This window comes from Aporhodopirellula aestuarii (assembly GCF_023701485.1).
Lineage (GTDB): Bacteria > Planctomycetota > Planctomycetia > Pirellulales > Pirellulaceae > Rhodopirellula > Rhodopirellula aestuarii.
Map to the genome: position 1 here is coordinate 1 of NZ_JAMQBK010000039.1, position 230686 is coordinate 230686.

The following is a 230686-nucleotide window of genomic DNA, read 5'->3' on the forward strand; positions in this document are numbered from 1 at the left end:
CGGACCAAGGAGCCTAAGCGACGCAGTTCCGGCACGACTGAGCAAGTGAACGCCGGAACTCGCAAAGCCTCGGTCCGGCCTACAGTTCGCGGCAGTTTCGCCAGATGATTCCTGCATACCTGCTTAGATCGAAAGGCCGCCTGCGGTCGATTATTCCCCGTTCGCCGGTTTTGCTCAAAATACAGGCCTATAAGCCAGTTTCTGTGCCGAATCGGAGAATCCCTGTGTGATACAATAGGGCCGCTTTGACGCTCTTGGGTTGGCGTTAAAGGATCTGACGGCACCGCACGAGGGCGAGGCGAATGGGTGAGTGGGAAGTGAAGCGGCACAGAATTGGCATGTCAAGATCGGCTTTCACGCTGGTCGAATTGCTGGTGGTAATCGCGGTGATTGGGGTACTGATCGGGCTGTTGTTGCCGGCCGTGCAGGCGGCGAGGGAAGCTGCTCGGCGAATGCAGTGCTCAAACAATCTGAAACAGATCGCACTGGCCTGCCACAATTATCACTCCGTCTATCGCCAATTGCCGCGGCAGCAGGATCCCAATCACGAGCACACGTGGGCCGTAGGCATTTTGCCGTTCATCGAGCAAGGTGCGATTTACGAGCGATATGATTTTAACGTGGATTGGGATCATTTGAACAATCGCGAGATCATCAAGACCAACATCAACACCTACCTGTGCCCGACGACGCCTGATAACCAAATGTATGCCCACGATGGCGGGTTTCCCTCTGCGACGACGGATTACGTGCCGCCAGGGGCGATCGCATCGGATTTGAATCAATCCGGCTACATCACGAGACGCCATAAGCCGAACGGGATGTTGCGTGGCACTCATATCACCCGTTTTCGCGATGTTTTGGATGGGCTTTCCAATACGCTGTTGCTGACCGAATGCGCCGGCCGGCCGCAGTTTTTTGTCATCAACCGGCTCGGTCCCGCCACAAACGTCAATGGTTGCGGCAATGCTGACGTCAGCGGATCGCTATCGAAATGGGGCGGTTGGGCGAATCCGGGCCACTCGATTCCGATCCACGGATTCCAAGGCGACGGGTTGAACTGTACGGGGCCGTACGTCATCAACAAAACCAACAACAACGAAGCCTATTCGTTTCACACCGGTGGCCTGCAGATCAATTTGGCTGACGGGAGCGTGCGATTCATCTCCGAGCAGATTGACGCCAACTTGTTCGTGTCGCTGATCACGTATCAAGAAAACGAGGTCGTCGGCGAATTCTGACGTAGGCGTCGTTGGTTTTACTGGGCCCCAGTTCGGGGTTGGGAGTCGATGTGGGCGGGCAATCGCCAGCCCGGATGTAGTCGTTGTCGACGTGTTCGCCGGAAGTGGCGGTCCAGGCGGTGGAGGAATCTCAAGGGGGCAAAACAACCGGGGCTGGGGAAAAAGGCGTTGAGAACCTAAAGTGGGGCGTTCTTGCCTAAAAGTTTTTTTCTCCACAACCCGGTTCCCTCAAGGTTTGGTTTTCGATGACCGCGAAACCCACCCAGTCCTCAGCCCCCGCCACCGCGTCTCCGTCGCCGTCGAAGCCATCGAACGCATTCGCGGCCGTCTCGGCGAGCCCCTCTTTTCCTGCCCTGGAAGAAGACGTGCTCGCGTTTTGGGACGAGCACCAGATTTACGAGAAATCGTTGGCCCGTCGCGCCGACGCACCGACCTTCGTGTTTTTTGAAGGTCCGCCGACGGCGAACGGGATGCCGCACCCGGGGCACTGCCTGACTCGCGCGATCAAGGACGTATTCCCCCGCTACAAAACCATGCGGGGCTATCGGTGTGAACGCAAAGCCGGGTGGGACACCCACGGGCTGCCCGTTGAGGTCGAGGTCGGCAAAGAACTCGGCATTCACAGCAAAGAGGAAATCGAAGCTTACGGCGTCGAGCCGTTTATTCAGAAATGTCAGCAGAGTGTTTGGCGTTACATGCGGGAGTGGGAAACGCTCACGCGGCGGCTCGGGTTTTGGGTCGACCTCAAACAAGCCTACGTCACCTACCATCAATCTTACGTTGAGAGTGTTTGGTGGAGCCTCAAGAACCTGTTCGATCGCGGGTTGCTCTACCAAGGCCACAAAATCGTTTGGTGGTGGGCTCAGGGGGGAACCGCGTTGTCGGCCGGCGAAGTCGGACAGGGATACCGCGAAGTCGCCGACCCGAGTGTTTATGTTCTGTTCCCTTTGATCAATGCCGATGCGTCCGCACCCAAACGGTCGCTCGTCGTGTGGACGACGACGCCGTGGACGTTGCCGAGCAACATGTACGCGGCGGTGAAGGAAGACCTCGACTACGCGGTTGTCGAAGACAGCGAAACCGGTGAGCAACTCGTCCTCGCCGCAGCGTTAGTTGAAACCCTCGCTGGGAAGATCAAACGCGACCTGAAACTTGTTGAATCAGTCTCCGGTGCATCCTTGGTTGGCCAACGTTATGAGCCACCTTTTGCCGACTACAAGGACAGCCTTTCCGACCCGCAAGGCAGCTTGAAATCGGGTGAGAAAGAATACTTGTACTGGAGAGTCGTCGCGGCCGATTTCGTTACGACGGACTCCGGTAGTGGACTCGTCCACCTCGCGCCCGCATTTGGTGAAGTTGACTACGAGGTGCTCGCCGTTGAGCGAGAACGTTTCGTTGAGCTGGAACGCCCTGACTTGTTGTGCGCCGTCGGGCCAGATGGGAAATTCACCGACGAGTTTGCTTCGCTGAAGGGCGAGTGGGTTAAGTCGACCGATAAAACGCTGACGCGGCGCCTGCGTGACGACGGAAAACTGTTGCATCAAGAGCAGTACTTGCACGACTACCCATTTTGCTGGCGTGCCGATGACGATCCGTTGATCCAATACCCTCGCGAGAGTTGGTTCATCCGGACGACCAAATTCCGTGATCTGATGTTGAAGAACAACTCGCAAATCGGATGGCAGCCTGAGCACATCCGCGATGGACGGTTCGGCAATTTCCTCGACAGCAACGTGGATTGGGCGCTCTCGCGGGAACGTTACTGGGGCACGCCGTTGCCGATTTGGGTTTGCCAATCAACCGGACAAATGGAAGCGATCAGCAACTACGACGAACTGCTCGCAAAGCCCGACGTCCAAGGCACCGAAGTGTGGGAGGCCGCGAAGGCGGCTAACCCCGAACTCGCCGATGACCTGCGCGTTCACAAGCCGTACATCGATGCGGTGACTTACGCGTCACCGTTCGCCGACGGGGCGCGGATGAAACGTGTCACCGAAGTGATCGACTGCTGGTACGACAGTGGTGCCATGCCGTTTGCGCAGTGGGGATGGCCGCATCAGAATGACGATCGCTTTGCCGAGCAATTCCCAGCGGACTTCATCAGCGAAGCGATCGATCAAACCCGTGGATGGTTCTATAGCCAACTCGCGATCAGCACGATGTTGTTCGGCGAAGGCGCGAGGGTCGATGTGTCGGACGCTCCTGCCACGAGCGCCGACGATAAAGCGAACAGCACAATCGCCCGCTCTGCCGATCAATCCTACCCACACCCGTATCGCAATTGCATCGTGCTCGGGTTGATGCTCTCGCAGTGGTACGAAGCCACGCCGAGTGATGGTGGCGCGAAAATCATCGCGCTGACCGAAGAGGAAACCGCTGAACACGCTGGGGTGACGTTCACTAAGAAGACCGGCAAGATGTCCAAGCAGTTGCGGAATTACCGCAGCCCGTCGGAGATCTTTGATCGTTACGGAGCCGACGCGATGCGTTGGTACTTCTTCGCCAATCAAGCTCCTTGGAACTCGATCATCTATGCCGATGGCGCGATCCGTGATTCGATTCCGGAATTCTTGTTGCGGTTGTGGAACACGTTTAGTTTCTTCACGATCTACGCAGAGATTGACGGTTTCGATCCGACAACCGCGACGGGAGTGGACGATCAACTCACACCTGAAAGTCTCGCGTCGGCACCCACGTACCGACCCGTCGCCGAACGCAGCGAGATCGATCGCTGGGTGATTTCAGAACTCAACGTTGCGATCGATACCATCGTTCAACGGATGGACAATCTCGATAACTACAACGCCTGCCAAGCGATCACGTCGGTGCTCGATGGTTTGAGCAATTGGTATGTGCGCCGAAGTCGTGATCGTTTCTGGGCCAAAGACACACAGTCGCAGGACAAGCACGACGCCTACTGGACGTTGTATGAATGCCTCTTGCAGCTCACCAAAGTGATCGCCCCGTTTGTACCGTTCCTGTCCGAAAAGTTATGGCAAGAACTCACCAAGCCGTTCGGTGACCGCGTGCTCTGCAGCGTGCACTTGTGCGATTACCCATCCGTCGATGAAACTCGAATCGATGCCGATTTGTCGCGATCGATGAAAGTGCTTCGTGAAATCGCATCGCTCGGTCGTTCGGCTCGCGCCGACGCCAAATTGAAGGTGCGACTGCCGCTCTCCGCGGTCGAAGTCATCCTGACGGACGATTCTCAAATCGCGTGGTTGCAATCGCATGATTCGCTTGTCCGCGAAGAACTCAACGTGAAGACGGTCGCCTACACCACCGATGGTGGCGATTACGTTCAGTACAGCGTTATGCCGAATTTCAAACGGCTCGGTCCAAAAGTCGGCAAGCAAATCCCCGCGGTCAAGAAACTGCTCGGTGAAGCCGACGGCAATGATCTGCTCAGCCAATTGCAGGCGACCGGAAAGGTTACGTTGACATTGCCCGATGGCAGTACCCTCGAACTCGATAACGATGACATCGAAGTGCGTCTGAAGGCTCGCGAAGGATGGGCGGCCGCGCAGGGGCCAACTTGCGTTGTCGTGCTCAATACCGAAGTCACCGACGAGTTGCGTCGCGAAGGCATCGCAAAAGATTTGATCCGGGCGATTCAAAGCCAACGCAAAGTGATCAGCTGCGATTATACCGATCGCATCGAAGTCGGCATCGTGACACAGGACGCGGAAATGTTGCGTGCGATCGAGTTGCACACGGAGATGATCTGTCAAGAAACCTTGGCCGAGCAATTGGTGCTCGATGCGTTGCCAAAACTTTCGCCCGTCGAGATCGAAAACGGTGAGCTGTTCGTCGCGAAGGTGAACGCCTGATGTCGAGTTCAGAGTTATTGCCGATCGCGGTTTTTCTCAGTGGCAGTGGTCGCACGTTGGCCAATCTGCTTCGTCATCGTGATGAGCATGGATTGCCGATCGACATCCGGCTCGTGATCAGCAGCCGGAGTGACGTTCGAGGTGTGCAGATCGCGAAAGAAGCTGGAATCGAAACGATGGTCATTCGCGAACGCGACTATCCCGATGCCAATGGCTACAGTGCCGCGATGTTTGCCCCGATGGCCGAACGCGGCATCGAGTACGTGGTCATGGCGGGATTTCTAAAACACGTTTTGATTCCGGACGCGTTTGAGAACCGCGTTTTAAATATTCATCCGTCACTTCTGCCCGCCTTTGGTGGACAAGGCATGTACGGGCATCATGTTCACGAAGCCGTGCTGGCTCGTGGCGTTCGGATTACCGGATGCACGGTCCACTTTGTCGACAACCAATATGACAACGGACCCATTCTCCACCAACGTTCTTGTCCGGTGTTGCCGGACGACACTCCCGATACGCTCGCTGCGCGTGTGTTCGAGCAAGAATGTTTGGCATTGCCCGAAGCAATCGCGATGTTGCCGCGGAAAGCGTAGAACGCTTTAGACTTCGAGTAGCGTTTCCAGGTAGACGGTGATCGAATCGGAGAGTGCTTCGGGGTTGTAGCCGCCCTCGAGCACGCTGACCAATCGACCGCTGGCATGTTTGGCTGCGACGTTTAATAACGTCTTTGCGATATCGCCAAAGTCTTCGGTGTGCAGGCCCAGAGAACCTACCGGATCGTCAACGTGTGCGTCGAATCCAGCGCTCGCGATCACGAGTTCTGGTTTGATCCGATCAGCGAACTCGGTGACTTCGCGAGCAAACATTTCTCGCTGCTGAGCACGTGGGGTGCCCATCGGGACGGGCACGTTCTTCGTTGTTCCCCGTCCCGCACCGGCCCCCGTTTCTTTCGCCGATCCGGTGTGGGGCCAAAAGTTGTCTCGGTGCATCGAAAAGTATCCGACTGATGCATCGTCCCAAAAAATGTCTTGTGTCCCGTTGCCATGGTGGACATCGAAATCAACGATCAGGACACGTCTGATTCCGAGCGAATGGATCGCATGTCGGGCTGCCACGGCGACGTGGTTGAACAAGCAGAATCCCATCGCTTGATCTGCGGTGGCGTGGTGTCCTGGGGGGCGGAGCAAGCAGAATGCGGTGTGGTCTTCGTCGGCGACCACTCGGGTTACCGCATCGCAGACTGCGCCGGTTGCCGAGCAAGCGACTTCATAAGATCGATTGGAAAGTCGGGTGTCCGCATCCAACCATCCACCCCCGGAGGACGCAACACGCTCGACATGGTCGATGTGTTCGGGGGCGTGTGCGAGACTCAGTTGTTCTCGCGTGGCGGGTTCCCAGGACGGACGTCGGCAGGCGACGTCGAGTCCCAGGAAACTCAGATGACGTACGATCGGCAGCAACCTTTTCGGGCTCTCAGGATGGTCGCCCGTCTGATGCTCCATGAAAACCGGATCGTAGTACAACAGCGTCATCAGCAGTCGATCACCTAACCCAACGGTTCGGCATCGATGATGACACTTTCATGGCGATGTTCCAATCGGCCGAGAGTTTTCTCGACCAAATGCAGCAGCTTGTCCGCCGCGCCTTCAAACGCGTCTTTGACGGTCGTGTCATGATGACGCACCGACAACGGTTTCAGTCCGCGTAGTCGAGCCTCCATCACACACCGTTTGTCGTTGTCGTCATTGTGCCCAATGTGTTTGTCACGGGCATGCTCTTCGGCCAAAAACACTTCGACTCGAGTAATCCGGTCCTCGTAACGTCCTAAAGCGTGCTCGACTGATTCCTGCACATGTGCATGAAGGATCTCGTCGCCTTGGATGTGGTTGTCGGTGTGAGTTTGAATCTGCATTTGGTCAGCCTTTGAAGGGTGATGATGGAGTGGGCAACGCGCCGCACACTTCTCAATTATAGTGCAAACCTCGCACCGTAGTGCGTGGCACTGGTAGAATTAACTGCCGTCGTTCCAGTCCCTACAATCCCAACCCTGGGTGAGCGGAAACGTTCCTAAAGTGTGCCGCGACCGCTCACCCGCCAGGAATTTCCGTGGCTCGGACCTTGATTCCTTCCTCCCCCTCCCTCCCCCGCCAATTGCGATAGAAAAATGCTGTTGCTTCGATATTTACATGTCTCCTTATCCAATTCCCACGCTCGTTTGTGCGGATTGGCTGCCATTTGGACGGTGACGTTTGTTCTCTTGTCCCCGGGTGTTACCTCCAACGTGTTTGGCGAAGAAATCTTCGTTGAAACGGAAAGTTTTGCTGACCATGGTGGCTGGAAACTGGACACTCAGTTCATCGAACAAATGGGGTCACCCTACTTACTCGCGCATGGGCTCGGGCAACCCGTGGACGATGCGCGAACAACGATTTCGGTGACCACGCCGGGAGAATATCGAGTTTGGGTGCGAACACTCGATTGGGTGGCACGCTGGGCAGCCTCTCCGTCGCCGGGGCAGTTTCAAGTGTCCTTCGATGGGACGCCGCTGAAGCCAACATTTGGTACCGAATCGGCCGTGTGGCATTGGCATGACGGCGGAGTGGTTCGTCTCTCGGCCGGTGACCACGAGGTCCGTCTCCACGATCTCACCGGATTTGATGGCCGCTGCGACTGTTTGTATCTGACCACCGACGTTGATCGCGAGACGCCGCCGCCGGCCGTAGACGACGTGCTTTCACCGTGGCGGAGAGAACAGCTCGGGCTGCCCCGCGATCCGGTTACCGAAGGCCCTTACGATCTCGTGGTTATCGGTGGCGGATATGCCGGCATGGGGGCCGCGTTGTCGGCCGCGAGAATGGGATGTCGCGTTGCCTTGATCCAGGACCGTGGCGTTCTCGGCGGTAACGGATCAAGTGAGGTCCGCGTGTGGGCGATGGGGAACATACGACGCGGCAAATTTCCGCGGATCGGTGAGATCATCGAAGAATTCTGTGACCATGCGACGAAATCTCCGGGGACATATGAAGAGTTCGGTGACGACAAAAAAGAAGCGATCGTTCTCGCCGAAGCCAACATCGATTTGATGCTCAATCATTTTGCCTATGCGGTGGACGCGCACGATGCCAAAGCGGGCAAAGCGGAAAACGCACCCGCCCGTCACATCGATGCCGTTCGTGTCATGAACACGCATACGGGTGAAGATTTGCGAGTCACCGGAGAGATGTTCGTTGACTGTACCGGCCATGGATGGATCGGCGAATGGGCAGGAGCGGATACCGACATGACGCCTGGAGGACGAATGGGCATGAGCAACATGTGGAGTTGGGCCGAAGGGGAGTCTACAAAAACTTTCCCCGAAACTCCGTGGGCTCTTGATTTGACGATGTCTGATTTTCCATACCCGCGTGATCATCACGGACAATGGTTTTGGGAAAGCGGGTTCGACATTGATCCGATTGGCCAAGCCGAAGCGATTCGTGATTGGAATCTGCGAGCGGTCTATGGTGCGTTCAATGCGATGAAGAACCGAGATGGCGCTGATAATCATCGCACCGCGGAACTGACTTGGGTCGCGTACATCGGCGGGCCACGCGAGAGTCGACGCATCATGGGCGATGTCGTCCTGACGCAGGACGACGTGGTGAGCAAACGCGAGTTTCCCGACGGTTGTGTCCCGAGCACGTGGTCGATCGACCTTCACTATCCGAAAAAACAATACGCGGCGAAGTTCCCCGAGAACCCGTTTATCAGCGTTGCCGTCCATGATCGTCGAGTGGACCGCACGTACGGATACCCGGTACCGTACCGATGCTTTTACAGCCGCAATGTTGAGAATCTGTTTACCGCCGGGCGTTGTATCAGTGTCACGCACGAGGCGCTCGGCACAGTTCGAGTCATGAAAACGTGCGGCATGATGGGCGAAGTCGTCGGTAAAGCGGCGTCGATCTGCACGCTGCACGATTGTTATCCTCGCGATGTCTATGAATCGCACTTGGACGAACTGCTGACGCTGTTGCGTCTCCCTGGCAAGGCGCGTCGGCAGACTCCAGCGAGTGAGATTGTGATTCCCGATGATGCGATGGAGTTGGCCAGTTCGATCGGTCCGATGCCGGGACGCAAGCCTGCGGAGTTGTCTGGCGTGGTGATCGACGATCGTGACGCGATTCGCACAGGCAATTGGAAAGAAGGGACAGGTCTACGCGGCTATGTTGGTTGGTCATATCGTTACGCGAGTGAGAATTCATCGGCGTCGGCTCGCTTTGAAACCAAACTTGAGAAAGCGGGACGCTATCGACTGAAACTCTACAATCAACCTCACGCCAATCGCGGCACGACGGTGCCAGTCTCGGTGGAAGTTGCCGGAAAAGCGATTTCAACCTTGCGAGTGAACCAGAGCGTCACCCCGGAATCGGGAGCAATCGATGCAGGTGAATTTGACTTGCCGTCCGGCGAGACCGTCAGTGTTGTGTTTACGACCGAGAATGCCGGCGGTCTCGTTCACATCGACGCGGTCGCGTGGGAGTTCGTGGAATAAGCTACGTCCGGGATGTGTCCATTGACGACCCGTCACTCGTTGTAAAAAAGTGCGGTGCGGGACAAACGGCAGTCGCAAAAAGTGTTAAAACGTTTCACTGAGCCAGTCTCAGTGCTCGGGCTCTCACTTTGGCGAGGACACAATGGAACAAACTTTCTCTGGCGGCGTTTTCAGCGATTCGCTCGACGGTGGTCGGGCGGGGGCGGAGATCGAACTGATGCCTTCAGGAGTCGGCGCACGCACTCCGGACGGGGAAGCCTTCGTGATCCCGTATCGTGATTGTCAGGTCGAGGTTGGGGGCTTCAGCGGGCGGATGGTTTTTTGTCGTAGCGCCGACCGCAGCCTGACGATCTTTTGTGAAGAGTCCAAGTTCCCCAAGGCGTTGTCGTTCGCGTCGTCTGGGATGCTCGATGATCAGTTGAAATTAGGTGCAAAGCAACGCCGCAGTGAATCCCGACGCGGCCTCTTGATCGGCACGTTTCTGACGGTCGGGTTTCTACTGTTGGTCGTGGGCGGGTATTTTACGATTCGGTCCGGCGCCCGCGCCGCGGTGTTGGCCTTGCCCGTCAGCATTGACGCCCAAATCGGCGACGCCGCTATGGATTCGATGGATCTCGGCGGTCCCGAGGTCGACGATCCCGTGGTCATCGCGGCGCTCGAGTCGATTGTCGATCGTCTCGCACCGACCGCGGCCGTCGAGGGAATCGACTTTCGCGTGCACGTGGTTGATTCACCCGAAGTCAATGCGTTTGCGTTGCCGGGCGGAAACATGGTCGTCTACACCGGATTGATCCGTGATGCGGAGACGGCGGAGCAAATGGCTGCGGTCTTGGCACATGAGATGTCTCACGCGACGCTGCGTCATGGATTGCAACGGATCGGCCAATCTCTTGGGATCTGGGCCGGCGTGTCGCTGTTGATTGGTGATCTCAGTGGGTTGATGGGGGCCGGTGTCGACATGCTGCAGATCGCATCGGTCAACAGTTATTCGCGTGCTCATGAAAACGAAGCCGACGAGGAGGGGATCCGAATGCTGTACGCTGCCGAGATCAATCCGGCCGCGATGGCGGACCTGTTCCAATTGATGAAAGAAAATCAAGCTGAACTGCCTGGAATTTTCTCTTGGGTCAGCACACACCCCGATCATGCATCTAGAATAGCGAACGTCCATGACCAAGTCGCCGCACTGCCGCCTCGCAAGTATCGCGAGATCAGTGTGGATTGGCCCGAGGTCAAACGACGCATAAACCAGGACGACAACAGGGAAAATGCCGAGGTCGAATGATGCAAACTCAAATCCGTGACAAGCCTTCGTTCGCCAACATTCACGTGCGGCTCGAACCCGGTGACCAGATTGTTGCCGAAGCCGATGCGATGGCCAGCATGAGTTCGACGATCGATATGAAAACGCAGTGGAGTGGTGGATTCGTCAAAGGCGTTTTGCGGCGAATCTTTGGCGGTGAATCGATGTTCGTCAACACGTTCTCGACGCAGTCCGGTGGCGAACTCGTTCTGACGCAGCCCTTTCCTGGTGACATTCAGTGCATCGAGTTGAAAGGTAACACGATGTTTCTCCAGCCCGGTGCATTCATCGCGTGTGAACCCGGCGTGAAATTGGGGCTTGGATGGGCAGGTTTGAAAATGTTCATCGCCCGTGAAGGATTGTTCCGGCTCAAGGTGAGTGGGACGGGGCGGATCTGGTTCGGCGCTTACGGTGGAATCTTTCAACGCGAAATTGATAGTGAGTACATTGTCGACTCGGGACACCTCGTCGCCTACGAACCCACCGTGGCAGTCAAGATCGCGTTGGCGGGTGGGATCTTTTCGAGTTTCTTCAGCGGCGAAGGTTTGGTGACTCGCGTGACCGGACCAGGGAAAATTTACATGCAGTCACGTTCGTTCGACGGGTTGGCCGCGTGGACCAATTCGCATCTGTATTGATCAGCCGTTTTTCAGAAAACACCACGCATAATTCTCAACCGATGGTTCGCTAGCATCATGCATCATCAACTACTCGCCCAACCGGCCATGTCCATTGCCAAGCTGACGCTTCAAGCGGGTGAGTCGATCACTTGCGAAGTCGGTGCGATGATTGCGATGTCGAGCGGGTTTACCGTCGAGACGACTTCACGAAACAAAGGTGGTGGCGGAGGCCTCGCAAAAGGGCTCAAGCGTATGTTTGCCGGAGAGAACTTTTTCCTGAATCACTTTACTGCCACGGCTCCGAACCAATCGTTATGGATCGGCCCTGGACTACTCGGTGACGTGATGCATTATCCGTTGAGCGGAGGATCGTTGATCGTCCAAGGTTCGAGCTGGCTCGCCTCGGCGGTCGGTATCGAAATCGACGCGACGTGGCAGGGGCTCGGCAAAGCGTTGTTTAGCGGTGAGGGAATGTTCTGGGTCAAGTGCAGTGGTCGAGGCGATTTGTTCTTGAACAGTTTTGGAGCCATCTACCCGGTGGACGTTAATGGCGAGTATGTCGTTGACACCGGGCACATCGTCGCTTTCGAAGACACGTTGAATTTTAAAATTGGAAAAGCTGGCTCAAGTTTGGTCGGCAGTATTCTCGGTGGCGAAGGTTTGGTTTGCAAATTCAGCGGCCAAGGAAAGCTTTATTGCCAAAGCCACAATCCGCCTAGTTTCGGAAAACTGCTCGGACCGAAACTGAAAGCACGGTAGTCCCCTCGTCGGGTAAAACATCATGATTGAAATCGCATGTCCCAGTTGTCAAAAACGCTACCGACTCGACGATAAGTTCGCGGGCAAGAAGGCGAAGTGCAAACAGTGCGGCGCCGTGCTGTTAATCAAAGCTCCCGTTGACGACGTGGCTGGTAGTCCGCCAGCTTCGCCTGCCAAGCCGGTGGCACCAGCCAAGCCCGCCCCGACGCAGGCATCGCCCGCTCCGCCATCACCGCCACGGCCTGCTGCCCCGGCTGGATCGGCCCAACGTCCTCCCACGCCGGCGCCTCGTGCCGCGTCACCTCCGGTCGCCGAGGCGATCCCGACGGTCACGGCCGAGCCGATTATCGAGGCGGTTGTCGTTGAGCCACAGGTGGTAGAGGTAGCAGAGGTGGTTGAGCCCTTTGCGGGGACGCCGGGTCCACGTTCCGGACCCGGGGCGTCACAAAACGGGGCAGCCGAAACATTGCGTGGGACCACGAGTCACATGCAGTACGAGATCAGCCAGCGTCCCGATTTTTCGATCGTCAAGATCCATTTGCCGCAAGGCGGGAAGGTCTACGCGGAACCTTCGGCGATGGTTTCCATGACGCCGTCGATGCACCTCGAAGCAGGTTTTAAAGGGGGACTCGGCAAGACGTTCGGACGTCTGCTTGGCGGTGAGAGTTTGATCATCAACACGTTCACCGCGCAAGACGGTCCCGGCGAAGTCATGTTTGCCGGAGGAGCCGCCGGGGACGTGGCCTATCATCGGCTCAACGGCAATTCGCTGTACTTGCAGCGTGGTGCCTACATGTTCAATAGTGAAGGTGTGGAAGTATCCGGGAAGTGGCAAGGGGCGAAAGGATTCTTTAGCGGCGAGGGACTCGTCTTGCTCAAAGCAACCGGCACCGGAGACATCTTTTTCAACTCGTACGGTGCGATCATCCCGATCGATGTCACCGAAGGGTTCATGGTCGACACGGGATACATTGTGGCGTTTGAGGAATCGTTGCAGTACCGCGTGACGGTGCTGCCTGGTTTGCGAACGGCCGGGAAAATCAAGTCGTTCTTCTTCGGCGGCGAGGGGCTCGTGTGCCAGTTCGCAGGCAGCGGACGCGTTTGGATCCAGACCCGCCAGGTCAAGTCGTTCCTCGCTTGGGTGAACGCGTTCCGACCGACGAAAAGTAATTAGATGCGTTTTCGCCCGGTGTGGTTAGCTCCCGTCGTGGCTCCGGCGTGTCTCCTCGTGATGTTTGCGTCCGTTCTCTTGGGACGTGATCGTCTGGCGTTTCGTGACGTGGGTTACTTTTACACGCCGTTGTATGAATGGGTTGCCGAGCTGTGTCATGCCCAGCGAGGCGGAGCGTTTGGCGGCGCGATTTGGAACCCGCTCGATCAAACCGGCATGCCGCTGGCGGGAGAAACCACCACCGCGGTTTTCTATCCGCTTCGGATGTTGGTCTACGCTCCGCCCTGGTCTGCCGAAACCGCGATCGGCGTCTACGTGGTATTGCATCTGATCATTGCATCGCTAACCGCGTACCAAACCGCGCGTCGTCTTCGCTGCGACGCGTGGTCTGCCTGTGTCGCGGGATTGGTTTATCCCTTGTCCGGGATCGTGTTGTTTTCGGCGACCAATCCGCCGTTTCTTGTGGGAGCCGCATGGTTGCCGCTTCTTTTGACGCCGTTGATCATGCGGGGCTGCCGGTCAGTTGTCGTGCCCGCCATTGCGATGGCGATGATCGTTCTCGGCGGGGACCCGCCCACCGCACTACACGCGATGATTGTTGCGGCGATCGTGCATCTAATGCGTTTTTCGTCGCAGCTTTACCATCGTCGTAAACTCGCTGACGCGGACCGATCGCCCGCAAATCGGCTGGCTGCGTTTCTCGCCGCACGGATCAGTCAAATGGCGATGGTGTGCACGCTGGCTTCGATGTTGGCGGCACCTCAAATCGCCGCCTCGGTGGCTTGGTCCGCTCGCAGTGACCGCGTGCAGCATGACGCAACTCCGGAGGCGTTTAAGATTCGAGAACAGGCGTACGCGTTTTCCGTGCCGCCGTGGCGAGTGGCCGAGTTCGCGGTTCCCAATCTGTACTCAACACCATGGCCGGTCAATGCGCGGTGGGATCGGATCGTTTTCGACGGTGGAGTGACACGTGTCGAGACGTCGTTGTGGACACCTTCGTTGTACTGCGGGTTGTTGTTCCCGATGTTGGTAATCGATTGCCTCGTTAGACGGTTGTTGCACCGTCGACGTCGCTGGCGGTGCGTCAGCGTGTTGCGACCGTGGGGCGTTGTGTTTGTGATTGGTTTGGTGACCGCCGGTGGAGCGTATGGGCCCGGGTATGCTGTGCGAAGTCTTTTCGCGGCGACCCATTGGTTGCTCGGTTCGCTCGATGCCTCGTGGTTGCTACCGCCGTCGTGGAGACTCATTGACGGGCAAAGGGGCGGACCATTTTGGCTGCTTCATGAATACTTTCCGGGCTACGATTCGCTTCGTTATCCGTCGAAATGGTTGCCGTTCGTAGCACTTTCACTGGCCGTGTACTGTGCGATCGCGGTCCGACGTTTGGGGCTTGTGCTTCGATACCAACAGCGTCGGACGACTCACCGTTTGGCTGCTCGTGGAAACGTTGTTGGCATCGCTGGCATGTTTACCATGATGATGGTGGGGTATGTCGTTGTGGCGGCGACGTTGAGGAATCAGTCCGCGATGCCGAACGACCCTTTTTGGGGCCCGTTTGTGGCGGAGTCTGCGTGCTGGCAACTCCTGTTCGCACTGGCTCATGTAGCGGTGATTGGCTCAATCTTGGTGTGGGGTCAGCAGCGTCAATGGTTTGCGGGGCGACAATGGTTGGTGGTTGTGATCGCCCTCGATGTCATGATTGCCCACTACGATCTCGTTCCTCGGATCGACCGAGCCGCCGAAGCGAGTCTGATCGACACGGCTTCATCGGAAGTTCAAGGCAGCGAGGTTTTAACACGTTGGATGCGTCTGCATCCCAACAATGGGTTGCCCGTATCGTGGGCACGGCAATCCAGCGACGATCGCATGTTGACAGTGGAAGCAGGGCTTCGTCGCGCCGGTTTCGGACGATGGCATGTGGAGCATGGCGATGCCGTCGTTAACAACATGGTGTCGATCGGCACTCGCGAGATGGCTGAGTTCTGGAGTCATGCCAAAGTGCTGGACAAAGAGATGGCCTCGTCAGATGCCCTGCATTGGCGGGGTTGGTGCCGGATGCTCGGCGTGGCGGGCTACCTCCGCATGGGAGGCGATGTATCTGAGCTAACGCGGACGCAGTCGGGCGATGTGCTGCCCGAGGTCTCGCATGAACTGTTGGTTCAATCGCAACGCCCAGTGGATCCATCCAGCGACCTGTGGATTCAGCAACAGGTTGTGGCGTTGGACAATGATCGGGCGACCGCGTGGAGGCAAGTGTTGACGGCTTACGCGACAAATCCGGTTGATCCCCCCGCGTTCGTTTCGCCAGACATTGCGACAAAGTTTGACAAGACTGAATCGATGTTGGTATCTCGCCGCGTGTACCAGGACGGTTACTGGCGAGCGTTGTTAACGCCGACCGATCGAGAGGGCGAACCGATCGAGGCACAGATTTTCGCGGTCGATTTTTTGTCCCAAGGAATCGTCTGTCCCCCTGGTCAATGGCAGATCGAATTTCGCTACGTGCCGTGGTGGTACATGCCGCTGGTCATTGTGGCGCTGTTCACTTGGGCGACTGTGTCGGTGATCTTGATCAAGCGATGTTGTAGTTAAGTGCATCGTCGATCGCGGTTTCGAATTCCTGATCGGTCAACTCGAGCAGATCACGCATCGACCGCAGAGTCGCGAGTTTCTTTTTCGATAGACCATCTTCTTCTTCTGCCGCAGTCGCGGCGAGGAACATGCCTTGCAAAGCGAGCAGCCGCTGTTGCATCGTCCATCGCTTGGAAACCGTTAGAACGTAGTTGTTCACTTGAATGCCGGCTTGTCTGGCGATCGAGCACAATCGCCCAAGTTCTTCGCGATCGATCGGTCGATCGAATAACACCGCTGATAGGCTTAGAAGGGATTCGATTTCCGGTTCGGAGATGACGTCGTCGACGAGCGTCATCAAGACTGCCGACCGAATCGCCTCGTCTCGGAATTTTTCTTCTTGGACGAGTTCATGAGCGGCTCGGTCCATCTGCAGCACCGTCTCGTCCCAACTCGAACGACAATGGTCGCACTGGACGAACAATTCGGGGGCCCCGATGGGAACGGTGGGGATCAGGTAAAGCGTCAGGAACGGCCGGCGGGCTCGCAAACGATACGACTGCGTGGCACCACAGGTGGGGCAATAAAAATCGCCCCGCTCGCGGGTTCGCGTCAAATTCATCGTGCCGATCAAAATCATGAGCCGTGACGGGTTCAGAAGTTCTAGGAGCGGACCGTGGTGGCGGGCGTCGTCGAGCCAATTTTAAGGGAAATCGCTCCCATGATGATCCGGTGGTGTGGGGAGCGACAGACCTCGGATTCTCTATGAGGATACAAAATCGTCAAAAAATGGGCGAGTTTCGCAAGAAAAGCTCATGGTATTTTCTGGGTATCGCCGGGTTAGCAGTTTTGCCTAGACTCCCGGCTCGACGTATGTGGTGAACGATTCACCGGTCGACGAAAAAACGCTTCGATGGAGTCAAACGGCATGGATGCCACCGCCAATCGCACCCACTCGGTCTGCGCCCAGCAATCCGCGAGTCGGGTATTCGGCCCTTGGTCGTCACCTCGCAAGCACTTCTCGGTGTATGGGGTTTTGTTCAGTGCTGTCCTGTTGGGCGTCACTTTGACGGCCGCAAGTTCAGACGCGGCGAACTTCCGCACACGAAACTTTTTAATCGAAGCCCCCACGCCCCAATTGGCGAAATCAGTGGGCGATGCCGCCGAGCGATATCGTGACGAGCTGGCAACCTACTGGACCGGCTCCACTCTGCCACCGTGGCCGACACCCTGTCCGGTTCGCGTGGTCGCGGGACCCAATCTCGCTGCCCAAGGCGTGACGACTTACAACCCCGCCCCCGTGCGTGATTTCCAAATGGAGGTCATCGGCACACCCGAGCGAATTCTCGACAGCGTGCTGCCACACGAAGTCACCCACACGGTGCTGGCGACCTATTTCGGCCGCCCTCTGCCTCGCTGGGCGGACGAAGGAATTTGCACAACGGTTGAACACGTTTCCGAACGAACCAAACACGAAGCCAAACTGCGTGAGTTTCTTTCCTCACGGCGTGGCATCGCGATGAACCGATTGTTCTTGTTGACCGAGTATCCCGCCGACGTGTTGCCGATGTACGCCCAAGGCTACTCCGTCTGCCGATTCTTGATCGCTCAACAAGGACCGAGAACGTTTATTAGTTTTTTGAAAGACTACATGCAGCGACCGTCGTGGACTGCCAACGTTCAGAAACACTACGGATACGAATCGCTCGCTGAACTGCAAGAGTTTTGGCTCTCATGGGTCGAAGCGGGCAGTGGCCCGGTTGAGCAATTCGTCAAAGCGGACACTCGTCGACCATCGACGCCAGACGCCTCCATCGCATCGCTCGACGCAGCCAACGCATCGGCGTCGGCACGACCGCAGCGCAACATCGCCCCAGCAACCGCGTTTGCCGCCGCGACGCGTCCGCAGCCGACTGCCGGCAATGATCGGACTCGCAGTCTCGTTGCTGCGAACGATCGTGGTCGGGTGAGCGAAGCGGATGCCGGTAACGGTTGGTACCATCGTCGGGCCGAAGGATTGGCGACGTCGAGTCGTCCCGAGGCAGCGGGAATCGAAATGTTGCCACCTGGAAATCGGGTCGCCGTTTCCAACAACAGCACCGCCGTCGAATCTTTAGCCGCCGGCCGAACCACACCGACCTGGGCACCGCCATCTGTGTTGGCCAGTGGTCGCTATTCCGCAGCGACGCCTCAGCCTGAAACGTCATTATCGACGCCGATTAGTCCGGCTGTTCTCGACTCACGCGTCGGTGACCGAGGTCGCGGACCCAGTTCGGGAACGTGGCGTTAACTGGGTGGCGGTGTCTCCCTGAAAAAACGCGATCGGTTTTGATTCCTTTTCGTTTCCTACTCTTTCGGATCATGGTTGTGTCGTGACGACGACCGTTGCCAGCGAACCGTTTCTCTTCACACCGGGAATGTCAGAGACGTCCTCCGGTGCAGCTGGCGGTGCGCCGTTTCGCGGTGGAAACCCGGCGTCCACCGAAGGGCTTGTGGATCAAGCACGCCAGGAAATTTCTCAGATCGTTCGCGAAGTTGCCGCCGCGCAGCGGAGTGATGGCGGACGCGAAAAATACATGCGTTTCCTCGCCGATCGTGTTCTTCGAGCGATGGCGGCGCACGGTGTCGTGGTCTGGACCGCGATCGATGACTCGTCGAACACCGTTACAACGAACGACGCCGGTAAACCGTTGTACTACCGCGCCGAACATCGCATCGGCACGATCACGGATCATCAATTCGATCCCACTGCCGAAGCGGTACACGATTGTTTGTTGCTCGAAGTCGCGGGACAAAATTCGCCCGTCGTGGTGCCGCCAACTCCCGGGGCTTCGGACGCCGATGTTCCAGCCAACCCAACCAAATATCCGGCAGCGATCGTTCCTATTCTGGTGGACCCGGCAGCTTCGCTCCCCAATTGTTTGCTGGAGGTTTTTCTCGAACCCGGCGGCAGTCCCGCCAGCCAGAGGGGCTCGCTGCGTTTTCTGGCGCAGATGGGAGAACTCGCCGGTGAGTTTTTGCGAGCCGATCAACTCCGTACGATGACGCGACGATTGCGATCGCTCGAAGAATGCACGCAACTGATCGACCAGATGGGCAAACTCACGTCCACGCGAGCGATCCAGGCGGCGTGGGTCGATGCGGTCGCGCGGGTGACGAACTGCCCACGAGTCGCGTTATGCCGCGTCGATCGTGGACGTCCGCAAATCGTTGCGGTCAGTCATGTTGACCGGATTGACCAACACAGTGATGCGGCGGCGGAGATTCGCCGTGTCGCTGAGGTGCCGCTGCGCCGCAACAAACGATTCGCGTTTGCCTCGATCGAAACCAATCGTCGCTCGGGAGAGGACCGTCGCCAATCCGAGTCGGCATCGAGCGGATCGGCAACCAACAAACCAGCGGTGATGCCGCGATGGTTGGTCGCTCATCATTGCGAATCAAGATGGCGGCTGGTCTTGTTCGAACCCATCGACCAATCTCGCCAACAGGACGAGCCGAACCCCGAGGTCAGCGAAGTCCTTGAAAGGTTACTCATTGGCGGGAATCAAGCTTGGCTGGCTGCGAACCGGATCGAAGCGATTCCGGGCGGACGATGGTGGACCCGATTGTCTGCAACCGAAGAGGATGAGTCGGCGTTGGCGCTAGGATCCGAAAATACGGAACGCAAACGTTCGGTATATTCAGCCGCTCGCCGTCGCTCCGGTTTAATCGCCGCGATCGCACTGACCACCACGCTGCTGCTCTGTTTGCCGATCCCGTCAATGGTTCCAGCGACCGGATTGATCCGCCCGTTGGAACTCGACACGTATCACACGGTGGCCGACGCGACGGTGGAAACGCTGCATGTGTATCACGGACAAACCGTACAAAGCGGTGACATGCTGGCAACTCTCGTTTCCCGTGAACTCACCGAACGCAAAACAACATTGCTGGGACGTCGCGCCGTTTTGATGCAGCGGCGTGATCAATTTAATCATGCCTTGGTCGCATCGAGCAGCCCAACGGGTGGAGCCGCCGAATTGCAGAGCGATCACGAGATCAGCGAAGAGATCGACGCGATCGACCGTCAGCTCGAACTCATCGCCGAATGCGAAGCTGATCTCGTGCTTCGTGCCCGTCGTGACGGGCGTGTGGATGCATGGCGACTGCAAGAACGACTGGCGGGCCGGCCGCTCAAACGAGGTGACGTGGTGCTCAGCGTGATTGCCGAAGACACGACTTGGGTGGTGGACGCCACGATTCCTCAACGTCGTGTTGCGCGAGTTGATCATGCTCTCGCCGAAGAAAACCTGACCGCTGAAGTCTCGACCCGATGGGCACCGGGTGAGTCGCAGAAGGCTACCCCGCATCGCTTTGGTCCTGTCGTTCCTGATCCCGTTGATGGGACCCCCGGCGTGATTTTGCGAATGACGTTGTCGGCGGCGCCTCAACTCGGCGACCAGCCGCTGACCGAAACGCCCGCCCGAGTTGCAATCCACTGCGGTCGAACATCGCTCGGATGGTTTCTCATGGAAGACATCGTCAGTTGGTGCCAAACCCGAGTCGGAATCTACCTATGAAGTCACCCATCTTGTTTGCCGTCTTGGCCTTTGCGATTCCGTTGTCATCTCTCCACGGCAGCGACGATTCGGTTGTCGAGGTGCGAGACGTCGTCGTCGAATTCGCTGGAAAAATCGATGTCCCGGCGAGACAAAGTGGTCCGGTTGCGGAATTGAAGGCTCGGCAAAATCAGTGGGTGACTCAAGGTCAAACGATCGCGAAACTGGATGACACCGCGTTGGTGATCCGTCGCCGGGCGGCATCGTTGCGATACGATTCCGCCCGTTTGGTGCTGCAAGATCGCGTCGAAATTCAGTACGCCGAAACAGCTCTCGCTGAAGCCCAAGCGGAACTGGATGACGGTCAAGCGGCGAGCGATCGAGTCAGTGGCGCGGTCGCACGCAATCAATTGCGGCGGATGAAGCTCGCCACCGAACGCGCCGAACTCGAACTCGCGCGAGCCGAAAAACAGTGGCGTCAAGCTGAGATCGACATGCAACTGCGTGCGGCCGATCTCGCCATGATCGATCACGAACTGCAGCAACTCGAGTGCACGAGCCCGATTGATGGAATCGTCCTCGACGTGTATCGCGAACTTGGCGAATGGATTCATGCGGGTGACCCCTTAGTCACGATCGCCGACGCCGGTGTCCTGCATCTGCATGCCCTCGTTGATGCAGATCAGCTCGACCCGGCACGCTGTGTCGGTTTGTCGGTAACGGTCCATTGGTCCAACGAATCCAGGAAGCCGCATGTCTCCTCCTCGGCTTCGACTGCGCAGGGGACAGGCTCGTTACGCGGTCAGGTGATCTCGGTCGACCCGACTCGGTTACCCGGCAATCGCTTCCGTTTGCATGCCGAAGTCGAAAATCGGCGGCACATTGCCGGAACCGTCGACGCGCAGAAACCCGGCATGGTTGGCGATGGATGGCAATTGTCGCCAGGGATGGAAGTGATGATGAAAATCCACTGCTCGGATGCTGAGATCGCGTGGAGGAAGAATCGCTCCGTATCGGGTTCGCTGAGATGAGCCGGTTGCCGCTCCGCCGCGACCTGCAAATCTCGACGCTGTCGGGAAACCGCGATTGTGTGATCGTCGACGACATTGGCGGTCGCTTCGCCAGAATCAAACGAGCGGTTTGGGATCAACTGTGCGGTTGGTCGAGCGGTCAAGACACGGTATCGACTGAGCCGGATGCCTCCTTATGGCAGCAGGCCGTCGCCGCGGGATGGACGGAGAACCGCTGCGGCCGCGTTGCTGGTCCCTCCTGGTCGTTGCTTTCAATACGTATTCCGATCGGGTCCATTGATCCGATCGCACGCCGATTGGTGCGTTGGAGTGGTTTCGTTTATGCACCGCGAGCGTTGCTGTTCTGGATCATTGCCGCCATCGCCGGATTGATCATGATCGTCGTGCGGTGGGAGAATTGGAGCGGATCCATTCCGTCGCTTTCGGCTTATCTGCAATCGCTACATCCGGTGAGTGTTGCGTTGTTATTCGTGATCACGAAATCAGTGCATGAACTGGGGCACGCGACCGCATGTCGACGCCTGGGGTCTCGGTGCGGCGTAGCGGGGATTTGGTTCCTGTGTTTGATGCCGTGTCCCTATGTCGATGTTACCGAAGTTTGGCGACAACCAAACGCGATCCGGCGCGCGGCGGTGATGGCGTCCGGGATGATTGCCGAAGGTGTGTTGTGTGTGCTTGCGATCTGGGCATGGATTTTGTCGGATTCGCCGAATGTTCAATTGGCGGCGATGAATATCATCTTGGTGTGTGGCGTCAGCACGATTTTATTCAACGCTAACCCACTCATGCGGTACGACGGATATTTCATCTTGAGTGATCTCGTCGACAGCACCAATTTGCGAAGCGAAGCACGGCGAGCGTGGCAACGATTTTTGACCGAGCCGCTTATGCGATGGCTCCACCTCGGGCATCGCCGTTGGGCGCTTCTGATTTACCATGTCGCAGCGGCTGTCTATCGGTTGACCCTGGTCGTCGCGATCGCCGCGATGTTGCTCGGTATCGCCGATCGATGGGGCGCGTGGCGGTTAGTGGCCACGGTGTTAGTTGCGATGGCGGGCCGAGCCTTGTATCGAAAAATGAATGCGGGATGGGAAATGTGGAAGGGAAGCGGATTCTGGTCGGCGGTTTCGAGCATTCGGCGTCGCGGGTTGGTGTTGCTCGCGGTCGCCGCAGTGGTGGCTCTGATTGGTGTGCCGATGCCGCGATATCGACATGTCGAAGGTCAGATACGCAGCAAGGATGCCCATAGCGTTTACTTGCCCGCCGAAGGCACGATTGACGAGGTGAACGTGCGAGTAGGGGATCAAGTTTTGCAGGGGCAATGTTTAGCTCGGCTTAGCGATCCTGAGCTATCACTCGAAATGGCAGCAACGCACGGGCAAGCACGCGTGCTTGAGCATCGCTCCCGAGCAGCCCGGCTCGCGTCATTGCAGTCCAGCCGCAATATGAATGCAATGTCGAGCCGAAATCGCCGCCAATCGGGAGTTCCAGGTCATGCACCGGAGTCACATTGGGATGTGCTCGATGCGGCGACTCGAGCGGTTACCGAAAAAGTCGCCGAATTGCAGTCTCGGCAATCAAAACTGGACGTTCTGTCTCCGGCCGACGGAGTGATTTTGCCGTCCGGCGACGTTCCAGTGGCTCAGCACGACGTGCATCAAAATCCGATTCATCTTTCGCCCGGTGTAGGAGAGCCAGCGGGTGATCGCTACTCATGGTGCCGCGTTGCGTCCTCGAATCGTCTGCAGCTATTTATGCCGATGAACGCGGGTGACCAACACGATGTTCAGATCGGTTGCCCGGTGCGATTTCGTATTCCCGGTTATGATTCCACTGTCTTGAGGTCGGAAGTGTCGGGTGTTTCTCCGCTGCATGCCCCGGATACGTTAGAGTCTCAGCCGACGTCGCGACCCGAAGGTGACAACCCCGATTTGCGTGTCTACCAAGCCGTGTGTGATGTCCCTGAACAGGTTGATATTCCGATCGACACACTGCCCCGTTGGGAGGGAGTCCGCTGTGAAGTGGTGGTGCATTTGCCACCGCGACCACTGTGGAAAGATCTTTGGCAGATGGTCCAAGACATCATGGGTATTTAGCGAGCACGGGCGGATGGAACCGACATCTGCCAATGCCTTACGCTGACTTGGTTTCCTGGTACGTCCACAGGCAGCGGATGCGTTCGATTTTGCGTGAAATCGTTCGTTCGACGCAGTTCATCATTTCCGAGATTTCTTTGTTGGAATAGCCTTCGAATTTGAGCCAAGCGATACGGCGAAGGTTTGGGTCGGGCAGTCTGTCCATAAGTTCTTGAATCGTTTCGGCGGCTCCCATTGCCATTTCGGGCGACGGTTCCTGCCCGAGGACTTGTTCGAGGCCGGGCCTCGTTGTGTCATCGGAAGAGATGAAGATCGATTCGCCACGCACCCGTCCGCTGCCGCGTTTGGCGGCGATTTGTCGACGATACTGCGCCGAGATTTTTCTAGCGGTGATCACCACTAGCAGTTTCCACAGATCTGAAGGGTCGTCCAACTGTGTCACGCGATCCTCTTTGATTGCGCGAAAGAGACTATTAAATGAGCTGATCGCGATGTCTTCTTCGTCGAACTCTCGCATCCGTGTTCCACGCAGTTTGCTGCGGGTCATCGCAATCAGCCGCGAGAAATAGGTATTCCAGATTTCCTGTTGCGTGCGTGAATCGCCCTTTTTCAGGTTGCCGATCCACGTTGAAAGTTCATCGTCCAATTCCATCTCGCACCTGATCACACGTTGTGTTGACCCGTCCTGATTGACGAGTCGCCTCTGGTATCTTGTTCACTGACGCGGCGGTACTCGCCCCATGGTCTGCCAGGTTTGTCATCGTTCTGCACCAGCGTTTTGCTGGGAATTCTCGAAAACGCGACGGTTACTAATCGGGATCGCTATTCGAGTCGTCGGCCGGTTGGGGGCAGCCTCGGGGGACCCGTATGATACAGTATCGTGCGAGAGAGGGCGGGGGGAGTATGATTGATTCGCCGACGCTGGGCAGCGGCAACGACGTCGCCGTGTTATTAAAAGAGTTAAATCGTGGCCTATGATAAACAATTGACTCCGGACGAGCTCGCGACGATCGATCAATTGTGCGATGAGTTCGAAATCGCTTGGCTGCTATCAGGCGGACGCGAATCGCTGCAGCAATGGGTCGAAAAAGCGGCCGAACCGCTGCGTACCAAATTGTTTGCCGAGTTGTTGGCGATGGATGCCCAATTGCGGACGCGGCAGGACGAATCGTCGCTGATGTATTCACTTTCGCGCATATGTCCGTTCGATGTGGTCATGCCCGAGGAGGAATCGTCATTTTTCGGCGACGGAAGGTTGGTGTCGATTCGGACCGCGCGTCACGCTTTGGTCGACTGTCCGACCTTTGCGGGGCTGACTCGCACAGCAGTCGAACGACTTGAGCAGTCATTCACCGAGAGCAAGTTTGTTGCCGGCGACGCGATGATGAGCCAAGGGGCACCGACGCAGGGGCTGTTCATCGTTCTGTCCGGACATCTTGAGATACGAAAAACCTCCGAGACGGGAGAGACCTCAGTGATCGATCGTTGTGGTCCAGGGAGCGTAGTCGGCGAGATGTCGCTTTTAAGCGGACACACCTGCACCGCGACGGTACTCGCAACCGAAAACGTGCGAACGTTGACCCTTTCGGCAGACGCGTTCGCGGACTTGCGGGAGGAATTCCCCGAAATCGAAATCGCGCTGAGCCAATTGGTGAGCGATCGACTCGGCCGACGCGAGATCGATGCACTTTGTGGACGCAGCTTGGGCGGATACCGTTTGCTGCGATGCATCGGTCGAGGAGGCATGGGGGTTATCTATGAGAGTCATCCCGACGGTGAACCGGAACGTCGCGTGGCTTTGAAAATGCTTCGTCATCGCTTCGTGCACGATCCCGCCGTCGTGGACCTGTTTCACCGAGAGTCGAGTGTGCTTCAGAGTCTGCGTCATCGCAACGTGATCGAAGTTTACGATTCGTTCGTCGACGTGCGAACGCGGTTTTTGGTTTTGGAATTATTCGACGGTACCGACTTGCGTTGTGTGCTTCGCCATCGGGGTTCGCTGGACGAATCCTCCGTGCGACGATTGGTCGGGCAGATCGCCTGCGGTTTACACCACGCCCACTCGAAGAATGTGGTGCATTTGGACGTCAAACCCGAGAACGTCTTACTGGACCGCCAAGGTCGGGTGGCGCTCGCCGATTTCGGTTTGTGTCAGTCGTTGGATCAAGATCAATCGGATCTCTACATCAAGGGGACACCCGCTTACATGGCACCCGAACAATTGTGCGGCGACGCGGTCACTCCGAGTTCGGATTGGTACGCGTTGGGTTGCATGATGGCTGAGTTAGCAACCGGACGACGATTGTTTCAAGATCGTGACCCCGTCAATTTACTCGATCTCAAACGGGCGACCGTTCCGTCGTCTGAATGGCCCAAGCTGAATGTGTCCGACGAACTACAGGGCGTGCTCACGGGGCTACTCCACCCCGATCCGAAGTGCCGCCGATGGGATGCCGATCAAATGTGTTCCTGGGCCGATGACACTCCCGAATTAGCCGCCGACATCACGACCGGTTGACCAACAACATGAATTCTCCATTCCTGACGGCTGAATGGCGTCGACTCGTGATGCTGAATTTCGAGATCGATCCCGTCGAGCTTAGCGAATTCGTTCCAGCGGGAACCGAGATCGATTTTTGGGAAGGCAAAACGTTTGTCAGCTTGGTCGCGTTCCAGTTTTTGCATACGAAGGTACTGGGCGTTCCGATTCCGTTTCATCGCAATTTCGACGAAGTCAACTTGCGGTTTTATGTGCGGCATCGAGCCAGCGGGGAGTGGCGACGCGGCGTAGTGTTTGTGCGTGAAGTCGTGCCACGGTTCGCGATCGCGGCGGTAGCGAGATGGATCTACAAAGAGAACTATGTCTCTCTGCCCATGCGATCGACGCTCGCAGCTCCTTCGCCTCAAGCCAACGGGCGAGCCAGTTACAGTTGGCGGCACGCCGGTCAATGGCTAACGATCGGGGGCGAGTACCACGGCGACCCTTTTTATCCTGAACCGGGCTCCCAAGAAGAATTCATTACCGAACACTACTGGGGCTACTCGTCCAAGCGAAACCGCGGCACGATCGAATACCAAGTCGAACACCCTCAGTGGCGAGTTTGGGAGGCGGTCAGCACTCAACTCGATGGCGACTTCGCCGGATTTTATGGAAAGCAATTTGCCAACTCACTCGCCTCCTCCCCATCCTCCACCTTCGTCGCCGAAGGCTCACCCGTGACCGTAAGACAGGGCCAAGCTATCTTGGGAACGGCTGCCAACTGAGGTCAAGTCAACTCCATACGCGCTGACGGCATCAACGATGAAATAATTCGACTCGGACATGTCCGATAGCTCGCATCTTGAAAACCGTGAGAGTGCCAGCGAGGAAAGTACGTTTATGAGTGAGTCATCCCATCCGGCCGGAAAACCGTCGGGCAAAGATTCCGACCAGTCGCCGGCAATGCCTGCGGCGGACGAGCGGATGCCGCTGACGAAGGTGGATTCGCCTCATCCGGCGGTGTGGGATGTCGATGAATTATTAAAACAGTGTGACTTTCGAACGCAGGCTCGCGGTGGTCCCGGTGGCCAGCATCGCAATCGCACAGCGTCGGGGGTGTTTGTCACCTTTCGGCCCGCCGAGATCACTGCCGAGGCGACCGAAGAGCGGAATCAGCATCGCAATCGAGAGGTTGCGATTCGCCGGTTGCGGTACGTGCTCGCGGTGAGTCTGCGGACGCCGTCTCCGTTGGCTGACGCGTTGGGGGCCAGCGACCGGGGCTCAGCCGATTCGCAGGAGCAGGCGGTTCGCGACCGTTTTCGTGGTTCGCCGCTGAAAATGGCGGAGGGAAATGACGCCAAACCGGCGGTGCTCGCACTTTTGCTCAACGATTTGCACGCCGCAGGCGGCCAGCCGAGCTTGGTGGCGCCGTTTTGGAAGGTTTCCACCAGCCGAATTGCCGCATGTTTACGGTCGCATCACCTCGCCATGACGCTGGTGAATCGCATTCGCCAGCACCACGGCCGAGGACCGCTGAAGTAGCCGACGTCGGCGAAAGGGATTGGGCCTGCGAAATCTCGCTGACTTTCGTTAAGTTGTGCAGCTTCTGAATTCTGTCCCATTCTCGCAACCGATCCTCCCGCTGATGCTCGATCGCAAATTCATTCTGCAAAATCCCGAACTGGTCTCCGAAAACTCGGCTCGACGTGGGGTTTCCGTGGACGTCCAAGCCATCTGCGAACTCGAGTCCCAACGGCTCGCGGCGTTGAAACGGTCCCAGGAATTCAATACCCAGGCGAACGAAACCAGCAAACGGATCGCTGGTGCGAAGGACAACGAAGAACGGCAAAAGTTAATCGCCGAGGGGCGTGCGCTCCGCGAGCAAAAAGACGCCGCTGCCGCCGAACAAAGTGAACTCGAGGCCAAGATTCTCGAACTGCAAGCGGTCTTGCCCAACCTGACCCATCCGGCCGTGCCCGATGGCGGGGAGGAAGACGCCAACGAGCTGGGGTTTGGCAAAACCTCGAAACCCTCCTTCGATTTCAAACCGATCGACCATTTGGAACTCGGCGAAAAGCACGACCTTTTCGATTTCGAGAGCGGCGCCCGCGTGGCCGGATCCGGATTCTATTTCCTGCGAAACGCTGCCGTGCGATTGGATTTGGCGCTGCAGCAATTTGCGATCAGTTTTCTGAGTGATCGTGGGTTCACGCCTGTATCCACACCCGACTTGGCCCTGACCAGTGTTCTGCACGGCACCGGGTTCAATCCGCGCGGTCCGGAGACACAGATTTACAGCATCGAGAATACCGAGCTGAATCTCGTCGCGACGGCGGAAATCACGCTCGGCGGCATGCTCAGCGGCCAGATTCTCGAGAGCGAGAAGCTGCCGATCAAATTATGTGGGCTCAGTCACTGTTTCCGGACCGAAGCCGGTGCAGCCGGACGGGCTTCGCGAGGCCTGTACCGCGTCCACCAGTTCACCAAGATCGAGATGTTCGCCTTCACGCTGCCCGAACAGAGTGAATCGATTCACGAAGAAATGCGTGAACTCGAATGCGAAATCTTTGACGCCTTGGAAGTCCCCTACCGGGTTGTGGACACCGCCGCCGGTGACCTCGGCGGACCCGCGTATCGCAAATACGACCTCGAAGCCTGGATGCCCGGACGCGGGGATGGCGGCGAGTGGGGAGAGGTTACCAGCACGAGCAATTGCACGGACTACCAAGCCCGTCGACTCGACGTTCGTTACAAGACGCCGGGGCAAAAGGGGACGCAGTATGTTCACACGCTCAACGGCACCGCGATTGCAACCGGTCGTGCGATGATTGCGATTCTCGAAAACCACCAACGTGCCGATGGTTCGATCGCCGTCCCCAAGATCTTGCAGCCTTGGGTGGGTAAAGAAATCTTGGAACCCGTGAGCTGACCGCTCATTGACTGGGGTTGCCGGCCCGTTTCAGACTGCAGACCTCGATCGGTCAATTCCACTTTTGTCCGTTCAAACGCTCGTCCTCGGAAGAGCGTTCTTTGATACCGAATTTTAACACACCACTCACTACACCGAACGAAAATGAAGACCGACGAATTACGCGAAAAGTACCTCGAGTTCTTTGAAACGAAAGGCTGTGTTCGCCAACCCAGTGATGTGTTGGTTCCGGCATGGGACCCGTCCGTGCTATTCACCCCCGCGGGTATGAACCAATTCAAAGATCACTTTCTCGGCAAGGTAAAGCTCGACTTCACTCGCGCGACAACGTGTCAGAAATGTCTCCGTACCGGGGACATCGACAATGTCGGACGTACGGCGTTTCACCACACATTTTTCGAAATGCTTGGTAACTTCAGCTTCGGCGATTACTTCAAACCGGAAGCCATCGCCTGGGCATGGGAGTTCCTCACCGACAAAAAATGGCTGGCCATCGATCCGGACCGTCTATCGGTGACGGTATACAAAGACGACGACGAAGCGTTCAAAATTTGGAACGAAACGATTGGTTTGCCGACGTCGCGAATCGCACGCATGGAGGAAGACGAAAACTTCTGGCCCGCGTCGGCGCCGAGCGAAGGTCCTGACGGTGTTTGTGGACCGTGCAGCGAAATCTACTACCATCTCGATGACGGCAGCGACGTTGAGATTTGGAACCTTGTTTTCACCCAGTTCAATCGCGTCGGTGCACCACCGAATAACTTGCATCCGTTGCCCAGCAAGAACATCGACACGGGCATGGGACTCGAACGCACGGCCAGCGTTCTGCAGGGCGTTCCGACGAACTTTCACATCGACAGCTTGCTGCCGATCGTGCACGCGGCCGCTGAAGTTTGCGGGGTGAAGTACGAGTACCAGAGCGACAACGGACGTAGGCTTCGCCGGATTACCGACCACGCCCGCGCGGCGGTCTTTTCGATTCACGAGAACGTTTACCCCGGTCCAAAAGATGCCCGCTCGGTTATCCGTCGGTTGATTCGCCGCGCCGTGCTCGACGGTTATCAAATGAACCTCCGCGAACCGTTCTTGTACCAACTCACTAGCGCCGTCGCTGAAGCATCCAAGGCAGCGTATCCCGAACTCAGCCAAACGACGCAGCGGGTTGGCGAAGCGATTGAATCCGAAGAGCGTGCGTTCTTTGCCACGATCGACGGCGGCATGAAACGGATCGGTAATCTGTTTGAGGATATGAAAGCCGAATCGTCGGTCATGGTTCCGGGCGCCGAAGCGGCGGATCTGTTGACAACGTATGGCGTGCCACCTGAGCTCGTCCAAACGCTCGCCGCCGAACAGAACTTCACGTTCGATTGGGTCGGATTCCGCGAAGCGATGGAAAAACACGCCGGTGACAGCGATGGCGGTCAACGGGTGTTGTTCCAAACCGGACCGCTCGAAACGCTCAAAGAAGCTCTGCGGGAGACTCCGTTTGTCGGCTACGAATCGACCGAAGCGACCGCTACCGTCAAAGGCATCATCACCGGTGACGGAAGAGAGAAAGGCGACGAAGGGCAGTTGCTCTCGCATCTGGATCGTCCCGGCGACGCGGTGTTGCGGATCGTGCTGGATCACTCGCCGTTTTATGGTGAATCCGGTGGTCAGGTGGGCGATACCGGCGTGATCGAAAACAAAAACTTCCGCTTCGAAGTGCTCGACACCCAACGCCATGCTTCGTTAATTGTTCATCACGGCAAACTCGTCAAAGGCAAGATCAGCGAAGGCGAAACGTGCACGGCGAAAGTGGACGTCGCTAACCGAACCGCCCTCGCCCGCGCTCACTCGGCGACGCACGTGTTGCACCACGCGTTGCACACACACGTCGGTCGTCACGCCGAGCAACAAGGTAGTAAAGTCGAACCGGACCGTTTGCGCTTTGACTTTACAAACCCCAAAGCGATTCCCGACGAAACGTTGCTAGAGATCGAAAAGGATGTGCTGGAGTTTGTCGCCAAACGTGAGCCAATCCGCTGGGACACGGTATCGCTCGACGATGCCCGCAAGGCTGGGGCGATGATGCTGTTTGGTGAGAAATACCCGGATCCTTGTCGGATGGTTTCGATGGGTGAATTCAGCCGCGAACTTTGCGGCGGGACGCACCTGACCAACACCGCCGACATCGGTGCCTTTGAGGTTGTTGTCGAGGAGAGCGTGTCGACGGGAACGCGTCGAATCCAAGCTCTCACCGGTGAGCGAGCCAAACAGCACCGTGAGCAAACGATGCACTTGCTCGATAAAGTTGCCGAGCGACTCGGTTGCAAACCCGCCTACGCAGCGGCCGCAACGGAAGCGTTGTTGGAGGACGTCCGGACACTCAAGAAAGAACTTTCGGCAGGCAAGGCGGTAGACCATTCGACCGAGTTTCGGTTCGATCCCGCCGCCGCGAAAGCGACACCGACGGATACGTCCGACTACAACGCCGTTCGGGCTGCTGTGCGAGCGTTGACGCGGCGTCTCAACGTCGCGATCGATGACGTTGTCGATCGACTCGATTCCCTGTTGACCGATCGCAGCCGTTTGGTCACCGAGTTAAAAGAGATCAGTGAAGGCGGATTGATCTCCGCCGACGATTTGATTGAGTCCGGATCGACGGTGGGCGACACGTTGCTCGTCGTTGCCGAAACGCCTGGTGCCAACCCCAACATCATGCGGGGATGGATCGACCAAATCCGCAAGAAGAGCAAGGGGCCAACCGCGGTGTTGTTGGGATCGGCTCAAGGCGACAAGGTTGTTTTGGTTGGCGGTCTGAGCCGCGACCTCGTCGACCGTGGCCTCAAAGCAGGCAACTGGGTCGGCGACGCGGCAAAGGTTGTCGGTGGAGGTGGCGGTGGCCGGCCAGACATGGCGCAGGCGGGCGGCAAGGACCCAGCGAAGCTGCCGCAGGCGATCGAGGAAGCTCGCCAAAGCATGACGGAGCAGTTGCAAAAGGCGAAAGCCTAAGCTCGGCTTCTGACGGTTCTCATTCGCCGATTCTGTCGGCGAGTGTTCAACTGTGGAATCGTTTTCCGATGGCCTTCGTCCTTCTCGTGAGTGGGGCGGAGGCGTCACTTCCCGCGCGCGGGAGGGTGAAGTCAAAGAACGCAATTTCAGGGCGCGCAAGTGAGCGGACCTTTAGAATCCCTTGCTCGCACGGCGGGCTAGTAAATCAGATGCCGGTGATCCCCACGAGGGAGGCAAAGTGACGTCCAGGCGAACTTTTGAAGGAAGAGTTGCTAGACGTCGGTGACGCGGCGGGGGCGTTGGCGGGTGACGGCGGGTTTGACGCGGAGGTTTTCGTGCGGCGCGTCGACACGCTGGATGTTCGCTTCCTGCGGTCGATGGGGAACTCCGGCCGCGGCATCCAGGTCGCCGAGGTATTCCTCTCGCACTTTCGGATGCCGTTTGACTTCGTCCGGTGTGCCGTCAATCAGCACTTGGCCTTGGTAGATCACGTAGCAACGATCGACCGTCGTCAAAATCTCGCGGGCGGCGTGGTCGGTGATGAGCACGCTGATCCCGGAATCACGTAATTGCGTGATCACGCTTTGGATCGATTGCACGGTCACGGGGTCGATACCCGCGAACGGCTCGTCGAGCATCACGATTTGTGGGTTGGAAACGAGGCACCTCGCGATTTCCAGACGCCGTCGTTCACCACCGCTAAGACCCGCGGCAGGGCTCTTGCGGATATGGGTGATGTTGAATTCTTCGAGGAGTTCGTCGGTGCGTTCTTTCCGCCGCTTGCGATCGAATCCGAGCAATTCGAGCAGTGCTGAGATGTTTTGCTCGACCGAGAGTTTCTTGAAGACGCTGGGCTCCTGAGGCAGGTAACCCATGTTCCCGTCGCGGGCTCGGCGGAACATTGGCCAATCGGTGACATCCTGGCCGCTCAAGTAGACGCGTCCCCGGTCCGGTTGCACCAAGCCGCAAATCATGCGGAAACTGGTCGATTTACCCGCCCCGTTGGGCCCGAGCAATCCCACAATTTCCGCGGCGCCGACGCTGAGATTGACACCGTCGACCACTCGCCTGCGGCCGTAGGTTTTTTGCAGACCGACCGCCTCGAGAATCGGCTCTCGTTCGGCAAACTCTTCTCGGCCGTTGCGGGGCATGGTGGCGGAATCGAAATCGTCAGACATGGTAGGCCGGCATCTTGGGATGCGGGAAGGGAAAACGGGGCGTCAGCCTACAATCGCAAAATCCCGTCGCCAGCACAATCTCGACTATCGAATCAGACGCATGCGGCTGAAATTGGGGGTAAAGGGGAGCGGTGACGGCCAGGGGTGAGGCCAAAAGATCGCGAGTGCCTTGCCCACCAGTAAATCTCGTGGCACGTAGGAGGCGTCGGCAAACTTGTACGAGTCGGGATCGACGCTGCGATTACGCCCGAATCGTTCCTTGGTGCCCGCCCAACAGCGAGCGTCGAGACTTTCGGGGCTGTTGTCACCCATCGGGAAAAACTGATCTTCTCCGATCGGAAACGAGACGACCCGCCGCGTCGCCCATCCGGGAAATTCGTCCCAAATTTCGGGTTCGCCCATTACCGCTTGGATTTCTTCCACGCGGACCACCGACCCCACGAATTCGTTTAGACCGGGAATGTCGTAATCGAGCATCCGAGATTCGCCGTCTTTGGTGGCGATGTAGTACTTGTCCCGGTTGATATCGAGATGATGGAGCGTCGCCGCCCCGCCTTGCACCGCGACGCCGACTGGCGAGGCATCCAGCGGATTTCCAGGGCCGTCGTATTTAGGGCGAACCGATTGAGGGCTGAGGAAGCTGGAAACGTCAAACGTTGTTGGGCCATCAAAGGAGACAACCTCTCCATCGACCCACAACAACAGTTCGTCGTCACAATTGCTAAACCGGATTTTGTGGCGGGTACCCGCTGTCACGGACGTGGATGCAACCGGGTTTGGATTGGAGACCTTTTCGTCAAAGGTGTCAAAGAATCTCGGTTGATCATCTTCCATTGATAGCTGTGCTTGACCCGTGGCGAGGTCGATCGTGCAGCGATACTGCACGCCAGCTTCGACGATTTCCAGCGTGAGTGATTGTGCACCCGATGCCGTCTCGATATCTGCTTCGACGATCAAATCGCCGACCCAGTGAACACCGTCGCCGGCGTACCCGGTGCCACCATACTTAAGGTGATTACGGAATTGGCTGAGGTCGCCACCCGATTGATAGTCAGGTCGGAAGACGCCACCGCTGCGGGATTGTCCCGACAACGAGAAGCCTCCGGGTGACGGTTTGAGGTCGTAGACGCGGCCGGACGCAACGTACAGGTACGCATCGTAGGCATAGAAGTCCGTGATCAAACGACTCCCGTACGGATTGGTGTTGGCGAGTGAGAGTCCCGATTTGGCCTTCTGCCATTGCTCGTCGGTTGGCCAGCGATGGTAGTACCTCAGCCATTCAGGCTGTGCCCCCGCGGTGACCTTGGCAACAAGTCCGTCGGCCGATTGAGACACGTTCCACGAATCAGATGGTGGTCGGGTCGCACCCGGTCGCCACGGTTGTAACCGGGCCGGATAATTCGCGTCGAGGAGCGCGGCGGCTTGGTGATTGCTGTCGTAGACCAAATGCTGCATCGCCAACAGCTTTTCGGGCGGTTTGCGTAAGATCTCGCCCAGCGCCGTGCGGCGATTCGCGGTCATCGGCTGGGCCTCCACGCTAGCCGGCCCGGTGGGTGACGAATAAACGTCGCCATGCATGATGCTCAATGTTTCGTTGGGCAGCCCGACGAGTCGTTTGATGTAGTTTTGTTTCGGATTGATGGGGACTTTGAACACGATCACGTCCCAGCGTTTGGGATCACTGATCGCATATGCAAACTTGCTGACCAAGATCCGGTCGCCGCTGAAGGTCGCGTCTTCCGAATTGTCCTTCAAGTCCAACGCGTTCACGTATCGACAATTCGGACAAATCCCGCCCACGACGACGTCTTCGATCGTCGACTGGCGATTCTCCAGGCTCGCACCGATCGGAAATTGCTGGCCGCACTGGTCGCAGAAAATGTCCTTGTGGGCGCCCATCAGCGCGGGCGCCATCGATCCGGTCGGGATCACGAACGCTTCGGCGATAAATGCTCGAAACAACAATGCCAGCACGAACGCGACGACAAACGCTTCTGCGGTTTCACGCCCCCACTGGACTCGAAAGACGGCCGCCCGTTGCTGCAGCAGCGGCATCGAATCCCAGGCTTCCTGGGGCGAAGGTTCTGCATCGGTTTCAGTCGCGGAAGCTGCGGTTTCAGGCATGTCGGATCAAGCAGAGGGGCGGAAAAAGTCATCGGCAGAAGGGGAGAACCGGAAAAGTTCCGCCCAGGAGCCGCACACCAGGCATTTAAAGGAAATCTGGCGAGCAGGTAGTGTAGCGTTTAACCGCGATTGGGCAGTACCTCAATCGGAAGTGCTCGACGAGAGCTGAAATGCTCTCCGCGAGCTGTCAAACCGATCGTGGACGAATTTTCAGCGGTCATCACCTGATACGCCGGGGATTCCCGCGCGGTTTATGCGAGACTCTGTGTTCACTGCAGCCGAGGGGGCACCGGGAATTGCAGTGAAAACTTGGTGCCGCGGTTGAGTTCGCTTTGAACGCTGATGCGACCGCCATGGGCCTCGATGATTTTGCGAGCCGTCGGAAGCCCCAGACCGGAACCACCATCTTTGGTGCTGTAGAAGGGTTCAAACATATGCAGCACGGTGTTGTCGTCGAGTCCGCCGCCGGTGTCGATCAGGTCCAGCCCGACGCCACTTCGGTTGCTATACGTGCGTGCCCACAACTGCCCGCCATCGGGCATCGCCTCGAGCGCGTTCTTGACGAGGTTCATGAGGGCTGACTGCAGCGAGTCGCTGTGCAATCGGATCGATGGTAAATCAGGGTCGAGATACCGCTGCAGGTCCACTTTCTGGGCATCGGCTTGCGCCTGATAGGCTCCGAGCACCTGTTTGACTTGATCGTTCAAACTGCCGGGGATCAAGTCGATGTGTCGCAACCGCGCGTATTTCAAGAAGTCTCGCAACAACGCTTCCATCCGCTCGCATTGCGTGCGGACCATGTCGACGCGGGGCAAACAACGGCGACTCGCGGGCGTATCAATGTCGACCAAGTCTTCGCTCAGTAATTCGATATTCATGTGAATGATCGAAAGCGGGTTTTTGATCTCGTGGGCGAGTGATCCAGCCAATTCGGCGAGTTCTTCGTACTGCCCACGGACCTCGTCCATTGCCGCCTGATGAATGGCAGCCTGTTTCGCACGTTCGTCGCGAGGATTCGGTTCGTTGGAGGTTGAGTTCATCAGTGCAGTTGGAATGATCGCGAAATTTCGGGCGTGCGAGGACGCTCAGGAGGTCACAAGATTGTAACGGTTGGCAGATTCCGTGCCGATCGGCTCGACGCACACTTCCGAAAATCAGTCGCCCCCTGTGAATCGCAGGGACGTAATTTGCACCTGAAACCGATATTGTTGACCCGATTGAGGATTCCGTAGGGTGGGCGGGATGAGCATATCCAATCAAAACACACGCAACCAATCCGCGCAGGCTACCCTTTCACACCCCAGCGAAGAATCGCGGGCTGAAGAAGAAGTTCTCGGCCAATACATCCCGCTGCTCTATCACTACAACATGCTGCAGGATGAGGATCGCGTCGGTGCCTTTCGCGACGCGATTGATTTGACCGTCCGGCCTGGAATGCATGTCGTCGAACTCGGTGGCGGCACCGGTGTCCTATCTTCATTCGCCGCACGGCGGGGGGCACGGGTCACCTGTGTCGAGCGAAACCCAGAACTGGTAGCCACCTCGCGTCGCTTTCTTGCAGCGAACGGGCTCGCGGAACTGGTCAATGTCGTGCACGCCGATGCGGCGGAGTACGTACCATCTGAGCCGGTCGACGTGGTGGTGTGTGAAATGTTGCACGTCGGATTGCTGCGGGAAAAGCAAACCGAGGTAATTCATTCGTTTAAACAAAACTATCGTCGTGCGATGAACGCTCATTCGCGCTGCCCGGTCGCCCTGCCGGTCTTCCTCCCCGAAGTTTCGATCTTGATGGTACAGCTTGTCGAGCAGTCGTTCGACTTTGCGGGATATCATGCCCCGGTACCGATGTTCCAAGCACCAACGGCGGGACAAACCCGAACGATCGAACTTTCGGATCTGCATCCATACGCCAACCTCGCCTACGACGAAGCGATCCCCACACGATTTGCGGCTGCGATTCCGATCCAGCTCCGCTGCGACGGCCACGTCAACGCGATCCGGTTGGTCACGCAGAACGTTTTGACGATCGATGAACCCGCCCAACGCGCGATCACGTGGGCCAACCAATGTCTGGTTCTTCCGCTCGAAAAACCGCTCGATTGTGAAGCCGCGACCGCGCTCACGGTCGCGTTTGATTATGCGGCTGGAGGAGCGATCGAGGAGTTGTCACAGTCGCTTCAAGTCGACGTGGTTGCAACTGTAACCAACTAGTACTTCGGGGCTCGGCGGGGTTTCCGAAGTGAACCGCACCGCATGCGCGTCCAGGCGTGGTGCGCCGCCTGAGGTTTGGCAGATTTCGGCTCACTCTTTTGGAAGTGTGGAATTCTGAGACGCCGATAGGATGCTCGTTTCGCCAACGACCAGCGGTTATGGGATCGAGACCTTACCCCAGAACGGACGAACCCGGTCGGCTCGCGTGCGGGTGTCCTCGAGTAGCATGTCGATCTCGCCAGAGAACTGGAAGTTGCTGCGACGATTTCGATAGCGAACGGTGATCTGGTCGCCGAAATCGAGCGGCATGTCCGGTGACAACCAAACCGTGAACGCGGTACTCGGGGCCTGCGAGATTCGGATTTCATTGTTGGCGCCGACGCTGGCCGAAACCTTGGCGTGTTTGGGCGATGAGACGGCGTCCCACAAGATCGGATCCATCACCGTATCGGGTAACGATTCGTCCCATTCCAACCACCAAAAGAAGCGATCACCGGCCCGCATCGAAGCCACTTCGATCGATTCAGGTAGTCTCGGTCGACGGTGCTCGGATGTTTTCATCCAATCAAAAATGCGTCCACTCTCTTCGTAAAAGAACTCTTTGCCGCGTCCGCGATACAGCACGACCATCGCATCGTGTTGGTACGACATGTAGTCATCGTAGACGGCTCCGTTACGCTTAAGCGGTCGGCCGTCTTTCTCTCCCATCACGATGTAGGTGGGCATGTAGACGGCGTTGACGTCGTAATGCAGCAAGGTCTTGCGCGGCTCGGCGCTGATCGAGATCATTCCGGCCCAGATGTCAGGATGGGATAGCGCGATGTCCCACGCCGCGGCGCCGCCGGCACCGTGACCGCCGATGAACACCCGATCGGCATCAATTGAGAATCTTCGCATCGCACTGCGGAGGCTTCGTAACACCGCGTCGTGCTCCCGCATCGTGTACTCGTAGCTTTGTTGCCCGCCGCGTGTCCACCGCGGCGCGACGACGATGAAGCCGTTTTGCGCTGCCCGACCCAGACGCACGTGATCCGGCATTGGAGGCTGCGTCGTTTCTGTGTCAGCGGCTTCAACGGCAGCTGATTCGTCGGGAGCCAAGAACTGTTTGGACGCAACGCCCGCCCACCAGTTTAACTGCGTTTCAGCAGCCGCACCCGCGGCGTGCAACGCCACAACACAAGGGTAAGGCCTCAGCGGATCGTACTCCGGTGGCAGCTGCACGACGTAAGAAGGTTCCGGAATATCAAACGGTTTCGTTACCGTCAGTGAGTTGTAGTCGTCCTGGTTCAGGCCGACGTGATACATGCCTTGGACATGGGGGTCAGGAACCGCGTCGATCGGCACATGGAATGCGGCATCACTGGACTCCATCGCGTCCTCGCTGCCACGGTGAATCGCGATGGCTTGATCGCTCGCCATTGGTGGCGGCAGTAGCGGCAGTAGTTTGGCGATCAGTTCCGCACGGGTTGCTTCGAGCGTTTTTAATTTTGCCAAAATCGCCGCACGTGCGCCGGGATTCGGATGAGCAAGAAATTGTTGGACGAGATCACGGACTTCGATCAGGGAGATCGTCAGTGTCAGGTTCTGTTCGCCTGACCCGCTGCCGAGAATCCATCCGGCAATCGCCAGCGCCACACGCTGACGGGCAGCGGTGGCCTCGTTGGTTCCTAACCGGATGAAATCGCTCAGTCGGTTGAGCGTGTTTGCAGACAGCTTGTCATCGATTTCATCGGCGATCGGTTTCAGCGCCGCTTGGTCTGCGGCCGGTAAATCGGCCAGGAGTTTGCGAAGCAGTGCGACGGTTTCATCGCGTTGTGTTCGGATCTTAGCGATGGCGGTCAGTTCGTCCTGCACCCGCAATCGCGTGACCCGGCCGACTCGGCCGAGTGGGAATTGCTTGAGGATCGCTTCGGCCAACCGAGGTTGCCCCGACTCGCGGCGCAATTGGGCCTGCTCGATCAACTGCATCGCTTGGCGTTCGACGAGCGCGGTGAGTTGCGGGCGAAGTTCTTCCTGCTCGGGAAATTGGTTGAGAATGGATTGCAGCTCTTTCCTGGCGTCTCCGTACCGTTCCGCTTCCATGAAGAACCGCACCGTCTCGAGTCGTTCGTCCGGATTGTTCGGATCCAAACGCTTCTGGAATATCCGTAGTAGCGACGGAGTGTCGATCGATTCGGTGGCGACCCGCATGTCTAACCGGATCGATTTCTCTGCCTTGAGCGTCTCGAGTTTTGCATAGCGAGCTGTCAGTTCGGTCAGCCCTTGATGCAAGATGGTCGGAGAACCATCGACACCACGAACGGTAAGTTCGCGTCGTCCATATGCGTTGAGTGGTGAGACTCCGAGGATCCTACCGATTGAACCAACCTCATCGCCTCCATCGGCGACCGGTTGGGGGAACTCGATACGCAGTCCCAAGTCCGGTACGTCGACCGGTGCGTTGTTGACCATCCCTCGACGGTGAATGTAAGTGCGTCGCAGGCCGTCATCGACCATCCAAATCGGGCGTGATTGGATTCCGCCGTCTGCTCCGAGCGAAAACGAGTTTTGATCGAGAGTTGCAATCTCGATGTAGACGCCGCGAAGCGTGATCCCGTTTCGAAGCGTGATCAATTGCTCGGCCTGAACCGCGTTGGCCGAAGCCAACGCAACGACGAAACATGCCAGGAGCATGGTCCAGGGGGCACGCGTGACGCCGGACACGCCCACCGAAATGAATGCACTTGCCGATTTCAGCGCCGTGTTGTGCCGGGATACCACGCCACATTCGACGCGACTGACCGGGCCGCGTTTTGAGAAGCGATCAGAGGTGGACATCATGAAACCGACGTCAGTGTTCGCTGGACCAACACGGCTTCATCGTGAAATGCATCCGGCAGTCCGTTGCCGTTCGCGTTGACGTTCTCGTCGGAGTTGTCAGGCGACAACGAGTTCCGTGGCATTGAGGACGTTTCGGTCGCGGCAAGGTCACACTGAAACAGGTAAGCGACCCGTTGGAGCGTTTTCCCAAGCGGCTCAATTCCCATTCGCAAATGGTTGATTGTCGGTTTGGTTTCTTGCACCCAATCGGCGACTGGCAGGGCGTGAATGTCATCGACGGTGAAGTCGGCACGGGAGAACGAGTCGAGCGATACCAGTTGCCAATCGACATGGATGCTCGGATTCTCCGGTGCAGTCAATGGTGATGTTGCGTCGCTTGCCAGGCCGCCCAAGACGGTTTCGTTCGACGGTGCGAATGTGCCCCCGGGGACGGAGGCCGTTTGGTTCGATCCCGACAGGCCTTCTCCAACTGGGCCCTCTCCCACCGGGCCGCGAGTGCCGATCCAAAATCCCGCGAGAACGAACAGCGAGGCGACCCAGGTCGCCGCGGCTTTGCGAGTGGACGCGCCGCGACGCACGGTCGTTGATGGCAGTTCGGGCTCGTTTCCACCGAGCGTGTTTTGCATCGCAAGCTTGGCGCGACGGACCCACGTCTTGACCGTGCCCGTGGAGCGTCCCATTACGGATGCGGCTTCCGGGTACGAAAGTTCTTTGCCGTGGACGAGTTCGAACGCTTGACGCTGTTGATCGGGCAGGCGACGCAGTGCGTGGGTGAGTTGTTCGTCGAGTGAGGCACGCTGGGCAACATCCGGTTGCGACTTGGTATCCGCGACGGCTTCATCAATGCGGTCGACGGAATGATCTATCCTTCGGCGGGATAGAAACGTGCGGCAACGATTGGCCGCAATGGTTACCAGCCACGGTTCGAGCGGGCGATGTGATTCAACACGCGGCAGCGCGAGCGCGGCACGGCGAAACGTTTCCTGGGTGATGTCTTCGGCGTCGTGGTGATGGCCGAGATATCGCAAACAAACGCGATAGACCATTTGCCGATGTCGTTCGAAGATCTCTGTGAACGCCGCTTCGTCTTGTTGTCGACATCGATCGACCAATGCGGCGTTGGATAGAACCGCGAAAGATTCGGGAGGCGGGCTCATCAGTTGAATAGCCGTTGAGGGAATCGAAATGATTTCAGCGTCCGCTAAAGAAACGCTTTAACGCGTCATCGGCGGCGTCCCGAGAAGTTTCCTGCATGACCTTCTTGAGTCCCTCAGGCAGCTTGCCGGGTTTCTGTTTCTTTGGCGGTACGAATTTCTTGGACTTCTCTGATTCGTCCTCGATCCCCGTATCTTGGGTCGCGTTGATATCATTTTCCGCACCCTCTTTGGACGGCATGATCGCTTCGCTAACCGACAGGTCGTCGCTGTCGGCACCCGTGTTCGCTTGCATTTCATTAAGCGTGAGCTGACGGGTCTCGGGGTCGTTCATCTTGCGAACCCGGTCGATTGCGTCGGCCTCATCGAGCCACGAGCTGACGTCGACTTCTTCAAACCGACTGTCCGATGTGCCCTCGGAATGTGTCCGAGCGGCAGCTTCGGCGACGCTCTTGACTTCAGGTTTCTTGGCCGCGTGTAGGCCGTGTTCGATCACCAATGCAAACGTGAGCTTGCCGATGCGGAGGATGTCGCCGTCCTTGAGCACCTTCGCTTTGTCAGGCGGTAGACGCTTGTCGTTAACAAACGTTCCGTTGCGGCTCTTGAGGTCTTGGACAAGCACTCGGCCGTTTTGGACAGCGATGATGCAATGTTTACGGCTAACCGATTCGCTTTTAGGACGGAGTTGGCAGGAGTCGCTTCGACCAATGACGAACTTCTCTTGGCCTATTTCGATTTCCTTACCTTTTAGGCTGCCTGTTTCAACTCGGAGTCTTATTTTCATTTCTACCCTTCGCGATCGACGAAGATTGCCACCGGGGTCATTCCCGTGGTTTTGGCGACTGTCCCACTATTCGGTGAACGACCGAGGTGGCAGCCAACGTTTCTACGCTAGACATTCACCGAACGCTCATCGTCCAAGAACGTTCGCACGCATTGAGCACGTCGCAAATCGATCCCGCAGGGCGACACCGTTTTAACCTAATCGTACTCGCCCTTGCATACTTTGGGGGCGTAGAATTCCATTAGGGTAAGTGTATCGGCCTGTGGGCACCACTGCGGGTTGTTACGCGGGCGCAAATTTCCACTTGAAAAATTGTCTGCTCCCTTATGTGAGGGGGCCTTTTCTTGTGGTTTTGCGACTGGTCCGCGTTTGTCTGTGCCGTGCTTAGAGGCGTCTTCATTGTTAGCGTTTGGGAAGTCTTGGCCGCTAGGTTAATCAAAATGATAACGGACGCCTACACTCGCGGTGCTGATGTTATCTGGCTGCTCAAAATGCAACTGCTGAGCGTCTCGTCAGCGAGGTGTTCGCGGACATGAATGCGGCAACGAGAACAGGCGATGTGCAGGAGGGGTTGCGCATCTGGCTTATAAAATTGAGGGTTTCGGCGGCTCACTCACCCACTGTCTTCCAGGTAGACGCATGAGCATCTTCTCGCCGAAGGCGTTGAGTCACCAGGGATCGATTCGACGACGGCCACTATGAGATACCCGGCCGGCCGGTCGGCGCGGAACGGATGGTTGCCGGCTACTCCGTTACCGGCCACTCCATAGAATAGAACTGTTTGGGTTCTGCCAGACGAAGCCACCTAAGGATTCTGCTTGTTTGGACAGACCGCCGAGAGATTGGTGGCAGGTCACTACTGCCCGGTGGCCACGATCCAACGGGGCTCGAAACACCCGGCTTTCGCATCGGACGTGTTTCGGGGGCATTGTTTCAGGGGCTTGTGTCCCAGAGCCGTGGTTTGCCGGACCTCGTGGTTTGCCGGACCTCGTGCACCACCTTTGGAAGGGGCGGTGTTGCGGGTCACATTGGCGTTTGATTTGAGCGGACAAGCCGTTTCAAACGCCGTGCGTTTCGTCGAGCGAAAAGCGGTCTAGGCAGGCGGATTGAGCTCTTGGAGCGATTTGCCGAGACGCTTTTGGCTGGTTCCCTTGCGAGTGACACGCTTGCGTGAGGCCGCGCCGCTCGATTTGCCCGCAGGGTCGCCTAACAATGCGGCGACTTCGGGGTTCAGTTCAGCGGCGTTGTCGGGGGTCCCGATTTGTTCGACCGCGTCGCTAACGCCGAGCAGCACGGATTGGCGAACGCCATCGCGGAGCCAGTCAAAAAAGTTGAAGTTCATGGTCTTGTGTTCCAAAAAACAGGGCGATTTGAAGTGGGTGGCGGGTGTGGCGTGACGGCATTGGACGTCGAAACGTCACCGCCAGACCGAACCCGTTGGTATTTGGCCTTTCGCTTTTAAGAAAGCCGCGAGGGGGATGTCCATAGCGAAGCTGAGAATCTCCCCCGACTTTCCACCACAACGCCGTTGTGACGGTTTTGCTTGTTTGGTAGCCTACGCAACTAGGCGCCACGTGCCGTCAATCCGGCCCATTTCAACAATCTCCTTTAACCCCCTCGGGATGAACCCCGCGAGCCCTGTGGCCGGTACTCGCTTGTTTTCGTTCATCCCTGGTAATGATTCATGGTCAACCGCAACCTCATCCGCTCACTCGAAGACGACGACATCCTCGCAGATTTGGCCCTCATGGCTCCGGAGGATGAAGTCGAAGAATGGATGATCGAGAATTTTGCTGCGGAGCAGCAAGACTACAACTCCGGAAACATCGTCGAAGGCCGGATTGTCGAAATCAATGACGAGTGGGCACTCGTCGACGTCGGCTTTAAGAGCGAAGGCACCGTCGGACTCGATGAATGGGGCCCCGACGAAGACGCCCCCAAAGTCGGCGACACAGTCAAAGTCCTCATCGAAGAGATGGAGGATGAACTCGGTGCCGCAGACGATCCTTACGGCATGATTTCGCTGAGCAAGCGAAAAGCCGAGAAGATCATCGAGTGGGAAGAAATGATGGAAACGGTTGCCGAGGGCCAAGTGGTCACCGGTACCGTTATTCGCAAAATCAAAGGTGGTTTGCTCGTCGACATCGGTGTCAACGTCTTCCTGCCGGGCAGCCAAGTTGATATCCGTCGTCCCGGCGACATCGGCGACTTCATCGGTCGCGTTGTCCAAGCCGAAGTGCTCAAGATCGACGATACCCGCCGCAACATCGTTATCAGCCGTCGTAGCCTGATCGAACGGCAACGTGAAGAAGATCGCACGTACCTGATGCAGGAACTCGAGATCGGTCAGATCCGCACCGGTATCGTCAAAAACATCGCCGACTTCGGTGCCTTCGTCGACCTCGGCGGAATCGACGGTTTGCTGCACATCACCGACATGGCATGGGAACGCATCGGTCACCCGACCGAAATGGTTTCGATCGATCAAGAAATCGAAGTCAAGGTTCTGCACATCGACCGCGAAAAGCAAAAGATTGCTCTCGGTCTGAAGCAGAAGGACCGCAACCCGTGGGAAAACATCGAGTCGAAGTACCCTGTCGAATCACGGCACCCTGGCGAAGTCGTCAACGTGATGAGCTACGGTGCATTCGTCAAACTCGAACCGGGCATCGAAGGTCTGGTTCACATCAGCGAAATGAGCTGGACCAAACGCGTCAATCACCCGAGCGAACTGGTCAACATTGGCGACAAGATCGAAGTCATGATCCTCGGTGTCGATCCCGAAGGTCAACAACTCTCGCTGGGTATGAAGCAAACGCTCAAGAACCCATGGGACGAAGTCCTCGAGAAGTACCCAGAAGGCAAGGACGTCACCGGCAAGGTGCGTAACCTGACCAACTACGGTGCGTTTATCGAACTCGAAGAAGGTATCGACGGATTGCTGCACGTCAGCGACATGTCCTGGACCCGCAAGATCGCTCACCCGAGCGAAGTTCTCGAGAAAGGCCAAGAGCTCGAGTGCCGTATCCTCAGCGTTGACGAGCAACGTCGTCGTATCGCCCTGGGACTCAAGCAACTCGACAACGACCCGTGGGATGGCGACATTCCAGACAAGTATCAGCCTGGCCAACTGGTCAAAGGCGAAGTCACCAAGATCACCAACTTCGGTGTCTTCATCGGACTCGAAGATGGCCTCGAAGGTCTCCTTCACGTCAGCGAATTGGCTGATCACAAGGTCGACGACCCAGAAGAAGTCGTCAAAGTTGGTGACCAAATCGAAGTCAAAGTGCTTCGCGTCGACACCGACGAACGCAAGATCGGCCTGTCGCTCAAACGCGTCGACTGGAGCGAAGAACAAGAGAAGTCGGCCGCAGCTGCCGAAGCAGCCGAATCCGGCGTTCCCGCAACGCTCGACGAAGGCAACCTCAAGGGTGGCCTCGGCAGCGCAGGACCCTTGTTCCCAACCGGTGGGGACGACAACTAAGTCTAAGTTGTCACTCTGGTTAGCAAATTAGCGAAAGGCCCGATCGGATTCCGATCGGGCCTTTTTTCGTTCTAGCTACGAGCTACGAGCTTCTAGCTTTTAGCAAGAATGGATAGTCACGAAGTGACGTCATGCGACAGCGACGGACGTGAGTCCGTGGATTGGGAACGCAACGCGATGACCGGAAACTACGAATGAACTGTAGCCACCGTCGCCAGACGGTGGACCACCTTCCTAATAGCTAACAGCTAAAAGCTAGCAGCTAACGCAAACAACCGATCGATAGATTGCACTATCGATCGGTTGTTCGCGTTTTCGGTGATCCCTGTTCGGCTGGCCGAACCGGTTAGGTTGCTACTGCATGTTCGGCAGCGTGAATCCGCCTGGCAGCATGAAACCGCTCTGTGACGGTGGATCTTGCGGGTTGGTCGCCGCGGGTGCAGGTGTTGTTGCCGCTGGCGGAGATTGACCTGTCGACGCTTGGGGCGAGGACGTTGGCGTCGTCGTTGCCCCTGGGGTCGCTCCAGCAGGTACCTGTGGTGACATGTAACTGCGTGGGTCTTGGTAGCTCACCGGGGTCATGCTCTCAGGAGCCACGCCTTGCGGCGATACCTGCCCGAGTATTTGTGGTGATTGATTTGCACGGTGCGCGGGGGCTGCCGCGATGATCGCCGAAGGCCCTGCTGCAGGTCCAATCTCGGCAGGCGTGCCTTCAGGCATCGCTTGGCGTCTCGCCGGTAAGGCTCCGCCCGGGTTGAGTTGGGCGAGCATCTCACGCGACCGATCGATTGCACGTTTGGTAGCCGGATCCGAAGAGGCTTCCTGTTCGTGAGCGAGCGATTGTTTGAGTTGAGCTTGAGCTTGAGCGGTTTGTCCCTTCTTGTAGTGCAGGAACGCCATGTTGAAGTGAGCCACGGCGGGCTTGTTGTTCGCCGTGAGAACCTTGAGGGCTTCGTCGGTCTTGCCCGATTCAAAATGCACGCTGGCCAAGTTGTTGGCATAGCGAGACGTTCCCGGTGCGAGTTCCAATGCCCGTTGAAGCGTTTTGGCTGCAATCTCGTGTTGCCCCAGTTTGCTCAGCGTGAGGCCAAGGTCGTTATAAAGAGCAGCATCGTTTGGAGTTTGCGCGATCGCTTTTTGGAAGTACTCTGCCGATTGTGGGTAGTTCGATTCGCGGAAGTGCAGTCGAGCGATGCTAGTCAACGCGGGACCGTTATTCGGATCCGTTTCGAGCGCCTTGGCATAGCTTTCCATCGCCTTGGTGAGGTTGCCGGTCGATTCCCAGAGTTGACCGTTGGCTACGAACACGTCTGGCTCAAGCTTCTCGGGCTGAGTATCGAGGGACAACGGGTCGTCCTGGTCAGAGGTGTCGTCATCGCCGCGGCCGAACCAACTGGCGATCGTGCCAGTTGTCTTGGAGGCCATGCTCTTCGACGCACTCACCGTGTCTGAGGCGACCTTGCTGGTCGTTGAAACCAACTTGCCAGGGGTTTCCGTGATGCTCGTTTCACTCGACTTGGCCTTAAACGGATTCATCGAAGCGAGCGACATCGAACGTCCAGCACAGCCGGCCGATGTGAGGCTTACGGTGCTGCCGATGACCATCACGGCGAAAAGTTGTCGGCGGACGGCCCGCCGAGAAGCGACGGATCGGTCCGTGCGATTTGATCGCCGATCTTGTTGAGAGATTCGTGTGTCGTCCATGTTTCACACTTCGTTGAAAGCGGGTTATTGTCGATCGATTGGATGCGACGGAGGGTGAAAGCCGAGCGTGTGTCGGTTTCACGACCTTTCTCGTTTGAATGGATTTGCCGAACCATGCGTTCGGGGCGTCCTACCATCATGAAAATCGGCATATTGATGGCACTGTCTTGATCGACTTTGCCGGATTGTCCGCATTTTTCGAGATACCTTCGATTCGCATCAGCAGATCGCCACCCGTCCCGGATCTACTGACCCCAGGGGGTGTGCGGCATGGGCCACCCGTTAAGCTGTTTGCTTGCTTCCTATCAGTGGGATAAACTTGTTGTCATTACGATACTCAGCACGGTGAGGCCCCGATGACTGATCGACAATGGATAATCGGCTGCGATCGCGATGTGGACGTACTCGTCCGCGATAGCGTCGTTTCGCGCCGACATTGTCGTTTGTCATTGCATGGAAGCCATTACTTCATCGAAGATTTGGCTAGTCGAAACGGAACATTCATTGGTGACAAGCGAATTGTCACCCGGACCGAGGTTCAGCCGGGCGTCAAAGTGATGTTGGCCGACAGCGTCCTAATGCCGTGGCCCGATGAGACTCACGCTGAGCAGAAGTGGCAGATCGGCCGAGCGGCTTCCAATGACATCGTCATTGATGACCCCAGTGTTTCATCGCATCATGCGGTCCTGTTCCGTGACCCCAATGGCGTCTGGATCGTACGAGATCTCGGTAGCACCAATGGAATCAGCTTGGGCGACCACGAGCCGGTGACTTCAGCCGCTCGAGTTTCCAATGACGACGTCATTCGGTTTGGAAGCGTTGCCGAAACGTTGAGCAGCTTGCGGCGGAACGTTGCGAGTCATGCCAGCAATGTGCCAGGGACTACCGAACAACCCAGATCGAACGATCAGGGCCCGCAATCGCTTAGCCGTGACGATGCCGCGCCGACGTCGTCACCACAGTCACGCCCCGGTGGCGATACGACTGCGGTCCTTCGCAAACAAAATATTTTTCATGCCGCCATTCGCTATTGGAAGTCCTTGCCGCAGCGCGTCGCCGTTGCGGTGGTTTCGGTAGCGGCGCTTATAGCGGTGCTGGGTTTGTGGAGCGTCGCGGGGAGTGGGCCTGCTGAGATCAATGACACTTCGGTGGCAGCCACCGAACCAACCGAAAACGGATCCGAGCAACCGGCGTCCAAGAACCGCGATCCCGCAACGGCGTCCGCAATTGGCGAGAACAATCCTGCTTCGACGCAACGCGTTGAACAGGCAGGTGTTCTCGCGAGCAATGGTCAGAACCCCGGTGTCGCCCCCGACGTCACGCTCCCGCGCGAACTTCCCGTGAAGGTCGGTGATTTCGAATCGGCTATCCGAGATTGCATGTATCAAGTGATCGCAATTTCCGATGGAAATCGATTTGGCTTGGGAATGGCTTTAGCCGTCGACTCGCATCGCTTGCTGACGACAGGCAACGTGGTCGAGAACATGCAGCGTATGGATGCCACCATCGAACCGGTTTGTCGTCACCTCGCGTCCACCGTCGAGTTGAAGGTTGACGAGTCCGCGTTGCATCCGCGATGGATGGAAAGTCGACGGATCGAGCGTCAGTGCCTCGACTGGTTGAAAGACTTTCAGTCTCGAGCTGCCGTGATCGACGAGATCGAAGGCCCCGAAAAAGTGGAAGTGATGGAGCAACGAGATAAGGTTTATCGCACGGCCTTGGCCACCCAAATGCTTGCTCGTGTTTTTGACGCAGCCGTCATCAGAGCGGTCGATGAGTTACCCAGCCATCTGGCGGCGCATATGGAAGCATCAGGTGCAAATGCTTCGACTGACGATGCGTCACCGCTGCAGTGGGTCGCGACGCGGAAAAAGCCTCTGCGGCCGATGGCATCACATCGCTTGCTCGGTGCGTTTTTCAAACAAGACGATCCCTATCTGCAACCGGATGTTCCTGTGGAGACGGGGGTAAAGAAGGTTCAGCCACTTTTCTTGTTGCCCCGAATCACAACCGATATGCCGCCGCTCTACATCGGTCGGATGCCGAATGAGGCCGGCACGACATTGGATTTTTCAGGCGGGGTCATCTTGGATGACCGAGGCCGGCTCGCCGGCATGTTGTCGACACCTGCGAAATTAGACCAATCCCAAAAAGATAAAATTGGGCGTCTCGTTTCTGATCGGGACATGACTTTTGATTGGATTTCGCTCGATGTCCTAGCTGACTTACTCGCAAATCCCTCATTGGCGTGGAGCCCGGTTGAAACCGTTGCATCCGAATCGCCCTAAACACAGTTCTTCACCTAAGGAATTTCACCATGTATCTGCGAAAACTAAGCCATAACGTTTTGGCGTGGGAAATCCGACGTTGGCGGCGGGCAACTCCTTCGCTTGGTTGTCTGCTCCTCTTCACATGGCTTGTGCTGTTGTCGGGGGTGGCCGAGGCCCAACCCGTTGCTCCCGTGTTGCCCGGCATGCCGGCTGTCCCGGAAGGAGCCCCTGTCGAGGGTGATATCTTTGCAGCGCCGGTTACCAACGAAGCGATCGAGACGATGTTGGTGGATTCGGAAATCGATCTGAATGATCGCGCAATGAAAGCATCGCGAATCGTTGCACTTGCCGAAATGTATCGTTCGTCACGCACTTGGCACCGAGATTTCAATGGCTTCCGAGTGCGTAACACAATCGCGACGGAGATGGAGCTCAATACGTGGAAACAGTTTGTTGATGACTTCTTTAAGCGACGGATCAAAAATCTGGAAGGCAGAATGGCGGTGGCGGATACCTACCAACAGAAGGCCGATCAGACCGTGCGAATCCGCCGAGACAATCAGCGTCGTGTGCTCAGCCAAATCTATTCCAACCCACGTTACGCCGGAAAACCTGACCGCGTCATGAACGAGCTGCTGCTCGGTTTTGCCAACACACCGATCGGTTATGGCGTTGGGCTGGAAGAATATTTTGCGTCCAACCCGAGTCATTCCCGATGGGACCTCAGTCCCGAGATGTTTGAATCGCTGCGGGTGAGAAGCCCTAGAAACAATGGCGGGCAACTCGAGTTTTCACTGAGCGATCCGGTGCCTTTGCAACTGGATTGGTGGCCACCAGTCTTTCGCGAGCAGATTTTTCAAGAGGTCATCAGCGACGTTGAAGCCAACCGCGATCACCTGATGGCACTGAGCGAACAGAACCCGCAACTCCCCATCGACGCGATCAACGCTTTTGATGACGCCTTGGCGCAAGTCAGCCAAGCGTTCTATGGATACTTTCCACCGCCATGGCGAAACATGGCAACCGAGCGCGTGCTTGAACTGATCGCCGCCGAACGACACTTGATTCAGGTCAGCCGGGAGGTCGAAGCGATTCGAGATCGTGGAACCCTCAACGCGATGACGCGTGGGCAGTATTTTGATCCGCTCAGCGATGGCGAAAATGCTGCTACCCTGATCGCCTGGATGACTCGCAACGGGATGGAGTTTGCACCGCCGCGCCCCGGACATGAGGACGCCTACGCAACCTTGATGGGGCAATTGAAGGAAATGTATGTCATTTTTGGCGAGCCGTTGCCGGACCCCACCGCGCCGTTGCCGAAGACAAATCCCCGTCGCGCAACCGATATCCCGCGGCCTCAGTAACAGGCGCGGAAGCGGGATTGATAGGACGCGGCTTGCCTGACGGTCGCAATCCGCCGTCACCTGCAAACCGATCGAGCAAGTTTTCTATAAAGGCAGAAATCGGGTGAACCGATCGTGCCCGTGGGCTTGATGCCATTGTCAGACCGATTCAAATGGGCACGTCTCAAGACGTGAACCATGCGATCCTGCTTTTCGATCTTGACCCTCATTTCCGTTTGGTCCATCGCCGGCACCCGTGGCTCGAGCCCCATCATGCAACCCGACAGCAATCAGCTCGATGATTCGGTCCGACGATTAACCGATCAATGGATCGCGTCAGGACTGCTCGCGTCGAAAGACCACCAGCATTCGATGGGGTCGACCAATTCGGTGGCCGGCCAATGGGTGCAGTCACATCGTGAAAAGAACGCGGAATCAGGTGCGAACCCGACCGAACAACTTCCACGCTTGATCATTGCGGACGTACAAACGGCCGGACGAGGGCGGTTGGGGCGAACATGGAAGGCCCAATCGGACGGACTCGCGTTCTCGTTGGTGATCCAAGGATGTCATGAGCTCCTATCGATTGCCGTCGGTGTGGCAATCGCCGAATCGATTGAGCACATCGTCGCGCCTGTGCGATGTGGTCTCAAGTGGCCCAACGACACTTGGATGAGCGGCGTGAAGGTTGCCGGGACTCTGATCGAACGGTTTGATACCACTGCTGGCATCGCTAATTCTAACAAAGCGATCGCGGTGATCGGGATCGGTGTGAACGTGGGTACGAGTCCGACGCTCGACGATTCGCCTGCCACGTCGATTCAAGAATCAACCGGACGTTGGGTTACTCGGGCTGAGGTGCTCTCAGAACTCATTCCAACGCTAATTCAAAAAATAGAAATGTGCGAATCCGACAGCCAGGAACTTTTGGATTCGTTCCGTCGCCGTTGTGTGTTAACCGGCGAGTTGATCCGATGCTCAATCGATGGTCGCGCAGTCGAAGGCCGCTGTGAAGGCATTAACGATGAAGGGGAGCTGCGAGTCCGCACCGAGTCGGGGGAATTGATCTGCCGGAGTGGTGAAGTGAGCCGAGTGAGAATGGTTTAGGGACGCGTTAGGTCAGCTCGTGGTGAGTTGGCGACGCGTGTCGGTTTGAGGTTGTGAGTGGGAATGATGCTAGTCGATGCTGCTGCCAATGCCCGCAACCAAAAATGGTCCATCGCGGTGGCCTTGGTGATCGCCGTCGTCGGAGGCGGCCTCGCGTTGGTCTCGTTCTGGTGGCTTATTTTGTTGCCTCTGGCGGGATGTGTTTACTATTTGATGCGGCGGAAGTCGCGTCGACGGTTTGAGTTGATCGGGCAACCTTTTCCTGATGTTTGGGAAGCCACTTTACAATCGCAAGTCGAGTATTTCCGGCGTTTGCCACCTGAGCAACAAGATCGATTCCGCAATCTGGTAAAGGTGTTTCTCGATGAAGTGGCGATTACAGGCATCCGGACGGATGTCGATGAAGCGACGCGAACGCTTGTCGCCGCCAGTGCCGTGATTCCGATCTTGGGCTTTGAGGATTTCGAGTATGCGGGGCTCGGCGAAGTCTTGGTGTACCCGGGATCGTTTGACGACAACTATCAATCTGATGGGGGCGGGGATGATCGCATTCTCGGGATGATCGGAGTCAGTCATCTCAGTGGCGTGATGATCTTGTCCAAGCCGTCGTTGATCAGCGGTTTTGCAAACATGTCCGACAAACGAAACGTCGGTATTCACGAGTTCGCCCATCTGGTCGATAAGCGGGATGGCGATGTCGATGGCGTGCCGCCCACGATCGACGCGGACACCTACGACCCATGGGTCCGCTGGGTTGGCGAGGAACTGCGACGTGATGTGGGCGGGGGCGAACACATCGACGACTATGCCTACACCAACGAAGCGGAATACTTTGCGGTCTTGAGCGAGTATTTCTTCGAGGCTCCCGCGCTGCTCGAAAAGAAGAACCCCAAACTCTATGCGATGATGCAAAAAATGTATCACCAAAACCCCAAACGCATCCTCGGCAGTGCCCCTCGCCGGCGTCGTCGCATCGGACGCAATGCACCGTGCCCATGTGGCAGCGGCGACAAGTTCAAACACTGCTGCAAACGCAAGTCCATGCGCGGGATCCCGGCGACCACGGTTGCCTAGCGAAACTTTCCGGTGGCGTAACGAGTCAAGAGTTTCGGCCAACGCCAAGTGTGAGCGGAAGGTTTTAAAATCCCGGGCGGCACACGATCAATGCTATGTACCGTAGTAGCGGTGCGGCGCAAGCCGCCCGGTTACAGGGAGTAAAATGTTCGAAATTTACCGGGCGGTTCGCGCCCTTCCGCTATGAAAGCCAACCGGTCAGTGCGACAGTAGATGGTATTGGGCACGCACTGGCGTGTTGATTCAGTAACCCGTTGCGTCGGTGCGGAGGGAACGTGATCCCGCAGTGAGACAGCAGGTTCTAATTGGATCGTTCAGTCTCGGATCTCGACAAAACGCCACGCCGCTCATGAAATCAAGAGTTCGCGAACGCCAAGATCTGGAAGGACTTCCTTAACGATACTGTTCGTGACACGCCGCACAGCTTTGTGTCACTTCGCCGACCGCGCCACGCACGGAGTCGAAGTCTTGCCGATCGATTGCCGTCACGACCGATCGTGCCGCCGCGGTCATCGCGCGGCTGAGCATTTGGTAATCTTCGTCTTCGGAATCATCCATCCCTTCTTGGACGAGAATCTCTCCGAGAACGGCCAGCAGTTCGGCATTGCGGCGGACCGCGTCCACGTTGTCCTTGGCTGATTCGGCGCTGTTGGAATCGCCACTCAGTTTGTCGAGAACCAACTCGGCGTATTCCATCAACGGTGAGCGATCGGCGATCATGGACCAATCGTTTTCATCTTCTCCGGCTTTTGCTGCCGATAATCCCGCACCTGACATCAGGTCTTGTAAATCGGCTTTTCGGAGTTGGGCTTCGTTGAATACCGGAGTCGATCCAGCGGCACAATTCAGTGCCGTCTTGGCGGTGATGTCGCGGGCCGTCTTGGCATCGGACTTCCATCGCACGTCCCCTGAGTATTCCGAGATCACAGCGAACAGCGACGCGAGCACTGAAAGGTGCAAACGCGCCTCCTGGTAACCCCCACCGTTAAATGCACCTGGTGTGGTTATCGATGCGTCGAACTTCAATTTCACCCGTTTGATTTCGTCTTCGAGCGAAATCGGTGAGATCAATTGGTTCCAACGTTGATCACCTGACTCCTCTGTGTCGCTGCCGGATTCATTGGTCTTCGCCAGTGCCGCGGCGGCGTCCGTTTTTTGTAAACTCGCGAGTGTCGGTCGCTCCCCACGAATAGCCGCAGAAATGTCGGGGAAAAAAATTCTCGACGTGGTGCCTTCGTCAAAAACGGGAGGGCGTGCCCGCTGTTCCTGCGCCGTTGCCGAAGCCGAGTCGAACGAAGCGGCAACCGCCATCGCGGCAAGAGGAAGCAAAACGGAGTGGAAGAGACGGTGCATGGGGTTGGTCAAAGGTCGCGAAGTGTTGGGGTGCGAACACGCGTGCTCGGTACGAATCATCATACTCTCTGCATGGTTGCGACATGGATCGAGGGTTGCCGCAGGGTGGCCGGCAACCGTTGGCCGCTCACGATTTGCCGTTCAAATATTCTTCGACAGCGTCGAGAAGAGGGTCAATCGTCTGGCTCTGGATCGGCCGCCGGGGGGACCAGGGGAACCATTCGTGAGACTCGTGTTCGGTAACATCAATTTTAACGATGTCGGGTAACCACGCCAAAAAGTACCTGACATTCTTCTGGAAAATTTTCCCCGGCTGTTTCCGATAACTCACCTCGTATTGAATATCAAACTGAAAATCTTCCGCGAATCGGCAGTTTTTGGGGGAGATACCGGTTTCCTCTCGCATTTCGCGTTTGGCCGTTTCAAGGTAGGTTTCCTCGCCGTCACAATGTCCTTTGGGAAGATCCCAGCGATCGTGATGCCGCATCAGCAAAAAATGTGGTTCCGGCGTTTCCGTCATCAGCAGCACGCCCGCTGCTCGGACGAGATCGTCTTTCGTTTTCTTTCCCTTTGACACCCGATTACCCTTTCGATTCATATTTACCCGCCACATTTGCGGCAAGCATCAGCATGAAGATTTATACACGAACCGGTGACAGTGGGACGACCGGGTTGTTTGGTGGTCCTCGAGTCGCCAAAGATGACACGCGGATCGAAGCCTACGGGACCGTCGACGAACTCAACGCCGTCTTGGGCTGCGTACGAAGCGTGCTCGAAACGGCAACCAGCGACATCAAAGATCAGCCAGACACGATCGCCTCGCTCAACCAACTCAACGAGCGACTCGGGCAAGTCCAGCATGAACTGTTCTCGATCGGTGCCGAACTCGCATCTCCCCATCCCGATGAATATCAACTGCGCGTGATCGGCGCCCCTCATATCGAGCGACTCGAACAATGGATCGATGAGACCGAACACCTGCTGCCACCGTTGAAGCAATTTATCCTTCCGGGAGGTAGCGAGGTTGCCTCGCAAGTTCACCTCGCGCGAGCGGTCTGCCGCCGCAGCGAACGACGGGTCATCACCCTCGCCGACTCGGTGCAATCGGAAACGCCGATCGGCGACGAAGTCATTATCTATCTCAATCGGCTCAGTGATTGGTTGTTCGTCGTCTCTCGTGACGTCAACCGCTTACTCGGACGCGAAGACCAACCATGGCCAAAACCATAGCGTTGACTGAGCCAACGACCGTCGACGCGGCACCGGTTCGATGGGTCCGAGTGGCCTCGGTGATGTCGTTGATCGCTGTGCTCGTCTTGCCGTTCGATGCCAATGTCATTGGACAATCTCCTGCCGACGCAACGATCTCGCTCTCCGACGATGCCGCATCGGATAGCCAGTTTGATGCGATACGTAGCGATCTCATTACCGCGATCACGCAAGGGGCGAGTCCTGCCGAGATTCAGAGGCTGATCAGCCGCCGAAAACGAATCGACGAGCTACTCGAAAATAGGCTACGGTCGAACCGCGATGAGCTGGCTGAGATCGAACGGGCTGAGTTTGATCCCCAGACCTTGCCGCGTCGCGAGGAATTGAGACGGCAACAAAGTGTGCTTTGGCTTTCTCGTGTCGAGCTGATCTCTTTGGTCACCGAGATGTTTGCCGAGAGGTCACCCGATGGCGTGGCGATGGCGGAGCAATCGATCCAGATGATTCGAGACGCGATTGCGAGTTTCCCGAACGACGGCGTTGTCCGTCTCGAGTTGATGCGTTTGCTAGCCGAAGCACAATTGCGTGCCGGCCATGCCGAAGCCGCCGTTCGTACGATGGCCCTCTCGGCCCGTGCCGCAGCCGATTCGGAATCCGCAAGCGAAACGCCTGCTAACGAGAAAGCTCCCAATCCGGAACTTGTTGTCAACACGCCCGATGAACTCGCCTTCGTCATTCGTGTCGATCTTGCTAAGCAGAATTGGGAGGCGGCGGCCGAGAAGCTCGATCTGTTCTACGGCGCTGAACCAGCAAAGTCTCCCATCAACACGGCGATGGATTTGGTTCGTTTGCAATATTTGCTGATGCGGCCCCCGCGTGACACGGCGCTCGTGGAAGTCGGTCAGTGGCTGGATGCAATCGAACGACGCAGCGGCGCGACAACTCGCCGCGCGGCCGAAACGCTCCTCGCCCGCTATCGCGAATTTCGAAATCCCACCGCATCTCAAACCGGCAAACAACAATCGCCAGTCGACCCCCGCGTGCTTCGAGCGGACGCTCGCTATTACTTGCGAGTTGATCAACCGTTGCCCGCCGCAGTCACGTTTGCCCGCGCCGCGATCGAAGATTCCGATCCCGATCGAAGTATCGACTCAGCCATCCGCTCGGTCGCCATTTTGAACGACATCGACAAACGGCCCGCCGCGGTACAGCTGCTGCGCCAAACCGCGATCCGACATGAACAACACGAATACGCCTCGATGTTAATGCTGCAGGCCGCGTCGCTGCGCAGCGAAACCGACGCATCCGAGACTCCACCTGGCGTCCCAACCGCCGACGAGCTCCTCCACGAGCTGATCGAAAAATGGCCGGTCTCCTCCGCCGCGGTCGCGGCTCGAAACGCGTTAATCGATTCGGCGATCGCGCGAGAAGACTGGATCCACGCCGCCGTTTTGGCGACGCATCCGCCCGCTGAACACTGGAGCGATGCCACCGCTACCCGCTGCCGTGATCTTTGGCAGCGGGCGATCGTGAATCCCGACCAAATCGCAACGGCGTGTCACTGGGACGATCGCAAGTGCCAGGAGACCGCCGCCGACTCGCTCGCGAAACGTCTTTCTCGAATGCGTGAAGCGTTCGCCACGTCGGCCTCTCATCCGCTCGCGATGCAAACGCTCTACGCCTGCACGATCTTGCTCGATTCAGCGGCCGCCGGAACACCCGGTGGTCAACGGCTTACCGTTGCCGCGAAAGAGACTTCAGATCCGTTTCTTGCGTCGGTAGCGGCGCTTCGTCTGGGGGAACCGCACCAAACGACTGCACCGGATGGACGGTATGCCGCTGCCAAGGATTTGCGAGACACTGTGGTTTGGCGATTGCACCAAGACGTTTTGGAGAATCCGGTTCTGCATCGTCCGATCGCCGCCTACCTGCTCACGATGACGCGTGATGACGAAGTCACTCCTCGTTTACGAATCAGTTGGCTGATGTGGAACGAGCAGGTCGAACAAGGGATGCAAGAATTGAGGAAACAATTGGCCACAGCGGACCACCCAGGCGATTTGCTTGCCGCGGCCGCATCAGCGCTGGCCGACTCGTCGCGGAATCGCGATCGGAAACAGGCGGCGATCTTGTGGGAGGAACTCGCCAGCGGCATCCCGACGTCGCACCGTTCGCATCATCAGGCAAAGGTAGAAAGCATCGTTTGCCGAGGACGCAGCGGTGATCTCGAGGGTGCCAAAGCCGCCGCCGAATGGATGCTGTTGAGCAATCCACCTAACGACCAAGAACTCCTGGATCGATTGCGGGAATGGATTTAGTTATCGCGTGAGCGAAATTCAAGCTTTCCCAAAACGAAATCCATTTTCGAGACGATGTCCGCGGATGAATTCTGCCGCGTCCATCTCATTCTTACCCGCCGGTTGCAACCGCTCGACGATCACACGGCCATCACCGCACCCGATCGCCATTTCGTTTTTCGTCTCCGTTGGCAGCAAACAGCCGATTTGGTCCGCCGTCACGGTTTCGTCGGCCACCGGCGTCACTCGTTGGATCGCCAGACGGATCGGTGGCTTCCCCGGCTTCGTTTCGGCAAACGTGTACGCGACCGGCCAAGGTTGCATGCCGCGTACGAGACAATCGATGTGCCGGGCTGACTTGGACCAGTCAATTTCGGCTTCGGCTTTACTCAGACGCGGCGCCTTTGAAACTTTTGACGGATCTTGGACCGAGCCGATGACCGGCAGCGGCTCGCCACTGACATGCGATCCGAGTTCTCGTTGCAATCTCTCGATCGCTTCCATCGTTGCTTCGACGCCGAGGCGAGACAGTCTCTCTTCGAGTTGGCCTGCCGTTTCGGTCGATTCAATCGGCGTCCGGCGGGTGGCAACGATCGGACCGCCATCGAGCCGTGGAGTCATATGGATCACGCTCACGCCCGTCTCGGTATCGCCACTGAGAACCGCACGTTGCACCGGAGCAGCGCCACGATACGCGGGCAATAAAGAACCGTGCAGATTGATCCCGCCCCACGTCGTTGCCGCAAGCGCCGGTTTGCCCAAAATTTGTCCGTAGTCGCAGACAACCATCAGATCGGCACCGAGTGATTCAAGCTGCTCGACGGTTTCCGGATCGTTAATGCTCGCCGGAGCTTCGATCGGCAGCCCGTGCTCAGTGGCCCAATCGCGGACGGGAGCAGGCGGCGGCCCACCCCGACTCTTGACCGGTGGCATCGGCCGCGTGATCACGACCGGAATGTTATGGCCGGCAGCGCGGATGGCTTCGAACGAGGGCACCGCAAACGGGCCCGTTCCCATCAAAATGATTCGGATGGAGGCGGAGCTCATGTGTATTTCGCTTCCCAATCGGCCAAGCGTTTTGCGAGTTCGGCGTCGTCCGGGATGCTGCCGGTGCTGCGGAGCGAATCGAACGTGGTTGCAAACTCCGCCAAGCCGTGTTCGATATCACGCATCGCTTCACTGCTGATGCGATCGAAAAACATCACCCCGTCGAGGTGATCGACTTCATGTTGGACGACTCGAGAAAGAAACCCATCAAGTTCCTTGTTGATCTCGTTGCCTTGCAAGTCATAACCCTGCAGCCGAACTGTTTTGGGCCGTTTGACTTGCGCGTATAACCCGGGAACGCTGAGGCACCCTTCTTGCCCCGCTTCGCTGCCCTTGGGGCGGTCGATTACGGGGTTGATCACCACCCATTCTTCGCCCTCGCCTCGCACACCACTCGCGTTGGCAACGAACATCCGGATCGGTAAATCAACCTGGTTGGCAGCGAGTCCGACGCCTTCGTTCTTGTACATCAGGTCCAACATTTCCGCTGCCATCTCTCGGAGCTGGGCGTCAACTCGGACGATCGGCCGGCTCCGATGGCGAAGTGTGGGGTGCGGGAAGTGGATAATCGAAAGGGACATGGCATCGACATCAAATGGAAACTTGGAAAAAACGTCCCCTAACATGATGGATTTTCGCTGTTTTGATAAGGCACCACGGGAACGAAAGGGGGCCGACACGATCAAGATTCTTGGTTGACTGGCGGTTCTGGCACCATTAGGCTGGCGTGATGAGCTGGGGTTGCTCTTAGCGACTCAGTTTATCCCCGCCTGCCTCCCACCTATTGGCTACCGATTCGGACCTCTCGAATTGGACCGGCGATGATTGTTCATCCGTTTCACGCGGCTGTTTGATCGGATTGTCTGGCGAACACACAGCGAACCTTCGTTGGTAGAGCTTGCCGTCGATCACGACTGACCGACCGCGTTCAACGCCGCAAGGAATATTCGTCGTGAAAAGTTGTCTCTTTGTATCCGGTCAGAGGGTTCGATGCCTCGTCACTCGGACTCTCTCTTTGTGCTTGGCTCTCTGTTTCTCCGCGTCTTCACTTTGTGCGGACCCGCCTGCGGAAAACGCCACGACCCAAGACGTTCCGGCAACAATTGGTGGAACCGCTCGTCAGGTCAGCTTTCTAACTGACGTCTTGCCGATCGTGCGGACGAAGTGTTTCGGTTGTCACCAAGGTGCCCGAAAGCTTGGCGAATATCAGATGAACGATTTCGCCGAAATGCTGCGGGGCGGTGAATCGGGCGAGCCCGCGATTGTCCCCGGTGATGCCAACGCGAGTTATCTGATCGACCAAATCGTGTCCGAAGACGGCGTCGCGGCGATGCCCAAAACCCCACAAAAGCCGCTTCACAAATCTGAAGTGGAGCTGATTCGACGATGGATCGATCAAGGTGCGGTGAACGATTCCGGTGAAGCACCAGGGTTGGCAGTTTCTCCCGATCATCCGCCGCAATACGTCGGTCCGCCGACAATCCCATCGATCGACCTTTCACCTGACGGAACAACGCTCGCCGCTGCCGGTTATCACGAAGTCGTGTTGGTTGACGCCGAATCAGGAGAAATTCGTGACCGGCTGATTGGGATCAGCCCGCGGATCAACTCCGTCGCTTTTTCTCCCGATGGCACTCGTCTCGCAGCCACAGGAGGCACCCCGGGCGAGCATGGCGATTTGCAAATTTGGGACGTCGAATCGGGGCAGCTAACGCTCTCTAAAATGATGACCCACGACACCATCACCGGTGTGTCGTGGTCGCCTGATGGAAAGCTCGTCGCGTTCGGCGCCAACGACAACGTCGTGCGTGCGATCGATTCTTCCTCGGGTGAGCAAGTCCTCTATCAAGGCGCGCATGAGGATTGGATTCGCGGCACCAGTTTCACCGCAGATGGAAAACATCTGATTTCCGTGGCCCGTGACATGACGTGCAAATTAACAGAAGTGGCCACACAACGGTTTGTTGACAACATCACCTCCATCACGCCAGGGGCCCTCTCGGGTGGACTGTCGAGTGTCGTCACTCATCCGACTCGTGACGAAATTGTCGTCGGTGGTTCCGACGGTATCGCCAAACTCTATCGTGTCTTCCGTCAAACCGAACGAAAGATCGGTGATGACGCCAACCTGATTCGTCGGTTGCCCGCGATGGACGGGCGGATCCGTGACGTCGCCATTGACGCAAACGGCCGATACATCGCTGCGGGAGCGACGATCAACGGACACAGCGAAGTGCGGGTTTGGGAGTACGATTCCGAAACCGGTCTGACCGCCGAACAAAAAGCGATCCTGGCAAAACGTGTCGCTGATCGCTCGGCGGATGAGAACAAGAAAATCGAAGCTGCACGCAGCAAACCGACGCCCCAAACATTGCACTACAAAATTCCCGATGCAGCGGCTTACAGCGTCGACGTGGACGACGACGGAGGCGTTTGGGTTGCCGCCAATGACGGATTGGTTCGCTACATCACACCCGAAGGAATCCTTGAGAAGTCTTACCCGATCGCCGACTGGGAGCACTCCGGTTCTGATTCAGTGGCGACATTCAATTCCGATGTTTGGGTCAAAGAATCGAACGGACGGGTCCGGCTCGAATCAGATGCAAGTGATCCGGTATCGACGGCTTCGCTCGTCAGCGATGCCCAAGTCGTTGAATTGAAGGTGACTCCGACCGCCATCGAGCTGGCATCGCCCTACGAATACGTGCAACTCGTTGCCATGGCGACAATGCAGGATGGTTCGACGCTGGACGTCACCGACCAAGTCGAAATTCATCCGCATGATTCTCTCGCGATTCAAACGGGCGGGCTGATCCGGCCGCGAGGCAACGCGGCTGGCGAGGTGAGTGTTCAGTTTGGTCGACATGTTGTGAAAATCCCATTCAAAAGCACTGGGCAAACCGAGTTTGATGTCGACTTCATCCGCGACGTCAATCCCGTGCTCAGCCGTCTGGGGTGCAATCAAGGAACCTGTCACGGAGCACAAAAAGGCAAGAACGGATTCCGTTTGTCGCTACGAGGTTACGACCCGATTTTCGACATCCGCGCACTCACTGATGACCTCGCCGCGCGGCGGATCAATCCCGCTGCACCGGAGGATTCGATGATGCTGCGCAAACCGCTCGGGTTGACTCCTCACGAAGGTGGCACATTGATGTCCAGCGGAGATCCGTACCACGCCGTGCTGCGGCAATGGATTGCGGCGGGTTCTCAGTTGCGACTCGAGACACCACGCGTGGCATCGATTGAATTGTTTCCCAGTAACCCCGTCGTGCAGTCGATCAACGCGAGACAGCAGGTTCGCGTCGTTGCCACGTACACGGACGGTTCGTCTCGTGATGTCACCCGCGAAGCGTTTATCGAAAGCGGCAACAGCGAAGTCGCGACGCCCCGTGCCGGTGGCGTGCTTCACGCCGTCCGCCGCGGCGAAGCTCCCGTGCTCGCTCGATTCGAGGGAGCCTACGCTGCCACCACGCTTACCGTCATGGGTGACCGAACCGGTTATGAACAACCGGATGTCCCGTCATGGAACCGAATCGACGAACTCGTAGCGCAGAAATGGGAACGCATGAAGATCGTGCCCAGCGATATCGCCGACGATGCAACGTTCCTACGCCGCGTTCATCTCGACCTCACCGGATTACCTCCGTCGAGCGACGCCGTCCGAGCGTTTTTGGCCGACCCGACTCCGGTCCAAGAAAAACGTGCCAAGGTCGTTGATCAACTCATCGGTAACGATGACTTCGTTGTCTATTGGACCAACAAATGGGCTGACTTGCTCCAAGTCAATCGAAAATTCTTGGGTGTCGAAGGCAGCAAAACGTACCGCCAATGGATTCGCGATGCGATCGCCGAGAACCGCCCCTACGACGAGTTTGCACGACAGATTCTGACCGCGACGGGATCCAATCAATCCAACCCGCCCGCGTCCTACTACAAAGTGCTCAGGACGCCGGAAGAAACGATGGAGAACACCACGCATCTGTTCCTCGGCATCCGATTCAATTGCAACAAGTGCCACGACCATCCGTTTGAACGATGGACCCAAGACCAATATTACGAGATGGCTGCATTCTTCGCCCATGTCGGCCGCAAACGTGACCCCGCATCCGGTGACCGCAAAGTGGGCGGTTCCGCCGTCGAGAAGGCGACGCCGCTATTCGAAATGATCGACGATTCGTCTGATGCGGAGGTGATGCACGCACGCACCGGTGATGCGGTCGCTCCGAAGTTCCCATTTGACCTGCGATCCGACACGCCACCAACCACCGATGACGACGTTGCAAATCGCGATTCAGTGGATGCTGCAAATCTCAACGCCGTTCCCGCAGAAACATTGACGGCGGTCCGAAAGGCCGACGATGTCAAGTTGCCGTCTCGTCGTGAAAGGCTCGCCGAGTGGATGACTTCGCCCAACAACGCGTATTTCGCTCGCAGTTATGTCAATCGAGTTTGGGCTTATTTGACCGGCGTCGGGTTGATCGAACCGATCGACGACATCCGCGCCGGAAATCCACCGACCAATCCCGAGCTTCTCGATTATCTCACGGACGAATTCGTGCGATCGGGATTCGATTGCCGTGCGCTGATACGATTGATCTGTCATTCGAGGACGTATGGTTTGTCCGTCGAAACGCATCCGCTCAACGCCGACGATCATCAAAACTATTCGCACGCAACGCCGCGTCGATTGCCTGCGGAAGTGATCTACGATGCTGTGCATCAACTGACCGGTGCCACCAGTAACCTGCCCGGCATGCCCGCCGGTTCACGTGCCGCCGAGGCAACGGATGCGGGGATCGCGTTGCCCGACGGTTTCCTTGCAAGCCTGGGACGCCCCGTCCGCGAGACCGCGTGCGAGTGTGAACGCAGCGACGACCTCCAGCTCGGTCCCGTCATGGCGTTGATCAGCGGACCGACGATTGGCGCGGCAATCAGTGATCCCAAAAACGAGATCGAGAAAATCGTTTCCGAAAATGCAACCGACGAAGCCGTTGCTGAAGAAATCTTCCTGCGAGCGATCGGACGTGTGCCCACGGTCGCGGAACTTGACGCGTTCATTTCAATGACCGCGCAAATCCAGACAGACCATCAACATTTGGTCGAACGGCTCGCGCGAGCCGAGGCGGATTGGAAAGATGAATTCACACGGCGCGAAGCAGTTCGCACGTCAGCCCTCGCCGAACTGGAAACCCAGGTGGCATCACGAGAGGCGGAGATCGCCGATCATCAAGCGGCTTTGCGACAAAAACGCGAAACCGCGATCCAGCAGGCAGAAGCCCGACTCGCCGAGGTGACCGCTCGCATTCCAGAAGCCGTCAAAACGTGGGTTGCCAAAACTCGCGACTCCGCCCATCCCGAATGGTTTCCGCTGATGCCGATATCCGCGTCATCAACCGGCAAAGTCGTGCTCCGCGTCCAGCCTGATCGCAGCGTGCTCGCATCCGGCAAAGCTGCCAAGGCGACGTACACGCTCGATTTTGAAACGAGCCTGAACCACATCACCGGTTTTCGAGTCGAAGCGATCGCGGATGCCGCATTACCCGGTGGTGGACCTGGGCTACCGGAAAACGGCAACTTCGTCGTTACCGAAATCGCCGTGCAGGCGGGCTCGAATTCGACAACCGATCCGAAGAAGCTCGCCGCTGTTAGAATCGCCAGCGGGCAGGCTGATTTTCTGCAATCTGGTTTCACGATCAAACCCGTTTTCGATGGCAGAGTCGGCAATCAAAACGGTTGGGCGGCCGCCCCGAACCTTGGTCGAGACCATTGGGCCACGTTCCAGTTTGTCAAACCGATTGACGTGCCTGAGGGGAGTGACAACGGCAAAACGAAAACGCGGTTGCGGTTCACAATCTCGCAAAACCACAAGGCCGCCAATCACCTTCTAGGCCGTTTTCGAATCAGCGTCACGACACACGACGGCGACATCCCGCTGGGTATCACCGAGTCGCTCGCAACGGCCGCAGCCACGCCCGCTGACCACCGCACTGACGAGCAAACCAAACTGCTCACCGATTATGTCAGCGGCAACGACGCGGCGCTCCAAAAGGCAAACGCTGCAGTCGTCGAAGCGAAAATGCCCGTCCCCGCAGACGAAAAACTGTCCGCGCTGCTCGCTCGCAAGAAGAAGCTAGAACCCGTCACCCCCACCGATCCCGACCTGGAAACGCTGCGGGCAAACGTGCAACGCAGTCACACTCAACGAGAAAACTACCGCGTCACCGCCGCCGAAGATCTCGTCTGGGCATTAATCAACACGCCCGCGTTCCTCTTCAACCACTAACACCAACCCACTGTCGCCACGGCACTCCGTGACGTGCTTTCCCAACTCCCGAAAGCGTCCACGACCTTCGTGGCACCCCACAATCGCACCCAACGCTAACGCCAAACCAACCACTGTCGCCACGGCACTCCGTGACGTGCATTCGCAAATCTCGAAAGCCTCCACGACTTTCGCGACACTCCACAACCGCCCCCAACGCTAACGTCAAACCAATCACTGTCGCCACGGCACTCCGTGACGTGTTTTCCCAAACCTCGAAAGCCTCCACGACTTTCGCGACACCCCACAACCGCCCCCAACGCTAACACCAACCACTGTCGCCACGGCACTCCGTGACGTGTTTTCCCAACTCCCGAAAGCCTCCACGACTTTCGCGACACTCCACAATCGCCCCCAACGCTAACGCCAAACCAATCACTGTCGCCACGGCACTCCGTGACGTGCTTCCTCAACTCCCGAAAGCCTCCACGACTTTCGCGACACTCCACAATCGCCCCCAACGCTAACACCAACCACTGTCGCCACGGCACTCCGTGACGTGCTTCCCCAACTCCCGAAAGCCTCCACGACTTTCGCGACACCCCACTATTGCATCCAACCGAAATTACACAAACCGGGCGCTGACGTGTCCCGGCTCACAAGACCCGCCTCGCCCCAAGGAACACTCATGTTGTCATTCAAAGGTCATGCCGCCAAAGACCTGTGTGATCCACATCTTGCCGCGACCCGGCGTACGTTCCTGCGAGTCGGCGGCGCCGGGATGCTCGGCATGTCCCTGCCGCAAATGCTTCAATTGCAATCAGCTCAAGCTGCCACCGAAACCCCGCACCGCGGTGGCGGACCGGGGTGGAACAAGGCCAAGAGCATCATCATGGTTTATTTGCAGGGAGGCCCCAGCCAACTGGACTTGTGGGATCCGAAAGAAAACGTTCCCGACAACGTGCGCAGTCAATTCAAACCGATCAGCACCAAAATCCCCGGCATCAAGTTCACCGAGAATTTGCCCCGGCTCAGCCAACTCAACGACCGCTTCACCACGATTCGGTCCATGTCCTACACACCCAACGGCCTGTTCAACCACACCGCTGCGATTTATCAGATGATGACCGGGTACACGACCGACAAAGTCAGCCCGTCGGGTCAGCTCGAACCGCCGTCACCCAAAGACTTCCCCAACTTCGGCAGCAACCTAGTCAAGATGCGGCCCATCGATCAACCGATGCTCCCGTTCGTGATGCTGCCGCGTCCCTTGCAAGAATCCAACGTCATCGGAAAAGGAGGCACGGCTGGTTTTCTTGGTAAAGCCTACGACCCGTACACGCTGTATCCTTCCGGCGACGACATGTCGATGGACAAGATGGAACGCATTCGCACTGACGACCTCAGCCTCCGAGACGACGTATTCGACGTTCGATTGCAGCGCCGAGCCAATTTGCGGCAACTTCTCAATGAACAGATGCCGACGATCAACCAAGCGGTGGAAGAGTTCCAACTCGATCAGAATTATGACCGGGCGTTGTCGTTGGTCTTGTCCGGCCGCGCCCGCGATGCTTTTAAACTCAGTGCCGAGGACGACGTGCTGCGTGATGCGTACGGACGCAACACGTTTGGGCAAAGCTGTTTGTTGGCCCGTCGGCTCGTCGAAGCGGGCACGCGGGTCGTGGAAGTGATCTGGCCCAAGGTTGCTAACAGCGATAACCACTCGTGGGATCACCACAAAGATCTGAGCAAGCGGATGAGAGACCAGTCCGCCCCGATGCTCGACGCCGGGCTGAGCACATTGATCGAGGACCTCGACCAACGTGGTTTGCTCGAAGAAACGCTTGTTGTTGCGGTGGGTGAATTCGGCCGCAGTCCCCAGCGGGGAGTCAGCACCAGCGGCAACAATAATTCCGACGACGGACGCGACCACTGGCCGTACTGTTACACCGCAATCCTCGCCGGTGCCGGGATGCGGCGCGGGCTTGTGTACGGCAAGAGCGATGAGACGTCCTCCGCCCCGATCGAGAACCCCGTTCACCCCGCCGAACTGCTCGCCACGATCTACCACAGTTTCGGGATCAATCCCGAAACGATCGTCTATAACCACCTCAATCAGCCCCGAGAACTGGTCAAAGGCCAGGCGGTGACGGCGTTGATGTCGTAGTTAGCTCGGTGTGCAAAACGGCACCAAAGACCAGAGGTGATCGCCGGCTGGGTGGAAACCGACAAAAACAAACCCGGCAAAAATTTTTCTCCCAACCGGCCCGAAACCGCCCTTTCTCCTCTTTAGCAACCCGCATTCGACTGCTAAACTTCGCCTCATCGAAGGAACCCCCAAGGTTCCCCCGATGCCCCGTGGTGTAATTGGCAACACAGCTGGTTTTGGTCCAGCCATTCTAGGTTCGAGTCCTAGCGGGGTAGTTTTGCGATAGGGCATCTTGAGACACCACGAGACAGATGCCGACTTTTCCCGTGTTTTCCGCAACGGGGTTTCTTTGTGTCTCGGCTTGTCTGCCCATGTCCAGCGACGTCTGAGGTACAATTTGAGGTGCGCTCTGGCCCGGAATTACGGATGGACCGTTGACCGCCCGATCGAATTCTTGCTGCATCGCCATTAGGTAGTGCTTCTCGGCGACCCTCGGCGAGTTGCCCAGCCAGTTGCAGGCCGCTTTAATCTGGAATCCCTGGCGTTCGAGCTCAGACTGCCTAGTGCTCCTCATGCTCTGCCAAAAGTCCGACCACAAGACGACCTTCGCGCGAGCAGCACACGCCTCGATCCGTTTCGTTAGGTTCATGTCACGAGGGTACGTCGACTGCAGTAGCCCGCAGCCGCTGGTCATTTCTCGGTGTCGCAGAAGGTGTGGTAGCAATTCCTCGAAGATCGGCACGTCTCTGCGAATAAGTATCTTTCGACCCTCGTTATCTGCGCATTCCGGAGTGAGCGGCACCCCCGTTTTTGTGCTTAGGATGTGCATTCTGCGGTTTACAAGATCGAAGTGTTCCCACCGTTGGATGCTCAGTTCATGACGGCGTAGTCCTCCGTAACGGGCGAGTGCCAACATGACTCTCAAACCCTCATCCTCCGACGCTTTGATTAAGCGTTCCACCGAATCCGCCGGTACCCAATTGAAGTCGCTCTCTGACTTTTTGGGCTCGGCGGTGCTGATTCCGTCAAACGGGTTTTCGGACAATTTGCGATCATCTATCGCGGCAGTGAAAATCCCTTTTAGTTTGCGTAGTCGTGTGCGGACCGTGGTAAGAGATAAGCCGGATTTGTATTCCTTTGCCTCCGATCCATATTTCCGCAACCATGTCGCAAATTCCTTTGCGTTGCGGTGGGTGAACTGATCGAGAAAGATGTCTCCGTGTCCTTTTAGCTCTAAGAACCGATAGAGTCCACGGGCGTAGAGTTTTAAGTTCGATCGCGTGTCCGCCGTCCCACCGTGACCGTCGATGAAGTGATCAGCCCATTCCCGCAATCGCCAACGTCGATCTTGGGCGGGTTCCTCCTCCGACTCGGGCTTGGCTTTCGGGGGTGCCAATCCTTTTCGGACGAACCGCTCGTAGAGATCTCCGTCAAGTTTGCTGAGCCAGTTGGTTACGGCGGTGTCGATCTCGCTCCCGAGCCACAGGCGATCAACGATGTGCTGGATACGGGAGGCGAATTCTTCGGCTTGCCGCACGGTCCTGATCTCGGGAGGCATGTAGAAGCTCGCGCGCTTCCGCTGACCGGCATCGTCAAGTTCAAGGCTTTGGTACTGGTATTCGAAGGTGCCGTTCTTTCGTCGCTTGGGTTTGTTCGCCATCGATAATGATTCCTTGTCGTATGTTCAGTCGTCTTGCGTTGATTAGCATGGAGGCTATCGTGCGTCACGCCTAGTTCGCCCACGGGCATCGTAAGTTTGCTGATCCGTGGTTTTGCAAAAAGGTAAAGAAGGGCCGAGCGTGCTCGGCCCGTGTGGCCTTGGACAATCAGTCCAGGGGTAAATGTTTGGCAGGTGCAGCAAGGTCAATTGGTTTCTCTACTTAAGCTGCTCCTGAGTTCATTTCACGAAGTAAAGAACTGTATGTTTAACGCGAAGATCATGGTGCTAGCTCCGTCGATCTTTTAGTCCTCTTTTTTCGACGCTTTTTACCAGTCGTCCCCGGCGACGGCGACTCTCTGGCTCGTTTCCGTTTTGCCGCCGCTAAAGTGTCGCCGGTCGGTGTCTTCCTGGGTCTGCGAACAGGCTTTTTGTCCGCCCCTGTGGTTGGCGACGCGTTTGTTGGAATCCTTGTCTTTGCCGGTGACGTGTCACCGTCGCCGGTGTCGCTAGTCTCTCGTAATACGAGTCGCCGTGTTTTGCGGGTTACCCTCCAAGACGCTCGCCCTGAGGCAATGAGTTCCCGGCAATCCTCTTCAATGTGATTGCCTCCACGGTAGCGTCTGGGGCCGCGGCGGATCTCACGTTCGCTTGCCGATCCGCCGTGTGTCGCAATCCACTCTGCGAGGCGGTTGACATGGGGGCTCGTCCCGTTGGGCTCACAGTGTGTCGCAATACCGATCGCGTTATAGACACGTTCTGCTTCGTGAGCGAACCATCTCGACATTTCAATGCCGATCTCGATGCTCTGCAGTCCCACGGGCCCATCGTGCTCGCAGTTCGGATCGCCGGATGCCCATCGGGTCAAGTGGTCGACCAGTGCGAATCTGAGTGCATATCCCTCTAGCTTTGACCAAGCCGCCGCTAACGCGTCTTCATGCGCAATCGTCTCTGCTCCATGTGCATTCACGAACGCACTGAATCGTCTCCTCGCCTCGTCGGTGAGTGGTAGTACGATTGGCTTTCTGAATCCATCGACGACCTCATGGTCTAGCGTTTTGAGTCGGTCGATGACTTTTTCCATCGCCATGCGGGTCCCTCGTGAAAGTGTGGAGTCCGTCCACTGCTTCGCCCGGGGTGTCGGCATAGTCAATAGTAGACGAGCGAGCAGTCCGCTCTCTATCTGGCCGTTGCTGACAACCCTGGCAAGTGTGCGAGGTTGGATCGTTCCTGCGACGGAAACGCCAGTAAAAGGGACGTAGGTCCGTTCTCGGTTCGTTTTTCGATCAACGTTGATAGCTCGACCTTCGAAGAGCATCAGCCAGCGGGCCTCATCACGCCCAGCCCGACCGCCCGACGAGTATGCCCCCATGCCCTCAAAATAACCGCGGAGTTCGTCGCTTAATAAATACAACCCCCTCGGGTTTTCCGCTAAGAGGAGGGTGATGCTTTCAATCGTTTGGTCGTCGACTAAAAAGCGTTTAGCGATTGGCGGCTCGGGAGCCTCAGGGCTGGGGCCGCTGTCGCGTGATCGCTCCCAGGCCTTGAGCTTCTTACGATATTCGAGTTCATTTGCCTTGTGTTTTCGCTGTGCTTCAGAAAACTCTCGGTCATTCGCCTCTTCTGCCGGTTGCAGCAATTCGTACGACAAATCGTAGCCAACCGACTTAACGCTACCCGATCTTGCGACCACAGCGCCCCACATGATTGCGGGTGCGGTCCAGTCGGGCTTCGCAGCGATCTTACGTGTTGTGCCGATGCAGGCTGCGAGGGTTACCAAGGCTGGTAACGCTACGATACTGGTATCGGTTGCTCGTGCTTTTGCGCCACGCACCACATATTTTCGGACAATCGGAGGCAATAGCTCATCCGGAAACCGAATGAATTCGGCCGGCGATGCAGTTTCTTTAGGTTGTCGGGCATGTGGCCTCTCACGCTCGGACAGCTTAAGCAATTCGTCTTCAATCGCCTCTGGCGAAACATCCGCACCCTCAACGATAGCAGGTACTTTGTCCACGAGGGCGTCAATGAACCTGCGTCGGTCGCGAGCTCGTTCAAGGAACAATGCATCACGATGCAAGGTCTCTCCATCAAGTGTCGCGGCGATTGTACGTCGCCCGTTGGGCGTGATGGGATCAGCGGTCAGTGTAAGTGTCGGCTCGTTCATTTCACCACCTCCTTCATGATTTTCAGGGATCTCGTGGTGGATGCGTGAACGATCTGCAGTACCTCGTCTGCGTTAGCCCCTGACCGTATCCAATCGCGTGCATCGTTGTGTCCACCAGGTGGATAGATGATTCGCACCCTCGGGCAGACTGTCGCTAGTCGTGCGGCTAGCAATTCGGCGCCTTTTTTTCCCGCGAGATTAGTGTCGTCGTCAGCGACGATTACGCACTCATGCGGGTGAAGGCGTTTCACCAACTTCAGTGTTTGAGGCACGGCACCGCTACAGGATGGCCGTCCGATGCAATCGAAGCCTAGCGACAATAGAGAGGCACAGTCGGTCGGCCCTTCCGCGATAAAAAGGCGGTCAACTTGTGACGGAAGCTGCGTCGGTATAAATAGTCCATTCGTGCTATTTTTCACGCTCCATTTTTTCCCGGTACTCATCGATCGTAGCCGCACGCCGATGATGCGTTTGCGGGAATCTCGCATCGGCCACGTCGTAGCATGGTGCTGTTGCGACCATCCCACACGCAGTCGCTGTAGCTCAGTGACGGGCAGGTCAAGCCGGTGCGAGAGGCGGTCCCACCACTTCGGCTTCATTGCCTTGTAGCAAGACATCGCCAACCTTTTGAGCTTCTGATTGTGCTTGTCGCGTGGTGGAAGCGATATGCTGCGGATGGCAGGCGGCGGAGAGAGTGGGCCACTGTCTGTGTTCGATTCGCTTGAGCACTCGGGGTCGTCCCATCCTAACCACTCTACGATCCATTGGCGTGCCCTTGCGGTGTCGCAGTCTAGGAGCCAGCAAAGCGTGTCGATGCCATCACCCGGACGCGGAGTGGTGTCCGCATTGAAACATCCGCGGCAGTGTACGCTGCCTCGCACTTTAAAATCGGCGAACGCTGCAAAGCGATCAGTACCACCGCATCTAACGCAGGGATGTCCACGGCCATCAAGATGTTTTCGTGGCACGTCGGCAGCGTCGCGGACTGCGTCGCCCCACCGCCCCACCATGGCCTTCTTGATTTCCGCGAATGACACCCTGCGGTTATGTTTTGGGTGACGGGTCGCACTGTCACCGCGTTTCGGAGGTTGTTGATTCATTTTGCAGCCTCCGATTCGCGTTTTGGTGAACATTCGATGCTGTTGACGTGCATCGTGATCACGTCGGGGCGGAACCGAACCGTCCCTCCGATAACGACCTTTGCGGATGCTGGTAGGACGCCGCTAAGGATCCAGCGGTCAATTGTCCTTTCAGTCACCCCGCAGTACTTGGCGGCGTCTTTTCTTTTCCACAGCCCATCCGCTGTTGCCGGATTTTCTTTCGATATTGCCACGAGGCAATCTCCCATCTTTCTAGTTCTCGTTAACCGGACAGTGGCCCAGTGCCCGCTGTCGTGATGGGAGAAATCAGAGCGATTTGAAAGGCCAATCGACGTTACGGTAACGTCAGAATATCGCTAAAAAATGGTCGGGCATGCTGAGACGTTGGGATCCGATCAATCGACAACCCGGTAGGTTTAAATTTTTGGACGTTACCGTAACTTCAAGCGGTTTTCGTAATGCTTATTTGGGGTCCGTTTGGAATCCGATCACTTCGTAGCGGTTGACGTATGCGTCCGCGTTTCTGATCGCTTTTCTCATTGTTGAGATCTCATCGGTGGGGATGTTTTTCGCTTTGGCGTAGGCGGCAATCTTGCGATTGGAGTGCTTTTTTCTCCACGTCCGCCAATCTTTTCGTCGCATTAGATTGTCCTTTGTCTCCTCCCGCAGACTGTTCCAGTTCCTTTTCGGTTTTTGTCTCGGTTCCGGTTCCGCTTTGCCGAGCTGTTCGCGTTCCATCTCTTGGTTTGGTGCGTCCTGTGTCACATCTTGATTGATCCGGCTCTCGTGGTTCGGATGGCTTCCGTCCGCATCTAGCCACTCCCACGCGATCGATAGCTGTTGAACCGCCTTTAACTCGGGGTGGGCATCCATTGCCCCAGGCCAGTTGCGGCAGTGTAAGAAGCCACGATCGTGCAGCCAGCACGCTACTTTCTGTTCGGCCGTAAGCGGCGGGCGTCCCGTGTATCGATCGCCGGACGGTTTAAGGATTTCTCGTTCCGAGCCTTCGTCATCACGCAGGACATGAAGAGTTGGGGGCGTTGGCGGGCGTTTCCATGTGTCGGTACGCACCCATCTATTAAGCTCGACCCATGCCAGATCTACGCGAACTAGTTCGGCAACCATGGCTTCCCCGAGCCGATCACCTACGCCCAATTCCGCGTAACTCGCGATGACCTTATGTCGCTTGAGATCGACATCTAGATACTCCAAGTTCCCGTCTGCCGAGAATTGTAACGCACCCTGAAGGCTGAGCGGCACGGGAAGGTGCAGCTGTTCACTGCCGAAGCATTCCAAGAGCATAACAGGCCCGAGCCCGCTGATACCGTTGTGCATTCCGCACGTATTCTCTCCGCACATGCAATACTGCCGCCTCCTCATCTGTCGCAAAAAATGTCTTGAACTGACGCATTTCGCCGGTGATTCTAAGCACTCTTGCGTCGTCAGTAGAGAGGCAGGACCAATCCCCGAAAGTTGCGACTCATGCAAATGCGAGAGGGGAGTCATAAGGCAAGCTTCAAAAGCTTTCCCTCATGCTTTTCATTCGCACGGACGTGATTTCGGTACGACGATGGAAGAAGCGGCCATCAAGTCGGGGAGCGGTAGCCAACGCGATTGTGCGGTATCAAAAATTGGCGAGCTCGCATCTGCATGACGCGACACTCTTTGGAACGTTTCTGACTACCTGGGGTTTGCAGGGTGGAGTGGCGTGTGGGAGTTCGGTTGGCTCGACGATGTCATCGTCCCGCTCGTTGAAGAGGCGTCCCAAACCCAGCGACTGGCTCAGGCCACCACCACGCAACGACTCGCCTCACGCGAGTGATGACGCTCAGTTGATCATCTATACGAAGTCAACCTAGCGTTTCTCTTTCCAAACTGCCCCGCCACCGAACGCCCCGTCTGCTCACTCGAGCGGAAAGGGGCGTTTCGCGTTGGCAATCATCTTTTCCACCAAGGAATCCACCCATGAGTATTGCACTTGAATCTACGACGCAACCGCGATTTGAAGAAGTGATTGTCGGCGTGCATATCGGTGACGCAGTAGATCAGTGTCTTGCCGGGCAATTTTGGGTCAATGTGTTTAGCGAGTTCTTCGCAAATCACGCGATTGAAATTCTCGTTAACGAGGTGCGTTGATTTGTTTGAGATACTCGTCTCGTCTTGAAGTTTATCTAGTTCGCGTCTGAAGGATCACATCGCGAGATATCATCAGGATGGCGTGTCTGGCGGTTCGGCAATGCGAATATTCTATTTAACGCACCCATTGCCTTACGATTGAGATGACGGATTCGGTCAAGATGAATCGACATCGTGTTTCCGAAAACGAGTTTGCGATGATTGCCGCGACGCCAATACTCGCTGAACCCGCAGACGGGCTCCGGAGGTGTTCTCTAAGCACGAGAACAGGAGTTATTCGGCGTAATGTTGAAGCGACGGCATATAGGTCACTTCACCGAGTTCTGCGAGCTTCGATGTCAAAGTATCCAGCATAGTTTTGAACCGTTCCCAAGCATTTGCGGGCATCAGTTGGTACTTGAGTTTTTTCCACAATCGCTCGATCGCGTTGAGTTCTGGGCTGTAGGGAGGAATGTTGTAGACCAGCAAGCCCCGCTCCGCCCAACGTTCCACCGACGCCCTGAAGGTTTTGCTGGTGTGGCAGGACGCGTTGTCCAAGATTACCACTGTCGTCTGGTCGATGGTCTCGCAAAAATCGTCGAACACGTCGATAACGGTTTGCGTGTTGACGTAACCCTTGTGAAGGTAGGTCTGGGTTGTACCGTCCTGATGCTCGAAGCCCAGCGTCTACACCGTCGAGCCGTGCGCACCGGTGACTGGCACATCGGTGCGTTCACCAAGCGGAAGCCAACCATAGGGAACGACTCCCTTGAGGGAGAAGCCAGCTTCGTCGAAATAGACTACGTTCAATCCAGGTTCTTCGAGCAGCTCGGCAAGTTCTGCTTGAGCGAGTCGAAACGCTCGTTCGTCCCGTTTCTGCCGAAGGCTGCGGCGAAACCGTTTCCAGCTGAGAGTGAACCGTTTGGCATAACGCGACAGGGACTTGCGGCTGATCGATTTGCCCGTTTTCTCTTTCAGCTTCGCAATCACCTTTGCCGGGTGCGAGGGATACTCTCGGAGAAGATCCTCGAGGATCCGCTGCTCCTGATCGACGAGTTTTCGCGGCCCGCCCGGTCTGTCGTCATCGAAAAGGGCGTCGACTCCTCCCTGGTTAAAACGCGAGATCCAGCTGGCTGCGGTGTCGCGATCAACACCGAAGATGTCCACCAGTTGACTGACTTTGTAGCCGGCGTCACAGAGGATGATCGCGTGTCCCCGCATTCGCGTGTAATGATTGGGATGTTGTTTCCAAAGTTCGACAAGACGATCGCGTTGTTGTTCACTTTTGATTTCCGCAAACAGAACTGCAGGCCGTGCCGTGATACTCCTCCCGTTGAAGTTAGGAGGAAACGACGCTGTGGCGGCCGCCTGACCTTCAGGCAAAATGCTAGCAAAACCACGAGAGATTCCCATCGAACCAATGCTGCAATTCGCTTGCCAATTAAACACAATCAATCCTGTTCACGTGCTTAGCTGGACAGAGGAATTTTCGGTGATTGGCGAACCTGTTGTGTTAATCATCCGGTGGAGAATGTGGAATTCGTCATTGACGGGAAAGCAATATCACACCGTTCCTCCATCCATATATAGGGTTGGGTGAGTCATGTCCGATAATTTCCTCTGCTCAGTAATTAATGACTGTTTCCGGTGCCGCCACACGCCGGACATGAGACCTTTCCGAGGTTGCAACGGGGGCAGTCCTGTTTGAATGTTTTGGGAGCGGAAATAGGGCTACCATCGACCGAGCGGCCGACAATGACGACTCTGCGAATGCTCGTCTTTCCGTTGATGCAGCTTGGACAGGTGACGTATGTTCGGCCCCCACACCATAGACAACAATCGTCGGCAAGCAGCGAATGCTGAGTTGCCGATCGGTCACCGCCTGATGATCCGCCTGTTGAAGGGGCCGACGGTGGAGAAGGTCGAGCGATCGCGTAACAATGCACCATCAGCACCGCTTCGCGACAGGCTTCAATCGTGTCAGCAAACGTCGCGTGTGTCGCCAAGATGGGGCTGGGAAGTTCGACACCGGAGTCTTCGGCGAACCTCGCAGCGTCCTCGGGCAAGACGGCGTAGTTGCGGACTTCGTTCTGACGGTCAGTCGCGTAATTGACGCCTGCGACTCGCCCGGAAAGATCGACGCACGGACCGCCGCTATTGCCCGGCTCGACGGTCGCGGTGTGCAGCATGTTCTTCCCGTCGATCATAAACTTGCTGATGCTGCCGCGGTTGGACATCAGCGATGGTTCGTAGCGACCGGGAAGCGGGTATCCCAATGCCACGATCTCTTCTTCCTGCCGCGGATTGCTCTTGCGGATATGCAATGGTGGGACATCGATCGATTGGTCGAGCTTCAAGATTGCCAGATCAATGTGGACGTCACTGCTAACAGCCAGGACCGTTGCCTTGACTTCCAACCCGTGGTCGTTGGTCAGCAGAAACACTTCAACGTCTTTAACGACATGCCGATTCGTCATCGCGTACTGCGGAGTCAACAAGAAGGCGCTTCCGGAACTGACCAGAGTCAGCTCGTCGAGACTGACCGGAGCAGTGTTACCGGTCGTTTCCATGGAATCGCTGTCCGATCCGTCTGATGAACTGGTGTTCGAACTTTCCATCTGAAAGTGAAACGGATCGTGAGCAAAGGTATAATGCAATCGACTCTGAACTCGCGGTCCGGGTTCGGGATCGCCCAGACCCACCACAGTCTGAAGCGTGCGACGGGCACCCCCGAGATCAATCTTGCTGGACAGTAGCAGCGATGCGTTGTGGTGCGTGGCGAACGACAGCGTCCCCGGCGTGGCTTCGCCGGACAGTTTGAGAAAATTGGCGAAGCCTTCGGCACTGCCGTTTCGAGCCGCGACGACGGCTTGGTTGTTGTAGACTGAAGCGAGCGTTTTGGTGTGAACGCCTGGAAAATGCTGTTGAACTTTTTTGATCGCGGAAATAACTCTTTGGTTGATCCGAATCGCTTCTTTGATCTCCACTTCCTTTCGCGTCTGTACCGGCTTGAGGCCACCAAGGTAGAAGTCCGAAACGAGTCCACTGGGAGACGACTTACCGATTGCTTCAAGGGCAGCCATCAACGAAGCGTTTCGCAAATTATCGGTTTCGAGCTGCGAAACAATGCTACTCGCTTGATCGGCCGACTGACGAAGAATGTCGCAAGCTTCGAGGTACTCACGGTCGGCTTTGCTGAGCTTGTTTCTTTGCATCACAACGGCTCGTTTGCCGGTGTGAAGCTTGACGGCAATTTCGTTGAAGTCAACCATCTGGGCGTCGACCGAGTGCCGACCGCTGACGTCGGTCCAACTCCGGCGTTGAGACAGGTTTTGTGCCGAGGTCGGGCTCACCGTAGCCACCGAACAAGCAAGCCATAAAGCGACGCCGTAAAATGACGCTTGCTTTAAAACGTGACATGGCTCAACGATAAGAGGATAACAGTGCATGCCAGAACCTTCGGGTTAGCACGGGGGCCCTCAGACGGGCGGGTTGGGTCATGCGAAATATAGATATTGTTGAGTCGTTTGGCAAATTGCGATGAGTCTTTTTTCAAAGACGGATGAGGGTAATGTCTTTGAGACAAAGAGGATGCAACGATGGCCCTGCCGTTTTGGGGCTCTCTAACTCCGAACGCCAACGCCCTTCCCCAAGAAGCCGTGGCGGAATTGGCAAGCACGCCGGGTTTAAGAAGCCAGCTCCTAATTCGGAATCCAGGTTCGGGTCCGGTCACCCCTACTGCACCCGGCTTCGTCCATTGCCATAGACGACTTCAAGCGGTTCGCCTTCGCCTTGTACCCATAGGTCGTAATTCATGCCGAAGGATTTGAATGCGTCACGGACCGGTCCGAAATGGTGATAACTATCCGGGTAGACGGCGATGATGAGCGTGCCGTCTTCACGTGACAGGCGACGGGCAGTTTCGCGAATGGCGATGATCGATTTTTCGCTGCCCAAGGTGATACCTTTTCCGTATCGAGGCGTGATTCTGTAACCGTCTGACCCAGTGCCCGGGATAGGGGCGGATATGACGTGTTTGTCGAAGAAGTCGCCTTTCTCATCATCAGGCGACGCGACCAAAAATAATTCTTCGCCCGAAAGCAATATGATTCCACGTGTCCCGGCACCTCGACGTTCTAATGGGACCTGCATCGTTTTTGACTTCTCTTTTCGAACGATTTGCCACTCGGCTTTCGCGGTCGCCAGTTCGACGCTGGCTACTTCGAGTTCTTTCTCCGCTTGTTCCACTTGCTCGGGAATCGTGGCGGTTTCGGCGGCGATGTCCATCAATTTTTTGCCGAGCTGCTGCCGCTGCTCGATGAGTTTCTTTTCGGTCGCGGAAAGATCCTCCAGTTCGTCGCGTCGATCGACGAGGTTGGACACTTCAGAATCAAACTGGAATTCGGGCGTCGCGTCACGGACGCTTTGCAAATCGAGTAAGCGACTTTGTTGCTGACTGAATTCCAGTTCGAGCGTTCGCATCGTCAACGCTGTGACTGGTTGGTCCGCGGATTCGGAGCCGCTCGGGTCGTGCCGGATTCTCGCCAACAGCGCTACTAAGATGGCCAAGAAGACGATGCCGCCAAACGTATTGCAAATCGTGTCCAGAAACAGGTCGAAACTATCGCCTTGATCGGATTCGCGACGTTTCATCCTTGATCCAGTTCAAATAACAGTTGAATATCCGCGTCACTACCGATGACATCGAATCCGTAACGGATGGACGTAGACAGATTACGAGATCCGAACAGAGACGAACCTTGGGTGGAGTCGAAATATTCGCGCAAGGTTTGAAAGTCTTCGGCACCACCGGGAGCGACCAAAACCAGATAGTGAGACTTCTGAGCGTCGCGTTGTTTGATCGCCCTGATCAAGTCTTCGACGTCGACAAAGGCGCGATTGACCTCACGATCGCCTTCCCGCATTGAAAGGCGTGCAGACCGACTGGGATGCTCGCCCAAACGCACGATGACTAAGGCGCGTCCATCACGAAGTCTGTCGTTGTATAGCGGGGAATCATTGCCTGCAAGCCTTTGGGTGCGAGCCTTGAAGTCGGCGAGCGTCGATTGCACCTGCCGATTCTCAGCCTCGATCTTCCGCATTGCCGCTTCGGCTTGTAGCCGGGCAGATTGGTACCTCGACTCGGCGTCCTCAATTTGTCGCTCAACGGCGGCGAGTTGACTGGTGAGTTGTTCATTGCGGCTTTGCTGTTTTTCGATTCGCTCGAGCAGCACTTCCTCAGTCACTGTCGATGACATCGCGATCGCCTGATTCTCTTTCTGTTGACGCTGCCGCATTTGTTGAAGTTCGGCTTCAATCGCATCGGCGTCAGCGCGGGTTTGGTCAATGACTCGCATGATCGCGGCGGCATCCCCGGCGGGGGTTCGTGACGCCGCTTCGACCTTTTCGAGTAATTCCAAGATCATGATCAGCGTGATCAGGATAAAGATCCCTACCACGGCGGTGATGATGTCTTGAAACGCAAAGAAGGATACGCCCGGCCCGCCAGATTTTCGACGCATCAATCACCTCCCTTGGGAAGTTGCGGCGGATGCGCTCGCTGGTATCGTCGCTTGCGGCGACGGACTCAACTCCGGCGGTGCCTCTTGCAAACCTTGCGTTGCGTCGTCGGCCCGCATGCGGGAAACAATTTGACTGAGGCAGTAATCCTGGCACTGATCCAGGAACTCCTCTTCGGCTTTCTTTTGTACCGTGATCCAAAGCTGCAAGAACAACGCGATGACCAACGCGACCAAAGTCGTTTCAAACGCCGTCGATAGTCCCCCGGTCACCTCCCGAAGCGAACCGATGATCCCCGCCACGTCGCTGTCGTCGGTCAGCAGTGCCGAGAAATTGCCGATCGCGCCGGCAAGCCCCAGTACGGTTCCGATGAAACCCAACACCGGAATCGCCCACAGGAAACCGGAGAGCATCCCGAACGAGGTCGCCGACGCCGACTCATCGCGATCTGCCATCGATTGCAAAACCTCGTCAACGTCACCGATGCGTCCCAGGTTTTTCAAGCTCGACAAAGCGATCAAAATTCTACGAAAGACTAGAAACTGATCGGGGAAGTCCGCGATTGCGTGGATCGTCGTCAGTACGTCCGGGGCGGTCTGTCGGGTCAGCACGAAGCGTTGATTTTCCGGTACAACCGGCCGGGCCAACGCGCGGCGCTGGACTGATAGTTTCATGCGTTTGAAGATCAGAATCACGGCCGCCCAAAAACCCAGCAACACCGCGGCGTACTGCGTCGGTCCGCGGTCCAGCATCATCGATCGAAACGGGCTCGCGGGTAGCGATGAAAGGATACCGAAGAAAATTGCGGTTAGGATCAACGCGATCAGACCGCAGAACGCGGTACGGACGGACGTCCCCGCCGCGGGCGATAAACCGAACATCGCTTCGGGGTCGCCTTGGCGGACGGACAAACGCTCGGGCGAGTGCGGCCAAGGATTGGAGGCTTGCATCAGGTTACCCTAAGTCGTTTGGGCGATGGTGATTAAAAGAAAAATGGCCAAGACGATTTGATTAGCGATAATAAACGCGGCCGATAGTCCGGCAAACAGCCATAGCCGGTGTTCGTGCCGGGCGATGGCGACGGAGTCATTCGATTCGCCTCGACGGTTCATCTTTGAAAGGAGCTTGGTCATTTCGATCGCTGTCATCAGCAGCAGGCCGGAAAAGATCAGCGAGCTTACGGCCCATAGTGCGATTAGCCCGCCACTTTCGAATCGTCGGGCTGCCACCGCGGTGTAGATTTGGAAGAGTCCCGCAGCGAAAGATTCGGCCGCGAATATGTACGTGATGATGCAAACGGTCAGCACCCAGAACGCACGCCGCGAACGTAGGTCGCGTAGCGCGTAACCCCCATCGTCCGAATCGGTGACCGCCGGGGACGACGTAAAGCTTGAAGCCAGATCGCGGGTTACAGCCGGCTGAGACATGATCAATGCAGCTGGCAAGACTTCGCGGGCGGGCTTCCAGTGTTCCATGCCGTGGCGCCACACAGGTGTTTCGGCATTGATGCGTCGCTCGCTGATCCAGCGTCCCAATGTATGTTCGTCGATTGGTCCCTGCCGATTGCCGTCGATGGCGATGTACCAATCACCGGCCGGTGCGTCGGCCACTGTGGCGGGATCCGAAGCAGGCTGGGAGTTCCCAGTGACTTTGGAAGGGCCGGTTTCTTCGACGATGACGTCATCGTTCGTTGATCCCCGCGTGCCGGACGATTGTTGCTCCAATTGCCACTGATCGATCCGCTTCCATTGATTGTTTCCGGCCGGGGAAATTTCATCCTTGGGGCCCAATTGTTGCCGCGAGATCATGCGATCAATCTGCGTCCGGTCAAACGGACCAAGACGACGTCCCTGACGACGGACCTGGAATTTTTCGTAGGCTTCGGCGGTGGAACTCATGGAGAGACGCTCACAAGGGAGTGTTGGTGACTAGGCAGATTGATCGCCACAGGCGTCGCCGTTCCGCTGCTGAGAAAAATTGGTTCCCCTGCGGTCATGGCAATCGATGAGTCGGTGACTTTCATTTGGCCACTTTCGAATGTTCCGAAGGGGATCCATCGGCATTTGAGCGGATCGGCAGAATCTCGGCGAACGACCATCAATATGCCTGACCCCAGCGATTCTGTGGGTTCCCAGTAGTGAACGACCCGCGTGGACGCCGGACTACTCAGTTTCGACCCGCCGACGATATCCCAAATTCCGACGGGCCGAATTCGCATGTGAGCCAGTCGTTTGGCTTCTTGCCGCGGGTCGCGATGGGCTTGATAAAGGGCAGACAAAGCCGGCATTATTTTCTGGACGACCAAGTCGGTCGGCCGCACCGAGCGTGCCGCCGGTCGATGCCAGTCCTCCCAATCCGCCTGGCGAGCGACGAGGGCATGATGGACTTTGGCGAATTGATCCCGGGCCGCTGAACCTTCCATGATCTTTTCAATTGCTTGGGCCAGCAAGATTTCTTTGATCGTCGAATCGAGTTTTTCACGGCGACATAGATTGGCTAGCCACTTGAGCATTTCGCCGTCCCAATCGGCCAAGGCATCGGCGCGGGCGGCTTTCCATTTAGCCTTTAGCGTCACGACACTAGCGGCCGGTTCCAGTTCAATCACCAGCGGTGTACTGAGTGTTTCCTGCTCGATCGCCCCGTCGCCGGTCTGGACGACTTCCACCCGCGAAAGCAGCGGTTGATTCTCGCCAATCGAGAATTTCTCCCGCTCACTGTCGTAGAAGTTTTTGTAGATATAGACTCGTTCTCCCTGGCCGCCCCTTTGCGTTACGGAGATGATTTGTGAAAAAAGCGATTGATCCAGAAATCTCTCAAACTGATCCAGAATCGACTGCCGACGTTCCGCCTGATCGATGCACGCCCGCAACGATGCCGGAATATCGAACGGTGGCGTGACGCAGACTTCGGAAAGTTCTCCGCCGGACTGCGTCGCATTTGAAATCAACTCCCGTTGGAATTGTTTCGAGAAGATCTCCTGCACCCGCCGGATGTGTAGATTCCAAAGGTCCGCCGTCTCCCAGAACTCGGCCGAATCGAGCGTTTGACGGAACCCGGCGGATCTCCGATCGACGGACAGTTCGGAGATATAGTTTTCCATTCGTGATTTTAAGTTGGACAACGATCGGGCGGCCAGCAGATCTTCAAGCGCTTTAGCGGATCGAATGAGCAATACTTCCTGCTCGTGCATGCGGGTCTTCAATGCAGCAATGCGTTGGATCTGGTTATCTCCTTCTTGTTTTGCTGAGAGGCTGGCGTAGGGGAAATCGGCAAGGCTATGTTTGATACTGACGGTCAATTCGTTGAGCTTGGCGGCTTGGCTGCGGAGATCATCCAGTTCAAACTTGGCGAGCTGTGCTTGGGAATGTTGAGGCAAGATGTCGCCGGTTTCGCGAAGCGCACTGATCAACGATTCGGTGTGGTTCTTTCGGCGGCCGTCGACGAAGCGTGCGTATCGGTCGCGTTGTTTCAGAACGCGGAGTTTCTCATCGTCGGTGGTCGCTTCCTCTTCCAGCCGAGAGAGCGTCGAAGGTTCGAGTGCTTCATCGTCGATGGCTTCTAATTCGGATATCTGTTGATCAAAGCGAGCCGCCCGATCCTCTTCGCTTTGCATCATCGACTGATGCAGCACAACCAGTTCAGCCACTTTTGGATCCGATACCAGTTTGGGTTGCGACCGCCGGACCGCTTCGATGAATTGGCTCGCCTCGTCCAACGCCCCTGAATCCAAAATTCGGCGAAGTTGACCGGATACCGTGGCAACCTTCTCGGCGTACCCACGTCGGATTTGCCACGTCACCAGAAACCCGATCAGCAGCAGGGTCGCAACCGCCACGGCCCCGACGGCGAGTTGAAACTTTCGCTTTCCACGGGTTTTCAAGTCGTCGATCGTGGCCCGGTATCGATTGAATAGTTCCGGCGGCAAAGGTTCGTCAAACGTGATCGCTTTCTGATACGCAGATTCGATTTGCGGTACGGTCACGCCGGAACGATCCATCGTGTTTTCAAGTTTTGCGATGGCCGAGTGCCGGGCCGCAACGCGTTGCTGCTCGGCATTCAATTCGGCAACATACTCGAGCCCCGGGCTCGCGATCACTTCCGCCTCGGCGGCGACCGATGACGGCCCGAATTGTTCGACGATTTCGTCACGCAGCGTCGTGTAGAGGGCGGCCGCTTGGCGGGTTCTCGCTTCGTCGAATTGGTCCATCGATTCCTGAATCGCTGCGGCGGCAGCGATAAGGTCTTCTTGCTTTCCAGCCAGACGCAATTGATGGATATGCCGATTGACCGCTGTCTGCAACGACGGCGGCGGGGCGGTCTGCCAGGTATCAGCGAGTTCTCGCTTTAACAACATCAACTTCGCGAGGTCGTCTGACCTTACAGCTTGCTGGACGTCGGCGGAAAGTTCTTTCAACCGCGCTTTCTCGTGCGCGTCGATGTCATCGATCCAGTGGGGACTAGTCGGATCGGCCTCTGCGATCGCCCGAAGCGTTCGCAGACGCCAGACTAAGGGCGCGCGAGCCAGGACCAGTTTGCGTTGACGTTTAAGCAACCCGTCGATCGATTGCAATTCGACCATCGCATCGCCGAGCACCTCGATCGCCTCGGTATCGACAACCGATATTGGAGGAAGGTCGTAAAGCTCCGTGAGCTCCATCAACTCATCGAGCCGCGGGATGGAAAGCTCGTTAGCTTGATCGATCAACGACGGTGACGATCCAATGATCGCCATCGCCTCGCTGCGAAGTCCACGACGGACCAAATCGACGGCATCGCCGAGTTTTTGATTGACGATCGATAACTCGCCTTCGTATTGCTCGACGACCTCGCGAAGATCTTCTTCGGAGATGCTGTGGCTGTCGAGCAATCGATTGACGCGTCGGGTGATGGCGGACATGGATTTCTTAAATGCTAATCTTAATTTGGGGGACCATAGACCAATTCTGGGAAGAAGAATAATTCGAAGGTCTCGACGGTTATAAACTTAGGTTTCTGTCCAAGCGTAGTTGCCGAGCGGGAAGTATTTTCCAAGGTGTATCCAAAGTCGAGTCGTGCTCCGAAATCCAAAACACCTTCGTTCCTCATAAGTTCATCGTAGCTGTCTCGAAGCATTTCGAGGTTTTCGATGTGCTCATCGATCTTTGTTCCGATCGCCACGTTGGGCGTGACGAATTTGCTAAAGACTTGAACGATGTCCAATTTGACCGATTTGAGGTCGATCACTGTCTGATCGGATTGCGTGATGTATAGCTCGTCGAGTTTGCCAGCGGGTGACTGGATAACGACTGCCGTCAATTTGTCGATAGCGGCGTTCCATTTATCAGCTTCTTTTTTCCGTCTTTCTTCTTCTCGCCTTTCTTTACCTTCAGTCCTTTTGACCTCATTTCGCCACTTTTCGATGTCGCTTTTCGCCTTCTCGGATTTGCCAAGAAATGCTGTTCTTAGGATTCGACTGGACTCGAATGTTACGTCTTGTTGTTCGACAAATCGGTCGAGCTGTTGCAGTATCGGGTACCGCTGACGAACGGCAGGCGGAATATTCTTTTGATTGAGGTTGAACTTGAGGATGATTTCGGAAGCACCACGCGTGACCGAGAGCCAACCCTCAAACCTACCTGGCAGCTTGACCGCGACATTCGATTGGGGCAGCTGAATCAGATCGCCATCGTCAACTTTCACTCGATTAATGGCTTTCAGGTTGTCTGCATTCACAGAGATCTCGCAGCGAGGCCTAATTTGAAGCCGGTCTTCGTTGCGACTGGAGTCACCATCAAAGTGGATAAGCAGTCTATGCGAATCGCGACGACGTTTAAGCTCGGTGGCTAATTCTTCTCGCTTCGGATCCAATTGCTTCTCGAGCGACTCGGCGAGTTCTATCTTTTTAGCGGATAGTTCTTCGTATAGTTTCAATTGGCCCTTTTGTAGGTAGTCCTTCTCCGTCGCGCGAACCTTCTTGATCGTTTGTTCGACGGCGACGCGATTGGAAAGCCGCAAAATTAGTCCCGGCTGTTTTTGTTTGTCATCTTCCCACTTCTTCGCGTCAACCTTCCAAATTTCAATCAGCTCGACTAGACGCTCCCGGTCCGCTTGAAGATTGTTCAAAGGCACGTGTTGTTTCAACGCTTCGATTTCTTGCTTGCGAGCCTCAATGAAGCTGGCTAACTGTTTTTCCCCATCTTCGGCTCGCGCCCACATTGCCAACTGTTCGTCGGTTGGTTGCAGGGAAAGTTCATAAAGTTGTTTGTATCGGTCGTTTAGCCGCGTCAGTTCGTTTTTGACTTTCTTGGAGAACTTGGTGATCGAGTTTTCGTGATCGTTACCCAGGAAGGCTTCACCGTCGAGAATTCTCTTGGCGAGATCTTCAAGCGATTTCCGTTTCTCGTCGTCGGCCTGCTTCGGCTCGGCTGCTTTGGCATCGGCGTTGGCATCCGCCGCCGATCTGGGTTCCATCACGGGTTCCGGTTCCAGCTCAACGTCCGGTTCCGGCTCGACATTCGCGGATACGTTCACTTCCGGCGGGTTCTCGATGCCGGCCGCAGCGTTCAGTTCGGCCAGTAAGTCGTCTGAATCGGTACGTAACAAGTAAAAGGTCACGCCCCCGCCGAGGCACAACAACAGTAATGCCGCGACCCCGAGGAGGGCCCAAACATGGTTTTGAAACGGCGAAGATTTAGGCTGGAACGGCGGCGGTAGTTGGCCCGGTCTAAGTTGTGGTGGCGCAAGTTGGGGCGGCATAAGTTCGGGCGGAGGGACCGGGAACCTGGGTTCGCCCGTATCGGAAACCGTCGGTTGACCGGTGGATTCAGGGAGCTCCATTCGCGCGGGAGTCGATGCTGCCGGCACCGCAGCCGGACCGACGGTTTCGGACAGAGCGAACTGCCCCGAACGGGCCGCGTCGACCAGCGGACTGGGAGGCGGAGTGCCCAAGTTGCCGGACGCTATATCGAGTGTCATTGCCGTTGGCGGTACCGCCAACGCTTCGGGTGATCCCGCGATCATACAACGCAAACGACAATTCACTCCCGGCGGCAATTCACCGGTGTGCGTTGAAAAGGTAGCGTTCCAGCGTTTCGATTCGGGAAGTAGACAGATTGCCTCGTCGACCAAAGCCAACAAGTCAGCGTTCTGCTCAGGTCGGTATATCAAGTAAAGCGGTGGACCGGGAGCTTGGCTTTCGAAAATCGACGCCACGGTCCCGGCCCATCCGGCGTCGCCACTGAGTCGTGCCCAGGTTTGGGCGATCCGTTGGGGCGAGTCGGCCTGAGGGATCGTCTTCAGCTCGGGTATCTTGCGAACCTCGCCGTCCCACGCCTCGATGGCGAACCCCGGTTGTCGCAGAACCGCGGCTGGCCCGCCGGCGGCTTGGGCGGTCGTGGCGACGACGACGTGATAGGCGATCTTATTGGTTCGGCCGGTGTAATCGGGTGGCGCCTCGGCGATTCGAGACAGCACGTTGACCGGACGTCCGGCCACCTTCATTCGCACGTGCATGTAGTTGACAGGGGATTGCCCGTCGCCGTCGGCGTGGCGATACGCCGACAAACTCTCCAGCGGCCCGACCAACCCGGCTGGCATGCTTTCGGACATGGCCACCGTGCAGAATCCGCGGCTTCCCGGGCGGAGCCCCCGCGGAGCAGAGGTGTAAACCAATTCGCTACTCTTAGACATGTTATCCCGAGCCTGCTGCGTCTTGTTTCCGACGCCCGACGTCGATCAGTCCGCGGAAACGTCGGGCAAGCAAATAAATTAGGCTGACCTCGGCCCACTGAGGCCGGATGTCTTTGGGGCGGATGCCCAGTTGCCCACTTTCAGGATCCAATTCTGGTCGCCGCCCAGTCGCCGAAACCGGCATGTAAATCACCTCGCTGCTTACCGTGGCCGCCGCCGCGGTCATTTCGGGACAGGTTCGACGCAGCAGGTCTCGCAGCTTGGCAGACGTTTGAAGGATCCGATCCTCATCGATCGCTTCACGGTCGTGATCGACTTTACCGAATGGCGGATCGGTGGCTATGTCCGGTAGCAGCTTTCTCCAAGCGTCCCACTTAGTCACCAAGACGACCAACGTGGCACCAATTTTTTCGTCTTCCCGCATACCGGCCTTTTGACGGACTCGGTTGATTGCTTCGAGCAGGATGCTGTCTTGGCGGATCGTCTGCCCGCCGGAACGTCCCGCCCCGGTCATTTGTGGGTCGTCACTCTTGCCTTCGCATACTGCGCGAAATCGAGGATCCTGCGTCGGATCAAAACAAAACAATAAAGCTTCACTGCGGGCCAAGTGGCCCGTCACCGGTCCGGTCGATTCGTCGGCGCCGGGTAAGAACGATTCGCCCGCGTTGTCGTACAGGCAAAGCACCCTTGATAGGGTGGCTTTCTTGTCTTCGTTGGGGTGGCCTTCACCCGGACTGAGCGTGAACAGGAATGGCCGCGGAAGATTGACCGCCCGTTCAGCCATTTGCACCCGGTTGTACAGCGTGCCCTGTTCTTCGGTCTTGGGAAGCCACGTCAACTGGTCAGGCTTACTGGACAGGAACTGACGTTCCTCGTACTCGATCAGCCTCGCGTTCATTGCAGCGTCGGCGTCGGTCAGCAGCATTTGAAACCGCTCAGCCATTGACCGCCGTGCCTGCCAAATCATTGAAGCGAGTAGGTAGCTCTTGCCGCTGCCCGGTGCCCCGAGGATTGAAAAGAAAACCACGGGAATTTCGAACAAGCGACGCGGCACCCTCAGGTGACATCGGGGGCACCCGGTTTCGGTAGCTTCGGAACCTTCCGGATCGATTGCACGGTTGTCGGGCGTAAAGCGTGAGGGCAAGAATCGCCGCAGTTCGCTTTCACCTAGTTTTTCGTCGCCATAGAGCGACGGGTGTGTAGCGATCCACACGGCGTCTTCAGGAGCGAACTCGGCCCAGCAATGCGGGCAAACAAGCTTTTCGAGTAGCCGCATGCTAGTCGGACTCGAGGAAGGGGAAGCGGAAGTCATGTGGTGGGATGCAGGTAACTAGTTGCGAGGCCTCTTTGCTCTAAGCACTATCGAAAGCGTCTTTCGTTTTGATGCGGAGGGGGTTAATGTACTAACCGAACAGGTGGTAAACAACTGGGCCCAATGGAAGAATAAGCGGCGTAACAGAAAACCACCAACAGCCTAATGATTCCATCGACGAGCCCCTATGAGCAAGTTTCGTTTCGTCCGAAAGAACGGAAAGGTCCTCGGACCGTTGACCTCCGACCGCATCAACCATCTATTTTCCGAAGGTAAGCTCGCGCCCGACGACGAACTGGGCGAAAACCATGACGGACCGTGGCAAAGCATGACGACGCTTCATGAACGAATCGAGCGGACCAAAAAGAAGAAGCAGGCCGAAGCGGAAAAACGTCGTGCTTTGCGGCATTCCACTCCTAGCGAGGTGCCCGCCATTCCGGATGTCAACGAACCGACTCAAAACCTCGAAGCGTCCGAAGCGTCCGAAGCGTCCGAAGCGTCCGAAGCGTCCGATGCGTCCGATGCGTCCGATGCGCTCGCGAGCATTGCGGATTCCCCAGGTCCGCCAGCCACCTACATCCCAACTGCAATGGTTTCCTCGCCAGCAGTTGCCGTAACACAACAGCGATCGGCAACTTCGCCAAGTACTTGGTTAACGAACGTGCTGCTGGGAATGATCTTGCTTGTCGGCACTTTAATCGCAGTGCTCCTCGCTTCGCAATTCTTAGGAGTGTCCGAGACTGCCACCAAGGCAGCGCGAACACGATGGGAATACCAAATTGCAGCGCCGAACGACGAACTACTTGAATCACGACTTAGATCGCTTGGTGACGCCGGGTGGGAACTTGTCAACGCGCGGCGTGCTACATCCGAGTTCGGTTCAGCGAAATATGAAATGATCTTTCGTCGCCCAAAACAAGATGGCGGATAGTGACCTGAGACGGCGCCAGTGCGAGCCCATTGTCCCGATGAAGCCGTGGTCAAGACTGCTGGAACCTAACAACTCTACAAAAACGAAAGGTTAGATCGAGATGGAAATCGTTCGAATACTGGGAAAGATCTTGGGTGACGTGCCGACAGCGACGGCGATCCTGGATCGGTTCCTGTACTATCCGGAGATCGTGACCATCACCGGCAAAGGTTATCGGCTGAAGGATCACGCGATGACTTCACGCGAGGCCAAAACGCCCATAAGTGGCAGGTTATAAATCGCCTGGTGACAATAGAGATAACTATCGCGGATCAATACTCATCGAATGGATCAAATCCTCCTCCAAATGGATCTTGAGTGTTCTCTTGTTCGCGTTGCAGGTTACGAGTTCTCAGCAACTCCATTTCAACGAGCTTAGATAGATTGGTCGCAGCATCGTGCACGCCGTCGCCGTTTGACGGAATTGCAAGCTTGAGAGCAACCAAGTCCAATTTCTCGCATTCCTTCAGCAATTCCAAACGTTCTGCTATGCCTAGTGATGCGGGACTACTGCGGTACATCGTCCATTTCGCCAAAGCCAGCTCATAGTAGGCACGAGAGAAGTCAGCTTTTGCCTTTTCCGAAACTACGTCATCTGCAACTCGTAGGTAATCGGCAACTGCATGGGACCAGTCCAAAACTCGTGCATAGGCTCGTCCACGAGCTTGATAAAAACTGCGATTATGCAACCCCGACTCGATGGTTTCATTGCAGGCTCTAACAACCTGCTGGTATTTGCCCTCTGCCCATAACTGCCGAATGGATCGCATGGCGGATTGCATATCGCTTTCGATCGGACTGGGCGATGCGGATTCCGATACAACTTTCAATTGATTGTCGGATGATCCTGAACCCGTAGAGATTGCTTGCGGAATAACGGTTTCATTTCCTGTAGTTGTCTTATGATGTGCAGCGTTCGAGACTTCCTTCTCGTTACCTCGACGCTCGGCATCGACGGTTTCATTCGAGCGAGGAACCGTCGGTGTGTAGATATCCCACGACGGATCGTGTTGCTTTTGCGTCAATTCGACTCTGTGCTGTCGGTTCATCAGGTGATCGGCGATGACTGCGATCAGGCAACCGGCAACGACTACGATGGGAATAGCACTAACAAATCCGATCGCGCTCAGCATGGTCCAATGATGCCTAGACCCTGTTGAACTATGCTGGCTTACATTTTGTGCGTGCGTACTGTTTGGGGAACTGCTTGCCCCCGAGCTGTTGGCCTCGATTGAGGCGAACGTCTCATTGATAAGACACGAAGTTTGTTCTGATTGAGCGGGCCGTTCTGATTGAGCTTGTTGATTATCTCGCGTTGGCGTCTCAGCGGCGTTCCCCAATTCTTTGATCTCCACCTCCGGCTGGGCGATACCGACGTCGACTGCGGTCGACGCCGCGTCTGTTTCTTCGGGCACATCTCGGAATAGTTCAGCCGACAACTCATCAGTCGTTGGAAGGTCAATCGAGGCTTCGTGTTTCGCTGCGGCTGTATCCAACGCTTCTCCAAGAATTTCTTTCTCCACTGAAGCGGTTTCCTCACCTAGCCGCAGGCTTTCACGTCGTTGTAATAGATAACGCCGTTTGTTGTCAGAGAGTGGACCATCGGCCATTGCTGCTCCTAGCGCCTCCGTATAAGCACGCATCGCGGCACTATTATTACCAACGGAGCATTCTTCTCTGCGTCCTAGGATTGCGGCACCCAGAACCGTCGCGAAATCACCCGACGCCCACGTGTAGGTACGTTGCGGAGCGAGCTGTTCGATGCTTTCTTTGAGTCCCGCGAGTTGGGAAGTGCCGCCAACTAATATGATGGAGGGTGCGTCGACACCTGCTTTACTGCACTTGTTGATGTATTCTGTGAGCGCCTCATTTGCTTTGGTCGTGAAATCTTCTGCGGCTGATTGAAAGATACGCCGAGGAATCTGATGGGATTTGCCTTTGAAGACCAGTGTCGCAACATCCAGGCCGCGTGAGTAGAACAGCTTGAGTGACTGCATTTTGACGAGGAAACTCTCGCGAACTCGCGAAAGTACCGCGACTGTTGATTCGTTCTTCTGAGAATTCAACAGAGCGGCAAACGCTTGGTCGTCAATATCGTTGCCGCCGACCATTAACCCCGACGGGAGCACGTCGCTATGAGGTAAGAAACGATCGTCGTCCCAACTGACGAGTGAGAAATCGGTCGTTCCACCTCCAATGTCACAGACGACAATGTGATCAGCCGGACGCTGGTGCACTTCACTTGCCCAAGCCCGCGCGGCCGCACTGGCTTCGTCCACTAAGCCAACCTGGGTAAAGCCTGCTGCAATTGCGGCATCCTCCAAACACTTCCGCTGACGCGGGGAAAACAGCACCGGCACCGCGATGGTGCATGTGTTGATCGCGCAACCATGAAAAACTTCTGATTCACATCGCTGGCGAATTTCTGCAAATAGTTTGGTTACTAATTCTTCCCTGGTAGGGGTGAGACGTCCTGGGCCGATGAGCTTGACACCAGGGCTGCCAATTTCTCGCTTAAGTCCACGAACGATGCCGCCAGGATCTTGGTCAATCATCAGCATCGCATCGTCGCCGATCGTGACCACACCAGCACCTTCGACAGGCACATGAAACACCGACGGGATGATGTCCCGGTACTCCTTACCAAGACTAATCAATCTCGGTTCGTCTCGTTTCTCGTCGTAATACGCGACCTTGGTTCGGGTGGTGCCGAAATCAATCGCGATTGTTGGTCCGTGGTTCATGAAGCGATCTTCTCGCGTTGGCCCGACAATTCAATGTGATGATAGAGCTGTTCGAGCCGGTCGATCGCATGCTGGCACGTATGATGAGTTCTCGGCGATCCCTTGTCCACGTAACCACGCAGCGTTCCAACCAATTCGACGATCGCCTCGGACGGGTTGCGTGATCGGTGCAACCCTCGCATACGCTCGCCAACGGACACGCCGTGTTGTCCGAACACGTATCGAAGCGTGTCTCGTAACTCGGCCGGTAATTCGTCTAGCTGTGATTCGGCAATCGCTTCAATCCCGGCCAGATCTCCGTCGCACCCGTCATGAATCGTTTGGAGCGTCTCGAATCGCTCACCGAGGGTCTCGAGCGTGTCCGTTAGCTTTTCGAGCTGAGACTCGATAACCTGCTGTGATTCCTGCGTGTGGCGGACAACGCTCTGTAGATCGGTGTCGCCGAGTTCGATCCTCTGTTGCAACAAAGCCAAAACGTTTGAAGAGCGATTCAAGTTGGTCTTGAGTTTCTCTGTTTCGTTTTGCAGGCGGGTCATTGCCAGTTGGCACGGTTGGCTTGCCCTCGTGGTCAGTCGCAACATTTTGATCGCGCGGCTGCGTGAGAAAAACCGTTGTTCCAAAATCTGCTTCAGGTCGTCGATTTGACTTATGGCTCGAACTCGCTGGCGTAGTTCGTTGATGCTGGTGCCTTGAACATTGGCCGCGATACCGATAATTGTCCGCAACGATGGCCAGGGCACCCCAAGCAAAAGCAAGTCCTTTCGTTCGGCGACAGCTACTGAGCACTCCGGTAACTCTCGCACGAACGCTCGTTCATGTCGTAACATTTTCTCACGAATAGAATCGTTATCGGGTTTCCCGAGTTCGAGGATTGTTTGCCAGTGACGATCGTTCAAACTGAAAACGGCTCGGGCAAGTGGAGCACTCACCGGTAGAACAGTGGCAAGATGTTCGGACAGCGACGCGGCGATCTTGCTCGCCTTCCGGTCTCGCTCGTCGAGTAAGTCGTCCGTATTGAGTGTTTCCCATTTGTGCAAAACAGCGATGCTGTTGTAGTTCGACGAACCGGGCAAACGGGTTGCGTTCCTGAATGCGTCCAAAAATTGATCGTCGGTTTCCCGAGCCACTGGCATAATCACATAGACAATCGCATCGGCTTGGAGGCCAAGTTGCTGAGTTTGATCGGCACAGCGTTCTGCGTTTTTATCGTTGGCTCCGTTGATTCCGATAAAAGACTCGGTTGCGGATTCATGGGCAGCGATAACACTCCGCAGTCCGGGCGTATCAACAATGCTAGCGATCTTCAGAAACGCGGCGTCATCGAATAGCTCGATCGACCGTGTGTTGGCGGCAAGTTCCGAATCGCCGGTCCATTTGTCGAGTTCGCCCCGAGGGATTGTCTCGGGCGGTCGGTCACGCCAATGAACTCTCGCGATATTCGGATCGGTCCCATGGTGAATCCAATTGACCGTCGCAGTCGTCTCGGTCACGCCCGTGATCGCAATATCTTTTTCTAATAGGGCGTTTATGAGGGAGCTTTTGCCGACTCGCATTTGCCCAACGATTGCCACGGTGAAGGGTTTGTCAATGTCGGCCCTCAAGCCGGTCACTTGCGCAACAAGGTCGGAGGTGATCGAGTGGCGGCCGAGCAATCCAGGTATCTCGTCGCAGACTTTTTTGACATACTGCTGAACGTCATTGAGATCGAATACAAGCATCAAACATCACGCCTTCATCGTCGGGAACGCCCGTCGAAGCTCAGTGAGGTGTTTGCCGACCAGCATCATCTCGGCTCGAAGCTTCGCTACGACTTCTTGGGACTCTGCATGGGTCCGACCAGCAGCGGCTTTGGCATCGTCAAGATCGCGTTGCAAGTCAGCACGCATCTGCGATGTCGCCGCTTCGAACAGACCGTTGAGTCCCTTACTGCATTTGTCAGCACGATCTTCGAAATCACGCACCACCGAACGTCTCACTTGGCTCAATTGATCGGCAAGAATTCCACGAAGTTTAGTGAACGCTTGTGCGTTGCGGTTTTCTGCCATCACACGTCCGGTTTCCGACGCACCGTAAAGTCCAAAGGCCGCCGCCACTAGCGAAAGTGCACCGACCGGCGGAAAAATGGCACTAATTACCATGGACGAAAGGTAGTAACCAGCGACTCCCGCGAAGGCAATGTTCCGGGTTGATTCGAACACGCTAGTCGATGATAGATCAAGCGTAGTCACCTTCCGGAACTGTATGTCTCTCGAATGTGAGCTTCCGCTTCCTGATACATCGCCAGTTGCTTTAACATTGAGTGCCTTCTGAGCTTGTCCAACGGCGTTCTCGAATCCCGAACTGAATTTGTCAAACACTTCTTTACTCGCTTCAGCACAACGTTCCATAAAGTCCTGCTGGATCATTTTCAAATTCTCTTGCATTTCGTCCGCCGTGAACCCCCGATAAGCACTGACGAAGTCGGCCAGCAGATTGCCCGATGGTTGTAGTAAGCTTTCGAGTTCATCAAGTGAGTCGCGGGAAATTTTCCCAACCGTCTCGTTAGTTGAGGCCACGAGCGGTTTGAAAATGTTTAATTCCCAATCGTTGAACTTGCTAATCGCTTCTCGGCGTTGTGTTTCGATCTCTTGAATTTTGCCGCTGGTGGTTTCACTCGCAAGCGAGAGACGAATGTCCATCTCATGGCTGACTTTGCTCGCAATCCGGGCCCAGTCGACAGCGGCCTTCGCTGCGAGGAAACGTTCTTTTGACGGCAACAAGGTTTGCGCGACGAATCGCATCAGCGGCGGATATCCCGAATCCTCCAGCTCTTCAAGATCGAATTCTTCGTCGGCGAAGTTTTTCGTGCTGGCACTGACAGGGAAGTAAACGATGCGATCATCCGTGAGCCCCAGTTCGGACTTCAAAATTGTCTTGTTGCGGTCTTCCCAACCTCGCCACAATTCTTCGCTGGCAGCGTCAATCTTGGTCTGGACGAAAAGTAGCTTGACAGCGAATTTTTCGGTCAAGTCCCGCAGGAAAGCAATCTCATCCGCACTCATGACAGATTCGACCGAATCAACGACGAAGAGGATCGCATCGGCGTTCGGGGCAAAACGCCAAGTGATGTCGCGATGGGCCTTGAAGAGACCACCGACACCGGGAGTATCGACGATCACCAACCCCGACTGTAGCAACGGATTAGGCAGTTCGACCGCAATGAAATCAACTCTCTTTTCGTTGTTGGGATTCCCTTTTTCGGTGCCGTAGTCCATGAGTTGATCGGGTTGCACGACTAGTGGTGCGACAGGCTGGCCGGTTTCGCCGTCGTCAAAAAAGAAGACTTTAAATTGTTTCTTCGGACCGTAGAGAATCTTGAAGACAATCGAGGTCGCGATGTCCGAGTCGGTCGGCAGCAATTCCGGTTCGCTCAAGAAGGCATTGATGAAGGAGCTTTTTCCTTTCTTGATTTCCCCCATGACAACCAACCGAAACACACCGCAGTTGAGACGTTTAAGGCCGGCGATCGCATCATCCAATTGCGACGTGTTGACGTACTCTTCGGCGAACGGAACCAACGAAGTCGCTACGTGGTTGACAACGGAGCGGAAATCGATCGAGTCGGGTTGGCTTGTTTGCGCGGTGGTGCTGGTGTTCACTAGTTGTTTCGGGACAGGGTTTGGGAAGCAATAAACTCTGATTAAGGAAGAATAAGGGCCCTTTAGATCTGGCGAGCCAGTGAACTTCGTTCGTCGTCATTCAAGTCTTGGATCGTTTGCGAACACGCCTTCACGACGGATGCGGCGTATCCTTCGAGCATGCCGCCGCTGTCCATAAGCCGATCAGAGACTTGGTCGACGTTCTTGGTGAAATGTTCGAAAGCGAGGCCGCGTGCCTCTCGAAACGATTCCCAAAACTTCGAGTCCATGTACATGCCATCGGACTCGTTGAAACCATTACCCAACACCGGATCGGCTCCCAATGCGGGCGGTGGATTGTCGGTCGCGACGTAGAACTGGTCGGAGTCGTTCCAAGCATCGATGAAGCGGTCAAGTGGAACTCGCATGCCCGCACCTTCGGGGTGTCCGGGGTCATTGATCACCGCGATTGGATTGGACGGGTCCGACATGTCCAGACCATTGATCACAACGGCATGGTCGGGGGTCTGGCCTTGAAAGCGATCTTCAAGCACCGAATCGGTGCCCCACAATTCACCACCATCGACGGCGACGATCACCTTGCGACCATGTGCGAGATCATTTAGTAGGTTATCGACGCCGATCGATTCATGAGTTGCAACGCCGTGGCCTTCGAGCAATCGCCCGAGGTCGTCCATCCTGGTTCCGGAATTGGTGAGGAATCCAGCCGAAGTTGCTTCGTAGACAAGATCGGCTTCGCTGATGATGACACCGAATTGTTCGAGAATCATCTGCTGCGAGACGACAGCACACGTGTAACTCGTGGTCTGCTGACGCCATCCCTGGGTATCGGCTGCGAATGGATCGTGTTCGGCAAAACCGAAGTTGGGCGAGAGAAAGTCGGCATCCGGTGCGAAATCATCAAACAACATTTTGGTTTCCTTGATCGAATACATTTTCCGGGCAATGATGGACAGTTTAGCACCCCCCGGTTTGCGGTGGTATCTCCAGAAAAGAAACTTCTGCTACGTCCCCAAAACCGCTGAATTTCCGTCTCTTCCTCGCTACGTATAGGTGACGGTGGCAGCGTAGCTGCCGGCAATTACCTATTCCTCGTTTTTCAGACGGAGGTGCGACCATGTCGCATGTAGTGCAGATTGAGACCCAAGTTCGGGACGCTACGGCGGTTCGGGCTGGGTGTAGTCGACTCGGGCTCGACGAGCCGGTCGAAGGTGAGGTGAGGTTGTTTAGCGAGACCGTGATGGGGCTGGCTGTACAGCTTCGTGAGTGGCGTTTTCCGGTGGTATTTGATCTTAGCACTGGGAAGTCTCGGTTCGACAACTACCAGGGCCATTGGGGCAAGCGAGAGCGTCTCGATGAGTTCTTGCAGGCATACGCGGTGGAGAAGACGAAGATCGAAGCTCGGCGGAAGGGATACTCCGTCGTTGAGCAAATGCTCGCCGATGGATCGATCAAACTCGCCCTGAGTGTGGGAGCGTCGACATGAAAACCATCGAAGTAATCGTCAGCCCCGACGGATCGTCGCGGGTCGAGACCAACGGTTTCACCGGATCGGATTGCCGACAGGCGAGCGAGTTCCTCGAACACGCTCTCGGCTCGCGATCGAGCGAGCGCCTGAAGGCCGAGTTCCATCAGGCCGATACGAAGGTCCAACAACATGCCCGGCAGTGATCGTCACTGACCGGGCTTTTCTTTTGTCCATTCACAAACACGAAGGAACTCAATACATGACACTGAAACAACGTCTTAGCGAACTCGTCCGGGCCTGCTTTGCGGGTATCTGGATCGAGTCTTACGAGCATCCCGATGCGATCGCTGAGTTGGCATCGCTCTGCCGCGATGAAGACTGGCAACTTGTCACGTGGGATATCGAACGAGGGCTCCGTGCCCCAAATGGTGCGGGCGTCCAAGTCGATGCCAACGACCCTCTCGCTGCGGTCCGGGCGATCACGTCGCTGGCCGACGGTGAAACACCATCGATCGTGGTGCTGCAGAACTTTCAGCGGTTCATGCAGTCGGCGGAAATCGTTCAGGCGATCTCCCGTGCGGTAGATGAAGGTAAGCAGAGGCGAGGATTCACGGTGATCCTCAGTCCAATCGTTCAGCTACCCGTTGAACTCGAAAAGCTGTTCGTCACGGTCGAGCATTCGCTGCCGAGTCGTGAGCAATTACTGGAGGTCGCATCGGGGATCGCGACCGAGACCGACGAAATGCCTGTCGGCAAACAACTCGACGCTGTACTGGATGCTGCGGCGGGTTTGACGCGATATGAGGCTGAGGGGGCGTTTAGTCTCTCTCTCGTGCGTGATGGGGTTCTCGCACCGTCAACGATCTGGGAACTCAAGACCCAGACGGTTGAGAAGTCGGGCTTGCTCTCGATTCATCGTGGCGCCGAGACCTTTGATTCGCTCGGCGGGCTCGACGTGCTCAAGACGTTCACGCGGCGGGCGATGTTAAACCGTCGCAGCGACGGACAGGCGGTGCAGCCTCGCGGTGTGATGCTGTTGTCGCCGCCGGGTTGCGGCAAGAGCGAGTTCTGTAAGTGTCTGGGCAACGAGGTCGGCCGTCCGGTACTGACACTGGATGTCGGTAGCTTGATGGGTTCGCTCGTCGGGCAGTCAGAGGAGCGAACACGGCAGGCTTTGGCGATCGTCGATGCGATGGCACCCTGTGTGCTGATGATCGACGAGGTCGAGAAAGCTTTCGCTGGCGCTGCCGGCGGAGGTGCCAACGATAGCGGAGTGTCCTCACGGATGTTCGGTTCGTTCCTAACGTGGCTCAACGATCATCAGTCGGATGTGTTCGTGGTCTGTACCGCGAACGATGTGCAGCGGCTTCCACCGGAGTTCTGTCGTGCCGAGCGTTTCGACGCGGTGTTCTTTCTCGACCTACCCGGTCGGGAGCAAAAAGACGCGATCTGGTCGCTATATCTGGAGCAGTACGGTCTGGAGACAGAGCAGCGACGTCCGAAGGACGAGCAGTGGACCGGTGCGGAGATCAAATCCTGTTGCCGGCTGGCAGCCTTGTTGGATGTATCGCTCGCTCAAGCGGCACAGAACATCGTTCCGGTGGCGGTAACCTCGGCGGAGTCCGTCGATCGCCTTCGTCAGTGGGCCAGTGGTCGGTGCCTCTCTTCTGACCAGTCCGGTGTATATCGACACGACCAGCCGCCGACCAACCGTCGGCGGCGGGTTTCGACACAGCCATCCAGCAATTAGATGGTCATCGAAACGCGCCCCTGAATGAAACCTTCCTCGTGCCGCACCGGCATTTCCCGAGGGACGATCGTGGGTAAGAAGCTGGCATGCCAGCGACTGTTGCCGGTTTCTATCACGCCCCGCATGCATGTTCTGCGAGGTGCTTCTTTTAACCCATTTAGGAGTAATCACTTGAGTCCAATCATTGTCGTCTGCCTGTTCCTCGCACTCGGTCTCGCTGTCGCATCGCTTCTGGTAATGCAGCAGCGACGGCGATTGCAGGCCATGCAGTCGATCATCAACCAACTCGTCCAAAAGGAGTTCCATCATGCCGACCATCCTCCGCCTGATCGCCCCGACGACGGCGATGGTCTTGATCTTTACCGGATGCGGTCCGAGCGGTCGTGACCTGAGCGATCGTCAGTGGCTCGACATGCAACGAGAACTGCAGGCCGAGCGTGCAGAGGTCGGGCGTCAACGAGACTTGCTGGAATCGGATCGCCGCGAGTTCGAGGGTCGCGAACGCAACGATCCGATGCTGGCGGCGTCGATATCGTCGGCTGCGTTACTGCTTTGCTGCTGCCTACCCATGGTGCTCGTTGCCGTTCTGCTCTGGCCGCGACGATCGCACACCTCCGACCAAGATGTTCACGATTTGTGGATTGACGAAGTCGTCATCCCGCTTGTCGAAGAAACATCGCAAACCCGGCGTCTGGCCCAGACCACCGCCACGCAACGGCTCGCCACCCGCGAGTGATGGCGTTCGGGTCGCATCCGCTGGGATGCAACCGAGCGTTTTGATTTCCTGACTATCCCGCCACCGCACGCCCCGTCTGCTCACGTGAGCCGGCGGGGCGTTTTTTATTTTGCGTTGGCCCCCACCCTTTCCCACGAAGGAACCTAACCATGAGTATCGCATTTGAACCCACCACCGAACCTCGCTTCGAAGAAACGATTGAGAACCCGCTCGCCAGCGTTGGCGAGCGATTGCAGTCGGAGACGACTGCGGTTCGGATGAAGATCCACTGGCCGGGCGTCCGCAAGACGCTCAGCCAAGACCAGAACCGACAGGCCGCTGGTACGTTCGCGGCGGACACCAAGTCGCTGTCGACGTCGAAGAAACTGTTCGATACCAGTCATCCGGCCTTCCGAGCGGCGACGGCGGTGAAGTCACAGGCTTCCGATTATTGGAAGTCGATGACGCTGCCCTATGTCGAGCCGGGGATGCGGCTGATCCGCCGCCGTGATGTGGCCTCTTTCGACGTTCACATGACGTCGGTGCGGGCCGAACTCGCTGAGGCGGTTGAGCAGATCGAAAAGGCTTACGACGAGTTGGTCGATCAGGCCCGTGATCGTTTGGGAGGCCTGTTTGATCCCTCGGATTACGCGAGCAACCTGCGTGAGACGTTTGCCATCGAATGGGACTACCCGAGCTGTGACCCGCCGGAGTACTTGCTGCGGGTCAGCCCGCAGCTGTACTACAGCGAGTGTGCCCGGGTGCAGCGGCGATTCGATGAGGCGGTGCAGGTCGCAGAGCAGGCGTTCGCGGATGAGCTGTCCAAGCTGATCGGTCACCTGGCCGAACGATTGGCGGGCGAGAGCGACGGTACTCCCAAGGTGTTCCGGGACTCCGCGTTGACGAATCTGCTTGACTTCTTCGATCGGTTTCAGCGTCTGAACATTCGATCCAACGACGACCTCGATCGCTTGGTCGCGGATGCTCGCGAGATCGTGGGGAGCGTCGTGCCCCAGGATCTTCGTGATCGGACGAACCTTCGTGACCGCGTCGCCGAGCAACTGTCCCAGGTCGAGGCGTCGCTGGACGACTGGATGACGGACCGTCCACGCCGCAGCATTTTGAGGCGGTCGAGGTGATGGATGAGACGCTTGAAATCGTCGTTGGTCGCAGCGGCACGGTTCGGATGGTCTACGACGAGGCTTTTGATGGTCGTTGCCTCGGCCATCCAAGCATCCGCCGCGGATCGGAAGTCGAACCGACGGCGGACGGCCAGTGGACGGCCGACCTGTCCCGAGTTGGCGGACCGCGACTTGGTCCTTTCTCTTTTCGTTCCGAAGCCCTCGCGGCTGAGGTCACATGGCTCCGACGTCACTGGCTTGTCCGTGACGATTCGGTTTTCCCTTCCCACCCAACCCCAGGAGATTCCCTATGACGACAAAACTAAGCGTCGGAGTGACCCGCAAAGTCGGTCAGCCAAACTTCGGTAGTGCCTGTGCAACGTGTCAGCTCGAAATCGAGATCGACAATTCGTTGATGAACGATCATGCCGACACGCTCACCGAACGAATTCGGCGGACGTTTGATCTGTGCCGGCAAGAGGTCGATCGTGAACTGATGCGTCACGCAGACGGTTCACACTCACGACCCGAGGCCATCAACGGCAACGTGCGAGCCCGCAACGGATCGTCACCGCAGCCAACACAGGCCCGCCGAGCACGCCCAGCCACGGATGCCCAGATCCGGGCCATCCACGCGATCGCATCGAAGGCGAACGTACGGCTGGCGAGCGAACTTGACGCCGAATTCGGTGTCGCGTCGCCACAGAGCCTGACGTTGCAACAGGCGAGTGAGCTGATCGAAAAACTGAAAAGTCAACTGACTGGTCAGTGAGTTCACCGGCCTTCGGGCCATTCCGCCACGTCCTTACCGGGTACGTGGCTTTTTTTTAGCTCCTGGCGGAGTTGTAGAGGAACAAATCACCCCATCTCCGACCAGCAGGGCCGCTTCACTACGGCAGGCGAATGACTTGTAAGCAGACAACAAAACGGACCACCCGTCCTCGGTTGCATGCGATGGTTCAAGTAAGCCGCTGTCGCGGCGGTTTCTTTTTGGTGGCGGAACGGAGGCGTCGCGGATTGTTGGAAGCCTCCGTTCAGGAGGAGCTGTTCGCTGGGAACAGCTCAGCAACTCCTCCTGAAAAGGAAATCATGATGACCAAGTCTAGCTCAAATGGCTCGCAAGATGCACCCGGACTTCACTTCCCTGAAAGTCTTCGCCTGAGACTCTCCGAAGACTTGCACCTGACTGGCAAGGCTAGTCGAAGGCGAATTGATGGGATACAAATTCACAGTCGAGCACCATGGCGAATCGGACAGGCTCAGCTGCAGAGCGTATCTGGCCCAGCCCTTGGTGTAGCTTCGGCGGGTGTCGGCAAAATTAATTTTGATTTGGCGAATGGTCCGGCAGTCATGGCACTGCACACGAGGCAAGGCGGCGACGACGACGGTCTGTTTCAGGCCAATCGGAGAAGCCCGAAATTCTCGTTGCTTGAACCCTCGACGGATCACGTTTCGACTGCCGCACATTGGACAGCAAACCGCCTTTTCACTTGGCTCGACATGAAATCGCGTGACACCTCCGGTAAACTCGATCCGGGTCTGCCGGTAGCCACGGATGCCAAAGGACTGATACAACAAGGTGGTGATCATGTGCGTTTTTCCAAAGAAGACTTGAGAAATCTCCTTGGAAGATGGCATGTCCACACTTTTACTTCCATATGCCGAACTTTCAATCGCACTCAGCCTTGCGCACCCGTCAGTCGGATGAGCCATGTTTTTGTGGTCTGCCGGGTCGCGCGGTGGGTTCCGTTGAGTGCGTCAATGTCTTTGACATCGTTGGTTTCCATCGTTCTGTGACTTCGCATGCCAAATTGCACCGGCAGAAGCAAGCAACGCGAGGCTCAAACTGACCAGCCAGACGTAGTAACCTACTAGAATCTCTGAAATGGTTACCGGAGAATGAACTAGAAATGAGAGCGCGATCAGAACCGCAATCGTACTCAGCATCAGCGTCTGAACGCTTTCCGAGCCTCGCAGCAAAAGAGCAACCACGGACCAATAAAATGGGTTTGCCAACCAAACAAAGCCCTCCATTTCAGCCAAAGCCAAGAACGCGATCCCGAAGGCTTGAATTCCAATGAAATGATTTTGCTCGTAGCTGCCGACGGTCGGGAGTAAAAATGACACGAGGTACACGAGAAGGCTTAAGACGGTTATCGCCAAACTCGCGCTACTTCCGAATTGAAGATGGTTTTTCAAGAACACAACGATACTCAATCGGACTCTAGATTTGAGTGGTCTACTGCCGTTTCTTCGTTGGTTCTGCAACGGAAACATCGACCTAGTTTAATGTGAGCTTTCGGATTTAGATATTCCTGTGAGTGAAGCGGGCGAGAGCCAAACTTTCGGTCCCACCGACGCCTTGCTCCAGTCTCGGTTGAGCGTCTTCGTCAAGCTCTGTTGCAAAACTGACAGCTTTACTGAGTATCAGGCAATGCTTACTCGAGTGAGGTTCGACTGCCAACACCAAGTCAAGCAGAATGTTTAGATTGACACGTGAGTCAGCGTCCGAATCCGATCCGACTAAATACAGTGAGTGTCGCTCAGAGAAGGCGTTATGATGCCTAATTGCGAGACCTTCCACAAATTGCGTCTCGGGCAAATTCCAGGCTCATTGCACAAGGTTAGGTACTGGTGACACTATGCGGTCAGAGAAAGAATGCGACTTCCCACTTACAAAAATTGAATCTTATCGCGATTACATGCGTTTCCTTGCCCGTGTGCAGATGCGTGACGAACTGCGAAAGAAGTTCGATCCTTCGGACATCGTACAGCAATCAATGTTGCAGGCTTATCAGGCGTTTTCTGACTTTCGCGGTAGCAGTGAAGCAGAACTCGTTGCCTGGCTGAGAACAATCCTCGCAAGAACGATCTCTCACGCGATCCGTGATGCCCATGCGGACAAACGAGATGTTGGACGAGAGCGATCCATCCATGCGGCGATGGATGCTTCGTCTTTGCGTCTGGAAACGTTCCTGGCTGCGGAGCAGTCCTCGCCAAGTCAAAATGCCCAGCGGCGAGAACAGGCGGTCGTCGTAGCAGAAGCCGTTGAAACGCTCTCGGAAGGGCAGCGTGAAGTGATTCTGCTCCGATACTGGCACGGCAAAACAATCACGGAAATTGCCGAAGAAACGGGAAGGACCGTCTCGGCTGTCGCCGGCTTGGCATTTCGCGGACTGAAATCGTTGCAAGAAAAGCTGGGAACCTGAAAGCGACATCCAGAACCGCTACGAGTTCTGCTTGCAGGCTGCAAACTCAGATTCAATTTTTCGCGCATTGCATCGCGTCGCGACCGGCTCTCTGATCTAAGAGGATAATTTAATGCAGATCTCACCTGTGCCGCGAATGCGGAAGTGATCATGAACGAAAGCTCCGGTAATTCCGAGTTCGATGCAGTTCTCGCCGACTATTTACAACGGGTCGAAGCGGGAGAGTCGATTGACCGCAGAAGTTTTCTCACTCGACATCCCCAATTTGCGAAGGAATTGGAGCAATTTATTGAAGAAGATTTTCGCTGGAAGCGGCTGGCGGGGGCACACTCTGCCGATGAATCCGGTTTTGAACCGACGATCGATTCTCAATCCCCGGTCGAACAACCGACGCCCATTCAAACGCAGATCGGGTACTTCGGCGATTATCAACTGATCGAAGAGATTGCTCGCGGTGGAATGGGCGTCGTCTACAAGGCGCGGCAAGTTAATTTGAACCGGGTCGTGGCGTTGAAAATGATTCTGGCTGGGCAACTCGCTTCCAAGCAAGATGTACTGCGGTTTTACCAAGAAGCCGAGGCAGCGGCGAACTTGAATCATCCTGGTATTGTGCCGATCTTTGAAGTGGGCCAACACGAGGGTCAGCACTTTTTTTCAATGGGATTCGTTGATGGCCACAGTTTGGCAAAACGCGTTGGGGAGGGCCCATTGCAGCCGCGTGACGCTGCCGAACTTCTACTCAAGGTGGCCGAGGCCGTCGAGTTCGCGCACCGTCGGGGCGTCGTACACCGCGACTTGAAGCCGGCGAACATCTTGCTCGATGCCAACGATGAACCGTTGGTCACTGACTTTGGCTTGGCTAAAAAGACGGAAGCAGATTCCGAGCTGACATCTACGGGGCAGATTCTTGGTACGCCGGGTTATATGCCGCCCGAACAAGCAGCCGGAGCGACCGAGAAGATTGGCCCGCTGGCCGATGTCTATTCGCTCGGCGCGATTTTGTACTGCGTGCTCACTGGTCGACCGCCGTTTCAAGCTGCGAATGTGCTCGACACATTGATGCAGGTACTCGAACAAGAACCCGTCGCGCCGCGGCAGCTCAATCCACAAGTGCCTCGCGATCTGGAAACCATTTGCCTGAAATGTTTGCAAAAGGACCAGCAGAGACGCTACGAATCGGCTCAGGCACTGGCCGACGATCTTGGTCGCTGGCTTGAAAACAAGCCGATTCTGGCTCGGCCGGTGGGCCGCGCCGAGCGAACAGTGAAACTAGTGCGTCGACATCCCGTGGTCGCGGGACTTTCCTTGGCCGTTGTACTGGCGCTGGTCAGCGGCATCGTCGTCAGTTCCATCTTTGCCATACGCGCCAAGCAGTCGGCAGATTTGGAACGGATCGCACGCGGCGATGCAGAAGCGAAGCGACAGCTTGCCGAGTCCAATGAGCAGCTTGCCGTTCGTGAAGGTCAGAGGGCCGAGCGAAATGCCGTGGCCGAGCGACAGGCTCGACAAGTTGCTCAGCGGAACCTCTATCTCGCCGACATGCGTCTGGCTCAGGAAGCTTGGCAAACGGGCTACTTGCTGCGGCTGCGCGAACTGCTGGATCGACACGTACCGCAACCCGGTCAAGCTGACTTGCGCGGTTGGGAGTGGTGGCTGATGAACACCGCTTGGCAACGTTTGTCGCTGGTGCTCGATGGCGGACGTTGGTGCGCGGCCGTGGCCTGGAGTCCCGACGATCGATTCCTGGCTACCGGCAACGTCAGCCCCTCTTACGGTGCACACGTACAAATTTGGGACGCCGCCACGGGCCAACGCGTCCACGAACTGGCGACGGGAACAGTCGGCGTCTTTGGAATCGCTTGGAGTCCCGACGGCGAGCGACTGGCAACAGCGGTTAGCGACGGGTCTGTCATTCTTTGGCAAGCGTCCGATGGCGTCGAACTGCGTCGCTGGCAAGCTCATCGCGGACCAAGCAGTGTACGCAATTGGTTTCCGTGCATGTCTGTCGACTGGCATCCCGAAGGCGGTCAGATTGCCTCCGCGGGTCGCGACGGGATGGTAAGGATATGGAATCCAGAGACGGGTGCGCAAATCCACGAGTTCACAGGCCACAGCAGCGATGTTAATTGCATTGCTTGGAGTCCCGATGGTCGTCAATTGGCATCGGGCGGACGTGACCATTCGGTGCGAATTTGGGATTTGTCCGTGCTGGATGAGCCCAACCGCGGGAAGTCATCGACCGCGACGGCAGTCCCCGTTCAGGGTCATGAGGACCGCGTTTGGTGTGTGGCGTGGAGTCCCGATAGCCAGCGGTTGGCATCGGCAAGTGACGATGGCAGTGTTGGAGTCTGGAACGCCAAAACGGGACAGAGGGAGTTGAACTTGCGGCAAGAACGCGACACACGCGGGTTATGGGCGTGGAAGGGTAGCACGGAAATTCCGCTCGTCGGACTGGGCCACGACAGCTTCGTCAACGCAGTTGCCTGGAGTCCCGATGGCGAGCGCATCATTTCGGGCGGCGAAGACCAGACCGTGCGAGTGTGGGATTCCACCTCGGGCCGCGAGTTGGAAACGTTGCGACCGCATCGCGGCGGAGTGGAGACGCTGGCGTTCAATCACGATGGAACCCGTTTGGCGTCCGGCGGCAAGGAAGGTTCCATTGCTGTCTTTGACATGCAGCGTGATTCTGCGGCCTTCATTTTGAGTGAATCCGTCGGCGAAGTAACGCGGGTTTGCTGGAGCCCGGACGGCAGCCAGTTGTTAACAGGCCACCACGACCGCTGGATAGAGCCGCATTTCGTTGCGCTGCTATGGAGGGGCGATCAGCCAGGGATAGTCAAGCGTTTCCCGCCGTTGTCACTGCCCCCAATTCCCTTGGGGTGGAGCCGCTTGGGCAATCAACTATTGTGGCCAGAAAGCGCCAGCAAGCTGACGTTCACTGATCCTGAATCCGGCACGAAGGTCGGCGGCTTTGAAGCGACGAACAAGAAAACGATCGTCGCTGTTAGCAACGATCCGTCGGGATCCAAACTGGCGATCGCCGCAGACGATGAAATCTATGTGATGGATGCCGCCAGCGGTGAAGTGTTGACGCAGTTTCGACCCCATAGCGCCGCGATTCGAGATTTGAATTGGAGTCCTGACGGCCACTGGATCGCGGCCGGATCGTCGGACAGCAACATCACGATCTCCGATAGTGTTAGTGGCCAATTGCGTTGGCGGCTGAGCGGTCATTCCGATGGCGTTGGATCTGTCACATGGAGCGTCGATGGACAGCGGTTGGCGTCCGGCGGCGACGATCGTACGATTCGAATCTGGGACGTTCAAACGGGCGAACAATTGCGCAGCCTGCGCGGGCACTCTCAAATGGTGAGTAACGTCAGGTGGCATCCCGACGGAAACCGCCTGGCTTCCGCAGACTTCGACGGAACAATAAAGCTCTGGGACACCGATCTATGGCGCGAGGTTCTTAGTCTTCGTGCCCACGTGGGTGGCGTCAACTCATTGCAGTGGAGCCCCGATGGGCGAAGATTGGCCAGCGGCAGCAGCGATCACACCGTCACCGTCTGGCAGGCCGCCGGAATCGACGCTGCGAAGAGTGAGCGCCGCGACCACCCCATGTTGCAACTCGCATGGCACGTGCTAGGGCTGGGAGGATCACTCGACTTGGGCGACGAGGTCGTCAGCAATTTGGCATCCTTGCCGCAAGGCGAGTTCGCGATTTTCGGCATCTCGTTCCCGCCTGGCACGGCATTGACATCGCGGGACGTTGCTAATCTTAAGGCTGCTTCGGAGTTGACGTCGCTCGATCTGCGGCATACCGCGGTAAACGACCAAGCCGTCGAACCACTCACCGCTTTCACTCGTCTGCGAGATATCGACCTCACCGAAACGCTAGTGTCGCAAACCGCAGTCAACAAGCTTCGCGCGGCGCTGCCTGAAGCAGAGATTCGTTGGGAAGAGTTCCTGGCCGATCGATTGGCTGCCGAGAAAATTTTGGCTCTCGGTGCATCCATCACCATGCGCATGGCGGACGATACCGTCACAGTCTCAGCGGCGTCTCAGCTTCCCGAGCATCCTTTTCGCGTTGTGGGCATCCAGTGGAAGAACCAATCTAATGTGCAGGATGAAGATCTGGCCGCGCTGGCCGATTTGACCGAAGTGGAGACACTTGACTTATTCGGTTTGAACATCACGGATGAAGGGCTTAAGCATTTGCAACATCTGAGCAAGCTGAAATCGCTGGACATCAGTCGGACGCAGGTCACTGGCAGCGGACTCGCGTATCTGCAGTCGCTGTCCGAATTGAACAGGTTGGTCTGCGAGTACAGGTTGCCGTTTACTGATGAAGGACTGTCGTATCTGCCGCCGCTTCCCAGCTTGAAAAAGTGGCGAGGCAACCTGCAAACTCCCGTGACCGACAATGCGTTGGTTTATTTCCAGCGTTGGCAATCGTTGGAAATAATGTACATCTGGCGTTCTGATCTGACAGGAGCGGGCTTGGAGCATCTGAGCAAGTTGCCCTACTTGAACGATCTGGTGATTCGATCCGATAACTTGCAGAACGAGCAACTCAAACATTTGAAGGATTTCCCTGCGCTGAGAGCGCTGAACATCCCGGCCTTCGGAGGGCTGGATCGAGTGGGAGTCCAGCACATCGCCGACATGCCGGGCCTCGAACGCTTGGAACTCAAAGGATGTTCGCTGGACGACGATGGCCTGTTGATCCTGTCGCAATCGAAATTCCTTGCCGAACTGAACGTGGAGGGGACGTCTGTCTCCGTCGCTGGGATAACAGCCTTCAAGGAACGCAAGCCGAATTGCAAAGTCGCCTGGGACGAGTCGCAGGCGATACAGCGAGCAGCGAACGAAGCTCGTCTCAAGGTAACTCGAGAATTACTTGAAAAAGAACCTCTGCATCCACACGAGGTGCGTCGTTTCTGGGGTCATACCGGGTCGATCAAGTGCATCGCCGTTTCGCCGGACGGGAAAACCGCCGCGTCAGTTGGCGGTTGGCCGCAGGGTGATGGCACGTTACGGCTGTGGAACTTGCAAACCGGCGAGCTACTGCACACCCTTTCGGCTGCAAGAATGTACGCGATGGCGGTGGCGTTCACTCCGAATGGTCAGCGAGTAATCTCCGGCGGCGAACAACAAGTCCGTGTATGGGATGTGGAAACTGGCGAGCTACTGCGCGAGTTCCAGACGAATGGCAAGACATCAGGCATTGCCGCACTAGCGGACAGCCAACGTATCGTCATCGGCGATGTTGCGGGCGTGTCGCAGTGGAATATCGATACCGGAGAGTTGCTGCGCACGTATGGAGGTATTACGACCGGCGGCCGCCAACTGGATGTATCGCTTTCGGGCGATGGCCGCCGGCTGATTTCCGGCGACGAACGCAACGCGGTTCACGTTTGGGACCTGGAAACGGGAGACCAGCTGCTGCACTTGACCGACTTGAGTGCGGCGGTGGAATCGGCGGCGCTGGACAGCGACGGCAGTCATGCGGCCTTCGCGACGCGTCAAGGCGAACTGGTGATCTATTCGCTGAAAACGCTGACTCGCTCTCTCTCGTTCGCAGGCCATACCGAACGAATCAACTCGGTTCGCTATTCGCCCAATGGCACGCGGCTGGCAACCGCCGGTCACGATGGCTTGATTCGCATCTGGAACGCGGAGACGGGCGAATCGATCGCGACGTTGACCGGACATGCGAATATTGTCTGGTCCGCTGTCTACACGCCCGACGGACAATCCATTTTAGCAGGTGGCGGCGGACTTGTGATCGATGGCAAGATGCAGGCCGGTGAAGACCATGCCTTGCGATTGTGGAAAGTGAGTGACGACGGCCATGCCGCCGCTCCCACACCCGAGTCGCCGAAGCAGTCTCCTGAGGACGAATCCGTGGACGTGAAAGCGACCGCAGAGTCCGTCGAACCGACGCAAGTGTCCGCCGCGCCGCGATCCTTTACCGAGTTGCCTTCCGACCACTTGATTGCCATTTTGCAACACGAACGATATCAAGCCCAAATCGGCTTGACCGGGATCGACCGCGAGTTCGTGAAACCCATCATCGCGCAGTACCTGAAAGACTTGGGCCAACCGGACCGAAAAGTTTCCGCAACGGAACTCGCGGATCGGTTTGCTAAACCAATTCGAGATTCGCTGAATGATGATCAGCAACGCGAATTGGCTCGGCTGGAGCGATCCATCAAGTTCACGTCTCCCACTGTCACGCACTTGAGTGTGAACTGGATACAGCACGAACTTGAACTCACCAACGAGCAACTCCAAAAACTGGCCGACTTGCAATCTGAATCGCTGTTACGGATTTATACCATTCCCAAAGCGGACGGAGACGCGAAAGTCGAAGCGGAGGTCGATCAGGCTTTGGCCCGCGAACGACAATTGTTGACGGACGACCAACAAAGCCGATTCGATCAAATCTACCTGCAGCAGCAAGTCTGGCTTCATGGTCCCGGTTTGTTCGCGTCGGATATTGCTCAAATCCAGCCTTTAGAAATCACAACTGCCCAGCAAGAAGCGCTCGCCACTTTTGTCTCCAAATGGCGGGCCAACCTACCCTCCGCAAAACAGTTAGGCAGCATCGAAGCGTTGATAGACCATCGTCAAGCGGGTGTCGATGATGCGTTACAGTTATTGACGCCACAACAAAGAGAACGGTGGAAAGAATTGCTCGGTGAAACGATCGATTGGCGAAACCAATGGCCCGTGGTGCGAGAAAATGACGAATGACAATCGATGAAGCATAAAAGTGAACGCACAATGAAGAACAAATACTTAAACCTCATCATTGCCACAGTAGCAGGAACAGGAGTGGGGATTTTTATTCTGATGATGATGATTCCCACGCTGCTGGGACTGATGGTCGGCAATAATCTAAACATCGTTCTAGGCATTCGTCGAGTAACGGGATGGGGTCTGGCGATGGGCCTGATGCACTGTATGCCAGCGACGTTTATTGCTGCACGGGTTGCGATCGGGCGCGAGGCGAAGGAGCTATCCGATCGGATACTGCTGACGAAGGGTGTCGCGATAACCATTGGCGTGATCGCGGGCATCGGTACGACAACGATCTTGTGGGTTTTAAAACCGCTGCGCGTTTCGCCGCAAGGGCCACCGGTGCTGCACATTGCCAATTTTGCAGGTATCGCCATGGCCGCGTTCTGCGCAGCAGCAACGGTCGTCTTAATATCGCAACGGCTCAAAGCACAACCCGACAGGCCGGAGCCAACAACGATTGGACGTTCACTCACACTGACGGTTTTGTTGTGGAGCCTTTTGTTGTGGTCACCGATCGCCATGCTAGGGTGTGTCGTTTGGGGTTCGCAACTCTATTGGGATCCCGCAAGTTTTCATACACGCCAGCTTGAATCCGAAGATAGTTATCAGCGTTTTTTGGCAATCTATAAGTTGAGCGAGGAACAAGCTTATTCGCCTGACGTCATTCACGCGGTCGGCCAGAGACTTAGCGATGATGATTTTCAGGTGCAAGGAAAAGCATTGGAGTATATAACTCTCGCCGCACTTCAGGGGCCAGATGAGCTTGCGCAAGTCAAGCAGTTGAAAAATTCCGAAGATCAACAGATCCGCGAAGGGGCAATCGAGGCAATTGAGTTGACGAAATATGACTTTACGGCGGATCGCGAAGCCGCTGAAAAGGCACTTGCAATGCGTGCCAATATCGACGTTTACCGGTTCGGGTCCATGTCTAGGATTGATTGGAATAAAGAATTAGATTCCTCGCTCTTTCAATTGACAGGTGTCTATTTGGAGAATTTGTCCGTGGTCAGCGGTAATGATCTCGCTGGCTTTTCGAATTCGCCGATGTTGTCAGAATTGAAATTGATCGGCACCGAGATCACCGAGGACGGATTGGAACAGCTCACGCACTTTCCTGCCTTAAAGCGACTCTGGATAACAGGGTCGAAATTGAACGACGATGACCTGCAAATCCTGGCGAAAATTCCGGAACTCGCGTATCTGGATGTCAGTAAGACGCAAGTCACGTCCAAGGGCATCAATGCGTTCTTAAACATGAAGTCGAACTGTGAAGTTCATTGGACCATTCCCGTAGCCGCTCCCTGAATCATAGATGAGTAAAACAAATTATGCAGCTTCTCGTTGTTCATCTACCTTGGGTTGTTGCGGCTGCAACAGCCGTGTCCTGTGCGGCGGCACTTACCAGTCGAGACGCCGATTGGATGCGAGCCGCAGTGTTCTTTTCCATCGGCACAGTTTTGATTGTTTTACGGCAAACGTTTCGCGACGATCCCCGCAGTACAGAGCTCGAAATGGAGATGACGACATGCGGAGAAGGAGGCTTGGGCAAGATTGGCAGGATCGTTGAAAAAATCTGGCCGCAACGTGCTTTGCGTGGCCCCATTTCTCGCGTCTTCATCTATGTGACGTGGATTATGGGTGGTGGTGCAGTTGTGCTTTGGTTTGGAGCGGCAGTCAGCGGCGGAGATGCCGAGTGGGTCTTGCCAGCTGTAGGTTTGTCGTTAGGCACTTTCTTGCTTTTCTTGGCGACCGCTTTTCCAGCTCGATTCACATTCCCACAACGCCTCACTGTGGGAGTCGCGGTTGCTGCGTGCCTCATTATTGTCGGCCTCGTGGTCTTCGCTGCGGCGATGGCGGGATTTTCCGTAGCAAGATAGCCGGTCCCAAAAGTGCTTGATTTATTGCTTGGAGCTATATAGATCGCGGCAGTGTGCTGCAGCAAAGTGACTCAATGATTACTGGTCTCTGATCACGTAAGGAAATATTTCATGCGAGTAATGATGATGGGCTTTTTGGCATTGATGGTTTCCGGGTGTGAATCGCCGGCGGAGAAAGCGGAACAGCTTGTCGCTCGGATCGTTGCAACGCCCGCAGATTGGGCACGACCGGGGCATAAGCAAACCGTCATCGAAGCGAAGGATGAACTCATCAAGCTGGGGCCGGCAGCTTTGCCTGCGATAATCGATGGGCTCGGCGACGACAACCGATTCGTTGGCATGTGGTTGCTTGAACCGATTTTGGCCAGCGGTGAATCAGCGGTCCTGCCCCTAGCAGCAGCATTGACAGACGCCGACGTCGATCGCCGACGTTGGGCATTGTTCGCGATCAGCGGGCTCGCTTCAAAGGAAATCGATATTTCCGCCGCTCTACCCGCAATCCAGCGTTGTACCCGTGATGAAGACTCCGAAATTCGGGCGTTATCATTGATGGCGATCAGTAGTACAAAGGAAGATCGAGGTGTGCCTGAATTTATCTCTGCGCTGAAGGATCCTGATGCACATGTTCGAAGTGAAGCGGCCAAATGGCTAGGCATTGTCGCGACCGTACGCGTCCCTGGTGCTCGGTTGCAAGACGATCCGCTGCCGCAGCTTTCCGAGAGTGTAATCGCTGAGATTAGGCCAAAACTGATCGCCGCATTTTCGGATGAATCGGCAATCGTGCGGCGTGAAGTCGTAGGAGCACTCAGCGAGTATGGTCCATCGGTCGAGCCCACACTGCGAGAAGCAATGAAAGATCGCGACGCCGAAGTCCGTGCGGCAGCACTTGAGTCATTGGCCTGCATCCGCTCCGACGGTGCTGTTGCGGAGTTGATTGAGGGGCTTGGTGATCCAGACATACCGGTACGTCTCCGATCCGCAAAGTGGCTCGGGATGCTTGCCGATCCAGACACGTTGTTGCTAAGCCGGCGACGTCCATCGCCACTTCCCACGATCGATCCGCTTGCGTTCGAAGCAGCGATTGATTCTCTCACGACTGCATCGAAGGACGCCCATGCAGGCGTCCGTTCGGCTGCGAGTGACGCCCTGAAGAAGATCGGACGTTGACAAGTAGAGGCTTCCAGCCTGCGTTGCCAAAATCGCAGGTGGGAAACCGACGCGGCATTTTATAACTTATGAATAGAACCCATCATGCAAACAAAATGGCAGAATAACGGCATCACCCGCGGAGTCCTAGCCGTTGTGGGGGCCGCACTTGTCGGCTACTTCTGGTTGAAATTGACGATCCCGTTCATGATGGGAGTATTTGTCAGCAACGACTTGAACACCCCACTGGGGATGAACCACCATTTAGCGTTCGGACTCGCCACGGGCGTAATGATATGTGTCCTTTCTGCATTCGTTGCCGCTTGGGTCGCAACACCGTTTCGTAGTCAGTCACTTGATGGGCCGCCCTTAGCCAGTTTAGCTGTCGCGGTGACAGTCGGCAGCGTCCCTGCTATCAAAGCGAAACGAGTCGATGCGTCGACAGAATTAAATCGAGGTCGGCAAGATGCGCATAACACTAGCAAAGAAACCTAAGCCGTGGTTGCATCGTTAGTTAGGTTCACGATTGCTCATGGAGATTGGGGGATGAAGACCAGTGCTGAAATCAGCGAATGAGATCTTAGGAACTGTAACGCCACCGATAAAGAGTCGCCGAGTCCAACTGCAACCAGTGACAATGAATGCCTCGAAAATAGCTGACGAAGAGCCAACACGGAAAATGAGGTAGGCGTGATAGGCACGTTTACGAGACAGAATTTTTTCCAGATCGTATAGAGAATCCGCGCAGCGGATTCGCATGAGCCGGGCTCGTAGTAAGAACGGAAGCCTTCCATTGAATGCTTTGTCGAGCTGAGTCATAAATGAAATTTCGCATTGCTGACTTGTTGCATCTGACCTTCATGGTCGGCTCGCTATTGGTGATGTGGCGATCTCCTGAAGTTTTTCTGTGGCTGGTTGTGTTAGTGTCATCACTATTTGCAGTGCCGGTAAGCCACGAATGCCTCCGTCTTATTGCGGCAGGAAACATCACAGGGGCGGAGTTGTTGAATGCCTTGCAACCACGAATACGTGTTTGGGTTGTCCTTTGGCTGTTTTACTTCGCGGCACTCGAGGTTTTCCTAGCCTTCGTTTGGGGCGGGCTTTCTGTCATGGTGTCCGCAGTTCTGCTCGGATGGATGTCGTCGCTGGTCACACTCAAGGTACTGCTTGCACCACGTGTTCGTCGCATGTGGGCACTCCTGCCATTGGTCTGAGTTGCAACCTTGGTGACAACGGCAGTCGCGGCTTTCGTCGCGTCTGGCATCGTCTATATTTTCATCGAGGCCGATCTAATCGGAAGCGGCTACATGGGACCAGAAATCGCCATGATGATTGGGACCCCCATCGTCGCAAGCGGCATATTGATCGTTATCTCGACACTTACCTTGTATGTCGTTAGAAAGTCAACATGACAGACGAGCACGAATCGGGAACTTCAAAACTCGACAAGATTCTCGTCGAGTTGCTGCAACGAGTGGAATCCGGCGAATCGGTGGACCCCGACACGTTGTTGCGGCAGCACCCGGAATACGCGGAGGAACTCCGCAAGTTTTTCGCTGGTGATTCGCAAGACGCGTCAACGTTGGACGCGGACGAGTTGCTTGGCTCACGCGAAGGGGCGGCAACGCGTGTCCGCTACTTAGGCGATTACGAGTTGTTGGCTGAAATCGCCCGCGGCGAAACGGGCGTGGTTTACAAGGCACGGCAGGTGAACCTGGATCGCACGGTGGCTTTGAAGATGATCCTTTCCGGCCAATTGGCGAGTGTTGACGACGTACGGCGGTTTCACTATCAGGTCGAGGCAGCTGCCAACCTGCACCATCCCGGCGTCGTGCCGATCTACGAAATTGGTGAGCACGACGGGCAACACTTCTTTTCGATGGCCTTCGTGGACGGCCCCAGTCTCGCACAAGTGTTGGCGGCGGAACCATTGCCGTCCCGCGAATCGGCTCAGTTGGTTCAACACGTTGCCCAAGCAATCGCTTACGCGCACTCCCACGGAGTAATCCATCGCGATTTGAAATCAGCCAATATCCTGTTGGCTCGGTATGAGCAGCGCGATGCCAGCGGCGGCAATCGTGTGATTGAAATCAGCGGCACGGCAGAGCATCCCGAATTCGCGGGACTGTACCAGCCGAAGGTTACCGCCTTTGGATTGACCAAACGCACCGGGGGCGCGACTGAAATGACCAGCGCCGGACGAACTCTAATCACGCCCAGCGACATGCCACGGGAACAGGCATCGGGACAAACAAAGGAGATTGGTGAGACGGCGGATATTTATTCGCTGGGTGCAATTCTTTACGCCGCACTCATCGGCCAGACATCCAGCCCGCTGGACACGCTGATGCCGGTCGTCCAAAACGAACCGCCGCGGCTGCGGCAGCTGAACCCGCGAACTCCGCGAGACCTGGAAGCGATCTGTCTGAAATGCTTGCAAAAGGAACCACACAAGCGGTACAAGTCGGCTCAGGAACTGGCCGACGATCTAGGCCGCTGGCTCGATGGGAATCCGATCACGGCTCGCCGGGTTAACCAAGTCGAGCGCGGCTTGAAGTTGGTTCGGCGTCATCCAATGGTTTCGTCGCTGACTGCGGCGCTGACCATTGCTTTACTGGCTGGTGCGATCATTTTTTCGGTTTCGGAGGTACGAGCGCGTCGTGCGGCAGTCGCCGAGAGGGAGGCACGAACTGACGTGGAAGAGGAACGGCAACGCGGCGAGGCAAGCGAACGCCTCGCCGCCGCCAGCGTACAGAAAGCAAAGGAACAAGAAATACAGGCCATCGCAGAACGCAACATTGCTCGGCGACTTCGGTATGCCATTCATATGAATCAAGCTCAACGGCAATGGGAAGACGGTGCGATCGACTCCACCGCCGAGATGATTGATCTCTATCGGCCGCAAGATGACAAAGGAGAAAGCAGCGAGCCGCTCGACTTGCGCGGCTGGGAGTGGAATCACCTGTGGCAACGCACGCATCCGGAATTGCGGCGTTTTTCGACGCCTGATCGCAGGTTGGCCGACATGGCGATTAGTCCCGACGGAACCCGAGTTGCCGCGACAGCAGGAAGTTACAGGTTGGCAGTATGGGACGCCGCCAGTGGTGAACTGCTGGTTCACGTTCCCGAAAGTGAACGCGGCTTGCGACAATACCGTGGGGTGGAAATCGCATTCAGTCCCGATGGTCAGCACATCGCAACCGGTGGCCATGACGTTCACGCCAGCGCACGCATTTGGGACGCAGCGTCGGGCAAAATGCTTGTTGCAATCCCCGAAACCAAAGGCGATCCGGTTCCAACATCCATCGACTTTTCGCCGGATGGCCAGCGGCTGGCGATTTCCAACGCTGACGGCGCGATTCGAGTTTGGGATCTTGCAGCAAGAAACGTGGTTCTGACAGTGGATGCGCACGGCCACGAAGCCTACAACGTGGCTTTTAGCCCGGACGGCCAACGGTTACTGTCCAGAGGCCTGGAGCGTGAGTACTCGACCAAGGCGGGTGATAATTACCTGATCAAACTGTGGAATGCGGAAACTGGTGAACTGGAGAGAACAATCCGCCACCACGAGGGCGGCCGTATTTTCGAGACGACGCTTAGCCCCAGCGGACGGCTGATTGCCTCCCGCGGGGCAGGCGAAGACGGAAATGGTTCGGAAGCGAAAATCTGGTCCGCCCAAACCGGTGAGTTGCTTCACACGCTTTCCGACGCTCATGGCACGATTCTGTTCACTCCGGACGAGCAGCGATTGATCACCCGCGGCTCTGGGCATTCGCTGAAAACGTGGGACTTGCAAAGTGGCGAACTGATTTCAGAACTTCCGTACAGGCGAGAGCCCGGTTTCGACAAATATCTGTTGGATCCGTGGGGTTGGCAGTTTCTATACGCGGTTGGCAACATTGACTTATACGCTTTGCAAAGCGAGCCGGTCGAAAGGACGATTAACGTATCGGAAAGATTGCGGTTGAAGAGCGTGGTGTTTGCTCCGGAGGTCGGCTTGTTCTCAGCCTCACTCAATGGCGAGGTCGCCCTAGACGACCCGCTGTCAGGGGTGCGGCTGAAACGGATCCAGACGGATCGCCCTATCGGCCAAATCGCCTACAGCCACGACGGCTGGCTCTTTGCAACCTCCCCGCCCATGTTGAACCGCGACAAAATGCAAGAGTCCTTTGAGGGGCCGCAGGGGATCCACATTTGGGATGTCAAAAGCGGCAATCGCGTGCGAACGATTTCGGCGCATCGGCGGATTCCGCATTTTCCGGCCGTTCGACATCTGGTGTTTTTCCCCAACGACTCGCGGTTGTTATCGATTGGCGTTGACAAGCATGTGTATGTATTCGATGCGATCACCGGAAACCAATTGAACGACTTCCGCATTATGGACACGCCAAGCATGTTCATCCGCGCGTCCACTCTCAGCAGCGATGGTCGGCGTCTGGCCGTTGCGAGTTCCGGCCAGATTTCCATTTACGAAATCAAGAGTGGAAAACAACTGCAAAGTTGGAAGACAGGATCCCGACCGCAGCACTTGAAATTCAGTCCCGACGGAACGATTCTCGCGACCTCAGACGCGTTGTGGGAGGCAGGGACCGGCAGCGAATTGGCCAGACTGCGCGGTCACACCTCGCCGGTGTGGGACATCGCCTTTTCCCCCAATGGCCGCCGCCTTGCTACGACCGGGATAGATAAAACGTGTCGATTGTGGGACGTCGAAACAGGCCAACAGGTATTGTCTATGCCTCTACCATTCAGCGGCGTAGGCGCCGATTTCAGTTCCGACGGACACTGGTTAGCCGTCGGGCTTGCCGGGGACGTCGATCGGCCCGAAGTCGGGACGCTGAAAGTGTTCGACGGTCGTGCTTCAACGCCCGAGGTTCAGGTGGATCGCGAAGCGCTCGCCTTGGTTAGATTCTTGATCGATCGGCCGCTGTCAAAGGCAGACGTGCTCAAATTCGTGAAATCGGCAGCAGTTAGCGACGCAGTCAAGAAGAGAGCCGCCGAATTGGCTGACCGACTCCAGACAGAAACGGATCCGCAGCGTTACGCCGATGCGGCGCGGAGAATCGCGCTGAAGCCCCAACTAAACAAGTTTCAATATCAATTTGCTTTGGCACAAGCCGAAACGGCGCATCAATTGAGCAGCGATGAGTCGTCATACCTGCTTGAACTCGGTATGGCGCAGTTCCGCGCTAACCAGTTCTCCAAAGCCCTGGAAACTCTCAACGAAACTCCTCCACCACGTTCACCGATCGCACTCGCGTTTTTGGCAATGGCGAATCATCAACTCGGTAACAGAGAACAAGCGGCACAGTTGCTGGAGGATTTACGTGAAAGTGCGACCGACGATTCACAGACGGCGTTGTTGATCGACGAAGTCGAAACTTCCATTCAAAGAAAACTATAGAGAAAGTGATGAGATGTCCGCAAATAAGCGAGTTCGGCGTCGCGTCGCCGCAAAGCCTGACGTTGCAGCAGGCGAGCGAACTAATTGAGAAGCTGAAAAGCCAGCTAGCTGGTCAGTGAGTTCACCGGCCTTCGGGCCATTCCGCCACGTCCTTACCGGGTACGTGGCTTTTTTTTAGCTCCCGGCGGATTTGCAGAGGAGCAAACCGCCTCATCTCCGACCAGCAGGGCCCCATCACCACGTCAGGCGAATGACTTGCAAGCAGACAACAAAACGGACCACCCGTCCTCGGTTGCATGCGATGGTTCAAGTAAGCCGCTGTTGCGGTGGTTTCTTTTTGGTGGCGGAACGGCGGCGTCGCGGATTGTAGGAAGCCTCCTTTCAAGAGGAGCTGTTCGCTGGGAACAGCTCAGCGACTCCTCCTGAAAAGGAAAACAAGATGACCAAGTCTAGCTCAAACGGCTCGCAAGATGCGCCCGGAATTCAATTCCCTGAAAGTCTTCGCCTGAGACTCTCTGAAGACTTGCACCTGACTGGCAAGGCTAGTCGAAGGCGAATTGATGGGATACAAATTCACAGTCGAGCATCATGGCGAATCGGACAGGCTCGCCTCGACACCGCTCTGGCGGCCGACTTTGGATTGTCAAGTTCGAGCTGCTGGTCGATGAAACCGGAGCGTAAGGAACAAAGCAATCGTCGCTCCGGTGTCGGCCACCGGAGCGTTCGCCGAATGGTCGTCGGCTGGTCCCTTGCGTCCAACATAATCGGCGTTGCGGCGTGACGGGGCTGGATGTTGAGCCAGAAATCCGGGATGCTCTTACCGTTGAACGATCGCGAAAACAGCATGTTGAGTTGATTTGGATAATGAACATTTCTTTGGGTGATCAGGTTGACCTCGGCTCGCTGACTATTGGTGAGAAGCTTGGGGAAGGTGGATACGGAACTGTATACAGTGCGAAACACCCGTTTTTAGATCACCCCTGTGCGGTTAAGTTTCTAGATCCGCACCCCTTCCGGAGTAAAGAGTCGAGAGCGTCCGAAAGATTTGAGGCGGAATCGAAGCTACTGTTGTCGTTGAGGCACGAGTACATCGCGCCGATTTTTGGCGTGGGTGAACATGCTGGGGTTCCCTTCATTCTCATGGAGCGGTTCGAGGGTTGGAATCTCCATCAAGTAAAGGAGACAAACTTTGATGTTACCCCTCAGGTCGTTTTGCCATTCGTGGAACGAATTGCGTCCGCGTTGGCATATTCTCACGACAAGGGAATTATCCATCGCGACGTGAAGCCTACCAACCTGATGACTTCAAAGGGAACCGCAAGAGTACTAGACTTTGGGATTGCAAAGGTCATGGACCCCGGAGGAGAGAGATTCACCCGCACAGGAGGAACGCCAGTCGGAGGATCATTCACCGCGCCAGAATTACTTGCAGATCCTCGATTGGTGAATGCTCGTTGTGACGTGTACAGTCTCGGAGCTTGTTGGTACTGGCTTCTTGCCGGCACTGCCCCCCAGGGGAGAAACTGGGAAGCATCCCTGCGTGCCGTTGACGGGGTGACGGAAAACTATGCTCGCGTGATATTCACCACGCTTAATCCGGCTGACTCCCGGTATGCTTCTATGCACGAACTGCTCTCGGACATTTCTTCGCTGAAGCGAGACGAAACTCCTGTTGCGCGAACCGAGTTGAGCATTGATGCGCAGACAATTCTGGGGATCCTATTCGAGCAAACGTACGACTCATCTGGCATGCAGCTCTACGAGATTGAAAAGCAAACCCTGATGCCCAGGATGAGCGTGATTATCTCGATCCGACAGCTTGACCGTCTAGATCTAGTTGAGGTTGATACTGGAATGGACTTTGGTGAAGAGTACAGCGTCTACAAAATCTCAAGCGACGGCGTTGATTGGGTTGAGACGAACAGAGTTGAGGTAGAGTCCGCACTGCGTGAGCTAGAAAAGCGGATAGAAGCGAGCAAGCCAAAGAAGGTGGATGCTGAAGATCCGGACGTCCCATTCTGATTTGCAAACTCGGACGAACGTAACGACGTAAGCAAGTCACGAAGACGGCGATTTACCGCATCTTGAGTTCAGAGATGTTGACAATCGTGTTTTCATACTCCCAGTCGGTCAACATGTTCGCAGCTGCATGCCTGTTGGTGCCATGTGACGAAAATGGTCCAAGTCGAATTGACTTAATGACTTCAGTTTGGAACTTGTGGACAGTGTAGGGGATCAGCCGACTGTAAGCTGATCGATACTTAATTTTCCATTTTGGTTCATCTCCGTCAGTGTCAAGGACCGGAGCTACACAGAGTCGCACTTCCTTCTCTGTTTCGAAACCGACACTCTTGACATAAGCGCACTGAGTAGCGGCATGTCCAGCCAGGTACTCAGCAAGAGCAAACTCAGAACTATCAACGTCGTGCTCGAGTTCCGATTCACGATTGTGAAACCAAGCTTTAAATCCCTCCAGGTTTTCTACGATTCTGTCGAGCCCCGGCTGACCGTACATCACAGCGCTTGATGTTGCTCTTTCTCCGTGAGCGCGAAGCCCATCTAAATCGAACGCGATGCTTATACCTTTGCCACCGTCGCCGTATGCAATCCACTGGGTAGCATTGTCTTCAAGAGTCGTGAAGCTTGCATAGAATGCTAGGTCGGGCTCTTCCAAGTCTGCCCCGTAGAGAGATACAAAACTGTCAAGTCGTTCACAGAATCTTCGTTGACAAAGTTCATCTGACAGCCATTCAGAAACCTTGCTCTTCAAGTGCTCAGCCGCGAAAATATATTCGCCCAGATCACTTGCCGAAGTGACTGCGGATAGCCACAACTCTCGCTTTTCCAGGATCTGTAGCCCGACTGGCAGAGACGTGTAGTGATGAACTATCATGGGTTACCGGGTCAGTACGTAGGTGCAATCCGCGAACTTGGGCGGGATCACTTCGAGGTCTTGCTTTTCTATCTTAAATCGTCCGGTAACAACTTCAATATTCTTCGTATTGACTTCTCTAATCGCGATCTCGTTGCACATTGAACGTGGATAATCACGCAGCGGGTCGAACGCCTTTACACCATCTGGCCGATTTAGCTGCTGAACTGGCTGCAGAAGCGGGGATTTGCGTGCCTCATTAGGCCCTACGAAAATAGTCTTGTTGTCTTGGACCTCAAAAGGACCTGAGTCCACGACGCTACGATAGCGTTTTACGCGTGCCTGGACGAACCGCATCTGACGCTCCGTCTTACAAACTCATTCGCTAGTAGCGTTACACTTTCTCCCGAGTAATGACGGAAGCCAAGAGCACCAGGTTCACTTCTTAAATGGTTACCTTCTTTTCTAAATCCACCGGCGTATCGCTTCGTTGTTCTTGGGCAAGGGGTCAGATCGTTGATTCGAGGAGCAATGAAGTAACTTTCGTGCGTTTCCAGTTCGCACTCGGACTAATTTCGTAAAAGCTGTCCAACTCAAGGCTGACAACTGTTGGCACCGGTGGCCGACACCGGAGCCTTATCTCTACTCTCGGCCTGTTGCCGCTCCATCGCCGACGCATCGGGGAACACAATTCTGGATCCTCACGAGAGATACCAGAGGACGATTTGCGTTTCGCGGCCAATTTTCTGGTTTACCCACGGCTCACTTTGCCTAAGTAACCCTGAGAGGGACGTTTGTTTGCGAGCGAGTGAGTTGCGGCGATGGGTGATCACCTAAACGACGAGATTCGTGAGAACGCTTCGGGGCCTGCGAAGGCTTCGTGTGATGCGGGGTCGGTTGAGCAGCACAAGCTGACTGAGCAGATCGCTGCGGACAAGCATCTCGCTGGCAAGGACGCGGTTCGTAAGCCGAATCGTGGATTGCGTTTTAACAAGATCGTGCCGCCGTCGGCCGGCTGATCTTTCTTTTTGGTTCGCGAACGGTCCTGATGCAGGCTTGTTCTCATCAAACAGTTCCACAATCACGTTGGCATGATCGGGAAAGCGATCCGCGTAATCTGCGAGTTGCGGAGATTGCCCTCACCTTTCGGGTGACAACAACTGCGAAGTTGCCTCAGGGATGGCAGGTTGTCTGGCTAAAGTCACGCCCGCGGCTTGCAACGCCTGCCAGAACGAATCCAACCCGCGAGCGATCAATGTCGTCATGATCGGTATGGCGTTGGTCAACAAAAAGCGACGCAAACAAGACGTCACCGAGTTGGAAGCACTTCTTCGCAACTACATCCCGGACGAAGACCCGATGCCGGCGACGCTGAAGATCAGCAGCTTTTGGCCCGGTCCCGGCAACGAACTCAAAAAGATGATCGCTTGGTTTGCCAAGCCGAGCGAAACGTGCAACTGCGAAACCCGTGTCGACACGATGAACGACTGGGGTGCAGAAGGTTGCCGCCGAAACATTGACACCATCGTCGATTGGTTACTCGAAGAAGCCCAAGCAAGAGGACTCCCGCATGGAAGGTTTACGCAAGAAAACGTGCCGATCGACTGCCGATCCAACTTCATTTCCAGAATTGGCATTCGTTTTACCTTGCCCATCGAGTCGAGGTTGAAGTACGGTGGTTCCTCACACGCGAACGCGACGTAACGAGCTGTTCGTTTGCCCTGGTGCTCGCGAAGCAACCGGCTGACCTCCAGCATGACCGCAACGGCCGAAGCGTTGTCGTCAGCACCAGGCGTGGAGTAAACAGTGTCGTAGTGGGCATCGAGCAGCACGATCTCGCCCGCACGCTTGGTTCCGGTTTGCTCCACAATCAGATTCGTAGCTTCATCGTGAGGACTTGATTTCTTTGTCCCTTGGGGGCTCCGGAGACGGTTAACTGAAACGGTTGATGCGGAATAGATCCAAGTTGAAGTCGTGGGTGTCGCCGACCGCCAAATGCATTGCGATTTCGCCGAGAACGCTCGTGAACTTGAATCCATGACCCGAAAGTCCTGCGATCACAACGACGTTGAGATGCTCGGGCAACGTGTCAATCAGAAAGTGTTCGTCACTGGTCATCGTGTAGTAACATCCCGCGTGGGATCGCAAGTGAGTCGTCGCACCGGGCAAGTGCTCGCGAACGAATTCTTGCACAAGTCGAAGGTCTTCCGCATCGGTGGCATAGTCGCCGCGGGTCGGTATCTCGACGCTTTGGCCGCCGCTGTGACGCGCAACCTTGATGCCGTTGTCATCGATCGATGGGAATCCGTAAAAGTAGCCGCGAGGTAGCTCAAAGAAGAAGCATGGGAGATGCGGTGATTGATCGGATTCGGCCGGCGCGGCGCTAAACCAGTACTGGTGTTTTCTCAGCACTTGCAATTGCACGCCCAGGCCGGACAAGACATGGCCGCTCCAGGGTCCGGCTGCGATGATCAGCCGGGCGGCGGAATATCGGCCTTGATCGGTTTCGACCACAACACCCTCGGTTGTGGCCGACCAAGTCCGCACGGTTTCGTTGTGACGGCACACGGCACCCTGATCCGCGGCACATTGCAAATAAGCGGCTACGCACGACTCCACCTTCAGATAGCCCGCGTTTGATTCAAAGACCGCCGCCATCTCGGAACTGGCGGAGAGTCCTGGCCAGCGGTTTTGAACTTGATCGATCAAGAGTTTTTCAATGTCCAGTCCGTATCGTTCGGCACTTCGGATCACACCAGGGACAACCACGCCATCGACCGGTCCGACTTCGACCAGTCCGGTTCGTACAAACAACCGCTGGTCGGAGGCCTGCTCCAGCGACTCCCACAACTCATAGGCGCGTCGAAGCAACGGTATGTAGGCGGGGTGTTCAAAGTACGCCTGTCGAATCACACGCGTCTTTCCGTGCGAGCTGCCATGATTGTGCACGGGTGAGTATTGGTCGATTCCCAAAACTCTCAAACCGGCCAAAGCGGCATGGTACGCCGCCGCACTGCCGACACCGCCGAGCCCCAAGACAATCAAATCCCAATTCGAATCGGTATTCACCGTTTGCCGTTCAACGGTGTTAATGAGCCCATCGATTGTTCCAACGAATGATTCTCTTTCATGTTACCCACCCCTGCTGAAACGATCTCGCGATCACGAAAGTACGCGAGCAAGTATTCTAGCGAGCTCGAATTCATCCATCGGCTGCTAGAACGACGCATCCACCGCATTTCCTGCAAGAATACCGGACCGCAAGTCGAGAAGCCGAAACCCAAGTGGGTAGGCGAATCTGTAGAACCTTTCGTCTTCTGTCACGGGGCGCCTGAAAAGGGACCACCTGTCGGGACCTGGTCCCTTTTGAACTTTTCTCGGCATTCTTTAGCCGGTAGCTGCGGCCGGTGATCTTCATGATCTCCGCCGACTGCAAGAACCGATCCAAGATCGCACTGGCGCTCGGTACGTCACCGATCAGCTTGCCCCAATCCTCTAGAGGACGGTTTGATACCCCGAGGACCATGGTAGGTGTGCTTTGAGCCGGCGAATTCACCGAGTACTGTTGCGTAAATGAACACCGGCACTCCTGAAACCTGGACGCGCAAACAGCTACGCGAACGCTGCAAACTCAGCGATGGGTGTTAGACGGTTCTACGGCAGGCGATCAGTGATCGAGGACTGACGGCAGTCGATCACTCTCGATTTCGAAGACATTGCCTCCCCTGGAACGCGACAAGATCGCATCGTGGTGACCACGCCCAAACCAATCCTGCCCACGGAACGTCATGGATTCAGTTGGCAATGCCCTGATGATGCCACGGCCGAATCGTACCAACCCGCTGCTTCCCACCGAGCAACACGATTGGGAACCGCATGTTTCCAAGAGTCACGTAATTGACGCCGCCGCTCCCACAGCAGCTGCCTGAGGGGTTGAGGCAAGAAGATCATCTCCCGCTCAAGAAGCTGAAATATATCTTCCTTGCCGACCCTCCATTGACCGATCGCGGTGTTCCCACCTGGTAACACCCGTCCGAATTCGCAATTCCCCTGCCATTGATATCGCGAGTGATTGAAGATCTGCATCCACAGGGCGATCCAGGGGATGATTTTGCGATAGTCCGTCGTGCCCTGGTGCATACGGACCTCAAGAAGCTGGATCGCATTGTCGATGCGATTTAAGTTGACCGAGTGATATCGCGATAGCGATCCGGAGGAGAACAGGATCGGGGCCTTATTGAGCTTTCTACTGTCGCGGTAGGGCTTGCAGAACTCGTTCCGCCCGTAGTTGTCATAAGTGTAGGGCCCGTGCCACTGGTACAGCCTCGAGGGTGCGACTAGGGTGTAGAGTCCATTTTCTAACCGCGTCAATCGGGCGGCGAATCCCCTTCGACGTTCTTCCGTATTGAGGCGAGTTGCCAGGGTAATGTGAAGGCCCGTTTCGTGATTGATGCGCATCGTGGGCGACTGGTCCAAAAACCGGTCCAGCCCCTGAGACACTCGGGCTAGTTCGTCAAATCCATCGCGGTTAACCAGAATCGGAGAGACAACCTCCCAGCCGCATGAACTGTCATAGCAAACCCGCCACGAGCAGTGTTCGTTATTTTCGTGGTAGCCAAGGGGGCGTTGGCACACCGGAAGCGAAGCGGAATGCTTGAGGCACTCGATGATCTTCTGGGCACCGACGCGCCAGTCGCGGTCGCGAGACCGGGGACGAGGCGACGTTCCGATTTCAATCTCGACCCCAAACGTCTGGTCGCATGCAAACGGAACTCCCGCAAGCCCGGGCAACTGCAGCACTTCGAAGCGTCGCACATCTTCGAGCTCGTCATGCTGAACCCTAGGACCACTCGGCATCGTCGAGGAAGTCGGCGCAACGCCTTGGGTATATTCCTTGGCGTGAAATAGCTGCGAGCCCAGGCGGGTTACCGAATCGGTAAACTCGACGATGGTGAACGAGTCCTTACCAGGGGATTTTCTAGCACCGCGACCCACCATCTGTGCCAGCAGTGTCAAGCTGTCCGTGGGACGCGTCAAGAAGACCGCATCGATCTCAGGTACGTCAAACCCACTGGTCAACATCTCGACTGCTACCAGCGTATTGATGCGCCCTTCACGGAATTCCGAGATTGCGGTTTGGTTGTCCTCGGCGTTGTTGGCTGAATGCACGGCTTTGGATGGTACGCCACTTCGCGACAAGAGGGTGGCGAGTTGATTGGCATGGTTGATGTTACATGCAAACATCAAAACACGCTGATACTGGCCCTTTTGGTAACCTTGCAAGAACCGCTGGATGATTTTTTCGTTTCGGGTTTCGCGATCTCCCAGATCGGCAAGCGACTTCGGCGTGATCTGCCCGCTATTAATGATCGGATCCCATGTCTCGCCCGTAGCGAACTCTTCGATGCGGGGCGTAGCGAGGAACTCGGGACAAAGCTCTGCAAATGATTTGGCGTAGGCGATGTGATGTGTCTCTGGATCGACGCGAGGCGTCGCCGAAAGCCCGATCATCAGTGACTGGCCCAAGAACCGATCCAGCAACGCTTTTCCATGCTGGGCTGCAGCGGCCCAGTGACACTCATCGATAATCACCAACAAGGGCTGCTTGCTGAAAGGGTCATGAGCGTCACTCGAGAAACGGCTGTACCAAGTCTGGACCGTGGTAAACAGAAATCTCGCCTGTTGATTTTCCTTCATATCCGGCAGACCCTTCGGGTCGCCAATCGTTCCCATTTGGCTGCTGTATTGGGGTACGCATGCTTGACACTTCCGCCATGCTTGCTCGAGCAGATCCCAGCTCGGCGCGAGCCAAAGAACTTTCATGTCCTCGTTGCGATCAAGAAAGTCGTACGCCAGCTTCATGGCAACCAGCGTCTTTCCCGCGCCGGTCGGAAGGCTGATCACCTGCACACGCTCGGGGTCGCTCGATAAATGATGATCGGTCTGCTGGACGGCATCACGCTGATACCGACGAAGCTCCGGGAACCTGTGATCTTCGTCTGAGCCCTTACGTTTCCCTTCGATCGAATGGGGCGAAGGTATGGCAGCAATTGTCGCCAATGGAATTACAGCAGTTGATTCGATAACACTCATGTAGATGTCCTCCCCGGACGGGTGCCCGTGCCTAGATTTTGATTAGGAACGCTTCCTCTTCTGGTTCAGTTTGTGGAAGCTGTAGATCGCCCCAAAGATCGATGCTCACGCTTTCGGATTAACGCCCACGGCAGGCGAGTACCATGCAATAGGGCGGTCTGCAGTCCAGTCGGTCTGCTATCGGCTCCAGCCCTCTCGCGAAGCCACTGCAGACATGGAAAAGCGTGCACACCGATCGGGCGAGTTGACTTTGCTGGTTCTAGCAGCACGGCCGTTTTCACCAAACACGGCCTGGACAGTCGCTTGGAAAAACTCAGTCAGCCTTTGTGGATCACCCTTCTGTAATTCAATGAGTGGTACAGGATCGCTACCGACGCCATGTCGGTGGGCGGTATCCGGAAGACGCCTCGGTCTAGGCTGATGACTGGTTTGATTGCAACTTGCGCGTGTGCTTAAGGTGTTGTGTCCAAGCCTGGTAGATTTTCGTCCAGCGGCCGTGAGCTCGCTCCACTGCGGATCCCCAATACGCTGATCTCTTTTCATCCTGACCGGTAACGCTGGGCATGATCCAGCACCGCATCAGGTCCATCCAAGCGATCACAACAACTTCCGCGTACATCCGACTGAGCGGGTCGTTTTCGGCGGAACCAAGGATCTCCGTGGTGTCCGCGTCAAGACGACACCGCCAAAGAGCAACGTTCTCGGGCGAGGCTGAGCCGACGAACTGGAGTAAGTGTTCACGTGAGACCGCGATCATGTCGGTAGCCTCGCGAAGTATCTCCGGCTGGGCGGCGATCCAGCTATCAAGCTGAGCTCGTGCGTCGACGTCGCCGCTCTCGGCGAGCCGGCAAACCTCTTTGAACTTGTGGAGACCCGGCATCTTCTTGTCGGCTTTGGGGGGTGCTGTGGATTGGCTGTGCATTTCAAGTTCGCCCATTTGTCGAATGACCTTCCAGTTTGTGGACCACTCGCTCAACCATTCCAGCGATATATTGGCTGCGATGTCATTGTCTCTTTCGCGGCAGCAGGCTTCGCGATGGGCAAGCTCGTTGGCTTTCGCGAGACGCTCCTCTTCCACGAACAATTGAACCACCGGGTCCGAGGCCTTGCCGATGTAGCGTTTCTGCCGCTTGCCGTTGAGACGCCGTGCGAGGACGACATAGTTTTTCGCTGTGCCTTTTCGTTGTTCGATTTGCATAGACTTTGTGTACCACACATGCCATTTCAACAAAAAACTATGCTGAATGCCGTCTTCCGCCTATCAAAATGTGCGAATTATCTTCAGATCGCACAACTGGCAGTGCGTATTCTTCCGTGCCAAGGAATCTGCCGAGCACTTGTGCAGTTCTTTTTCCGAGCACGTGGCTGAGGTTGTCGAAGTGGGAGGGCTGCCGTGACGATAGGTCTCCGATTCGCAGGGCAACCTCACACAGACGGTTGGCGTCGGTCTCCGGTAGTTGGTGCCGCATCAGTAAGAGCTGCAAACGCTTGATCTCACGGCCCCTGCTCGTGGCCAGATCACAATCTTCGTGCAGGTGCGGGATTCCCGCCAGCCAGCGCTCACAGACCGCGGGCCCGCAGCGGTAGGATTCGCGGCACACAATGTTGTGCAGATCGCTGACAGGTTTACCATCTCGGTCGAAGACGTGGCAGGCCAACCAGGCCTTGGCATCGAGGCTGTCGAGGACATCGAAGTAGACGTCACAGTAGTCCCGCACGGTTTGAGTGGCGAGACCGCTGCGTACGGCGACGACATCGGGCGGCAGCCTCGCCAGCAATCTTGCCTCGACGTTCAGCCGTGTTGCCGGATCGTGAAAGATTGTCTCGGCCGCCGCGATGTCGAGTAGATGATCTCCGCGATAATGCGTACGTGCATCGAAGGGTGCTCCTCGCCGGTAGTCAACAACTTGCCAGAACTCCGAACCATAATCGACATTCGCCGCCACGACGCCATGTGTGACAACCGATCGTGCCCTTTGCCATCTCCACACTGGACCCATCGCGAAACGAACATACTTCCGAGTGTCCTCTGCCGACATCTTGTCTTGACGACATATGGGGAACGAGAACTGAAGAGGTTCAGCAGGTGTTGCAGCCATGATTTTTCGTGGGCGAGGAAACGGGATAAGAAGCACCGCATCGAGACTAGCGATTGCGACCTCACATTGACTTCGCCACCAGCCGTCGCGGCGTGTGCTTAGCGAGCTGTTTCACCGGCAGCATCTTCTCGTCCAGGTTGTATGAGCAAGGATAGCTCTTGGCGATCGTGAACAGCTCGTTCTTGCCGGTGTGGATGATTGGTGTGAGGCAGCGAACCATGTTTGCCTTCTTCCTCCCGGTGAGGTAATAGTCGTCGATCAAGTCAAGGCGATTCTCTAGCACCTCCGCAATAGCGTTCTTTTCGAACTTCGTTTGCGGGGGATAGATGGCAGCGGCGAATGCAAGTTGGCAACCCACGGTCAGGTTGAGCTGAATTGGTTTATTCGCCTGCGCATCTTTGATGTATTTCCCAATCGTGTTGCGGTGGAGGTCGATTCTCGCACGCAGCCATCTTGCACTGGGGATAGCACCCGTTCCGAGATGGAATCGTTGCCCTTGTCCCCCGATGAGTCGTAAGTATGCGGCCAAGCGAGTCTCGATTGATAGGCCAGGGTTCCTCAACCGACGTGAATCTAGCCGGCTCGCATACCAATTGCAGTAGCGTACGTATCCAGCAGGACCGGCGGCCGCAAGTTCGAACGCGGTCGTCCCCTCCGGCAACCCGGCCAGGATAAGGTAGTCGGCGTCGACAGGAGTGGAACTAGGCAGTGAAGGTGGCGATGAGACAGACAACAGAGAGGTCCTTACCGAGGGAGCGTTGATGGTTTGCACAATGATAGGTGCATCAGCCTGGACTCCAAAAAGATGCACATGGAATCGTGCTGTCGATTAGTTACGCGGGCGTGTTCACGTTCGCGACCTGCTGCCGTAGGACCAGCCTAATTGTCTTGGCGGCTACCGATGCCTTTCATCAAGAACTCAGCCAGCGTTCCTCTGCGTTCAGGGGCCTCTTCGCACCAGCGGTCTGCATCGGCTAGCCGAGCCCGCTTCTCCGCCCCTAGTTCTTCGAACGGAACAGGCGGACAGACTCCCGACAGGATCGCCAGGGTATTCATCGCATCGAAGTTGATCTGCTTGCGGTGGCCCGTTTTCAATTTCGAGATTGCTGTCGGGTCACACCCCAGAAACGTTGCCAGCCGCTTGATGGTTGGGCGACAGTCATGCCCTGGTCGGTATTGGTGCCCACGTTGGTCGCATGAGCCGAGAAAGCTGAGGATGCGTTCCTCTAGCGACTGTTGGTTGAAATCCCGCTTGCGGGATTCTTGGTAAGACTCCGAATTCAGCATCTCGATGAGACCGGGGAGATCGGAACGGTCGTTGTTCATGGTTATTCCTTTGGGAATGAATGGAAATGACAAGGGTACTTACCCACAAGCTGCTGCCAGAGGAGCATTTCCCGAGGGACGATACTCGGGCAGTGGCGTCGCTTATGCCTGGGGAATCTGGTTGAGTCTCTGATTCAAACGCTCGATCGCTTGCTCCACGGCAGGAGTGTCCGGATCGACTGCCACGTGCTCATCGTCGTCCGTGGCTCCTATGAACTTGTCGCTGCCGGATCCGTACACCATGATCGAGACATCCAGCTTGGGCCCCCTAAACCCAGGCCACCTCACCCGGTGCTGTTAGTTCGCGGATGCCGTCGCCATGCTCTGTGACGACGCTGAGGTCTCGCTGTGGTCGCGAAGGCTTCCGCTTCTTGGGTCGTGGAGCCTGCGTCTGCTTGCGAGGCACGCCAGTACGGTTAGCGGCTTCCTCGAGCGATATCTCCCCCGACTCAATGCTAGGCTGTAAGTCAGGAGCCGCCAACAGGATTTTCTCGGCCAACGCCAAATCTGCACGCGGTACCTCTTCCTCCTTGGCTACTTTTTCCAGGGCACGAGGGCCACGCTTCTTAGGTTGTTGGCTTCGCGCAAGCTTTGCGCCATCCGGCTGCTTTTGGCTTTGACGAACTTTCTCTGCACCCACAGTCCGTTTTACGCCCGCAAGCTTCCGCTGCATGGAAAGGCGATCGACAGCAAGCATCAATTTCTGATTCTTCGTGAGGTGACGACGGGCCACGTTGGATTGAGCGATCGCCTCTGGGCTATGCTCCGTTACCTTCACGTCGTCAGCGGTGAGGGCGACGCCAGCAACGAAGCATGCCATGAGGCGAGAGCGACCGTCGAGTAGCTGCTTGTCGTGATTGATGTAGATGGGCTCGAGCAGGCCGTTCTCCTTGATCGAGTCGACCATGTTGTCGAAGTTTCGTTGTGGGATTATCGGGATGGAGTTGCACATCGGGTGTATCTTGCCGACCAGCGTTCCTGCATGCTGTAGGCCCTCTTTGACTTTCGGTCGTTCGTAGCGAGGGGAATACTTGTTCTCGTTCATGTTGAGGCTACGTGAAGAAAGGAGACGGCGGCACGTGTCACCGTGGTTCGCTCGAAGCAGTCGAGCAGAATTTAGCCGACTGCTTCGAGCAGAATTTAGCCGCCGTCCCTCTATGCGGATTAACCACGATGACGATCTCATCATGACAGCGATGCCAACAGTTCCAAAATCGACAATCCTCGCGTGATGGCGAAACGGACCAACTCTCCACCGCTGTACCCCGGTAGCCTAATTTTGTTCGGATGAGAGGGGCCTAAAGGGTCGGTAGGGTCGCTTTGAGAAAGTGGTTGAGCACCGAACGCGAAACTACGACGATCCATGCTCTTCAGACCTTCTGCGGTCTAAGTGTTGTAAGAGTTGCTGTCGATGTTGCATGTCAATTTGCCACAAACAATCGCCCAATTGGCTGACACTGGCGAAGAGCAGCGGAACTTGGGTGCATTGTTGGGTGTCACCCCCGGAAGCATCGCAGTTATCCCGTGTTTTCCCAGACTCGGTTCGAGTCCTAGCGGGTTTCTGCGTTGCGTATGCGGCGTAACCGCACACCAGAACCGTTGTAGGCGTGGGGTTTAGGATCTTGGGTTTTGTCTCAATTCCCGTATCGGAGATCCCATGAATCCAGACAACATTTCCCCGGCAGTTCGCGTTTTGACCGAGCGATTTGATCGATTTCGTGCCGCCGACATGACCGTCGCTCAGTTTTGTAACGCTGAAGGCGTTATTCAAACCGCCTACCATTACTCTTTAAAAAAGCTTCACGGCAACCAGAGGTCCGCCCAAATGCCGTTGTCCAACGCGATGCCACGGTTCGTATCGAAATCGTCCAGAGCGTCCAGAGCGTCATGTTTGTAAAGATAGACCTCGAACAGCTTCTGAGGACTTCGCGTCGGTTGGAGTTCTGCCAAAAACTCGCCGCCCAGATCTCCTGGCGAACATGGTCCAGGATCTCGAAGGTCAGCTCCGAATGTTTCTTGACAGTCGCTTCGCTGGCGGACTTGCTGTCATGACCTGCACCCAAGAATTCTGTCCACCGTCAGATCGATATGCCAGCGGTCGATCCATCGACGAATGTTTGCGTATGGTACACGATGCGTTTGCGACGTGGACTCTGCCAGTTTGAGTGCCCAGGCATCAAATAGTTTACTGTCGACATGCGACTTGTACTTTAACAGCACTCGCAATTCGCACCACCAAGCGGAATCCGGTTCAGCCAATTCGACTGCGTATTGCTGCTCCACCGCGTGCGCTGCGTATTTGCGGGTTTCGGAATTCAGTCCGTTCCCACGATCCACAACAATCGGTGACACGCCGTGTGAAATCGCATTGCGAAATCGGTCAAAATTCCATTGGCGCGCCAGTGGTAGTTTTTCGCTGCTGTAATCGTAGCTCGCCGGATCGTCGCCCACTTGAGTATAAAAATACAAATCAGTTTCCAGCACAATGCCGTCTTGACCTGCCAATCTCCGAGCACGGTGGCTCTTCCCGCAGCCCGGCAAGCCTCGCATCAGATACACAGTCTTTTTCGTACCGTTCATCTTCGTCGTTGACCTCGCATTCGATTCCAACCACGTTGAATGATGCCAGTGGGATTTTCAATTACCTACCACATGCCGGTTCACCTGTAGCTGGATACCAATTGTTGGGCTTTCTACGGCTTCAGTTTGTCATTGAGGCTGCCGAACAGGTGGTCGTCTCCTTGCTCGCCCTTCAAGTCATCTTTATCGCCATCGGACAGTAGGGTGCCGACGGCCGCCATCGCCGAGGGTAAATCACCCGCATTCCAAAATGTCAGTGCGGTATCAAGAGCCGAGAGGTCATTTTCGTTGGCAGCCATGTCAGCGAACATCAAGTCATCCCCTTTGCCGCCTTTCATTTTATCCTTGCCATCGCCGCCGATCATCAGATCATTGCCGTTTCCTCCCTTCATGTCATCGTTGCCCGCACCACCGACGAGGATGTCATCGCCACCACCGTCGGATCCGCCATCGGAGCCACCATCAAGTTTGTCGTCTCCGGCACCGCCAAATAGGACATCGTTACCGCGTCCGCCCTTGAGGTCATCCTTCCCGTCGCCGCCATCGAGCAGGTCATTGCCTCCTCCGCCGGTCAGGTCGTCCTTGCCTTCACCCCCATAGATCTCCGCGTCTATCATAACATCTTTATGGATCTTAGCTTTGTCGTCGTCGCCACAAAGATGAATGACAATTTGGTCAACATCCGTGACGTTGAAGTAGTCGGTACCACCATCACTTCCGCCGTCAGACCCGCCATCACTGCCACCGCCCTTGTCGAGCTTGGCTTTGACTTTCAGCTGATCGGCTCCACCGTCGGAGCCTCCGTCACTTCCGCCATCGGACCCACCGTCGCTGCCCAGTTTGATGTCGATGTCATCACGGCCATCGGTACCGATCACATACAGCACGCCATCGACGAGTCCGACCCCTTGCGAGATGGCAGTGGTCGTCCATGTATCGGTGCCACCGTTGCTGTCTGCGACGGTTACCGAGATGACGAAAATTCCACCGGTGGCATAGTCATGACTCGCATCAAAAACATCAGCTATTTGATCGACAGACGCTAGGATTTCTGGACCGGAATCATCACCCCAATCCACGATCACGGTATGGGTATCGTTAAGATCGAAGTCGGAGAACGATCCATCGATCCAAACCATGCCGTCTGCCGAGCTATCACACACCTCGTCATGGCTCGAGTTCAGGCTCGTCACGGTGGGATCATCATTGGTGCCGGTGATGGTCACCGTGATCAATCGATCGACCGTACCGCTGTTGCCGTCATCCAGTGTGATGTTGAACGTTTCCACCTTGGTTTCACCGGCCTGCAGGTATTCGACATCTGCCGCCGCAACACTGTAGTTCCAAGTGATCACGCCACCGATGCCGGTTCCGGTTGTGTCCGCCGTCACGCTGGCGGTCAGCGAGCCCAAGGCTCCTGCCGAAGCGGTTATGGTTCCGTCGATGTTATGCACGTCGAGCAGGTCGACGTCACTGAAACCGATCGTACCCGAATCGGTCAGGTTACCGGTCGGTGTGACCAGTTCGGTAACCGCACCGGTGACATCGGCCACGTCCACGATCGGATCATCATTGGTTCCGCTGATGGTGACCGTGATCAATCGATCCACCGTACCGCCGTTGTTGTCATCCAAGGTGATGTTGAACGTCTCGACCTTGGTTTCACCGGCCTGCAGGTATTCGACATCTGCCGCCGCAACACTGTAGTTCCAAGTGATCACGCCACCGATGCCAGTACCGGTCGTGTCCGTCGTTACACTGGCGGTCAACGTTCCCAAGGCTCCGGCCGAAGCGGTGATGCTGCCGTCGATGTTATGCACATCGAGCAGGTCCACATCGCTGAAGCCAATCGTACCGGTGTCCGTCAGGTTGCCAGTGGGAGTGACCAGTTCCGTGACTGCACCGGTCACATCGGCCACATCTACCAACGGAGTATCGTTGGTGCCGGTGATCGTGATCGTGATCAATCGATCGACCGTGCCGCCGTTGCCATCATTGAGCGTGATGTTGAAGGTTTCCACTTTGGTTTCACCTGCCTGCAGATATTCCACATCCGCTGCCGCAGCGCTGTAATCCCAAGTGATGACTCCACCCGCACCGTTGCCCGTAGTGTCCATTGTCACGCTGGCAGTCAACGATCCTAAGGCACCCGCCGAAGCGGTGATCGTACCGTCAATGTTATGGACGTCGAGAAGGTCCACGTCGGTGAATCCGATCGTGCCGGAGTCCGTCAGGTTGCCAGCGGGGGTAACCAATTCGGTGACGGCACCCGTGACATCAGCTGCGTCCACGATCGGATCATCATTCGTGCCGATGATCGTGATGGTTACTGCTTCGGTTACACTGTCGTCTTCGTGTGGGAGCGTTGCGGGAGTGCCGACGCTGCTACTGTCGGTAACGGTCACGTCAAAACTCAGCGTGATCGTTTCGCTCATGCCCAGGAACTGAACGGCGATGTTGGCCACACTGTAGTCCCAACCGTCGTTGTCAGCCGTGAAACCGCTACTAACGTCCGAAATCTGGCTCGCGGTCAATGTGCCACCGCTCCAAACTGCATCGATGTTATAGGAACTGCTGATCGTGTGCGTGTCATCGCCATCGACATCGCCAAAACTCAATACGCCACTATCGACCAAGCTGGGCGTCGAGTCATCTTCGGTGACTTCGCCAGTGGCGTCCACGCTCAGAGTCGGCGTATCGTTGACTGCCACGACCGTCAACGTGGTGGTGGCGATTAGGCTATTGTCGATCCCGTCGCTGACTACGAACTCGATGGTCCGATCGGTGGGATTGGGATCCTGTGACGCATTACTGTATGTCACGGTCCGCAGCACTTGTTCGTAGTTGGCGACCGTGTCTTCGCCGGTTAGCGTTAGCACGCCGCCGGAGTAGTTGGCGGTGATATTCGTTCCGCTAACATCGACCGCCAGCACCTCGGTTGCGCTGTCCAGGTTGTTGGTCAACGTCACCAATGCCTCGGTGATCGAACCGGAATTCGCGTGATATTGACGAGCGAAGATTCCCCAGTTGGATTGATCTTGACTCGGCCACGTCACGACAAAGTTCCCACTCGCATCCATCGCGACTGCCTTTCGAAATGGCGGAGCGCTAGGCGTTGAATTGATTTCGAACTCACTTCCCTGAGGAATTCCCGTTGCATCGTAAACCTGCCCCATCACGCCAGGTCCGATGCCACTGGGCGTATTCACCACACTCCATACAATGACGAAAGTTCCGTTTGCGCTCATCGCTATGAACGGATCTTTTTGGGGAGCGATTGTCGTCGTATTGACGAGAAACTCACTACCCAATGCAATGCCCGACGAGTTGTATCGCTGGGCGTAGACACCGTGTCCGCTACCATCTTGCCCAATGCTCTCCCAAGTGACGACGAAGTTGCCCAGATCGTCCATCGCAACCGACGACGCTTGTTGGGAAGAGTTGGTATACGAGTTGACCTGGAACTCGCTACCTTGTGCAACGCCCGATGCGTTGTAGCGTTGGCCGTATATGCCGTAGCTATTGCCGTCCTGGTCGTAGCTTTCCCAGGTCACCACGAAATCACCTCCTGGGCTCATCGCGAGGGAGGGTCGAGATTGCCAGTCAGTGGTATAGGTGTTGATCTGAAACTCGCCGCCTTGGGAGTTACCCGATGCATCGTAAAGTTGACCATAAACTCCCGTGCCGCTGCTGTCTTGGGTGTTGCTTTCCCATACGATGACAAATCCCCCCGAATCATTTACTGCGACCGACGGACTCTTTTGATTGTCTGCCGTAAACGTATTGACCTGAAACTCAGCATTCTGTGGAACGCCTGCCGCGTCGAAGCGTTGAGCGAAAATACCGTCGTCGCTTCCGTCTTGGTTCACACTCACCCAGGCGACGACAAAGTCCCCAGAAGCATTCATTGCGACCGCCGGCCTGTGTTGATTACCAAGTGTGGCGGAATTGACTTGAAACTCGCTTCCCTGAGGCACACCGGCGGCATTGAAACGTTGCCCAAACACTCCCAGGCCGTCCCCGTCCTGGTCTATGCTCGTCCAAACGATCACGAAGTTACCAGCGTCGTCCGTGGCAATCGGTCGGCCAGCGGTACCAACATAAAAACTTTGTAAGTCGACAAACGTCGTGTTGACCTGAAATTCCGAACCAAACGGCGTGTACGGTGGTGGGACGTCAACATCGGACAAGGTCAAATCAGTATCTTGGATTAGGACGGCGCCACCGTCTTCGGTGAACGTCGTGGCGTAGTCGATTCCCGCATCGTCGGTACCGTTCAAGTCCAATACCGGTGCGTCGTTGCTACCGCTGATTGTTACGGTAACCGAACCTGTCGCAGTTCCCCCATCGCCATCGCTGATCGTGTAAGTGAACGTATCGGTTGTCGTTTCTGACTGTGCCAGTGACTCGAATTGTCCGTTCGGATCGTAAGTTACATTCCCTGACGTATAGCTAACCAATCCCAACGTACCAGTGACATCAATGGCCGTGACTGTCAAAGGATCGTTGATTCCCGCTGGATCAGTATCGTTGTCGAGCACATCAATGTTGATGGCCGGTCCGTCTTCATTAACACTGCCCACATCATCGACCGCAGTGGGATCGAGATTGCCAACGGACACCTGCAATGATTGCTCGACGAAATCGACCCCAACCGTCCCGCCAACGAAGTCACCCGACATGTCGTCGTCGGCCAATCGGACCGTGACGGTGTAAACGCCGTCATCAGCGTATACATGAGTGCCGCTGATAGATCCCGACCCAGCCGTTTCGCTAATTGCACCAGCATCGGCTGAACTGCCATCGCCCCAATCGATTTGTGCAGAGTGGAGATCCAGCGTTCCAACATCCGTGAAATTCACTGTGAGGTTGAAGGAATCACCTTCATCCACAACGAAGGTCGGCGGCGAATTGAGCAGGACGGAAACACTTGCTCCGTTGTAATTCGCCACGATCAAATCGGTCTGTCCGTCGTTATTCACCTCGCCAAGTGAGATGAAAATGGGTGTGTCCCCAGTGGAGTAATCGACCGCCGATAAGAATGTTCCATCGCCGTTCCCTTCAAGGACGCTGACATCATCTCCGTTTAAGTTGGTGGAAACGATATCGGGATTACCATCGTTATTTAGATCCGTTGCCGCGACGGAGCGCGAGCCAGATCCCGTCGTAAAATTCGCTGGTGATTGGAATGTTCCGTCACCGTTGCCAATCACCACGCTGGCAATACTGCTGCTGAAGTGGACAACGACGAAATCAGTTATCAGGTCGCCGTTAAAATCTTCGGCGGCGATACCGGCGGGTTGTGGACCGGCTGAGACGCTGACGGCAGGTTGGAAGGTCCCATCGCCGTTGCCCGCGACAAAGCTGACGTCCGCACCGGACCCGTGGTTTGCCACCACCAAATCCAATAGGTTGTCGCCATCGAAGTCGCCCACATCCAGCGACAGTGGATGACTGCCCACGGTATACGTCACGACTGGTTGGAACGTCCCATTCCCATTGCCCATCAAAACGCCGACGTTGCCCGAAAACTGGTTGATTAGCAGCAGATCGTCGATGCTGTCCGAATCTAAATCGGCAGCCTTCACAAAAACCGTTTGCGATCCGCCGGATGCGTACGTTACTGGAGCTTGGAATGTCCCGTCACCATTCCCCAGGAAGACTTGCAGCGAGTTTCCGCCGATGACCGCCAAATCCATTTTGGAATCGCCGTCGAAGTCCGCTGCGTCGATGCCGCGGCCATCGCCATTGAGCGCCAACAGCGTCGGTGCGGCAAAGTTGCCGTCACCGTTGCCGAGCATGATGGACAAATTGTCAGTCGATTCGTTCGCCGCAGCCAAGTCCGCGTTGCCGTCACCATCGAAATCGGCAGTGATGGCTGCCAGCGGACGCGTGCCGTCGGTCAGCGAGTCGACGGTGCTTGCAAAACTGATCGGTGCCCCAGCGTTGCTCGGTGTGATCTGAGGTAGGACATTCAACACGGTGACATCGGTCGTCGCCGTACCGCCCACGGTCGCCGGCGACGCATCGTCATCGTCGACAATGGTGACCACGACCGTACTCGCATCCCAACTAGTCGTATTACCGGGGGCCGGGCCATCATCCATGAACTGATGATCCACATGGAACTGAATCGTGGACGCGGTGACCGTACCAATCGTCAGCGTTGAACCATCGCTGCCGGTGAAGTTTTCACCTCCCGATAGCACATTGGTGGAGTCCAGGTTATAGGAAACGACACCAGGATCGTTGGGATCGTTCCAGTCGACCGTCAATGTAAACTCGTCCTGCGTTCCAGGATCATCGATCGTTCCGGTCAACGTTGCGATATCGTTTTCGCCGATAGGCGAGATCATGGATAGCGTGACTGTTGCCTGCACATTGTTGACGTTCAGTACCGTGTGATCCACATCCAGATTGGTTCCGTCACTGACTTCAACATTGACGCCACCCGAGTAAGGGCCATCAACGATCCCCAATGCAACGAGTTGCGGCCATGTCAGGCTCAATGTCGGAGCGGTTCCTGTGTTGAAGTCAAACGTATTGTCTCCGTTAACATCCCAACGATAGGTCAGTATGTCTGCGGGAACGTCGGCATCCGTCGAAGCTGATGCATCCAGCGTCAGCCCCATCCCCTCATCGATGACGTACAGCCCGCCGGCATCGGCGTTCGGGACAAGGTCATCGTTTACAATTTTTCCGATGACGGTGACGGTGCCCGCAGACAAGCGGTAGACGCGAGCATGGCCGGAATCATTTCCGTTTCCATCGGCCAGTCGTGCTCCGACGACAACTGTATTTCCATCAGCACTCATTCCGACAGCCCAGCCGGATTGATCAAAGGAGGCACCACCGTCGATATCGGCTCCCACCTGATTCCAGACGACGCCGTCAAATCGGTAAATCCGCGAGTGTCCGGCTCCGCTTGCCGCCCCGTCATTGCCGAACGCCCCGATGATGACCGTCAAACCATCGTCGCTCATAGCGACTTCGCGGCCAAACTGATCACCAACGTTCTCGCCAACGATGTCAGTACCCTGCTGATCCCAAGACACCCCGTCGAATTGGTAGATGCGAGCAGTCCCGAAGAACGCCGCGCCAGCATTGCCACCAACGACAATAGAATTACCGTCAGCACTGATGGCTACGGCCGAACCAACCTGATCACCTGCTTCGCCATCAATGTCCGTTCCTAATTGAACCCAGCTGCTTCCATCAAAACGATAGACGCGGGCGTGACCCGAACTGGTACCATTCCCATCGTTGGCTGGGGCTCCGATGACGACGGTATTGCCGTCCTGACTGATCGCAACGGCCCGACCTGCTCGGTCATCAGCGGCTTCGCCGTCGATGTCGCCGCCCTTCTGAATCCAGTTGCTCCCGTCGAACGCGTAGACACGCGCATGGCCGGAATCCGTACCGTTACCGTCATTGGTCGAGGCCCCGATGATAAGCGTATTGCCGTCGCCACTTATCGCTACTGAATAGCCCGATTCGTCAGCAGAAGCTTCGCCGTCGATGTCGCCGCCCAACTGGTTCCATTCACTGCCATCGAAACGGTATACGCGAGCGTGCCCCGAGTTGCTGCCATTACTGTCGTTTAGAATTGCCCCAATAACTACCGTGTTGCCATCGTCGCTGATTGCGACGGACCATGCCGACTGATCGTATTGCGCTTCACCTTCGATGGCAAAACCGAGCTGATTCCAAGTGTTGCCGTCGTGTCGATAAATTCGCACGTGGCCGGAGCCATCGCCTTGCGCGTCGTTGTTGACTGATCCCACCGCAACCGTATTCCCGTCGGCGCTCATTGCTACCGAGTAACCGGCTTCGTCGCCGGCAAACTCGCCGTCAATATCTCCACCCAACTGCGTCCAGCCGCCGTCATTCAACACGCCCGTCCCCAACAGACTCACGTCGCGGCCACCGGCCTGCAGATTGGTTGCCAGAAGCGTCAGTGTTTCGTCCAACTCAGCCAGATTCTCTTCCGTAACATTGACGGTGATCTGCCCTGTCAGGTCGTTTGCGAGAATCGAGAGCGTGCCGCTGGCTGCGTCGTAATCCTGACCACTCGTCGCCGAGTCGTCCTGAGTTCCATAGTCAAATGACACGTCGGTATCGACCGGGTTACTCAGCGTCACGTCAAACACCAGTTGCACTGAGTCACCCGGATCACCTTCGACCACCGTCGCATCCGTGATCGTCACTGTCGCACTGTCGTCGTTCTCGATCTTGATCACCGCCGAAGGATGAATCGGACCCGCCTCACCGCTGTCGCTGAAGTTGGCAAACGACAGATCGATCGTTTCGTCCAATTCGACGGTATTGTCGCCGAGAAATTCGATCGGCACGGTTTTGGTGGTCTCACCGATGCCGAATTCGAGCGTCACGGGGCCGGCGGAGAAGTCGTCTCCGGCAACGGCCGTGTCGCCGATCAGCACAACGTCGACTGACGTCGCGATCGCAGTCACTTCTGACCTCGTAACCGTGACGACGTAGCTTGTATTTGTGCCGTCGCCTTCAAAGTCTGAGAATGAGGCAGCCGAAAAATCGTATTTGGGCGTTCCCACACTGATAACCACATCGTTGCCGGTAGCGGCGTCGAGTCCGAGGTAGGAAATGGTGGCCACAAGGCCGGAACCAAGGAAATCGTTGCTGAGGACTGCTCCTTCAGACAAACCAGCAAACGTGCCACCAACCGGCTCAGCGCCATCGTCGTGAATGACGACATACTGCTGGCCGCCCCCCGGTATAAATCCACCCAAGGTGGACCAGTTCAACGCCACATTGTTTCCAATCGTAAGCGTACCCGTGACGTCCAACTGGTCGTGGAATCCGGCACCAACGCCAGCAGAGGCACCACCGATTTCGACATCGAATGTCGCGTCGTCCGCCAGCGTTACATTTGCGACGACGCCCAGGATTCCTGCCGAACCACCCGGCGAAACGCTGCCGGAAAACGACAATTGCGGAACGGTCACGTCGGGGTTCCCCGTGTTGATGTCACCGATTGTCGTGTCACTAATCAATTCCAGGGAAAGCGATAGCGCGGGATCCACAGGTGACGTGATCGAGATCGCTCCAGAACCGTTGACAACCCCGCTGGTTTTAGTCCCAACCTGAATGACACCTGCTCTCACACGGTCCAACTCTGCATCGGCCAGTTCCAGTGTGTCGGCAGCAACATCTGTGCCAGAACCCAGATCGATTTCCTGGCCGAGACTCCTGTTGCGAAGGACGACGGTTTGCCCCGAAGCCGAAATCGTGCCCGCAAGATCCATCCTGTCGGCTGTGACGATCTGGAATCCGCTGGAATGCATATTAGCGCCGCTGTTCAGACGGAACATCCCGCCATCCTGCCGCAGCTCCAAAATCAAGCTGTCGACATCAACGTCGTTCGCCGCCGGAGTATTTTCGACCGATAAGTCTCCATTGAACACCAGTAACTGCAACTGGCCGTCAGGGCTACCGATTCCATTCACGCCGTCGACACTGCCAACGGCAAAGCCATTCGATTCGTGCAGGAAGATGTTTCCAGTCGTCGTTTGAATGGCCACTTTACTGAAGTCATTACCTCCATTCGTCAGGGTCACCTGCCCACCAGCCTCGACAGCCAGGTTCGCCTCGGTGACGCTTCCCGACTGTGTTACTTCGGCACCTGTGATGAGGTGCAGGTTGTCGGTGTTGGCGGTATCGATCGATGCGGATACTGTGATGGCACCCGAATTTGCGGATCCGATTCGGATCGCGATCGCGGTGATTCGGTCCAGTTCGGCGTCGGAAAGCTCAAGCGTGCCGCCGGCCGTGTCAGTTGTGGATCCCAGGTCAATCGCCGTTCCCGCGGTCTGAGGAATCAACGAGACAATCCGACCGGGACCGGCGACCAGCATGCCCTGAATGTCCGCCCTGTCCGCATTGACAGTAATGTTGCCTGCCTGCGACCTGACCATGGCACCCGTATTCACGACCAGTGCATTGGACGACGAAGGCAAAATGAAGATGGCCTGATTGCTGACGTCAATGTCGTTCGCCGCCGGAGTGTCCTCAACGACGATATCGCCGGCAATCGAAAAGAGTGTCAGGTTGTTGCTGCCGCTGCCGTTGCGAATGCCATGAATACCGTTCACTGAGCCGACGTGGAAGCCACCGTAACCATGAAACCGAACTGGTCCCGACGTTGTCGCCACAGCCAGCGTGTCCACGTAATTCACACCGTTGAGATTGACCTCGCCACCGGATTCAATCGCAAGATTCGTCGTCGACACCGAACCTCCTGAATCGGTCACCGTACCATCCGTGATCAGATGCAACGTGTCGCTGTCCGCGGGACTGACGGCCGAGGTGAATACGATGTTGCCCGCTGTCGGTGAACCAATTTGCAGGACGCCCGCGGTGATACGATCAAGCTCCGCATCGGTTAAGCTTAGGTGCCCGGACGTTTCATTGCCGAGGTCAATTTCACGACCGGATGAATTATTGACGATCGCAACCAGACCCGCGACGGCATTGACCGAAGCGGAGGAATTGATCGATACGTCATCGGCGGTGATGTGAATATCTCCGGCCGACGGCAACTGAACGTTACCGCCTGCAGCGTTGATATCCGCCAATATATCAACGCTGCCGCTCGTCACGTGGACTTCGCCACCACCGCTGTTGATCGTATTGCTAAGGTGAACAGAACCGTCGTCGAGTGTTTCGATGTCGACCATGCCGCCGGACGTTGTCAATGCGGCTGCACTGTCGATCTGCCCATTCGCTGCGAGATAAGTCGAAAGATAGATGGCCCCGGTTGTTGTCGTGAGTTCGCTGGCGCTGCTGAGCAGGATCGTGTTCGCTTCAATATCAATTGTGCCGGTCGTCGCTGAAATCTGTGCGGATACATCCGCTGTGTCGTTGACACCGAAAGTAACGTCGCCACCGCCGGTGATGATTTCTCCGGACACGATCATGTCCGTAAATGAATCGAGAATCACCTCTCCGCCGCCGGTATTAACTGTCTGGAAAGTCGCTTCCTGCGCGTTGATCCGGACATCTCCACCATTGGTCCCAATCAAAGCTGTCGCGACAACGGTATCATTACCGCCCTGACCATCAATCGTCAGATCCGCAGCGAAGCCCGCGTCCAGGCCCGCCACGGTAATCACATCGTCGCCCAGGCCTGCATTAATCGTCAGTGAGTTGGCTGGGTTATTAAACGTCGTTGTTTCGCCAGCGGTGGAATCCACAGTCGTTTGGCCAAAGCCCGCGTCGCTAACAGTGATCGATTCAGACACATTGCTGTAGTTCAGTGTCACATGATTTGCAGCAATGCCGGACGTGATTGGCTCAAGCCCTGTGTAAGTGATTGTCGCATTTCCGGTCAGGTTGATACTGCCACTGCTGGAATCGACGTAGTTGAAGGTTGCATCGGCAAAGGTGCCACCGATCAGAGAAAGCGAGTCGCTGGCTGTGCCACCATCAAAAATAATCTGGCGGCTGAAGTTGCCCGTGGAAAAGTCCGTCGTCAGGGAATCGTCACCACCGAGCGTGTTGACGAAAATGTCACCGGTAAATGAGGAGAGCGGTATCTGAACGGTATTGGTGCCATTGCCTGTGGCGCCTGCAATTTGGGTCCCGATGCTGTGACTGGAATCGTGAATGACCAGATTCCCGCTGCTGACTGACAGCGTAATATCGTCGTTGCTGTCCCCGCCCAGGACGTCCTCGATGACAAGGTTATTCGCGCCGTCGATGTAGACGTCTGTGTCAGCGACCGTTACGACAAACGTATCACTGTCGATTCCCCCATCGTCGTCTTCCAGCGTAACGCTGACTGTGTATTCGCCGCCAGCTGTGTAGGTGTTGTTCAGAACAAACGTCTTGTTGACCTGATCAATCGTCAGCGGCTGAGGACCGTTGCCGTCGTCGTAGTCAACGGTCCCGGTCCAGACGTCCGTTCCGGGGTCTGTGAAGGACAATGCGCGTGTGAAGTTTCCAGCGGCCGCTGGTGGCAGTGTTTCATCGGCACCGGCCTCAAAGTCGGGAGCCACGTTGTTGACCGTCACGGAAAATGGATTATCGTCATTCTCGACGAGAAGGTTGCCGATCGTGCCGCCTGGTGTGTAGATGCTGGCGTCGGGGATCAAAGTACCAGTCGAAGGTATCGACGACGTGTAGAACACGTTTCCATTTTGGAGGTATCTAACCGTCGACCCTGTTCGCTCCACCCGAAAAACATCGCCGACGTTGTAGCTGCCAAAGCTTCCGATCGGATTTGCATTTTCGTAAACCCGCAAGTCGGCGCCGTCCCTGAGGTAGATGGCGTAGTCCAGCGACGTGTACGTCGCATGCGGATTATCATCCGACAGCCCCGCCATCCGAAAGGTGTTGGTTTCGAGAGCCGTGAACTGCACGTACCCATCGCCATACACCAACTGATCAGAAGCCGCACCAGCATTCCAGTTGCTGCCACCGTTGGCCTTGGTGATGGTTCCACCATCGATCGACACATGGACGGGATCTGACCAAACCAACTGTTCACGCGGAGTTCCGCCTACAACCGTTGCGTTCGTGAATGCGCCGCCCTGCCAAAGAGCAGTGTCCAGCATAAGAGTGCTGCTTGACGGAATATTAGACGTGTAGAAGGTTCCGCCGTTCCGCTGATATGTAACCGTCGAACCTGTTCGCTGAACTCGAAAGACATCGGCCGGCGAATACCCACCAAACCCACCGATGAAGCCGCCGTTCTCATAAACTCCCACGCCGCCGCTGTTGTTCAGGTAAATGGCGTAATCAATTGAGTTGTAGTTTGTGTCGGTATCCCCGTCTGACAGTCCAAAGACCTTACTCGTCGTCGTGTCGACAGCAGAAGCCTCTACGTAACCATCTCCCAGAATGAGGTCGTGCGAGGTCGCCCCTGCGTTGAATGCAAATCCACCTTTCGTCTTGGTGATTGTGTTGCCACTGATCCCGACGTTTTCCGGGTTATGCCAGAACAGGTCTTCTCGCAACGTCCCTCCGACGATGACGACTTCGGTAATCTTGCCGCCGGGGGTGTTTATGCTCATGTCCGCCATCAATGCACTGTTTGAGGCAATGGCTGATGTGTGGAATGGGTTGCCATTCTGAAGATAGCGGATTGTGGAACCGGTTCTCTCAACCCGCAGGACATCGCCGTTCGTGAAAGCACTGAATGGGCCACTTATGCTGCCATTCTCATAAACATGCAATTGACCGTCTGGGTGTGGCCAGATTGCGTAGTCGATTGAAGAGAAACTTTGGTCTGTGTTTCCCGCCGAAAGACCAAACATCCTGTTCGTTCCGGTCTCAACCAGAGTCGATTCGACGTACCCATCGCCAAGAATTAACTGTTTCGATACGGCATCTGCGCTCCATCCAAAGCCAACGTTCGTCTTGGTGATCGTGTTTCCATCGATCGAGACATTAACCGGATTGATCCACACGACTTCGGTTGGATCAACGAACTCACCGCCCTGAGCCTGTCCACCGTCGTCGTCGGAAAGGGTGACGCCAATCAGATATTCGTCGCTTGGCGTTCCACTCGGGTCGTCATCATCATAAGTGTGTTGAATTGAAAACGTGCGATCGCCGACGGGCAGGACGTGCGTCGTCACGTTGCCGTCGCCCCAGTTCACTTCGACCGTGTGTTCGTCGCCCGTGCCGGGGTCGACGAAGCTTCCGGTCAGAGTGACCTCACTTCCTTCGTCGACGTTGTCGTTCAGGATGGCAATGTGACCCGCTGATGCACCCGCAGTCCCAGCGTCAAAGATGTTGGCGATGTCACCTGTGCTCAGGGCCCGATTGTGAATTGCAAGTTCATCAACGGAACCATTCAGCCAGTGATTGGGCGAATACGCGTTCGAGAATGTGCCAATTCGGCCACCGTTGGACAGAATAATGGGGTCAGCCTTCGGCGAAACGGAAGCGGGAGTCACGATGTCCGCCAATTGGATCCCGTCAAAGTAGACGCGTGTCGTGCTGCCTTCTCGCACGAGTGCAGTATGATGCCAACTGCCTACGACAGACGCTCCCACCGGCACGTCGTATTCGATCGTTCCTCCGGTCGAAAACGTGACGAAATGATGGAGTGTGTCGTCGCTGTCAACAATCAGTCCGAAACTGGCGGCACTGCTGTTCCCGTCGCCTCGCATATCAATCAGGTACGAACGACCCGCAGGATTGTGGGCCTCGATATAGAACCACGTTTCTGCCGTGAAGTCTCCCAGTGATGCGGGCGAAGAAAACGCAGGGATGCTCGCGTAGCCGTCAACGCCATTAAAACTCAGACTTTGCCCGACCCTGCCGGTAGCTCCTGCAGAGGAACCTCCGATCAGCGTCGCATGGTTACTACCGACCGAGTCTGATGCGTCGCCTTCGCCCTTCCACAACGCAATTGGTTCCAGAATCGACGGATCCACGTTGTTGACCGTCAGAGCAAACTGAACATTGGTTTGCACCTGACCATCTTCAGCTGTGATCGTCACGGTCTGAGACTCATCCGGGCCATCGGTGGTGTCGTATGACCATGTCCATGATCCACTGACGGCGTTGATGGTGCCGACCGATGCAGTCACTGTCAGCGTGTCGCCGTCGGCATCGCCAAACGTGCCGGAATTCGCGGCGGTCTGGCCTTCGTCCACCTCGACGAGCGTCGCATTGGCATCCAGATGCGGTGCATCATTCACTGAGACCACCGAAACGGTCGACGTAGCGACGGCACTGGTCTGGCCGCCGGACGTAACGACGAATTCGACGATTCGATCGGACGTATTTGGGTTCTGAGCTGTGTTGTTGTAGGTGACTGTTCGCAGAACCTGTTCGTAGTTGGCTGCGGTACTGCTTCCTGTCAGCGTCAGCACTCCCGTACCGGAATCGTAGCTGCTGCTGATGCTCGTGCCGGTGGTGTTGGCGGCGAGAGTCTCGGAAGTGCCGTCCTGCAGGTTGGTCAATGTCACCGTGGCCGATTCGATCTGGCTCTCTACGGTGTAGCGTTTTGCATAGATATCCCAGCGACTGCCCCCCGGTTGATTGTATCCCTGCCACACAGCCATGAAATTGCCGGAAGGGTCCGTCGCCACGGACGGGTACAGCTGTTCGTTTGCAAACGTCGTGTTGACCAGAAATTCGCTGCCAGATTTTGCACCCGAGGAGTCGTATCGCTGTCCGTAGATGCCCCAGCCGCTGCCGTCTTGAGAGGCACTCCTCCACATAACGACAAAGTTCCCCGCCGCATCCGCCGCCACAGATGAGTCGAATTGATTATTTGCGATAACCGTGTTTACTAGCAGTTCGCCGCCAATCTTCACTCCTGCAGAATCGAACCGCTGAGCAAAGATTTCCCACGAAGTCCCACTGTGAATACTTGCCCAGGCGACGACAAAGTTCCCGGAACTGTCGTAGTCAACGGATGGGCTGTTCTGATTGGACTGAGTGCTGGTGTGGACCTGAAATTCCCCGCCAGTGGCAGCCCCAGTTGCAGTGAATTGCCGACCGTATATGCCGAAAACCGATCCGTCCTGATTGAAGCTCTGCCAAGTGATGACGAATTCACCGTTCCCCCGGGCAGCGATCGACGGCAAAGTTTGATTGGACATGTAGGTGCTGACGTGAATCTCGCCGCTGATCGCCGAACCCGCAGAATCAAAACGGCGAGCAAAAACCCCGTAGCCACTTCCATCCTGTTCATTGCTGGCCCAGGTGACGATGGAATTGCCGGCGTCGTCCATTGCCGCTGCTGAGTAAAGCTGATTGTTTGTCGTGTATGTATTGACCTGAAATTCGCTGCTGACAGGCATTCCGGACGAATCATATCTGCGTGCATACACTCCCCAAGCACTGCCATCCTGGTAAGCACTGGACCACGTGACGACAAATTCGCCCGCGTCATTCATCGCAACGCCCGGATACCATTGCGTGTTATTCGTCGTGACATTGACGAGGAACTCACCGCCGATCGCATTTCCTGCTGCGTCATATCGCCGCCCATAGATCCCCCAGCTGTCACCATCTCCGGTGGCACTCGCCCAAACAATCACCGAATTTCCGGCGGCGTCCATGGCGACATTTTCCGCTCCCGTCCAGCCCTGAGTTTCCTGATCACTGGAGGTGTTCGTGTTCACTCGAAACTCCGGACCCGCCACAGCCGCTCCGGATCCCGCCGCCGCCGAGGCTGTCAGATCCGTATCCTGAATCAACACGGGCCCGCCGTCTTCCGTAAACGTCGTCGCGAAATCAATCCCCGCTTCGTCTTCGCCGTTTAAATCGACGGTGGGTGGAGTCAGCACGTTGAGTTGGACGTCGTTACCGTCACCGCCGACGTAGGTCATGACAGCAACAAGCCCGGACCCTAGGAAATCGCTGATCACCCCTCCTTCGGGCAAGCCATCGAAGGTCCCGGAAACAGCATCGCCCCCGTCATTTTTGATGATGACTAACTCGTCTTCGACGGAAGGCGTATATGCACCAAATGTCGTTGGATTGAACAGTACATTGCTGGCAATCGTCACCGAGCCAACGACATCCAGTTGATCGTGATTGGTGCTTCCATTGCCCGGCGAGTTCCCGCCAATTTCAACATCGAAACTGGATCCCGATGCGAACGTGACATCCGACGTAGTCAGAATGCCAGGGCTTGCACCTGGATCGATCGCACTACTGCTTTCGACTAATAGTGGGCCGTCGATCGTTCCGACTCCCGACAGTGTGACCACAGCCGTTCCATCACCGATTGTTGTTTGGTTGGCTCGGAGCGTGGCGTTCACAAAGACGCTATCGGCACTGGCGATCGTCACGGTCGACAGTGGTCCACTGTTTGAAATGGAGGCCGCAGAGATGTGATTTAGCAGATCGGCTTGGGTTACAGCCGTGTTGTAGATGGCAGCTTCGTCAATCAGACCGTCGAATCGATTCCCACTCCAGCCACCAATTTCGAGATTAGACGGCGTGTCGCTGGGAACAGCGAGTGAACCGGTTCCTCGAAGTGCACCGTCCACGTACACGCTTATCGCACCGTTATCCATGACTGCAGCGACATGTTGCCAGATGCCAGTTTGTATTGCCCCGCCGCCAACATACGAATACTGAGTCCAGAATTGCAGCTGCGAATTGCTGATTTTGAACGAGTATTCAGCTCCCCCCGTCCATTTTGTGAGGATGTGCTCGTTAGAAAGTGAATCGGGTTTGATCCACGCCTCAAACGACATTGTCGAGCTTGTCAAACTCGGACTGTCAGGGACGGTGATGATCCCCGGAAATGCACCAAATCTGGCGGATGGATTGCTGTCTCCCGAAAGTGCGCTTGGCTCGCCCGCTATCACTCCGTTTGAAGCAACACCGTGGTGTCCATTTCCTGAGGAATCCGCTCCGGGAGGGTTCTCTCCCAATCGCCAATATCCAACAGGGTTGTTCGACGAAACGGCATCAACGTACGGTTCTACCAGTTCTCCGACGCGACCGTTGAATTCGACGTTGCCGGTGCCGGCGGTGATCGTGAGCGATTGTTGATTGGCCTGAGCTGCGCCGACGGTATCGTTAAAGAAGATGTCGCCGGTGCTGGTTCCGGTGTCGAGTGTGATGTTCTGCGTAAGAGTGACGGGGCCGTTGAAGGTGATATCGCCAGCGTTAGTGGTAATGTCGGCGGCGAGTGTGATCGAGGTTGCCTGGACGTCAATGCTGGTGAATTCTTGGTTGACTACGGAATTAAAGGCGACGTTGACGTCGTCGGTTCCCAATGCGTCGCCGTCGATGATCAGGTCGGTGCTGAGCGACGGATCAACAGACGCGATGATGATCGTGTCGGCTCCATCGCCGCCACGGATGGTGAGCGAGCCGGTGGGGTTGGTGAAGGTGGTTGTCTCAAAGTTTCCGCTGGGACTGCGGAGCTGCATCATGCCTGTCGTGCCAGGATCGGGATCTTCCAGAATGGCATCGGTGACTCCGGCAGGCAGTTCGAAGATCACATCGCCGAGCGTACCAACGTCTAGTAGGAAGGGTTCCAGTCCAGTCCAGGTAAAGGCAAGATCGTCGCCAGAGCCTTGCGGATCAAAGACGGTGTTGCCGTCGGTGGCATTGGTCAGGGTTTGGGTGATGCTGTCGAAGTTGCCGCCCACGATTTCGACGGCGTCGTTGCCAGCAGCGCCGCCGTGGAACGTGATGGGCACGGAAAAGATGCCGCCGCTGAAGTCAAGGACAAAGGTGTCGTCGACGCTATCCTGTCCCGTAATGATGATCTCGGTGGGTGATGCCAGCGCCTTGGACGCCAGCACATTGCTTTCATTGCCCGCTTCGACCACTTGCAGCTGACTGCCGTTCTGGATCAGCGTGACTACACCGATCGTCGGATTATCGGCGGCGTTGTATTCCAGCAGTTGCTCGGCTTGGGCCAAGTCCAGCGGCGGAGGCAAGAGGTTGGCTGCCAGCACACGTCGATCTTCGAGTTGCTCTACTAACAGCTTTCTTCGCCAAGTTCGCAATTCACGTCTGGCGGCACATTGTTGTTTTCGCACGGTATCGATCCATTGATAACCATCCGTGGTGGGGAGTGGTGAGCAAGGAACGCATAATTAGTGCAACGTTCTGGGCAGCACCAGCGGACAATCAGTCTGGAGTCTTGCGATTTCTGCTACTGGCGATTGAGCAAGAGAAACCGAGAAAGACCCAGGTGAGACAGGCCAAGTGGCAGATATGAAGAACGCCCGACTTTCAATTCGTTGGCATTGCGACACACTCTGGAAGAGATAGCCTGCCCCCTCGTTAGTATGTCGCATTCCCATCCCGATAGATCCAGATAATCCATCATTTCGGAAATTTCTCGTTGAAACGAGAATCTGGAGTCGTGTTGGATTTCGCGTGAAGCAGTAATACTGAGACAACCTCCTGACCCAGTTCTCAAGGGGGGCAGCCACGGTCGTGGCGTCATAGCCATTGCCAGGACAATGCATGCAGTCCGCGGAGGTCCTTCGGGCACTCGCTCACGCGATCCACGACGGCAAGCAGCGTCGTGGGCTTGTCGTGATCCTCAGGCATCAAATAGTTTACTGTCGACATGCGCCTTGTACTTTAACAGCACTCGCAATTCGCACCACCAAGCGGAATCCGGTTCAGCCAATTCGACTGCGTATTGCTGCTCCACCGCGTGGGCTGCGTATTTGCGGGTTTCGGAATTCAGTCCGTTCCCACGATCCACAACAATCGGTGACACGCCGTGTGAAATCGCATTGCAAAATCGGTCAAAATACCATTGGCGCGCCAGTGGTAGTTTTTCGCTGCTGTAATCGTAGCTCGCCGGATCGTCGCCCACTTGAGTATAAAAATACAAATCAGTTTCCAGCACAATGCCGTCTTGACCTGCCAATCTCCGAGCACGGTGGCTCTACCCGCAGCCCGGCAAGCCTCGCATCAGATACACAGTCTTTTTCGTACCGTTCATCTTCGTCGCTGACCTCGCATTCGATTCCAACCACGTTGAATGATGCCAGTGGGATTTTCAATTACCTACCACATGCCGGTTCACTTGTAGCTGGATACCAATTGTTGGGCTTTCTACGGCTTCAGTTTGTCATTGAGGCTGCCGAACAGCTGGTCGTCTCCCTTTTCACCCTTCAGGTCGTCTTTGTCGCCATCAGACAGCAGGGTGCCGACGGCCGCCTTCGCCGATGGTAAATCACCGGCAGTCCAAAAGGCCAATGCCATATCGAGCGCCGCGAGATCATTTTCGTTGGCAGCCCTGTCAGCGAACATCAAGTCATCCCCTTTGCCGCCTTTCATTTTGTCCTTGCCATCGCCGCCGATCATCAAATCGTTGCCGTTTCCTCCCTTCATGTCATCGTTGCCCGCACCACCGACGAGGATGTCATCGCCACCACCGTCGGATCCGCCATCGGAGCCACCATCGAGCTTGTCGTCACCGGCACCACCGAACAAGACGTCATTTCCACGTCCGCTATTAAGATCATCCTTACCGTCGCCACCATCGAGCAGATCGTTGCCGCCACCGCCGGTCAGCTTGTCCCTGCCGTCACCGCCGTAGATCTCAGCGTCGATCATAACATCTTTATGAAGTTTGGCTTTATCGTCGTCGCCACAAAGATGAATGACAATTTGGTCAAGATCCGCGACGTTGAAGTAGTCGGTACCACCATCACTTCCGCCGTCAGACCCACCATCACTGCCACCGCCCTTGTCGAGCTTGGCTTTGACTTTCAGCTGATCGGCTCCACCGTCGGAGCCTCCATCACTTCCGCCATCGGACCCACCGTCGCTGCCCAGTTTGATGTCAATGTCATCCCGCCCATCGGTACCAATGACGTACAGCACTCCGTCGACGAGTCCGACCCCTTGCGAGATGGCAGTGGTCGTCCACGTATCGGTGCCACCGTTGCTGTCTTCGACGGTTACCGAGATGACGAAGATTCCACCGGTGGCATAGTCATGACTCGCATCAAAAACATCAGCTATTTGATCGACCGACGCTAGAATTTCGGGATCGGAATCATCACCCCAATCCACGATCACCGTATGGGTCTCGTTAAGATCGACGTCGGAGAACGATCCATCGATCCAAACCATGCCGTCTGCCGAGCTATCGCACACCTCGTCATGGCTCGAGTTCAGGCCAGTCACGGTGGGATCATCATTGGTGCCGGTGATGGTCACCGTGATCAATCGATCGACCGTACCGCCGTTGCCATCGTACAGCGTGATGTTGAAGGTCTCGACCTTGGTTTCATCCTTGGCCAGATACTCAACCGCTGTGGCTGGGACACTGTAGTTCCAAGTGATCAGGCCACCGCTGCCGGTGTTCGTCGTGTCCGTCGTCACGCTGGCGTTCAATGTCCCCAGAGCCCCCGCCGATGCGGTGATCGTTCCGTCGATGTTATGAACGTCGAGCAGGTCGACGTCACTGAAGCCAATCGTACCCGAATCCGTCAGGTTGCCAGTCGGGGTGACTAGTTCGGTGACGGCACCGGTGACGTCGGATGAGTCGACGATTGGAGCATCATTCGTGCCCGTGATCGTGATCGTGACCGTGATCAGTCGATCAACGGTGCCACCGTTGGCGTCATCCAGCGTGATGCTGAAAGTTTCGACCTTGGTTTCACCGGCCTGCAGGTATTCCATGTCGGTAGCGGCCACGCTGTAGTCCCATGTGATAAGGCCGCCGCTGCCGGTACCGGTCGTGTCGGTCGTCACACTGGCGTTCAATGTACCCAGAGCCCCCGCCGAAGCGGTGATTGTGCCGTCGATGTTATGTGCGTCGAGCAAGTCGACGTCACTGAAGCCAATCGTGCCGGAATCGGTCAGGTTACCGGTTGGCGTGACCAATTCGGTGACTGCACCGGTCACATCGGCCACATCTACCAACGGAGTATCGTTGGTGCCGAAGATCGTGACCGTGATGAGACGGTCAACCGTACCACCTTGACCGTCATTGAGCGTGATGTTGAAGGTTTCGGCCTTCTCTTCGCCAGCCTGCAGGTATTCAACATCCGCAGCCGGCACGATGTAGTTCCAAGTAATCAGGCCGCCGCTGCCTGTGCCGGTCGTATCCGCCGTTACACTGGCCGTCAACGTTCCCAACGCACCAGCCGATGCGGTGATCGTGCCGTCGGCGATATGCACATCGAGCAGGTCCACATCGCTGAAGCCGATCGTTCCGCTGTCGGTCAGGTTGCCAGTGGGTGTGACCAGTTCGGTGACTGCACCAGTGACATCGGCGACATCCACGATCGCAACATCATTCGTGCCAGTGATGGTGACCGTGATCAGTCGATCGACCGTGCCACTCTGGCTATCATCAAGCGTGATGTTGAAGGTTTCGATCTTCTCTTCACCCGCTTGCAGGTATTCGACATCGGCTGCGGCCACACTGTAGTCCCAGGTGATCACGCCACCCGTGCCACTGCCCGTCGTATCAGTCGTGACACTGGCGGTCAGACTTCCCAAGGCACCAGTCGAAGCGGTGATCGTGCCGTCGATGTTGTGAACGTCGAGTAGGTCGACGTCGCTAAAGCCGATCGTGCCGCTGTCGGTCAGGTTACCGGTCGGCGTGACCAGTTCAGTGACTTCACCCGTCACATTTTCGCTGGCCACGACCGGGTCATCATTCGTGCCGGTGATCGTGACGGTGATCAAGCGATCGACCGTGCCGCCGTTGCCATCATCCAAAGTGACATTGAAGGTTTCGACCTTAGTCTCACTGTCTGCCAGATACTCGACGTCGGCTGCTGCGACACTGTAGTTCCAGGTGATCAGGCCACCACTGCCAGTTCCGGTGGTGTCCGTCGTCACGCTCGCGTTGAGTGTTCCCAGCGCTCCAGCCGAAGCGGTGATCGTGCCGTCGATGTTATGCACATCGAGCAGGTCCACATCGCTGAAGCCGATCGTGCCTGAATCGGTCAGGTTACCGGTCGGCGTGACCAATTCGGTGACCGCACCCGTGACATCGGCCACGTCCACGATCGCTGTATCATTCGTGCCGGTGACCGTGACGGTGATCAAGCGATCAACCGTACCATCGTTGCCATCATCCAAGGTGATGTTGAAGGTTTCGACCTTCGTTTCATCCTTGGCCAAGTACTCAACGTCCGCCGCTGGGACGCTGTAGTCCCAAGTGATCACGCCACCGCTGCCGGTATTCGTGGTGTCCGCCGTCACACTGGCGGTCAACGATCCCAAGGCACCTGCCGAAGCGGTGATGGTTCCGTCGATGTTATGCACATCGAGCAGGTCGACGTCACTGAATCCGATCGTGCCGGTGTCCGTCAGGTTGCCAGTCGGTGTAACCAGTTCGGTCACCGCGCTGGTCACGTCAGCCACGTCGACGATGGCTGTATCATTCGTGCCAGTAATCGTCACCGTGATCAGTCGATCGACCGTGCCACCATTGCCATCGTTGAGCGTGATGTTGAAGGTTTCAACCTTGGTTTCACCGGCCTGCAGGTATTCCACGTCTGCAGCCGCCACGCTGTAGTCCCACGCGATCAGGCCACCCGTGCCATTACCAGTCGTGTCCGCCGTTACACTGGCGGTTAGCGTTCCTAAGGCGTCCGCCGATGCGGTGATCGTGCCGTCGATGTTATGCACGTCGAGCAGGTCGACGTCACTGAAGCCGATCGTGCCGGTATCGGTCAGGTTACCAGTCGGTGTAACCAGTTCGGTCACCGCGCCGGTCACGTCAGCCACATCCACAACGGGAGTATCGTTGGTGCCATGGACCGTGATCACCACGTCAATGTTATCGGTACCATCGGCGGAGACTACGTTAAAGGTCTCGGTCGGTATCGCGCCGGCAGCCAGAGCTTGCACTGTGGTTGCCGCATTGTTGAGCGTGTAGCTCCAGTTGCCATCGGCGTCTACGCTGAACTCACCATATGTGCTCAGGCTGCTGGTCTGCGGAACGACTTGATCTTCACCGCTATCGACATCAGCCACCGTCAGGTTGCCGCTGGCCGTCAGCGTGCCATCTTCGAAAACGCTGCCGCTGGTGTCACCTGTAATCGTTGCGTCATCATTCAGGCCGCCGACCGTGATCATCACCACTTCGTTGGCAGTGTCGTCGACCGAAACCACCGTGAAGCTATCGCTGACCGAATCACCCGCGTTGAGATCCTGTGCGCTGCTGTTATCCAGCGTGTAGGTCCAGTTGCCCGACGCATTGATCCCGAATGTGCCGTAGGAACCGGCAACATTCGATTGGGCCGTGAAGATATCTTCACCGTCGTCCACATCGCTAACCGACAAGACACCTGTCACATCGATTATGGAATCCTCATCGGTCGAGCCCGTTGCCGTACCGCTAATCGTGGCTGCATCGTTGAGTCCGCCGATCGTGACCATGACGAATTCGTTGGCAGTACTGTCCACCGAAACCACCGTAAAGCTATCGGTGACTGAATCACCATCGTTGAGGTCCTGGACCGTGCTGTTGTTCAGCGTGTAGGTCCAGTTGCCCGCAGCGTCGATTCCAAACGTCCCGTAAGAACCACCGACATTCGACTGGGCCGTGAAGATGTCCTCACCGTCGTCGATATCGCTGACGGCCAGGGCGCCAGTCACGTCGATCGTCGAGTCTTCATCGGTCGAACCAGTTGCTATGCCGCTAATCGTGGCGTCATCGTTGGTGCCGTTGACCGTGATCACGACGTCAATGTTATCGCTGCCATCAGCCGAGACGACGTTGAACGTTTCGGTCGGTGTGTCGCCGGTTGCCAGGGCCTGCACGACAGCGGCCGAGTTCGTCAGGGTGTAAGTCCAGTTACCGTCGGCGTCGATAGCGAAATCACCGTAGGTGCCGGCAGTGCTGGTTTGAGCGACCACTTGGTCCTGACCAGCATCCACATCCGCTACAGTCAAGCTGCTACTGGCTATCAACGTAACATCTTCGGTAACGCTTCCGCTGGCATCACCCGTAATCGTTGCCAAATCATTCAGGCCATTGATCGCGATCACGATCGCTTCACTGGCAGTGCCATCGACCGATGCCACCGTGAAGCTATCGGTGACCGAATCGCCCGCGTTGAGATCCTGAACACTGCTGTTGTCCAGCGTGTAAGTCCAGTTACCTGCTGCATCGATACCAAACGTTCCGTAGGAACCATCAACATTCGATTGAGCGGTAAAAATGTCCTCGCCTTCATCCACATCGCTGACATTCAGGATGCCGGTCACATCGATCGTGGAATCTTCGTCAGTCAAGCCAGTTGCGGTGCCACTAATCGTGGCTGCATCGTTGAGTCCGCCGATCGTGACCACGACGACTTCGTTGGCAGTGCCGTCTGCCGAAACCATCGTGAAGCTATCGCTGACCGAATCACCGGCATTGAGATTTTGGACACTGCTGTTGTCCAGCGTGTAAGTCCAGTTACCCGCAGCGTCGGTGCCAAACGTCCCGTAGGAACCACCGACATTCGACTGGGACGTGAAGATGTCCTCGCCGTCATCGACATCGCTGACCGCTAGAGTACCAGTCACGTCGATTGTGGAATCTTCAACAGTCGATCCAGTTGCGGTGCCACTAATCGTGGCTGCATCGTTGAGTCCGCCGATCGTGACCACGACGACTTCGTTGGCAGTGCCGTCTGCCGAAACCACCGTGAAGCTATCGGTGACCGAATCACCGGCGTTGAGATCTTGGACCGTGCTGTTATCCAGCGTGTAAGTCCAGTTGCCCGACGCATCGATTCCGAAAGTACCGTAGGAACCATCGACATTCAACTGAGCCGTGAAGATATCTTCATCATCGTCCACGTCGCTGACCGCCAAGGTGCCAGTCACGTTGGTGGTTGCGTCTTCATTGGTCAAGCCAGTTGCGGTGCCACTAATCGTGGCTGCATCGTTGGTACCGGTGACGGTGATGGCGAACGAGCTATCGTCGCTGGCCAGTTGATTATCGGTGACCGTCCAGTTGACTACCACCTCGAGTTCTTCACCTTGAGCCAAGTACTGGTAGGCCGCATCGGCTGGATCTAGCGTCCAAGTACCGCCGGAGCCCAATGTCAGACCGGCCACTGTGGTGTCCAGACTGTAAGTGGCTGTGGTGCCAAGCACATCCACGTCCGTAGATGTCACTTGACCGCTAATCACCGCACCATCTTCAGCCGCCACTTCATCGTTCGCCAGATCGGCCACGGGAGCGTCGTTGGTACCGGTGACGGTGATGGTGAACGAGCTATTGTCGGTCGCCAGTTGATCATCGGTGACCGTCCAGTTGACTACCACCTCGAGTTCTTCAGCTTGAGCCAAGTACTGGTAAGCGGCATCGGTTGGATCGAACGCCCATGTACCACCAGAGCCCAATGTCAGGCCGGCCACCGCTGTGCCCAAGCTGTAAGTGGCTGTGGTGCCGAGTATGTCGACGTCGCTGGATGTTACTTGACCGATGATGAACGAGCCATCCTCAATAGCCGCTTCGTCGCTAGATAGATCGGCGACCGGCGCAGCGTTCGTGCCTTTGACCGAGATCGCCACGTCGATGTTGTCCGTGCCGTCCGCGGAGACCACGTTGAAGGTCTCGGTCGGCATCTCGCCCGCTGCCAGGGCCTGCACGATGGCGGCCGTGTTGTTGAGCGCGTAGCTCCAGCTGCCGTCGGCATCGATATCAAACGTGCCGTAAGTCCCGGCGCGGTCGACCTGCGGAACCACTTGGTCCTGACCAGTATCAACGTCTGTCACCTCCAGGTCTCCGCTGGCCGTCAGCGTACCGTCTTCAGCCACGCTGCCGCTGGTGTCACCGCTGATCGTGGCATCATCGTTGGTGCCAATTAGGGTAACTGTTACGATCGCAGAGTCAGTTCCACCATCCCCATCGTTGATGTTGTAGCTGAATGTGTCGGTTGCCAACTCACCCGTCGCAAGGAACTCGAATTGGCCGTTGGGGTCGTAGGTGACGTCACCGGCTGTGTAGCTGACGGTCCCTAGGGTTCCGGTCGTGTCGATACCCGAGATGACCAACGGGTCGGCTGCGCCCGCCGGATCCGTATCGTTGGCCAACACAGCGATCACGATTGCCGGGCCATCTTCGGCAGCATCTCCAACGTCGGGATTCGCCGTTGGAGCAACATTGCTAACCGTGATGACGGCCGCATCGCTTTGGGTACCGCCGTCTTCGTCTGAAACCGTGAACACGATCTCATAACTGCCGTTGTCATCTGGGGTGAAGTCGAACGAAGTCAGGTCCACGCCGCTGTCCGAATCGAACGCGGTGGCCGAACCATTCTTGAACACTTCATAGCTGTACGTCAGCGTGTCGTTCGCACCGGCCGGGTCGGTGGCACTGGCCGTGACATCGATTTGAGTGCCTTCGACACGCGTGGCGCTGATGCTATCGATCGATGGTGTCGGAGCGACGTTGCGGACCGTCACTGTTTCGCTATCATTGCCAATACCCGTATCGTCGTCGGTCACTACCACACTGATCTGATAGGTATCCGTTGGGTTATCGTCCAGGTACTGATGACTCAACGAGAATTGACGGGTACTTGGATCCCAGTTGATACCGTCAGCAATCTCGGCAAGTAAAGTATTCCCCAAATCAAATGCTTGGGAGTCATCGGGGCTCGAAGGGTCACCCCAATCCAGCTGCAATGAGAACGTTTCGGGCGATCCTGATTGCAGCACCACGTTATCGGTGTGCAGGCTTGGACTTCGCCAATGTACAGAAACCAGATTCTCGAAGTTCGTGAAGGAGATCGTCTCGAATCCGTACGTTCCGTCAGTCGTTGCCGACTGTGTAACCGTTGAACCATCCAATTTGGTGCCAACGAATGTAACCGTCCTGAATCTGTTAGCCTCATCAGGGTTGTATTCTGAGAGGTCTAGAGAGACCAAATCAAATAGCTCAGCATTATCATTCGTCAGTAGCGTTGTGCCTAACCAAAAACGATTGATGAGTCCAGCAGAGCCTGGATAAGCGGTTGATGTCGAACTCCCCATGGAACCTAGAGCCTCAGCGTCGCCACCTTGTCCAAGCGCACCTGAGAAACCTTGAAAGGCGAATCCATTTGTCGCATAGCTATCAAATGTGGAGCCAACTCCAGATCCAGCATGCGACAGGTCTTCAAAGTCAATTACGACGGTGGATGATTGAGCCGGATCGGAAATGACTCCGCTCAGTGTCGTCGTTCCGTTTTCATCGATGGAGGTGTCAGACAATGACACTCCCACGGTCGGAGCAATGTTGTCAACCGTGATGACTGCCGCATCGCTTTGGGTACCGCCATCTTCGTCACTGACCGTCAGCACGATCTCATAACTGCCGTTATCATCTGGGGTGAAGTCGAACGAAGTCAGGTCCACGCCACTTTCCAAAGCAGATGCGATCGTTGAACCGTCTTTGAAGACTTCGTAGCTATACGTCAGCGTGTCATTCACACCGGCGGGGTCGGTGGCACTGGCCGTAACGTCGACCTGGGTGCCTTCGACTCGCGTGGCGCTAATGCTATCGATGGATGGTGTGGGATCAACGTTCGCCACCGTCAGCGTCGACGTTGCAAGATCCGATTCACCAATACTATCGGTCGCTCTCAGAGCGATCGTGCGCGTCGAAAAATCATCCGCAAATGCGATGCTCGGTTGCTCACCACTTGTGTCGACTTCGAACGTTACCCCGTCATAGTCGAGGTCCCACTCAAACGTCATCAGGAAATTCGGATCCTCATTATCCGACGAGGCGGTTGCATCGAATGTGATCGAGGTCCCTTCCCCAGCGAGATAAGGGCCGCCCGCGTTTGCTGTCGGCGGTGCGTTCCCAGCCTCGGTCAGAATTACGTCACCGTCGGTGTAGTTAATCCGAAAGATCGAACTGTCGACAGTGAACGTGTCGCCGTCGTTAAGCGTCAAAGCACCGTACGTGAATGCACCGCTGATCGTCGAACCAATTCCGGTGCTTTCGACAATCGTGAACACATCCTGGCTACCGATTGCCGGTGCGGTATCGAGCGTGATCACAAGTTCCGAATCGCTCAAGGTGATGGTTCTACTGTCGCCACCGATTACGAGTTGATCGTAACTGCCCAAACTATCGAGATTCACCTCAAAACTCGCGACCGCGTCGAACATGACCGACCCGTGAACATTGACCGTACCGGTGTCTGTCAATGCGGGAGCTAGGTCGCCATTGAGAATCAGCGTATCGTCGGCGAGCGAGGTGCCAGCGAAGCTTTGCGTGATGTCACCGCCAGTGGTGATTTCCAACGCGTCCGCATTTGCCAAATCGATCGGGCCCGTGAAGATCACGTTTCCGCTGGCGGCCGAGCCGACGACGATATTGCTAGTTGTGGTGACCAGATCGAGTTCGGTATCGGTCAGGACAAACTGCCCTGAGCCCGTAGCGCCCAGATTGATAGTGCGACCCGCAGTGGAGGGGAGGAAGCTGACCGAGCCAGCGGACACGTGGACCGAACCTTCGAGATTCACATCCGCCGCCGTGATCAAGACGTTGCCGCCGGAGGTGGAAACCGATCCGCCAACGCTACTGGAAGCATTCCAGTCGTAAACGCGAGCCTTACCGATATTGATGCCATTGCCATCGCGTGGGGCTCCCAGGGCTAGGGTGTTTCCGTTCCCGTTCAGCGAAACCGAATAGCCCAACTGATCGAACGTATTGCCGTCGATTTTTTCGCCCCGCTGGCCCCAAGTGGAACCGTTCCAGTCATAGACGCGGGCTTGGCCGCGATTGTCAAACGTGCTGCCGGAGGGACCGTCGTGCAAGTAAGCTCCCGCAACCAGCGTATTGCCGTCGTCGCTCAGCGACACGGAATAGCCCGCACTATCGCCAGCCGCTTCGCCTTCGATGTCAATGCCTCGCTGCACCCACGCGGAGCCATTCCAATCGTAGACACGCGCATGGCCAGCATTACTACCGTTGCCATCGTTGCCGAAGGCTCCCACAACCAGCGTATTGCCGTCCCCACTCAGCGACACTGAACTGCCGGAATTATCGCCTGATGCTTCGCCGCTGATGTCGACGCCTCGCTGTACCCAGGAGGAGCCGATCCAGTCGTAGACGCGGACGTGGCCAGCAGAACCGTTTTTATAAGGGCCTCCCACGACCAGCGTGTTGCCGTCTTCACTTAGCGACACTGACCGGCCGAAAATTGTGAATCCATCTCCGTCGATATCCGCGCCCCGCTGGACCCAAGCAGAGCCACTCCAGTCGTAGACGCGGGCCTGGCCCGCCAAACCGCCGTTGTCGCTGTTGTAGGGGGCTCCTACGACCAGCGTGTTGCCGCCGCTTAGCGCCACCGACCAGCCAGACCAATCTCCTGCCGCTTCGCCGTCGATGTCTGCGCCCCGCTGCAGCCAGTCGGAGCCGTTCCAATCGTAGACGCGGGCATGGCCAGCGTCAGCGCCATTGCCGTCGTTGAACATCGCCCCCACAACCAGCGTGTTACCATCGACGCTCAGCGCAACCGACACGCCGGACTGATCGCCAGCCGCTTCGCCATCAATGTCCGTACCGCGCTGTACCCAAACAGCCCCGCTCCAGTCGTAGACGCGAACTTGTCCGGCATCATTCCCATTTCCATTATTGTCGTTGGCTCCAATGGCCAACGTGTTGCCGTCCGCGCTGAGCGCCACCGATGAGCCGGAGAAATCACCAACCGCCTCGCCGTTGATATCCAAACCCCGTTGCACCCAACTACCCATGACGGCGGCCGAAATATCCAGGCTGCCAACACCCTCGCCATCGCGATCGGCGTCCAGCCGTACATCTCCACCGTCCGTGGAGACCGCGGCGTTGAGCCTCAATCCGCTTGCGGCTGTCAGCTCAATGTCGCCACCGGAAAGTGTCCGGACCGAGTCATTGACCGTTAACGAATCCGCGGCTGAGATCTCAATGTTGCCATCTGCGAAAAAGCCGGAGTTATTATCAATTGCTCCTATTGTCAGTGAATCTGAATCGTTGACGTAAATGCTGCCGCCAAGCACCGCACCGGCGTCAATTATATCAACATGCACATCGATCGGATTGGTCGCTGTGCCAACGGATCCACTCGTTTGCATCAGCAACGAGTCAGCGATAACGTCGAGCCCTGGGTCAAGGTCTACAATTGCTGGAGTTACCTGGAAAACGACATCCGCGCCGGGTAACTCACCGTCGATGACGCCGCCATCAAAGGTAATAAGCCCCGAGGCCTCTACGTCGCCACCACCGGACAAAACCGGAGCACGCAACAGCAGGGAACCGTTCGGTCTTAGCCAAATCGTATTGTCACCGTTTGCATTGTCACTGTCGATTGTCTCATCGATAACGTCAACGCCACCAAGCCAAATGTTACCGCCCGCCGAGAACCCTCCCAAGGCGAGGCTAGCTCCGCCGATCGCCATGGTATCGGCATCCGCAATCCAGGCATCCCCACCGGCAGTCCCTTCAAGGTTGTCAACGTCAATGTCCAAGAATCCATTTCCAACGCCGAGCGGTTCACCGATATTCGAACCGGCATTCATCAATGCTGAGCTAGCAACAATAGCGGAAATTGATGCATCGTTGGTATCAAAAATTGAACCATTTGACGTGTCGACGTAAACCGCACCTGAAGTTATGACGGATTCCAACTGAATGTCGCCATCGGCTAACAATTCGACGTTGCCGGTTCCAGCGTCGATCTGTGATCCAGCATCCATGTTGATAGAACCGCCATTGTCACCAGTAGCATTGTCCCCGGTAACTGACACTGTTCCCGAGATTGAAGTGATAAGGCCGACCGCCCCAAAACGAACATGATCATCCGACAGCAAAGTAACCGTCCCAAGATCGCTGTTGATTGCCGACTGAATGTCGATCCCCGGTTGTCCTCCGGTGCCGCTGCCGTTGAGCGAGAGCGATCCGGTCGCCGTACCACTTCCGTCCGTCGTATAAATCGTTGCATCACCCGCCAATAGAATACCGGCAGCAGAATCCCCACCCGCAATTCCAGTAATGGCGATGTCCCCTGCCATACTGCTGACGTCTGTAGTGCTGCCACCAAGATAGACACCGAAATCATGACTTGTGCCCGCCCCACCTGTACCCTCAATTTTGATCGTCCCAGAACCCGTAGCTGATATTGTTTTGACTCCACTTGCGATGACGCCACTTCCGCTTCCAGAGCTTGTTCCGGTGATAGAGACCTCGCCATCGATGCTGTTGATTTGGGTGTCGGAACCTAGGAGAAGAATTCCATCGTTTTGATCCGCGCCAACTCCACCTGTCCCATCCATGGTGATGGTGGCAGCAGTTGCCCCCGTCCCCGTGGAGTTAATGCTGCTATCGGTTAGTTCGATACCACGATTCGCGGTACCCGATCCCTCTGACGTTCCAATGATCGAGATTGCACCCTCAACACTCGTAACATCCATGACGCTGCCTTGTAACCAGACGCCCGTGTTACCGTCCGCATCAACGCCACCTGTGCCGTCGATTGTGATCTTCGCCGCATAATCTCCGGTTCCGGAAGAAGAGATCGTGTCAAGACTCGCAAAGACACCAATGTTTGCTCCGCTCTCCCCCACTCCAGCAATACCAGTGATCGAGATTGCCCCATCGACGCTTACAACGCGACTATCGCCTCCCTGCAGGTGAACTCCACCATTGGCAAAAGTCCCTTCACCTCCGGTTCCCGTGATACTAATCTTCGCTGTCTCAGCTCCCTTCCCGGTCGACGATATGGCGTCAAAGTGGGATGCGTATACACCAAAGTTGTAGTCTTCAGTTGCGGTGCCTCCTGTCCCAGAGATTGCGATGTCGCCTTCAACGCTCGTCACTTTGGTGGTTTGACCACGAATATACACGCCATCATTGTTGCTTGTTCCGCTTCCTCCTATTCCATTGATGGTGATCTTCGCTGCATTAGTGCCATCGCCCGTAGACGCGATCGCGTCGATAAGGTTCAGTAGGACTCCCTGGTTCTCGGAGCCACTGCCATTTCCACCCGTTCCGTTGACTGTGATGTCGCCGTCAACGCTCGTGATATCCGTTGTCATACCGGCGACACGCACGCCAACATTTAAAGCTGAGCCAGTTCCGCCAAAGCCATTGATCCTAATCGCAGCCGCATTATCGCCAGTTCCCGTCGATGAAATAGTTTCGATATCTAAAACGTCAACTCCAAAACCGCCACCAACTCCATATCCAATGATCGTGATGTCGCCATCTACGCTTGTGACATCCGTAGTGCTGCCAAACAGTTGGACACCGTAATTTGCTTCGGCAATTGGACCGCCGTAGCCCTCGATGGTAATTTTCGCGGCATCAAGGCCCATTCCAGTCGAATGTATTCCATCGATTCCGAATAATGTGATGCCACCACCGTAGTCTGTACCTGCAGTGCCTGCGAGTTCAATGTTACCGTCAACGCTGTTCACCTTGGTCGTTGCGCCATCCACAATGATGCCCTGGCCCCATTCGCCTCCAAGGCCGTTGATTGTGATCGTCGCCGCGTCAGCACCTGACCCTGTCGATTCGATTCCTGCAATCCCGCTGACATGCACTCCATGCCCACCGACCGATCCTGACGTATCGCCGCCATATCCATGAATTGCAATGTTGCCATCACCACTGGTTATGTTTGTCGTGCCCCCTTCAACTACGACCCCACTATTACCTCCGGATGCCCCCCCGCCATATCCTATAATTGTAATCGTCCCAGCCATTTCTCCGACTGCTGTTGAGCGAATGGTTGTTCCATCGAGCAGGTGCACGCCGTTCGCCGGCGTGCCACTAAAGTCATCACCGCCCGAGCCGTAGAGCGAAATGATCCCGGAGCCTGTCGTTTCGATAATCGCGCCAGTCGCTTCGATTCCGGTGGAACTCTGTGTTGCGGAGTCACTCGCATTGGCAGTCAGGTAGATTCCACCATCAACAGTGCTCAGCCTAGAACTCGATTCGAGGACGATGTTCTGAGCTGCTGCCCAGAATATGGCGCCTCCGAGCGTGACAACTTCGCCGCTAGCATTGATATGGTCTGCAACAACTTGAAAGAACTTGTCGGACATGAAACCCAGATTGCCATCAACGCTAACTATGTCATAGCCAGTGTCACCATTGATGGCTAAGTTGGCCGAAAAATCTGCTGACAGGCTGTCAATGTTAACGATGTCATCACCCGTATCGCCTGCGTTCATTATCAGCGTGCCGGTCGGATTGACAAAGGTCACGGTTTCCGCGGCGACATCCGACGTGACGGTCGTGCTGCCGCTACCCGCATCGGTAACCGTCAACGTTTCTGAAGCCGTGCTATAATTAAGTGTCACGTTCGTGGCATTGATGGTCGAAGTGATCGGTTCTATTTCACTGTACGTAACCATTTGGCTATCGACATCGATGGTGCCACTGCTTGCGTCCGCAAACGTGTACGTCATTGCCGAGCCGACTCCCTGAAGTATTAGTTGGTCACCTGGGGTCGTGGAGGTATTTGTTCCACCGCGATAGTCTATCGGCGGGAGATCTGTGACCGCATCGAACAGCACCGTTAGACTGTCATCTCCGCCCACCGTGTCGACGATAATACCGGACGCCCCCGTGATACTCGAAAGTGTTACATCGACTGTATTTGGATCGATTTGAGTTGCACCGCTCTCGGCTTGAATCGTTTGGTTGGGATCATGCACGCGAACCTTAACGCCATTGATCGACACCGTGAGTGTGTCATCGCTCGTGCCGCCGCCGATGTCAATAATCAGTAGATTGTTCTGAGCATCAAGGCCAACAGATGTCTCTTCGTCCATGCCGGTGATCGTGATGGTAGCCACCGCGGTGTCAGATTCGCCGGACGGGTCTTCGATGGTGTAGATGAAGGTTTGAGTGGCCGTTTCACCGGTAGTCAAGTACTCAAAATCTCCGTTGGGGTCGTACGTTACAACGCCGCCGGTCAAATCGAGAGCGCCCTTTGTGATCGACGAAGCGTCGATTGCCGTGATGGAGATGGTGTCACCATCCAGATCGGAGTCATTTGCGAGAATCACGTCGGTGATGTCGGTTGCGCCATCGTCTTCGCCGAGATTAACTTCGCCGGACACATCGTCTTCTGCGAGCGGCTGGTTATTGCTGGGGGTGATCTCGAGACTTGCCACACCAACAGCGTAGTACTCTCCATTGGAGTCTTTCACGGCGTAAGCGATTTCGTCTTCGCCAATAAACTCGGCATCCGGAGTGTAAAGCCAAGTCCCTGCTGAAGGGACATCCAGTGAACCGTGCTCCGGCAGCGCCGTCACTTCCACTTCAAAACCAATCGGCAAGTCGAGCGGCGTAGTAAGGTCGATTGCGAATGCTACTCCGTCCGTCGTTGCGAACTGTTGATCGAAGTCGTCCAGCGGAATGTAGCCGTACCCGATATCAGAACGAATCACGGCGTTGCTGGCGTTTTCAAGCTTCAGACCGATGTACTCCATGAACTCCGGCGTCATGTCACCTTGCACCGCGACGGTGATCGTGCGCGACGTAGTGTCGCCAACACCCCACGTCAGGCTGCCGGACACGGCCGCGTAGTCACCGTCGGCCGTGGTGGCAGTTCCGTCGAACGTGCGATAGTCGACCTGCACCGACTGCGTCGGTACACCAACAATCTCTACCTCAAACGCTAGGTTGCTCACGCCCGAGTCACCTTCCTCGACGTACGTGTGGTGGACCAGTAGCGCGGGCGGAATAGCGATGCCAGCGGTCGTCGAATCAATCAGCGTCTGCAAAGGCAAGCCGGTGTAGGCCGACTCAATAACTGCTGCGGTGGTGGTGCCAGTCGCCAAGTCTTCCAGGGCCGATGCGACATCGGTGTGAGCAACTCGTTGTGAGCGAATCACTTGGTCGAGCAGGTCTGTCGGAGGTGAGTCGAGCAGTTGCTGGATGGTCGTGTTGCCGGCAGCGATTACCTCGGCCGCTGCGTCAACATCGCCGACTGCTAGGCTATAGCCGGTAGCATCGGCAACGCCAGCGATGATTCCCCGCTGAACAAACGGAGCTGCAAAATCAATCGTCGCGCCATCCTGGGCCAGCAGCGCCGCGATTTCGCCAAACGCCATGCCTGAAAAATACTCCACGTCAGGCGAGTCTGGCAGTGCGGCGTACATTCGGCTAATGAGCGCCACGGTATCCATGATTTGGGCGTTCACCACAACCGCCTGAATTCCTTCGTGGTCGTTCAAGCTGGCGGCGCGCACGTTGTCGAGCATTCCCAAGTCGTTGGCGGACAACTGGAATGCCTCGGCAAGACGAGTCTTGGCTGCCGCGAGCGAGAGTCCGCCGTCGGCGATCATGTGGTTAATGACCGTCGACAGGCCATTAATTACATACATTCCACCAGGCGCCGACAGGGGAGTCAGCAACGGCAATTCTTTCGCGATGTCCGTTCCGCCCGAGAGGATCCATTGACCCTCGGTCTCGTCGATGGCGTTATCGTCGTTGAGATCAAACGCGAGACCGATGTGCGCTAAAAAGTTACCTTCCAGATCGGTCGTGGCGATCAGTTCGGAGGGCTCACCTGCATCCTGAACTCCATTGTCGTTGGCATTCAGATAGTCGGCGACACCGTTGAAGTTCGCATCAAAGAACACGGTGGCGTCACTGACATAACCGTTGGCGCCGTTCAGTGGAAAGTTAAAGGTCCCCGCAGGAGAGAGAATATCAGCCGATCCTGACTGAACGAACGTAGAACTCTGTAAGTTTGGTGCAAGGATAGAAATCTCTGCATTCGCCGAACTTATTAAATTCTCGAGTGCCAGTGTGAAAGGTTGTGGCACCTTTTCCGCGGAGTGAGAACTGGCCGGTATTGGTGGTTTGGTATTCTGATGTGACGCAGTCGGTCTCTCTTTGTCGCGGACCGTCACCTGCTCGACGGGCAACGGAATGGCGAGGGCGCCAGCGGGATTTGTCTCGTTTGCTTGCGACGGAGTCGTTGCCTGGGCAATGCCGACCGTAAAAGTCTGGTCACCGTCAACGTCGGTCGGCACGGCGATGTTCACGTCAATGGCGATTGTTCCTGGCTGAATGACGAAGACGTTGTCTTGGGCACTTTGGCCATCGGATGTGAGTTGAAATCCAGAGCCTCCCGAGCCCGTCAGGTTGAACCCGCCACCGGCGGCCAATCGCACCGTGATGGGCTCAGTCGACGGACGTGACAGAGAAATGCGGGCCGTCGTGCTGCCGCCTTCCGACAATGATCGATCGCCAAGCAGCTTGATATTTACCTCGGGAGCCACGTCGCCATCGTCAGCGATTCGCATCGAAACGTGGTCGATCGGATTGCCAGATGCGGTGGAATGAAAGGTGTAGTCGCTCGCAAACTGGACGTTCAGCGTCTCGATTGCTTCGGGGATGAAGTCGTCGATCACGTTCAGTGTCACCAACTCCGTCGTTCCAGGCGTAACGCTCAGAGTACCGGAGATTGGTCCAGTAAAGTCTTCGTTTTGGGTCGCGGTTCCTGTGACCACGTAGGAGACGTCAATTGGTTCGGTCTGACTGCCATTGACTGTGACACCAAACTGCAGATTGCCTTCCCCTTCTCGAACCGTCGTGCCAAATGGGGCTCTCAAGCCAATCAGTGGGTCGTCGTCATACACCCAGATGCTATCCGGGTCGTCATGAACTTCTAATTCGCCGAGGATTGTTCCCGTAGCAAACGTTACTCCGGCGAATAGGTGACGACTGCCTTCGTTGGTAGCGTCGCCTGGCGGAGTGATCGTCAGCACCAACTGCTGTTCACCTTCCATCAGGAAGCCTTGACCTGTCGTATGATCATACTGGTCACCTGACACCGTAAAGCCACCTGATCCGCCGGGGGTGAGTGGGGCGTCTTCGCTCAGAGCGAGTCCCAGTTCGTAAGTGATCCTCTCAGGAGCAGGGGACGACAATTGAAGCACCAGATTGAAGGGGCCATCGTTCTCTTTTACGCTGGCGTCTTGAAACGACAAGAACACCATTGGCGGAGGATCGTCGTCATCCTGAATCGTCAAGGAGATCGAATTCAGCTCCGCAGCACCTACACGAACAAACGATGCGTCATCACTGGAAAAATCAAGCGAAATGCGTTCTAAAGGCTCGTCAAGTATGTCCTGACGAACTTCGATCGAGCCGGTGTGAGCCGTGTCCGCATCAATTGAAAACGTCATTTCGGCAGGCGGCATGTAGTCGGCGTTGACGGTTGCGGTCCCACCCAAATCCAGCGACACCACGACAGGTTCTTCCGCATCGCCGATTAGCGACGCGGTGTAGCTCACAACGCCGCTGTCTTCGTTCAAGTTTGTTTCTTGCGCCGACAATTTGATCAGAGGATCGTTGTCGCGAATGGCGAACTCCAGCTTGTCCTGGTCGCCGGGTCGTACGTAGGGGATATCCCCGACTTGATCGCCAGATGGGACAATCAGCACCACGCGCAACTGTTCGCTCAATTCGTGCAGGTCGTCGTCGAGCAATGCAATCGTTCCCGAAACCGATGTTTGTCCTTCGGGAATGGTGAGGGACGTGGCGTTCACTTCGTAGTCGTCGCCAAGGGTGACATATCCGGCAGCGGTCGCTAGGTCGATGCCAAAGGTAACGTCTTGGGTGGCCGCCCTGTCTAGTTCGACAGTAAAGGGGATTTCCCCGAACGACTCGAACATTTCGCTGGGAGCAGTCGTGGCAATCGAAGCGGCCGGAATATCGTCGTCGTAGATGTCGATCCGGGTTTCCGTAAGGCTGCCCAGGATAGCGTTGGTGGGTTGACCAAGCGTCAGGGTGATCGAGGTCTTCGATTCGGCGCTCGTATCGTCGATGAGATCGAAGTCAAACAGCCCGGTCGTGCTGCCCGCAGGGATCGTGACATAACCGATACTTGGCCCCACAACGATGTCATCGCCCGCGTTGGCAACTGTGAATGGGACCGTGATCTCCGTGTCGGAAGGCTTCGAGACAAGCACACGAGGGCCCAGACTAATCGCGCCGCCATCCCCTTCGTGGCGAATGAAGTTGGCTCGGTCAAAGTAAACCAGCGGCTGATCGTTTTGAGGGATAGTTACCAGCTTTGTCGTGCGCAGCGTGGGCAAAGTAGCCAGATCGGCCTCCGCTGAAGCGTCGAGTGTTATTTGGATTGTCTCAGCTGTTTCGGGCAACGTATCGTTGATCAGGTCGATTCTGGCGCTCGCACTTTGACTGCCTGCCGGAATCGTGATGGCGGTCGTGTCGATCGTGAAGTCGTCGACGTTGGTCGCGGTGCCTGACAAGTTGAGCGGAACCACCACGTCCCGGCCCGACACCTTGGTCAATTTGGCGGTGACGGTGGTACTCGCACCAAAATCCTCTTCCAGCGTTACGAAGGGAGCGGTAAGAAACACGGTCGGCTTAGCATCATTATCCAAAATGTCGACTTGGTGCGTTACCGTCGTGCCAAGACTGGCACCCACCGGGGTACCGAGGGTCAGGATAACGGTCTCGACATCTGCCTCGTCGAGCACGTCATTCAGGATGCTAAAGGTGACGTTGGCCGTGGTCTGACCCACGGGAATGACGAACGTTCCCGGAGCAAGCGTATGATCCGAACTGTCCGCCGTGCCGCCGATGGTATAGGGCACGGTAATCACGTTAGCAGCAGGCGTGGCGGTCGCAAGGGACACGGTGACCACGCCCGCCCATTCGTCGACGGTCTGACTTGCGGCCGTGAACTCCACGGGCGCGCCGATCACGACCAAAAAGGCCTGCTGGGTCGATGCCCCCGCGTCGTCTTCCACGGTGACCGTGGCCGAATAAGTGCCGGATGCTGTGAAACTATGGGTAGGACTTGTCAGATCGACGCCGGACGCCGTCTGACCGTCCCCAAAGTCCCAAGTGTAAGTGAGCGTATCACCGCTCCCTGGATCGGACGCGTCGACGGCAAAACTCAGGGTTTCGCTGATCTGACCCGTCACGTCGGGCACACTATGGATGACGGGCGCGGCGTTCGTAACGGTCATCGTCGTCGTCGCTAGGTCGCTCAATCCACCAGGGTCGGTGACGCGAAGTGCGATTGCACGGGCAGCGAACTCATTGTCGAACTGCACGGTTGGTTGTTCGCCTGTCGCATCAACATTGAATGATCCATCAAAATCGAGATCCCACTCGAAAAGGAGACCCGAGTTGGGTGTTTCGGAATCGTGCGAACCCGTACCGTCGATTGGGATGCCGCTTCCCTCGGTGCCGCTATAGGATCCTCCGGCGTTGGCCATGGGGGGAGATGTCTCTTGCAGGATGTAGAGTTCACTGCCAGTGGCTGGTAGGTTCACCGTCAGATAGGTTGTCGTTCCGTAGTTAGCGAGGAACCGTTCGCTTAGTTCAAATTGATCGTGGACACCACTGGCGATATCGAGTAGCTGCTCGGTGGCTTGCGTTGATGGATCGTAGGACCACAAGCCGCCATTGCCGTAGCCACCACCATCGAGGAACAACAACTTGTCAACCGTTGCTGCAAGCCCTCCGCTGCCCCACGAAATATCAAACTCTGGCGAGTCGAGTTCGGTCGGAACTTCGCCAACCACAAAATTCGACGAACTAGTTGCTGGGTTGAACTCGACAATCCCACGGTATGAGTAGCTACCGGTGAGCCAAAAGTCCATCACATCGTGGAACTCGCCATCGAGAGGAGTCCCCCACATATCGACTGGGAAGATGTTCCCCTCCAAGTCCGTGCCTTCGAACATTGGGATCGACCGTGTTGCGGTGAAGTAGAGCTTGCCGTTGAGAACAACAAAGTCTGTGAGATCAGACGATGAATCTCCCCACGCGTCGGGTTCGTTGTCGCCGGTAGCAAGGATCTCTTCGTCGAAGGGATTAACCCGTGCGACGATCGTGACGCCACTGCTTCCGTAGCCTGCAGAGCCGTCTGCGATGGCAAGTTCATAATCGTCAGAAACGGTGTTGCCATTGTCGTCGTTGAATGGGAAGTAGACTTCGCCACCAACGCTGCGGGTATCCTCTTCTAGATTAAATGGTGGCATCGAGTCCCACAGGTAGTCGGTCGACACTTCGTGGGAGACGGAGTTGGTGGCAACATCAACGCTATAGAGATTATTAATTCCGAACGTGGCCTCCGTGGCGTTGTACCCCGCCCAGAAGTAAAGAGTGTTTTCACCAGCGACCAAGTTCCACGGGCTGGTTGAGTCGGATGAGTTATCAAGATCCACAACTAGCGAGACCCCCACTCCAGCATCATAACGCCACAACTCGTCGCCAACATTGCCATCATCGGCAGCGAAAAAGAGAATGTCGTCAACCGCAGTTGCACCGCTGGTGTAGATGGGCGATAGCTGCGTCAGAGTGTTATTTTCGGGGTCATACCCAACCAGCTCACCTGAACGACCGAAGACAAGTTGGCCCTGGAAATCCAAAAGGTCCGAGCCCGCCAGTGGCAGCCCGGACACAGGATCAAGCAGCTTGCTGGTGGTTCCGGTCGCGGGAGTATGCCGCCAAATACCGTGGTCCGTCGCGTCATTGGCGGTGAAGTACAAACTGTCGCCGATGATAGTCAGTTCGTCCGGGCTGCTATCCGCCGAACCGGGGTTAATATCGGCGACCAGTGTTAGGTCGACGGCCAACAGGTAGCGATTTTCCAACGGTTCCAACCGCAACAACCTGTTTCGAAGCAGCCTCCGAGCCGCAAGAGCATTGGATTGTTTTTGATTTCGTTTGCGTTTCTTTGGTGCAAAGCTGTTGGCGGACATTTCGGTTTCCATTGACGCTTGGGGGGGACGGGATGCGTTTGGGTGGCCGTCGGAGAATCAGTTGTCAGTACCTGATTGCAATCCTTTCGGTGACTCTCGTTTGTCTTCCCTGCGGCTTTGGGCCTATAATGCGAACGTCCATGTTCCCATCCGCGCGCACCCTGCGCCGTCTGGGGAGATGTCTTGTCCGGCGGGGACTGTGATTGCCGTCGTGGACCCCGCCGGGCGCTTTTTGTTGTTCCTGTTTTGATTAGGTCATCGAAACACCTCTTCTGCCTGGGTGATTCCTTTCGCTCGGCACCTCTTGCCGGGGCGTCGTGGCTTCAGCTTCCTGTACTCAGGATCGTTAAAGAACTTCATTGAGAGTGGGGCGACTGACACTGAGCGCAGAGCCGTTAAGATATCTCGTGGTTCACAGGTCATCCGTATTGGTTCCGTGCTCAGCGATGTGTTTTGTGCAATGCGATCCTTTTGCTTCACCCATTTCACACTGTTTGAAATCCGGCGATCCTTCTTCGTTCTTTTCATCACGAGCAAAGGAAACTCAAACAAACAAAAGTGCTCATCTGAAAATCAACTCGCTTTCGCTCCAGCACGGCAACCCATTTGCGCCCTGATAGAAGCGGTGCTTTTTTAAGCACATCCCATTCCTCTGGCGTATGGCAATATGTCACACGCTCGGTCATCGTGTACAAAGCAATGTACGAGATAGGCAGTAGAACAGGATCTTGATCAAGTATTTGATGTCGCTGTCCGCTAGCGAGAAATCTTGAAAGATGATGTTCTACTGATTGTCGAAATTTCATCGAACTGTGCCCTGCTGAACATAGTGTGCATAAGCACACTTTCAACCGTGACTTGTGCCGTATTCGTACGCTCAATCATCGCGGCTCAGCAACTGATATGTGAGCAACAAGTTTGAAATTGTTGACGATCCAACGGCGATTTCCATAGTCTCTTCATGGGAACACGTATCCCAATTGGAGCACGCAAGCTGTGGTGATGTGTTGCCGATGCTTCCGTTCTCGGGCGATGCACGGCCGGCGTTACTCGGCAGTGGTGGTCATGCTGGAGGTTAGTCGTTTGCTACGCGATCACGCAGGCAAGCGGACCGCACGCTACATCGCTTTCGCTTGCGACGCTCCTGGGCATGCGACACGCTGGTTGGCTGGTAGGCAAAAAACCTGCAACAGCAACGCGTTGGCATCGAGGTTGCGACATTTCACCCAATCATCACCTGCGTTAGCTGGGTTGGATCAGGCTCTTCAGCTTCTCGATCAAGCTGCTCGCCTGCTGCAGCGTCGGACTCTGCGGCGTTGCCACAGCACCTGACATTGCCGCAGGCGAGTGAGCTGATCGAGAAGCTGAAACGCCAGCTGGCTGGTCAGTGAGCTCACCGGCCTTCCGGCCATTCTGCCACGCACCTTACCAGGTTTGTGGCTTTTTTTCTTAGCTCCCAGTGAAACGGGCAAGACACGCTGATAATCGGGGTGGTCGTTAAAGGGATCAACCGCAAGTTTGCTGTAGGGACTCCCTCACCGGGCAAGGCTCAACGCTATGCCAATCTGGCTTGCAGGTGTTCTAATAGTTCTGCTAACTCGGCATCGTCCAGGTGATTGTGGATGCAATCGCCAAACATTGCAGCCGGGGTGGTGGATTTCGTGGTGCTTTCAAGTGGACCATCAAAACTCTCCGTGTTTTCCGCGGTCGGGGAAACCCTAGCGGGGTAGTTTTGCGATAGGGCATCTTCAGACACCACGAGACAGATGCCGTCTTTTCCCGTGTTTTCCGCAACGGGGCTCTTTTTGTCTCAGCGTGTCTGCCCGTGTCCATCGATGTTTGAGCTGCGCTCGGGATCACTGACGGGCCGTTGACCGCCCGATCGAATTCTTGCTGCATTGCCATTGGGTAGTGCTTCTCGGCAACCCGTGGTGAATTCCCCAGCCAGTTGCAGGTTGCTTTGATTTGGAATCCCTGGCGTTCGAGTTCCGACTGCCTTGTCCTCTTCAAGCTCTGCCAGAAGTCCGGCCACAAAACAACCTTCGCGCGGGCGGCGCACGCCTCGATCCGTTTCGTTAGATTGATGTCGCGAGGGTACGTGCTCTGCGGTGCTCAGGCAGAACTAATTACGTAGCATAGCGTTCGCCTCAAAGGGTTTGTGCAGATCGTCCATTGTTGCCCCTACGAAGAAGAAGCCGCCTCGCCGCCGGCAAGGGGCCTGGTTGACGTGGTGGTAGAGTCAACAGAGCAGCGCTGGCAAGCACGCAGCGGATCCGGCCGTATAACTCGTCGTCTTCGTGACGCTGGACGATCGGAACAACCTCGCAATTCGTCCGTAGTTATTAGTGCGTAATCATCACCAACAAACTGCGGCAGGCGTACAGGATCACGGTCGGATTACTCGGCTTCAAAGCGGCCGTGCACCGGCGTATCATGATCTTGTTGGAGGCATGTTTCTGGAACAGTTTAACCGCGATCCGATTTGGTTCCGGGACTGACAGGGGCTTTCCCGACACCTCAACCCAGGCGAGCTTCAGTAACGCACGCAATAGCCTGTTGGCAATCTGCCTCGTATCTTAGGAGCATTGCTGCGGGTGATTCGCATATCCGTTAGAACGTCGTCCAGGCTTTCCGCCGTCTGTGAATTGAGGCGAGACTTAACGGTTGCGTTAGTGCCAATTCGCTTGACGCTCTCCTGCAGCAGTGTCCGTGGGACTTTCGATTCTCTGTTTGCGGCTCGTCTTTCCACAGTTTTCTGCCTGTGTTTTTCGGCTATGTTGTGATAACGGGCGATTTGGTGGCCTGTTTCCTTCCACGGGCCGGGCAAACCACGCATGACAACGGCCTGCATCCCGGTTAACGAAGCAGGGTTAAGTGGTGCCTATCGAACCGGGCATCTCGTCGCTCCCTGCCTGCGCAGACCCTCGCTTCGGTGGTTCCCGAAATAGTGGCATTTGCCATCCTCGCGTGTTTGGAAGTGGTACCTTTCGGCCTCGTCATCACCAGTAAGATATAACACCGACAGCTAAGTTGATCTCGCCCTTACTCTCGATCGCCAGCCAATCGAGCCCCAGTCCTTGCGTCCACTCCCTCCGTTCAATAGGCAGACCCATTCGATTGGATTTACTAGAAGAACGCGACCTTGCGTTGGCCACGACTGAATCCGTAGGGAAGGATTACGGTCTCTTTGGTTAGTTCGCCGTCAATTTCTAGGATCAGAGTCGCTTCCCCGGCGGGGGCGTCCACCGCTGAGTCACGCAAGTGGATCTCCCCTGCGGTAACCTGAGCAACATTGAGACGCTTACCAGCGACAATTAGGCTGATGGCAACATTCGATGAAAATTTGGTGGGAAGCATGATGCAGGCCGATAATTTGCTAACTTCTTTACTGACAGCCTACCTAAACGAACGTGAAGATGGCATCCCCAATCCTAACGCCCCCCTAGGAATTGGCGAGGATGGGGCTGTTTACCGCACAGCATCCCGCACAGCTGTCAAAATCTTCTACCGCAGCAAAAACTACGAGCGGGAATTGGGGTGCTATTTGCGACTACGTGACGTTGAAGTTACCGAGGTTGCGGGATTTGCTGTACCCGAATTGATCGACCATGACGATGAACGTCTCATCATTGAAATGGGCATCGTTACACCGCCCAGATTACTAGACTTTGGCAAAGCGTACTTGGATCGCCCTGGCCCGTTTTCGCCTGATCTGATTGCAGAGCACTTCGAGAGCAAGTCCGCAGATTACTCTGACGCAGACTGGTCGCGCGTGCTTGATGCCTATTATGAATTGAAGAGCTACGGGATCTACTATTACGATCTTCGCCCAGCAAACATCCAAGTTCGAGCCGAATGAGCGTATCGAACTTTATTGCACCTGGGCCGGCGACTACCCGGTATTTCATTGCTTCTATCAAACCACAGGTGTTGCGACTCCTTCAAAGTAGCACCAGCATTCAGAATCTGCCAGTAACGTCTTGCCGGAGGTTCCTCCGATGACAAGCACGCCCGTTTGGATCTGCCGGCACAGTCTCTCGATCTCGGCTGGGTTCGATATGTAGCACGGTTTGCTCCGCTCGTCGCTCGGTATCGCTCAAGCGGAAAATCATTGATCGCGCAAGCCCCCTCGGGACTGAGCAGTCACCCGAAAACCAGAGTACGAACCTCGTCAGTAGCCTAGTGTTCTCGAGTGCAGCGACTGGTTGTGCTTCGTCCCTCTCCGGTGATTCGTGTCGTTCATTTGCTGCGTTTGAATTCTGAAAATCTTGGTGACTTTTGGAAAGAGTTGCGTCTGATGATCACGTCGATTGGCTGAATTTCATCGGATCCAGCCCAGTGTTACGTGAAGCGGTGTGTCCCTTCAAACGTGACATGGTCCGCTTACATTGATTTCAAGTGATGATGGACACAAATAGGTATCAGAACGAGAAAATATAGTTGGGGCTGCGGGTATGGGAGGCACCGGGGGACGCTACTTGATGTCCTTCATGAGTTCGCTGGAGTTGCGGACGTCGGCTTTGAGGACTCGCTTCATCAGCGAGATGGCGTCTTCGGAACGCTGACGCGTGTTCGCTGCCACACAATCTGCGGGAATGGCGATTCGGAAGTCACGCATGTAGGCATCGTTGCTGGTGAACAAAACGCAAATGTCAGTTGCCACTCCAGTGATGACCAGTCGTTTCACTTGGAGGTGCTCCAGCAGTACGTCTAAGGTTGTTGCGTAAAATGCCGAATGTTTTGGCTTGAGGACAAAGTAGTCCTCGTCGTGTGGCAATAGCATCTCGACGATCGGTTGGCCGCAGACGCCTTCTCGGAGACAGTGCTCAACTTGGACGCGAAAGTCGGATTTCCACTTACCAAAGTTGTCGTTGGCGTAAATGATCGGCAGGTCATGATCACGGAAATGCTGTTTGAGCTTCGCGAGATTTTCGGCTGCGGGCAAAGCGTGCTTGAGCAAGTTCTGTCCTTCGTCAAACTCCAGATCGTTGATCATGTCAATGATCAGAAGTGCAACTTCGCCGCGAACGCTCTCGCAACCTTGAAGACGGTCGTTCTCCGAACGTTTTCGTTTCGCTGGCATGTGGGGTTAAGATTCGGATTGAGAGTCGACGTTGAACGTCCAGTCAGCGTCGTCAGAAACGTCGCCAAAAAGAAAATGTTCTGCGGTCAGGGATGTGGTTGCGGGCGGACAAATAGCGGTTCGGCTGCTGCGCCGCTGAACGCTTGGGTCTGCAGGTCTGCAGCGGAATATTCGTTTCGTACGGTTCGTAATTTTGGGTTGGCAACGGCCCGTAGGCTGCCCGGTACGTCACCGGGCAGCCTACGTCGTTCTACTGCGTAATGATTAAGGGATACCGAGCCTACTTCCGAGCATTGCCTTGGCTCGATGAAGCCAAGTCTTGGCGTTTCACCGCAGCGCGTTTGATATCGGTCGTCTTGCCATTGGCTTCGACCTGCGTCGCCATCAGCATCGCGCGATTCTTGATTTTCACGGCAGGACCTTTCACCGTGATTTGAGTGCCTTCGGATACGTTGAGGTCGTCGTTCTTGGCGGGGCCGAGATCAACCAGCAACGTCTTGCCTTGATCGGTATTGATCTTTGCCAACTGGTGCTCTTGGCCGCGAACTTTGCTCGTCATCGCCTTTTCAATCGTGCCGGTGTAACTGCGACCGCTGCGATTGATTTGCGTTGTCGATCCATCACGTTCCAGTTTTTGGGCCAGCAAGACGGTTTTGTCGCCGGCCTTGAAGGTGACGCCTGTCGCCGTCAACGATTGGCCGAGTCGTGGCGTGTTGTCGAGTTCATTGGCGGGGCCAAGGTCAACGATCATGGGCTGATCGGAACTCGAATCGCTCAATTGAACAACCACATTAGTTGTGGCCGGGGTTTTGACCTTTTTAACCGACTTAACCGTTCCCGTAATCGACTTCATCTTCGACTGCTGGGTCTTCTGTTTGGCTTCCGCCTCCGCTTGGCTCTTTTGAGCTTCATCGGAGTTTTCGTCGGTCACGTCGGAAAACGAGTAGAAGTTCATGTCCTCATAGGTGCCATCGCCATCGGTGTCCCAATAGCTGGCGTACGCATCGTACAGACCGTCTCTGTCATAGTCGTAGTAGGACGCCACGTAATCGAATTGGTTGTCTCGGTTGTTGTCCGAGTAGCTGTTGTATCCGTAGTCGGAGTAGTCGTAATACCAATCGTTTTCGTTGCCGTTGTTGTATCCGTAACTACTGCTCGTCCAGTCGATGTCATTATCTTCATCGGTGCTGGTGACGGCGTCGGAGCGGTCATACGTTTCATCGTCCCATCGCCCGATTGCTTCGTCGGTGGGATTGTAGTCGTTACCATCGAACCATTCGCTGACGTCGTACCACGCATCGTCTTCGTAGTAGCGAGTGTTCTCTTCCCATTCGTCCGCACGAACCAACGCGGGGCTAAAGGCAAGTCCAAGGACCGCGCACGCGATCGAGATGCGACGGAAGGATCGTGAAGGTTTCATGTTACATACCTCTTGTATTGGGGGTGCAAAAAAGTAATTCGATTGCCGAGTCGCTCTCGGTATGTTGAGACAAACACTTGGTTGCACCGGGGTTGTGGTGCCGACTCGACTGGTTGGAAAGGGCTGCGAATCGCGCGCCAGTTCCGCAGGACTTCCAATGAGGCGTTTCAGCGATTCCGCCTATTTCGCAGAGGTGGCTTGAGACTCGGCACACGTGCGTGATCGATGATCGCTGGTGTCGGGAGAGCGACGCCGGTATCCGCAAAACACCGTCAACTGGACGCCGTGCCCATTACTCGGCAAGAGCAGTTCGTGGCGGCTAAAGCAAACAATAGCGTTGACCAACGCGATATTGCCGGAAACGATTCAGTACCGAATCGATCGACTTTGATTCTGATGGTGAATCGATCGACAACCGTTTGATTCGGTTGTTCGCAATGCGTTCACAATGATCAGACAAATTCGCGGAATGCTTGTGGCGGCTTTTTCACGCTCGCAGCCCCATTGCCAGATCCAACGTTTCAGGCCACGCCAGCGTGGTGGACTATCGATCACACTGCTGGCGGCGCCTTCACTCCGACAGCAGACGAGTGTTGCATGCTGGTATGAAGGGTTGGACCCTCATTGATCAGTTTGGTGTTTGATTGCGCGGTGCGCTGGGGTTGTGGCGTCGGAGAATGAAGTGGAGCGGTGAAGAAGGCTTGCAAATTTTCAGGAGAGGGTCGGGATGTGTTTGAGGCCCGGACAATCACGCATCATGGCTCGCCAGGCAACTGGTCACTGACAGCAGAGGTTGAACGAGAGTTTGTTTGAGGGTATCTCGATCCGTGATCGCTTGGCGAAAGGTTGGTAAGCCTCATTCAGGAGGTTTGTTCTCCGCGGCTGAGTCGGTCGACTCGTCTGAGGATGGAGGGGAAGCGATGGGGGCCGTGCATGGCCGCGATGTTATGGACGGCTTGGGCAATTGGGATTCCCACTGCGGTGATGTAGAGCGGGCGTGCACTGCCGCCACGACGTAAGTGTGTCGCGTGCGTTGAATGCTTGAATGGGTTTTTCGCGACACCGATGACGGGGATGCATTCATTCAGAAAACGGTAGAGGTATGCTCCCAAGCCGGGATGGTCTTCATCGTCCAGCCACACATACCCGTCGACGACAATGCACCGTGGAAGTTGCGGTAGCTTTGTGAGCACTGCTTCGATACATGGCAACTCACGTCGATAGAATTGTCCGGGCTCATAATCCCGCACGTTCCGGATTCTAAGCGTGTATTCGCTTGCCGAATGGGAGTCACGCCAATCATTGATGACCACGCAGGCCGCGATCGCGGTCGTTGGCTTGGATTCCGATTCGGTGTAACCAACGTCGATGCAGGCAATCGTCATGTTGTGCGATCAATCCCTGGGGTGACGAATGTCGGACAGGAGTTGATCATAGCGTGGGGTGTTCGGAAATCGATTCCGTTTTCACTGCTTCCGCATGAGGGCACCGTCCGAGATGGCGAGTTCTGTCGATTCCTTCAACATGACTTCCGTGTCGTCATCGTTGAGTCGTAGCGTGGTTGGGAAACAACGAGTCATCGTTACCACGCTGCGTGGGGGCATTTGGAATTCATCGCTACTATCATTGGCTTCCGTGGAAAGAGTTTGCGTCTCTTCAGATTGGTTGGTCACTTTAATCTGAATCGCCGCTGATTTGGGACGGCCAAACAACTGAACGGCATAGTATGTCGTGTCGTCCGACGTCGCGACGGCAACGCCGGTCTCGGTGATGTAGTCTGCGAGCATGTTCTCGCGATGAGGCGGCGAGTCGATCCAGCCCTGTACGAACACGTCGATCAAACTGTCTGCGGTCACTTCTCCCGTGTTGGTGCGGTAAGCAATGTTTTCCCGCACGACGCAGTATTGGTAGCCTTGCTCTTTCGCTCTTTGAGCGGGCGTCTTGCCATCGGCATGGTGACCGTATTTGGAATTCTCCGCCATGAAGTTCGCAAACTTGGAGGCGGTTTCTGTTAGCGTTTCGTCTTGTTCGACCTTTGGTAGATTGTGCTTTTGGCGGAACTCGTTCGTTTGCACCACAATTGCTTTTTCAACCTCAGAAAGCAACGAGGACCTAGGCGAATCAGCTTGAGTGGTCTGAGTCAGGCTGAGCAGTATCAGTATTGGGGAAGTGATAAGATAACGTCGCATCGGGAAGCCTCATGTGCGTAGCGGTGTTGCGGGCAGGGTCTGCCTTCGAATTTTGGCGAATCCAACAGTACCGCAAATCGCAGTCCAATTTGGTTGTTCCCTTCGTGGTAGCAGAACTCGTCAAGAGTTTCGCAACACATTCCGCTTCGGAGAAAGTGCCAGAGATATGACCGACGTGGACATCGAGATCGTGCTCTCCACTCCGCGACTTCAAAGATGCGGTGTCGAGACGTGTCAGCGAGGGGGCTGATCCCCGCTGATGCTTCGGGTTGAGATGTCAACAGCCGTTCGAACGCGTCGAAGAGCACGTTGATCGCGGATTGTCTTCGCGATTTTCGCTGCGTTGGTGGTTAACTTCGCGTGACCTGCAAACCGGTGGAGGAGACGCGCATGTCGACGAAACGAGCTCGTTCATTTGGTGGGTTGTTTTCCAAGTCTTCGCGAAGTCGTCTCGCGTGATCGGCATCCTTCGCGAGCATGTACATGAACCCGCCACCACCAGCACCCGATAGCTTGAACGCGGTCGTGTGAGATTGAATGCGTTCGACGATCTCGACGACTTCGGGAGGATTCGTGCCGCTATCGAGTGCTTGGTTGTGTTGCCAACTGCGGTCGATCGACTCGCCAAACTTAGCGAGGTCGAGACGTTGGACGGCGTCAAAACACGTGTGGCTGTTGCGTTCGATTCCAGCGAGGACACCGAGTCGTGTTGGGTCATTTAAGAACATGCCTCGCACAATCTCGCCGAGGACGTCATGGGCTACCCGTGCGATGCCGGTGTAGTAAAGCAAGGCTCGGGATTCATACTCCGGCGACTCGAAGAACGCAGTGGGCAACCATCGGATCGCAGCGGTTTGAGTCATCCCGGGTTGTGTTTCAATCAACTTGGCACCCGGGAGCAGCCCACCGATTTGATCTTGCCAGCCGCCACCGCTGCCGAGCATTTGTTCGACGGCGGTGACGCGGTTTGCGATCGCTTGGGCGTCCCAGTGATAGCCGGCGAGTTCACTCAACGCGCCCAGTACCGTACCGGCGAGGATACTGCTCGTGCCCAACCCGGAGCCTTTGGGAATGGCGGCCAGCATCGAGACGTCGACACCTCCACCGAAGCTTCGCAGTTGATCCGCGAGCGAATCAAATTTGCCGCCGTTGAAATCTGGGTGAAACCCGCACAGACATAACGCGGCTTTGGCGACCGAGAACCCGCTGCCGAGCCCGCAATAGTTGCCCACTTCCTCGTACGTATTTAATTGCTCGCTGATCCCCAGGTCGATCGAGCGGATCGTGATCGACAGATCATCCGAACGACGCGCGAACGCTTGAATCGGCGGCTGGCCGTTGAGATTCAAGGCGATGTTCACCACACACCCACCTTGCTGGATGCAGTAAGGCGGTGTGTCGGTCCATCCGCCTGCAAAATCAACACGCGCGGGACTGCGAGCCCAAACGATTTGGTCGTTGGCGAGTTGGTTTTGGGGGACGACGGGATTGCGGTGATAGGTGGAAACGATCGATTCTTCGAGTAACCGAAGTGCGGCGCGTTCTTCAGCTTGCCAGCCGTTGTGATTGCGACATCGCATGACTTCGGAACGAAACATTCGGTCGTGGACCGCCAGCATCACGTCGTTGCCGGCTTCACTCGCTTCGGGAAGAGGCTCGTTTGATTCCGCAAAATCCTTTGCGACATTTGCCAGGTCGAGTTTGAAGAAGATGCTTCGTCGACCGTGGCCCACCATCACCGGAAGTGCGTCTCGACGGCGTGTGGATCGGATTTCCTGAACTCGTTGCAAATCCGACTTTTGACTTAGCTCACGCGCGGACAACCGGCGGGCGGCGAGCCAAGCTTCCCGGTGAGCGTCGGCATCCTCACCGAGTGAATCAGCCGTGCCGGCGATGAGCCACTTCATGAAGTCCGAAGTAATCGCACACGTTTCAAGCAAGGGGAACAAGCGAGCGAATTGCATGTCCGTGCTCGGATCGAGTCCCGCCTCCTTCCAGCTGATGTTGCGGTCCGAGAACCATTTCGCTGCCGGTTGTTCGAGCCACATCGTTGACTCATCGGCAAGTTCGCCTCGAAAGCGATCCGCGTAGCCGTACGGTCGAATCGCAAGCCCGCTCTCGCCGACAGGTACGAAATCCAGACAGACGCCATCGGCCAGATCAAGCTGCCAGTCGTTTGTCGGCACGCCGGTAAGCATATGACGCTTGCCGATTTTCCATGTTTTGGGGATGTGGCTTCCTTCCACCCACAATGCTTCGTTCTCTTGGCGTCGCAGCGGTCCGCCAAACGACGAGTCTTGAATGAACTGTTTGGGCTGCGCGAGCGACGAAACCGCGCCTAACAACGATTGATCGGTCACGATGTTTTGAAGCGAATACATCGATTCGATGACATCGTTGGTTGTACCAAAATGGTAGAACTCCCCGCCCTGCACGGGTGCAATCGCGACGGATAGCTCCGAGACCTCTGAGTCCTTGGCGACCGGTTCGCTGCCGAAGTGTTGCGACCATTGTCCGTAGAGGTCGTAGTTCTTTGGCACGTCGCCGCCGGCAAAGGCGTCACGTCCGACATCCCAGCCACACTTCGACATCAAGCACGCGACGGCTCGCTCGCTGAGCAACCACACTCCGATGTCGATTAGAAACGACATCTCCCGAGAGCGGTCACGGATTTCGTCGGGGCTGGGCTTTTGTAGGAACGTTTTCAGTTTTCTCGGGTCATCTCGATCGCAAAACATGACGCCGTAGTTTTGGGCGACTTCTGGCGACGCCCACATGCCCATCAGAACCACATCGACGTCGGACAGCTTTGGAATCGGTTCCCTGGAGCGGAGCATCACGTCACCGCTGGCGATCATGACCCGCGCCGACTCGCCCGCTTGGCTGAAAGCCTCACGCAGGAAAGGTTCGTTTAAATCCAGCAGCGTTTGGCCGAGTCGTTGACCGCGTGACCATCGCAGGACGGGAACAGGAATGAAGAGTTTTCCCACGCCGGCGTAAGCGGGTAGGCGGCGACTCTCGCCACCGCCGTGAAGGACAATACGTTGTTGGGCGTCTGTCCAATCACGGAATCGTTGCGGTTTGTTCTTTGAACGCCTCCAGGCTTCAGCGAGCACATGTGCCGTTCCGCCGCCGGACCCGAGTTGGGCCTCAGGCGGATCATGCGTCGCAAAGACTCGGTTAGCCAGATCCGGACGAACATCGGGAAGTTGCCGGCACATGTTGGGCGGCAGCGACAAAAGCAGTTGGGGTGATTCGTTCATGGACTCAGATTGTAATTGCAATGCGAGTGAATTGAATAAAGGTCCGAACGCGACATTCCATTCGCACGGCAAGTAACGGGGCATCGGCGAGCGGTGCGGAAGTATCTTTGGCTCGCACAATTTTGCACCGAATAAACGCGATGGAGAACAGACCCGTAACCGCTCACCAACATCAATTCGCTCTGCGTCGTGTTTTACCACGTAGCAACCGGTGTACGTGTGCTGACGTCCCGCTGTTTGTGCCCACGCGTTAATTGTCGATGGCCGGTAGGAAGTGCAGGAGTCCGATGGTAAGCAGGTGCGTAGAAGTGATTCGGTATAACGACAGTTCCGCTGATCGTGATCGGTTCGGNNTTCGCGGCAGTTTCGCCAGATGATTCCTGCATACCTGCTTAGTCGCGAACGGTGGCGTTCCACGGTGCGGCTAGCAAGAGTTGGGTGCGTTGGCAACTCGTGAGGTGGAGCTCGTCAAAAATCTTGGTGGACGCGGTACTCCTTAACGTTCCCTAGCAGGACAGCCCCACTTCGATCGTTCAATAGGCATCTAAAGTGTTGTGGGTGCGTTGTTTGCGAACAATGCATTGGTAACCCGAAGCGTGAGCGAGGGATTCTTCGTAACTCCTTCCCTCGCTTACGCTTCGGGTTACCTTTTGCTCGAAAGTGGCGCTGTCCAGCTAGGGACGTCGATTTAATGACTGCGTGATTTCAAAAGTAGCGGAACGCCGCCAGCGGGCTGTTGACTCGGGACCGGGCGACTTGCGCCGTTCCGCTAGAAAGAGCACTCAAACAATCAATGTCCCTAGAGAAAGTGGGTGTCACGATCACGAACGCTGTGGTTCAAAGAATGCGGGGAGAGACCAGTGTTCTATTCTCCATTCACCAAGTTCCGGGTGGATGAGGACCAGCTTGCCCGCGATGCTTGAGTGGATCGTCCAGGGAGATGACTCGGCTTCGTTGGAACCAGTCCATGCGAGTAACGCTAACATGCCGCGTCCTTTGTGGCGTGGGGTTTTGAAGACGGGGGTGGCGTGATACGGCGCGGCGATGTGGCTGCGTGGGGATGCGTCATCCAGCCGGTTGTCCCACTGCGGTACCGCGTCGCCCGCGAGCAGTTGCAAGGCTGTTCCCGTATGGGGTTTGTTCCAGGCGGTGAGGTAGTTAGGAGAATCGGAGAGGGATGCTTCCGGATTTGGAAGTGGCAGCGAGTAGCCACCGCAACGCATGACGACGGGTTGTCTGGCATCGTAGTCGTGCACTTGCAGGATCCATCCCGCGTTCCACCAGACGCCGGTTTCGACGCCGGTGTTTACTTGCCCGGTCTTGAAACCAAGGCTGTAGCTATAATAGACGTGTTCAGTGTCCATCTCGACAGCGACGGTCGAGTGTCTGCCGAAGACACGTCCGTCATCGAGTTCCGCTGTCAATGCCGAGTCGAGCGACCAGTTGGTTTGATTGGGGAACGCGAGTGTGAAGCTGACGCCGGTGCGATAAGCGGTCTTGCTCCATTTCCACGCACCATAGCGAAGTTGCGAATTGGAAATTTGTGAACCGGCATTGACGATTTCCACCGCACCTTGAACGCTGCGGACAACCAGACCGGCAGGCTTGATGACGTGCGCATGGTCGCCTGTTTCGGAAGGGAGCGGCTGTTCGGGAGTGCTCCAAAAAGGGTGTTCGGGCGGGATGAGAAGCGGTGCGAAACCTTTCGCGGCCCAGTAAGGCGATGCTGCGCATGAGTAGAGTTCCATGATCGGTGGAAACTCATCTGTCCAGCCAAGTGATAAACAGCCCTGCTCTTGTCGGATCGGTTTGGAAAGGAAGAAATCTAAGTTCCCAGTGCAGAGGCGACGAACGAGTCCGTAATCGAGGTCGCAGCAGTCTTCGGCCACGGTCATGCCAAAAACGTTGAGGCAATTGAAACGATAAGAGATCGATCGCCCGAAGGCCGGGTGTTCGCCGCTGGCCGCGAAGAAGTGTTGATAATCAACGACGAACGGCCTTGCCCATTCACGCCAGCGTGTTGCACGTTCGGGATCCCTGTCGCCGTACAGACGCGCCCACATCAGCCCGTAGAAATGAAACGCATAAGCGTTGTAGTGATCATAGGCTTGGTTGATGCCATCCTCGAACCAACCTCCGCCGCGATGCATCCATTCTAAACGCGTGAGGAATTCATCAACGATTGGTCGATCGGTGGGCCGACCGTAGCCGTGTTGCATGAGAAATTCCAGGATGTGGACTCCCATGAAATAGTGGTTGTTATTGACGATGCCGTTGCCGCGAGCGGTACCGAGCCAGCGAGCGACGAGATCCTTTTCGTCTTGGGAGAGGGGGTTCCAAAGCTGGTCCGGCGCGATTTGGAGTGCGATGGTCAGTAGGCCGATCTCAACATGGTGTTGGTGGTAGTTCGCGTCGGGCCCCCAGTAATGTTCGCTCTGAGGATCGGCACCGATTACCAGGCCGGCGCGAAACCATGCTGCAATTTTTTCACGAAAGGCCTGGTCTTCAGGACTCGGAACGGTCTGTAACCAGTGGGCGGCAAGCAAGAGGGGGCGAGCAAAGGATTCCAACCGGTCGGCTTGCGCATCGTGGTCGCTCGCCGGACCTTTGATGTCGAGGTCCGCGTGTCCCGGTTGCATGAGCGAAGCGAGTGGCTCGAGCAGTTGACGGGCAGCGTTTTGCCAGTGACGGTAGGATTCAGGTATCACGGAATTGCTTTTCTGGGGAATGCAATGGTTGCGCGGATCGATCTTTCAGTTGCATTGGCGTCGGGACATCGATTGTTTTAGCGCCGTTCCGCTACATTTGAAATCCTTCAGTGATACAATCGACGTCCCCCAGCCCGCGAAGCGTGGAACACGGTCTCGAAGCCCATGACGCGTGCTTGCTCGGTTGCACCAGTGTTCGATCGGCAGATGGACTGCTGTTACGGTTGATTAATAAATATTACCTGTCTCGGCGTTCTCCCACTAGCGGACGAGGCGGGAAGCTCGGGGATATCTGGCAGCTTGGCTACATTTCGCTTGCCAGCGGGGGCGTATGCAGAGTCACTGCCCGCTGTTGGTCCATGACAACTCTCTGTCGGCAATGATGGATGCACAATGGCTATGAATAAGCAGGTAGACATTCGCGAAACACGGGATCCAACCCAACGCAAAATGATGAGCTAAACAGCATCGCCGGGATCGGGTTGAGAAATCCGTGAGCACATTTTGGTGCTTAGCAGGAAGATCGATTCGACTCTTGTCACGGCCGATCAATCTCGCGCTGTCACACGTATTGGGGACGATGGCAGCGATCGTCGTCGGTATCGCGAACCCAAGCGTGTTGGTTCGGCGTACCTTGGGGATTGCTGGGGAACGATTTCGGAGTCATCAATGTCCCGCTGTGGAAAACGTCTAGAAGAGATTGATTCGTCCTGACTTCCAGGTGCCACGGCGGAGCGTTTCGATGGCTTCTTCGTCGGTGAAGCCGAGCGGGAAGGGCGACTTGACCGGTACGTCTTGCACGGCGGTAACGAAGTAGCGTCCGTCTTCGTGAGGTTCGATCAAGCGAATCTGAAGCCGATAGCCGAGCTGGGTGGCTTTTTCTTCGAGTCGATGGGTTGTCGACGTTTCGTAGATACGCATAGCAGAGTTTTCCGAAGCAGGTCCTCGCGGTCTGACGTGGGGGCGGATGCGTCCGGACGTTTAGCGAGATTTCTGCAATCCTTAGTTTAGGTGAAATCAGCCAAACGCGTACGAAGTCGTCATTGCATGGAATCGATGGCTGCCGCGAGCAATGAGGCAAAAAGAACGCGAGGCGTTCAGTTAGTCGCGGAACTCTATAGAACCAGTTCTTGCGCTGGAGCCTGTTTGGTTTGCCTGGTCGGATGAAAAGAGCGGAAAGTCAGTGTTTTTGTTGACGCATTCGCGAGTGTCGACATTGGCAGTGTCTCTATGGATCTGTTGTGGCTTGATATCAGGTTGTTAGGTCATGATCAGTAACTGTGACAATCTTGATGAATCGTTCGATGGGGTGGTGAACCTCGATATGCTCACGGTTAAACTTGCATCCACCGAATGCACAACGGATTTTGTGATCCTATCCCCACGAGAGACACCGACCCACAGGTGAATGTTGATGAGTTTGAAACTGATGTTGAAACGCAGTTGTTTGATGATCGCCGCGATGGTGATATCGACGCCTATCGTCTCGGCCGCTGACCGACCGAACGTTCTATACATTATGTCGGATGATCATGCTGCCCATGCGATCTCCGCCTACCGTGGTCGTTTGGCCGAGGTCGCTCCGACGCCGAACATCGATCGATTGGCGAAAGAAGGTGCGTTGTTTACGAACGCATTTTGCACCAACTCGATTTGTTCGCCTTCGCGTGCTTGCGTTTTGACGGGGCAGTACAACCACGTCAACGGAGCCTTCGATCTCGACGGCGAAGTCAAGCCGGGCAAGCAGATGCTGGCGATCCAGATGAAAGCTGCGGGATATCAAACCGCAATGATTGGTAAGTGGCACCTGAAAGCCGAGCCGGCTGATTTCGACTATTACTGCGTGCTTCCCGGGCAGGGGAGCTATCACAGCCCTGCGTTCCGTGTTCGCGGCGACAAGCCGTGGGGGAAGAACCTGATCAAGTTTGAGGGAAAACATTCAACGGACGCGATCACTGATCTGACACTCGATTGGCTCAAAGACGGCTGGGATCAAGAGAAGCCATTTTTCTTGATGCACCATTACAAAGCACCTCATGACTACTTTGATAACGCACCGCGTTATGAGTCGTATCTGGCGGACGTGAATATTCCTGAACCGGAAACTTTGTGGAAGCGGGACCCACGGTTCGGATCGATCGCAACTCGCGGAGCGAATGACGAACTGCTCCCGCATATCGGCACCTCAATCGGCGGACGAAACCCGCGTCGGTCGTACTTGATGGATTTGCCTGAGTTGTATCCCAATGAATTTCCACCCAATTTCGACCCAAAGGATTACACGGACGAAGAAAATACGCGTTTTGCCTATAACGCTTATCTCAAAAAGTACCTCCGCTGCGTCAAGGGAATCGACGACAATTTGGGACGGCTGTTCCATCATTTGGAGGCGACCGGCCAACTCGACAACACGGTGATTATCTATACCGGCGACCAGGGATTCATGCTCGGCGAGCATGACTATCAAGACAAGCGGTGGATGTTTGAGGAGTCGCAGCGGATGCCGTTTTTGGTTCGCTATCCGCAGGCCGTGCCGGCGGGCCAGCGTCTCGATAGCATTATCGAAAACGTTGACTATGGCGCCACAATGCTCGATTTTGCCGGTGCCGAAATTCCGGATTCCGTTCAGGGGCGTTCGTTCCGGTCAATTTTGGAGACGGGCACGGAGCCTAGCGATTGGAAGCAGGAAGCCTATTACCGCTATTGGATGCACATGGCTCACCATGACAACCCAGGCCACATGGGAATCCGGACGAAGACCCATAAACTGATCTATTACTATGGCTGCAACTACGACGGCGGTTATCAAACTCCGGCGGGTTGGGAGTTGTATGATCTCGTGAACGATCCTCATGAAACGAAGAATCTGATCGATAGTCCCGAGCACGCAGGTTTGGTCGCTGAATTGAAGACTCGGCTCGCCGAAACTCGAAAACGTGTCGGAGATGACGGAAGTCACTATCCGAAGTGCGAAGAGGTTGTCCAGCAGTTTTGGGATTATGATGAGGCGGATCGAGCTGAAGCCGAGCAGATTTCACACCGCTACCTCGAGCGTCGCCTGCAGGAACTCAAGGCCGGCAAACGCAATGTCAAAACGTGGTCTGGAGAATAGGGTTTGGTGAAAGCAATCGTCACGCTGAGCTGTTTGGTTTTCGCGTGATTCACGGTTGCGGAGCCACCGCCAACAATCATTCCCTTTGTCGGCGTTGAAGATTTGCGATTCGAGCTCGGCAGTTGCGCCGAGCACATCAAACGCCCCGCCTCGATTCGTCGAGGTTTGCGGCCTTCGATAACGTCCAACCAGCGGTCGACGCTGCAGCGAGATCAGATCGCTGGCGTGGGCTACGTCCCGATACGACGGGCTTGGTACCGTGAACTATTTGCTCGATGCACCCCAGCCCGACCGGATGTCGACGTCGCGGTTCATTCTTGGGCACCGTCATCGAACGTTTTGTTGCGCAGGTTTTCTATCGTGCGAATGCTGACAAGGCGTATCGTGACGGTCTGGATTTTTGCAGCCGTCCGTGGCTAAGCCGACTCAGAAGCCGCCACGCTTGAATGGCGACTGCGCGCGAGCCGTATGGTCACCATAGTTTCGAAATCGCCAGGGTGAATTTGGTTTTGAACTCAGCGTACGCGTAGAGCGTGAATCGGATACAGGTATTGCTCGTCGCGGGGCCGGATGCTGTTCGCTTTCGAGCGTAAAGGAAGTGACGAGGGCAAGAGCCTTTCGCGACTCAACGCAACGGCTCGTGTTCGTATTCATTGTGTCGAAGCGGTGTGCCCTCCTGGGACGCCCGCTGAAAGCTCGTTTCGCGATCCTCTGAGTATCGCCGGGCGGGTCAAGTGACTTTTCACTTGTAACGACGTCATCTCTTGCAACAGCCTGAAATTGGTATGGATTTATTGAGTAAAGGGATGATCTGGGCGCATGAAAAAACCGCGTGAGCGGATGCTCACGCGGTTTCATGATTAGTGTTCCCTAGGCGAGTCCGGCGGGTGCGCCGGGCTCGTCATCGGGAAGACTTGGATTAGCCACCGCAAGTGGTGCAACCTGCACCGGTTTGCATGACAGGAGCCGATTCGACTGGAGCGGACTGATAAACAGGAGCCGATTCAACAGCCGTGCCACATCCGCAGCCAGCACCTGTACCAACACCAGCACCAGCGGCGCCGTTACCGTAAACAGGGACTTGGATGGTCGTCGGAACTTGCTTGCAAACTTGGACTTGAACTTCCTTCATCGTCGTCACTGGGACGCAGACGGTGTAGCTTTCCGGCACTTCTTCGGTGACGGTGTCATAGACAGTCACGTCGTAAGTGCGGGTGCGTGTTTCAGGAACGTTCACGGTGTAAGCAACTTCGCGGGTGCGTTGTTGCGTTTCCATACGGGTCTTGTTGACCGTACGGGTACGTTCTTCGGTCGTCATGGTCGTTTGTGGGACCATGCGAGTGCGAGTTTCCATACGGGTCTTTTGGACAGGAACCGTACGGGTTTTGGTTTCGGTACGGTACTTGGTGACGTCGTACGAACGCTCACGTTGTTCTTGACGGCATTTTTGCACGCTGATGGTGCGCGAGCGTTGCTCGGTGCTCATCGTCGTGTAAGCAACCTCGCGGGTGCGAGTTTCCATGCGGGTCTTTTGAACAGGAACCATACGGGTCTTGGTTTCCGTGGTCATCGTCGTCACAGGAATTTCGCGGGTGCGAGTTTCCAAGCGAGTCTTCTGCACGGCAACTTCGCGAGTGCGCTCTTCCGTGCGGTACTTCGTGACAGCAACTTCACGGGTACGTGTTTCTGCACGAACTTTCGTTACCGGAACCATGCGGGTGCGGGTTTCGGTACGGCACTTGGTGACGTTAACCATACGTTGACGAGTTTCCATACGCATGCGGGTAACCGGGACCATACGGGTCTGGGTTTGGCAGGTGTACGAAGTCGTGGTGTAGGTGTAAGGCACCTTTTCGGTCGTACGTTGGTACGAAGTGACAGGAACTTGTTCGGTCACGACGTTAGGAACGTAAACGCGACGATAGGAGACAGCAGGTGCACAAGCCGAAGCTGCTGCACCGCCTCCACCACAACCGCAGGCGCTTTCGCATCCGCCGCAACCACCACAAGGGTTGCAACAGCGGCGAGTCGCACAACCACAACCGCTCGAAGCGGCTGCAGGAGCGGCAGCAACTGCTTGGCATTCGTAGCTGCCACCGGCGTCACGTTGAACCGTCTTCATGCTCGTCACTGGGACGCATTTGCTGACGGTGCGGTACGCGGTGTGTGTTTGTTGAACAGGAACACGCACGGTGTAGTTCCGAGCAACTTGCTCGGTGTAAGGGACTCGAACGGTGTACGTTTGAGCGACTTGTTCGGTGTAAGGAACCGTTACGTTGTACGACTGTTCAACTTGCTCAGTGTAGGGGACGTTGACGGTGTACGTTTGGGTTTGCGTTTCGGTGTAAGGGACCTGAACGCTGTAGGTTTGGGTAACCGTTTCGGTGTAAGGCACGCAAACTTGGTAAGTTTGGGTTTGCGTGGTCGTTACAGGGACTTGAACGGTGTAGGTTTGTTCCACTTCTTCGGTGTAAGGCACGCACACTTGGTACGTTTCTTCACGAGTGGCTTGGACAGGAACCTGAACCGTGTAGGTCTGTTCGACCTGCTCGGTGTAAGGAACGTTGACCGTGTAAGTTTGAGTTTGAGTTTCCGTGTAAGGGACTTGGACCGTGTAGGTCTGCTCAACTTGCTCGGTGTAAGGAACCGACACTTCGTAGGACTGTTCGACTTCGGTCGTGACAGGAACCTGAACAGTGTAGGTTTCTTCTTCGGTGTACGGCACTGCGACTTGAACGTCGTAGGTTTCCGTACGGGTTTGAGTTTGAGGAACGTTGACGGTGTATTCTTGCGAGCGTGTTTCCACGCGGGCAACTTGCTTCGTCACGCTCTTCATGCGGGTCTGGGTTTGACGCTCGTACGAGGTGGTCGGAACCATGCGGGTTTCCGTCACGTACTGCGAACGCATGACCGTTTGCGTTTGATAAGACACGGTTGGGCCGCAGCCGCCCGCGTCACCATATGCAACTGCTGAACCTTCAGAAGCACATCCGCTTCCGGTGGCGCAACCGCCGCAATCTCCGCATCCTGCGTGGACCGAAGCAGCGAACAACATCGCTGCGGCGAATCCCATAAACATCCTCATTACACTCGACTTCATTGAAAACCCTCTCGAAATGCTCACGACCTGTGAGGCAACAGAAGAAACACGGGTAAGCTTTAACGGCTGCGCATTCTGGGCGGACATCGCCCTTCAGCCCCAAAAGGTAGATGCTAGGGAACTTGTGTCAACAATGCGGATTGGTTTCCCAAGCAAGAATTCGCGTTTTTTCACCGGTGAACGCCGGTATCCTTCAGGGCGGCGATTCGGTTGCGGTTAAAAGAGGGGGTTGGCCTGCGATTTTTGAGCTTTTTTACGGGTTTCAGAGAAAATCCGGATTCGCAACTTTGTGCCAGCAAGGTGACTTGAGAGAGCGAATAGCTCGGTTCCTGATCGGCGTCTAGTGAACAAACCGATGACGTCTTCGTGGCCGCTTCGGATGCAGGCAGATGGGCGATGAAAAAACGCTCGATCATCTCATGCAGGGCCGCTCCGCCGGTGTGCAGGTGATTCCAGTGGAGGGATTCCAAGGAATCTAAAAAACTTCCCACATTTACTTCGACTCTTAGGACACGCGTATCTGGGCTCAGCTACCGGTTGGTTTCCTGTAAGGGCTTGTGAGGGCCGGCTTCGCCCCCTTGGTCTTGGGTGGGCTCAAGTTGCCGTCGTGACGGTTCGAATAATTGCCATGGGATGGGTGCTACAAATTGTAGAAAGTAGTTGAAAACGGTTATCATTCTGCAAACATGTAGAAGTGTGGGCGCAGACTTATTGGTACGCTGCTTTGGGTGCGGTGGTACGAATGCTTTTTGTGCACCTACGTGAAGCGCTTCCAGAGGTGGGGGAAATCAACCTGTGTCGAAAATTATCTGGGTAGGCGATGGCGACTTGCCACCGGAAGGTTCGTCCGCCGCCGCTGCCGTCGATTCGGGTGGTGTTGAGTGGGAGCGGGCGGATTCCGTCGTCGAGGCTTTTCCTCTTCTCGAAGGCGAAGATGTCGCCGGTGTTTGGCTGGACCGAACCAGTTTGCCTCAGATATCGGAAGTCCGAGGGATTACCCAGAGTGGGCTGATGCTCCGCGACATGCCCGAGGGCGTCGCACTTCTGGATTCCGATTTGCGGGTCATTTGGGCAAATCGGCAGTTATTGCAGTGGGCGGAACGGGAAGAGGGCACGCCGCTGGGGATGACGTTCTACGAGTTGCTGCATAACCCCGAGATCATGGGGCCGGATTTTTGTCCGTTTCACACCTCATTGGCCACAGGTGATCAAAGCCATTCAACGCTGCACAGCGCCGGCAGCCAGTATTTCAAAGTTCACGCGGCCCCGATCCATTCGCCCGATGCTCCGCGGCACCTGATCGTGACGATCAGCGACATCACCGAGGAAATCCTGCAAGAGCAGAAATTGGCGGCGATCCACCAGGCGGGCCGTGAGCTCGCGGATCTCCGCCCGAATGAAATCTTCATGATGGAAATTGATGAGCGGATTGATCTGCTTAAAGACAATATCCAGCATTACCTACGGGACCTGCTGAATTTCGAGGTGATCGAGATTCGAGTCCTGGAACAGTCCACCGGCGATCTGCTGCCATTGCTGAGTGTCGGAATCGATGAAGAGGCGTCCGATCGGCGGTTGCTCGCTCGGATGCACGAAAACGGGATCACGGGATACGTCGCGGCGAGCGGTGTTCCGTACATCTGTCACGATGTTCTGAATGACCCGTTGTTTATTCCCGGTGTTGCGAACGCCCGCAGCTCTCTGACGGTTCCCCTGATCTTGCATGATCAGGTTTTGGGGACGATCAATGTCGAAAGCCCCGAGGTCTCGGCTTTTTCCGATAGCGACCTTCAGTTCTTAGAAATCTTCGCCCGTGACATCGCGTTCGCTCTGAACACGCTCGAATTGTTGGTGGCCCAGAAGGCGAACACGGCCCAGCAGAGTTGCGACGCGATCCATAGTGCGGTCGCGATGCCCGTCGATGCGATCCTCAACGATGCGGTGCACGTGATGGAAGGCTACATTGGGCACAGCCCCGAGGTGATGGACCGGCTCGGTCGAATCCTGCAGAACTCGCGGGATATCAAACGAACGATTCAGCAGATCGGCCAGAAAATGACGCCGCTCGAGGCCGTCGCGGCGGATGAAAAGTCCGAACAGCACGCGGCACTTCGTGGCAAACGGATTCTAGTCGTTGATGAAGACGAACAGGTTCGGGAAGACGCCCACCGCTTGCTCGAGCGGTATGGATGCGTTGTCGAAACGGCCCACGCGGGGGACGAGGCGGTGTTGATGGTTCGTCGAAGCGGCGGTGAGGATTCGTACGACGCGATCATCAGTGACATCCGATTGTCTGACTACAGTGGCTATCAGTTGATGCTGAGGTTGGGCAAGTTGATGGATCACGTGCCGATGATTTTGATGACCGGGTTCGGGTACGACCCTGGGCACTCGATCGTGAAGGCGAAGCAGAACGGTTTGCATCCCAAGGCTGTGTTGTACAAACCGTTCCGGTTGGATCAGTTGATTGACGTTTTGAAAACGGTGTTGGAGGCGACGCCCAAGCCGAAGGGCGAGAACGAAGGCTTGGCTGACGAAGAAAACGCGGCCGGGCATCCTACCATCACCTCCACTGGTGCCCGGCCGTAGGCGGGAGATTCTGCGGGGTGAGTGAGTCGACGATGCGGAGAACGCGTTGGTTGACCGGATTGGACCTTTAATGTGGCGGATGAGGTCGTGCGCCCCCGCGACGAAGCGTGCCAAGGGTCCGATGGTCTCGGCCACAACGGCGACGTCTGCAAGGGGCGGCTCGCGGCCCCTTTTGGAGCGTTATTTCCGCCGGAGCCAACCGATGCAGCCGCTGATCGCATGCAGTAGATGCTCAATCGGGACGCGTCGGACGTGGCCGTGCAGATCCGCTTGCGTGACTTTGTGAGTCTCCAGGTTGACCGCCGTGAGGAAACCGCCCCCGAAGCAATAGGTGTCGACGCCCACGAGGTGCGCGTGGCACAGGATTTCACCGCTGGGCTGCGGCGTGTGGCCGAGGTAAACCCGTTTTCCGCTGACGTGTGGGATCGGCAGTGGTTTGGGCAGGTGAGCCCAGTAAGTCAGCTCGTCGCTTTGCTCGGCGATGTTCAGCAGCGGGTTGTACATCGCGTGAACGAATATTTCAGATTCGGTCTCGTGATGCCGATTCAATTGGCAAAGGAATTCGAGGTGGCGGGAGGGGATTTTGGCTGCCGAGCCTCCGTAGCTGGTCACGGTGGCTTTCCCACCGCTTCGCATCCAGGTTTCGTCATTGAGGTCGTTCATCACGACGCCCTGCAGCATGATTTCGTGGTTGCCTCGCAGCGGGATCACACGGCATCGCTCGGAAAGGTCGATCAGTTGCTCGATCACGTCGCGTGAATCAGGGCCACGATCGACGTAGTCACCGAGGAAGATGACTTCGTCGTCGCTGCCCAGCGATAGCGCGGTAAGCAACGAACGCAACGCTTTGCCGCATCCATGGACATCACCGATGACGTAGCGTGCCATGCGTTCTGTTAGTTCACTGTCGGGTCAAACCCTTGTTTTTCGTCGGGGAACGAAAGGTCCGGGCGAAGGTCTTTAAGAATCTCGTGACCACACCGGTGCACGAGTTTTTCCCACACGTCATCGGATGGGTCGAAGATCGAATCGGCATCGGCTCGAGTCACGAGCCAGCCACCGGCTTGGAGTTCGTGTTCGAGTTGTCCCGAGCCCCATCCCGAATAGCCGACGATAAATTTGAGTCGAGACTCTTCTCGGCGGAGGAGGATCCGCAAATGGTCTTCGTCGGCGGTCATCCAGGCGGGGACTTCGGACCACTGAATCGACATGGATCCCCAAGGTTCCGCGGGGTGATCGTGGAGCGTCGTTTTGGTGCCGGCGGGGTCGTGCCCCTCAGGGGCGCCGGGGGTCATCTCGTCGGGGTTGCCGCAGGGGTCCCCGATTCCGGCGATTTCGTGGAGGGCGAGCAACGGCCCTTCCACGGGGCCGCCGATATAAATTTGATCTCGGAAGGGGCCCTGGCCGGCATTTGCCCCCGGGGATTGGGGAGTCTGGTTGCCCGGGTCGCTGGGCGAGACGTCGGTATGGCTCGATTGCCACGTCGGGCTCGACATTTCCACGACTTCGCTAAAACGTTTGGACGAGCTGCGGTTGATGACGACCCCGAAGGCTCCTTCGCCGGAATGTCGAATGACGAAGACTACCGAGCGAAAGAAATGCCCGTCGGTCAGATACGGAGAGGCAACGAGAAAGCAACCGGTGCAGTTTTGAGATTTGCTCATTGTCGCCCACCCTCTTTGAAAAAATGCGTCGTCGCGATTCGCGTTCTTCACCATCGAAATTCGAGAGTCTGGATGCGGGCGGCGCGGAATCGGATCCGGGCGAGTTTGGTTACCTCGACCGAGACGGCTTAGCCCATCGGATTTTCGCCGATCCAATCATCACGCCACAAACATCCGGCCCATGAAAGTCCGACGCCGAAACCGACGAGCATGTTCGTGTCCTTGTTGCTGAGTTCGCCTCGACGACGGATGCGATCAATCAAGATCGGCAACGTACACGATACCGTGTTGCCAATATCCGCCAAGTCGATTGGGAGCCGTTCTTCAGAAACATTCATCCGTAGCCGAAGTTGCTCAAGCATTTTCCACGTTGCTTGGTGCATGAGGTATCGATGCACGTCGCTGTCGGTCAGGGAGTTGGCCTCCAGAATTTCGTCGACCAACCGCGGAATCGCCTCGACGGTGAAGCCGATCAGGCTGGGGCCGTCCATATACAGGCGGCTTTTCCAGCGTTTACGGTGACGAGGCCGAATCGCCTCTGCGGTGGGCCGCGCCCCTCCATCGCCCACGATCAGCATGTCCGCGCCGCTGCCATCACTGCCGAACTGGAAACCCCACAGGCTGGGGCGGTCACCGGCGGTCAGCAATGTCGCCGCGGCGGCATCCCCGAAGATCGTTCGCAGGCTGCGGTCATTGTCATCGATGTATTTGCTATACGTTTCCGCGGTCAGCAACAGCACGCGTTTGGCCAAACCGCTCTGGAATAGTCCTTCAGCCATCGCCAGCCCATACACATAGCCACTGCAACCGAGGTTGAAGTCGATCGCGCCGCAGTGGGTCGGCAGGCCGAGACGGTCCTGCAGCAGGCAGGCGGTTGTCGGCAGCGGGTAGTCGGGCGTCTGGGTGCACAGCAGAACGAAATCGATTGATGCCGGATCGATCGCCTCGCGTTCGAAAAGCTCTGTGGCGGCGTTGTAGGCGAGGTCGGCGGCGGTCACGTCCGGGGCGGCGATATGTCGCTGGTGAATCCCCGTTTTCTCCTCAATCAGCGGCAAATCCCAGTTGGGAAACTGTTGCTGGAGGCTTTTGTTGTCTTCCACCCGTGGCGGCAAATGAACGGCAATCGGACCGATTTGAGCGTGAGGCACGTGAATTTTTCAGCGGGCGGGGGAGTAAAAGTGATGACTAATTTTGAGAGTAACGACCTTGGGGCGATCGCTTCCAGAGCGTACCAGTCCGCTCGCGTGGGTGGAAGCAATGTTGTTTTCCGCAGCGATGTGTCGAATTTTTGGGTTGAGAGCATCTTAACGGCCCCAGAATTTTGCTGGGAGGACTCGGGCAGATCGATGGGTCGACAGATTCCGCGTGCCCGAGCACTATATCGGCATCCTCATTTCCTTACACGAAAGCTTCTCAATGATCGATCGCATTCTCGTAACGGGCGGGGCCGGATTTCTCGGGTCTCACATCTGTGAACGGCTCGTCGAGGAAGGTCACGACGTCATTTGTCTGGATAATTTTTTCACCAGCCAGAAAACCAACGTCGTTCACCTACTCGGCCGCCCCAATTTCGAGCTGATTCGACACGACATCACCCTGCCGATCCATCTGGAAGTGGACAAGATTTATAACATGGCGTGTCCGGCGGCACCTGGACACTACCAATACAACCCGATCAAAACGATCAAGACGAGTGTACTCGGTTCGATCAACATGCTCGGTATCGCCAAACGCTGCGGTGCGAGAATTTTGCAGGCCAGCACGAGCGAGGTGTATGGCGATCCCGAAGAGCACCCGCAGACCGAATCGTATCGGGGGAATGTCAACCCGATCGGGATCCGCGCCTGTTACGACGAAGGCAAACGGGTCGCCGAAACGTTGTTCATGGATTACCACCGCAGTAACAATGTGGACACGCGAATCGTTCGGATTTTCAACACCTACGGCCCGAGGATGCACCCCTACGATGGCCGAGTGGTGTCGAACTTCATCCGCCAAGCGCTCGCCGGGCAAGACATCTCATTGTTCGGAGACGGATCGCAGACGCGGTCATTCTGTTACCGCGATGATCTCGTCGAGGTCATCATTCGGATGATGAACCAAGACGATTTTGTCGGTCCGGTGAATATCGGCAATCCAGACGAGTTCACGATCCGTGAGTTGGCGGAGAAGGTTATCAAGATTTGCGGTTCTTCCAGCAAGTTGACCTTTGCCCCCTTGCCAGCCGACGACCCGACCCGCCGTCGTCCAGACATTTCGCTGGCCAAGGACAAGTTGGGATGGGAGCCCAACATCAAACTCGAGGACGGCTTGAAGCATACGATCGAGTGGTTCAAGACAATTGACTTGGGCGACTATCGTCCGCCAACGCCGAACTACTCATAGCCGCCGTAATGACAGGGCCGCAGAGGTGACAGGACCGCAGAAGTCATGTGGCCGCCGAAGATCCAAGGTCAGATTGGTGGGCGTTGCGGTCGGTTTTGCGAGCGAGGCTGCCTCCCGCGATACGCCTGGTTCCGGTGTCCGCCGTGTCGCACTAGCGCCGGGGTGTCGGATTAGGTAAACTGCTGCCTCAACGTCCCCTTAGCATCTTTGCCAGAAATCGTCCGCGGCGATTGTTGGCAGGCGTTCCTCACCCGATCTCAGTGCCATAGCCATGATGACTTCCCTGAGATCTTGTTTGCTCGGCGACACTGGGGTGGCGAGTTTTGCGGGCATCGAATCGCTACTCGCCGACGGCGAAAGCATCGTCTCGTCAACTTCCTTTGGGCAATCAGAACCGATCCACATCGCAACGACGGTCGGCCTTCTGCTCGCCGCGAGTCTGGTCGCAGGTTTGGCCAGTGAGATGCTGAGACTCCCGAAAGTCACCGCGTATCTAATCGCGGGGCTGCTGCTCGGCCCAAGCGTCTTCGATATCATTCCGCATGCGCACCACCCGTTTCTCGAGCCGTTGACCAAGCTCGCTATGGCGCTGGTGTTGTTCTATCTCGGGACGTTGTTTCCGTTTGATCAGATGCGGCGGATTCGAAAGAAAGCGATCCCGCTGTCCGTCGGCGAGATGTTCTTTTCGGCCCTGTTTGTAGCCGCGGGCGTTTATCTGCTCGGTCTATCGCCGGCGCAATCGGTGTTGTTGGGCACGCTCGCGATCGCAACGGCGCCCGCGACGACGATGTTTGTGTTGCGGGAAACCAATGCGGAAGGCCCGGTGACGAGTTTGACGGGGACGCTCGTGACGTTGAACAATCTGGTCGCGGTTATCGCCTTCGAATTCGTCTGGTTGGGGATCGAATTAGCGAGTGCGGGCGACACGCAGACGTTGTCGATCGGGTCGACGTTGATGCGTCTCGTCCAGTCGCTCGGCGGTGCCTTCACGCTCGGCCTGATCGGCGGTCTGGTGATGAGTTACGCGTGTGAGATCATGCACACGCGTCGTTGGTTGGTGTTGCTCGTCGGCATTTCTTCGCTGTTGCTCGGGCTCAGTGAATCGTGGAACCTTCCCTACATGCTCGTGTTCCTGGTGGTGGGCGTGGTGGTTGTGAACTCCTCCAGTGGCACGCAAAAGATTACCGACCAGCTCGATTCGATCGGCGGCTTGCTGACCGTCGTGTTCTTTTCGGTTCACGGAAGCGAACTCGATCTTAGCTTGCTCATGGATGTCGGTATTATTGGTGCGGGATACGTCGTATTGCGAAGTTTCGGCAAGGTGTTTGGAGTTTGGGTGGTCGCGTCTCGCACCGGGGCTTCACCACAGATCCGAACATGGCTCGGACCGGCGCTGTTGGCGCAAGCCGGTGTGGCGATCTCGCTCAGTGCCACCGCGACGGCGCGGAATCCCGAACTCGCCGGTCACGTCCAAACGATTGTGCTCGGCACCGTCGTCGTGTTCGAAATATTTGGGCCGCTGCTGACTCGCGCGGCGGTCTTGCGGAGTGGTGAGATGCCGATCGCTAATTCGATCCATCACACGTTTGGAACACCGCTCAGTGCCCTTCGGAACGTGTTCACGAGGTTGGCCGGATCGGCAGGTTTGCTGAATAAGAGAACCGCTCTTTCCGAACGGATGCGGGTCGAACAGGTGATGCGGCGGAGCGTCGAAGGTATCGCCGAAAACGCCGATTTTAACGAAGTCGTTCACTTCGTCGAGCATTCACACGACAACACGTTTCCGGTCGTCGATGATGATCGATGCGTTGTCGGTTTGATCCGTTTTGACCTGCTCAACCAAGCGTTCTTTGATCCGCACTCGGATCACCTCGTTCGCGCCGGCGATTTGGCGACGCCACCGGATTTGTTGCTGTATCCGTCCCAGCCGGTTCGTGCCGCTGTCGACTTGTTTCGGCAAACGAGCGATGACTGCGTGGCCGTCGTGACCGACGAGGCACCACATCGATTGATCGCAACGGTCCGCCGCAGCGACCTGACGAGCCTCTTGATCCGAGACCGCAAAGCCGGTCTGGGCGGAAACGACTCGTCGCAGTAGTCACGCGGCTTTCTGAGCCGCGGCAATTCATTCGCTGTCGTTCGTCACGGAATCGCGATCGTGGTGGCAACGAAGTGGAATGCGTGTTCTTAACCGCCGCTGTGCTTCAAAACGCAAAGAGGTGTAGGAAGAATGCCGAGCACTCCTCTTACACCTCTTGTTTTGTTGTAGCGATGCCGATGATTGACCTGACACGCATGAGAGTGAAGCGTTCACTCGATGACGTGAGCGGTCAGACGGCCGTCGGTGCTATTTTTCGTCGACCGTTTTTTCTTCGTCGTCACTTTCTTTCGACGCCATCTCTTTGAGCTGCTCGAGCATTTGTTCCATGCGTTCTTTTTGCTTGCCCGTTGACGTTTCAACCGCTTTGATTTGAGCCTCGATGGCTTCCTCAAAGTTGGACATCGATGCCTGCATCTGGGCGACCAGCACGTGCATGTAAGGTTTGACTTCATCCTCGGCGCCTTCGACTTCAGCATTGATCGCCGCGATCGTTTCGGCGGCCAGCGGTCCGGGGTCGGTGCCCTGTTGCATCGATGACATCAGGCCGTATCCGAACTGAGTGACTGCTTCGGCGTCACCTTTGGCATCGGCGAGTTGTTTGCGGAAGAAGTTGATGACTTCATCACTGCGGTCACCGGCATCAAGTCGCAAGTTGAAGCGGAAGTTAATGAGTTGCTCCCGGATTATTTCGCTGCGGGGATCGTCGCCTGTCATTTCTTCGATCACTTTGTCGACGACTTTGATTGCGTCTTCAAACTTGCCGCCACCGGCGAGTTGATTGACCTTTTGCATTGCGGCAAGCAGTTTTTCCTGCTGCTTCATTTGCTCCTTGTAGGCTTCGCGATCCCATGTGCCCGCAACGACTTCGGCGAGTGGTTCGTCGAGTTCCATCGGATGGCCGATCCATTCGATCAAGCCGGTTTTGCCGACGAGAAAAGACGACGGGATGCCGTTTTGGCCAGCGGCCAGCATGTAGTCTTCGCTAACCGATGCGTCCGGGTCGACGGTGAGGGTGTAGGCGCTGGTGAGTTCCGCAAAGGTCTTGTCTTTGCCTGGGTATTCTTTCTCGAGCAGTTCTTCGACGGTTTCGAGATCTTCGTCCGAGACACTGATGATCCGCACGCCTTCGCCGCGATACTTGTTCTGTAACTCGGCGAGGTGCGGCATGCTTTGAATGCATGGCCCACACCACGTTGCCCAAAACTCGACCACGTACACTTTGCCTTTTTCGAATTCAGTCACTTCGCCGAATCCGTCTTTGGTTTCGTGCACATAGTGCTCGATATCCAGGGCGGGAGCCTTATCACCGATATGCAGAGTGACTTCGGCCGAAGCAGGTTGCGCCGCCAAGAAGCCCGTCAACAAGACGGCTGATGCAAGTGTGACGGTGGAGTGGAAGAATCGACGGGTCATGCGAAAACCTGAACGGGTTGTTTTGGGTTAAAAAAGGACGGGAGTCGGGACGGCCGACGGAAACCATAGGATATCGGTGGATTGTCGACCCGTCGAGACATACGGGGGGTGGTGGACATCGGTTGCCATGAACGCATCAAGCGATGCAACCGGTGTACCAAAAAACGCGAGCATGTTTTCTCGCGTTTAGGAATGAGTACCGTTTGTAATGGCGAAAGGTTCTACTGAGCCGCCTGGAATTCCGCTTGTCGGAGCGTTTCGACGAGAGTTCCGATTTGCTCCAAGTTGAGTTCTTCGGCGCGGGCGTTTTCACCATGGCCGAGTGAAGACAGCACATCGTCGACGGTGGATTTCTCCAGCCGACCTTTGTAGGCGCTGATGACGACACTACGCAGGAATTTCCGGCGGTGGAAGAACAGTGAACGAACGGTTTGGTGAAAGTATTTTAGGTCTGGAATCGCATTACGCCGCTCGTGATCGATGTCCAACCGGATGATCGCGGACTCGACTTTCGGCCGTGGCCAAAAAACGCCCGAGGAGAGCACGCGAACGATTTCAGCGTTGCAAACCGATTGCACCCAAACACTTAAGGCGCCGTAGTCTTTGGAGCCGGGGCCGGCAATCATTCTCTCGGCCAGCTCCTTTTGGATGGTGACGACGATCCGGTCTGGCGGTGGCGTTTCGTGCAACAGGTTGCTAACGATCGGCGTGGCGACGTTGTAGGGCAGGTTCGCGACCAGCATGAAACGACCGCTGTCAGGCAATCTCGCTTTGGCGTCGCGGATGCTTTCCATGATGTCGCTGCGGAGCGAATTCTTGTTTCGCAGCGCGTCACCCTGGATCATTTTGACGTGGGGATAATCGATCAGTTCTTCACGAGCGAGCTGGTAAAGGTTTTGGTCGATCTCGACCGTCAGAATTGCACCCGCCTGTTCGGCCATGATCGCGGTCAAGGATCCGACTCCTGTGCCGATTTCCAGAATGACATCGTTTTTTTGGATGTCGGCCGAACGGGCAATCAGCTCGATCAGGTTGAGGTCGACGAGAAAGTTCTGTCCGTATTTCGAGACCGGACGCAGTCCCGCGGAAGCCAGTCGTTTGGAAAGGTAGCTGACCGTTTGGCGGGATCCCTGCTGGGCACGCTTGGCACGGATATAAGCGGCCTCCGATTGGTCCCCAGCGTTCGAATCAACTTGTGGCTGTTTCTTTTTGGGCGATTTGCTTTTCCATACGTTGCCCTCATCTTTCGCCGGGGGCGGCGATTCCACGTCGGGCCGCCTGAAACGGGCACGGTTTCGATCGAGTTTGATCACCTCTTCCTGAGTACCGCCTTCCGTATCGGGGGCCTCGTTTTGCGAAGTATCGTCCTGCGTGGAGGAATCGTGAGGAGCGTCGTCGTTGGGCGTTTCGTCAGAGGGCTTCATCGGCTCGTTTCGGTTGCGCGGTGTTGCAGCGATCGCTGCACGTATTTTGCGAGGAGGTCGGTTTCGAGATTCACGGTGTCGCCCACGCCTCGTTTGCCGAGAGTGGTTACGGCCAGGGTGTGTGGAATGAGGGCGACGGTGAAGTAGTCATCACCGGCATCGACGACGGTCAGGCTGATGCCGTCGACCGTGATGCTGCCTTTGGGGACGACTTGTACCGCGAACTCCGGTGGTAGAGAAAATTTCAAGTTGGACCACGGTGGATCATCGGTTCGCTCAATCAGCTGCCCCGTCGCGTCGACGTGACCTGTGACATAATGTCCACCGAGCCGGTCCCCGACGGCGAGGGCACGTTCTAAGTTGACCTGCGAGGATCCCGCGATGAGCCGGCCGAGATTGGTGCGGCTGAGCGTTTCCGCACCGGCTTCAAAGGTGAAGTTATCGCCGTCAATGGCCACTACGGTGAGGCAGCAGCCGTTAATCGCGATGCTGTCTCCGATTTGAGTGTCATCGCTGGTGCCGGGGGCGCGGAACATCGGAGCGGCCACGGTGAGGCGTTTGCCCGGTGGATCATCTTCGATCGCGACGACCGTGGCGAGAGTCTCAATCAGTCCGGTAAACATGGATAAGGGAGGTTAAAGGGTTACTGGCGAGGGGGGCGGGTGGCGGGGGGTGAAGCAGGTTCGACAAAGAAGCTTGCCGGGTGTTCAATGCTGCAGTCATTGGACAAACTACGCGGTGAAAACACAACGCCCAGCGTTTGACGTGCGTTCCGGGTGCGTGTGGGGCCCGCTCAAGGCCACGACGATTACCTTTTCCTGTTACCTCCCAACTTCTTTAAAAACCATGACACTGATCGAATCCATCCACGCTCGTCAAATTCTCGATAGCCGCGGCAATCCGACTGTCGAATGCGAAGTCACACTGATCGACGGTGCCGCCGGTCGTGCCGCCGTCCCGAGCGGAGCGAGCACCGGGATCCACGAAGCCTGGGAACTGCGTGACGGCGACAAGTCCGTCTTCATGGGCAAAGGCGTGTCCCAAGCGGTTGAAAACGTGAACGGCAAAATCGCTGAGGCTCTCGAGGGCATGGATGCGACGGATCAAGCCGCTGTTGACCAAGCGATGATCGACCTGGACGGCTCAGCGAACAAGAAAAATCTGGGCGCCAACGCGATCCTCGGCGTTTCTCTGGCTACTGCTCACGCCGCCGCTGCATCGACCAACCAACCTCTCTACCGCTACCTCGGTGGCTGTGGTGCCCGTCTCCTGCCCGCCCCGATGATGAACATCATCAACGGTGGTGAGCACGCCGACAACAACGTTGACGTTCAAGAGTTCATGGTCATGCCACTCGGGTTCGAGCGTTTCAGCGACGCACTGCGTTGTGGAACCGAAATCTTCCACAACCTCAAGAAGGTGCTTTCGGACAAGGGCTACAACACCGCAGTCGGCGACGAAGGCGGATTCGCTCCCGACCTCAAGAGCAACCAAGAAGCTCTCGACGTGATCATGACCGCGATCGAAAAAGCCGGTTACAAGCCAGGTGAACAAGTCTGGATCGCTTTGGACGCGGCATCGACCGAGTTCTACGACAGCAAGACTGAGAAGTACAAAGTTGACGGCAAGCAACTCTCGGGCGACGAAATGGTCGACTTCCTCGCCGATTGGTGTGCCAAGTACCCGATCTGCAGCATCGAAGACGGATGCAGCGAAGACGATTGGGACACCTGGAAGAAGCTCACGCTCAAACTCGGTGACAAGGTTCAACTCGTCGGCGACGATTTATTCGTTACCAACGTCGAGCGTCTGCAACGCGGCATCGACGAAGGGATCGGTAACAGCATCCTGATCAAGGTAAACCAAATCGGTACGCTGACCGAAACGATCGACTCGATCCAGTTGGCTGCTCGCAACGGTTATACCTCGATCGCCAGCCACCGCAGTGGTGAAACCGAAGACAGCACCATCGCCGACTTGGCGGTTGCCCTCTCGACCGGCCAAATCAAGACCGGTTCGGCTAGCCGTAGTGACCGGATGGCGAAGTACAACCAATTGCTCCGCATCGAAGAAATGCTCGGCGATGCAGCCCAGTACGGTGGGCCTTTGTTCGCTGCCAAGCTGTAATTCGCTCGCAGCGATCAAAAGCTTAAGTCTCGCCTGACCGGATGATCGGTCGGGCTGAGCGGCGCGGTTGTTTCCACGACGCGTCTCTTCATGTTCAAGCCTTGCCCGACTTCGATTCTCTTTTCCGAATTGGAATCTCGGCAAGGCAACTGTGACAACCAATTGCCACAACCCGTTGATTGCCCCAGCCCGTTAATTGCCCCAGCCTGCTAATTGCCCCAGCCTGCTAATTGCCGCTGTCCGCTAATTGCCGCAGTCCCTTGACGCGGTATTGCGATCGGCAACCCCGTCTTGTGTCTCCATGGCGAACGGGTTGGTGACTTGTCCATTCGTTCGTCGTTCGCCGTCTTCTTTCTCTTCGCTGCCAAACCAAGACGGTTTGTACTCGGAATCGAAATCGCTGAGGTAGTAGCTGAAGAGATTGTCTTCGTGGTATTGAGCGAGTTTACCGGCTCCGCCATTGGGCAACCCGGCTTCCACACCGCCGAGTGCATAATTGCTCGCATAGTCAATGCCGATAAAACCGGCCACAAAGAGTGCCACAACGGCGAGTGCTAATTTCATGCTGAATGTCTCTGTGAAATCGAGTGGGGGCATTCGAGCCTTACTGCGCACCGCCTGCATTAAGACTCGGCTGAGGGGCAAAAGCACACCCATTCTAATGACGTCATCGACCGGCAGTATCGAATACAACGATTGGTGAGTCCGTCAATTGACAACGCGACCACGCGACTTTGCAGTGACGACTGCGGGTGATCGCACACGTGAGCGTTTGATCCGGCTGGCAATTCGGTACGATGGTTCGCATCGCTTCGAACGCATTTCTCGTCAAGCCTCCCTCGTCAACGCATCCCTCGTCAACGCATCCCTCGTCAACGCATCAGAATCAAATGGATTCTATGGATCGATCCTCACGAATTGCAGCCTTCTTGCAATTCCTTCACGACGCGAGTCGCCATCTGAAACAAAATCGCGTGTCTTTGGACGCTCCGCAGGTGCAGTTAATCCGTGGTGCGGTCGAGGAGCATTCTGTTGATGACCAAGGCAAGCCTGCGATGTATCAACGGTTTGAGAGTGCTCTGTATGATGATGCGCAATCGATGGTCACGCTTTGGAGCTTCTTTGATCGCTATGAACCATCCGAGCTGCGAGATTTTCAGCAACTGATCTCGCTTGAAATTGCGGGACTGACGGGTGACCGGCATCCACGGAAAGTCTTTGATCGCTCGCCGTTCGGGATCATCGTTCTCGTCGTGGGAACTGTCACAATCTGGATGACGTTTCTTAGAACCTACACGGGCGACGATCTCAGTGACCTCTTGGAATTGATTCGATTCAACTGGATCGCAGGCAGCCTCTGGATCGTCGGCCTGTTTGTGGTGATCTGGTACATTCTCAAAACGCATCGCAACAATGTTCAGGTTGCATTGCTCTCGTCGATAGACCGCGCCTTGAACGTCTATTTGCGAGATTCGGTTTAGCGTTGTGATTCAATGAGCATTCCGGTAGTTGGCACCACCGGCATTGGTTGTGTCGGCCGTTGGGGCATCGATTTGATTACTGCGGGATTTCAAAAGTAGCGGAACGGCGCGAGCCGTCCGGTAACGCGGGACCGGACGGCTCGCGGGCTGTTGATTTAGTGAGCCGTCGGCGCTAGCCGCGGGCCTTACGGCTACGATGCGCGCATTGGACGCTCGCAGCTAGCGCTGTCGGCTCACTCATGTTTGCGAAACGACTAACTCAACAGTCCGCTTGCGCCGTACCGCTAAAAAGAGCACTCAAATAATGATGTCCTTCGGGCCTGATGAAGGAAGCGGTGTTTGCACGCTGAGTGTGAACCGCGTCGCGTGCTACTCCTTCGCCTCGCCATTGAAAACGCCCGCTTGGTTGTCGGTGGGCAGGTGTTCTTGGAGGTTGAATTTTGGGCGGTCGTGGCTGTTGATGTAGGCGGCGATGTCGAGGGCTTCTTGCGGGGATAGCGATGCGTTGTCGAGAGGCATCGCGACTTTGAGCCAGGACGCGAGTTTTGGCACGCGGATTAATCCCGCGCCGTCGTTGTAGGATTTGTCGCCCCAAACCGGTGGTCCATCGTCGCTGCCTAAGCCGTCGTCGCCATGGCACGATGCGCAGTAGTCTTCATAGAGCGGTTTGCCTCGGTCGATGTCGCCGACGGAATCTTTGAGAGGCCGCACGTGATTGGGGCCGAGCGGTTTGTCGGGGTTCATACGGATCGGCTGGTCCGTCGACAACCACGTGATGTAGGCGGTGATTGCGATCGCGACTTCACTGCCGACGGGAGGACGGATTCCGTTCTCGCTTCGCATGAAGCAATTGAGTGCTCTGTCCTGGAGCGTGATTACACGTTGCTCGCGTGGGGACCACGCGGGGTACGCCGCTGCGACACCAAGGAAGCTGGCTGCCTCGGGGTGCGTTCCTGCGTCCAGGTGACACGACGTGCAATTTAGCGAATTGCCGACATACGCCTTGGAAAGTGGATGATCTTTGGTGTTCTCGACGATTTCTCGGCCGAGTTCGATGACACGGCCCAACTCGCCGAGGGGCAGTTGTCGCGAAACGTGCTCGGATTCGGAGGTGGATAAGTCGTCACCAATCGCCTGCGCCGAAACGCAGGTGTTCAATAGGATGACGAGCGTTAGTGAAACGAAACTTCGAGTGGACATATGAATGCACTTCCTAAGTCGGATGACGTCAAGTAGAAGCGGTCCCACCGTTATCGATGCTTAGACGCGTTCAGCGACGAAGAACCATGCGTGAGGGCCATCGTCGCTATAGTTCGCTTGCGTGTCTTCTCGGACGATGAATCGAGTTCGCGTCATCGATTCGAACTTCCAGTTGTCGGCGAACAATTCGCGGATCGCAGTTTCGCTGAGTCTCCGTGGTCCCTTGCTGCCGGGTTCCAGTTCGCTGAAACACAGCACAAAGAGTTTGGAGCCGGGGTGGGTAACCGCGGCGAGTCCAGCTACGTATTGTTGCAGATCATCGTTCGAGAAACTGTGTAGAAGTCCGCTGTCGAGAACGTTGTCAAACTTCTCGTTGAGCTGTGAAAGTTTGAGAGCGTCGTGTTGCTTGAACGTGACATCGCACCCTCGTTCACTGTTTTTACGTTGCGCCGTTTCGATGGGGCCGGCGAGGAAGTCCACGCCCGTGACGGTATGGCCGCGTTCAGCAAAAAACAACGCATTTTCCCCCGTGCCACATCCGACATCGAGAATCGATCCGTGGAGGTGATCGGCGATGTTGACGAACTCCGGTTGCGGTCTGCCGATGTCCCACGCCGGCAGATCGTCGTACTTCTGTTGAAACTCAGACGCATCAATGGTGCATCCTTTGGTGTCGACGGTCGCTGCCGGTGAGCTTGTTTCCAACTGCGACGATGACAGCGCAACGCCAGCGTCGGTTGCCAAAGCTGGTTGTTGGGCGAAACGGCGAAGGACGACGTAAAAGACGGGAGTTAAAAAGAGTCCAAACAGAGTCACACCCAACATTCCGCTGAACACGGCGGTGCCGAGGACGCGGCGCATTTCGAAACCGGCACCGGTTGCGACCAACAACGGGATCACACCGAGGATGAACGAGAATGCCGTCATGAGGATCGGACGCAGTCGCATCCGGCAAGCGTCGATCGCGGCCTGAAAGCGGTCCTTGCCCTTGTCTTCTTCGGCTTTGGCAAATTCAACGATCAAGATCGCGTTCTTACACGCAAGCCCGATAAGGACGATGAATCCGATTTGCGTGAGGATGTTGTTGTCCATCCCTCGGAACCAGACACCAACCAATGCGAAGAGCAAACACAACGGTACGATCAAGATGATCGCAAGCGGCAACAGCCAGCTTTCGTATTGGGCGGCAAGCGCGAGGAACACGAACAAAACCGCCAGCGGGAAGAGGTACACGATCGTGTTACCGGCTTGACGCTCTTGATAAGCGATCTCGGTCCATTCGTATCCGAACCCAGGCGGTAGGTTGGTGGCAGCGAGTTCTTCCATCTTTGACAGCGATTGTCCGGTACTAAACCCGGGAGAGGTCGATCCGTTGATGTCGGCGGACGGATAGAGGTTGAATCGAACTAATCGGTCCGGTCCCGCGATTCGTTTGAGCGTCACGACGGAACCGAGTGACACGCTCGCTCCGCGCGCGCTGCGCGTGCGCAGCCGGAGGATGTCGCTTGCGTCATCGCGGAACTCGGGCTCGGCTTGTGCGGTGACCCGGTAGGTTCGTCCGAGCAGGTTGAAATCGTTGACGTAGGTCGATCCTAGGTAGACCTGCAAGGCTTCGAAAACGTTGCTGACCGGGATATCAAGCATCTGGGCTTTGGTTCGGTCGACGTCCGCGTAGATCTGCGGCACGCTCATCCGCGAGTTCGTGAACGCTTGAACGATGCCCGGTTCCTGGTTGGCTTGCGCGACCATGTCTTCGGTGACTTGGTTGAGCACATCGAGGCCGGCGCCGCTGCGGTCTTGCACGTACATCTTGAACCCGCCGCCTCGGCCAATACCGCGGACCGGAGGTGGTGGGATGATGAAGATTTGAGCTTCGTTGATGGCGGCAACGTTTTGACGCATTTCGGCGACGATGGCTTCCACGCTGCGACCACGAGTGGCGCGTTCTTTGGCGTCGTCGAGAGGCAGGAACGTGACGGCCGCGTTCGGGCTGATCGTGAATGTCGAGCCTGACAAGCCGACGATCCCGACCGCGTGGGCAACGCCGTCGATTTCGCTACCGATCTGCGCAACCTGTTTGGTGACCTTGTCGGTACGTGCCAACGATGCGCCGTCGGGGAGGCGGATGCTGACGATCACGTAGCCTTGGTCCTGTTCAGGTATGAAGCCGGTCGGCACCAAAGAAAAACTGAAACCGGTGGCAACAAGCAATCCGCCATAAAGCAGCAGAACGATTGCCGACGCACGCACTAAACGCGCGACGATGCCCGCATAGAAATTGCTGGTGCGGTCGAACGTGCGGTTGAACAAACGGAAGAACCAGCCGAACAGGAAGTCGATCAGCTTTCCAAAGCGACCTTTTTCGGTGTCTGGTGCTTGGAGTAACAGAGCACACAGTGCCGGTGTCAGCGTGAGCGACACGAAGGTCGAAATCGCCGTTGAAATCGAAATCGTCAACGCAAACTGTTGATAGAACTGGCCGCTGATGCTGGGGATAAAGACAGTCGGCACGAACACGGCGATCAAAACCAGTGTGGTGGCGATCAGAGCCGAGCCGACTTCGTCCATCGCCTTGTGCGACGCTTCGCGTGGCGAGAGTCCTTCGTTGATCAAGCGTTCCACGTTTTCAACCACAACGATGGCGTCATCGACAACGATCCCGATCGCCAGCACGAGGCCGAACAAGGACAGCGTGTTGAGTGTCACGCCGATCATCTGCATGACCGCGAAGGTGCCGATCAACGAGATCGGGATGGCGACAACGGGGATGATCGTGGGACGCCAGTGGTGCAGGAACAGGAACACCGTCAAGACCACGAACAAGGTCGTAACCAACAGCGTGAAGAACACCTCGCTGATGGATTCCTCGACAAAATCGGTCGGGTTGTAAGCGATCTCGTAGTCGACGCCCTCCGGAAAATCCGGTCGCATCTCTGACATCGTTTTTTTGACTTCGGCGGCCGTATCGACGGCGTTGGTGCCGGGACGTTGATAGATCAGCACCGCGATCGCCGGTTTGCCATCGAGGTAACTCAGTCGTGAGTAGTCCTGGGCACCGAGTTCCACCCGTGCGACGTCAGCGAGACGAGTCAGACGTCCGTCTTGCCCACGTTTGACAATGATCTGGCCGAACTCTTCGGTGTCGGCCAATCGTCCTTGGGTCGTCACGTTAAGTTGAAAATCGCCGGTTTGGTCGGTCGGAGGTTGCCCGATCACACCCGCGGCGACTTGCACGTTTTGTCTGCGGATCGCTTCGACGACGTCGCCTGCGGTCAGGTCAACGTGGGTCATCTTTTCGATGTCCAACCAAATCCGCATCGCGTACTCGTTACCACCGGCGATGCGGATGTCGCCGACTCCGTCGAGACGCATTAGGGCATCACGAACACGCAAGAACGCGAAGTTACTGATGTAAAGGCCGTCGCGACTTTCATCGGGCGATTTCAAGTGCACGACCATCAGCATGTCAGGAATCTGCTTGGTCGTCGTGACGCCGATCTGACGCACCGCTTCGGGCAGACGTGATTCCGCAACCGCGACACGGTTTTGCACCAAAACCTGTGCGTCGTCGAGGTCGGTTCCCAGTTTAAAGGTCACCGTCAACTGCATCGTTCCGTCGGCGCTGGATGACGATTCCATGTAGAGCATGTCATCGACGCCATTCATTTCCTGCTCGATCGGCGTAGCGACGGTATCGGCAATCACCTGCGGGGTCGCCCCGGGATAACTGGCCCGCACCAAAATCGTAGGCGGTGCGACGTTGGGATACTGCGACACCGGCAGGTTGAAGTAGGTGATCCCGCCGACCAGCACAATCAGAAACGACAGCACCGATGCGAAGATCGGTCGTTCAATAAAGAAGTGTGGGAATTTCATGAAAAGTCTCCCGTCGCAGGCACGTGAAGCGCGGTTCCCGACTGCGCGTCAGGATCAGGAGTCAACCATTCTTCTTTGGGGATGGTTTGGTAATCATCGGGAAGGCCGTCTTCGACGACTTCGACCGTACCTTCGACGGTTTCCACTTTCATATCAGGTCGTGCTTGCAAGAGCCCTTCGATGACGAGCGTTTCGTCACCGCTGAGCCCGCTGCGAACGACGCGTAATCCGTCCACGACCGGGCCAACGGTCACGGCGCGGCGCTGGACGATGGAGTCGTCAACGATATAAACGTATTGGGAGGCCTGGTCGGTTCCGATCGCCGAGTCGGGAATCAGAACCGCTTCGTATGCCGCGCTGCCGGGGATGCGAATGCGGGCGAACATGCCGGGGAGCAAGACTTGGTCTTCGTTGTCGAGAACACACCGTGCCCGCATGCTCGCGGTGTCAACGTCGAAACGGTTGTCGACGAAATCCATGTGTCCTCGGTGAGGAAAACCGGTTTCGTCGACAAGTCCTAAGAACACGGGGTTCTTGGCCACACGAGAGCTTTGCCGTTCGCCGGACATTGCCAATCGAATGTACTTCAGAACCTCCTGTTCATTCGCATCAAACGTGCAATAGATTGGATCGACCGACGTGATCGTGGTTAAAAGCGTTGAGGAAGTGGTGCCGCCGTTGATCAGGTTGCCCTCGGTGACGTATTCACGGCTGATCCGACCCGTCACAGGTGCGGTGATCCGTGAATAGTCGAGATTCAACGTCGATGTCTCGATGCCAGCTTGAGCTGCCTGGATCGCCGCTTTTGCCGTTTCGATCATCGCTTGGGCCGATTGAATGCCCGCTCGAGCTGCTTCGGTATTGGCTTTGGCTTGCAGATATTCGGCTTCGCGTTGGTCGAGTTCTTCGTCGCTGGTCGCGTTACGCTGCATCAACGTACGGGTTCGCTTGAGTCGTGCGTCGGCGAGTTGCACCTCCGCATCGGCTTGCAACTGTCGAGCCTTGGCCTCGCCCATCCCGGCGTTGGCCTGTTGCAGTTGCGATTGGGCTTGTGCCATCGCGGCTTTGGCCGCATCGAGGTCTGCCTCGAAAGGACGCGGGTCGATGACGAACAACAGGTCGCCTTCGTTGACAATTTGTCCTTCGTCGAAGTGGATCGATTGCAGGTAGCCACTCACGCGGGCTCGGATCTCGACGAATTCGATCGGTTCGAGGCGGCCGGTATACGCGTCCCATTCGACAATCTTTTTCTTGACCGGTTGGGCGACGGTCACCGTAACGGGCGGTCGCCCAGGAGGAGCCTGCTGGGCACCGCTGCAACCGATGAGAGAAAGCGTGACGAGACTCAGCGAGGTCACCAAAAGGAGTCGGGAAGTATTCAATGTTGATACTGGATTTGGAGTTTGAACTAGACCGTAGAATCTCTCTGCTGTTTCGAATCCGGTCCGCAAGACTGCGACCAGACACCGCCCCTATCCTGCCAGGCGCTGCATTTTGAGCGGGAAAATGTTTTATGGATAAGATACTTGTCGGTCAAGCTCTGAGCGGTAATATAGATGGGATGAACCTTCAGCAGGAACTCAAACGACCGGTCCCTTTTCACTCGCTACAGCAGGAAACGCTCCTTAATCTGATGCGTGTGGGGGATCAGATCGACAATAGGGTGTCACGCTTGTGCCGCGAGAACGGCTTAACTGTGTCCCGATTTAATGTCCTGCGGAACCTCGCCCTAGCCGATCGACCGCTGACCTGCGGCGAGATCGGCGAGCGGATGATTCAGGTTGTCCCAGCGATCACATCCCTAGTGGATCAGCTGGAGAAACACGGTTTGGTCGTCCGGAAGCGGTGTCAGCAGGACCGCCGCGTCGTCTATATCGCGATCACAGAAGAAGGACGCGCACTGAGCGAGGCGATGATGCCCTCATTGAAACAGCTGGAAACTCAGCTGTTGAGCTGGCTGACCGAGGACGAATTGAAGACGCTGATCGGTCTGCTTGAAAAGACGCGAGGCTCAATTGCGGCCGCAGATCAAGTTTCAGCTTGATTCGCGGCGGGACGTGATGTCGTCGTACTTGAAAGCGGTGTTCTTAGTTGGCCAATTGTGACCACAGCACACCGGCGGCGATCGCCGATCCGATCACGCCTGCGACGTTGGGGGCCATCGCGTGCATGAGCAGGAAGTTTTGCGGATCAGCTTGTTGGCCAACGACTTGAACCACGCGAGCCGAGTCCGGTACCGCCGAAACGCCCGCGGCGCCGATCAACGGATTGATTTTTTCGGTCAGGAACAAGTTCATGAACTTGGCAAACAGCACGCCGGCGGCGGTCGCGACGGAGAACGCCAACGCTCCCAAGCAAAAAATCAAGATCGAAGACGGCGTTAAAAAGTGGGAGGCGCTGGTACTCGCGCCGACGCAGAACCCGAGCAGGATGGTAACGACGTCGATCATCGCCGACCGTGCGGTGGCGGCGAGGCGATCGGTAACTGTGCACTCTTTGAGTAGGTTGCCGAAGAACAGCATGCCGATCAGCACGATCGCACCAGGAGCGAGCATCGTGCAGACGAGAAACGCGATAACGGGAAAGATGATCCGTTCGCGTGTGGAGACTTGACGCGAAGGCTTCATGCGGATCGTGCGTTCGGCTTTTGTCGTCAACAGTTTCATGATCGGCGGTTGAATCACCGGCACGAGTGCCATGTACGAGTAGGCCGCGATCGCGATCGCACCGAGCAGATCGGGAGCGAGTTTTGACGAGAGGAAGATCGCTGTCGGGCCGTCAGCACCACCGATGATGCCGATCGCACCGGCTTCGTTGGGCGAGAAACCAAGCACCAACGCGCCGAGAAATGTCAGGAACACACCGACTTGGGCTGCGCCTCCGAGCAGGATCAGTTTGGGGTTGGATAGCATCGTCGAGAAGTCAGTCATCGCCCCGATGCCGAGGAAGATCAGGGGCGGGTAGACCCCTTTTTCGACTCCGAAGTACAGGTACTGCATCACGCTGCCATCGTCATACACGCTCAGCGGCATGCCGGGGACGGCGGGGATGTTGCCGACGACGATGCCGAATCCGATCGGCACGAGCAGCAGTGGTTCGTAATCTTTCGCGATTGCCAGGAAGACGAAAATCAACCCCACCACGATCATGATCACGTTGCCCAACTCAAGGCTGCCGAAAGCAGTCGTGTCGAGTAGTTGGGCAGCTTTGGAAAGTAATATATCGGTTGTGTTCATCAATTTTTCTCGTCGCAGCCGGTTATCGGTTGCGTGTTTGCAATCGGTGGGAAGCGTGATGCCGGATGCGGCCTTCGAGCGTCCACGCGAGTTCCGAAGTGGTCAGGTGGCGGGTACGAACGATTCGCACCGGGCCGGATTCCGTCTCCGCCACAGCCGCGGCAATGACTGCCAGGATGTGCGCCGGTATCGTCCCATCGTCGCTCACCGCGGGAGCCGGTTGGGATTGCTTCTTAGGTTTGGCACCGTGATGGTTTGACTCGGGGAAAACCAGTTCGAGCCTACGCATTGCGAATGGGAAACTGCTGATGATCAGGATCAGCACGGTTAACGCCATGAACACGACGACCATCCCCATGATCGCCAATGGAAACCCGGTTTCTAAAAACAAGGGTGCGAATCGGGAGGTGGAGGCTTCAGCAATCATCACCATGCTCATTCGAGTTCTACTAGCAATTGGCCTTCGGTAACGGATTCACCCGCTTTGACGTGTACTTTGGCGACTTTGGCTGGCGCCGGCGCGATGATTTGGTTTTCCATCTTCATCGCTTCGAGGACGAGCAGCAGTTGTTCCTGGCTGACCTCTTCGCCATCGGCGACATCGACGGACAAGACGACCCCGGCCATCGGGCTGGTGATCGAACCGGCTTTGATTGGCGGACGTGGGCTGTCGGCACGCTTGACTGGTGTGGCCGCTTGGGCGGGCGCCGGAGCGGCCAAGGGTGCCGTGGGGGGAGAACCGCTAGGCTCATCCATCCGTTCGACGGTCACTTCGTAAGCCTTGCCCTCGACGGTGATCTTCAGCTTTTTCATACTTCTTGCTCTCAACCTTTAACGGTTTAAACGTGGTGGGTCATGTGTCGCCGATTACAGCGGGATCAAACCGTGTTTCTTGGGCGGTCGTGTTTCGCTTTTCATCAGTGTGCTGCGTAGTGATAGCGAAACGTTTGCACGAGTCGTTGATGGTTCGATCACGTCCGTGATCATACCACGCGAGGCAGCCATGTACGGTGATGCGAACTGGTCGTGATACTCCTTCACCAACTCGGCGCGTTTGGCCGACTTGTCTTCGGCGGCTTCGATTTCGCGGCGATACAACACGTTGGCTGCACCATCGGCACCCATCACGGCGATCTCAGCGGTTGGCCATGCGAACACGACATCGGCACCCATGTCACGACTGCACATGGCGAGATAAGAACCACCGTATGCTTTGCGAACGATCACGGTGATTTTGGGGACCGTCGCGGCGCAGTACGCGAACAACATTTTGGCGCCGTGTCGGATGATGCCGCCTTGTTCCTGTTGCACGCCGGGTAAGAATCCAGGGACGTCGACGAAAGTTAACAGCGGGATGTTGAACGCGTTGCAGAATCGGATGAACCTGGCGCCCTTGTCGGACGCGTCGATGTCGAGCGTGCCGGCTTTCACCTTCGGTTGGTTGGCGATCACGCCCACGACGATCCCGTCGACGCGTGCGAAGCCTACGAGGAGGTTCTTGGCGAATTGCTGATGGACTTCGAGAAATCGTCCCTCGTCAACGATCCGCTGGATGATCGGCATCATGTCCATCGTCCCTTTCGCGTCCGCGGGCACGAGGGTGTCCATGACGGGATCGGGTTCGAGGTTGATGTTCTCGGCGGGACGATGGGGTGGGTTGTCGAGGTTGTTTGCAGGGAGGTACGACAATAATTCGTGGACCAGCTCGATGGCATGGCTATCGTTTTCGGCGATGAAGTGAACGTTGCCGCTGATACCGGCGTTGGCAGCGGCGCTACCGATCTCTTCCATCGTGGTGTCGACACCCGTGGCCGCCTTAATCACTTGAGGCCCGCAGATGAACATGCTCGCGTTGTCGCGAGTCATGATGAGAAAATCCATTAACGCCGGTGAATAGGCGGCACCTCCGGCGCAACTGCCGGCGATCACCGCGATCTGTGGGACGAGTCCGGAGAGGGCGACGTTGCGATAGAACACTTGCCCGTATCCCGAGAGTGCATCGACACCTTCTTGGATCCGTGCACCGCCGGAGTCGTTGATCGCGACGAAGGGGAGTCCGCAATTCATCGCGTAATCCATCACGTCACAGATTTTTTTGGCGTGTCGTTGCCCCAGTGCTCCGCCGCCGATCGTGAAATCTTGGGAGAAACCGGCCACGGCCCTGCCATTGATTTGCCCCACACCGGTGACCACGCCGTCGCCGGGGAGCGTTTTCTTTTCCATGCCGAAGTCGTGGCAAGCGTGCTCGACGTGCATGCCCCATTCCTGGAAGGTGCCCTCTTCGAACAGCAATTCGAAACGTTCTCGAGCGGTCAGCGATCCTTTGGCGTGGACCTTCTTAATCCGCTCTTCGCCTCCGCCGAGCAGCCGTGCGACACGGCGTTTTTGTAAGTCATCCAGAAGTGATTTTTCGATGGTCATCTTGCTGTGCGATTGCGTCCAAACGAGTCAGGGTCCGTCGCGAAACATGCACGCTAAGTGAGTCAATGTGCCGCAAAGCACATGTTTGCGTGGCGGAGACTCACGATCGGCGTGATGTCTCTGCAACGTAACAATCGGCCGATTTCGTGTCATCACTAACCGTGACGCACGCCGCGTAGGTGTTTTCCGAGAGGTGGGTAATTGTCCGTGACGGTGCTTTAGAGGCGGTTTCGGGACCGTAGTCGGGGTCGCCTGTGCGGAAATGCCACTGTGAATTGTCTTCGGGCATGAGGCACGCCGAATCAGGCCGCCAAATGGTGCGATGTGCCTATTTCGCACGTTTTCACCCTCCAGGGCGAGCATGACGACGTCGTTTCCTGACGGAAAGGTTTGGAAGGCGAGCGGGGAATCTCGCAAGTGTGCGGCAGTCAAATATTTAGGCGTAAGTCGTTACATCTCGAGTCTGGCTGCCATTGGCAGTGGCAGCAACCGCCTTCCTCCACGGGGGCGGTGCGAATACGATCTGTGATGACTCGTCGGCGTTTAAGTTGCCTTTGGCGGGGTTTATTGGCGTTTGATTTCCTGAAGTGAGCACATGAGCACCCTGATTGTTGCCGTCGCATCGATGATCGGCTTTGTCATCGCGTATCACACGTACGGCCGCTATTTAGCGACGAAACTGTTCCAGTTGACCGACGATGAACCGATGCCGAGCGTGACCCAGCGGGATGACGTTGATTTTGTCCCGACCGATCGCAGCGTCGTGCTGGGCCACCACTTCACCAGTATCGCCGGTACCGGACCGATTGTGGGGCCGGCCCTGGCGGTGTTTTGGGGCTGGTTGCCGGCGTTGTTATGGGTGGTGTTTGGATCGATTCTTGTCGGTGGCGTACACGATCTCGCGGCGCTCGTGATCTCAATTCGCAACCGGGGCGAGTCGGTCGGCCAAGCCGCCGGTCACTTGATTTCGCCGCGGGCAAAGTTGTTATTTCTGCTTATTTTGGCGATGGCATTGTCTATCGTGTTGGCGGTGTTCGGGTTGGTGATCGCGAACATTTTCAAGTTGTATCCGGAGTCGGTTCTGAGCGTTTGGACTGCGATGCCCGTCGCGGTTCTGATCGGTTGGTTGGTGATTCGTCAGGGACGTCAATTAATCGTTCCGTGCTTGGCCGGATTGGGCGTGCTGTATTACACGGTCTATGTCGGCGCCTATCAGATGCCGCTTGATCTCGCGGATGTGCTGCCGACGGGAAGCACCTATGCAACGCCGGTTGTCGTCTGGACAGGGTTGTTGTTGGCGTATGCGTTCGTCGCATCGGTTTTGCCAGTTTGGTTGTTGTTACAACCGCGAGATTTCATCAACAGTTTGCAACTGGTCGTCGCCTTGGTGTTATTGGTCGCGGGGCTCGGTGTGGCGGCGGTGAGTGGTAAGGCGGATTTGATTACCGCGGCGCCCGCGATTGCGAAGGAAGTGCCCGCGGATGCTCCACCAATGTTCCCGTTCCTCTTCATTACGATCGCGTGCGGGGCGTGTAGCGGTTTTCACTGTATGGTCAGTAGCGGGACGACGAGTAAGCAATTGCGAAGTGCGTCTGATGCGCAGTTGGTCGGGTATGGATCGATGCTCGGTGAGGGAATGCTGGCCGTGTTGGTGATCTTGGCCTGCTGTGCTGGAGTCGGAATGGGGCGTTTGGATCGCACCGTTTCCGATGGGCAGACGGTGATTACCCGTCATTCGGTCGCCGAGGTGCCCGGAGGTTCTGGTGCAACGGATGGTTCTGCCGCGTGGCGAGCGTACTACCGTACGGGGCGTGCCGCCCCCGCATCGGTCGAGGGGGCGGCGGGTGTGGCCACCGCCGATGCCGGTGGATGGCGCAAGCAGGGGCTCGATAAAAAATTGGCGGCCTTTATTGACGGTGGTGCGAATTTCATTTCGTCGCTCGGGGTCCCGTTGAAGATGGGGGTTGCGATCATGGCGGTGATGGTCGCGTGTTTTGCCGCCACGACGCTCGATACGGCAACGCGATTGCAGCGATACGTCCTGACCGAATTATCCGCGTCGGCCGGTTTTAAACTGGGCACCAATATGTATGTCGCGACGGGGGTTGCGGTTGGCGTGGCGTTGCTGATAGCGATTTTTGCGGGCGACTCACCGGGCAAGGGAGGATTGGTGTTGTGGCCGTTGTTCGGAGCGACCAATCAATTGCTCGCGGGACTCGCTTTGATGGTCGCGGTGTTCTATTTGGCTCGCCGGAGTCGTCCGATCGCGATGTTGGCGATTCCGATGTTCTTGATGCTGTTAACGCCCGCGTGGGCGATGACGTTTGATCTCGTCGAAAATTGGTGGCCCGCACGCGACTGGGTATTGATCTGTTTCGCATTCGCGGTCTTGGGGTTGCAGTTATGGATGGTCATCGAGGGTGTCATCTTGTGGCGGCAACACAAGGCTTCGGTGTAATGAGGCGTTGCTGTACAAGAATTGTGTGGGCTCCGGTTATCTTTGATTCTCATAATGACTGAGTAACGATGCGTTTGGCGTTAATCGTTTTGACTGCGATGGCAATTCCGCTGTCGTTTGTTGACGCGCCGTATCCAAATGAATTGTTGCTCCAGCACGCTCCGACGACACTCGGAGTTGCTTTATTGACCTTTGCGGTGGTTCGTTTTCGGCCGTCCAACCTATCGATTATGTGCTGCCTCGGATTTCTCTGGCTTCATATCGTCGGAGCGCGGTGGATCTATTCGTATGTACCGTACGACGACTTCATCCAGATGTTGACCGGCCGTTCGTTGTCGGAGTCGTTTGGATGGGAACGCAATCACTACGATCGATTTGTGCACTTTGCGTCCGGGGTGCTCGGGTTGCCACCGATATCTAACTATCTGCAATCGTTTTGTCGGGTGTCTCCGGCTGCTGCTGCACTGTTGGCGATGGCGTGCGTCCTTGCGATTGGGGCTGCGTATGAGGTGCTCGAATGGCAGATCGCGATGACTTTTTCGCCTGAGATGGCGGAGTCGTATAACGGCCAACAAGGCGATGTGTGGGATGCACAAAAAGATCTGGCACTGGCGTGGTTGGGTGCTATTGTGACCGTACCGATGATTTACCGTTGGGTGCCTGTTCCGGTTTCATATCGTGAAGCCCCTGTCACGAAATAGTTCGTGAGTTTCTTGGGAAGCGACGATTGGTTGAAGGTCTTGGATTCACCGATGATCACTGTAAGGGCCGCAGCCGAATCTGATTTGCCGCTGCTGGAAAAAATCTATTTAGATTCTTTGGAGAACGCGGAGTGGTTGCCACGGATGCGGCCGGAGTTGCGGGATTTCAAAAGCGTTACCGAAGGCGAATTGATTTTTGTAGCGGTGGACGATGATCTCGGCGTGGCGGGATTTGTGTCGATCTGGCGTCCCGATTCCTTTGTGCATCACCTCTACGTCGCTAGGACGATGCAACGTCGAGGCGTCGGAACCGCCCTGCTTCAATCATTAGACAGTTGGCTTCCGCGGCCGTGGACGTTGAAGTGCAATTGTAAAAACACATCTGCTCTCGCGTTTTACGAATCGCTCGGTTGGACGATCGCGGAACAAGGCGAGAGTGAAGACGGTTTGTATTTGTTCTTGAAATTGAGCAATCGTTAGATCTTGGTAACGATCCGAAGGGCATGTTGAGTTGTTTTCATCGGACATGCAATTCTCGAATTACCCGTCAAGCGTGATGTCGGCGAGTCGAGATGTACGAATCTATAGGAGGCCGCGGGGGCGAATGGGGGATCCGGGGAGATAATTTGCACGGGCGTCTGCCAGATGGCTATGATTGGTGAGCGTCCTCCCGCACCGCGGGGGGCGGGAAATTGCCATCGCTTAGACAGTTCGGGATCTTCAACATGTCGCAGTCGGTTTTGTCGTCTCATCAAAACGCCCCCGAATCCTCTTTAAGTGATGACGATGTCGCCGCTGTTGATCGGCTCGGTCAGGTTCACAATCGGTTGCGAGAAGAACTCGGCCGCGTGATTGTCGGTCAACGCGACACGATCGATCTTTTGCTGGTTTGCTTGTTTGCTCGGCGGCACGCGTTATTGATGGGGGTCCCAGGACTGGCCAAAACGTTGTTGGTCAGCAAGCTCGCTGAGACGATGTCGTTGAAGTTTAGCCGGATTCAGTTCACACCCGATTTGATGCCGATGGACATCACCGGCACCGATATTTTGCAAGACAACGGGGAAGGCCGGCGTCAGTTTGAATTCGCACATGGCCCCGTGTTTGCCAACATTATTTTGGCCGATGAGATCAACCGAGCTCCGCCAAAGACACAGGCGGCGATGCTCGAAGCGATGCAGGAACAACGCATCACCGTCGTTGGGAAAGGTTTTGATCTACCGCCACCTTTTATGGTGCTCGCGACGCAGAACCCAGTTGAGCAAGAAGGGACCTACCCTTTGCCGGAAGCGCAGCTCGATCGTTTCATGGCGTTGATCGAATTGGATTATCCGTCGGAGGAAGAAGAGATCGCGATTGCTCGGACAACGACGGGGTCAGCGATGCCATCGCTGGAACACTTGATGACGGGTGAGGACATCATCGCTCATCAAGATCTCGTGCGTCGGATTCCGGTTCCCGATCACATTTACATTGAGGCGGCTCAATTGGTTCGCAAGACGCGGCCGGCAGGCGGGACGGCGCCGGATTGGTTGTTGCCGTTGGTGTCGTGGGGGGCCGGTCCGCGAGCGGTTCAGGATTTGATTCTTGGAGCGAAGGCACGTGCGGCACTTGAAGGATCGTATATGGTTCGCAGCGAAGACGTGCGGTGCGTGGCATTGCCGGTGCTGACGCATCGATTGATCACGACGTTTGCGGCGCAGGCCGAAGGTTTATCGGCGAGTGACATCGTCGCGCGATTGTTGAGCGAAGAAAACCAATAGCATGTGGACCCCGCAGAAGTCACGTGATTTTATCGATCCGAGCGTGTTGGCGTCGCTCGCCGGAATGCCGTTGATGGCTCGGCGTCCGATGCGGGGTACCGTTTCGGGACGACACACGAGCCCGACGCGTGGTTCAAGTGTCGAGTTCGCGCAGTATCGCAAATACGTTCCCGGTGATGACCTGCGTCGACTCGATTGGCGAGCTCATGGTCGAAGCGATCGCTACTACGTTAAAGAGTTTGAGGCGGATACCAACCTGCGGTGTTGTCTCGTCGTTGACACGAGTGGATCGATGGAGTTCGGGACCGTTCCCGAGAAGTCCAACGACGTGTTGTCGAAGAAGGTCATCACAAAACTTCAATATGCACGACGCATTGCCGCCGCGATCGGGTATCTCGCCGTCGGCCAAGGTGATGCGGTTGGGTTGTCGTGCGCCGCGGAGGGGATCGTCAAGCACTTGCCCGCACTTCGCAATCCGTCGCACTTGCGAGCGATCTTTGACGCGTTGGAGGAGATCAAAGGCGTTGGGCAAACGCATTTGGTTGAAGTGTTGCACGAGATCGCCGAAACGACTCGGCAGGGTGCGATGATCATCGTGATGTCGGACTTCTTTGTCGATCCGAACGAATTGCGAGCTTGCTTCGAACACCTTCGGTTTCGCAAGCACGATTTGTCTTTATTTCACTTGCTCGATCCAATGGAGCTGAACTTTTCTTTCGGACGGCCGACGCGGTTTTTGGACATGGAAGGCGGCACGGCGATTTTTGCGGAACCGAGTGAGATCGCCGATCGTTATCAGCAGGCGTTGAAAGAATACCTTGATAACCTCAACGATATCGTCAAACAGACCGGTGTGGACTATCACCGGGTGAGTTTGGACGAGCCTTACCAGGAAGTGCTGACGCGGTTTCTGACGCGTCGCGCGACGGCGAGGGGCGTGCGATGAATTTCCTGCAGCCGTGGATGCTCGCCGCTTTACCGCTAGCGTTGATCCCGATCATCATTCATCTGATCAATCAACGCCGATACCAATCGACGCAGTGGGCGGCGATGATGTTCCTGTTGTCGGCCAACCGGATGAATCGCGGATATGCCCGAATTCGTCAATGGTTGATATTGGCGTTGAGGACGCTCGTGATCGCGGCGTTGATCTTCGCGATCGGTCGTCCGATTGCCAGCGGGGTGCTTGGCGGTTCGGTTGCGGGAGCGTTCACGGGACGCGGCCCGGCCAATACGATCGTGCTGTTGGATCGATCGCCGTCGATGCAATCCAGCAGTGATGGGACGTCACGAACCAAGCTGGAAACGGGGGTATCGCAAATCGCCGAGGCCTTGCAGACGATCGGGACCGAAAGACTCGTGTTGATCGAGAGCAATGCGGCCACGCCCCGAGAGCTTGATGCTCCCGCAGACCTTTTGGATTTGCCCGAGGCCGGGCCTTCTGACGCATCCGCAGATCTGCCCACGATGTTGCTCGCCGCTCTGGACCATATCAACGCCAATCAACTCGGCCAGACCGAGGTCTGGATCTGTTCCGACTTACGGGCTCACGATTGGCGAGCCGATGACGGCCGTTGGACTTCGTTGAGAGACGCGTTCGTGGAATTCGGACGACGCATCCGTTTCCGGTTGTTGGCGTTTTCTGAAGTTTCGTCCGAGGGTATCTCGAACACCGTGAATTTATCGGTGCGTGTTGAGGAAGCGATGCTGGAGGTGGGTGAAGAGGAGTCGGCGGTGGTTTTGTCGCTCAAAATTGATGGCGATGCCGAAAGTATGAATGACTCGGAGTCAGTCTCGCAAACGGTTCCATTGACGTTGAGCCTGGATGAATCCCGATCGGTGGTAGACGTGGAATTGCGAGGCGGGGTGGGCGAACTCACCGGCCATCGTGTTGTGCTGCCGCGGGGCGTGACAAGGGGACACGGATCGGTTTCCATACCAGCGGATTTGAACCCTGCGGACAATGATTTCTATTTTACATTCGATGTCCCGCCCGCCCGGCGGACGGTGGTGGTGACCGAGGATGAGGAGGTCGGGCGGGTGTTGAAACTCGCCGCCGAGATTACCCCCGACGAGAGTTTGAAGAGCGTCGCCGAGGTGGTCTCGCCTCGAGAGGTGAATGGGATTTCCTGGGAGGACGTTTCGTTGTTGTTGTGGCATGCTGGTTTGCCAGACACGGCTACTTCGGATGCCAGTACCGCCAAGATGATTCGTGCATTCGTTAATCGCGGGGGGCGTGTCGTCTTCTTTCCACCGGAGGGCGGTAGTCGTTTGTCGACGTCGGGTGAGTTGTTTGCGATGCGGTGGACAACATGGAACGACCAACCCGACGAAAACGCGATTCGTTCCTGGAGAGGTGATGCCGATTTGTTGGCCGCGACGATGGCGGGAACGTCGCTGCCGGTCGGGCGATTGCGCGTTCAACGGTACGCTGGTCTGGAGGGTGAAGCGACATCGCTCGCGACTCTGGCCGATGGGAAGCCGCTTTTGTCTCGCGTTGCAACGCCGCGTGGTGGCGTTTACTTCTGCAGCACGACGCCTCTAGCGACCGATTCGTCGTTGGCGGCCGACGGCGTGGTGTTGTACGTGATGATTCAGCGCGCGTTGTCCGATGGTGCCAAGTCACTCGGCAATACGTCCAATCTGGAAGCCGGTGTTGCGAATCCGGCGGCGGCATCGAAGTGGCAGCGTTTGTCGGGGAGATCGGAGGCGTTGTCGAGTGAAAACGCGTTCGTCGCGGGAGTGTTCGAGCAACGAGACGAGGGACGTTTGATCGCGATCAATCGGAGTGAGCCAGAAGACGCCGCGA

Annotated in this window: 139 protein-coding genes, 1 tRNA gene and 1 pseudogene (1 of these 141 cut by a window edge); 67 read left to right on the plus strand and 74 right to left on the minus strand. The window is 56.2% G+C overall.

Going from position 1 to position 230686, the window contains the following annotated elements; all coding sequences use genetic code 11:
* The first annotated feature begins 338 nt into the window (after window positions 1–338).
* From NB063_RS14445 to purN, 3 genes are all read left to right on the plus strand, one after another.
* Window positions 339–1241 (plus strand): DUF1559 domain-containing protein, encoded by a 903-nt coding sequence (locus tag NB063_RS14445; protein WP_250929445.1) that lies wholly within the window; start codon window positions 339–341, stop codon window positions 1239–1241.
* Window positions 1242–1606: 365 nt separating this feature from the next.
* A complete protein-coding gene (ileS, locus tag NB063_RS14450; RefSeq protein WP_250929731.1) occupies window positions 1607–5074 on the plus strand; it encodes an isoleucine--tRNA ligase in 3468 nt (1155 codons plus the stop codon).
* Window positions 5074–5667, plus strand: a complete 594-nt coding sequence (purN, locus tag NB063_RS14455; RefSeq protein WP_250929446.1) for a phosphoribosylglycinamide formyltransferase — start codon at window positions 5074–5076, stop codon at window positions 5665–5667. The genes ileS and purN overlap by 1 nt, the downstream gene beginning before the upstream one ends.
* Window positions 5668–5673: 6 nt before the next feature.
* On the opposite strand, the gene NB063_RS14460 is transcribed toward purN, so the two are convergent.
* Together NB063_RS14460 and NB063_RS14465 are read right to left on the minus strand one after the other, a co-directional pair.
* Entirely contained in the window at window positions 5674–6606 is a 933-nt protein-coding gene (locus NB063_RS14460) for a histone deacetylase family protein (RefSeq protein ID WP_250929447.1), read from the minus strand.
* A 14-nt stretch (window positions 6607–6620) separates the two neighbouring features.
* Window positions 6621–6986, minus strand: coding sequence for an HPF/RaiA family ribosome-associated protein (locus tag NB063_RS14465; protein ID WP_250929448.1), 366 nt, complete (start codon window positions 6984–6986; stop codon window positions 6621–6623).
* Between the two features lie 252 nt (window positions 6987–7238).
* Between NB063_RS14465 and NB063_RS14470 the strand changes: the two genes are divergently transcribed.
* The 6 genes from NB063_RS14470 (at window position 7239) to NB063_RS14495 (ending at window position 16053) form a co-directional block, all read left to right on the plus strand.
* Complete coding sequence (locus NB063_RS14470) at window positions 7239–9608, plus strand: FAD-dependent oxidoreductase (protein WP_250929449.1); 2370 nt, start codon at window positions 7239–7241, stop codon at window positions 9606–9608.
* Between the two features lie 142 nt (window positions 9609–9750).
* Complete coding sequence (locus NB063_RS14475) at window positions 9751–10893, plus strand: M48 family metallopeptidase (RefSeq protein ID WP_250929450.1); 1143 nt, start codon at window positions 9751–9753, stop codon at window positions 10891–10893.
* Window positions 10890–11549 (plus strand): TIGR00266 family protein, encoded by a 660-nt coding sequence (locus NB063_RS14480; RefSeq protein WP_250929451.1) that lies wholly within the window; start codon window positions 10890–10892, stop codon window positions 11547–11549. The genes NB063_RS14475 and NB063_RS14480 overlap by 4 nt, the downstream gene beginning before the upstream one ends.
* A 57-nt stretch (window positions 11550–11606) precedes the next feature.
* Window positions 11607–12290 carry a TIGR00266 family protein gene (locus tag NB063_RS14485; protein WP_250929452.1) on the plus strand — a complete coding sequence of 228 codons (684 nt, stop codon included), beginning with the start codon at window positions 11607–11609 and terminating at the stop codon, window positions 12288–12290.
* A gap of 22 nt (window positions 12291–12312) precedes the next feature.
* Window positions 12313–13464 carry a TIGR00266 family protein gene (locus tag NB063_RS14490; protein WP_250929453.1) on the plus strand — a complete coding sequence of 384 codons (1152 nt, stop codon included), beginning with the start codon at window positions 12313–12315 and terminating at the stop codon, window positions 13462–13464.
* Entirely contained in the window at window positions 13465–16053 is a 2589-nt protein-coding gene (locus NB063_RS14495; RefSeq protein ID WP_250929454.1) for a hypothetical protein, read from the plus strand. It begins immediately after the preceding gene.
* On the opposite strand, the gene NB063_RS14500 is transcribed toward NB063_RS14495, so the two are convergent.
* Entirely contained in the window at window positions 16034–16654 is a 621-nt protein-coding gene (locus tag NB063_RS14500) for a zinc ribbon domain-containing protein (protein ID WP_250929455.1), read from the minus strand. The genes NB063_RS14495 and NB063_RS14500 overlap by 20 nt on opposite strands.
* 306 nt (window positions 16655–16960) lie before the next feature.
* Between NB063_RS14500 and NB063_RS14505 the strand changes: the two genes are divergently transcribed.
* From NB063_RS14505 to NB063_RS14520, 4 genes are all read left to right on the plus strand, one after another.
* A complete protein-coding gene (locus NB063_RS14505) occupies window positions 16961–18322 on the plus strand; it encodes a hypothetical protein (protein ID WP_250929456.1) in 1362 nt (453 codons plus the stop codon).
* Window positions 18323–18404: 82 nt separating this feature from the next.
* Window positions 18405–20591, plus strand: coding sequence for an HlyD family efflux transporter periplasmic adaptor subunit (locus NB063_RS14510; protein WP_250929457.1), 2187 nt, complete (start codon window positions 18405–18407; stop codon window positions 20589–20591).
* Complete coding sequence (locus NB063_RS14515; RefSeq protein WP_250929458.1) at window positions 20588–21601, plus strand: HlyD family efflux transporter periplasmic adaptor subunit; 1014 nt, start codon at window positions 20588–20590, stop codon at window positions 21599–21601. Before NB063_RS14510 ends, NB063_RS14515 begins: the two co-directional genes overlap by 4 nt.
* The gene (locus tag NB063_RS14520) at window positions 21598–23697 is read left to right on the plus strand and encodes a biotin/lipoyl-binding protein (protein WP_250929459.1); all 2100 of its coding nucleotides are present in this window, start codon (window positions 21598–21600) and stop codon (window positions 23695–23697) included. Before NB063_RS14515 ends, NB063_RS14520 begins: the two co-directional genes overlap by 4 nt.
* Window positions 23698–23734: 37 nt before the next feature.
* Here the strand turns inward: NB063_RS14520 and NB063_RS14525 are convergent, their stop codons facing one another.
* Complete coding sequence (locus tag NB063_RS14525) at window positions 23735–24349, minus strand: ECF-type sigma factor (protein WP_250929460.1); 615 nt, start codon at window positions 24347–24349, stop codon at window positions 23735–23737.
* A gap of 315 nt (window positions 24350–24664) precedes the next feature.
* Here NB063_RS14525 and NB063_RS14530 point away from each other — a divergent pair, with 315 nt between their 5' ends.
* The 5 genes from NB063_RS14530 (at window position 24665) to alaS (ending at window position 32099) form a co-directional block, all read left to right on the plus strand.
* Window positions 24665–26215: a protein kinase domain-containing protein gene (locus NB063_RS14530; RefSeq protein ID WP_250929461.1), complete on the plus strand. Its 1551-nt coding sequence runs from the start codon at window positions 24665–24667 to the stop codon at window positions 26213–26215.
* 8 nt (window positions 26216–26223) lie between these two features.
* Window positions 26224–26961 carry a YqjF family protein gene (locus NB063_RS14535; protein WP_250929462.1) on the plus strand — a complete coding sequence of 246 codons (738 nt, stop codon included), beginning with the start codon at window positions 26224–26226 and terminating at the stop codon, window positions 26959–26961.
* Window positions 26962–27076: 115 nt separating this feature from the next.
* A complete protein-coding gene (locus NB063_RS14540; protein WP_250929463.1) occupies window positions 27077–27718 on the plus strand; it encodes a peptide chain release factor family protein in 642 nt (213 codons plus the stop codon).
* A 103-nt stretch (window positions 27719–27821) separates the two neighbouring features.
* Entirely contained in the window at window positions 27822–29105 is a 1284-nt protein-coding gene (serS, locus tag NB063_RS14545; protein WP_250929464.1) for a serine--tRNA ligase, read from the plus strand.
* A 144-nt stretch (window positions 29106–29249) separates the two neighbouring features.
* The gene (gene alaS, locus NB063_RS14550; protein WP_250929465.1) at window positions 29250–32099 is read left to right on the plus strand and encodes an alanine--tRNA ligase; all 2850 of its coding nucleotides are present in this window, start codon (window positions 29250–29252) and stop codon (window positions 32097–32099) included.
* A gap of 272 nt (window positions 32100–32371) precedes the next feature.
* Here alaS and lptB read toward each other — a convergent pair whose 3' ends face one another.
* The 3 genes from lptB to NB063_RS14565 all read right to left on the minus strand — a co-directional run bounded on the left by lptB (window position 32372) and on the right by NB063_RS14565 (window position 36441).
* Entirely contained in the window at window positions 32372–33250 is an 879-nt protein-coding gene (gene lptB, locus NB063_RS14555) for an LPS export ABC transporter ATP-binding protein (RefSeq protein ID WP_250929732.1), read from the minus strand.
* 111 nt (window positions 33251–33361) lie between these two features.
* Window positions 33362–35401 carry a signal peptidase I gene (gene lepB, locus NB063_RS14560; protein WP_250929466.1) on the minus strand — a complete coding sequence of 680 codons (2040 nt, stop codon included), beginning with the start codon at window positions 35399–35401 and terminating at the stop codon, window positions 33362–33364.
* Window positions 35402–35670: 269 nt separating this feature from the next.
* Window positions 35671–36441 (minus strand): sensor histidine kinase, encoded by a 771-nt coding sequence (locus NB063_RS14565; protein WP_250929467.1) that lies wholly within the window; start codon window positions 36439–36441, stop codon window positions 35671–35673.
* 202 nt (window positions 36442–36643) lie between these two features.
* On the opposite strand from NB063_RS14565, the gene NB063_RS14570 reads away from it, so the two are divergent.
* Window positions 36644–37612: a methyltransferase domain-containing protein gene (locus NB063_RS14570; protein ID WP_250929468.1), complete on the plus strand. Its 969-nt coding sequence runs from the start codon at window positions 36644–36646 to the stop codon at window positions 37610–37612.
* 156 nt (window positions 37613–37768) lie between these two features.
* Here the strand turns inward: NB063_RS14570 and NB063_RS14575 are convergent, their stop codons facing one another.
* From NB063_RS14575 to NB063_RS14590, 4 genes are all read right to left on the minus strand, one after another.
* The gene (locus tag NB063_RS14575; protein WP_250929469.1) at window positions 37769–40432 is read right to left on the minus strand and encodes an alpha/beta hydrolase; all 2664 of its coding nucleotides are present in this window, start codon (window positions 40430–40432) and stop codon (window positions 37769–37771) included.
* Complete coding sequence (locus NB063_RS14580) at window positions 40429–41589, minus strand: RNA polymerase sigma factor (RefSeq protein WP_250929470.1); 1161 nt, start codon at window positions 41587–41589, stop codon at window positions 40429–40431. The genes NB063_RS14575 and NB063_RS14580 overlap by 4 nt, the downstream gene beginning before the upstream one ends.
* A gap of 34 nt (window positions 41590–41623) precedes the next feature.
* Window positions 41624–42370: an FHA domain-containing protein gene (locus NB063_RS14585; RefSeq protein WP_250929471.1), complete on the minus strand. Its 747-nt coding sequence runs from the start codon at window positions 42368–42370 to the stop codon at window positions 41624–41626.
* 1093 nt (window positions 42371–43463) lie between these two features.
* Entirely contained in the window at window positions 43464–43712 is a 249-nt protein-coding gene (locus NB063_RS14590) for a hypothetical protein (RefSeq protein WP_250929472.1), read from the minus strand.
* 342 nt (window positions 43713–44054) lie between these two features.
* Here NB063_RS14590 and NB063_RS14595 point away from each other — a divergent pair, with 342 nt between their 5' ends.
* The gene (locus NB063_RS14595; RefSeq protein WP_250929473.1) at window positions 44055–45854 is read left to right on the plus strand and encodes a 30S ribosomal protein S1; all 1800 of its coding nucleotides are present in this window, start codon (window positions 44055–44057) and stop codon (window positions 45852–45854) included.
* Window positions 45855–46208: 354 nt separating this feature from the next.
* Here NB063_RS14595 and NB063_RS14600 read toward each other — a convergent pair whose 3' ends face one another.
* Window positions 46209–47558: a tetratricopeptide repeat protein gene (locus NB063_RS14600; RefSeq protein ID WP_250929474.1), complete on the minus strand. Its 1350-nt coding sequence runs from the start codon at window positions 47556–47558 to the stop codon at window positions 46209–46211.
* Window positions 47559–47914: 356 nt separating this feature from the next.
* Between NB063_RS14600 and NB063_RS14605 the strand changes: the two genes are divergently transcribed.
* From NB063_RS14605 to NB063_RS14620, 4 genes are all read left to right on the plus strand, one after another.
* Window positions 47915–49846 (plus strand): FHA domain-containing protein, encoded by a 1932-nt coding sequence (locus NB063_RS14605; protein WP_250929475.1) that lies wholly within the window; start codon window positions 47915–47917, stop codon window positions 49844–49846.
* Window positions 49847–49875: 29 nt separating this feature from the next.
* Window positions 49876–51192: a hypothetical protein gene (locus NB063_RS14610; RefSeq protein ID WP_250929476.1), complete on the plus strand. Its 1317-nt coding sequence runs from the start codon at window positions 49876–49878 to the stop codon at window positions 51190–51192.
* Window positions 51193–51369: 177 nt separating this feature from the next.
* The gene (locus NB063_RS14615; RefSeq protein ID WP_250929477.1) at window positions 51370–52278 is read left to right on the plus strand and encodes a biotin--[acetyl-CoA-carboxylase] ligase; all 909 of its coding nucleotides are present in this window, start codon (window positions 51370–51372) and stop codon (window positions 52276–52278) included.
* A 63-nt stretch (window positions 52279–52341) separates the two neighbouring features.
* Complete coding sequence (locus NB063_RS14620; RefSeq protein ID WP_250929478.1) at window positions 52342–53352, plus strand: zinc-dependent peptidase; 1011 nt, start codon at window positions 52342–52344, stop codon at window positions 53350–53352.
* Between the two features lie 393 nt (window positions 53353–53745).
* Here the strand turns inward: NB063_RS14620 and NB063_RS14625 are convergent, their stop codons facing one another.
* A complete protein-coding gene (locus NB063_RS14625; protein WP_250929479.1) occupies window positions 53746–54705 on the minus strand; it encodes a cytochrome c in 960 nt (319 codons plus the stop codon).
* A gap of 127 nt (window positions 54706–54832) precedes the next feature.
* Window positions 54833–55282: an NUDIX domain-containing protein gene (locus NB063_RS14630; RefSeq protein WP_250929480.1), complete on the minus strand. Its 450-nt coding sequence runs from the start codon at window positions 55280–55282 to the stop codon at window positions 54833–54835.
* Between the two features lie 53 nt (window positions 55283–55335).
* On the opposite strand from NB063_RS14630, the gene NB063_RS14635 reads away from it, so the two are divergent.
* Together NB063_RS14635 and NB063_RS14640 are read left to right on the plus strand one after the other, a co-directional pair.
* Entirely contained in the window at window positions 55336–55935 is a 600-nt protein-coding gene (locus NB063_RS14635) for a cob(I)yrinic acid a,c-diamide adenosyltransferase (RefSeq protein WP_250929481.1), read from the plus strand.
* Window positions 55920–58232, plus strand: a complete 2313-nt coding sequence (locus NB063_RS14640) for a hypothetical protein (RefSeq protein WP_250929482.1) — start codon at window positions 55920–55922, stop codon at window positions 58230–58232. The genes NB063_RS14635 and NB063_RS14640 overlap by 16 nt, the downstream gene beginning before the upstream one ends.
* Window positions 58233–58250: 18 nt before the next feature.
* On the opposite strand, the gene fmt is transcribed toward NB063_RS14640, so the two are convergent.
* A complete protein-coding gene (fmt, locus tag NB063_RS14645; RefSeq protein ID WP_250929483.1) occupies window positions 58251–59258 on the minus strand; it encodes a methionyl-tRNA formyltransferase in 1008 nt (335 codons plus the stop codon).
* A complete protein-coding gene (gene def, locus NB063_RS14650) occupies window positions 59255–59839 on the minus strand; it encodes a peptide deformylase (protein WP_250929733.1) in 585 nt (194 codons plus the stop codon). Before def ends, fmt begins: the two co-directional genes overlap by 4 nt.
* Window positions 59840–60210: 371 nt before the next feature.
* Between def and NB063_RS14655 the strand changes: the two genes are divergently transcribed.
* The 3 genes from NB063_RS14655 (at window position 60211) to NB063_RS14665 (ending at window position 67947) form a co-directional block, all read left to right on the plus strand.
* Window positions 60211–65544, plus strand: coding sequence for a DUF1549 domain-containing protein (locus NB063_RS14655; RefSeq protein ID WP_250929484.1), 5334 nt, complete (start codon window positions 60211–60213; stop codon window positions 65542–65544).
* Between the two features lie 667 nt (window positions 65545–66211).
* Window positions 66212–67690 carry a DUF1501 domain-containing protein gene (locus NB063_RS14660; protein ID WP_250929485.1) on the plus strand — a complete coding sequence of 493 codons (1479 nt, stop codon included), beginning with the start codon at window positions 66212–66214 and terminating at the stop codon, window positions 67688–67690.
* Window positions 67691–67875: 185 nt separating this feature from the next.
* Window positions 67876–67947, plus strand: a tRNA-Gln gene (locus tag NB063_RS14665).
* Here the strand turns inward: NB063_RS14665 and NB063_RS14670 are convergent.
* The 5 genes from NB063_RS14670 to NB063_RS14690 all read right to left on the minus strand — a co-directional run bounded on the left by NB063_RS14670 (window position 67923) and on the right by NB063_RS14690 (window position 73931).
* On the minus strand, window positions 67923–69332 hold the full coding sequence (locus NB063_RS14670; RefSeq protein ID WP_250929486.1) for a site-specific integrase: 1410 nt from the start codon (window positions 69330–69332) through the stop codon (window positions 67923–67925). The two genes, NB063_RS14665 and NB063_RS14670, sit on opposite strands and share 25 nt — an antisense overlap.
* A 277-nt stretch (window positions 69333–69609) precedes the next feature.
* Window positions 69610–71496 (minus strand): DUF3987 domain-containing protein, encoded by a 1887-nt coding sequence (locus NB063_RS14675; RefSeq protein WP_250929487.1) that lies wholly within the window; start codon window positions 71494–71496, stop codon window positions 69610–69612.
* 558 nt (window positions 71497–72054) lie between these two features.
* Window positions 72055–72240: a hypothetical protein gene (locus NB063_RS14680; RefSeq protein ID WP_250929488.1), complete on the minus strand. Its 186-nt coding sequence runs from the start codon at window positions 72238–72240 to the stop codon at window positions 72055–72057.
* Between the two features lie 352 nt (window positions 72241–72592).
* On the minus strand, window positions 72593–72844 hold the full coding sequence (locus NB063_RS14685; RefSeq protein WP_250929489.1) for a helix-turn-helix transcriptional regulator: 252 nt from the start codon (window positions 72842–72844) through the stop codon (window positions 72593–72595).
* A 214-nt stretch (window positions 72845–73058) separates the two neighbouring features.
* The gene (locus NB063_RS14690) at window positions 73059–73931 is read right to left on the minus strand and encodes a hypothetical protein (RefSeq protein ID WP_250929490.1); all 873 of its coding nucleotides are present in this window, start codon (window positions 73929–73931) and stop codon (window positions 73059–73061) included.
* 197 nt (window positions 73932–74128) lie between these two features.
* On the opposite strand from NB063_RS14690, the gene NB063_RS14695 reads away from it, so the two are divergent.
* Window positions 74129–74455, plus strand: coding sequence for a hypothetical protein (locus NB063_RS14695; RefSeq protein WP_250929491.1), 327 nt, complete (start codon window positions 74129–74131; stop codon window positions 74453–74455).
* A 106-nt stretch (window positions 74456–74561) separates the two neighbouring features.
* Window positions 74562–74732: a hypothetical protein gene (locus tag NB063_RS14700; protein WP_250929492.1), complete on the plus strand. Its 171-nt coding sequence runs from the start codon at window positions 74562–74564 to the stop codon at window positions 74730–74732.
* Between the two features lie 273 nt (window positions 74733–75005).
* Here the strand turns inward: NB063_RS14700 and NB063_RS14705 are convergent, their stop codons facing one another.
* From NB063_RS14705 to NB063_RS14750, 10 genes are all read right to left on the minus strand, one after another.
* Window positions 75006–75395 carry a transposase gene (locus NB063_RS14705; protein WP_261367398.1) on the minus strand — a complete coding sequence of 130 codons (390 nt, stop codon included), beginning with the start codon at window positions 75393–75395 and terminating at the stop codon, window positions 75006–75008.
* Window positions 75396–75398: 3 nt separating this feature from the next.
* Entirely contained in the window at window positions 75399–76124 is a 726-nt protein-coding gene (locus tag NB063_RS14710; RefSeq protein ID WP_250929494.1) for an IS630 family transposase, read from the minus strand.
* 218 nt (window positions 76125–76342) lie between these two features.
* Window positions 76343–78160, minus strand: coding sequence for a trypsin-like peptidase domain-containing protein (locus NB063_RS14715; protein WP_250929495.1), 1818 nt, complete (start codon window positions 78158–78160; stop codon window positions 76343–76345).
* Window positions 78161–78446: 286 nt separating this feature from the next.
* Entirely contained in the window at window positions 78447–79364 is a 918-nt protein-coding gene (locus NB063_RS14720; RefSeq protein WP_250929496.1) for a hypothetical protein, read from the minus strand.
* Window positions 79361–80233: a hypothetical protein gene (locus tag NB063_RS14725; protein WP_250929497.1), complete on the minus strand. Its 873-nt coding sequence runs from the start codon at window positions 80231–80233 to the stop codon at window positions 79361–79363. The genes NB063_RS14720 and NB063_RS14725 overlap by 4 nt, the downstream gene beginning before the upstream one ends.
* Window positions 80234–80236: 3 nt before the next feature.
* On the minus strand, window positions 80237–81181 hold the full coding sequence (locus NB063_RS14730) for a MotA/TolQ/ExbB proton channel family protein (protein ID WP_250929498.1): 945 nt from the start codon (window positions 81179–81181) through the stop codon (window positions 80237–80239).
* A gap of 9 nt (window positions 81182–81190) precedes the next feature.
* Window positions 81191–82129 carry a GYF domain-containing protein gene (locus tag NB063_RS14735; protein WP_250929499.1) on the minus strand — a complete coding sequence of 313 codons (939 nt, stop codon included), beginning with the start codon at window positions 82127–82129 and terminating at the stop codon, window positions 81191–81193.
* The gene (locus NB063_RS14740; RefSeq protein WP_250929500.1) at window positions 82126–85128 is read right to left on the minus strand and encodes a hypothetical protein; all 3003 of its coding nucleotides are present in this window, start codon (window positions 85126–85128) and stop codon (window positions 82126–82128) included. Before NB063_RS14740 ends, NB063_RS14735 begins: the two co-directional genes overlap by 4 nt.
* A gap of 20 nt (window positions 85129–85148) precedes the next feature.
* Complete coding sequence (locus tag NB063_RS14745) at window positions 85149–87899, minus strand: GAP1-N2 domain-containing protein (RefSeq protein ID WP_250929501.1); 2751 nt, start codon at window positions 87897–87899, stop codon at window positions 85149–85151.
* A 1-nt stretch (window position 87900) separates the two neighbouring features.
* Entirely contained in the window at window positions 87901–89211 is a 1311-nt protein-coding gene (locus tag NB063_RS14750; protein WP_250929502.1) for a hypothetical protein, read from the minus strand.
* Window positions 89212–89398: 187 nt separating this feature from the next.
* On the opposite strand from NB063_RS14750, the gene NB063_RS14755 reads away from it, so the two are divergent.
* Complete coding sequence (locus tag NB063_RS14755; protein WP_250929503.1) at window positions 89399–90142, plus strand: hypothetical protein; 744 nt, start codon at window positions 89399–89401, stop codon at window positions 90140–90142.
* 100 nt (window positions 90143–90242) lie between these two features.
* A complete protein-coding gene (locus NB063_RS14760; RefSeq protein WP_250929504.1) occupies window positions 90243–90419 on the plus strand; it encodes an ATP-binding protein in 177 nt (58 codons plus the stop codon).
* A gap of 34 nt (window positions 90420–90453) precedes the next feature.
* Here the strand turns inward: NB063_RS14760 and NB063_RS14765 are convergent, their stop codons facing one another.
* From NB063_RS14765 to NB063_RS14780, 4 genes are all read right to left on the minus strand, one after another.
* Window positions 90454–92925, minus strand: a complete 2472-nt coding sequence (locus tag NB063_RS14765; RefSeq protein WP_250929505.1) for an Hsp70 family protein — start codon at window positions 92923–92925, stop codon at window positions 90454–90456.
* Entirely contained in the window at window positions 92922–94643 is a 1722-nt protein-coding gene (locus tag NB063_RS14770; RefSeq protein ID WP_250929506.1) for a dynamin family protein, read from the minus strand. Before NB063_RS14770 ends, NB063_RS14765 begins: the two co-directional genes overlap by 4 nt.
* A gap of 6 nt (window positions 94644–94649) precedes the next feature.
* Complete coding sequence (locus NB063_RS14775) at window positions 94650–96563, minus strand: dynamin family protein (protein ID WP_250929507.1); 1914 nt, start codon at window positions 96561–96563, stop codon at window positions 94650–94652.
* A 62-nt stretch (window positions 96564–96625) separates the two neighbouring features.
* Window positions 96626–97474 carry a cysteine peptidase family C39 domain-containing protein gene (locus tag NB063_RS14780; protein ID WP_250929508.1) on the minus strand — a complete coding sequence of 283 codons (849 nt, stop codon included), beginning with the start codon at window positions 97472–97474 and terminating at the stop codon, window positions 96626–96628.
* Window positions 97475–97680: 206 nt separating this feature from the next.
* On the opposite strand from NB063_RS14780, the gene NB063_RS14785 reads away from it, so the two are divergent.
* From NB063_RS14785 to NB063_RS14820, 8 genes are all read left to right on the plus strand, one after another.
* Window positions 97681–98049 (plus strand): DUF1257 domain-containing protein, encoded by a 369-nt coding sequence (locus NB063_RS14785; RefSeq protein ID WP_250929509.1) that lies wholly within the window; start codon window positions 97681–97683, stop codon window positions 98047–98049.
* Complete coding sequence (locus tag NB063_RS14790) at window positions 98046–98234, plus strand: DUF2997 domain-containing protein (RefSeq protein WP_250929510.1); 189 nt, start codon at window positions 98046–98048, stop codon at window positions 98232–98234. The genes NB063_RS14785 and NB063_RS14790 overlap by 4 nt, the downstream gene beginning before the upstream one ends.
* 56 nt (window positions 98235–98290) lie before the next feature.
* Window positions 98291–99781 carry an AAA family ATPase gene (locus tag NB063_RS14795; RefSeq protein ID WP_250929511.1) on the plus strand — a complete coding sequence of 497 codons (1491 nt, stop codon included), beginning with the start codon at window positions 98291–98293 and terminating at the stop codon, window positions 99779–99781.
* 171 nt (window positions 99782–99952) lie between these two features.
* Complete coding sequence (locus NB063_RS14800; protein ID WP_250929512.1) at window positions 99953–100168, plus strand: hypothetical protein; 216 nt, start codon at window positions 99953–99955, stop codon at window positions 100166–100168.
* Window positions 100089–100517: a hypothetical protein gene (locus NB063_RS14805; protein ID WP_250929513.1), complete on the plus strand. Its 429-nt coding sequence runs from the start codon at window positions 100089–100091 to the stop codon at window positions 100515–100517. The genes NB063_RS14800 and NB063_RS14805 overlap by 80 nt, the downstream gene beginning before the upstream one ends.
* 149 nt (window positions 100518–100666) lie before the next feature.
* Complete coding sequence (locus NB063_RS14810; RefSeq protein ID WP_250929514.1) at window positions 100667–101635, plus strand: hypothetical protein; 969 nt, start codon at window positions 100667–100669, stop codon at window positions 101633–101635.
* The gene (locus tag NB063_RS14815; RefSeq protein WP_250929515.1) at window positions 101635–101931 is read left to right on the plus strand and encodes a hypothetical protein; all 297 of its coding nucleotides are present in this window, start codon (window positions 101635–101637) and stop codon (window positions 101929–101931) included. The genes NB063_RS14810 and NB063_RS14815 overlap by 1 nt, the downstream gene beginning before the upstream one ends.
* Window positions 101928–102389: a regulatory protein GemA gene (locus tag NB063_RS14820; protein ID WP_250929516.1), complete on the plus strand. Its 462-nt coding sequence runs from the start codon at window positions 101928–101930 to the stop codon at window positions 102387–102389. Before NB063_RS14815 ends, NB063_RS14820 begins: the two co-directional genes overlap by 4 nt.
* Window positions 102390–102724: 335 nt before the next feature.
* Here NB063_RS14820 and NB063_RS14825 read toward each other — a convergent pair whose 3' ends face one another.
* A complete protein-coding gene (locus NB063_RS14825; RefSeq protein WP_250929517.1) occupies window positions 102725–103255 on the minus strand; it encodes a transposase family protein in 531 nt (176 codons plus the stop codon).
* A 1004-nt stretch (window positions 103256–104259) separates the two neighbouring features.
* On the opposite strand from NB063_RS14825, the gene NB063_RS14830 reads away from it, so the two are divergent.
* The 9 genes from NB063_RS14830 to NB063_RS14870 all read left to right on the plus strand — a co-directional run bounded on the left by NB063_RS14830 (window position 104260) and on the right by NB063_RS14870 (window position 122082).
* Window positions 104260–104826: a sigma-70 family RNA polymerase sigma factor gene (locus NB063_RS14830; protein ID WP_261367391.1), complete on the plus strand. Its 567-nt coding sequence runs from the start codon at window positions 104260–104262 to the stop codon at window positions 104824–104826.
* 150 nt (window positions 104827–104976) lie between these two features.
* Complete coding sequence (locus tag NB063_RS14835; RefSeq protein ID WP_250929519.1) at window positions 104977–111585, plus strand: WD40 domain-containing protein; 6609 nt, start codon at window positions 104977–104979, stop codon at window positions 111583–111585.
* Window positions 111586–111615: 30 nt separating this feature from the next.
* Complete coding sequence (locus NB063_RS14840) at window positions 111616–112938, plus strand: hypothetical protein (RefSeq protein WP_250929520.1); 1323 nt, start codon at window positions 111616–111618, stop codon at window positions 112936–112938.
* Window positions 112939–113066: 128 nt separating this feature from the next.
* Window positions 113067–113510, plus strand: a complete 444-nt coding sequence (locus NB063_RS14845) for a hypothetical protein (protein WP_250929521.1) — start codon at window positions 113067–113069, stop codon at window positions 113508–113510.
* A gap of 111 nt (window positions 113511–113621) precedes the next feature.
* A complete protein-coding gene (locus NB063_RS14850; protein WP_250929522.1) occupies window positions 113622–114677 on the plus strand; it encodes a HEAT repeat domain-containing protein in 1056 nt (351 codons plus the stop codon).
* An 84-nt stretch (window positions 114678–114761) separates the two neighbouring features.
* Window positions 114762–115151 (plus strand): hypothetical protein, encoded by a 390-nt coding sequence (locus NB063_RS14855; RefSeq protein WP_250929523.1) that lies wholly within the window; start codon window positions 114762–114764, stop codon window positions 115149–115151.
* Between the two features lie 326 nt (window positions 115152–115477).
* Complete coding sequence (locus tag NB063_RS14860; RefSeq protein WP_250929524.1) at window positions 115478–115870, plus strand: hypothetical protein; 393 nt, start codon at window positions 115478–115480, stop codon at window positions 115868–115870.
* 194 nt (window positions 115871–116064) lie between these two features.
* Complete coding sequence (locus NB063_RS14865; protein WP_250929525.1) at window positions 116065–120060, plus strand: protein kinase domain-containing protein; 3996 nt, start codon at window positions 116065–116067, stop codon at window positions 120058–120060.
* Window positions 120061–120924: 864 nt separating this feature from the next.
* Window positions 120925–122082 carry a serine/threonine-protein kinase gene (locus tag NB063_RS14870; protein WP_250929526.1) on the plus strand — a complete coding sequence of 386 codons (1158 nt, stop codon included), beginning with the start codon at window positions 120925–120927 and terminating at the stop codon, window positions 122080–122082.
* Between the two features lie 52 nt (window positions 122083–122134).
* Here the strand turns inward: NB063_RS14870 and NB063_RS14875 are convergent, their stop codons facing one another.
* A complete protein-coding gene (locus NB063_RS14875) occupies window positions 122135–122953 on the minus strand; it encodes a DUF2971 domain-containing protein (RefSeq protein WP_250929527.1) in 819 nt (272 codons plus the stop codon).
* Between the two features lie 800 nt (window positions 122954–123753).
* Here NB063_RS14875 and NB063_RS14880 point away from each other — a divergent pair.
* Together NB063_RS14880 and NB063_RS14885 are read left to right on the plus strand one after the other, a co-directional pair.
* On the plus strand, window positions 123754–123951 hold the full coding sequence (locus NB063_RS14880) for a hypothetical protein (RefSeq protein WP_250929528.1): 198 nt from the start codon (window positions 123754–123756) through the stop codon (window positions 123949–123951).
* Window positions 123952–124111: 160 nt separating this feature from the next.
* The gene (locus NB063_RS14885; RefSeq protein ID WP_250929529.1) at window positions 124112–124636 is read left to right on the plus strand and encodes a hypothetical protein; all 525 of its coding nucleotides are present in this window, start codon (window positions 124112–124114) and stop codon (window positions 124634–124636) included.
* Here NB063_RS14885 and NB063_RS14890 read toward each other — a convergent pair.
* The 10 genes and pseudogenes from NB063_RS14890 to NB063_RS14935 form a co-directional block, all read right to left on the minus strand.
* A pseudogene (locus NB063_RS14890) lies at window positions 124582–124821 on the minus strand (M28 family peptidase); the annotation flags it as partial. The gene NB063_RS14885 and the pseudogene NB063_RS14890 sit on opposite strands and share 55 nt — an antisense overlap.
* A gap of 43 nt (window positions 124822–124864) precedes the next feature.
* The gene (gene solA / locus NB063_RS14895) at window positions 124865–126001 is read right to left on the minus strand and encodes an N-methyl-L-tryptophan oxidase (RefSeq protein WP_250929530.1); all 1137 of its coding nucleotides are present in this window, start codon (window positions 125999–126001) and stop codon (window positions 124865–124867) included.
* A 133-nt stretch (window positions 126002–126134) separates the two neighbouring features.
* Entirely contained in the window at window positions 126135–126458 is a 324-nt protein-coding gene (locus NB063_RS14900; RefSeq protein WP_250929531.1) for an ATP-binding protein, read from the minus strand.
* 260 nt (window positions 126459–126718) lie between these two features.
* The gene (locus tag NB063_RS14905) at window positions 126719–129025 is read right to left on the minus strand and encodes a DEAD/DEAH box helicase family protein (RefSeq protein ID WP_250929532.1); all 2307 of its coding nucleotides are present in this window, start codon (window positions 129023–129025) and stop codon (window positions 126719–126721) included.
* A gap of 412 nt (window positions 129026–129437) precedes the next feature.
* A complete protein-coding gene (locus NB063_RS14910) occupies window positions 129438–130223 on the minus strand; it encodes a hypothetical protein (protein ID WP_250929533.1) in 786 nt (261 codons plus the stop codon).
* Window positions 130224–130260: 37 nt separating this feature from the next.
* Window positions 130261–131124: a hypothetical protein gene (locus tag NB063_RS14915; protein ID WP_250929534.1), complete on the minus strand. Its 864-nt coding sequence runs from the start codon at window positions 131122–131124 to the stop codon at window positions 130261–130263.
* A gap of 61 nt (window positions 131125–131185) precedes the next feature.
* Window positions 131186–131857 (minus strand): hypothetical protein, encoded by a 672-nt coding sequence (locus NB063_RS14920; protein ID WP_250929535.1) that lies wholly within the window; start codon window positions 131855–131857, stop codon window positions 131186–131188.
* 146 nt (window positions 131858–132003) lie between these two features.
* Window positions 132004–132450, minus strand: coding sequence for a hypothetical protein (locus tag NB063_RS14925; protein ID WP_250929536.1), 447 nt, complete (start codon window positions 132448–132450; stop codon window positions 132004–132006).
* Between the two features lie 102 nt (window positions 132451–132552).
* On the minus strand, window positions 132553–132693 hold the full coding sequence (locus NB063_RS14930) for a hypothetical protein (protein ID WP_250929537.1): 141 nt from the start codon (window positions 132691–132693) through the stop codon (window positions 132553–132555).
* Window positions 132694–132718: 25 nt separating this feature from the next.
* Complete coding sequence (locus tag NB063_RS14935; RefSeq protein ID WP_250929538.1) at window positions 132719–133495, minus strand: ParB N-terminal domain-containing protein; 777 nt, start codon at window positions 133493–133495, stop codon at window positions 132719–132721.
* A gap of 612 nt (window positions 133496–134107) precedes the next feature.
* Here NB063_RS14935 and NB063_RS14940 point away from each other — a divergent pair.
* Window positions 134108–134347, plus strand: a complete 240-nt coding sequence (locus NB063_RS14940; protein WP_250929539.1) for a hypothetical protein — start codon at window positions 134108–134110, stop codon at window positions 134345–134347.
* Between the two features lie 149 nt (window positions 134348–134496).
* Here NB063_RS14940 and NB063_RS14945 read toward each other — a convergent pair whose 3' ends face one another.
* From NB063_RS14945 to NB063_RS14980, 5 genes are all read right to left on the minus strand, one after another.
* Window positions 134497–135030, minus strand: a complete 534-nt coding sequence (locus NB063_RS14945; protein ID WP_250929540.1) for an AAA family ATPase — start codon at window positions 135028–135030, stop codon at window positions 134497–134499.
* Window positions 135031–135143: 113 nt separating this feature from the next.
* Window positions 135144–153536: an FG-GAP-like repeat-containing protein gene (locus NB063_RS14955; RefSeq protein WP_322975226.1), complete on the minus strand. Its 18393-nt coding sequence runs from the start codon at window positions 153534–153536 to the stop codon at window positions 135144–135146.
* A gap of 512 nt (window positions 153537–154048) precedes the next feature.
* Window positions 154049–154348, minus strand: a complete 300-nt coding sequence (locus NB063_RS14960) for a hypothetical protein (protein WP_250929541.1) — start codon at window positions 154346–154348, stop codon at window positions 154049–154051.
* 224 nt (window positions 154349–154572) lie between these two features.
* The gene (locus NB063_RS14970; RefSeq protein ID WP_322975227.1) at window positions 154573–176166 is read right to left on the minus strand and encodes a VCBS domain-containing protein; all 21594 of its coding nucleotides are present in this window, start codon (window positions 176164–176166) and stop codon (window positions 154573–154575) included.
* Between the two features lie 3126 nt (window positions 176167–179292).
* Entirely contained in the window at window positions 179293–179523 is a 231-nt protein-coding gene (locus NB063_RS14980) for a hypothetical protein (RefSeq protein ID WP_250929542.1), read from the minus strand.
* Between NB063_RS14980 and NB063_RS14985 the strand changes: the two genes are divergently transcribed.
* Window positions 179522–180025: a hypothetical protein gene (locus NB063_RS14985; RefSeq protein WP_250929543.1), complete on the plus strand. Its 504-nt coding sequence runs from the start codon at window positions 179522–179524 to the stop codon at window positions 180023–180025. The two genes, NB063_RS14980 and NB063_RS14985, sit on opposite strands and share 2 nt — an antisense overlap.
* Window positions 180026–180640: 615 nt before the next feature.
* On the opposite strand, the gene NB063_RS14990 is transcribed toward NB063_RS14985, so the two are convergent.
* The 7 genes from NB063_RS14990 to NB063_RS15020 form a co-directional block, all read right to left on the minus strand.
* A complete protein-coding gene (locus tag NB063_RS14990; RefSeq protein ID WP_250929544.1) occupies window positions 180641–181249 on the minus strand; it encodes a cysteine hydrolase family protein in 609 nt (202 codons plus the stop codon).
* Window positions 181250–181529: 280 nt separating this feature from the next.
* Window positions 181530–182669 carry a hypothetical protein gene (locus tag NB063_RS14995; RefSeq protein ID WP_250929545.1) on the minus strand — a complete coding sequence of 380 codons (1140 nt, stop codon included), beginning with the start codon at window positions 182667–182669 and terminating at the stop codon, window positions 181530–181532.
* Window positions 182670–183529: 860 nt separating this feature from the next.
* On the minus strand, window positions 183530–184054 hold the full coding sequence (locus tag NB063_RS15000) for an endonuclease V (RefSeq protein WP_250929546.1): 525 nt from the start codon (window positions 184052–184054) through the stop codon (window positions 183530–183532).
* Window positions 184055–184135: 81 nt separating this feature from the next.
* Window positions 184136–184858, minus strand: a complete 723-nt coding sequence (locus tag NB063_RS15005; protein ID WP_250929547.1) for a CAP domain-containing protein — start codon at window positions 184856–184858, stop codon at window positions 184136–184138.
* 350 nt (window positions 184859–185208) lie between these two features.
* Window positions 185209–188121 (minus strand): bifunctional fucokinase/fucose-1-phosphate guanylyltransferase, encoded by a 2913-nt coding sequence (locus tag NB063_RS15010; RefSeq protein ID WP_250929548.1) that lies wholly within the window; start codon window positions 188119–188121, stop codon window positions 185209–185211.
* Window positions 188122–188942: 821 nt separating this feature from the next.
* Window positions 188943–190829 carry a DUF2264 domain-containing protein gene (locus tag NB063_RS15015; RefSeq protein ID WP_250929549.1) on the minus strand — a complete coding sequence of 629 codons (1887 nt, stop codon included), beginning with the start codon at window positions 190827–190829 and terminating at the stop codon, window positions 188943–188945.
* A gap of 690 nt (window positions 190830–191519) precedes the next feature.
* On the minus strand, window positions 191520–191750 hold the full coding sequence (locus NB063_RS15020; RefSeq protein WP_250929550.1) for a hypothetical protein: 231 nt from the start codon (window positions 191748–191750) through the stop codon (window positions 191520–191522).
* 508 nt (window positions 191751–192258) lie between these two features.
* Here NB063_RS15020 and NB063_RS15025 point away from each other — a divergent pair.
* Window positions 192259–193941 (plus strand): sulfatase family protein, encoded by a 1683-nt coding sequence (locus tag NB063_RS15025; RefSeq protein ID WP_407652643.1) that lies wholly within the window; start codon window positions 192259–192261, stop codon window positions 193939–193941.
* Window positions 193942–194860: 919 nt separating this feature from the next.
* Here the strand turns inward: NB063_RS15025 and NB063_RS15030 are convergent.
* Entirely contained in the window at window positions 194861–197020 is a 2160-nt protein-coding gene (locus tag NB063_RS15030; protein WP_250929735.1) for a hypothetical protein, read from the minus strand.
* 816 nt (window positions 197021–197836) lie between these two features.
* Between NB063_RS15030 and NB063_RS15035 the strand changes: the two genes are divergently transcribed.
* The gene (locus NB063_RS15035; RefSeq protein ID WP_250929552.1) at window positions 197837–199630 is read left to right on the plus strand and encodes a hybrid sensor histidine kinase/response regulator; all 1794 of its coding nucleotides are present in this window, start codon (window positions 197837–197839) and stop codon (window positions 199628–199630) included.
* Between the two features lie 180 nt (window positions 199631–199810).
* On the opposite strand, the gene NB063_RS15040 is transcribed toward NB063_RS15035, so the two are convergent.
* From NB063_RS15040 to NB063_RS15050, 3 genes are all read right to left on the minus strand, one after another.
* The gene (locus NB063_RS15040; protein WP_250929553.1) at window positions 199811–200518 is read right to left on the minus strand and encodes a metallophosphoesterase family protein; all 708 of its coding nucleotides are present in this window, start codon (window positions 200516–200518) and stop codon (window positions 199811–199813) included.
* Between the two features lie 8 nt (window positions 200519–200526).
* A complete protein-coding gene (locus NB063_RS15045; protein ID WP_250929554.1) occupies window positions 200527–201294 on the minus strand; it encodes a YqgE/AlgH family protein in 768 nt (255 codons plus the stop codon).
* 128 nt (window positions 201295–201422) lie between these two features.
* Complete coding sequence (locus NB063_RS15050; RefSeq protein ID WP_250929555.1) at window positions 201423–202442, minus strand: ketoacyl-ACP synthase III; 1020 nt, start codon at window positions 202440–202442, stop codon at window positions 201423–201425.
* 268 nt (window positions 202443–202710) lie between these two features.
* Here NB063_RS15050 and NB063_RS15055 point away from each other — a divergent pair, with 268 nt between their 5' ends.
* The gene (locus NB063_RS15055; RefSeq protein ID WP_250929556.1) at window positions 202711–203679 is read left to right on the plus strand and encodes a UDP-glucuronic acid decarboxylase family protein; all 969 of its coding nucleotides are present in this window, start codon (window positions 202711–202713) and stop codon (window positions 203677–203679) included.
* A gap of 271 nt (window positions 203680–203950) precedes the next feature.
* Window positions 203951–205777, plus strand: coding sequence for a cation:proton antiporter domain-containing protein (locus tag NB063_RS15060; protein ID WP_250929557.1), 1827 nt, complete (start codon window positions 203951–203953; stop codon window positions 205775–205777).
* Window positions 205778–206026: 249 nt separating this feature from the next.
* Here NB063_RS15060 and NB063_RS15065 read toward each other — a convergent pair whose 3' ends face one another.
* The 3 genes from NB063_RS15065 to NB063_RS15075 all read right to left on the minus strand — a co-directional run bounded on the left by NB063_RS15065 (window position 206027) and on the right by NB063_RS15075 (window position 209240).
* A complete protein-coding gene (locus NB063_RS15065; RefSeq protein ID WP_250929558.1) occupies window positions 206027–207193 on the minus strand; it encodes a TlpA disulfide reductase family protein in 1167 nt (388 codons plus the stop codon).
* A gap of 221 nt (window positions 207194–207414) precedes the next feature.
* Window positions 207415–208617 (minus strand): 16S rRNA (adenine(1518)-N(6)/adenine(1519)-N(6))-dimethyltransferase RsmA, encoded by a 1203-nt coding sequence (rsmA, locus tag NB063_RS15070; protein WP_250929559.1) that lies wholly within the window; start codon window positions 208615–208617, stop codon window positions 207415–207417.
* Window positions 208614–209240 (minus strand): riboflavin synthase, encoded by a 627-nt coding sequence (locus tag NB063_RS15075; protein WP_250929560.1) that lies wholly within the window; start codon window positions 209238–209240, stop codon window positions 208614–208616. The genes rsmA and NB063_RS15075 overlap by 4 nt, the downstream gene beginning before the upstream one ends.
* Window positions 209241–209463: 223 nt before the next feature.
* Between NB063_RS15075 and eno the strand changes: the two genes are divergently transcribed.
* Window positions 209464–210744 (plus strand): phosphopyruvate hydratase, encoded by a 1281-nt coding sequence (gene eno / locus NB063_RS15080; RefSeq protein ID WP_250929561.1) that lies wholly within the window; start codon window positions 209464–209466, stop codon window positions 210742–210744.
* Window positions 210745–210987: 243 nt separating this feature from the next.
* Here the strand turns inward: eno and NB063_RS15085 are convergent, their stop codons facing one another.
* Complete coding sequence (locus NB063_RS15085) at window positions 210988–211308, minus strand: hypothetical protein (RefSeq protein ID WP_250929562.1); 321 nt, start codon at window positions 211306–211308, stop codon at window positions 210988–210990.
* Between the two features lie 410 nt (window positions 211309–211718).
* On the opposite strand from NB063_RS15085, the gene NB063_RS15090 reads away from it, so the two are divergent.
* On the plus strand, window positions 211719–212225 hold the full coding sequence (locus tag NB063_RS15090; RefSeq protein ID WP_250929563.1) for a hypothetical protein: 507 nt from the start codon (window positions 211719–211721) through the stop codon (window positions 212223–212225).
* A 369-nt stretch (window positions 212226–212594) separates the two neighbouring features.
* Here NB063_RS15090 and NB063_RS15095 read toward each other — a convergent pair whose 3' ends face one another.
* From NB063_RS15095 to NB063_RS15110, 3 genes are read right to left on the minus strand one after another with little or no spacing between them, the layout of a single operon-like run.
* On the minus strand, window positions 212595–213425 hold the full coding sequence (locus NB063_RS15095; RefSeq protein ID WP_250929564.1) for a c-type cytochrome: 831 nt from the start codon (window positions 213423–213425) through the stop codon (window positions 212595–212597).
* 60 nt (window positions 213426–213485) lie between these two features.
* Entirely contained in the window at window positions 213486–217301 is a 3816-nt protein-coding gene (locus NB063_RS15105; protein ID WP_322975228.1) for a multidrug efflux RND transporter permease subunit, read from the minus strand.
* On the minus strand, window positions 217298–218683 hold the full coding sequence (locus NB063_RS15110) for an efflux RND transporter periplasmic adaptor subunit (RefSeq protein WP_250929565.1): 1386 nt from the start codon (window positions 218681–218683) through the stop codon (window positions 217298–217300). Before NB063_RS15110 ends, NB063_RS15105 begins: the two co-directional genes overlap by 4 nt.
* A 131-nt stretch (window positions 218684–218814) precedes the next feature.
* On the opposite strand from NB063_RS15110, the gene NB063_RS15115 reads away from it, so the two are divergent.
* Entirely contained in the window at window positions 218815–219345 is a 531-nt protein-coding gene (locus NB063_RS15115) for a MarR family winged helix-turn-helix transcriptional regulator (protein WP_250929566.1), read from the plus strand.
* Window positions 219346–219388: 43 nt separating this feature from the next.
* Here NB063_RS15115 and NB063_RS15120 read toward each other — a convergent pair whose 3' ends face one another.
* From NB063_RS15120 to NB063_RS15135, 4 genes are read right to left on the minus strand one after another with little or no spacing between them, the layout of a single operon-like run.
* Window positions 219389–220537: a sodium ion-translocating decarboxylase subunit beta gene (locus tag NB063_RS15120; RefSeq protein ID WP_250929567.1), complete on the minus strand. Its 1149-nt coding sequence runs from the start codon at window positions 220535–220537 to the stop codon at window positions 219389–219391.
* Between the two features lie 22 nt (window positions 220538–220559).
* Entirely contained in the window at window positions 220560–220964 is a 405-nt protein-coding gene (locus tag NB063_RS15125) for an OadG family protein (protein WP_250929568.1), read from the minus strand.
* Between the two features lie 8 nt (window positions 220965–220972).
* A complete protein-coding gene (locus tag NB063_RS15130; protein WP_250929569.1) occupies window positions 220973–221350 on the minus strand; it encodes a biotin/lipoyl-containing protein in 378 nt (125 codons plus the stop codon).
* Window positions 221351–221404: 54 nt separating this feature from the next.
* Complete coding sequence (locus tag NB063_RS15135; RefSeq protein ID WP_250929570.1) at window positions 221405–222958, minus strand: acyl-CoA carboxylase subunit beta; 1554 nt, start codon at window positions 222956–222958, stop codon at window positions 221405–221407.
* 595 nt (window positions 222959–223553) lie between these two features.
* Here NB063_RS15135 and NB063_RS15140 point away from each other — a divergent pair.
* The 6 genes from NB063_RS15140 to NB063_RS15165 form a co-directional block, all read left to right on the plus strand.
* Entirely contained in the window at window positions 223554–225416 is a 1863-nt protein-coding gene (locus tag NB063_RS15140; protein ID WP_250929571.1) for a carbon starvation CstA family protein, read from the plus strand.
* Between the two features lie 68 nt (window positions 225417–225484).
* Window positions 225485–226117, plus strand: a complete 633-nt coding sequence (locus NB063_RS15145) for a DUF2238 domain-containing protein (protein WP_250929572.1) — start codon at window positions 225485–225487, stop codon at window positions 226115–226117.
* Between the two features lie 3 nt (window positions 226118–226120).
* On the plus strand, window positions 226121–226597 hold the full coding sequence (locus tag NB063_RS15150) for a GNAT family N-acetyltransferase (protein WP_250929573.1): 477 nt from the start codon (window positions 226121–226123) through the stop codon (window positions 226595–226597).
* A gap of 245 nt (window positions 226598–226842) precedes the next feature.
* A complete protein-coding gene (locus NB063_RS15155; RefSeq protein ID WP_250929574.1) occupies window positions 226843–227877 on the plus strand; it encodes an AAA family ATPase in 1035 nt (344 codons plus the stop codon).
* Window position 227878: 1 nt separating this feature from the next.
* Window positions 227879–228823, plus strand: coding sequence for a DUF58 domain-containing protein (locus tag NB063_RS15160; protein WP_250929575.1), 945 nt, complete (start codon window positions 227879–227881; stop codon window positions 228821–228823).
* Window positions 228820–230686, plus strand: the 5' portion of a protein-coding gene (locus NB063_RS15165) for a BatA domain-containing protein (protein WP_250929576.1). It continues 215 nt past the right edge of the window; 1867 of the gene's 2082 nt are visible here — the first part of the coding sequence; its start codon is at window positions 228820–228822; the stop codon falls past the right edge of the window. The genes NB063_RS15160 and NB063_RS15165 overlap by 4 nt, the downstream gene beginning before the upstream one ends.

What these genes read in the sequence shown, in the direction of transcription:
- NB063_RS14445 (WP_250929445.1), top strand. Translation starts at nt 339, where the DNA reads ATGTCAAGATCGGCTTTCACGCTGGTCGAATTGCTGGTGGTAATCGCG.
- purN (WP_250929446.1), top strand. Translation starts at nt 5,074, where the DNA reads ATGTCGAGTTCAGAGTTATTGCCGATCGCGGTTTTTCTCAGTGGCAGT.
- NB063_RS14460 (WP_250929447.1), bottom strand. Translation starts at nt 6,606, where the DNA reads ATGACGCTGTTGTACTACGATCCGGTTTTCATGGAGCATCAGACGGGC.
- NB063_RS14465 (WP_250929448.1), bottom strand. Translation starts at nt 6,986, where the DNA reads ATGCAGATTCAAACTCACACCGACAACCACATCCAAGGCGACGAGATC.
- NB063_RS14470 (WP_250929449.1), top strand. Translation starts at nt 7,239, where the DNA reads ATGCTGTTGCTTCGATATTTACATGTCTCCTTATCCAATTCCCACGCT.
- NB063_RS14475 (WP_250929450.1), top strand. Translation starts at nt 9,751, where the DNA reads ATGGAACAAACTTTCTCTGGCGGCGTTTTCAGCGATTCGCTCGACGGT.
- NB063_RS14480 (WP_250929451.1), top strand. Translation starts at nt 10,890, where the DNA reads ATGATGCAAACTCAAATCCGTGACAAGCCTTCGTTCGCCAACATTCAC.
- NB063_RS14485 (WP_250929452.1), top strand. Translation starts at nt 11,607, where the DNA reads ATGCATCATCAACTACTCGCCCAACCGGCCATGTCCATTGCCAAGCTG.
- NB063_RS14490 (WP_250929453.1), top strand. Translation starts at nt 12,313, where the DNA reads ATGATTGAAATCGCATGTCCCAGTTGTCAAAAACGCTACCGACTCGAC.
- NB063_RS14495 (WP_250929454.1), top strand. Translation starts at nt 13,465, where the DNA reads ATGCGTTTTCGCCCGGTGTGGTTAGCTCCCGTCGTGGCTCCGGCGTGT.
- NB063_RS14500 (WP_250929455.1), bottom strand. Translation starts at nt 16,654, where the DNA reads ATGAATTTGACGCGAACCCGCGAGCGGGGCGATTTTTATTGCCCCACC.
- NB063_RS14505 (WP_250929456.1), top strand. Translation starts at nt 16,961, where the DNA reads ATGGATGCCACCGCCAATCGCACCCACTCGGTCTGCGCCCAGCAATCC.
- NB063_RS14515 (WP_250929458.1), top strand. Translation starts at nt 20,588, where the DNA reads ATGAAGTCACCCATCTTGTTTGCCGTCTTGGCCTTTGCGATTCCGTTG.
- NB063_RS14520 (WP_250929459.1), top strand. Translation starts at nt 21,598, where the DNA reads ATGAGCCGGTTGCCGCTCCGCCGCGACCTGCAAATCTCGACGCTGTCG.
- NB063_RS14525 (WP_250929460.1), bottom strand. Translation starts at nt 24,349, where the DNA reads ATGGAATTGGACGATGAACTTTCAACGTGGATCGGCAACCTGAAAAAG.
- NB063_RS14535 (WP_250929462.1), top strand. Translation starts at nt 26,224, where the DNA reads ATGAATTCTCCATTCCTGACGGCTGAATGGCGTCGACTCGTGATGCTG.
- NB063_RS14540 (WP_250929463.1), top strand. Translation starts at nt 27,077, where the DNA reads ATGAGTGAGTCATCCCATCCGGCCGGAAAACCGTCGGGCAAAGATTCC.
- serS (WP_250929464.1), top strand. Translation starts at nt 27,822, where the DNA reads ATGCTCGATCGCAAATTCATTCTGCAAAATCCCGAACTGGTCTCCGAA.
- alaS (WP_250929465.1), top strand. Translation starts at nt 29,250, where the DNA reads ATGAAGACCGACGAATTACGCGAAAAGTACCTCGAGTTCTTTGAAACG.
- lptB (WP_250929732.1), bottom strand. Translation starts at nt 33,250, where the DNA reads ATGCCCCGCAACGGCCGAGAAGAGTTTGCCGAACGAGAGCCGATTCTC.
- lepB (WP_250929466.1), bottom strand. Translation starts at nt 35,401, where the DNA reads ATGCCTGAAACCGCAGCTTCCGCGACTGAAACCGATGCAGAACCTTCG.
- NB063_RS14565 (WP_250929467.1), bottom strand. Translation starts at nt 36,441, where the DNA reads ATGAACTCAACCTCCAACGAACCGAATCCTCGCGACGAACGTGCGAAA.
- NB063_RS14570 (WP_250929468.1), top strand. Translation starts at nt 36,644, where the DNA reads ATGAGCATATCCAATCAAAACACACGCAACCAATCCGCGCAGGCTACC.
- NB063_RS14575 (WP_250929469.1), bottom strand. Translation starts at nt 40,432, where the DNA reads ATGATGTCCACCTCTGATCGCTTCTCAAAACGCGGCCCGGTCAGTCGC.
- NB063_RS14580 (WP_250929470.1), bottom strand. Translation starts at nt 41,589, where the DNA reads ATGAGCCCGCCTCCCGAATCTTTCGCGGTTCTATCCAACGCCGCATTG.
- NB063_RS14585 (WP_250929471.1), bottom strand. Translation starts at nt 42,370, where the DNA reads ATGAAAATAAGACTCCGAGTTGAAACAGGCAGCCTAAAAGGTAAGGAA.
- NB063_RS14590 (WP_250929472.1), bottom strand. Translation starts at nt 43,712, where the DNA reads ATGAACTTCAACTTTTTTGACTGGCTCCGCGATGGCGTTCGCCAATCC.
- NB063_RS14595 (WP_250929473.1), top strand. Translation starts at nt 44,055, where the DNA reads ATGGTCAACCGCAACCTCATCCGCTCACTCGAAGACGACGACATCCTC.
- NB063_RS14600 (WP_250929474.1), bottom strand. Translation starts at nt 47,558, where the DNA reads ATGGACGACACACGAATCTCTCAACAAGATCGGCGATCAAATCGCACG.
- NB063_RS14605 (WP_250929475.1), top strand. Translation starts at nt 47,915, where the DNA reads ATGACTGATCGACAATGGATAATCGGCTGCGATCGCGATGTGGACGTA.
- NB063_RS14610 (WP_250929476.1), top strand. Translation starts at nt 49,876, where the DNA reads ATGTATCTGCGAAAACTAAGCCATAACGTTTTGGCGTGGGAAATCCGA.
- NB063_RS14615 (WP_250929477.1), top strand. Translation starts at nt 51,370, where the DNA reads ATGCGATCCTGCTTTTCGATCTTGACCCTCATTTCCGTTTGGTCCATC.
- NB063_RS14620 (WP_250929478.1), top strand. Translation starts at nt 52,342, where the DNA reads ATGATGCTAGTCGATGCTGCTGCCAATGCCCGCAACCAAAAATGGTCC.
- NB063_RS14625 (WP_250929479.1), bottom strand. Translation starts at nt 54,705, where the DNA reads ATGCACCGTCTCTTCCACTCCGTTTTGCTTCCTCTTGCCGCGATGGCG.
- NB063_RS14635 (WP_250929481.1), top strand. Translation starts at nt 55,336, where the DNA reads ATGAAGATTTATACACGAACCGGTGACAGTGGGACGACCGGGTTGTTT.
- NB063_RS14640 (WP_250929482.1), top strand. Translation starts at nt 55,920, where the DNA reads ATGGCCAAAACCATAGCGTTGACTGAGCCAACGACCGTCGACGCGGCA.
- fmt (WP_250929483.1), bottom strand. Translation starts at nt 59,258, where the DNA reads ATGAGCTCCGCCTCCATCCGAATCATTTTGATGGGAACGGGCCCGTTT.
- def (WP_250929733.1), bottom strand. Translation starts at nt 59,839, where the DNA reads ATGTCCCTTTCGATTATCCACTTCCCGCACCCCACACTTCGCCATCGG.
- NB063_RS14660 (WP_250929485.1), top strand. Translation starts at nt 66,212, where the DNA reads ATGTTGTCATTCAAAGGTCATGCCGCCAAAGACCTGTGTGATCCACAT.
- NB063_RS14670 (WP_250929486.1), bottom strand. Translation starts at nt 69,332, where the DNA reads ATGGCGAACAAACCCAAGCGACGAAAGAACGGCACCTTCGAATACCAG.
- NB063_RS14675 (WP_250929487.1), bottom strand. Translation starts at nt 71,496, where the DNA reads ATGAACGAGCCGACACTTACACTGACCGCTGATCCCATCACGCCCAAC.
- NB063_RS14680 (WP_250929488.1), bottom strand. Translation starts at nt 72,240, where the DNA reads ATGGGACGACCCCGAGTGCTCAAGCGAATCGAACACAGACAGTGGCCC.
- NB063_RS14685 (WP_250929489.1), bottom strand. Translation starts at nt 72,844, where the DNA reads ATGGGAGATTGCCTCGTGGCAATATCGAAAGAAAATCCGGCAACAGCG.
- NB063_RS14690 (WP_250929490.1), bottom strand. Translation starts at nt 73,931, where the DNA reads ATGCACAACGGTATCAGCGGGCTCGGGCCTGTTATGCTCTTGGAATGC.
- NB063_RS14695 (WP_250929491.1), top strand. Translation starts at nt 74,129, where the DNA reads ATGCTTTTCATTCGCACGGACGTGATTTCGGTACGACGATGGAAGAAG.
- NB063_RS14700 (WP_250929492.1), top strand. Translation starts at nt 74,562, where the DNA reads ATGAGTATTGCACTTGAATCTACGACGCAACCGCGATTTGAAGAAGTG.
- NB063_RS14710 (WP_250929494.1), bottom strand. Translation starts at nt 76,124, where the DNA reads ATGGGAATCTCTCGTGGTTTTGCTAGCATTTTGCCTGAAGGTCAGGCG.
- NB063_RS14715 (WP_250929495.1), bottom strand. Translation starts at nt 78,160, where the DNA reads ATGCACTGTTATCCTCTTATCGTTGAGCCATGTCACGTTTTAAAGCAA.
- NB063_RS14720 (WP_250929496.1), bottom strand. Translation starts at nt 79,364, where the DNA reads ATGAAACGTCGCGAATCCGATCAAGGCGATAGTTTCGACCTGTTTCTG.
- NB063_RS14725 (WP_250929497.1), bottom strand. Translation starts at nt 80,233, where the DNA reads ATGCGTCGAAAATCTGGCGGGCCGGGCGTATCCTTCTTTGCGTTTCAA.
- NB063_RS14730 (WP_250929498.1), bottom strand. Translation starts at nt 81,181, where the DNA reads ATGCAAGCCTCCAATCCTTGGCCGCACTCGCCCGAGCGTTTGTCCGTC.
- NB063_RS14735 (WP_250929499.1), bottom strand. Translation starts at nt 82,129, where the DNA reads ATGAGTTCCACCGCCGAAGCCTACGAAAAATTCCAGGTCCGTCGTCAG.
- NB063_RS14740 (WP_250929500.1), bottom strand. Translation starts at nt 85,128, where the DNA reads ATGTCCGCCATCACCCGACGCGTCAATCGATTGCTCGACAGCCACAGC.
- NB063_RS14745 (WP_250929501.1), bottom strand. Translation starts at nt 87,899, where the DNA reads ATGTCTAAGAGTAGCGAATTGGTTTACACCTCTGCTCCGCGGGGGCTC.
- NB063_RS14750 (WP_250929502.1), bottom strand. Translation starts at nt 89,211, where the DNA reads ATGACTTCCGCTTCCCCTTCCTCGAGTCCGACTAGCATGCGGCTACTC.
- NB063_RS14755 (WP_250929503.1), top strand. Translation starts at nt 89,399, where the DNA reads ATGAGCAAGTTTCGTTTCGTCCGAAAGAACGGAAAGGTCCTCGGACCG.
- NB063_RS14760 (WP_250929504.1), top strand. Translation starts at nt 90,243, where the DNA reads ATGGAAATCGTTCGAATACTGGGAAAGATCTTGGGTGACGTGCCGACA.
- NB063_RS14765 (WP_250929505.1), bottom strand. Translation starts at nt 92,925, where the DNA reads ATGAACCACGGACCAACAATCGCGATTGATTTCGGCACCACCCGAACC.
- NB063_RS14770 (WP_250929506.1), bottom strand. Translation starts at nt 94,643, where the DNA reads ATGCTTGTATTCGATCTCAATGACGTTCAGCAGTATGTCAAAAAAGTC.
- NB063_RS14780 (WP_250929508.1), bottom strand. Translation starts at nt 97,474, where the DNA reads ATGTTGTTTGATGATTTCGCACCGGATGCCGACTTTCTCTCGCCCAAC.
- NB063_RS14785 (WP_250929509.1), top strand. Translation starts at nt 97,681, where the DNA reads ATGTCGCATGTAGTGCAGATTGAGACCCAAGTTCGGGACGCTACGGCG.
- NB063_RS14790 (WP_250929510.1), top strand. Translation starts at nt 98,046, where the DNA reads ATGAAAACCATCGAAGTAATCGTCAGCCCCGACGGATCGTCGCGGGTC.
- NB063_RS14795 (WP_250929511.1), top strand. Translation starts at nt 98,291, where the DNA reads ATGACACTGAAACAACGTCTTAGCGAACTCGTCCGGGCCTGCTTTGCG.
- NB063_RS14805 (WP_250929513.1), top strand. Translation starts at nt 100,089, where the DNA reads ATGCCGACCATCCTCCGCCTGATCGCCCCGACGACGGCGATGGTCTTG.
- NB063_RS14810 (WP_250929514.1), top strand. Translation starts at nt 100,667, where the DNA reads ATGAGTATCGCATTTGAACCCACCACCGAACCTCGCTTCGAAGAAACG.
- NB063_RS14815 (WP_250929515.1), top strand. Translation starts at nt 101,635, where the DNA reads ATGGATGAGACGCTTGAAATCGTCGTTGGTCGCAGCGGCACGGTTCGG.
- NB063_RS14820 (WP_250929516.1), top strand. Translation starts at nt 101,928, where the DNA reads ATGACGACAAAACTAAGCGTCGGAGTGACCCGCAAAGTCGGTCAGCCA.
- NB063_RS14825 (WP_250929517.1), bottom strand. Translation starts at nt 103,255, where the DNA reads ATGCCATCTTCCAAGGAGATTTCTCAAGTCTTCTTTGGAAAAACGCAC.
- NB063_RS14830 (WP_261367391.1), top strand. Translation starts at nt 104,260, where the DNA reads ATGCGGTCAGAGAAAGAATGCGACTTCCCACTTACAAAAATTGAATCT.
- NB063_RS14835 (WP_250929519.1), top strand. Translation starts at nt 104,977, where the DNA reads ATGAACGAAAGCTCCGGTAATTCCGAGTTCGATGCAGTTCTCGCCGAC.
- NB063_RS14840 (WP_250929520.1), top strand. Translation starts at nt 111,616, where the DNA reads ATGAAGAACAAATACTTAAACCTCATCATTGCCACAGTAGCAGGAACA.
- NB063_RS14850 (WP_250929522.1), top strand. Translation starts at nt 113,622, where the DNA reads ATGCGAGTAATGATGATGGGCTTTTTGGCATTGATGGTTTCCGGGTGT.
- NB063_RS14855 (WP_250929523.1), top strand. Translation starts at nt 114,762, where the DNA reads ATGCAAACAAAATGGCAGAATAACGGCATCACCCGCGGAGTCCTAGCC.
- NB063_RS14860 (WP_250929524.1), top strand. Translation starts at nt 115,478, where the DNA reads ATGAAATTTCGCATTGCTGACTTGTTGCATCTGACCTTCATGGTCGGC.
- NB063_RS14865 (WP_250929525.1), top strand. Translation starts at nt 116,065, where the DNA reads ATGACAGACGAGCACGAATCGGGAACTTCAAAACTCGACAAGATTCTC.
- NB063_RS14870 (WP_250929526.1), top strand. Translation starts at nt 120,925, where the DNA reads ATGAACATTTCTTTGGGTGATCAGGTTGACCTCGGCTCGCTGACTATT.
- NB063_RS14875 (WP_250929527.1), bottom strand. Translation starts at nt 122,953, where the DNA reads ATGATAGTTCATCACTACACGTCTCTGCCAGTCGGGCTACAGATCCTG.
- NB063_RS14880 (WP_250929528.1), top strand. Translation starts at nt 123,754, where the DNA reads ATGGGTGATCACCTAAACGACGAGATTCGTGAGAACGCTTCGGGGCCT.
- NB063_RS14885 (WP_250929529.1), top strand. Translation starts at nt 124,112, where the DNA reads ATGGCAGGTTGTCTGGCTAAAGTCACGCCCGCGGCTTGCAACGCCTGC.
- NB063_RS14900 (WP_250929531.1), bottom strand. Translation starts at nt 126,458, where the DNA reads ATGGTCCTCGGGGTATCAAACCGTCCTCTAGAGGATTGGGGCAAGCTG.
- NB063_RS14905 (WP_250929532.1), bottom strand. Translation starts at nt 129,025, where the DNA reads ATGAGTGTTATCGAATCAACTGCTGTAATTCCATTGGCGACAATTGCT.
- NB063_RS14910 (WP_250929533.1), bottom strand. Translation starts at nt 130,223, where the DNA reads ATGCAAATCGAACAACGAAAAGGCACAGCGAAAAACTATGTCGTCCTC.
- NB063_RS14915 (WP_250929534.1), bottom strand. Translation starts at nt 131,124, where the DNA reads ATGGCTGCAACACCTGCTGAACCTCTTCAGTTCTCGTTCCCCATATGT.
- NB063_RS14925 (WP_250929536.1), bottom strand. Translation starts at nt 132,450, where the DNA reads ATGAACAACGACCGTTCCGATCTCCCCGGTCTCATCGAGATGCTGAAT.
- NB063_RS14930 (WP_250929537.1), bottom strand. Translation starts at nt 132,693, where the DNA reads ATGGTGTACGGATCCGGCAGCGACAAGTTCATAGGAGCCACGGACGAC.
- NB063_RS14935 (WP_250929538.1), bottom strand. Translation starts at nt 133,495, where the DNA reads ATGAACGAGAACAAGTATTCCCCTCGCTACGAACGACCGAAAGTCAAA.
- NB063_RS14940 (WP_250929539.1), top strand. Translation starts at nt 134,108, where the DNA reads ATGAATCCAGACAACATTTCCCCGGCAGTTCGCGTTTTGACCGAGCGA.
- NB063_RS14945 (WP_250929540.1), bottom strand. Translation starts at nt 135,030, where the DNA reads ATGAACGGTACGAAAAAGACTGTGTATCTGATGCGAGGCTTGCCGGGC.
- NB063_RS14970 (WP_322975227.1), bottom strand. Translation starts at nt 176,166, where the DNA reads ATGTCCGCCAACAGCTTTGCACCAAAGAAACGCAAACGAAATCAAAAA.
- NB063_RS14985 (WP_250929543.1), top strand. Translation starts at nt 179,522, where the DNA reads ATGATGCAGGCCGATAATTTGCTAACTTCTTTACTGACAGCCTACCTA.
- NB063_RS14980 (WP_250929542.1), bottom strand. Translation starts at nt 179,523, where the DNA reads ATGCTTCCCACCAAATTTTCATCGAATGTTGCCATCAGCCTAATTGTC.
- NB063_RS14990 (WP_250929544.1), bottom strand. Translation starts at nt 181,249, where the DNA reads ATGCCAGCGAAACGAAAACGTTCGGAGAACGACCGTCTTCAAGGTTGC.
- NB063_RS14995 (WP_250929545.1), bottom strand. Translation starts at nt 182,669, where the DNA reads ATGAAACCTTCACGATCCTTCCGTCGCATCTCGATCGCGTGCGCGGTC.
- NB063_RS15000 (WP_250929546.1), bottom strand. Translation starts at nt 184,054, where the DNA reads ATGACGATTGCCTGCATCGACGTTGGTTACACCGAATCGGAATCCAAG.
- NB063_RS15005 (WP_250929547.1), bottom strand. Translation starts at nt 184,858, where the DNA reads ATGCGACGTTATCTTATCACTTCCCCAATACTGATACTGCTCAGCCTG.
- NB063_RS15010 (WP_250929548.1), bottom strand. Translation starts at nt 188,121, where the DNA reads ATGAACGAATCACCCCAACTGCTTTTGTCGCTGCCGCCCAACATGTGC.
- NB063_RS15020 (WP_250929550.1), bottom strand. Translation starts at nt 191,750, where the DNA reads ATGCGTATCTACGAAACGTCGACAACCCATCGACTCGAAGAAAAAGCC.
- NB063_RS15025 (WP_407652643.1), top strand. Translation starts at nt 192,259, where the DNA reads ATGTTGAAACGCAGTTGTTTGATGATCGCCGCGATGGTGATATCGACG.
- NB063_RS15030 (WP_250929735.1), bottom strand. Translation starts at nt 197,020, where the DNA reads ATGTTTATGGGATTCGCCGCAGCGATGTTGTTCGCTGCTTCGGTCCAC.
- NB063_RS15040 (WP_250929553.1), bottom strand. Translation starts at nt 200,518, where the DNA reads ATGGCACGCTACGTCATCGGTGATGTCCATGGATGCGGCAAAGCGTTG.
- NB063_RS15045 (WP_250929554.1), bottom strand. Translation starts at nt 201,294, where the DNA reads ATGAGCAAATCTCAAAACTGCACCGGTTGCTTTCTCGTTGCCTCTCCG.
- NB063_RS15055 (WP_250929556.1), top strand. Translation starts at nt 202,711, where the DNA reads ATGATCGATCGCATTCTCGTAACGGGCGGGGCCGGATTTCTCGGGTCT.
- NB063_RS15060 (WP_250929557.1), top strand. Translation starts at nt 203,951, where the DNA reads ATGATGACTTCCCTGAGATCTTGTTTGCTCGGCGACACTGGGGTGGCG.
- NB063_RS15065 (WP_250929558.1), bottom strand. Translation starts at nt 207,193, where the DNA reads ATGACCCGTCGATTCTTCCACTCCACCGTCACACTTGCATCAGCCGTC.
- rsmA (WP_250929559.1), bottom strand. Translation starts at nt 208,617, where the DNA reads ATGAAGCCCTCTGACGAAACGCCCAACGACGACGCTCCTCACGATTCC.
- NB063_RS15075 (WP_250929560.1), bottom strand. Translation starts at nt 209,240, where the DNA reads ATGTTTACCGGACTGATTGAGACTCTCGCCACGGTCGTCGCGATCGAA.
- eno (WP_250929561.1), top strand. Translation starts at nt 209,464, where the DNA reads ATGACACTGATCGAATCCATCCACGCTCGTCAAATTCTCGATAGCCGC.
- NB063_RS15085 (WP_250929562.1), bottom strand. Translation starts at nt 211,308, where the DNA reads ATGAAATTAGCACTCGCCGTTGTGGCACTCTTTGTGGCCGGTTTTATC.
- NB063_RS15095 (WP_250929564.1), bottom strand. Translation starts at nt 213,425, where the DNA reads ATGTCCACTCGAAGTTTCGTTTCACTAACGCTCGTCATCCTATTGAAC.
- NB063_RS15105 (WP_322975228.1), bottom strand. Translation starts at nt 217,301, where the DNA reads ATGAAATTCCCACACTTCTTTATTGAACGACCGATCTTCGCATCGGTG.
- NB063_RS15115 (WP_250929566.1), top strand. Translation starts at nt 218,815, where the DNA reads ATGGATAAGATACTTGTCGGTCAAGCTCTGAGCGGTAATATAGATGGG.
- NB063_RS15120 (WP_250929567.1), bottom strand. Translation starts at nt 220,537, where the DNA reads ATGAACACAACCGATATATTACTTTCCAAAGCTGCCCAACTACTCGAC.
- NB063_RS15125 (WP_250929568.1), bottom strand. Translation starts at nt 220,964, where the DNA reads ATGATTGCTGAAGCCTCCACCTCCCGATTCGCACCCTTGTTTTTAGAA.
- NB063_RS15130 (WP_250929569.1), bottom strand. Translation starts at nt 221,350, where the DNA reads ATGAAAAAGCTGAAGATCACCGTCGAGGGCAAGGCTTACGAAGTGACC.
- NB063_RS15135 (WP_250929570.1), bottom strand. Translation starts at nt 222,958, where the DNA reads ATGACCATCGAAAAATCACTTCTGGATGACTTACAAAAACGCCGTGTC.
- NB063_RS15140 (WP_250929571.1), top strand. Translation starts at nt 223,554, where the DNA reads ATGAGCACCCTGATTGTTGCCGTCGCATCGATGATCGGCTTTGTCATC.
- NB063_RS15145 (WP_250929572.1), top strand. Translation starts at nt 225,485, where the DNA reads ATGCGTTTGGCGTTAATCGTTTTGACTGCGATGGCAATTCCGCTGTCG.
- NB063_RS15155 (WP_250929574.1), top strand. Translation starts at nt 226,843, where the DNA reads ATGTCGCAGTCGGTTTTGTCGTCTCATCAAAACGCCCCCGAATCCTCT.
- NB063_RS15160 (WP_250929575.1), top strand. Translation starts at nt 227,879, where the DNA reads ATGTGGACCCCGCAGAAGTCACGTGATTTTATCGATCCGAGCGTGTTG.